The 202323-nt window shown below is 61.1% G+C and carries 205 protein-coding genes and 1 pseudogene (1 of these 206 only partly in view); 103 read left to right on the top strand and 103 right to left on the bottom strand.

The window, feature by feature from the left end:
* The 3 genes from ACZ5C7_RS21035 to ACZ5C7_RS21045 form a co-directional block, all read right to left on the bottom strand.
* On the bottom strand, window positions 1–921 hold the 5' end (the start) of the coding sequence (locus ACZ5C7_RS21035) for a BGTF surface domain-containing protein (RefSeq protein WP_464378207.1). It extends 1728 nt beyond the left edge of the window; the window shows 921 of its 2649 coding nt (coding positions 1–921); the start codon lies at window positions 919–921; its stop codon lies beyond the left edge, outside the window.
* Window positions 922–1441: 520 nt separating this feature from the next.
* On the bottom strand, window positions 1442–1909 hold the full coding sequence (locus tag ACZ5C7_RS21040) for a hypothetical protein (RefSeq protein WP_464378208.1): 468 nt from the start codon (window positions 1907–1909) through the stop codon (window positions 1442–1444).
* A 175-nt stretch (window positions 1910–2084) separates the two neighbouring features.
* Window positions 2085–4604, bottom strand: a complete 2520-nt coding sequence (locus tag ACZ5C7_RS21045; RefSeq protein ID WP_464378209.1) for a BGTF surface domain-containing protein — start codon at window positions 4602–4604, stop codon at window positions 2085–2087.
* Between the two features lie 725 nt (window positions 4605–5329).
* Between ACZ5C7_RS21045 and ACZ5C7_RS21050 the strand changes: the two genes are divergently transcribed.
* Together ACZ5C7_RS21050 and ACZ5C7_RS21055 are read left to right on the top strand one after the other, a co-directional pair.
* Complete coding sequence (locus ACZ5C7_RS21050) at window positions 5330–5545, top strand: HalOD1 output domain-containing protein (RefSeq protein WP_464378210.1); 216 nt, start codon at window positions 5330–5332, stop codon at window positions 5543–5545.
* Complete coding sequence (locus ACZ5C7_RS21055) at window positions 5542–5676, top strand: hypothetical protein (protein WP_464378211.1); 135 nt, start codon at window positions 5542–5544, stop codon at window positions 5674–5676. Before ACZ5C7_RS21050 ends, ACZ5C7_RS21055 begins: the two co-directional genes overlap by 4 nt.
* A 38-nt stretch (window positions 5677–5714) precedes the next feature.
* Here the strand turns inward: ACZ5C7_RS21055 and ACZ5C7_RS21060 are convergent, their stop codons facing one another.
* The 4 genes from ACZ5C7_RS21060 to ACZ5C7_RS21075 form a co-directional block, all read right to left on the bottom strand.
* A complete protein-coding gene (locus tag ACZ5C7_RS21060; protein WP_464378212.1) occupies window positions 5715–6203 on the bottom strand; it encodes a PIN domain-containing protein in 489 nt (162 codons plus the stop codon).
* The gene (locus ACZ5C7_RS21065) at window positions 6203–6496 is read right to left on the bottom strand and encodes a UPF0175 family protein (RefSeq protein WP_464378213.1); all 294 of its coding nucleotides are present in this window, start codon (window positions 6494–6496) and stop codon (window positions 6203–6205) included. The genes ACZ5C7_RS21060 and ACZ5C7_RS21065 overlap by 1 nt, the downstream gene beginning before the upstream one ends.
* 145 nt (window positions 6497–6641) lie before the next feature.
* Window positions 6642–6959, bottom strand: coding sequence for a DUF7342 family protein (locus tag ACZ5C7_RS21070; protein ID WP_464378214.1), 318 nt, complete (start codon window positions 6957–6959; stop codon window positions 6642–6644).
* Window positions 6960–6962: 3 nt separating this feature from the next.
* The gene (locus tag ACZ5C7_RS21075; protein ID WP_464378215.1) at window positions 6963–7382 is read right to left on the bottom strand and encodes a hypothetical protein; all 420 of its coding nucleotides are present in this window, start codon (window positions 7380–7382) and stop codon (window positions 6963–6965) included.
* A gap of 218 nt (window positions 7383–7600) precedes the next feature.
* Between ACZ5C7_RS21075 and ACZ5C7_RS21080 the strand changes: the two genes are divergently transcribed.
* Window positions 7601–7924, top strand: a complete 324-nt coding sequence (locus tag ACZ5C7_RS21080; RefSeq protein WP_464378216.1) for a hypothetical protein — start codon at window positions 7601–7603, stop codon at window positions 7922–7924.
* A 219-nt stretch (window positions 7925–8143) separates the two neighbouring features.
* On the opposite strand, the gene ACZ5C7_RS21085 is transcribed toward ACZ5C7_RS21080, so the two are convergent.
* Window positions 8144–8746, bottom strand: coding sequence for a TetR/AcrR family transcriptional regulator (locus ACZ5C7_RS21085; RefSeq protein WP_464378217.1), 603 nt, complete (start codon window positions 8744–8746; stop codon window positions 8144–8146).
* A gap of 305 nt (window positions 8747–9051) precedes the next feature.
* Here ACZ5C7_RS21085 and ACZ5C7_RS21090 point away from each other — a divergent pair, with 305 nt between their 5' ends.
* The 3 genes from ACZ5C7_RS21090 to ACZ5C7_RS21100 all read left to right on the top strand — a co-directional run bounded on the left by ACZ5C7_RS21090 (window position 9052) and on the right by ACZ5C7_RS21100 (window position 14755).
* Window positions 9052–10668 (top strand): COG1361 S-layer family protein, encoded by a 1617-nt coding sequence (locus tag ACZ5C7_RS21090; RefSeq protein ID WP_464378218.1) that lies wholly within the window; start codon window positions 9052–9054, stop codon window positions 10666–10668.
* 4 nt (window positions 10669–10672) lie between these two features.
* A complete protein-coding gene (locus tag ACZ5C7_RS21095) occupies window positions 10673–13339 on the top strand; it encodes an efflux RND transporter permease subunit (RefSeq protein WP_464378219.1) in 2667 nt (888 codons plus the stop codon).
* A gap of 294 nt (window positions 13340–13633) precedes the next feature.
* Window positions 13634–14755 (top strand): hypothetical protein, encoded by a 1122-nt coding sequence (locus ACZ5C7_RS21100; RefSeq protein ID WP_464378220.1) that lies wholly within the window; start codon window positions 13634–13636, stop codon window positions 14753–14755.
* A 16-nt stretch (window positions 14756–14771) separates the two neighbouring features.
* On the opposite strand, the gene ACZ5C7_RS21105 is transcribed toward ACZ5C7_RS21100, so the two are convergent.
* Entirely contained in the window at window positions 14772–15410 is a 639-nt protein-coding gene (locus ACZ5C7_RS21105; protein WP_464378221.1) for a TMEM175 family protein, read from the bottom strand.
* Between the two features lie 173 nt (window positions 15411–15583).
* Here ACZ5C7_RS21105 and ACZ5C7_RS21110 point away from each other — a divergent pair, with 173 nt between their 5' ends.
* From ACZ5C7_RS21110 to ACZ5C7_RS21120, 3 genes are all read left to right on the top strand, one after another.
* The gene (locus ACZ5C7_RS21110; protein WP_464378222.1) at window positions 15584–16063 is read left to right on the top strand and encodes a hypothetical protein; all 480 of its coding nucleotides are present in this window, start codon (window positions 15584–15586) and stop codon (window positions 16061–16063) included.
* A gap of 117 nt (window positions 16064–16180) precedes the next feature.
* Complete coding sequence (locus ACZ5C7_RS21115; RefSeq protein ID WP_464378223.1) at window positions 16181–17791, top strand: spermidine synthase; 1611 nt, start codon at window positions 16181–16183, stop codon at window positions 17789–17791.
* Window positions 17792–17968: 177 nt separating this feature from the next.
* Window positions 17969–18415 carry a response regulator gene (locus ACZ5C7_RS21120; protein ID WP_464378224.1) on the top strand — a complete coding sequence of 149 codons (447 nt, stop codon included), beginning with the start codon at window positions 17969–17971 and terminating at the stop codon, window positions 18413–18415.
* Window positions 18416–18611: 196 nt separating this feature from the next.
* Here the strand turns inward: ACZ5C7_RS21120 and ACZ5C7_RS21125 are convergent, their stop codons facing one another.
* Both ACZ5C7_RS21125 and ACZ5C7_RS21130 read right to left on the bottom strand, forming a co-directional pair.
* The gene (locus ACZ5C7_RS21125) at window positions 18612–18830 is read right to left on the bottom strand and encodes a hypothetical protein (protein ID WP_464378225.1); all 219 of its coding nucleotides are present in this window, start codon (window positions 18828–18830) and stop codon (window positions 18612–18614) included.
* A gap of 104 nt (window positions 18831–18934) precedes the next feature.
* Window positions 18935–19765, bottom strand: a complete 831-nt coding sequence (locus ACZ5C7_RS21130; RefSeq protein ID WP_464378226.1) for a TrmB family transcriptional regulator — start codon at window positions 19763–19765, stop codon at window positions 18935–18937.
* 385 nt (window positions 19766–20150) lie between these two features.
* On the opposite strand from ACZ5C7_RS21130, the gene ACZ5C7_RS21135 reads away from it, so the two are divergent.
* Window positions 20151–20945 carry a TrmB family transcriptional regulator gene (locus ACZ5C7_RS21135; RefSeq protein WP_464378227.1) on the top strand — a complete coding sequence of 265 codons (795 nt, stop codon included), beginning with the start codon at window positions 20151–20153 and terminating at the stop codon, window positions 20943–20945.
* Window positions 20946–21143: 198 nt separating this feature from the next.
* On the opposite strand, the gene ACZ5C7_RS21140 is transcribed toward ACZ5C7_RS21135, so the two are convergent.
* Window positions 21144–21506, bottom strand: coding sequence for a DUF7344 domain-containing protein (locus ACZ5C7_RS21140; RefSeq protein WP_464378228.1), 363 nt, complete (start codon window positions 21504–21506; stop codon window positions 21144–21146).
* A gap of 162 nt (window positions 21507–21668) precedes the next feature.
* Here ACZ5C7_RS21140 and ACZ5C7_RS21145 point away from each other — a divergent pair, with 162 nt between their 5' ends.
* The 3 genes from ACZ5C7_RS21145 to ACZ5C7_RS21155 all read left to right on the top strand — a co-directional run bounded on the left by ACZ5C7_RS21145 (window position 21669) and on the right by ACZ5C7_RS21155 (window position 24983).
* Window positions 21669–22658 (top strand): NAD-dependent epimerase/dehydratase family protein, encoded by a 990-nt coding sequence (locus ACZ5C7_RS21145; RefSeq protein WP_464378229.1) that lies wholly within the window; start codon window positions 21669–21671, stop codon window positions 22656–22658.
* A 344-nt stretch (window positions 22659–23002) separates the two neighbouring features.
* Window positions 23003–23809: an FkbM family methyltransferase gene (locus tag ACZ5C7_RS21150; protein WP_464378230.1), complete on the top strand. Its 807-nt coding sequence runs from the start codon at window positions 23003–23005 to the stop codon at window positions 23807–23809.
* Window positions 23810–23921: 112 nt separating this feature from the next.
* Window positions 23922–24983 (top strand): NAD(P)-dependent glycerol-1-phosphate dehydrogenase, encoded by a 1062-nt coding sequence (locus tag ACZ5C7_RS21155; RefSeq protein WP_464378231.1) that lies wholly within the window; start codon window positions 23922–23924, stop codon window positions 24981–24983.
* A gap of 195 nt (window positions 24984–25178) precedes the next feature.
* Here the strand turns inward: ACZ5C7_RS21155 and ACZ5C7_RS21160 are convergent, their stop codons facing one another.
* Together ACZ5C7_RS21160 and ACZ5C7_RS21165 are read right to left on the bottom strand one after the other, a co-directional pair.
* Window positions 25179–26195: a lysylphosphatidylglycerol synthase transmembrane domain-containing protein gene (locus ACZ5C7_RS21160; RefSeq protein ID WP_464378232.1), complete on the bottom strand. Its 1017-nt coding sequence runs from the start codon at window positions 26193–26195 to the stop codon at window positions 25179–25181.
* 66 nt (window positions 26196–26261) lie between these two features.
* Window positions 26262–28154, bottom strand: a complete 1893-nt coding sequence (locus ACZ5C7_RS21165) for a S9 family peptidase (protein WP_464378233.1) — start codon at window positions 28152–28154, stop codon at window positions 26262–26264.
* A 329-nt stretch (window positions 28155–28483) separates the two neighbouring features.
* Here ACZ5C7_RS21165 and ACZ5C7_RS21170 point away from each other — a divergent pair, with 329 nt between their 5' ends.
* Entirely contained in the window at window positions 28484–29230 is a 747-nt protein-coding gene (locus ACZ5C7_RS21170; protein WP_464378234.1) for a hypothetical protein, read from the top strand.
* Between the two features lie 74 nt (window positions 29231–29304).
* The gene (locus ACZ5C7_RS21175) at window positions 29305–30366 is read left to right on the top strand and encodes a glycosyltransferase family 4 protein (protein ID WP_464378235.1); all 1062 of its coding nucleotides are present in this window, start codon (window positions 29305–29307) and stop codon (window positions 30364–30366) included.
* A gap of 58 nt (window positions 30367–30424) precedes the next feature.
* On the opposite strand, the gene ACZ5C7_RS21180 is transcribed toward ACZ5C7_RS21175, so the two are convergent.
* Window positions 30425–30595, bottom strand: coding sequence for a hypothetical protein (locus ACZ5C7_RS21180; protein WP_464378236.1), 171 nt, complete (start codon window positions 30593–30595; stop codon window positions 30425–30427).
* Between the two features lie 213 nt (window positions 30596–30808).
* Entirely contained in the window at window positions 30809–31963 is a 1155-nt protein-coding gene (gene trpB, locus ACZ5C7_RS21185; protein WP_464378237.1) for a tryptophan synthase subunit beta, read from the bottom strand.
* Between the two features lie 272 nt (window positions 31964–32235).
* On the opposite strand from trpB, the gene ACZ5C7_RS21190 reads away from it, so the two are divergent.
* Window positions 32236–33654: a hypothetical protein gene (locus ACZ5C7_RS21190; protein WP_464378238.1), complete on the top strand. Its 1419-nt coding sequence runs from the start codon at window positions 32236–32238 to the stop codon at window positions 33652–33654.
* 50 nt (window positions 33655–33704) lie between these two features.
* On the opposite strand, the gene ACZ5C7_RS21195 is transcribed toward ACZ5C7_RS21190, so the two are convergent.
* The 4 genes from ACZ5C7_RS21195 to folP form a co-directional block, all read right to left on the bottom strand.
* On the bottom strand, window positions 33705–34802 hold the full coding sequence (locus ACZ5C7_RS21195; RefSeq protein ID WP_464378239.1) for a glucosidase family protein: 1098 nt from the start codon (window positions 34800–34802) through the stop codon (window positions 33705–33707).
* Between the two features lie 36 nt (window positions 34803–34838).
* A complete protein-coding gene (locus ACZ5C7_RS21200) occupies window positions 34839–35612 on the bottom strand; it encodes a hypothetical protein (protein ID WP_464378240.1) in 774 nt (257 codons plus the stop codon).
* 91 nt (window positions 35613–35703) lie between these two features.
* Window positions 35704–35910 carry a hypothetical protein gene (locus tag ACZ5C7_RS21205; protein WP_464378241.1) on the bottom strand — a complete coding sequence of 69 codons (207 nt, stop codon included), beginning with the start codon at window positions 35908–35910 and terminating at the stop codon, window positions 35704–35706.
* 66 nt (window positions 35911–35976) lie between these two features.
* Window positions 35977–38472 (bottom strand): dihydropteroate synthase, encoded by a 2496-nt coding sequence (gene folP, locus ACZ5C7_RS21210; RefSeq protein ID WP_464378242.1) that lies wholly within the window; start codon window positions 38470–38472, stop codon window positions 35977–35979.
* A 182-nt stretch (window positions 38473–38654) separates the two neighbouring features.
* Between folP and ACZ5C7_RS21215 the strand changes: the two genes are divergently transcribed.
* Entirely contained in the window at window positions 38655–38915 is a 261-nt protein-coding gene (locus tag ACZ5C7_RS21215) for a hypothetical protein (RefSeq protein WP_464378243.1), read from the top strand.
* A gap of 57 nt (window positions 38916–38972) precedes the next feature.
* On the opposite strand, the gene ACZ5C7_RS21220 is transcribed toward ACZ5C7_RS21215, so the two are convergent.
* The 5 genes from ACZ5C7_RS21220 to ACZ5C7_RS21240 form a co-directional block, all read right to left on the bottom strand.
* Window positions 38973–40550: an acetolactate synthase large subunit gene (locus ACZ5C7_RS21220; RefSeq protein ID WP_464378244.1), complete on the bottom strand. Its 1578-nt coding sequence runs from the start codon at window positions 40548–40550 to the stop codon at window positions 38973–38975.
* 90 nt (window positions 40551–40640) lie between these two features.
* The gene (carB, locus tag ACZ5C7_RS21225) at window positions 40641–43865 is read right to left on the bottom strand and encodes a carbamoyl-phosphate synthase large subunit (RefSeq protein WP_464378245.1); all 3225 of its coding nucleotides are present in this window, start codon (window positions 43863–43865) and stop codon (window positions 40641–40643) included.
* Window positions 43866–44486: 621 nt separating this feature from the next.
* The gene (locus tag ACZ5C7_RS21230) at window positions 44487–45020 is read right to left on the bottom strand and encodes a DUF5815 family protein (protein ID WP_464378246.1); all 534 of its coding nucleotides are present in this window, start codon (window positions 45018–45020) and stop codon (window positions 44487–44489) included.
* A gap of 393 nt (window positions 45021–45413) precedes the next feature.
* On the bottom strand, window positions 45414–47513 hold the full coding sequence (locus ACZ5C7_RS21235; protein ID WP_464378247.1) for a PQQ-dependent sugar dehydrogenase: 2100 nt from the start codon (window positions 47511–47513) through the stop codon (window positions 45414–45416).
* Window positions 47514–47711: 198 nt separating this feature from the next.
* A complete protein-coding gene (locus tag ACZ5C7_RS21240; RefSeq protein WP_464378248.1) occupies window positions 47712–48122 on the bottom strand; it encodes a DUF7124 domain-containing protein in 411 nt (136 codons plus the stop codon).
* Window positions 48123–48275: 153 nt separating this feature from the next.
* Between ACZ5C7_RS21240 and ACZ5C7_RS21245 the strand changes: the two genes are divergently transcribed.
* Complete coding sequence (locus ACZ5C7_RS21245) at window positions 48276–48740, top strand: SHOCT domain-containing protein (RefSeq protein WP_464378249.1); 465 nt, start codon at window positions 48276–48278, stop codon at window positions 48738–48740.
* A 69-nt stretch (window positions 48741–48809) separates the two neighbouring features.
* Here the strand turns inward: ACZ5C7_RS21245 and ACZ5C7_RS21250 are convergent, their stop codons facing one another.
* Both ACZ5C7_RS21250 and ACZ5C7_RS21255 read right to left on the bottom strand, forming a co-directional pair.
* The gene (locus ACZ5C7_RS21250) at window positions 48810–50126 is read right to left on the bottom strand and encodes an MFS transporter (protein WP_464378250.1); all 1317 of its coding nucleotides are present in this window, start codon (window positions 50124–50126) and stop codon (window positions 48810–48812) included.
* A 73-nt stretch (window positions 50127–50199) separates the two neighbouring features.
* On the bottom strand, window positions 50200–51072 hold the full coding sequence (locus tag ACZ5C7_RS21255; RefSeq protein WP_464378251.1) for a superoxide dismutase: 873 nt from the start codon (window positions 51070–51072) through the stop codon (window positions 50200–50202).
* Window positions 51073–51279: 207 nt separating this feature from the next.
* Here ACZ5C7_RS21255 and ACZ5C7_RS21260 point away from each other — a divergent pair, with 207 nt between their 5' ends.
* Window positions 51280–52455, top strand: a complete 1176-nt coding sequence (locus ACZ5C7_RS21260) for an outer membrane protein assembly factor BamB family protein (protein WP_464378252.1) — start codon at window positions 51280–51282, stop codon at window positions 52453–52455.
* Window positions 52456–52524: 69 nt separating this feature from the next.
* Here the strand turns inward: ACZ5C7_RS21260 and ACZ5C7_RS21265 are convergent, their stop codons facing one another.
* Both ACZ5C7_RS21265 and ACZ5C7_RS21270 read right to left on the bottom strand, forming a co-directional pair.
* A complete protein-coding gene (locus ACZ5C7_RS21265) occupies window positions 52525–52752 on the bottom strand; it encodes a hypothetical protein (protein WP_464378253.1) in 228 nt (75 codons plus the stop codon).
* Between the two features lie 173 nt (window positions 52753–52925).
* Entirely contained in the window at window positions 52926–54164 is a 1239-nt protein-coding gene (locus ACZ5C7_RS21270; RefSeq protein ID WP_464378254.1) for an NAD(P)/FAD-dependent oxidoreductase, read from the bottom strand.
* Between the two features lie 120 nt (window positions 54165–54284).
* Between ACZ5C7_RS21270 and ACZ5C7_RS21275 the strand changes: the two genes are divergently transcribed.
* From ACZ5C7_RS21275 to ACZ5C7_RS21295, 5 genes are all read left to right on the top strand, one after another.
* Complete coding sequence (locus tag ACZ5C7_RS21275) at window positions 54285–54974, top strand: DUF6149 family protein (RefSeq protein WP_464378255.1); 690 nt, start codon at window positions 54285–54287, stop codon at window positions 54972–54974.
* A gap of 85 nt (window positions 54975–55059) precedes the next feature.
* Window positions 55060–56340, top strand: a complete 1281-nt coding sequence (locus ACZ5C7_RS21280) for a polysaccharide deacetylase family protein (protein WP_464378256.1) — start codon at window positions 55060–55062, stop codon at window positions 56338–56340.
* A 214-nt stretch (window positions 56341–56554) separates the two neighbouring features.
* Window positions 56555–57841 (top strand): MFS transporter, encoded by a 1287-nt coding sequence (locus tag ACZ5C7_RS21285; RefSeq protein ID WP_464378257.1) that lies wholly within the window; start codon window positions 56555–56557, stop codon window positions 57839–57841.
* A 111-nt stretch (window positions 57842–57952) separates the two neighbouring features.
* On the top strand, window positions 57953–58834 hold the full coding sequence (locus ACZ5C7_RS21290; RefSeq protein WP_464378258.1) for a homoserine kinase: 882 nt from the start codon (window positions 57953–57955) through the stop codon (window positions 58832–58834).
* Window positions 58835–58846: 12 nt separating this feature from the next.
* Window positions 58847–59191, top strand: coding sequence for a hypothetical protein (locus ACZ5C7_RS21295; protein WP_464378259.1), 345 nt, complete (start codon window positions 58847–58849; stop codon window positions 59189–59191).
* 44 nt (window positions 59192–59235) lie between these two features.
* Here the strand turns inward: ACZ5C7_RS21295 and pdxS are convergent, their stop codons facing one another.
* Window positions 59236–60144 carry a pyridoxal 5'-phosphate synthase lyase subunit PdxS gene (pdxS, locus tag ACZ5C7_RS21300; RefSeq protein ID WP_464378260.1) on the bottom strand — a complete coding sequence of 303 codons (909 nt, stop codon included), beginning with the start codon at window positions 60142–60144 and terminating at the stop codon, window positions 59236–59238.
* Between the two features lie 161 nt (window positions 60145–60305).
* Between pdxS and ACZ5C7_RS21305 the strand changes: the two genes are divergently transcribed.
* Entirely contained in the window at window positions 60306–61010 is a 705-nt protein-coding gene (locus tag ACZ5C7_RS21305; protein WP_464378261.1) for a DUF1405 domain-containing protein, read from the top strand.
* A 12-nt stretch (window positions 61011–61022) separates the two neighbouring features.
* On the opposite strand, the gene ACZ5C7_RS21310 is transcribed toward ACZ5C7_RS21305, so the two are convergent.
* The 4 genes from ACZ5C7_RS21310 to ACZ5C7_RS21325 form a co-directional block, all read right to left on the bottom strand.
* On the bottom strand, window positions 61023–61397 hold the full coding sequence (locus ACZ5C7_RS21310) for a DUF7344 domain-containing protein (protein ID WP_464378262.1): 375 nt from the start codon (window positions 61395–61397) through the stop codon (window positions 61023–61025).
* A gap of 210 nt (window positions 61398–61607) precedes the next feature.
* The gene (locus ACZ5C7_RS21315) at window positions 61608–61823 is read right to left on the bottom strand and encodes a hypothetical protein (protein WP_464378263.1); all 216 of its coding nucleotides are present in this window, start codon (window positions 61821–61823) and stop codon (window positions 61608–61610) included.
* A 156-nt stretch (window positions 61824–61979) separates the two neighbouring features.
* A complete protein-coding gene (locus ACZ5C7_RS21320) occupies window positions 61980–62966 on the bottom strand; it encodes an immunoglobulin-like domain-containing protein (protein WP_464378264.1) in 987 nt (328 codons plus the stop codon).
* Window positions 62967–63042: 76 nt separating this feature from the next.
* Window positions 63043–65844 carry a valine--tRNA ligase gene (locus ACZ5C7_RS21325; protein ID WP_464378265.1) on the bottom strand — a complete coding sequence of 934 codons (2802 nt, stop codon included), beginning with the start codon at window positions 65842–65844 and terminating at the stop codon, window positions 63043–63045.
* 352 nt (window positions 65845–66196) lie between these two features.
* Between ACZ5C7_RS21325 and ACZ5C7_RS21330 the strand changes: the two genes are divergently transcribed.
* Complete coding sequence (locus ACZ5C7_RS21330; RefSeq protein WP_464378266.1) at window positions 66197–66550, top strand: DUF7344 domain-containing protein; 354 nt, start codon at window positions 66197–66199, stop codon at window positions 66548–66550.
* A gap of 165 nt (window positions 66551–66715) precedes the next feature.
* On the opposite strand, the gene ACZ5C7_RS21335 is transcribed toward ACZ5C7_RS21330, so the two are convergent.
* Window positions 66716–67693: an HFX_2341 family transcriptional regulator gene (locus ACZ5C7_RS21335; RefSeq protein ID WP_464378267.1), complete on the bottom strand. Its 978-nt coding sequence runs from the start codon at window positions 67691–67693 to the stop codon at window positions 66716–66718.
* A gap of 52 nt (window positions 67694–67745) precedes the next feature.
* Window positions 67746–68075 (bottom strand): DUF3140 domain-containing protein, encoded by a 330-nt coding sequence (locus ACZ5C7_RS21340; RefSeq protein ID WP_464378268.1) that lies wholly within the window; start codon window positions 68073–68075, stop codon window positions 67746–67748.
* A 201-nt stretch (window positions 68076–68276) separates the two neighbouring features.
* On the opposite strand from ACZ5C7_RS21340, the gene ACZ5C7_RS21345 reads away from it, so the two are divergent.
* Genes ACZ5C7_RS21345 through ACZ5C7_RS21355 form a run of 3 tightly spaced genes read left to right on the top strand, consistent with a single transcriptional unit; the run spans window position 68277 to window position 70928 of the window.
* A complete protein-coding gene (locus tag ACZ5C7_RS21345; protein ID WP_464378269.1) occupies window positions 68277–68510 on the top strand; it encodes a hypothetical protein in 234 nt (77 codons plus the stop codon).
* Entirely contained in the window at window positions 68507–69961 is a 1455-nt protein-coding gene (locus ACZ5C7_RS21350) for a cytochrome ubiquinol oxidase subunit I (RefSeq protein ID WP_464378270.1), read from the top strand. The genes ACZ5C7_RS21345 and ACZ5C7_RS21350 overlap by 4 nt, the downstream gene beginning before the upstream one ends.
* Window positions 69954–70928 carry a cytochrome d ubiquinol oxidase subunit II gene (locus ACZ5C7_RS21355; RefSeq protein ID WP_464378271.1) on the top strand — a complete coding sequence of 325 codons (975 nt, stop codon included), beginning with the start codon at window positions 69954–69956 and terminating at the stop codon, window positions 70926–70928. Before ACZ5C7_RS21350 ends, ACZ5C7_RS21355 begins: the two co-directional genes overlap by 8 nt.
* A 38-nt stretch (window positions 70929–70966) precedes the next feature.
* On the opposite strand, the gene ACZ5C7_RS21360 is transcribed toward ACZ5C7_RS21355, so the two are convergent.
* Together ACZ5C7_RS21360 and ACZ5C7_RS21365 are read right to left on the bottom strand one after the other, a co-directional pair.
* Entirely contained in the window at window positions 70967–72550 is a 1584-nt protein-coding gene (locus ACZ5C7_RS21360; protein WP_464378272.1) for a sodium:solute symporter family protein, read from the bottom strand.
* Entirely contained in the window at window positions 72547–72816 is a 270-nt protein-coding gene (locus tag ACZ5C7_RS21365) for a DUF3311 domain-containing protein (protein WP_464378273.1), read from the bottom strand. The genes ACZ5C7_RS21360 and ACZ5C7_RS21365 overlap by 4 nt, the downstream gene beginning before the upstream one ends.
* Window positions 72817–72994: 178 nt before the next feature.
* On the opposite strand from ACZ5C7_RS21365, the gene ACZ5C7_RS21370 reads away from it, so the two are divergent.
* Together ACZ5C7_RS21370 and dnaG are read left to right on the top strand one after the other, a co-directional pair.
* Complete coding sequence (locus tag ACZ5C7_RS21370; protein WP_464378274.1) at window positions 72995–73936, top strand: ArsR/SmtB family transcription factor; 942 nt, start codon at window positions 72995–72997, stop codon at window positions 73934–73936.
* Window positions 73937–74112: 176 nt separating this feature from the next.
* Window positions 74113–75612, top strand: a complete 1500-nt coding sequence (dnaG, locus tag ACZ5C7_RS21375; RefSeq protein WP_464378275.1) for a DNA primase DnaG — start codon at window positions 74113–74115, stop codon at window positions 75610–75612.
* Window positions 75613–75645: 33 nt separating this feature from the next.
* Here dnaG and ACZ5C7_RS21380 read toward each other — a convergent pair whose 3' ends face one another.
* Both ACZ5C7_RS21380 and ACZ5C7_RS21385 read right to left on the bottom strand, forming a co-directional pair.
* Window positions 75646–76971, bottom strand: a complete 1326-nt coding sequence (locus tag ACZ5C7_RS21380) for a DUF92 domain-containing protein (RefSeq protein WP_464378276.1) — start codon at window positions 76969–76971, stop codon at window positions 75646–75648.
* 165 nt (window positions 76972–77136) lie between these two features.
* Entirely contained in the window at window positions 77137–77457 is a 321-nt protein-coding gene (locus ACZ5C7_RS21385) for a hypothetical protein (RefSeq protein ID WP_464378277.1), read from the bottom strand.
* A 214-nt stretch (window positions 77458–77671) separates the two neighbouring features.
* On the opposite strand from ACZ5C7_RS21385, the gene ACZ5C7_RS21390 reads away from it, so the two are divergent.
* Window positions 77672–78277, top strand: a complete 606-nt coding sequence (locus tag ACZ5C7_RS21390) for an undecaprenyl diphosphate synthase family protein (protein ID WP_464378489.1) — start codon at window positions 77672–77674, stop codon at window positions 78275–78277.
* A 177-nt stretch (window positions 78278–78454) separates the two neighbouring features.
* Here ACZ5C7_RS21390 and ACZ5C7_RS21395 read toward each other — a convergent pair whose 3' ends face one another.
* On the bottom strand, window positions 78455–78685 hold the full coding sequence (locus tag ACZ5C7_RS21395) for a hypothetical protein (protein ID WP_464378278.1): 231 nt from the start codon (window positions 78683–78685) through the stop codon (window positions 78455–78457).
* Window positions 78686–78790: 105 nt separating this feature from the next.
* The gene (gene uppS, locus ACZ5C7_RS21400; RefSeq protein WP_464378279.1) at window positions 78791–79732 is read right to left on the bottom strand and encodes a polyprenyl diphosphate synthase; all 942 of its coding nucleotides are present in this window, start codon (window positions 79730–79732) and stop codon (window positions 78791–78793) included.
* A gap of 175 nt (window positions 79733–79907) precedes the next feature.
* On the opposite strand from uppS, the gene ACZ5C7_RS21405 reads away from it, so the two are divergent.
* The 7 genes from ACZ5C7_RS21405 to ACZ5C7_RS21435 all read left to right on the top strand — a co-directional run bounded on the left by ACZ5C7_RS21405 (window position 79908) and on the right by ACZ5C7_RS21435 (window position 85248).
* Window positions 79908–80312, top strand: a complete 405-nt coding sequence (locus ACZ5C7_RS21405) for a DUF5778 family protein (protein ID WP_464378280.1) — start codon at window positions 79908–79910, stop codon at window positions 80310–80312.
* A 66-nt stretch (window positions 80313–80378) separates the two neighbouring features.
* The gene (gene ahbB, locus ACZ5C7_RS21410; protein ID WP_464378281.1) at window positions 80379–81491 is read left to right on the top strand and encodes a siroheme decarboxylase subunit beta; all 1113 of its coding nucleotides are present in this window, start codon (window positions 80379–80381) and stop codon (window positions 81489–81491) included.
* A 35-nt stretch (window positions 81492–81526) separates the two neighbouring features.
* Complete coding sequence (locus ACZ5C7_RS21415; RefSeq protein WP_464378282.1) at window positions 81527–82252, top strand: precorrin-2 dehydrogenase/sirohydrochlorin ferrochelatase family protein; 726 nt, start codon at window positions 81527–81529, stop codon at window positions 82250–82252.
* Window positions 82252–83583: a glutamyl-tRNA reductase gene (gene hemA, locus ACZ5C7_RS21420; protein WP_464378283.1), complete on the top strand. Its 1332-nt coding sequence runs from the start codon at window positions 82252–82254 to the stop codon at window positions 83581–83583. Before ACZ5C7_RS21415 ends, hemA begins: the two co-directional genes overlap by 1 nt.
* Before the next feature lie 207 nt (window positions 83584–83790).
* Entirely contained in the window at window positions 83791–84072 is a 282-nt protein-coding gene (locus ACZ5C7_RS21425) for a 4a-hydroxytetrahydrobiopterin dehydratase (protein ID WP_464378284.1), read from the top strand.
* Between the two features lie 46 nt (window positions 84073–84118).
* Window positions 84119–84505, top strand: coding sequence for an LWR-salt protein (lwrS, locus tag ACZ5C7_RS21430; protein WP_464378285.1), 387 nt, complete (start codon window positions 84119–84121; stop codon window positions 84503–84505).
* A gap of 113 nt (window positions 84506–84618) precedes the next feature.
* Complete coding sequence (locus ACZ5C7_RS21435) at window positions 84619–85248, top strand: HAD family hydrolase (protein WP_464378286.1); 630 nt, start codon at window positions 84619–84621, stop codon at window positions 85246–85248.
* A 51-nt stretch (window positions 85249–85299) separates the two neighbouring features.
* Here ACZ5C7_RS21435 and ACZ5C7_RS21440 read toward each other — a convergent pair whose 3' ends face one another.
* From ACZ5C7_RS21440 to ACZ5C7_RS21460, 5 genes are all read right to left on the bottom strand, one after another.
* A complete protein-coding gene (locus ACZ5C7_RS21440; RefSeq protein ID WP_464378287.1) occupies window positions 85300–85956 on the bottom strand; it encodes a helix-turn-helix domain-containing protein in 657 nt (218 codons plus the stop codon).
* Between the two features lie 163 nt (window positions 85957–86119).
* Window positions 86120–88057 carry a molybdopterin biosynthesis protein gene (locus ACZ5C7_RS21445; RefSeq protein WP_464378288.1) on the bottom strand — a complete coding sequence of 646 codons (1938 nt, stop codon included), beginning with the start codon at window positions 88055–88057 and terminating at the stop codon, window positions 86120–86122.
* A 68-nt stretch (window positions 88058–88125) separates the two neighbouring features.
* Window positions 88126–88560 carry a toxin-antitoxin system TumE family protein gene (locus ACZ5C7_RS21450; protein ID WP_464378289.1) on the bottom strand — a complete coding sequence of 145 codons (435 nt, stop codon included), beginning with the start codon at window positions 88558–88560 and terminating at the stop codon, window positions 88126–88128.
* Window positions 88557–89093, bottom strand: a complete 537-nt coding sequence (locus ACZ5C7_RS21455; protein ID WP_464378290.1) for a DUF7342 family protein — start codon at window positions 89091–89093, stop codon at window positions 88557–88559. Before ACZ5C7_RS21455 ends, ACZ5C7_RS21450 begins: the two co-directional genes overlap by 4 nt.
* 63 nt (window positions 89094–89156) lie before the next feature.
* Window positions 89157–90041 (bottom strand): alpha/beta fold hydrolase, encoded by an 885-nt coding sequence (locus ACZ5C7_RS21460; protein ID WP_464378291.1) that lies wholly within the window; start codon window positions 90039–90041, stop codon window positions 89157–89159.
* A gap of 64 nt (window positions 90042–90105) precedes the next feature.
* Between ACZ5C7_RS21460 and ACZ5C7_RS21465 the strand changes: the two genes are divergently transcribed.
* Window positions 90106–91254, top strand: coding sequence for a serine hydrolase domain-containing protein (locus tag ACZ5C7_RS21465; protein WP_464378292.1), 1149 nt, complete (start codon window positions 90106–90108; stop codon window positions 91252–91254).
* A gap of 98 nt (window positions 91255–91352) precedes the next feature.
* Here ACZ5C7_RS21465 and ACZ5C7_RS21470 read toward each other — a convergent pair whose 3' ends face one another.
* From ACZ5C7_RS21470 to ACZ5C7_RS21490, 5 genes are all read right to left on the bottom strand, one after another.
* Window positions 91353–92918 (bottom strand): HTTM domain-containing protein, encoded by a 1566-nt coding sequence (locus ACZ5C7_RS21470; protein ID WP_464378293.1) that lies wholly within the window; start codon window positions 92916–92918, stop codon window positions 91353–91355.
* Window positions 92919–93218: 300 nt separating this feature from the next.
* Window positions 93219–94493, bottom strand: a complete 1275-nt coding sequence (locus tag ACZ5C7_RS21475) for a molybdopterin molybdotransferase MoeA (RefSeq protein ID WP_464378294.1) — start codon at window positions 94491–94493, stop codon at window positions 93219–93221.
* 85 nt (window positions 94494–94578) lie between these two features.
* Window positions 94579–95382, bottom strand: a complete 804-nt coding sequence (locus ACZ5C7_RS21480; protein ID WP_464378295.1) for an SDR family oxidoreductase — start codon at window positions 95380–95382, stop codon at window positions 94579–94581.
* 90 nt (window positions 95383–95472) lie between these two features.
* Window positions 95473–95931, bottom strand: a complete 459-nt coding sequence (locus ACZ5C7_RS21485) for a Tfx family DNA-binding protein (RefSeq protein ID WP_464378296.1) — start codon at window positions 95929–95931, stop codon at window positions 95473–95475.
* A gap of 195 nt (window positions 95932–96126) precedes the next feature.
* Window positions 96127–96612 (bottom strand): TRAM domain-containing protein, encoded by a 486-nt coding sequence (locus ACZ5C7_RS21490; protein WP_464378297.1) that lies wholly within the window; start codon window positions 96610–96612, stop codon window positions 96127–96129.
* A 245-nt stretch (window positions 96613–96857) separates the two neighbouring features.
* Here ACZ5C7_RS21490 and ACZ5C7_RS21495 point away from each other — a divergent pair, with 245 nt between their 5' ends.
* The 3 genes from ACZ5C7_RS21495 to ACZ5C7_RS21505 all read left to right on the top strand — a co-directional run bounded on the left by ACZ5C7_RS21495 (window position 96858) and on the right by ACZ5C7_RS21505 (window position 99798).
* The gene (locus ACZ5C7_RS21495) at window positions 96858–97649 is read left to right on the top strand and encodes an electron transfer flavoprotein subunit beta/FixA family protein (protein WP_464378298.1); all 792 of its coding nucleotides are present in this window, start codon (window positions 96858–96860) and stop codon (window positions 97647–97649) included.
* Window positions 97646–98602, top strand: a complete 957-nt coding sequence (locus tag ACZ5C7_RS21500; protein ID WP_464378299.1) for an electron transfer flavoprotein subunit alpha/FixB family protein — start codon at window positions 97646–97648, stop codon at window positions 98600–98602. The genes ACZ5C7_RS21495 and ACZ5C7_RS21500 overlap by 4 nt, the downstream gene beginning before the upstream one ends.
* A 353-nt stretch (window positions 98603–98955) precedes the next feature.
* Window positions 98956–99798, top strand: a complete 843-nt coding sequence (locus ACZ5C7_RS21505) for a polyprenyl synthetase family protein (protein WP_464378300.1) — start codon at window positions 98956–98958, stop codon at window positions 99796–99798.
* Window positions 99799–99825: 27 nt separating this feature from the next.
* Here ACZ5C7_RS21505 and ACZ5C7_RS21510 read toward each other — a convergent pair whose 3' ends face one another.
* Both ACZ5C7_RS21510 and ACZ5C7_RS21515 read right to left on the bottom strand, forming a co-directional pair.
* Complete coding sequence (locus ACZ5C7_RS21510; protein ID WP_464378301.1) at window positions 99826–100305, bottom strand: cupin domain-containing protein; 480 nt, start codon at window positions 100303–100305, stop codon at window positions 99826–99828.
* 68 nt (window positions 100306–100373) lie between these two features.
* Entirely contained in the window at window positions 100374–101474 is a 1101-nt protein-coding gene (locus ACZ5C7_RS21515) for a DUF373 family protein (protein ID WP_464378302.1), read from the bottom strand.
* A gap of 200 nt (window positions 101475–101674) precedes the next feature.
* Here ACZ5C7_RS21515 and ACZ5C7_RS21520 point away from each other — a divergent pair, with 200 nt between their 5' ends.
* Both ACZ5C7_RS21520 and ACZ5C7_RS21525 read left to right on the top strand, forming a co-directional pair.
* The gene (locus ACZ5C7_RS21520; protein WP_464378303.1) at window positions 101675–102235 is read left to right on the top strand and encodes a cysteine hydrolase family protein; all 561 of its coding nucleotides are present in this window, start codon (window positions 101675–101677) and stop codon (window positions 102233–102235) included.
* A gap of 123 nt (window positions 102236–102358) precedes the next feature.
* Window positions 102359–103354 (top strand): DUF8061 domain-containing protein, encoded by a 996-nt coding sequence (locus ACZ5C7_RS21525; RefSeq protein WP_464378304.1) that lies wholly within the window; start codon window positions 102359–102361, stop codon window positions 103352–103354.
* Between the two features lie 197 nt (window positions 103355–103551).
* On the opposite strand, the gene ACZ5C7_RS21530 is transcribed toward ACZ5C7_RS21525, so the two are convergent.
* Window positions 103552–104802: a helix-turn-helix transcriptional regulator gene (locus tag ACZ5C7_RS21530; protein WP_464378305.1), complete on the bottom strand. Its 1251-nt coding sequence runs from the start codon at window positions 104800–104802 to the stop codon at window positions 103552–103554.
* Between the two features lie 157 nt (window positions 104803–104959).
* On the opposite strand from ACZ5C7_RS21530, the gene ACZ5C7_RS21535 reads away from it, so the two are divergent.
* The gene (locus ACZ5C7_RS21535) at window positions 104960–106174 is read left to right on the top strand and encodes a DUF7096 domain-containing protein (protein ID WP_464378306.1); all 1215 of its coding nucleotides are present in this window, start codon (window positions 104960–104962) and stop codon (window positions 106172–106174) included.
* Window positions 106175–106216: 42 nt separating this feature from the next.
* The gene (locus ACZ5C7_RS21540) at window positions 106217–106738 is read left to right on the top strand and encodes a type IV pilin domain-containing protein (protein ID WP_464378307.1); all 522 of its coding nucleotides are present in this window, start codon (window positions 106217–106219) and stop codon (window positions 106736–106738) included.
* 104 nt (window positions 106739–106842) lie between these two features.
* Here the strand turns inward: ACZ5C7_RS21540 and ACZ5C7_RS21545 are convergent, their stop codons facing one another.
* Entirely contained in the window at window positions 106843–107469 is a 627-nt protein-coding gene (locus ACZ5C7_RS21545; RefSeq protein ID WP_464378308.1) for a methyltransferase domain-containing protein, read from the bottom strand.
* A gap of 199 nt (window positions 107470–107668) precedes the next feature.
* Here ACZ5C7_RS21545 and ahaH point away from each other — a divergent pair, with 199 nt between their 5' ends.
* The 8 genes from ahaH to ACZ5C7_RS21585 all read left to right on the top strand — a co-directional run bounded on the left by ahaH (window position 107669) and on the right by ACZ5C7_RS21585 (window position 115949).
* Window positions 107669–108001, top strand: a complete 333-nt coding sequence (gene ahaH, locus ACZ5C7_RS21550) for an ATP synthase archaeal subunit H (RefSeq protein WP_464378309.1) — start codon at window positions 107669–107671, stop codon at window positions 107999–108001.
* On the top strand, window positions 107988–110294 hold the full coding sequence (locus ACZ5C7_RS21555; protein WP_464378310.1) for a V-type ATP synthase subunit I: 2307 nt from the start codon (window positions 107988–107990) through the stop codon (window positions 110292–110294). The genes ahaH and ACZ5C7_RS21555 overlap by 14 nt, the downstream gene beginning before the upstream one ends.
* A 208-nt stretch (window positions 110295–110502) precedes the next feature.
* Window positions 110503–110769: a hypothetical protein gene (locus ACZ5C7_RS21560; RefSeq protein ID WP_459888908.1), complete on the top strand. Its 267-nt coding sequence runs from the start codon at window positions 110503–110505 to the stop codon at window positions 110767–110769.
* Window positions 110770–110788: 19 nt separating this feature from the next.
* Window positions 110789–111370: a V-type ATP synthase subunit E gene (locus ACZ5C7_RS21565; RefSeq protein WP_464378311.1), complete on the top strand. Its 582-nt coding sequence runs from the start codon at window positions 110789–110791 to the stop codon at window positions 111368–111370.
* On the top strand, window positions 111367–112419 hold the full coding sequence (locus ACZ5C7_RS21570; protein WP_464378312.1) for a V-type ATP synthase subunit C: 1053 nt from the start codon (window positions 111367–111369) through the stop codon (window positions 112417–112419). Before ACZ5C7_RS21565 ends, ACZ5C7_RS21570 begins: the two co-directional genes overlap by 4 nt.
* The gene (locus tag ACZ5C7_RS21575; protein ID WP_464378313.1) at window positions 112416–112757 is read left to right on the top strand and encodes a V-type ATP synthase subunit F; all 342 of its coding nucleotides are present in this window, start codon (window positions 112416–112418) and stop codon (window positions 112755–112757) included. Before ACZ5C7_RS21570 ends, ACZ5C7_RS21575 begins: the two co-directional genes overlap by 4 nt.
* Before the next feature lies 1 nt (window position 112758).
* On the top strand, window positions 112759–114522 hold the full coding sequence (locus tag ACZ5C7_RS21580; RefSeq protein WP_464378314.1) for an ATP synthase subunit A: 1764 nt from the start codon (window positions 112759–112761) through the stop codon (window positions 114520–114522).
* A 2-nt stretch (window positions 114523–114524) separates the two neighbouring features.
* Window positions 114525–115949: an ATP synthase subunit B gene (locus ACZ5C7_RS21585; protein ID WP_464378315.1), complete on the top strand. Its 1425-nt coding sequence runs from the start codon at window positions 114525–114527 to the stop codon at window positions 115947–115949.
* Between the two features lie 111 nt (window positions 115950–116060).
* On the opposite strand, the gene ACZ5C7_RS21590 is transcribed toward ACZ5C7_RS21585, so the two are convergent.
* Entirely contained in the window at window positions 116061–117032 is a 972-nt protein-coding gene (locus ACZ5C7_RS21590; protein ID WP_464378316.1) for a hypothetical protein, read from the bottom strand.
* Window positions 117033–117185: 153 nt separating this feature from the next.
* On the opposite strand from ACZ5C7_RS21590, the gene ACZ5C7_RS21595 reads away from it, so the two are divergent.
* The 4 genes from ACZ5C7_RS21595 to ACZ5C7_RS21610 all read left to right on the top strand — a co-directional run bounded on the left by ACZ5C7_RS21595 (window position 117186) and on the right by ACZ5C7_RS21610 (window position 121021).
* Window positions 117186–118805 (top strand): long-chain-fatty-acid--CoA ligase, encoded by a 1620-nt coding sequence (locus ACZ5C7_RS21595; protein WP_464378317.1) that lies wholly within the window; start codon window positions 117186–117188, stop codon window positions 118803–118805.
* Between the two features lie 184 nt (window positions 118806–118989).
* Window positions 118990–119733 (top strand): GIDE domain-containing protein, encoded by a 744-nt coding sequence (locus ACZ5C7_RS21600; protein ID WP_464378318.1) that lies wholly within the window; start codon window positions 118990–118992, stop codon window positions 119731–119733.
* Window positions 119734–119829: 96 nt separating this feature from the next.
* Window positions 119830–120552 (top strand): V-type ATP synthase subunit D, encoded by a 723-nt coding sequence (locus ACZ5C7_RS21605; protein ID WP_464378319.1) that lies wholly within the window; start codon window positions 119830–119832, stop codon window positions 120550–120552.
* 61 nt (window positions 120553–120613) lie between these two features.
* Entirely contained in the window at window positions 120614–121021 is a 408-nt protein-coding gene (locus ACZ5C7_RS21610) for a DUF6276 family protein (RefSeq protein WP_464378320.1), read from the top strand.
* Window positions 121022–121068: 47 nt separating this feature from the next.
* On the opposite strand, the gene ACZ5C7_RS21615 is transcribed toward ACZ5C7_RS21610, so the two are convergent.
* The 5 genes from ACZ5C7_RS21615 to pepF form a co-directional block, all read right to left on the bottom strand.
* The gene (locus tag ACZ5C7_RS21615) at window positions 121069–121473 is read right to left on the bottom strand and encodes a DUF5811 family protein (protein WP_464378321.1); all 405 of its coding nucleotides are present in this window, start codon (window positions 121471–121473) and stop codon (window positions 121069–121071) included.
* A gap of 77 nt (window positions 121474–121550) precedes the next feature.
* Entirely contained in the window at window positions 121551–122030 is a 480-nt protein-coding gene (locus tag ACZ5C7_RS21620; protein ID WP_464378322.1) for a pyruvoyl-dependent arginine decarboxylase, read from the bottom strand.
* Window positions 122031–122414: 384 nt separating this feature from the next.
* Window positions 122415–123647 carry a proteasome-activating nucleotidase Pan2 gene (gene pan2, locus ACZ5C7_RS21625; protein WP_464378323.1) on the bottom strand — a complete coding sequence of 411 codons (1233 nt, stop codon included), beginning with the start codon at window positions 123645–123647 and terminating at the stop codon, window positions 122415–122417.
* Between the two features lie 334 nt (window positions 123648–123981).
* A complete protein-coding gene (locus tag ACZ5C7_RS21630) occupies window positions 123982–124368 on the bottom strand; it encodes a hypothetical protein (RefSeq protein WP_464378324.1) in 387 nt (128 codons plus the stop codon).
* 56 nt (window positions 124369–124424) lie between these two features.
* A complete protein-coding gene (gene pepF / locus ACZ5C7_RS21635; protein ID WP_464378325.1) occupies window positions 124425–126236 on the bottom strand; it encodes an oligoendopeptidase F in 1812 nt (603 codons plus the stop codon).
* Between the two features lie 175 nt (window positions 126237–126411).
* On the opposite strand from pepF, the gene ACZ5C7_RS21640 reads away from it, so the two are divergent.
* Complete coding sequence (locus ACZ5C7_RS21640; protein ID WP_464378326.1) at window positions 126412–127809, top strand: M28 family peptidase; 1398 nt, start codon at window positions 126412–126414, stop codon at window positions 127807–127809.
* A 48-nt stretch (window positions 127810–127857) separates the two neighbouring features.
* Here the strand turns inward: ACZ5C7_RS21640 and ACZ5C7_RS21645 are convergent, their stop codons facing one another.
* Both ACZ5C7_RS21645 and truA read right to left on the bottom strand, forming a co-directional pair.
* Window positions 127858–128100 (bottom strand): hypothetical protein, encoded by a 243-nt coding sequence (locus tag ACZ5C7_RS21645; RefSeq protein ID WP_464378327.1) that lies wholly within the window; start codon window positions 128098–128100, stop codon window positions 127858–127860.
* 104 nt (window positions 128101–128204) lie between these two features.
* Entirely contained in the window at window positions 128205–129068 is an 864-nt protein-coding gene (gene truA / locus ACZ5C7_RS21650) for a tRNA pseudouridine(38-40) synthase TruA (RefSeq protein WP_464378328.1), read from the bottom strand.
* Window positions 129069–129292: 224 nt separating this feature from the next.
* Between truA and ACZ5C7_RS21655 the strand changes: the two genes are divergently transcribed.
* The 5 genes from ACZ5C7_RS21655 to ACZ5C7_RS21675 all read left to right on the top strand — a co-directional run bounded on the left by ACZ5C7_RS21655 (window position 129293) and on the right by ACZ5C7_RS21675 (window position 134741).
* Window positions 129293–130882 (top strand): sulfatase, encoded by a 1590-nt coding sequence (locus tag ACZ5C7_RS21655; RefSeq protein ID WP_464378329.1) that lies wholly within the window; start codon window positions 129293–129295, stop codon window positions 130880–130882.
* 119 nt (window positions 130883–131001) lie between these two features.
* Window positions 131002–131775, top strand: coding sequence for an enoyl-CoA hydratase/isomerase family protein (locus tag ACZ5C7_RS21660; protein ID WP_464378330.1), 774 nt, complete (start codon window positions 131002–131004; stop codon window positions 131773–131775).
* A gap of 122 nt (window positions 131776–131897) precedes the next feature.
* Window positions 131898–132935, top strand: a complete 1038-nt coding sequence (locus tag ACZ5C7_RS21665; protein ID WP_464378331.1) for a hypothetical protein — start codon at window positions 131898–131900, stop codon at window positions 132933–132935.
* A gap of 1 nt (window position 132936) precedes the next feature.
* Window positions 132937–134001, top strand: a complete 1065-nt coding sequence (locus ACZ5C7_RS21670) for an ABC transporter permease (RefSeq protein ID WP_464378332.1) — start codon at window positions 132937–132939, stop codon at window positions 133999–134001.
* 32 nt (window positions 134002–134033) lie between these two features.
* On the top strand, window positions 134034–134741 hold the full coding sequence (locus ACZ5C7_RS21675) for an ABC transporter ATP-binding protein (protein ID WP_464378333.1): 708 nt from the start codon (window positions 134034–134036) through the stop codon (window positions 134739–134741).
* A 49-nt stretch (window positions 134742–134790) separates the two neighbouring features.
* Here ACZ5C7_RS21675 and ACZ5C7_RS21680 read toward each other — a convergent pair whose 3' ends face one another.
* Window positions 134791–135213: a hypothetical protein gene (locus tag ACZ5C7_RS21680; protein ID WP_464378334.1), complete on the bottom strand. Its 423-nt coding sequence runs from the start codon at window positions 135211–135213 to the stop codon at window positions 134791–134793.
* A gap of 138 nt (window positions 135214–135351) precedes the next feature.
* Here ACZ5C7_RS21680 and ACZ5C7_RS21685 point away from each other — a divergent pair, with 138 nt between their 5' ends.
* A complete protein-coding gene (locus ACZ5C7_RS21685) occupies window positions 135352–135516 on the top strand; it encodes a hypothetical protein (protein ID WP_464378335.1) in 165 nt (54 codons plus the stop codon).
* Window positions 135517–135607: 91 nt separating this feature from the next.
* Here ACZ5C7_RS21685 and ACZ5C7_RS21690 read toward each other — a convergent pair whose 3' ends face one another.
* From ACZ5C7_RS21690 to ACZ5C7_RS21705, 4 genes are all read right to left on the bottom strand, one after another.
* The gene (locus ACZ5C7_RS21690) at window positions 135608–137119 is read right to left on the bottom strand and encodes an MATE family efflux transporter (protein ID WP_464378490.1); all 1512 of its coding nucleotides are present in this window, start codon (window positions 137117–137119) and stop codon (window positions 135608–135610) included.
* A gap of 370 nt (window positions 137120–137489) precedes the next feature.
* Window positions 137490–138389 (bottom strand): phosphogluconate dehydrogenase (NAD(+)-dependent, decarboxylating), encoded by a 900-nt coding sequence (gene gnd, locus ACZ5C7_RS21695; protein WP_464378336.1) that lies wholly within the window; start codon window positions 138387–138389, stop codon window positions 137490–137492.
* Window positions 138390–138512: 123 nt separating this feature from the next.
* A complete protein-coding gene (locus ACZ5C7_RS21700; RefSeq protein WP_464378337.1) occupies window positions 138513–138944 on the bottom strand; it encodes a hypothetical protein in 432 nt (143 codons plus the stop codon).
* A gap of 120 nt (window positions 138945–139064) precedes the next feature.
* Window positions 139065–139529 (bottom strand): copper resistance protein CopD, encoded by a 465-nt coding sequence (locus ACZ5C7_RS21705; protein WP_464378338.1) that lies wholly within the window; start codon window positions 139527–139529, stop codon window positions 139065–139067.
* Between the two features lie 127 nt (window positions 139530–139656).
* Between ACZ5C7_RS21705 and ACZ5C7_RS21710 the strand changes: the two genes are divergently transcribed.
* Together ACZ5C7_RS21710 and ACZ5C7_RS21715 are read left to right on the top strand one after the other, a co-directional pair.
* On the top strand, window positions 139657–140097 hold the full coding sequence (locus ACZ5C7_RS21710; RefSeq protein WP_464378339.1) for a universal stress protein: 441 nt from the start codon (window positions 139657–139659) through the stop codon (window positions 140095–140097).
* A 156-nt stretch (window positions 140098–140253) separates the two neighbouring features.
* A complete protein-coding gene (locus ACZ5C7_RS21715; RefSeq protein WP_464378491.1) occupies window positions 140254–141492 on the top strand; it encodes an MFS transporter in 1239 nt (412 codons plus the stop codon).
* Window positions 141493–141541: 49 nt separating this feature from the next.
* Here ACZ5C7_RS21715 and ACZ5C7_RS21720 read toward each other — a convergent pair whose 3' ends face one another.
* Window positions 141542–143440 (bottom strand): SLC13 family permease, encoded by a 1899-nt coding sequence (locus ACZ5C7_RS21720; RefSeq protein ID WP_464378340.1) that lies wholly within the window; start codon window positions 143438–143440, stop codon window positions 141542–141544.
* A 258-nt stretch (window positions 143441–143698) separates the two neighbouring features.
* Between ACZ5C7_RS21720 and ACZ5C7_RS21725 the strand changes: the two genes are divergently transcribed.
* Window positions 143699–144469 (top strand): proteasome assembly chaperone family protein, encoded by a 771-nt coding sequence (locus tag ACZ5C7_RS21725; RefSeq protein ID WP_464378341.1) that lies wholly within the window; start codon window positions 143699–143701, stop codon window positions 144467–144469.
* A gap of 105 nt (window positions 144470–144574) precedes the next feature.
* On the opposite strand, the gene ACZ5C7_RS21730 is transcribed toward ACZ5C7_RS21725, so the two are convergent.
* On the bottom strand, window positions 144575–145735 hold the full coding sequence (locus ACZ5C7_RS21730; RefSeq protein WP_464378342.1) for an AI-2E family transporter: 1161 nt from the start codon (window positions 145733–145735) through the stop codon (window positions 144575–144577).
* A 238-nt stretch (window positions 145736–145973) separates the two neighbouring features.
* Here ACZ5C7_RS21730 and ACZ5C7_RS21735 point away from each other — a divergent pair, with 238 nt between their 5' ends.
* The gene (locus ACZ5C7_RS21735; protein WP_464378343.1) at window positions 145974–146201 is read left to right on the top strand and encodes a PLDc N-terminal domain-containing protein; all 228 of its coding nucleotides are present in this window, start codon (window positions 145974–145976) and stop codon (window positions 146199–146201) included.
* 30 nt (window positions 146202–146231) lie between these two features.
* On the opposite strand, the gene ACZ5C7_RS21740 is transcribed toward ACZ5C7_RS21735, so the two are convergent.
* The gene (locus ACZ5C7_RS21740) at window positions 146232–146957 is read right to left on the bottom strand and encodes a glycosyltransferase (protein ID WP_464378344.1); all 726 of its coding nucleotides are present in this window, start codon (window positions 146955–146957) and stop codon (window positions 146232–146234) included.
* A 326-nt stretch (window positions 146958–147283) separates the two neighbouring features.
* Between ACZ5C7_RS21740 and ACZ5C7_RS21745 the strand changes: the two genes are divergently transcribed.
* The gene (locus tag ACZ5C7_RS21745) at window positions 147284–147490 is read left to right on the top strand and encodes a hypothetical protein (RefSeq protein WP_464378345.1); all 207 of its coding nucleotides are present in this window, start codon (window positions 147284–147286) and stop codon (window positions 147488–147490) included.
* A gap of 244 nt (window positions 147491–147734) precedes the next feature.
* On the opposite strand, the gene ACZ5C7_RS21750 is transcribed toward ACZ5C7_RS21745, so the two are convergent.
* A complete protein-coding gene (locus ACZ5C7_RS21750) occupies window positions 147735–148190 on the bottom strand; it encodes an ArsR/SmtB family transcription factor (protein ID WP_464378346.1) in 456 nt (151 codons plus the stop codon).
* A gap of 236 nt (window positions 148191–148426) precedes the next feature.
* On the opposite strand from ACZ5C7_RS21750, the gene ACZ5C7_RS21755 reads away from it, so the two are divergent.
* The 10 genes from ACZ5C7_RS21755 (at window position 148427) to ACZ5C7_RS21800 (ending at window position 157317) form a co-directional block, all read left to right on the top strand.
* Window positions 148427–149104, top strand: coding sequence for a hypothetical protein (locus tag ACZ5C7_RS21755; protein ID WP_464378347.1), 678 nt, complete (start codon window positions 148427–148429; stop codon window positions 149102–149104).
* A 98-nt stretch (window positions 149105–149202) separates the two neighbouring features.
* A complete protein-coding gene (locus ACZ5C7_RS21760; RefSeq protein WP_464378348.1) occupies window positions 149203–150132 on the top strand; it encodes an ABC transporter ATP-binding protein in 930 nt (309 codons plus the stop codon).
* Window positions 150129–150926 carry an ABC transporter permease subunit gene (locus ACZ5C7_RS21765; protein ID WP_464378349.1) on the top strand — a complete coding sequence of 266 codons (798 nt, stop codon included), beginning with the start codon at window positions 150129–150131 and terminating at the stop codon, window positions 150924–150926. The genes ACZ5C7_RS21760 and ACZ5C7_RS21765 overlap by 4 nt, the downstream gene beginning before the upstream one ends.
* Window positions 150927–151255: 329 nt before the next feature.
* Window positions 151256–152311: an NAD(P)/FAD-dependent oxidoreductase gene (locus ACZ5C7_RS21770; RefSeq protein WP_464378350.1), complete on the top strand. Its 1056-nt coding sequence runs from the start codon at window positions 151256–151258 to the stop codon at window positions 152309–152311.
* Window positions 152312–152542: 231 nt separating this feature from the next.
* Window positions 152543–153001 (top strand): DUF2085 domain-containing protein, encoded by a 459-nt coding sequence (locus tag ACZ5C7_RS21775; RefSeq protein WP_464378351.1) that lies wholly within the window; start codon window positions 152543–152545, stop codon window positions 152999–153001.
* A 145-nt stretch (window positions 153002–153146) separates the two neighbouring features.
* On the top strand, window positions 153147–153485 hold the full coding sequence (locus tag ACZ5C7_RS21780) for a TM2 domain-containing protein (RefSeq protein WP_464378352.1): 339 nt from the start codon (window positions 153147–153149) through the stop codon (window positions 153483–153485).
* Between the two features lie 336 nt (window positions 153486–153821).
* Window positions 153822–154244 (top strand): hypothetical protein, encoded by a 423-nt coding sequence (locus tag ACZ5C7_RS21785; protein WP_464378353.1) that lies wholly within the window; start codon window positions 153822–153824, stop codon window positions 154242–154244.
* 199 nt (window positions 154245–154443) lie between these two features.
* The gene (locus ACZ5C7_RS21790; protein WP_464378354.1) at window positions 154444–155850 is read left to right on the top strand and encodes an FAD-dependent oxidoreductase; all 1407 of its coding nucleotides are present in this window, start codon (window positions 154444–154446) and stop codon (window positions 155848–155850) included.
* Window positions 155851–156097: 247 nt separating this feature from the next.
* Window positions 156098–156613 (top strand): DUF8009 family protein, encoded by a 516-nt coding sequence (locus ACZ5C7_RS21795; protein WP_464378355.1) that lies wholly within the window; start codon window positions 156098–156100, stop codon window positions 156611–156613.
* A gap of 245 nt (window positions 156614–156858) precedes the next feature.
* On the top strand, window positions 156859–157317 hold the full coding sequence (locus ACZ5C7_RS21800; RefSeq protein WP_464378356.1) for a hypothetical protein: 459 nt from the start codon (window positions 156859–156861) through the stop codon (window positions 157315–157317).
* A 100-nt stretch (window positions 157318–157417) separates the two neighbouring features.
* Here ACZ5C7_RS21800 and ACZ5C7_RS21805 read toward each other — a convergent pair whose 3' ends face one another.
* Entirely contained in the window at window positions 157418–157789 is a 372-nt protein-coding gene (locus ACZ5C7_RS21805; protein ID WP_464378357.1) for an ArsR/SmtB family transcription factor, read from the bottom strand.
* 297 nt (window positions 157790–158086) lie between these two features.
* On the opposite strand from ACZ5C7_RS21805, the gene ACZ5C7_RS21810 reads away from it, so the two are divergent.
* Window positions 158087–158584, top strand: a complete 498-nt coding sequence (locus ACZ5C7_RS21810; RefSeq protein ID WP_464378358.1) for a DUF8097 family protein — start codon at window positions 158087–158089, stop codon at window positions 158582–158584.
* A gap of 11 nt (window positions 158585–158595) precedes the next feature.
* Here ACZ5C7_RS21810 and ACZ5C7_RS21815 read toward each other — a convergent pair whose 3' ends face one another.
* The 3 genes and pseudogenes from ACZ5C7_RS21815 to ACZ5C7_RS21825 all read right to left on the bottom strand — a co-directional run.
* Entirely contained in the window at window positions 158596–159957 is a 1362-nt protein-coding gene (locus ACZ5C7_RS21815; RefSeq protein ID WP_464378359.1) for a hypothetical protein, read from the bottom strand.
* Window positions 159950–162625 (bottom strand): AAA family ATPase, encoded by a 2676-nt coding sequence (locus ACZ5C7_RS21820; RefSeq protein ID WP_464378360.1) that lies wholly within the window; start codon window positions 162623–162625, stop codon window positions 159950–159952. The genes ACZ5C7_RS21815 and ACZ5C7_RS21820 overlap by 8 nt, the downstream gene beginning before the upstream one ends.
* Window positions 162626–162739: 114 nt before the next feature.
* Window positions 162740–163057: pseudogene (locus tag ACZ5C7_RS21825) on the bottom strand (HVO_A0114 family putative DNA-binding protein); the annotation flags it as partial.
* A 131-nt stretch (window positions 163058–163188) separates the two neighbouring features.
* On the opposite strand from ACZ5C7_RS21825, the gene ACZ5C7_RS21830 reads away from it, so the two are divergent.
* Both ACZ5C7_RS21830 and ACZ5C7_RS21835 read left to right on the top strand, forming a co-directional pair.
* On the top strand, window positions 163189–163836 hold the full coding sequence (locus ACZ5C7_RS21830; RefSeq protein WP_464378361.1) for a trimeric intracellular cation channel family protein: 648 nt from the start codon (window positions 163189–163191) through the stop codon (window positions 163834–163836).
* 154 nt (window positions 163837–163990) lie between these two features.
* On the top strand, window positions 163991–165991 hold the full coding sequence (locus ACZ5C7_RS21835; protein ID WP_464378362.1) for an ATP-binding protein: 2001 nt from the start codon (window positions 163991–163993) through the stop codon (window positions 165989–165991).
* Window positions 165992–166021: 30 nt separating this feature from the next.
* On the opposite strand, the gene ACZ5C7_RS21840 is transcribed toward ACZ5C7_RS21835, so the two are convergent.
* Window positions 166022–166243 carry a hypothetical protein gene (locus ACZ5C7_RS21840; RefSeq protein WP_464378363.1) on the bottom strand — a complete coding sequence of 74 codons (222 nt, stop codon included), beginning with the start codon at window positions 166241–166243 and terminating at the stop codon, window positions 166022–166024.
* Between the two features lie 287 nt (window positions 166244–166530).
* Here ACZ5C7_RS21840 and ACZ5C7_RS21845 point away from each other — a divergent pair, with 287 nt between their 5' ends.
* On the top strand, window positions 166531–167805 hold the full coding sequence (locus ACZ5C7_RS21845) for an IS4 family transposase (RefSeq protein WP_464374780.1): 1275 nt from the start codon (window positions 166531–166533) through the stop codon (window positions 167803–167805).
* Here the strand turns inward: ACZ5C7_RS21845 and ACZ5C7_RS21850 are convergent.
* From ACZ5C7_RS21850 to ACZ5C7_RS21860, 3 genes are all read right to left on the bottom strand, one after another.
* A complete protein-coding gene (locus ACZ5C7_RS21850; RefSeq protein ID WP_464378492.1) occupies window positions 167780–168034 on the bottom strand; it encodes a transcriptional regulator in 255 nt (84 codons plus the stop codon). The genes ACZ5C7_RS21845 and ACZ5C7_RS21850 overlap by 26 nt on opposite strands.
* 41 nt (window positions 168035–168075) lie before the next feature.
* A complete protein-coding gene (locus tag ACZ5C7_RS21855; protein ID WP_464378364.1) occupies window positions 168076–168336 on the bottom strand; it encodes a hypothetical protein in 261 nt (86 codons plus the stop codon).
* A 174-nt stretch (window positions 168337–168510) separates the two neighbouring features.
* Window positions 168511–168771 carry a transcriptional regulator gene (locus tag ACZ5C7_RS21860; protein ID WP_464378365.1) on the bottom strand — a complete coding sequence of 87 codons (261 nt, stop codon included), beginning with the start codon at window positions 168769–168771 and terminating at the stop codon, window positions 168511–168513.
* 223 nt (window positions 168772–168994) lie between these two features.
* On the opposite strand from ACZ5C7_RS21860, the gene ACZ5C7_RS21865 reads away from it, so the two are divergent.
* The 6 genes from ACZ5C7_RS21865 to ACZ5C7_RS21890 all read left to right on the top strand — a co-directional run bounded on the left by ACZ5C7_RS21865 (window position 168995) and on the right by ACZ5C7_RS21890 (window position 173007).
* Window positions 168995–169621 (top strand): hypothetical protein, encoded by a 627-nt coding sequence (locus tag ACZ5C7_RS21865; protein ID WP_464378366.1) that lies wholly within the window; start codon window positions 168995–168997, stop codon window positions 169619–169621.
* Window positions 169584–170642, top strand: a complete 1059-nt coding sequence (locus ACZ5C7_RS21870) for a DUF8008 family protein (protein WP_464378493.1) — start codon at window positions 169584–169586, stop codon at window positions 170640–170642. The genes ACZ5C7_RS21865 and ACZ5C7_RS21870 overlap by 38 nt, the downstream gene beginning before the upstream one ends.
* Before the next feature lie 250 nt (window positions 170643–170892).
* A complete protein-coding gene (locus ACZ5C7_RS21875) occupies window positions 170893–171105 on the top strand; it encodes an antitoxin VapB family protein (protein WP_464378367.1) in 213 nt (70 codons plus the stop codon).
* 178 nt (window positions 171106–171283) lie between these two features.
* The gene (locus ACZ5C7_RS21880) at window positions 171284–171655 is read left to right on the top strand and encodes a hypothetical protein (RefSeq protein WP_464378368.1); all 372 of its coding nucleotides are present in this window, start codon (window positions 171284–171286) and stop codon (window positions 171653–171655) included.
* Window positions 171656–172003: 348 nt separating this feature from the next.
* Complete coding sequence (locus ACZ5C7_RS21885) at window positions 172004–172555, top strand: DUF7342 family protein (RefSeq protein WP_464378369.1); 552 nt, start codon at window positions 172004–172006, stop codon at window positions 172553–172555.
* A 239-nt stretch (window positions 172556–172794) separates the two neighbouring features.
* Window positions 172795–173007 (top strand): hypothetical protein, encoded by a 213-nt coding sequence (locus tag ACZ5C7_RS21890; protein WP_464378370.1) that lies wholly within the window; start codon window positions 172795–172797, stop codon window positions 173005–173007.
* A gap of 57 nt (window positions 173008–173064) precedes the next feature.
* On the opposite strand, the gene ACZ5C7_RS21895 is transcribed toward ACZ5C7_RS21890, so the two are convergent.
* The 3 genes from ACZ5C7_RS21895 to ACZ5C7_RS21905 form a co-directional block, all read right to left on the bottom strand.
* Window positions 173065–174147, bottom strand: a complete 1083-nt coding sequence (locus ACZ5C7_RS21895; protein ID WP_464378371.1) for a deoxyhypusine synthase — start codon at window positions 174145–174147, stop codon at window positions 173065–173067.
* Window positions 174148–174172: 25 nt separating this feature from the next.
* The gene (locus ACZ5C7_RS21900; RefSeq protein WP_464378372.1) at window positions 174173–174724 is read right to left on the bottom strand and encodes a GNAT family N-acetyltransferase; all 552 of its coding nucleotides are present in this window, start codon (window positions 174722–174724) and stop codon (window positions 174173–174175) included.
* A 100-nt stretch (window positions 174725–174824) separates the two neighbouring features.
* Complete coding sequence (locus ACZ5C7_RS21905; protein WP_464378373.1) at window positions 174825–175592, bottom strand: Nif3-like dinuclear metal center hexameric protein; 768 nt, start codon at window positions 175590–175592, stop codon at window positions 174825–174827.
* A gap of 142 nt (window positions 175593–175734) precedes the next feature.
* On the opposite strand from ACZ5C7_RS21905, the gene ACZ5C7_RS21910 reads away from it, so the two are divergent.
* Window positions 175735–176655: an acetamidase/formamidase family protein gene (locus tag ACZ5C7_RS21910; RefSeq protein WP_464378374.1), complete on the top strand. Its 921-nt coding sequence runs from the start codon at window positions 175735–175737 to the stop codon at window positions 176653–176655.
* Window positions 176656–176828: 173 nt separating this feature from the next.
* Here the strand turns inward: ACZ5C7_RS21910 and speB are convergent, their stop codons facing one another.
* The gene (gene speB / locus ACZ5C7_RS21915; protein WP_464378375.1) at window positions 176829–177737 is read right to left on the bottom strand and encodes an agmatinase; all 909 of its coding nucleotides are present in this window, start codon (window positions 177735–177737) and stop codon (window positions 176829–176831) included.
* Complete coding sequence (locus ACZ5C7_RS21920; protein ID WP_464378376.1) at window positions 177737–178111, bottom strand: translation initiation factor IF-5A; 375 nt, start codon at window positions 178109–178111, stop codon at window positions 177737–177739. Before ACZ5C7_RS21920 ends, speB begins: the two co-directional genes overlap by 1 nt.
* A gap of 138 nt (window positions 178112–178249) precedes the next feature.
* Here ACZ5C7_RS21920 and ACZ5C7_RS21925 point away from each other — a divergent pair, with 138 nt between their 5' ends.
* Window positions 178250–178831, top strand: coding sequence for a hypothetical protein (locus ACZ5C7_RS21925; protein WP_464378377.1), 582 nt, complete (start codon window positions 178250–178252; stop codon window positions 178829–178831).
* A 68-nt stretch (window positions 178832–178899) separates the two neighbouring features.
* On the opposite strand, the gene ACZ5C7_RS21930 is transcribed toward ACZ5C7_RS21925, so the two are convergent.
* From ACZ5C7_RS21930 to ubaA, 5 genes are all read right to left on the bottom strand, one after another.
* On the bottom strand, window positions 178900–179964 hold the full coding sequence (locus ACZ5C7_RS21930) for an enolase-like domain-containing protein (RefSeq protein WP_464378378.1): 1065 nt from the start codon (window positions 179962–179964) through the stop codon (window positions 178900–178902).
* Between the two features lie 246 nt (window positions 179965–180210).
* A complete protein-coding gene (locus tag ACZ5C7_RS21935; protein WP_464378494.1) occupies window positions 180211–181815 on the bottom strand; it encodes an ABC1 kinase family protein in 1605 nt (534 codons plus the stop codon).
* Between the two features lie 76 nt (window positions 181816–181891).
* Window positions 181892–182257, bottom strand: coding sequence for an Hsp20/alpha crystallin family protein (locus ACZ5C7_RS21940; protein ID WP_464378379.1), 366 nt, complete (start codon window positions 182255–182257; stop codon window positions 181892–181894).
* Window positions 182258–182317: 60 nt separating this feature from the next.
* The gene (locus tag ACZ5C7_RS21945; RefSeq protein WP_464378380.1) at window positions 182318–182905 is read right to left on the bottom strand and encodes a hypothetical protein; all 588 of its coding nucleotides are present in this window, start codon (window positions 182903–182905) and stop codon (window positions 182318–182320) included.
* Window positions 182906–183053: 148 nt separating this feature from the next.
* Complete coding sequence (gene ubaA, locus ACZ5C7_RS21950; RefSeq protein ID WP_464378381.1) at window positions 183054–183908, bottom strand: SAMP-activating enzyme E1; 855 nt, start codon at window positions 183906–183908, stop codon at window positions 183054–183056.
* Window positions 183909–184094: 186 nt separating this feature from the next.
* Between ubaA and ACZ5C7_RS21955 the strand changes: the two genes are divergently transcribed.
* The 4 genes from ACZ5C7_RS21955 (at window position 184095) to ACZ5C7_RS21970 (ending at window position 187729) form a co-directional block, all read left to right on the top strand.
* Complete coding sequence (locus ACZ5C7_RS21955) at window positions 184095–184280, top strand: HVO_0416 family zinc finger protein (RefSeq protein ID WP_464378382.1); 186 nt, start codon at window positions 184095–184097, stop codon at window positions 184278–184280.
* 204 nt (window positions 184281–184484) lie between these two features.
* Complete coding sequence (locus tag ACZ5C7_RS21960; RefSeq protein WP_464378383.1) at window positions 184485–184643, top strand: DUF7563 family protein; 159 nt, start codon at window positions 184485–184487, stop codon at window positions 184641–184643.
* Between the two features lie 84 nt (window positions 184644–184727).
* On the top strand, window positions 184728–186635 hold the full coding sequence (locus tag ACZ5C7_RS21965; RefSeq protein WP_464378384.1) for a UvrD-helicase domain-containing protein: 1908 nt from the start codon (window positions 184728–184730) through the stop codon (window positions 186633–186635).
* On the top strand, window positions 186632–187729 hold the full coding sequence (locus ACZ5C7_RS21970) for a M24 family metallopeptidase (protein WP_464378385.1): 1098 nt from the start codon (window positions 186632–186634) through the stop codon (window positions 187727–187729). The genes ACZ5C7_RS21965 and ACZ5C7_RS21970 overlap by 4 nt, the downstream gene beginning before the upstream one ends.
* 45 nt (window positions 187730–187774) lie before the next feature.
* On the opposite strand, the gene ACZ5C7_RS21975 is transcribed toward ACZ5C7_RS21970, so the two are convergent.
* The 3 genes from ACZ5C7_RS21975 to ACZ5C7_RS21985 all read right to left on the bottom strand — a co-directional run bounded on the left by ACZ5C7_RS21975 (window position 187775) and on the right by ACZ5C7_RS21985 (window position 189742).
* Complete coding sequence (locus ACZ5C7_RS21975; RefSeq protein ID WP_464378386.1) at window positions 187775–187975, bottom strand: hypothetical protein; 201 nt, start codon at window positions 187973–187975, stop codon at window positions 187775–187777.
* Between the two features lie 116 nt (window positions 187976–188091).
* Window positions 188092–189222 (bottom strand): N-methyl-L-tryptophan oxidase, encoded by a 1131-nt coding sequence (gene solA, locus ACZ5C7_RS21980; protein WP_464378387.1) that lies wholly within the window; start codon window positions 189220–189222, stop codon window positions 188092–188094.
* A 52-nt stretch (window positions 189223–189274) separates the two neighbouring features.
* Entirely contained in the window at window positions 189275–189742 is a 468-nt protein-coding gene (locus ACZ5C7_RS21985) for a hypothetical protein (protein WP_464378388.1), read from the bottom strand.
* Between the two features lie 108 nt (window positions 189743–189850).
* On the opposite strand from ACZ5C7_RS21985, the gene ACZ5C7_RS21990 reads away from it, so the two are divergent.
* From ACZ5C7_RS21990 to ACZ5C7_RS22000, 3 genes are all read left to right on the top strand, one after another.
* A complete protein-coding gene (locus ACZ5C7_RS21990) occupies window positions 189851–190282 on the top strand; it encodes a hypothetical protein (RefSeq protein ID WP_464378389.1) in 432 nt (143 codons plus the stop codon).
* A 103-nt stretch (window positions 190283–190385) separates the two neighbouring features.
* Entirely contained in the window at window positions 190386–191741 is a 1356-nt protein-coding gene (locus ACZ5C7_RS21995; RefSeq protein WP_464378390.1) for a restriction endonuclease, read from the top strand.
* Window positions 191742–191815: 74 nt separating this feature from the next.
* Window positions 191816–192568, top strand: coding sequence for a pirin family protein (locus tag ACZ5C7_RS22000; RefSeq protein WP_464378391.1), 753 nt, complete (start codon window positions 191816–191818; stop codon window positions 192566–192568).
* A 2-nt stretch (window positions 192569–192570) separates the two neighbouring features.
* Here the strand turns inward: ACZ5C7_RS22000 and ACZ5C7_RS22005 are convergent, their stop codons facing one another.
* The 6 genes from ACZ5C7_RS22005 to ACZ5C7_RS22030 all read right to left on the bottom strand — a co-directional run bounded on the left by ACZ5C7_RS22005 (window position 192571) and on the right by ACZ5C7_RS22030 (window position 197186).
* Window positions 192571–193125 (bottom strand): flavodoxin domain-containing protein, encoded by a 555-nt coding sequence (locus ACZ5C7_RS22005; RefSeq protein ID WP_464378392.1) that lies wholly within the window; start codon window positions 193123–193125, stop codon window positions 192571–192573.
* 109 nt (window positions 193126–193234) lie between these two features.
* Window positions 193235–194509 carry an MBL fold metallo-hydrolase gene (locus ACZ5C7_RS22010; protein WP_464378393.1) on the bottom strand — a complete coding sequence of 425 codons (1275 nt, stop codon included), beginning with the start codon at window positions 194507–194509 and terminating at the stop codon, window positions 193235–193237.
* Between the two features lie 9 nt (window positions 194510–194518).
* Window positions 194519–194857, bottom strand: a complete 339-nt coding sequence (locus ACZ5C7_RS22015; RefSeq protein ID WP_464378394.1) for a hypothetical protein — start codon at window positions 194855–194857, stop codon at window positions 194519–194521.
* Window positions 194850–195848 carry a hypothetical protein gene (locus ACZ5C7_RS22020; RefSeq protein WP_464378395.1) on the bottom strand — a complete coding sequence of 333 codons (999 nt, stop codon included), beginning with the start codon at window positions 195846–195848 and terminating at the stop codon, window positions 194850–194852. The genes ACZ5C7_RS22015 and ACZ5C7_RS22020 overlap by 8 nt, the downstream gene beginning before the upstream one ends.
* Before the next feature lie 217 nt (window positions 195849–196065).
* The gene (locus ACZ5C7_RS22025) at window positions 196066–196845 is read right to left on the bottom strand and encodes a TetR/AcrR family transcriptional regulator (RefSeq protein WP_464378396.1); all 780 of its coding nucleotides are present in this window, start codon (window positions 196843–196845) and stop codon (window positions 196066–196068) included.
* Between the two features lie 62 nt (window positions 196846–196907).
* Window positions 196908–197186, bottom strand: coding sequence for a hypothetical protein (locus ACZ5C7_RS22030; protein WP_464378397.1), 279 nt, complete (start codon window positions 197184–197186; stop codon window positions 196908–196910).
* Between the two features lie 563 nt (window positions 197187–197749).
* On the opposite strand from ACZ5C7_RS22030, the gene ACZ5C7_RS22035 reads away from it, so the two are divergent.
* A complete protein-coding gene (locus tag ACZ5C7_RS22035) occupies window positions 197750–198139 on the top strand; it encodes a 30S ribosomal protein S6e (RefSeq protein ID WP_464378398.1) in 390 nt (129 codons plus the stop codon).
* 19 nt (window positions 198140–198158) lie between these two features.
* Window positions 198159–198596 (top strand): DUF7112 family protein, encoded by a 438-nt coding sequence (locus ACZ5C7_RS22040; protein WP_464378399.1) that lies wholly within the window; start codon window positions 198159–198161, stop codon window positions 198594–198596.
* Between the two features lie 66 nt (window positions 198597–198662).
* Here ACZ5C7_RS22040 and ACZ5C7_RS22045 read toward each other — a convergent pair whose 3' ends face one another.
* Both ACZ5C7_RS22045 and ACZ5C7_RS22050 read right to left on the bottom strand, forming a co-directional pair.
* On the bottom strand, window positions 198663–199160 hold the full coding sequence (locus tag ACZ5C7_RS22045) for a helix-turn-helix transcriptional regulator (RefSeq protein WP_464378400.1): 498 nt from the start codon (window positions 199158–199160) through the stop codon (window positions 198663–198665).
* A 261-nt stretch (window positions 199161–199421) separates the two neighbouring features.
* A complete protein-coding gene (locus ACZ5C7_RS22050) occupies window positions 199422–199976 on the bottom strand; it encodes a chemotaxis protein CheD (RefSeq protein ID WP_464378401.1) in 555 nt (184 codons plus the stop codon).
* A gap of 413 nt (window positions 199977–200389) precedes the next feature.
* On the opposite strand from ACZ5C7_RS22050, the gene ACZ5C7_RS22055 reads away from it, so the two are divergent.
* On the top strand, window positions 200390–200854 hold the full coding sequence (locus tag ACZ5C7_RS22055) for a chemotaxis protein CheW (RefSeq protein WP_464378402.1): 465 nt from the start codon (window positions 200390–200392) through the stop codon (window positions 200852–200854).
* 165 nt (window positions 200855–201019) lie between these two features.
* Here the strand turns inward: ACZ5C7_RS22055 and cheB are convergent, their stop codons facing one another.
* Window positions 201020–202177, bottom strand: coding sequence for a chemotaxis-specific protein-glutamate methyltransferase CheB (gene cheB / locus ACZ5C7_RS22060; RefSeq protein ID WP_464378403.1), 1158 nt, complete (start codon window positions 202175–202177; stop codon window positions 201020–201022).
* Window positions 202178–202323 lie beyond the last annotated feature (146 nt).

Consider the following 202323-nt stretch of genomic DNA (forward strand, 5'->3'; position numbering starts at 1 on the left):
CGATTGGTGACCTTCGCCGTCGTAGTCACCGAACGAGACGATTGCCTCGTCAGTTTCTTCGACGCCGATGGTCACGTTTGCGATGTCACCCTGCTCTGGATCATCGTTATCGACGATGTACCGATCTTCGTCGTCATCGGTTACTTCGATCGTCGCGTTGGTTTCAGCGAGCGAGTCGGTGACGTTGAAGGTGAACTCGTACTCGCCGGTGTCGAGTTCGCCAGTAAGGTCCATGGTGATCGTTTCGTCGTCATCAAGGTCCTGGAGGACGACTCCGTCACCGAGCTGTTCTGGGCTGTAATCGTCACCGCCAGCCTCATCGTTGCTCACGAGGAGGTCGTGGAGATCGCCTCCATCGATATCATCGGACGAGACGTTCACGTCCTGCTGATGGTTGTTAGCAGTAGCATCCTGTGAGTCTGCATCACGTTCAGACTCAAACTCAATATCTACCTGACCTTCTTCAGAGACGCTGTTACTGTCGAATTCCACATCAGGATCTTCTGAGACAGCCTGGAAGGTCTCGCCGTGGAAGTCAGCGTCGTTGTTAGCGTGCGAATGGATCTGATAATACTCTCCATCCTCAAGATCATCTGTCTCGAGGATTACGTCTCCATTAGTATCAGAATCGTTTGTTTCGATAGTATCGTCAGGAGAGTCTTCCGAATCGAAGGGTCCCTCTGCGATCGAGACGAGACCATCGAATTCGTTAGTTGAGCTTGTCTCCAGAGTTATTTGTTGACCGATCCATACTTCGTCAATATCGTTGCTGTCAAAGGTCGGTCCGTCATCAACAGTCTCTTCGTTGACTGCTGCTGCTGCACCCGCAAACGCTGCGGACATTGCAACAACGGAGAGGACCATCATCGCGGCGAGGAACAGTGCGCGTCCCTTCTCGCGATATGAATTTTCGTTTGTCATTTATATTGTATTATTGTTTCGTACTGCATTGTTTCGCGTGCAATTCACGGTTAGGCGACCGTTACCGGCTTCCTACCAACGGAGCCGTCGTCGAACTACTCAGCCTACCGGATAGGGGTGTTTGGGTGGTTTCGATGGTTTGTAATAAGTCTTCTTGTACGATAGGTCCATATTTGGGAATGTTGTAAGAGTCGATTAAACCGTTCTTCGTATGGAGCTTCGAGCTATTTAGAGTGGTCTCAGGAATATAGCCTCGTGAATAGAGACGTTCTACCTGTCGAGAACACCACAATCACTAACCAATGAGAAACTCGAAACTGGCCAAAGAATAGCGTAAATCAGCCCGAAATAGAGGGTGTCGGAGGACAACAGACCTCATTCGATCTTTTGCACTGCCATTTCGCCTTCGAGACTCACCGGTCGACACTCGAGGGACTCTTCTACTCGGAAATACTCGAGTAAATACCGCACCTCACCGGCTATCGCGTCGCAATTCTCGAGATCCGACTCCATAATAGACTCATCGTGCGCGTGAAAGACCGTCCATCCGAACCGCGTACTGTTCCGATATCGAATATCGACGGTTCGGATTCCGTTCGTACTGTTCTCGATCGATAATCCAACAGGTTCCATCGGACCGTTTCTCGAGTACAACGGTTTCGTGTTTTGTTAACTCCCGCTCACCCATCGCGTGGAGAATCCAGTCATAGATATGTTGGGAAACGCTCGTCTGGATCACGTTGCGTTTCGAGAAGTCGATTTCCTCGAGTCGGTCACTGTGCTTCTCGGCGAAGACTTCAGCGGCTTCGCGTTCATCTCCCTCGAGATAGAAAACAGTCGTAAAACTCCCTTCACTGTGGTCGTTTTCCACGGTGGAAGTCTGTTGAACCTTAATCTTCCGAGCCAGCCCTCGTTCCGCGTAGGAAAGATCGTTGATGTTAAAATCTGTCTGGGGACTCTCAGACAGTTGTTCAAATGCTCTGGTCACTACGTGAGGCTAACTATGAGCAGATATTGAACGTTCGCATTTCGGAGACTGTCTCATCTACCTCGTAATTAGAGTTGTTCCCTTGACTGCAACTGATAGAAGATGAATTGTTTCATCTGCAAAAGTGGAGTGTTTGTCGCGATAACCGGAGTGATCCGGGGGTTAGCTGCTCGAGTTAGTCCTGACGGCGCAGTGCGAGCATTGCGGCACTGAGTAGTGCGACGAGGGCGACGGCGACGCCGAATCCGGGCGTTCCGTCATCGTCGTCATCGTCATCATCGTCGTCATCTTCAGGTGCGTCGGCGTCATCATCGTCATCGTCAGGTGCGCCTTCTTCACTGACGGAGATCGTTCCGTCGTACTCTTCGTCGAACTCGTCGTCTTCGACGGTGACGGTGAAGTCGTAGTCGCCGACGCTGAGGTTTTCGACTGCGAAGGTGTGCGAGGCGGAGTCGCCACCGTCGATCTCGAGGGACTCTTCGTGAGTCTCGCCATCAATCTCGAGGACCACGTCGACGGTCGTCTCGTTCTCGCCGTGGTTGTCTACGGTCGTATCGACCTCGGCGGTGTCACCTTCTTCGATGTCGTCGTAGTCAACGCTGAGGCCGAGACCTTCTTCGGGTTTGTCCTCATCGTCGTCGTCATCGTCTTCTGCTTCGACGAGTCGGACATCCTCGAGAGTGTCATCGTCATCACCGAATGGAGTTTCGGCTTCGAGGTCGAAGAGTGAACCAACTTCCTCATCACTCAGATCGAACGTCGCAGTGAAGACGTTGCCATCAGCACTGACCGTGACATTTGCATCAGCAGTCTCGACGAACGAGCCTTCATCCGTTGGAGAGTCGGCTACTGTTCGGATCTCCGAGCCCGGCGCTATGTTGGTCGTTCCAGTAGCGGTTGCTTCTTCACTTGCCTCGAGTTCGTCTATCTCGTCCCACTCGAGTTCGGGTTCTTCGAAGGTGAGTTCGCCACTATCCGAGTAGTTCTCATCGAAGAGGTCGTTGTACTCCTCGCTGATGTTGAAGTATACATCGTAGGTCTCATCGATTTCGAAGTTCTCGATTCCACCATCGAGGTAGAGGATTTCGATAATCAGGTCGCCTTCGTAATCATCCTCGAGAGTGTAGACCTCGACCGGGAGATCGTGGTCGATTCCCTCATCATCGTACTGATAACTGGAATTCCAGTTCGTTGGCGTTCCAACGGCACCAGAGTCCTGTTCAACAATTTCGATGGAAATGCCGACATTGTCATAGAGGTTTTCACCACTAACACTACTTCCTAATGCCTCAACCGAGCCGTTCGCTCCGAAGTCTTCGATGTGCATGAAGAGTGAGTCTCCCTCATCGAAGTCCTCGTCAACTGCGATGATTTCCGTGTTAGTGACCGTTGTGTCTTCGTATCCATCGAGATCACTTACACTATCATCCTCGGGAGCAGTCTGGGTTACCGCATCACCAGGTGATGTACGGTCACTGATGATCATGATGTCGCGGTCATACTGATCATATTCCGAGGCATCCACAACGTCTTCAACACTGCTCAGTGGGTGATTGTAGTCACCATCGTCGAACGAGCCAATTCCCAGGTCCCACCTGTGGCCTGGAAGTGGATCTCCGTTGAGATCAGTTTCAACGAATCGAATCTCCGCTCCGCCTTGTTCTTCAGCGATGTCTGCCTGAGACTCGTTGTAGAGAGTCCATGCATCGGATTGCTCGGCAGCGTACGTGTTGTATTGAAGAACGATTTCGTCCTCTTCGATGTTCTCGAGGGCGATGATTGCTGCGTGGCCGTCATCATCGTAGTCGCCTAGCGTGACAACAGCGTGATCGGTCTCATCAACACCGATCGTTACGTTCGCAACATCACCCTGCTCAGGGTTGTCGATAGAGACGAAGTATCGGTCTTCATCGTCATCAGTTACTTCGATTGTGGCGGTTGCTTCTGCCAAGGAGTCAGTAACGTTGAAGTGGAATTCGTACTCGCCTGTATCGACATCTACACCATTGAAGTTAGCGACGATTGTCTCATCCGCTCCAAGGTCTTCGATAACGACACCATCACCACTTTCGACCAACGTATTTCCGTTTGGTTCGAGAATGTTTTCGAGGTCATCAGCGTTGATATCCTCAACCGAGACGTTCACATCCTGACTGTGACCACCATCGGTATAGGTGACGCTCTGTGAGTCCGTATCACGTTCGGATTCAAAGCTGATGTCTACTGTACCGTCTTGGTTCACTGAATCTCGATCGAATTCAACATCGATATCTTCAGACAGTGCTTGGAAGGTTTCTTCGTGGAACTCGGTATTATCGCTACCGTGTTCATAGATGTGGTAGTACTGACCATCTTCGAGATCATCTGTTTCGAAGGTTACCACACCACCTTCTGCATTATCAGTATCAATAGTTGAATCAGGAGACTCACCATCTGGTGGGCCTTCAGCGATGGACACGAGTCCGTCAAACTGATCAGCTGGATCATTATTGCTACTGTCCAGTGTTATCTCTTGTCCGATCCAGACGACATCGATACCATCAGTATCGCTGTCAAAAGTCGGTCCATCGTCGTAATGATTGTGTGCCGCTGCTGCGCCCGCAAACGCTGCGGACATAGCAACAACGGACAGGACCATCATTGCGGCAAGGAACAGTGCACGTCCCTTCTCGCGGTAGGTTGCGTCGTTTGTCATGTTATGATTGGTAGTTTCGGTTTCGTGTAGTTTGCGAGCGATGCAACTGGAGTGCAATCAGCTAGCAACAGAGGATTACTCCCCGTCGAATCTGCTTGCACCGGGTAGGGGTAGATGAGAGGAGTAGGCTTTCAGTAATAAGCTTTCTGGAATTTCCCGGATTTGGAACGATCGTTACGGCCGATATATGCCGTTAGAGGCGGTTTCCAATGGATACTGCTCAACTCGTTAGAACTCGAGTAATACCCTTTTATGAGTATATTACTCGCCGAAATAGTGCACGCACGCGAAACAATAGTTTCTCGAGACCACAACTCTCTCGAGATCACAGTCACTCCCCACCCATAAACACCCAGAATCAGACTGCACACATTATTCCCGACCGGAAACAGTAGTTATATGACACTACGGGACGTAACACCAAATGGAAGCCACACACTCCGCGCATGGGGGCGTTCGTATTTGAAATGCCCCGGGTGCTAGAGCCACCCGAGACGTGGCTTCCAATCGCACATTGGATCGGTTGCCATGATACGATTGCTTCTCCGCGGGCTTAAACATCCCGTCCGACAGACGAATCGAAGTCGACCACAGGCGGTCCTCGAATCAGCACACCCAATCCCTCGAGCAACGGTGCCCAACTCTCGAGCTACAGAACTCGACCCTCGAGCGGGAACGACTGATTCTCGAACGACGACCACTCCTCGAGGGAGCGTGATCGCCGGATGACCGAACTCCAGCCGAGCCTCGCCGTCGAGATGGTCCACACGCTCGAGGACCACGGCCTCCCGAGAGACGCCTACCAGCTCGCGAGCGAGTTCGACCCCGAAGCCCTCGAGCGGCTGCTCGAGTCGACAGACCAATCGATCGAAGTCCGACTCGAGGTCCAGGGAATCCCGCTGATCGTGACGAACGAGGAGATTCGGGTGCTCGAAGAATGACCGACGACGAGCCGGATCCGGTTCCGTGCCCACACTGCGGGGTTCCGGTTACCGCGGTCGTCCAGATCGTTCCGACCCACCACAACGCGTACCCGTGTGGGTGTGGGGTCGAAGAAGACCTGCTCGAGTAGCCGGACCTTCCACACGCGTTTCTCGATTACTGAGTGTATTACTCTCCCAATTCCCGAAGTTTTTGTTGTACTTGAGAGTATACTTTCGGATGAAGATTCATTCCTGAATCTACGAGGTCGTACAAGACCTCGGTTGCTTCTGTGGAAGTCAATACTCCCTTTTTCGAACATGTAAGCAACAACGTTGTCACCCACCAACACTCGACATCGTGACTCCGGGCAACCTCTATAAGACCTTTGTCGTTAGCGAGAAGAACCTCCTCTCCATCATCCGCCAGCAAAATCACTGACGCATCGGCTACCGCAACACCCTCCAACGATGCCACTTCCTCAGCTTCGGGAGGCGTTTCACAAATCGAAACGCCATCGAGAAATGACGTAAGCGATGCAGTTCCTCGCTTTCCCTCCGTGAGAACTTCGTCTTTCACTCTCTCAGTTGTCCGTATCTCATCCCAGGTGGCCGAGATTAGGTCAAGGCGGCCAATCCACGAAAGCGGGATTAGCGCAGACGAATCAACAACGACCATCAAATTCGCCCGAGGTCACGTTCGAGTTCGTCGGTTGTGTATCCGGTATCGATGCCCTCCTCGGCGGCGAGTGAAAGCATCTCGACATACGTCACATCGGCAATTTCAGCAGCACGGCGAAGGGTGACTTTGTGTTCTCGAAGCAGGTCGAGTGCCTTCTCCTTTCGCCAGTCTGTGAGGCCTTCCCGAATGAGGCGGCGAAGAACCTCTGACCTATCTGCGGTCATCTCCTGTTCAATTTCGGATAACAACTCTTCGTCGTCTTCGGGTATTCGAGTTGTAACGGTTTTCATCGTTACGATAGGCTACGTTACGTTACGTGATAGATGTAACGGGGTTTTTCGCGTGAAAAAGTAGATAAAGAAATCACAGTACCAACTAGTGACAAGTGGACGACCGGAGCACCGGTATCGGTCCATTCCCAATCATCCACTATCATCAAACCTCCGCGACACGATGTGCCTCGTCCACCTGCAACGCCGCTTTCGCGAGTGCGAGGTTTTTGCGCGTCGACCGCCACTGATCTACATCCCCCCAGCCGTCATCTCCCGGCTCGAGTGTCGTTGTGAGATCTTCGACGCTGTCGACGTCGTGCTTCTGACGGAAGTTTCGGACATCGTTGCTCATATCGCGGATACCCTCGATCAACTCTGCGTGGGTGTGTGTCGTTCGAAGTTCCTCAATCCGGTCGGTAATAACCCGTCCCTCGTCGCGTTTGTACTCCGTCGTACGCCCGTTCTGAGTGGTAATCGGCAAGGATCAATCGCTTTGTCTGGCTTCTTGACCGACTCTATTCATAGCTCCGTCAAGGTGGATAAGAGCCTCACTGACGGGACTTTCCGGGTTGAACCGAAACCGCTTTGGAGCTGTTCCTTGCACAGGCTCGATAATATCGAGCCCTGCAAGCAGATCGATATGGCGACTAACAGACTGGCGGCTCACATTTGCCATATTTGCGAGTTCGGTTTGATTGAACTCCCGATACTGCGGCAGATCAAGGATGGCGTCGATCATCAGGCCCACACTCTCATTTTGGGTGAGTGCTAACCATCCAGATGGGTATTTTTCGCGGAACGGTGCGTTGTCGTTATCGGCACCCGGCTGGGGCACGCTTTCACTGTTACTCATATTGTCTTCAGCCACGGTATAGCGGATAGAGAGGGTATCTATCCTGTTCACTACTCTATTCTGGGTAGTATGGTGGTCTGTATACACATCTTATCGTCGATCTATGTTAAAGCTATGGTACAGTTATGTCGCATCCATTGGAATCCCGTGTAACACTGGATAAGAATAACATATATAAGTTTGTGTTGCTGATAGATACATACAGAGTATAAAACATGTCTTCTAACCGACCTTCGGATTCGGAAATCAAATGCGACTTACTATTTAAAATGACCCGCGGGCATGGATGGGGGAGCCCTTTTTCGAAGCAGGACCTCGTCAGCAAAGCGTTGGAATCGACCGAGCAAGGACGAGGGAAGGACTTGGTCGAGGAACTCCTGAACGAACAGTATATAGGCTACCAACGGGGAAAGGGCTACAGCATCAAGAACAATCCAGATGACCAAGCTCGAGCGGCGTTCCGCCTTCGAGACACGTGCCGACGGTCAGAGTTACGGATTGAAACATCTCTCTCCCGGTTCGAACAAGCAGGTGGCTTCGACGCCTACGACCGAGCAGACGTTCTTGATGACGAGGAGGGCGATACCTGGTAGGGAGTTACGACTGGTACGGTTCGTCAACTGCCACCAACAGGTTTCGTTCGTATATCACGCGACCAGAGTGCTCACAAGCGAGTTTGAGTCGAACACAGCTTCGCTTTCGACAGCGAGTTTCGAATACTGGGGTTTGCCCTCGTTCCTGACGACATCGTCCTCCATCGGAACTGAGTGGGGTGATGGATGGGCGATTGCGAGCCAGTTGCCGAGTGTCACTTATTCCGCGTAAACGCACTTCTCGAGGTACGACTGCACTTCGTCTCGAACGTCGCCGATCCAGTCGTCGCTCTCGCTCGTCGAGCGTCGCACGAGCGCGCCGTTGATCACGGTGATGACCATCCCTGCGACGCCGACGGGATTGCACGCGCGAAAGACCCCTTGTTCTTCGCCCTCTTCGATAACGTCGGCCAGAAACTCCTCGAAGACCTCGTCGCTTCTGGTAAAGTGCTCTCGGTAGGCGTCGTCGTGGATGGCTCGAGCCCGCAGTTCGAACAGCGTCGCGAGTGACATGCGCTTTTGTTCGTCGATGTCCTCGTCGAGCGGCCTGGCGATAATCGCCTCGAGCCACTCGCGCGGCTCGTCGATCTCTCCTTCGAAGGTTTCGGTTCGGTGCTCCTCGAGCAGCCGCTCTAAGGTCTCGAGAACGACGTCGTCCTTGCCGTCGTAGTGGTGGTAGATCAGCGACTGGCTCTTGTCGAACTCGTCGCCGATCTTGTCGATCGTCAGATCCGCGTAGCCGTGTTCCATCAGCGTATCGAACGTCGCGGCGAGGATTTCCTCGCGCGTCCCCGATGGGTTCTCGAGAAGATCACGAGTCATCGATACCCACTTCTCGATGCTCGAGTCTGAAACACTCGGTGACTCGGACTGGTGATGAACCCGGCCAGTCGTGGCTGTCTCGAGGATTGGCAGTTGGCGTTCGTTCCCTGTAACTCATAGCATCGCAAACGAGACGCGGCACCAAAAAGGGAGTTGATTGAACGTTCAATCACAAAGCCTATAAAATCACCATGCCGTTTTAGAGTAATGACAGATAGTCTTCCCTCCAACACTGTTGGCTCTACAATACACCAGCCAGCACGATTGGAATATTCCTCCACTAACCATCACGAGGGGTGGCCTCGATGAACGTGAAACAACCGTCGAGGGTCGTTATCGCGTTCGTCGTTCTCGTCGCCATCGGAACGGCGTTCGCACCGATCGGAGTCGTCGCACAGGAGATGGGTGGTAGCGGCTACGTCCCGCCGGACCGAGGCGAACCGGATCTCTCGGTCCACCTCGCCGACAACGAGGTCGCACCCGGAACAGTCGAAGAACTCGAGTTCGACATTCGAAACGACGGTGAAGTCACGACCGGCTCCGGCGAGGGTGTCACGGACGCCCAGAGCGTGACCGTCGAAATCGACGACGATGGACCGTTCGACGCCCAGACGGACGATATCGGGATCGGACCGGTACAGGACGGGAGCGTTTCCGAAGCAGTTTTCCCCGTTAGCGTTCCGCAAGATATCGAACCCGGAGAGTACGACGTTTCCGTCGAAGTGAGCTACACGTACCACAGTACGATCGGAACGGACGGGAGCGTCGACCGGGAGCGAAACAGCGAAACGCACGATATCACCGTCGAAGTGCCGGACGAACCGCGGTTCGACGTGACGAGCGTCACGACCAACGTCGAACCCGGCTCGAGCGGTGATGCGACGATCGAAATCGAAAACACCGGCACCGAAGCCGCGAACGAGACTCGGGCGACCATTGCAGGCGGTGGCGGCGTCGTCATCGACGGCGAAGTAGCCGAAGACGTTCTCGGCGATCTCGACCCCGGAGAGTCCACGACGACGACCGTGAACGCCCAGATCGACGAATCCGTCAGCGGCGGCGAGAAACCGCTCGATCTCGAGTTTACCTACCGGGACTCGAGCGGCGTCCAGCAGGAAGCACAACCCCAGACCGCCAGCCTCGCACCCGCCGGCGAACAGCAGTTCTCCATCCAGAACCTCGAGGACGACCTCGCGGTCGGCTACGACGGCGACGTAACCGGGCAGGTCCACAACGACGGGCCCCGATCCGTCGACGACGCGGTGTTGGTCGTCGAGCCGATGAGCGAAACGCTGTTCGTCGAGGACACCCGCTATGCCCTCCCTGAGATCGAACCCGGCGAAACGGCCGACTTCCGTTACCCGACCGACGTCAGCGGGCAGGCCGACGGCGGCGACCGCCAGCTCCGGTTTACCGTCGAGTACACCGGCGGCGACAACTCGCCGCTCGAGGACGGGCCACACTCCGAGCGCGTCGTCGTCGACGACTACCAGGACGAGTTTGCCATCGACGGCGACAACATCTCGGTTCCCCAGGACGGGACCGAGGAGTTCACCCTCGAGATTACCAACGAGCGCTCGGGAACGCTCTCGAACATCGACGCGATGTTGTACACGAAAGGCGAGCTCGAGACGGACAACGACGAGGCGTTCGTCCCCGAACTCGCCCCCGGCGAAACGGCCGAGATAACGTTCGACATCTCCGCAAGCGACCGGGCGACCACGGAAACTCATCCCGTCGAACTGGACTTCCAGTACGATACCGAACGCGGCGACACGACGCTCTCGGACACCTACCAGCACCCGGTCGAAGTCGTGGCCGCGGAAGACGACGGCGGCGGCATTACGGGCACGCTCGTCGGCATCCTGGGTGCGCTCACCGTCGCGGGCGTCGGAATCACGCTCTGGTGGCGACGAGGATAACTGAATGACCGACTCCGATCGCCCCGACGACCGCCTCAGCGACGACGGTCTCGCCGAGGGCGGGTCCGGCGACAGCACCTTCGCCAGCGACGGCGCTCGAGGCGGTTCGGGACGCACCGGCCGAATCGGGGGCCTGTTCGGTTCGCTCTCGAGTCACGTCGGCTCGCTGGGCGGCTCGAGCGGGAGCCCGGACGACGGCCGCGGAAGCGACCCGTTCACCCGGCGGGTGAATCCGCTGATTTCGAAGCGCCCGTGGACGATCGTCATCGTCTTTCTCCTGCTGACGGGCGTGTTCATGGCCGGAGCCGGTATGGGCGACGGCGGCCAGGAAGCCGGTGCCGATCAGTTCGCCGACGACACCGAGGAGGCCCAGGCCTACGAGGACATCCAGGATGACTTCGGCGAGACGGGCCACGAGGAGGGGGGCACGACCGCCCAGTTGTTCGTCGAAGACGATCGCAACGTCCTCTCTCAACCGAACCTCTTGCGGATGCTCGAGTTCCAAGACGAGATCGAGACCCGCGACGGCCTCCGCGTCGAGTCCTCGACGAGCCCCGCATCCCTGGTCGCACAGCAACTCGATCCCGAAGCGGAAACGTCGGAGGAACAGTATCGGGCGGTCAACAGCGCCTCACAGCGCCAGATCGACGAGGCGATCGCCGACGCCGACGAGGTGGCTGGACTCCCCGTAAGCACCGACTTTACGCGCGAATCGGCACAGGCGAACGTCGCGCAGGTGGCGATCACCTACGACACCGCGCCGATGGCCGATACGGACAATTACGCGGATCTGCAGTACGAAACCGAGGAGATCGCCAACGAGGTAGACGGCTTCGAAAGCGGCGAGAACATCGTCATCTTCGGCGACGCGATCATCGAGGAGGAAACGCTTCAGCTGCTGGGCGATACCGCTATCGTCGTCTTCCCGGCCGCGATCATCCTCATCATGTTCTTCCTGCTGGTGGCCTATCGGGACCCGATCGATCTCGGACTGGGTCTCGTCGCGCTCGTGATGACGATGATCTGGACGTTCGGCTTCATGGGATTCGCGAACATCCCCTTCTCGGACTCCCTGATCGTCGTCTTTCCCTTACTGTTAGCGGTCGGGATCGACTTCGGCATACACATAATCAATCGCTATCGTGAAGAGCGGGCCAAGGGCGTCTCGATCGGCGAGTCGATGACCGTCACGTCGGCACAGCTGACGACCGCGTTCCTCATCGTGACGATCACGACCGTCTTCAGCTTCGCGGCGAACCTCGTCAGTTCGATGGACGGAATGCAAGACTTCGGAATCGTCGCCGCCTTCGGGATGATCTTCACGTTCCTCATCTTCGGCGTCTTCCTCCCGGCGGGGAAGGTCGGCTTCGACCGGCTCCGCGACGGAACGCGCTTCCCCGAGTTCGGAACCACCCCGTTGGGGCGCGAAGACTCCTACATGGGGAAGGTCCTGCCCGTCGGCGTCCACATCTCGAAAGTAGCACCGGTCCTCTTCCTCGTGGCGATTCTCGTCGTCGGCGGCGGTGCCGCGGCCTACGGGACCGGCGTCGACACCGAGTTCGACGAAGAAGCGTTCTTCCCCGAGCAAGATCGCGTCGATCAGTACCAGCACTTACCCGGCCCGCTCTCGCCCGGCGAGTACACCTTCATGACCGTCCTCGATTACATGGAAGAGGACTTCGAGCAGGGAATGCAGGGGTCGGTCACGATCTACGTCGAGGACGGGGACTTACGATCCGATACCGCCCTGAGAGACATCAATAGGGCGCTCGAGAACCCGCCAGACGAGTTCCAGAGCGAGGGAGGACAGGCCGATGCAGATAGCGTTCTCTCGGTCATCGAGTCCCACGCCGCGGAGGATCCCGAGTTCGACGCGGTCGTCACCCGATACGATTCGACGGGCGACGAGATCCCCGACCGAGACGTCGACGTCGTCTACGACGAACTGTTCGACTCCGAGGCAAGCGGTGAGGCCAGCCAGCGGCTGACGACCGATCGCGGCGCGGCACAGATCGACATCATGATCGACGTCGACGCCGAGCAGGACGAGGCCGTCGTCGCCGCCCAGGAGACCGCCGAGGAGATACCCATGGACGCGACGGCGACCGGCCAACTCGTCATCTTCGAGTCCGTAATCGACGAGACCACCGACGCGTCGATCAACAGCCTGATGATCGCGTTCCTGCTGACGGCCGTCTTCCTCGTCCTGACCTACTGGTTGCTCGAGGGTCGAGCGGTCTACGGCGTGATCAATCTGATTCCGGTGTTGTTGACCGTCGCCCTGCTGGCCGGATCGATGCGGTACTTCGACATCCCGTTGAGTCCGATCAACGCGCCGATCCTCTCGGTCTCGATCGGGCTGGGGGTCGACTACACGGTCCACTTCATGCACCGGTTCGTCGACGAGTTCGAGGACGGCAACGACATCCACGAGGCGCTGATGGTGACCGTCCGCGGAACGGGCGGTGCCCTGACCGGGAGTATGCTCACGACCGTCTGCGGGCTCGGCGTGTTGTACGTCGCGTTGATCCCGCTCATCATGGAGTTCGGCTTGCTCCTTGCGCTGGGCGTGTTCTACGCCTGCTTTACGTCGATCCTCGTGCTTCCCTCGGTAATCGTCGTCTGGGATCAATTCGAGAACGGGGGTATCGACCTGCCGACGTGGCAGTGATCGAGAGACGGCGGTCGATCGACACGCTGACATCTCGAAACTGCCGCTCGAGCGAGATCCCGAACGTTCGGACTCGAGACACACTCCACAGCCCGTACGGTCGGACTCGAGACACACTCCACAGCCCGTATGGTCGGACTCGAGACACACTCCACAGCCCGTATGGTCGGACTCGAGACACACTCCACAGCCCGTATGGTCGGACTCGAGATGATCGGGTGCTGGCAGCAGCCGGAATCTGCGCCCCGCAAAAAGGAAGTAATTTGCTATTGGAACGACTAGTTCAGATATCTCATGTATAACCGTCGTGCGTTGCTGAAACAGACCGGTGCTTTGGCGACCGCAGCGACGGCCGGGCTCGCGGGCTGTCTGGAGGTTCTCGCGTCCGTCGACGAAGAGCAACCCCCAGCGTACATCGATCGACTCGGCACCGACGACGACGGCTGGGTCGATTTCGGCTACGTCGACTGGGACGGACTGACGGCGGTCGCACGCGACGAAGACGCTGCCGAGGAGTACGAGGCACAATTGAATCTCGGCGAAGTGATGCACGGCTATCCGCTCGAGGGGATCACGGCGCTCGCCGAACGGCTGACGGTCGAACTCGCCGGACCGGGGCTCGAGGGCTTGCTCCGGCCGTATCCGTCGTTCGGGGAGTTCGACGACGAGCGCGACGAAACCGAACCCGAGGAGGAGTACGACTCGACGGTCGAAGACGTCCTGGCGGTCAACGGAGCGCTCGTCCTGTCGGGGTCGATCGACATCGAGGAAATCACGGCCGTGTTGACGGAGCCGCCCGAGGAAGACACGCTTCGTCGCGAGTACGAACGAACCGACGTCCTGGAGGGCTACGACATCTACGCGCCGGCAGACGGGGAGTTCGGGCTGGGTGATCCGACGCTTGCGGTCAGCGAGGACGCGATCGTTTCCGCGCAGGGAGAAGACGGCATCGAGCCGATTACGGCGGTTATCGAGACGGCGACCGGCGAAAGCGCCCGCGCGTCCGAGACGGTCGAGGAGTTCGAGTGGCTGCTAGACCATGCCGGGGACGGCCACATCGTCTTCGGCGGCTACGGCGAACCGACGGACATTACGGTCGGAAAATCGATCGAACGACACGACCGTTGGGGGAACACGAATGCGGTCGCGAAACCCTTCTCGCAGTTCGAACTCGTCAACGGCGCTGTGAGTTCGATTACGTTCGAGGAGCAGGCGACCATGAACGCCGTGTTCGCCGCCTACTACGAGTACGATACCATCGACGATAGCTTCGAAGCGACGCTCAGGGGACGCCTCGCCTCGAGTGCGACGGAGCGGTCGGTCGCGGTGAACACCGATGTACACCGCGTTCTCGCGACGGCGACGTGGAGCGGGGAATCCGAACACGACGACGGAAACGAATCGGTCGAGGACTAACTCGAGAAAACAGACATCACTCCGTTTCTGCGACCAACTGCGGGTCCTGATATCGTCTGGTCCACAGCACCTGCAGCGGGAAAATCAGTATCGGAACGAAAAACGCCGCGGAGAGGTTCACCGCGGCCACGCCGATCGAGACGAGAAAGACCGCCGGCGCGATGAGGCCACGGAGCGTGATCAAGAATCCCGTTCGATCGTCGATGGCATCGCTGGTGAACCCGCGCCGATCGGCGTACCACCACAGGATCGTCAGGACGATTCCGACGAGCGAGATGTTGATCGCGTACAGCGTCCAGGTGAGGTGCGTGCCGTAGACGCCGAGCAGTTCCGTCGGGTACGGAAGAAAGGAGACGGCGAGCAAAAAGGCGAGATTGAGGTAGAGCAACAGCCTATCGTGGCGGACGATCTGTCGAAACAGGTTGTGGTGGACGATCCAGTAGATGCCGACGACGCCGAAAGAGAGCAAGTAGCTGAACAACAGCGCCTGCTGGTCGGCCAGCGCTCCTGGAAGGTCGGCCGCGGCGCGATCCGCCTGCACGTCCGGAACCTCGAACTGGAGGACCAACAGCGTGAGAACGATCGCGAACACGCCGTCGCTCAGCGCCTCCATCCGATCGGTCGTCTCTCCCTCGAGCATGCGCACCTGCACCATACCGTTCCCGTCGACGGCGATACGCAACAAGCCAGTGGGTTAAGCAGTGGGTTAAGGCGACAGATATCGGGTTGAGACGACCAGCAGTGGATTGAAATATTCGGCTCGAATGAGGAGAATCGATCGAGCGATCTCCCCCGTTGGTTCATACTCGTGGTCGTCGTACAGTCCCTATGACTCGCCGCGTCTCTCGAGCGAACATTCTCGACGCCGTCCTGCGGGAACTTCGACGCATCGTCCTTTCGGTCCGCGGCCGATTCTTCTCGCGGCCGAAACCGCTCGAGCCGTCCGTACTCGTTCCGCTCAGCCGAGCGGAAGCCGAACGGACCCTCGGCGAACGTCACTTCGAACCGAACTGGGACATGTCCTTTTCGTACTTCGGTGAGGTACTCAACCTCCGTCGGGTGGAGTACGTCACCGATCATCCGACCGGCTACACGTGGTGGCAGGTCCACATCCGCGGCTATCATCACCCGGAAGGCCTCGAGTTGACCGCACACTTCGAGACCGACCCGAGCGAGACGCCGGACGCCCACGTAGATCGGGTCGGGATCGACATCGACCGCGGACTCGAGGAGTTACAGGCGGTGCTCGAAGAGCAGGGTATCGAGTACCGGGAGCTGTCGAAGGCGGACGTCGCCGCGCTCGCCTGACTCGAGGAGGCCGTGAATCGACCCGTACGGGCTCGGCGGGCCGTCAGCCGACGACCGATCGACTCGGGGATGCCCCATCCAACAAGTACACAACGGCGGACCGATTGAGATTCGACAATGGACGTTCGGACGCTCGCGTCGTACCGGTTAACTAAGCCCGAACTCGCGGTGTTCGTGGCGGGTATCGCGAGCATGGGTCTCGAGATTCTGGCGGGACGTATCGTCGCACCCCAGTTCGGCAGTAGCATCTACACCTGGGGGAGTATCATCACTATTTGTCTGGCGGCGTTGAGTCTCGGCTACTGGCAGGGCGGCAAACGGGCCAAAACCGCGACCAACCGCGAGATGTCGTGGATCCTCTTCGGAACGGCAATCTACATCGCCATCGTGATCTACGCGAGCGACCTGCTCTTGCTCTACACGTCGACGATGCCACTCAGCGCGCGGTACGCGTCGATTCCGGCCGTCATCGCCCTGTTCGGGCCGCCGACGTACCTGCTCGGATTTATCAGCCCCTACGCAGCGGAACTGTGCAACAAGGAAGGCGTCGGCGAAGCGTCCGGCCACGTCTACGCCGTCGGCACCATCGGGAGCATTCTCGGCAGTACCCTCACGACGTTCGTTCTGATCCCCGAACTAAGCGTCGAGCGGATCGGCCTGCTGTTCGGGTTCCTCCTTGTCGCGACCGCGCTGGCGCTCACGCTTCCAAACTTCTCGCGAAACTCCGCCGGTGCGGCGGTTATCGTTTCCCTCCTGCTCGTCGGCGCGGCGGTCGGAAGCGCGAGCGCCTTCGATCCGAGAGGCGACGTGGTCTACCAGACCCACACCGGCGAACAGGAACTCGAGGTGATCGACGACGGCGACACGCGAACCATGTACCTCGACGGATCCAGACACAGCGCGCTCGACACGGAGAACCCCGATCAGCACGTCTTCGAGTACACGAAATACTTCAACATTCCGCTGTTGATGAACGACGGGCCCGAAGAGATGGACGACGTCCTGTTTATCGGCGGCGGCGGGTACACCGGCCCACAGGAGTTCGAGTCGGAGTACGACGTGAACGTCGACGTGGTCGAACTCGACGGGGACGTGACCGACGCCGCAGAGGAGTACTTCGGCCTCGAACACGGCGAGAACCTGACCACCTACGAGGACGACGGCCGCCAGTACCTCGCCGATATGGACGACTCCGAGGACGGCTACGATCTGATCGTCCTCGACGCCTACAAGAAGGATCAGGTCCCCTTCCAGCTAACGACGGTCGAGTTCATGGAACTCATCTCGGATCGACTCGCCGAGGACGGCATCCTCACCGCGAACGTCGTTTCCTCGCCGACCGGCTCGGCGGCCGAGTTCTACCACGCCCAGTACAAGACGATCGACCAGGTCTTCCCGGACGTCTACAGTTTCCGAACGTCCGATCGGAACTCCGTCCAGAACGTTCAGGTCGTCGCGACCAAAGAGGAGACCGACTTCAGCCAAGCCGACCTCGAGCAACGAAACGACCACCGCGATCTGGCCGTGGACCTCGAGGGGGCGCTGGATAACTACATGGACGACCCGGACGTCGACGGTGCGCCGCTGTTGGAGGACGATTACGCACCCGTCGACAGGCTCCTAGATCCGATGATGGGCCAGCGGTACGTCATCGAGGAGACTGACGATCCGACCGAACTGGAATCCACAGCCTCGAGTTCGGCGATGGCCCCGATAGTACACCAATAGCCCACCGGGGAAGAGGTCACACTCGAGTCGCGTCCAAACCCGTTCGAATCCAAAAGTGCTAAACAGTTCTGAGAAGGGGTCAGAAAGCGCATAATCGGGTAATCGGCCGCCCGGACTTTGAGCAGTGCCAAAGCATGTAGTGGGTACTCTTACGTTCCCGACACGCTAACAGCGGGTGTGAAGAATTTGAAGCCATCTCAGTCACCGACGATCCTGCTCGTCGAGGACAACCCGGGAGACGTCCGACTGACACGGGAAGCGTTCAACAGTTCGGCGTTCGATGCGACGATAGACAGCGTTGCGAACGGCGACGAAACGCTTGCGTATCTAGCGGAGTGCGGCGATTCTCGACCCTATCCACAGCTCCTCTTGCTCGACCTGAACCTGCCGAGAACGGACGGGTTCGACGTTCTCGAAGAGCTCCAGGAAAGCGACGAACACCCGAAGTTTCCGATTCTCGTACTCACGAGTTCCGAAGCTGACGAGGACATCCTCAAGAGTTACAAACTGTCTGCGAACGCCTACCTCACGAAACCGAAGAGCCCCGACGAATTCGTGGAAATGGTCGAAACGATCGAATCGTTTTGGTTCGATGAAGTTCAGCTTCCGCCGTCGCTTTCCTAACGTTCCCAACGAGTGACAGTCTCCTCGCCGTGAACGGGCGAGGTCGTCCGAGAGAGCGAAGTTCTCTCGCGATAACGAAAGGTCGAAGGTCGTTCGAACGACTTTCCTACCGCAAGCTGGGATAGCCGCCGTTTTCTCACTCGAAAGTACTCGCCGTTCGCTCACGCAGAACTATCCGGTATTCTATCGTTCGGAGCTAGTGGCTTCGCTCGTCGTTCCATCCGGGTCGAGAGACCCGCCCGGCGCCTCGAGCGGCCTCGAGAAGCGCCCGCGCCGACGGTGCCTCGAGGCAGGGCGAGCAGCACAACGTCGCCGCGGCCTCCTGAGACTGGTGTGGACCCCGCGGAATCGGATAGCCGCAGTGAGCGCACTGCCGTCCGATACCGTCGTGCTCGTGTCGAGAGCGGAATGACATAGGGGGTGCTCGACGGGCGGCGAAAAAGAATCCCGTACGATTCCGGGAACGAGTCGAGAACGTCGTTCGAACGGGACCGAAGCCGAACGGGAGACGCGACGGCTTCACGGTTCGTCAGTCCCGGGATCATCGACGGGTGAGAGACCGGTCGCCATCAAGCGTCGCGCGATCGCCACGAGACCGTTATCGAAGCCGCGACCGAAGACGGCTTGCTCGTGTTCTCGAGCGTTCTCGGCCGATCCGTGGAAGGTGCTCACCAGAATCGAACTCCGGTCAACCAGGAGTAAGCGACTGATTTCCGTATCGTCGCTGATCCAGGGCGAGTCGCTGAGCCATTCGAGACCCGAGACGAAGACCTCGGATTCGGGGAGCTCGTCCTGTACCCGGTCGCGGACCGTCTCCGCGGTCGTTCCGATAATAACCGACACATCGCGCTGGTGAGCCGCCTGAAGCTGGGAAACGAGCTGGTCGGTGAAAATGGCCTCGTCTCCGAGTACGAAGATCAACTCGTCTTCGGCGTCGTCGATCAGTTGTTGGGTCCGACTCGTGATTCCCGTCGAGTCCGAGAGCGCCCACACTTCGTGTGTGACGTCCGTCTCGGCGTCCGTCGACACCGAGTCGATCGCCTCGAGAGAGTCCCGAAGCGAGTCCGTCCGCGACTCGTACTTCTGTTGGAGCGTGTCGGCCGCCTCGCCGACTGAAACGGCGCGGAACTGCTGCGGGTTCGAGTGTTGGATCTCGACTAATCCGGCCGATTCCAGCACTCGAACCGCATCGTAGACGCGCGTTCGAGGAACGTCCGAGATTTCGCTGATTTCCTTTGCCGTCCCCTGCTGGAGACGCGTTAATGCGACGAACGATTTCGCCTCGTACTCCTGAAGCCCGAGCTGTTGGAGCAGTTCAACTGACTCTTCTTGATTCGATAGCTTGTCCATGGGTCCCAACCCTGCTACCAGTGATCCAGTAGCTGACTACGGTTTGATCCTCCACGTGAAAACACCTTCCGCTTGGTATACTCTCCCAGATCGCAGCCGAATCGATGACGGACCGTGTCGAACCAACCTGAAAGGGCCTCTTCCGACGAATTTCGGGAGTTACGCACACTTACATTTGCGAGTCGAGACGGGTGACCGCACATCTGCTGTGCTGACCGAAAAGCGATGATCCGCATCTTGTTCACTCAAATAATCACAACAGGAATATAGGGAAGGACTGTGAAGTGGGGAGTGGTACACAACTTCAGACTGGGTCCCAACCACGCTGGACTGTGTACCGAACTCCCCCGTTCGGGGGAAATTCTACCGCACATACTGTTCAATCATGTCCCCCGATACGTCGGATGGGCCGCGCTCGCTCGCCCTGAAACAACTCGAAGCGTTCGGGCTGAGCACCTACGCAGCCCGGACGTTCGTCGCCCTCGTCAGCCTCGGGGACGGAACGGCCCAGAACGTGAGCGACGTTTCTGAGGTGCCCAGAACGCGAGTGTACGACGCAGCCGACGAGTTGCACGATCGCGGCCTCATCGACATCCAACATTCGAGTCCCAAACGATTCGTCGCGATTTCGCCGGAAACCGCCGGAAACCGGTTTCGCCAGCAGTACACTCACCGGGCGAACGTGCTGACGGACGCACTCGACGGTCTCGAGCCGAAAAGCCGGACGACGGAACAACGCGGCGTCTGGACGGTTACGAACCGCGAACCGATCACCGACAGAGTGGTAACGTTCCTCGAGGAAGCAACCGACGAAGTCGTCTATATGACCGTCGAGGAACTCCTCACCGCGGACCTAATCGACGCCCTGCAAGCTGCGACCGAGCGCGGAATCACCATTCGATTGGCGGGTATGTCACCGGTCGCGACGGAGAAGCTTCGACAACACGTTCCCGAGGCCAACCCATTCGATTCGTTATGGGATTGGTCGGATATGCCCGCCGGACGACTGTTGATGGTCGATCAGGAGAAGACGCTGGCGAGCGTCCTCGTGGCCGAGGAGGGCGAAAATGCGACGGAACCTCGCGACGAAACGGCGATCTGGGGGACGGGAGAAACGAACAGTTTGGTGGTGGTGCTAAAGGCGATGTTTACCTGGCAACTCGACGGCAACCGGGGCTGAAACTGCGGATCCATCCTATCACTCGAATCGTCACATAATTGCTTTCCACGTCAGTTCCGTCTCTACCACTACGGTGGCATCCCACGCGGACGAAGCGTCATCGGTACTTGCAATGATATGGTTTCAATGACATCCGATGACAAACGTCCTGAAACGGAATCCGACGGCCTGACCGAGACGAGTGGAATGGGACCACCACTATTCGAAGCGTGTCGAAACGTACTGGAGAAGAGCCTCGAGGCGCTCGTGAGGGTGATATCGAACGAGCCCATCGTGCCGATCGTATTCGATGATGCCCGCATCATCGAATCTCGGGAGGTGATCGTGGTGAAGTTCGGTTTTGGCGCCCGCGTTATCCGCCGATTGGCGTGACGATAAAGTATTCGTCGCGTCCCTGGGCGACGGCTCGGTCCGTTTCGTCGCGAGAGCGTCAGCGAGTTCGTCGATCGAGACCGCGACACCACCGGTGTCACGGAGGTGGTGGAGAATCGTTCGCCGTCGTGGGTCGGCGATCAACCGAAGTATTGTCTCCGTCGAAATCGTCTGTGTGTCGGTGTTCATAGGTAGTCCCACCATGTTCTGACGGGACATCCGACCGCAGGAACATGGATGACTGGTTTTTCTTCCCTCCCTCGGAAACCAATGGCGTTGACCCGGATCCTCACACCATGGTTTCGGAGCTGGTTCACTACCGTTTTCCCGCCGACCGTCCTTGGAGACGATATGGAACGCGCATTCGTCATCGGCGGCACTCGATTTATCGGTCGCCATCTCGTCGAGGAACTGCTCGAGCACGGATACGACGTGACGCTCTTCAACCGGGGAAACCACGAGAACCCGTTCGCGGACGAGGATCGAGTCGACCACCTCGAGGGCGACCGGACGAACGATTCGGCGCTCGAGGTGGCCGCCGAGAACGTCGATCCCGACGCCGTCTTCGACTGCGTCGCCTATCATCCGAAGGACGTGCGGGCCGCGACGAGATTCTTCGACGACGTCGAGGCGTACGTCTACGTATCCAGCGGTGCGGCCTACGAAAGCGAGGAAATACCGAAACGAGAAGACGTGACGGCTCTCGAACCGTGTACGAGTGAGCAAGGAACCGACGACTCGAGGGACAGCTACGGGAACCGGAAAGCAGAGGGCGACCGGGCAGTGTTTGCGGCCGCCGACCGCGGCGTTAACGCCATGGCAGTCCGCCCTTCCATCGTCTACGGCCCTCATGACTATACCGAGCGACTCGATTTCTGGATCGATCGCGTGAATCAGTACGACCGACTCCTCGTTCCCGGCGACGGAACGAACGTCTGGCACCGATCTTACGTCGAGGACGTCGCCAGCGCGCTTCGGATCGTCGCCGAACGGGGCGAACCGGGCGAAGCGTACAACGTCGGGGATCAGCGACTCGTTACGCTCGAGGAATCGATCGAACTGATCGCATCCGCACTCGGGACCACAGTCGATGTCATCACCGCGGGTCCGCGCGAGCTCGCGGCAGGAGAGCTCGAGCCCGGCGACTACCTCTTCTATCGAGACTACCCCCACATCCTTTCGACGGCGAAACTCGCCGCTCTGGGCTGGGAGTCGACTCCGCTCAAGGAGGCGGTCGACCGAGCGGTCGCCGACCACCTCGAGAGCGACCGCGACGGAGCGGAGCACGATCCGGGACGAGCGTCCGAGGAACGAGTGCTTGGCGTCCTGGAGACGATGTGACGAACGAGGGACTCGAGGAGCGCGATTTGTGGCTTTAACAGATACATAAGCGTCGGACAGTCCGATCCGTATCGTCGTGACAGCACCGCAAACGGGGAGAACACGCTCGAAATTACTGACAAAGCATTGGTAATGGCGCGAAGCGAGGTTATGCAATAATTCTGTTAAGTGAAGACATCAGCCGCATCTCACGGGAATGAGAAAGTGTGTGAAAACAATTAAATGGTCGAGAGAAGCCGCCTTTATCGCCATCAGAGCCAATTAACGGCAGTTTCATCAGTACACAGTACCCTCAACTGGCAGATACAACAAAGCTTATTATCTCATTTCGAAGTGTCCCTTACATGGCAACTCCGCTCCATCGGGCGGTCGACATTTATCGCGACGACGGCATAACGACGCTTTCGGCGAAAACGGTCCGAAGCCTGCGAAGACGCGCGACGCTTGCATACTGGCGACTTCGAGGATCGCGAACGTTCGAATTCGGCGACACGGCGGCGACGTTCGACACTCGAGGCCGCGCCGCACGATCGCTCCAGATATTCGATAGCGGGGAACGGAAAATGGTCCAGGACCTGCTCTCGGAACTCGAGTCGGACGACACCCTCTGGGATATCGGCGCACACATCGGCTTTCACTCGAGTCTGGCTGGTCAGCGGATCGACCGCGTCGAGGCGTTCGAACCCACGCCGGGCACTGCGGGGAAAGCACGGGACCACCTCGATCGAAACGGCGTCGACGCAACCGTTCACGAGTACGCGTTGTGGGACGCCAACGAAGAGCTTACGTTGGATCACAAGAGCGCCGCAACCGGCGGAACGGGCTCGGTGACGGTTCCAGCCTACCGAGGCGACAGTCTCGTCGACGACGGCTTTCCGCAGCCGAACGTCGTGAAGATCGACGTCGAAGGAGCCGAACCGCGCGTCGTCGACGGAATGGCCGAAACGCTCCGTGACGAGCGGTGTCGAACGGTCTACTGCGAAGTCCATCGACCGGCCGTCGGCGATACCGAAGCCGATACCCGCCCGTCGGTCGAGGACCACGGCTCGTCGGTTTCTGAGTTCCTGGAGTCGATCCGAGATCTCGGTTTTCAGGTTGAGACGATCGAAGATCGGGGACTCGACATCCACATCAAGGCGACACAAACCTGAGCGCGGGAGAGAGGACAGGTGGGAGCGGTATCCGGCTCGAGAAGCGATCGAACGGGTGAACGATACGTCACGACGAGAACACCTTTATATCACGGCTACCCTCCACAGAGATATGTTCGATAAGTCGACGTGGATCCGCTTGCCACGCAACGTCGTCGTCGGCAAGGGCGTTCGCTCGCAGTTCCTCGAGGTCGTCGAGGACCTTCACCTCCAGGGACGGCCGCTGTTCGTCACGAGCCCGACGCCTCGAGCGGTCGCGGCCGATCCGATCGCGGCCGACTTCGAGGCCGCCGGGATCGATCCGGCGATCGTGACCATCGAGCGGGCGACGTTCGACGCCGTCGAAGAAGTGATCGAGACCGCCGAGACCGAGGACGTGTCCTACCTCGTCGGCATCGGCGGCGGGAAGGCCATCGACATCGCGAAGATGGCCAGTCACCACCTGAACATGGGCTTTTGTTCGGTTCCGACGGCGGCGAGCCACGACGGCATCGTCAGCAATCGCGGCTCGGTCCCGGACGGCGACACGCGCCACAGCGTCGCCGCGGAGCCGCCGCTGGCGGTCGTCGCGGACACCGAAATCCTCGCGAACGCACCGTGGGAGCTCACGACCGCCGGCTGTGCGGACATCATCTCGAACTACACCGCCGTGATGGACTGGCGGCTCGCCCACCGCCTCAAAGACGTCGAGTACTCCGGGTTCGCCGCCGCGCTCGCGGAGATGACCGCAGAAATCCTCGTTGACAACGCCGATCACGTCCGTCCCGGCCTCGAGGAGTCCTCTTGGATCGTCACCAAGGCGCTGGTCTCCTCGGGCGTCGCGATGTCCATCGCGGGCTCCTCGAGACCCGCAAGCGGTGCCGAGCACCTCTTTTCACACCAGCTCGATCGGCTGGCACCCGAGGCAGCGCTGCACGGCCACCAGGTCGGCGTCGGCTCGATCATGACCGCCTACCTCCACGACGGCGAGGACGGGATCTGGCGGGATATCGAAGCCGCGCTCGACAGCATCGACGCGCCGACGACCGCGGCCGAACTCGGCATCGACGACGAGACCGTCATCGAATCCCTGACGACGTGTCACGCGATCCGCGACCGGTACACGATCTTAGGCGACGGGATGAACGAGGAGGCCGCTCGAGAGGTTGCGAGGAAGACCGGCGTTATCTCCTGATCAACGGCAATCAGATCGACGAATCGATGTCTCCGACGCGGAGGCCTTTGCCGCCGAGCGAGAAGCCCTTGAGGCGTCGATCGAGTTCACCGGATTTCCGATCGCGCTGCTCGTCAGTTTGGGACTCCTGGTGCGCTCGATCGTCTGAATAGGGCGGCCTTGCGCGGGATCGTTGGAAACGAAAGTCGGTCGAGTTTAAACTCGTACCCTGTGTGTCCCGCTAACGGAGAGATAGACGGCCCCGAGCCCGCCGACCACGAGGTGCGTCCAGTAGGTCGTCAGTCGGTAGAGGATGGCCGCGGCGGTCGCCACATCTCCCGAAACGCCCGCCGTCGCAACGAGGAGACTCGCGAGCACGACTTCGATGCCGCCCGTTCCGCCGGGAACGGGGAGGATTCCGCCGAAGGATGCGAGCGGCGCACAGACGAACACCAGCGCCAGGGAGACGTCGACGCCGAGGGCGAGCAAGGCGAAGTAAAGCGGTAAGGCGTTGACGGTCCAGCCCACGATCGCGATCGAAAACGCCGCGAGGAGCGTACGGCGGGAGGCCTGAATTCGCTCAAGCGCCGTGAAAAACCCATCGACGCGATCCGTGAGGACGCCCTTCTCTGCCGGCACTCGAGGGAGCTTCGTGACGACGGTTTCAGACCGGGAAGCGCCGTCGTAAATCATCGTTTTCGCCCACCCGCGGTTGACGGCGACGACGAGTGCGCCCGCAACGATCACGCCGCCGCTGCTGAGGATGAGAACGTTCGTAAAGATCTCCTCCGTCGAGCCGCCGGTCGCCGCGAACACCGCGAATCCGAGGACGACGACGAGGAGACTCGCGACGAAGTTAAACACCTCTGCGGTAGCCACCACCGCGAGGTTGTCCTCGAACTTCGACTCGGAGTTCGCCGCGAGCAGGTACGCGGTAATCGGCGTCCCCGTCGAGCGGCCCCAGGGAAGCGCACTCCGGGCGAAATAGCCCGACAGAAAGGCCGTGACGAACGAAATTCCCTTGGCTCCGTCTCCGATCGGGACGAGCAATCGCTTGACGACCAGCCCCCGGAGTGCGAGCATTCCGACCCCGGCGACTACCGCGGCGGTGAGCGCAGCAGGGCTGGCCTGCTGGACGTTCTCGAGGACGTCCTCCCACCCGACGCCGTAAACGAGAAACGCTACGAGCGCTATCGCGACGAAGAGCCCGCCGGCCGCGCGTCGCCAACGCATACGCCTCGTTCGGGGACACGGACGGTTAACTATCGTGCATCGGCGATGTTGTCCGATTGTTGAGTATTATACATGTTCGTCGAGGAAGTCGGCGATTTCCGCGTAGGCTTCGATTCGGTTGTCGAGTTTCGAGAAGCCGTGGCCCTCGTCGCCGAATATCAGCTTTCGGACGGGAACGCCCTGCTCTCGAGCCAGTTCGACGATCTGCTCGGCTTCGCCGACCGGAACGCGAGGGTCGTTCTCGCCGTGGAGAACGAACAGGGGAGCCTCGAGCGCCTCGACGTTATTGATCGGTGATATTTCCTCGAGGAACTCGCGGTCGTCGGCGAGCGAGCCGTACTCCGCCTCCCTGAGTTTGCGCCGCCAGTCGCCGGTGTTCTCGAGGAAGGTGACGAAATTGGCGATACCGACGACGTCGATACCCGCCGCCCAGAGGTCCGGGTACTCGGTGAGGGAGGCCAGCACCATGAAGCCGCCGTAGGAGCCGCCCTTGCACGCGATTCGATCGGGGTCGATCGCGGGGTGGTCCCGAAGCCACTCGACGCAAGCGCGGATGTCCGCGACCGAGTCCATGCGCTTTTCGACGTCGTCGAGGCTCGCGTACTCGCCGCCGTAGCCCGACGAGCCCCGGACGTTCGGTTCGAAGTAGGCGTACCCCCGATTCAGGAAGTACTGCTTGACGCCCGAGAACGACGGTCGACGCTGGCTCTCGGGGCCGCCGTGAATGTCGACGATGACCGGCGTCTCACCCTCCTCGGTCGATTCGGGGAGGGTGAGATAGCCCGGCACCTCGAGGCCGTCGGGGGGAGTTTCCCCGTCAACGCCGAAACTCTCGACGTGCTCGAGGTTCGACTCGCGAAACGTCTCGCGGGGAATACCCGCCGTCGGTGCCGCGGTCCACCGCTCGGTTTCGCCGGTTTCGACCTCGACGACGAAGACGTTCGTGTTGATCGTATCGCCCGAGGTCGAGAGCGCGAATCGCTCGGCGTCGGGACCGAAGCTCACCCCGCCAGCGATTCCGCCCGGCAGGTCGGGTTCGGGGAACGTCTCGAAGGAAGTCGGCTCCGCGGCGTCGAACTCGCCGACGGTGAGGTCGGTGTACCCCTCGACGTTCCGCGAGTAGACGAACCGACCCGTCTCGTCGTCGACCGCGATTCCGTCGACGTTCCACTCGCCACCTTCGACAACCGTCTCGAGCGTATTCGTCTCGAGGTCCAGATACGCCAACTCGAGCGTATCGGAATCCCTGTCAGTAACCAGGTAGAGTCCCGGACTCTCATCGGCTCCGTCGGGAATCGGAGCCCAGCTCGCGCTCTGGTATCGAACGTCGCCCTCGTGGGGCGTGAGGCGCTCGAGTTCGACCGATTCGGGGTCGATTGACTCGAGGTCGCCGGTGTCGTCTGTGGCCGCCTCGAGGTCGAGCACGTACAGATCCTGATCGAAGTTCGAGTAGGCCTTCGAAACGAGAAGTTTCGAATCGTCCGGACTCCACCCCGAGAGGGTGAGCCAGCCGTCGCCCTCGGTGACGAGCGTTGCTCCGTCGCCAGTCTCGTCTCGGTTCTGAACGTACACGTCGAAGACCGATTCGTCCCGACGATTCGACGTGAACGCGAAGCGGTCGCCGTCGCGGCTCCAGCCACCCCAGCGGTGTTTAGACTCGGGCTTCCGAGTCAGGTTCTCGATGACGCCGGTCTCGGCGTCGAGTCGAAATAGTTGGGCGCGCTCGTCGCCGCCCTCGTCCATCCCGAAGATCAGTTCGGGACGCTCGGGCGACCAGGATGCGAAGCTCACCTGTTCGTCCGTAAACGTCCGTTGTTCGGGCCAGGAGATCGGATCCTCGAGCGTCCAGACCTGCGAGACGCCGGTGGTATTCATCAGAATGGAGAGGCGCTCGCCGTCGGGACCGAACGAAGCACCGTAGGCGCTGCGGATGTTGAGATAGCGTTCGATATCGTACATCGGGTGCGTAGAACATATTGAGACAACCCAGTAACCGTTTCCCCTCGATTCGTCCGTGACCGACCCGCGATGGAAATTCGTTCCGCCTGTAGGTCCGGCCTAGGCACCGTTCCGGTGGATGCAACGGTTCTCTTATCGGTTAGTCGCCGCTCCGTCCCGCGGGTATCGACGCCGCTCGAGATTGGTCGAACGGATAGGCACCGAGGAGTTGTGGCGGGATTCCCTCCTCACGTTCGCTCACACGGTCCGCAGGGATTGAAAGCGGGCGACCAGGACGGCGGTGTTCGGTATGCATAACAAAACGGCAGAATCCGGAACGAAACAGGACGATGGCAGACGAGGTCGATTCCACCGACGAAGAACAGGCCGCGCCAGTCACGACAGTCCTCGTCACGGTTCTGGTCGTCCTCGTCGCGTTCGGGTTGACCATCGCAGTGGTCGGCCCGGAATTTTTGGATGGCGAAACGTCCAGCGGTGACGGCGTCCCCGAGTCGATCGGCGTCCTCGACGGCATCTCCGACGGCACGTCGGATACCGACTCCGACGATATTCTCGGGAATGAGACCGAAAGCGACGAGAATTCGTCGGATGAAGACGATAACGGATCGGCCGACGATGCGGAGAACGAATCGGCGGATGAATCAATCAATGAATCAGTAGACGCTATAGGAAATGAATCCGATAGCGACGGGAACGTGTCGGTGGACGGCGAGGACGGGTCCGACGGCGAGAGCAACGACGGGAACGAATCTGACGACGAAGCGAACGAGAGTAGCGACGATACTGAGGAGTCGGACGGCGACGAGTCCGACGAGAGTAGCGAGGACGAAACCGAATCGGAGGAATCCGACGACGAGGACGAGAGCGAAGAAGACGCAGATAGTGACGAAAGTAGCGAGGACGACGAAGCGGACGAGTCAGACAGTGACGAAGCGGACGAGTCAGACAGTGACGAAACGGATGAGTCAGATAGCGACGAAGATGATTCGGATGATGACGACGGTGGCGGACCGTTGGATGGACTCGGCGATTACATCAGCGACACGGTAGAAGATGCGATGCCCGGCGACGACTAAGTCTCGGATTCGACTTGCTCGGCGCTTCGATAACTTAGGTGATTTTTTAATCCGGGGCTACGTCCCGACGGCATATGCGCATCGCGTTCGTCTCGTTCGAAACGGTCGATCACCGCGACACCGAGACGAACCAGCGGTTTCAGGCGACTCTCGAGTTGCTTCGAGACGGCGGCCACGACGTCCACGTCTTCTGCGCCCAGTTCTGGTCCGGCGAGGAGTCCGTCCTCGAGCGCGACAGCGTTACATACCACGGCGTTTCGACCGGTCTCGACGCGAGCACGTCGTTTCTGCTTCGACTGCCCTTCGTCCTCGCCTCGTTCGGACCCGACATCATCCACGCGAGCGCGGAGCCGCCGGGCCAGGTCATCGCGGCCAAGTGGGGCTCGAGACTCGCTCGCGTCCCGCTCGTCGCCGAGTGGTACGGCGACGGCGGCGTCGACGACGACAGGACGACCCGATGGGCGACGAGTCAGCCCGATCGGATCGTCCCTCCCTCGGAACTCGTGGGAACCTGGGTTCGCGAGATCGGCGCGGACAGAGAGCAAGTGACGCCGATTCCGAACCGGATCGATATCGAGCGGATACAGACGGTTGCGCCCGGAGAGCGCGTGGAAGTGGTGTACGCCCGTCGACTCGACGAGGGAGCGAACCTCGAGAGCCTGTTGCTCGCCCTGGCCGAGATGCGACGCCGAAGCTGGAACGCGGTCATCATCGGCGACGGCCCCGAGCGCGAGTACTACGAGGGACTGGCGAGTGATCTTCGGATCGAGGACCGACTTACGTTCGCCGGCGAACTCCCGCGCGAGGACCGGATCGCCGTCTACCGGGGCGCACACGTCTTCGCTCAGACCGCCGAACACTGCGTCTTCCCGACGGAGATGCTCTGGGCGCTCGCCGCGGGTTGTGTCGGCATCGTCGAGTACCACGCGGACTCGAGCGCCCACGAACTCGTCGAGGGGTGGGATCGAGGCTTTCGAACGACCAGCGAAGAGGAGTTGACGAACGCTATCGTCGGTGCCGGCGACCTCGAGTACCGCGACTACGACGACCGGTTCGACGCCTACGACGAACGGCCGATTCGAGAGCGATACCTCGATAGCTACCGAACGCTCCGAGAGGACGCTGGCAGACTGTGAACGGCTAAGCCGAACCCGATTCGTACATGAAGGCTCGGGACCGACTCTGACCGTACGCTCAGACCGACTGTGCGAGCGACCAGCCGAGTGCGCCGGCGACGAGTAAAAACAGCAAGACACCGACGAAAACGATGGCCTCCGTGAGAAGGGGCCACAGCAGGACGGCCAGGACGGCGACGACTAGGACGATGACGACGTTGAGGCGATGAACGATCGCGTCTTCTGACATTACTCCCAAAGGGATTTTCGTCCAATAAATAGCTTTGGTAATAACTGATCAACTCGTACGGACTGCTGTAACGATTTACCGGTGGTGAGTCGAACCGTGTGAGACGAGTCTCGGTGGAGGAGCGAAGCGAGTCAACCGTTGCAACCGCAGGACGGGTCGCGGTTGCACCAGAAATGACTTACAGCAGTCCGTATCAAAGGAGAACTGCGACGGCTACAGGTCGAATTTCTCGGCTGCGGTCTCCATATCCTTGTCGCCCCGTCCCGAGAGATTGACCAGAATTCGCTCGTGATCGGTTTCTTCAGCCAACTGAATCGCTCGAGCGAGTCCGTGGCTGGACTCGAGTGCGGGGATAATCCCCTCCGTTTCGCTGAGTTCCCGGAACGCGGCCAGCGCCGCGTCGTCGGTGACGCCGGTGTATTCACACCGGCCGACAGCCCGAAACATGGCGTGTTCGGGGCCGACACCGGGGTAATCGAGCCCCGCCGAGACGGAGTGGACGTCGACGTCCTCGTCGATGACGCGCGTTTTCATCCCGTGGATAACGTCGTCTTTGCCGCTCGCGAGCGGTGCCGCGTGGCGACTCGAATCGGAGCCTTCGCCGCCGCCCTCGGCGCCGTAGAACGCGACGCCATCATCGTCTCGGAAGGCGTGAAACAGTCCGATCGCGTTCGAACCGCCGCCGACGCAGGCGACCGCGGCGTCAGGCAGTTCGCCGGTCCGCTCTTTGAATTGCTCTCGAGCTTCCGTCCCGATGACGCTCTGGAAGTCCCGGACCATCCGCGGGAACGGGTCCGGTCCGACGACGCTCCCGACCAGGTAGTGTGTATCCTCGACGTTTTCGGCGAAGTCTTCGAGCGCGGCGTCGACGGCGTCGGCCAATCCCTCCCCGCCGCGGGTCACCTCGTTGACCTCGGCACCCATCAGGCGCATCCGGAAGACGTTCATCTCCTGGCGCTGGATATCCTTTTTTCCCATGTATATCTCCGTCTCGAGGCCGAGCAGGGCGCCGACCATCGCCGTCGCGGTGCCGTGCTGGCCCGCACCGGTCTCGGCGATCAGTCGATCCCGACCGGCCCGTTTCGCGAGCAGCGCTTGGCCGAGCGCGTTGTTGATCTTGTGAGCGCCGCCGTGGAGCAGGTCCTCGCGCTTGAGGTAGATCTCGGCCCCGTAACGCTCGCTCAGGTTGCTGGCGTAATACAGCGGCGTCGGACGGCCGGCGAACTCCTCGAGGAGCCCGCGAAGGTCGGCCTGAAACTCGTCGCTGGTTCCGATTTCGTCGTATGCGTTCGCCAGTTGCTCGAGCGGCTCTCGGAGCGGTTCCGGCACGTGTCGACCGCCGTACCCCTCGAAGTTTCCGTGAGACATAGTCTGGGTGCAGTTACGGCCTCATCGTAATGTATGTTTGTGATAGTCGGCGCGAAGAGGCGACACCCACGTTCCGATCGGCGAACCTGCGCAAGTGCGCCGGCGTATTATCCCCGAGCGCGCGGTAGACACCGTACTCGATCGATGATCGATATCCTTCCGAAAGACGATGGTTCTCACAGCGCATTCGAAGGCGGAGCGCCTCGTCCGGGACGAGCACCGGAAAGCCGTCAAAGGATCCAGCGCCGAAAGACGACGACGAGGCGGCGACAATGAGGGTTTCGCGGCTCCTCGCGGGCGAGCGGTCCACGCCGCCCGCGCTTCCGAACTTCGACTCGACGACGGTCTGTCTGCGCGCCGCGGCTCGATACCTTCGCGGGGAGGAGTTTCCCGCCCTCGGGATGATCAACCCGAAACTGGTTCCGATCGCCGCGCGACTCAACCGACTGCCCAAACGCGTTCGAACTGGAATCTACACGCAGGGTGGTGCGAACGAAGGGATCTCGCCGGATTCACTCGGCGATGTCGACGTCGAGCGGTTCCGCCGCTGGGTCGTCGAACAGTATCCGACTCGAGGCTATCCGGCGGTTATCGTCGGCTCGAGCAACGGCGCTGCGGTCCATCTGGCCGCCCTGTTGGGGATTCCGTGGCTTCCCCAGACGTTCCTGGTTCCGATCCGACGCTCCGTGGGGCCCGACGAGATCCGGGAGGATATCGAGTGGGGTCGCGAACACGCGCCGGCGTTTCTCGAGGCCAATCCGAACGTCTCGCTCCACCAGATGCACGACCCGAATCAGGACCGGCTGATGGTCCGAAAGCTGGCGTACTTTCGAACGAAGATCCGCACGCTCGGACCGGCTTACGAAGCGTTCCTCGAGACGGTCCTCGAACCGGGCGGGACGATCATTTCGCTCGAGTGTGAGTACGAGTGGCCGGCGATTGACCTAGGCGAACGGCACAGCTTTCAGGTCGGCGGCCTCGGCGGACTCGAGCCCCGAGAGTACTACGAGGGGTCCGATTCGGTCGCGTCGTTCCTCGCGAAACAGAACGCGGGGATACGGGAGTGGGACACGCCGGTGCCCGACGGCGAAGTTCCCGAGTCCGAGTGGGGATTCGATCCGGCGCTTCGCGGGGACGTCGAACGAGTCGCGGAGGAACGAGGGTACGACGTTCGTCGGCTCGCCTTCGACGACCCGCGGGACCTGAGCCCGTTCGTCGCAGACCTGTACCGACGGCGGTACGAGGCCCGGGGCCGCTCCGTGGATCGACTGCTCAACCAGTCGTTCGCCCTGCTCGAACCCTGGTGGACGATCCGCACCGGCTCGGTCCCCTACTGGTCCGCGTTCAACACGGAATCGGACGCCGCCCACCTTGAGTCGTACCTCGAGGAGACCGAGCCGTACGACGAGATCCGAACGACGCTGTTCTCACACGGCATGGAATCCGCGGGACTCGCGTCGATCGACCGCTGGCGCGAGGTCCTCGGACGGGCTCGAGACGAGGCAGGGTTCGTCGGCGTCGACACCGACGAGTTCCCCTACGATATCGAGACGCAGGTTCGGTATCACGCCGATCTTCCCGATGAAATCGGCTCGAGACACCCCCACTTCCCGCCGCTTCCCTTCGATGAATTCGAATCGATTATCAACGACGCCGAGAAGGAGTACGCGCTCGAGTGGGAGGCAGTGTGAGTGCTCGAAAGCGGCATCGAGCGAACTTCCCGATGATATTCAAGGGGCGTTCAGTCGCTCCCGCGAACGTACTCCGTCCAGAGCGCAGCGGCGACGGTGAAATCCTCCGCGCTGGCGTAGCCCCGTTTGAGGTACGGCCCGCCCTCGAGGGTGAGCACCTCGAGAAAGTTCCCGTAGAGACTCAATCGGCGTTCGATTCGGTCGACTTCCGCTCGAGCGCGGTCGTCGAACCCGTAGCGCTCCAGGCCGACGGCGTACATGAAACTGTTCCAGGGCCAGACGTGATAGTGATAATCGCGGTGGAGCGCGAAGAACGGATGCACTTCGGTGCGAGCGAACGGCCGCGCTCGCATTCGGAGTCCGGCCGTTGTCTCGAGTTTACCGAGTGATTTCGCAACTGTCCGTGCGCGTTCGTCCTCGAGCAGTCCGAAGTACAGCGGGATCACGTTCGCGTCGCAGGCGAGCGTCGCGGAGCGACGGTGTTCGGCGAAGTGACTCCCGGTCCAGAAGGTCGAGACGAGACCGTCGCGGATCTCCGAGGACCGGCCCGTAAACGCCGTCTCGATATCGCGTCGCTCGAGGCGCTCGGTCGCGGCCAGCAACATCGCCGTGTTGTACGCCTCGCGAGGCCTTCTCGCCGAATCCCACCACGAGCTTCCCGAGCCGCTGACGATCGACCGCTCCTCGTCGAAGAACTTCTCGCGGTGGCGCTCAGCGAGGCGCTCGAGTTCGTCGACGCGGGCTCGAAGCCGGTCACACTCCGCGAGGAGGATGACCAGCGCCGGGAACGTGTCGACGCCTTCGGACGGCGTCGCGGCGCAGTACTCGTCGTGGAAATCGGTGTAAAACACGTCCCCGCGACGGTCGGCGGACAACTGATCGACGAGCCAGTCGCCGGATTCGCGAACGGCCTCGTCGAATCCCGCTAGCGACAGCCCCCGAGCCGCGAAACAGAGATCTCGAGGCCAGACGCCGCGAAAGTGGCCGCCGGATTCGAACCCGCGCTCGGCTCGTTCGGCCAGGATCTCCCTGGCGGCCCGCTTGAGCGAGCCCCGATGGCGAAACCCCGAACGGCGTTTCTCCGCGTAGTGGCGAAGTCGGCGGCGGAGCTCCCGCTCGTAGTAGCGAACCGTCGGGACGAGGGTCATTCCGCCGAACTCGTGACGTTCCAGGGAGAACGCAACTTACTCCTCGAGTTCGTCGCCATCCTCGCGCTCGTCCGGGGTGTCGGCCCGCATGTGGGACGCGTCCTCCTCGACGGTCCCCTCGGGCTCTGTTCCTTCCGTCTGGGACGGCTCGGCCTGTTCCGGATCCGGACCGGTCGCCTCGCCGGGTTCGTCCGCGAGCGCCGAATCCGAGACGTCGACCTCGACCTCCTCGCCGTCCGTGTTCCGTCTCGGGTCGTCGTCCTCGGCGTCGACCCCCGGCCTGTCTCGAGGCCCGGCGTCGGTTTCCTCGGTAAACTCGATCTCCGACTCGGAGTCGTCGTCTCGAGGAGCCCCGAACTCGGCGTCGGCGCTACCGTCGCCGTCCTCGTCGGTCTGGGAGACGCGTCCGAGATCGTGGCGTTCGGTCGCGGCGTGTGCCTCGTCGGAATTCGCTTTCCCATCCGTTTCGTCCGCTGCTGGTTCCCCTTCTTCGTCGTCAGTTTGGGTTCCTCGAAGATCGAGCACCCGTTCTACTGCCGTCCCGTCTCGGTTCCGTCGCTGGTACTGGCCGATTTTGAGGAGTCCACCGCCCAGAGCGAGCTGTCCGATCGCACGGAACCTGCCTCGAGCGATCGATCGAACGCCCGCCAGGACGAACGCGCCGCCGCCCGCGAGCGCCAGCGAGCCGTCCCCTACACCCGTCCGGAGGAGTGATTTGGCCGTCTCGAGTCCCGGTTGCTCGTGGTCGTCGGCACCGTTCGTCTCGAGCCCCAGTTCGTCCGCGGCGTCGGAAAGAGGGTCCTCGGTCATTGTATTCAGTCGCGGGCGAGGCCCGCATTCGATAGAGATACGAACTCGAGACGGTTGAAACGTGGGCCGGCAGCTGACTACAGGGCCGAGATCAGCTATCGGGGGAGATGGCTTCGACAGCAACCAGTACCCTGTAAAGGAGGTAGATCACGACAAGGTTCAATCCGGCGACGATCAATAGGAGGGAGGCTATCAATCCGACCTGGATCAGGACGAAGAAAATCAGCGTAAACCCGACGATGAACGCGATCGATTCGAGTGGGGAATCGAGCGGAGTACCGGCAGTGGACGAGGCCATACTCCGGTGCAGAGAGCGGATGGACATGAGCGTTTCCTAACTAGTCCGTGCGAAGCCGAGTCCGACCTACCACTCGAGTTCGTCGTCGGCCACCAAATCCGGATTTCCGACGGCGAGTGCCGTCTTTACGGCGGCGACGTTTTCGGGCACGTCGTGGACGCGGACGATATCGGCGCCGCGGTCGGCCGCGAGGGCGGTGGCCGCGACGGTCGGGACGAGTCGGTCGTCCGACTCGTCGGTGACGGGATCGAACATCGATTTGTGAGAATGACCGATGAGAATCGGCGAGCCGAGCGCCCGAAGCTCGGCCGTTCGGCGCAGTAGTTCGAACCCTTCGCGAGGTGACTTTCCGAATCCGAGCCCCGGATCGACGATGATCTGCTCGCGGTCGAGCCCGGCTTTCTCGGCGAGCAACACCCGTTCGGTCAACTCGTCGATCACGTCCTCGACGACGTCGTCGTACTCGACGTCTCGATCCGGAACGACGGGTGCGTCGATGCTGTGCATCACGATCAGCGGCGCGTCGTACTCGGCGGCGACGAAGCGCATTTCCGGATCCTCGAGGCCTGAAACGTCGTTCAGGATGTCCGCACCGGCCTCGAGCGCGGCCTCGCCGACGGCCGCCTTGCGCGTATCGACGGAGATGAGCACGTCGTCGGCCAGCGTCCCCTCCCTAAGCTGTTCGACGACGGGGACGACGCGGTCGATCTCCTCCTCGAGCGAGACGGGATCGGCCCCGGGCCGAGTGGATTCGCCGCCGATATCGATTACGTCCACGCCCGCCTCGATCATGGCTTCGGCGCGAGCCACGGCGTCCTCGAAGTCGCCGTACTCGCCGCCGTCGTGGAAGCTGTCGGGCGTCACATTCAGGATACCCATCACCGCCGTTCGGTCCTGCCACGGATACCGGTGGTCGGGAGCCGAAACGCCGATGTCGAGCGTCTCGCGCAATTCTCGAGCGACTTCAGCCAACCCGTAGGGCTGGGCCTCGAGTTTGTCGGTCAGCCGTTTGAACTGCGAGAGCGTCCCCATCAGGACGGCGTCGGTTCGTTCGTCCTCGCGCTGGAGTCCCGAAAGGGCGCACTCGCCGCCGAGACTCAGCAGTTCCTGTTTCAGATAGGAGGCCTGTCTGTACTGCAGGTTCGTCTTGACGACGCGGTGGACGGCCTTCCCGCGCATTCGGTAGACGCCTTTCTCCGTGACCTCCGCGCTCTCGAGGGTCTCGCGGGCGTCCTCGAGCGAACGGATCCGCTTTGGCACGTCCGCAGAGGTCCACCGAGATCGGGCCTCGGCGATGGCGAACAGCGAGCCGGTCACGACCACCGCGTCGTCCTCGCCCGCCGCCTCGAGGGCGCTCGAGAGTGCATCTTGGACGGCTGATTCGGTGTGCACGTCGTCAGCCTTGACACCAGCGTCGTCGAACACCTCGGCGAGGACGGCTCGGTCCTCGGCCCGATCAAGCGTCGGCTCGCAGGCGATGACCGAATCGGGCGTCGGCAGCGCCGTCGCCATCTCCCGGTGATCCTTATCGTGCATCGCTCCGAAGACGAGGTGGAGATCGTCGTACTCGTACGTCGAGAGCGTTTCGGTGACTCGCTCGCACGCGGCGGGATTGTGCGCTCCGTCGAGGACGACCAGCGGCTCGGTATCGAGCACCTCGAACCGGCCCGGCCAGTGGGCGTTTCGCAGCCCGCGGGCGAGTTCGTCGTCGGTGACGTCGGTCACCTGTCGGGCGAGCGTCGCCGCGATCCCGGCGTTCTCGGCCTGGTGTTCGCCCGGAAGCGGAATCCGCGTCTCGAGGTCCCAGCCCTCCCCGACGATTTCGATTTCGGCTTCGATGTGGTTCACCCGGCCGCCGTATGTGACGCGAACGTCCGGAGCGCCCTGACCGATCGCCTCCGACTCGCCGTCTTTGCCAACCGTCACGACGTCGCCGGCAACGTCACGAACGTCCTCGAGCGTCTCGTCGGTAACGCCGGTCACGAGCGGTGCGTTCGCGGGCGCGACGTGGGCCTTGTCTCGAGCGATTTCCGCTCTCGTCTCGCCGATGATCCCGGTGTGTTCGAGACTGACGCTCGTTACCGCGCTCGCGATCGGATCGACGACGCTCGTCGCGTCGAACTTCCCGCCGATACCGACCTCGAGAATCGCGACATCGACGTTCTCGCGGCCGAAATACCACAGTGCGAGTCCGGTCATCGTCTCGAAAAACGTCGGCGACTCGCCGTCCGCGCCGCGTTCGGTAACGTATCCTCGACTCGATTCGACGAACGTGGTGACCGCCGAGCGCGGAATCTTGCGGCCGTCGACGCGAACGCGCTCTCGCAGATCCTCGAGGTGTGGCGAGGTGTAGATTCCGACCGAGAGGCCGGCTTCGCGAAGGGTTTGCTCGAGCATCCGCGCCGTCGACCCCTTGCCGTTCGAGCCCGCGACCTGGACGAAATCCACGTCTTCGTGCGGGTTCTCGAGGTGGGCGAGGAGGTCGGCCGTCGACTCCGTCCCCGGTTTCGGACGGAATCGCCGCAGACTAAAGAGGAAATCCGCCGCCTCGTGATACTCCATATCTGATGCAGAGAGTCCGTCCGCTTTAGGGTTGCGCAACGGCGCTGACCCGGTCGTCTCCCCCCGGAACAGGCCCGCGCATATTCGATCGACTGATGGTCAGGATACTGCGACGTTCGGACTTTCTTACCGTTCTATAAGAGAGAAAACTTATGATGTGGTGTTCGAATTTGATGCAATGTATGACACAGCTACTGACGATAGGAGGACGCGGAACGCCGTCTAACTTCGAAATTACCGTTGACGGAACCATCAAACCGGTTTCCGAGGACCCATTCGAAGACGCAATCATCGCTTCGGGGACCACCGTCGAAGGAGCCGTCGACTCGGATCACCTCGAGTTCCAGTTTTCCGGCGAAGTCACGGACATCACCGTCACCGGCGGCCAAACGGACGTCGAAATCGACGGGGAAGCGGTCGACCCGGCCGAGTACGTCGCGTAATCGCGTCGAAGGGAAACAGGGACTGTCGGTTTTCTGCGGACGACTCGGCAGCCGAATCTACAGTCGGATCTCGATCAGAGCGAGTTCGTCGGACGGGACTGCGGTCGCCAACGCCCGTTCGACCTCGTTCCGGGTCTCGGGTCGAAACGACTCAACCCCGAACGAGTCGGCGAAGGTTACGAAATCTGGGTTCGTCAACTCAGTCCCGAACTGCTCCCCGCGGTGGCCGCGCTGTTGTTCGGAGATCAGTCCGTAGTCCTCGTCGTTGAACACGACGACCGTGAATCCGCAGTCGAGCCGCGTCGCAGTCTCGAGCTCCGCGGCGTTCATCAAGAACCCGCCGTCTCCGGTGCCCGCGACGACGTTCGCGTCGGTCGCGAGGTCGGCAGCGAGCGCTCCCGGAACGGCAATTCCCATACTCGCCAGTCCGTTCGAAATGATGCAGGTGTTGGGCTCGTACGTCGGGAACGCCTGCGCGATTTTCATCTTGTGCGTGCCGACGTCGGAGACGAGCACGTCCTCGTCGGCCATCGCCTCGCGCAACAACGGAAGCGTGTTTTCGACGGTGAGCGGATCGGCCTCGTTCGGCTTCGTCGTCGCCCCCTCGAGAATCCGATCGTGGAGATCTGTACACCACAACGAACACGCGTCGGCCGAGATTCGATCGTCGATCGCCGCGATCGACGCGCCGATATCGGCCACGATCTCCACGTCGGGAATGTAGTGTCGATACACCTCTGCGGGCTCGAGATCGACGTGAACGATCGATTTCTCGAGAGCAGGATTCCAGCCCTCCGGATCGTGCTCGGCGATGTCGTAGCCGACCGCGACGACGCAATCTGCTCGGTCAATCGCTTGCGCGGCTTCGCCCTTGGGCCCCGAATCGAGCGTCATCAACGACGCATCATTGCGGTCGGAGATCGCTCCCTTCCCCATGTACGTCGCGACGACCGGTATCTTGAGGTGCTCGACGAGCGATCGAACGGTGTCGGAAGCGCGAGTCCGGACCGCGCCGTTACCGGCCAGAATAATCGGGCGTTCGGCCGATTCGATCAGCGTCGCGGCGCGGTCGACCGATTCGCCGTCGGGGTCCGGCCGACGAACCTGCTCGCGGATCGGGATCGGCGTAGAGTCGATCTCCTCGCGAGCCACGTTCTCGGGGAACTCGAGGTGGGTCGCGCCGGGCTTTTCGTACTCCGCGAGCTTGAACGCTTTGCGCACCGACTCGGGAACGATTTCGGGGTCTGCGATCTGTGCGTTCCACTTGACGACCGGTTCGAACACGTCGATCACGTCGAGCGCCTGGTGGCTTTCCTTGTGCAATCGCTCTCGATCGCCCTGCCCGGTGATCGCGACGACCGGGCTCTTATCGAGTTGAGCGTCGGCGACGCCGGTGATGAGATTCGTCGCGCCGGGACCGAGCGTCGACAGACAGACGCCCGCCTCGCCGGTTAACCGACCGTACACGTTGGCCATGAACGCCGCTCCCTGTTCGTGGCGCGTCGGAACGAACGTGATCTCGGAGTCCCGAAGCGAGAACAGCAGATCCTCGATTTCCTCGCCCGGTACCCCGAAGACGCGGTCAACCCCCTCGGCCTCGAGACAGTCGACGAGCAGATCGGATGCGCTCGGCATGGGCGTCGCTCCGCGCTCTCGATAGAATAGTGTGTACCCTGCAGAAGATCCGACGCGACGGTTCGTGAAATTAGCGGCGGGTTGGGAAAATTACTCGCCGGCTCCCCAGCGAGCCGTTCGCTTCGGACGATCGGAGATCGTTTCGACCTCGAGATCACCCTCGGCCGCCTCGAGTCCCTCGACGTACGCCTTCGCGCTGGCTTCCGTCGAAAGGTACGGGATCTCCTCCTCGACGGCCATCTCGAGCGAATCGCGGTCGCGGCTGACGACGAAGTCGACCTTTCCTTCGCGGATCGCCTGCGGGACACCGCCGGACTCCGTCCGGCTCTCCGACGAGCGTGGCTCGTCGCCGTCCTCGAACGTCGCGACCTCGAAGTGGTCCTCGAAGCCGTCGATGTCGAAGTCGACGACGGCCGTTCCGGAGCTGACGGCGTTCGAAGACGCCTGCTGGGCCTTCCAGTAGGCCGTTCCGAACTCGCTGGCCGTTCCCATCACTTCGCCGGTCGACTTCATTTCCGGGCCGAGACGCGGGTCCGAGCCCGGCAGCCGGTCGAACGGGAGGACGACTTCTTTGACGGAAGTGTGTTCGGGGATCTGCTCGTCGACGCCGAGACTCTCCAAGGTCTCGCCGGCCATCACTTGCGCGGCGAGTTTCGCGATCGGAACACCCGTCGCCTTCGAGACGAACGGAACGGTGCGCGAGGAGCGCGGATTGGCCTCGAGAACGTACACCTCTCCGTCTTTGACGGCCAGCTGAACGTTCATCAGCCCCCTCGTCTTGAGTGCCGACGCGATGTCTTCGGTCACTTCGCGAACGCGCTCGAGCGTCTCCTCCTCGAGCGAGCGCGGCGGGATCATACAGGCGGAGTCGCCCGAGTGAACCCCCGCGCTCTCGACGTGTTCCATGATACCGCCGATGAGCACCGAGCGGCCGTCGGCGACGGCGTCGACGTCGAGTTCGACGGCGTCCTCGAGGAACTCGTCGACGAGGATCGGTTTGTCCGGCGCGACGCGAACCGCTTCCTCGATATACTGCTCGAGTTCGGCGTCGTCGTGGACGACCTGCATCGCGCGACCGCCGAGCACGTAGCTCGGACGGACGAGTACGGGGTAGCCGATGTCGTGGGCCAGCTCGAGGGCTTCTTCCTTTGAGGTCGCCGTCCCGCCGTCGGGCTGGGCGACGCCCATCTCGTCCATGAGTGCGTTGAAGCGGTCGCGGTCCTCGGCGAGGTCCATCGCTTCGACGCTGGTGCCCATTACGTCACAGTCCAGACCGCGACGTTCGATCTCGTCGTGGAGCGGTTCGCCGATGTTGACCGAGGTCTGGCCGCCGAACTGGATCATGACGCCGTCGGCGTCGGCCGCCTCTGCGACATCCGCGACCTCTTCGGCCGTAATCGGCTCGAAGAACAGCCCGTCGGAGGTGTCGTAGTCCGTCGAGACGGTCTCTGGGTTGTTGTTGACGACGTGTGCGTCGATGCCTAACTCTCTCAACGCGCGAACCGCGTGGACTGAACAGTAGTCGAACTCGACGCCCTGTCCGATACGGATCGGGCCGCCGCCGACGACGATGATGCTCTCGACGTCGCGGTCGACCTCGAGCTCGCCCGCGGCGGCGTCGCCGACGAGCGGCCCCTTGTCGAACTCCGATTTGCGCGCGGAGTAGTAGTACGGCGTCTCCGCCTCGAACTCGCCGGCGCAGGTGTCGACCTGCTTGTACGTGCGCCCGGGGACGTCCGTTTCGACCGTATCGACCGTCGATCCCGTCGTCGCGGCGATCGAGGTGTTCGTATGACCCGCGATCGCGGCCTCGGTGAAGTCGCCGTTCTGGGCGGCGCGCATCGACTCGGCGATGCGGTGGTATCGTTCCGCGTACCACTCGAAGATACCCGTCAGTTCGACGACCTCTTCGGTGGTGTAGCCGCGCTCGTAGGCCTCGAACATCGCGTACGGACGGTCCGGCGACGGGCGCTCGAGGTAGCGTTCCTCGAGCTCCTCGTCGCTCACATCGTCCCAGTCGACGTCGGGGTCGTACTCGGTCGAGCGCAGCGATTTCAGCAGACTCTCCTCGAAGGTTCGTCCGATAGCCATCGCCTCGCCAGTCGATTTCATCGCCGTCGTCAGCTCGAAGTCCACGTCGTCGAACTTGTCCTTGGGCCATCGTGGGACCTTCGTGACGACGTAGTCGATCGCGGGCTCGAACGCCGCGGTCGTCTCGCCCGTGATTTCGTTGTCGATCTCGTGGAGGCGCTTGCCCAGCGCGACCTTCGCGGTCACGCGAGCGATCGGGTAGCCGGTCGCTTTCGAAGCGAGCGCCGAGGAACGGGAGACGCGGGGGTTGACCTCGACGACGCGGTACTCGCCGCCCGGCGTGCCGTCGTCGTGCCAGGCGAACTGGATGTTACAGCCGCCCTGAATGCCCAGTTCGCGAATCACGTCGAGCGCCGCGGTGCGCATCTCTTGGTGACCCTTGTCGGGAACGATCTGGGAGGGCGTCACGACCGTCGACTCTCCCGTGTGGATCCCCATCGGGTCGATGTTCTCCATGTTGCAGATGATGATACAGGAGTCGTCGGCGTCGCGCATGACTTCGTACTCGTACTCGACCCAGCCCGCAATGGACTCGGTGATCAGGACCTCGCTGTTTCTCGAGAGTCGAAGTCCCTTGCGGACGCGGGCCAACAGTTCGTCGAATTCGTGGACGACGCCCGATCCCGAGCCACCCAGCGTGTAGGTGGTGCGTGCGATAACGGGGAGGCCACCGACCTCGTCGACCGCGGCCTGCACGCGGTCCTCGAGGTCCGCCTCGGTCAGCTCCGAGACGGCTTCGTCCTCGTCGAGCGAAATCGTCGTCGAGGCCGGAACCGGCTGGCCGATCTTCTCCATGCGCTGGCGGAACAGATCTCGGTCCTCGGTCGCGTAGATCGTCTCCAGCGGCGTCCCCATGATCTCGACGTTGTGTTCCTCGAGAACGCCCTCCTCGGCGAGTTCAGCGGTCACGTTCAGTCCCGTCTGGCCGCCCAGCCCGGCGATGACGCCGTCGGGATTTTCTTTGGCGATGATCTCGGAGATCGCCTCGGTCGTGATCGGCTCGATGTAGACTTCGTCGGCCATTTCCGGGTCCGTCATGATCGTCGCCGGGTTCGAGTTCACGAGGACGACTTCCGCGCCTTCCTCCTGCAGGGCTCGGCAGGCCTGCGCGCCGGAGTAGTCGAACTCCGCCGCCTGCCCGATCTGAATCGGGCCGCTGCCGATCAGCAGGATTGTGCGCCCGTCGCCCGCGATGTCACCCGCGCTCTGGTGGTCCGTACTCATTGGTCTTGTTCGTCCGGAGTTCGTACATCGTAATAAGCCCCACGAAACAGTACGATTCTCGAAATCGAATTTCGAATTTCGAATTGGAGTGAAGTATTTTCGGATCGAAACGACCGGCCGACCACTCGGCGGTGGCGCGCGCTGGTGCGGCGCTCGAGCGTCGCACCCAATTCGTGCGAGGGTGGCGGTGAATGCGAGGGCTGAACAGAGTGAAGCCCTCAAACGGTGAGCGGGGAGCGAGACACGGCGAAGCCGGGTCTCGACAGCGAACGGTGATTGAAAAGAACCGTGAGTGGAACGACCCGCGAACGAAGTGAACCGCCACGGCTGGGGTGGGCGAGGGGCGAACGAAGTGAGCCGCGAGCGTGGAGGCTGCGGTGGGTGGGATCGAAAGGGGCCGGTCCGCTCGCGCGTTCTGCGTGCCGTTAGCACTGCAGGTGAGCACCGCGAGCCGAAGCGCGCACGCACACAGAACGCTCAGAGCGGGGCGGGGGCTTTCAGAGACCCTATACCTAGTGAGTTAGGCAAACGAGAAAAGCCCATTCGGCTGACACCCACGACCGACGAGGTAATTAACACAGGAGGGGAGTAGCATTGAGGTATCCGCGCAAGCTGAACTACCTACATCGCCCGATCGTGTTCGGTCTCGAACTCTCGCTCCCGGCGATACTCCTCGACGAAGGCCTCGACGTCGAACTCGAGCATCTGCCGTTCGAACTGCGAAATCGCCTGGTCGTCCCCGGCGTGGCTCATCGCGTGGTCCATGAGTTCGATCACGAGTTCGACGACGATTTCGTGGAGTCGCCTCGAGTCGAATTCGGTCACCCAGACCAGCGTGTAGCCGACGCTGCCATCGTCGGCCGCGTCGTAGGACGCGACCTCCTCGGGGAACTCCTCTAGAGTGACCCCCAGCAGGTGCGGCGTGCCGAAGCTCTCGAACTCGTCTTCGACCTCGATGGTCTCCTCGAGCACCGCGACGAACGATTCGGGGAAAAATCTCGAGGGCGGATGCACGTCGGTGACGACGGCGTGAGTCTCGCCGCACGAGCAGTCGTACTCGCGCATCCCCAGATCGATGTCTCGCGGGTCGATCTCGGTCCCGCAGGGAAGTTCAAAGGTGCCGATATCGTCACCCGGAACGCGAGGTGTTGCCATTGTGCCACGTTCGGCCGGTGAAGGCATAAGCGCGACGCCTCGCGGCGGAGCTGGACGACGTCTCGAGACGAAACGAAGAGCACGAGCGTTGCGCCAACGAGGGAGGCCTTTCGAGGACCCACGTTCTCGGGTCCCCGTATCAAAGGGGTTTTGTAGTGCGAGAAAAGAGGTGCAGGTAGACGGCACGGTCTGGCAGTTACCTTTCGACCCGCGTGGTTTCCACGTGTGGTCACGCTGACTGACCTACCCCGTCTTTCTACAAACCACGAGCGACTGCGCCCGCACTCGTGTAGACACCGAATCGAGAGCGACAGCGCCGCGCACGTTCGAGAAAACAAGAAACGACGAATAAAGCAAAAACGACGAATCGAATGAACCGAGCGGGAGGCCTGCTCAATCGTCGTTTGCAGACTCGTTGTCCTCGTCGTCAGTCGCTTCGTCGTCCGCTTCATCCTCGTCCGTCTGTTCCTCGTCTTCTTCGTCCACGTCGCCCGGATGTTCGTCTTCGTCTTCGATATCCTCGTCGTCGTCGTCCGGCTCTTCTTCGACCTCCTCGGGAGCCTCGAGTTCGACGCCTTCGCCCTCCGGAACGATCTCGAGGACGACGCCGGTGTCGCCCTCGGGGACGCCGATCTGGTTCGCGAGGATGTACACTTCGCCGTCGGCTCCGCGACCGAACTGACGGACGAAGTGGTGGAGTTCGCCGTCCTCGCCGCCGTCGAAGACGACCTCCTCCATCTCCCAGAGGTCGTCTCGCGGCCGACCGCCGTACTCGTCGCGCTCGACGGATTCGGGGTCGGTGTCGATGTCCTCCGGCGTCGCGGCGAACACGCGACCCTGGGGCTGTTGGCGACCCTGGTCGACCGTCCAGTCGCCGAAGATGTACTGTCCCTCGAGTTCCTCGACCGTGTCGTCCTCGTAGGTGTGGCCGCCGATGATGACGATGCCGACGCCCTGACCCTCGTAGACCTGCGGATATTCGATCACGGGGTCGGAAAGTACTTCGCCGTCGCGGACGTCATCGGGCGTCTCCATCGGACACTCCTCCGGCGGCGTCGCCGGCGTATCCGTGCTGAAACAGTGCGATCCCTCCCTGACGTTCCAGCCGTAGTTGTTCCCCGCTTCGATCTCGTAGGCCGCTTCGTAGAGGACCTGTCCAGCGTCGGCGACGATACACCGATCGTCCTCGCTGAACGTGATACCGAAGGGATTGCGAAGTCCCCACGCGTAGTACTCCTCTAAGCCCTCGCCCTCGAGGTCCTCTCCTTCCGCGAAGGGGTTGTCTTCGGGGATACCGTACTCGCCGAACTCCTGGTCTTCCTCCTCGTCGACGTCGATTCGGAGGACGCCGCCGAGCAGGTTTTCCTCGGTGTCCTGTCCGTTGCCGCCCTCGTTCTCGTCGTACCAGTCCTCGACGTGGCCGTAGTCGGAGTCGTTTCCGCCACCGCCGTCGCCCATTGGGTAGTAGAGGTAACCGTCTGGACCGAAGGCCATCGGGCCGCTATCGTGGTTGAACTGCGGGTGCTGAATCTCGAGGATCGATCGTTCCGAATCCGGATCCGCGGTTTCGCCGTCCTCGTCGACCTCGAACTCCGAGAGCACCTGCACGTGAGACCAGCCGTCGGGCGTCTCGTCGTCCGGCGGCGCGCTATAGTTGAGGAACACGCGGGAATCGTCCTCCGGGTGGAACTCGAGGCCGAGCAGGCCGCGCTCGTCGTAGTCGCCTTCCGGGTCCGCGTAGCCGCCTGCGAACTCCTCCCCGACATCGACCATTCGATCGCCGATGTCGAGGAACGGGTCGTCCTCGATTCCGTCGTCGCCGATGCGGTAGACTTCCCCCATCTGGTCGCTGACGTACTGGTAGTCGGTTCCCTCGGGGTCGTGGAAGTCGGTCGGCGCGACGAGTCCCTCCGCGACGGGCTCGACGCCGACGGTCGGCCCTTCGGGGAAGTACGGCTCGGCTTCCTCGTCGGGATCTTCTTCTTCCTCCCCGTCCGTGGTGATGTCCCCGCGCATCGTCTGGGGGTGGGGCTCGCAGTAGTACTCGGCCATCTCGTCTTCGGCTTCGAACTCCACCGTTTGCGTCTCGCCTTCCCCCTGTACGATCTCCGTCTCGACTAACTGCTCGCCGTCGTCGTCGATGATGACGAAGTTGTGACCGATCCCGTCGATGTTCTCCCACGTGAGCTCGTAGGTTTCGCCCTCTTCGAGCTCGAGGGTCGGATTCGTCTCGTCTGCAATCTCTTCGGGCGAGACGCCGACCCAGCCGTCGCTCACCCCGTCGAGTTCGATTTCGGACTCCTCGAGTTGGGCCGCGCCGACGCCGCCGAGCCCGGCAACAGCCGTGGTTGCCGCCGCCGTCTGTAAGAACCGCCGCCGCGATGGACGGACGGGAGACCGCCCCTTCCCGGTCGAATCCGATCGCCCGTCACCGTCCGACCGCCCGTCGCCCGGTTCCGATGCGTCTCTCCTCCGATCGTTGTTGTGCGTCATCGTCTAAATCTTGCCGAGGCGCTCAAAGGGTCCCACCGACCGTTACACCGACAGTCCGATGCTGTAGGCTGGAACCGTCGATAATCACAACATTATCCGCTGAAACAACCACGGTAGTAAAGGATCGAGGAGTAAGTAGCGGCAATCAGTTCCGAGAACGGCGCGTCGGCTCGAGTCGCGACCGGTCCGAATACTCGCTTACGGCCAATCGTCTCGAGACGAGTCCGTCTCGATCTCCTCGGGTGTCGTTTCGGTGGCCATCGTCCAGTCGGCGGCCTCGGCGGCGTCTTCGATGTCGAGGTACTCCCAGTCGAGTTTTTCCGCGCGGGCTTCGTCGTCGTCGCTCGCTCCGATGAAGACGTAACGGTCCGTGTCGAACTGCCCTTTGACGCCGCTGAGACTTTCGTCGACGCCGCGCGGTCCCGAGAAGAAGTCCTGACGAACGCGGTTCTTTCGCGTGAAGTTCGTCACGACGTAGGTCGGTTTCTCGGAGACGACACCGATGTAGGTGGTCCAGCTTCTGGCGTCCTCGAAGACCTCTTCGGGGGAGGCGACCTCCTTGAGCGCCTCGAGTTCGAACGCCAGGGTCATGTCGCTATCGCCGTTCATAGACGGACGAAGGCGTGGCCGAGGCAAAACGGCTTCGATACCGAAACCGACGCGGCCGAGAGTAAACCCAACGTGACCGATACCGAAACCGCCCCGGCGGTCCCGCGGGTCGACCGGCAACGCTTTTCAACTCGAAAGTCGTACGCGACTGTCATGAGCGAAGCCGGTCCGCTCGAGCGCCTTCGACGGAACGTTACCGGGGTGTTCGCGATTCTGATGGCCGGGGTCGCCGCCGTCGGGTTCGCGACCGGAACGACCTGGCTCATCGTCGCGGGCGTGTTCGGCGTCTTCTTCGGATCGGCGCTCGTCGCGCTCCTGTTCGGTGACCGAGCGGCCGTCGAGGAGTGGTGGGGCGAGGAAAAAGCAGAACAGATCGACGCCGGCGAGAAAGAGACGAATCCGCTTGAGGAACTCAAGGGTCGGTACGCCCGCGGGGAACTTTCCGAAGCGGAGTTCGAGCACAAGACCCAGCGGCTGCTCGAGGTGGACGAACTGGCTCGAACGGGCGATAGCGAGCGCGCGGCCGGTTCGAAAGAGCGGTCTGCCAGCAACGAGAACGCCGCCGATTCCGACTTCGATCGGAGCGACACCGAACCAGACGAACGAGAGTTGGTGTGAGCGGGGAGCCGAATCGGTCGAGGCAAGTATCAGGGTAGAACCGCTCGAGACGGAGATTGCCACACAGCGCTACTTGTAGGCCTCGAACTCCTCGCCGAAGACCAGGAAGTAGACGACGCCGACCATCCCGATAATCGAGGCGATGGTGAACGACACTTCCGGCGTGACGAACTCCCAGAGAAATCCCCCGAGCGCGCCGCTTGGAATCACGATCGCGCCGCGAACGAGGTAATAGGAACCCGTAACCCGCCCACCCGAACCACGTTCGGCCGGACCGACGATCAGGGCCTTGTGGGCCGGCAAGCCGGCGAATCGAAGGCCCGAAAAGGCGAAGAGGACGATCAGGATCCAGGCGTTCTCCGGCGCGAAGATCAGCATGATCGGGAAGATGGCGTAGACGAAAAAGCCGAGCCCGACGACCGCCTTGAGGCCGGTGTACTCCGCGATTTTAGCGGCCGGGGCCATCGTCAGCAGTGCAACGAGCATCTCGACGCTCAAGAGCACGCCGAAGAACGCGGCCGGCGAGAGACTGATCGTTCCGACAACGGGGAGCGACAGCGTCAGTCCGATCCCCATCTCGAGGGTGATGACCAGGATGAAAAACGCGTACACCATCCCGTTCGCGAATCGAACCAGGGCATCACCGATCAACAGCGGGCCCAGCGGGTCGGGAAGCGAACGCAGGTCGTCGACGACCTGTCCGACTCCCTGAAACTCCTTGCCGACCGTATCCGCGTCGGCGTCGTACAGAAGGTGCTGTGCGAGCGTGCCGAGGAGTGCGAAGACGATACCGATCACGAGCACCCACAGAAAGCCCGGCATGAGGGAGTCTACCACCAGAACGGCGACGATCAGCGGGGCGATCAGGAACGCCGTCCGACGGAACGTCTCCGTGCTGGCGAACCCGCGAGCCAACCGACTGGGCTCGGTCGCCTGCTTGACGATCGCGTAGTGGCCGCCGATTCCGAACGACTTCCAACACTGGGCCAACAGCAGACCGACGAAAACCCAGACCCACGGCTCGAGGACGATCGCACCGAGATCGATAGCGGGAATGTACGCCGAAGCCAGCCAGATCACGAACCCCAACGTCGAAAGAAAGCCGAAGACGGTCAGGGCGTATCGGGAACCGACGCGGTCCGAGACGATCCCGCCGTAGTAGGGGTAGACCGCACCGATGACGTTTCCGAGGGTGGCGAACAGGCCCACGACGAACCCGCCAGCACCCAGGTAAACCAGATAGTCCGGGATAAACCGGTTCGTCATCTGGAAGCCCAGGCTAAAGGCGAACATCGCGACCGAGAGCACCAACACGTCCCGCCGGAGGGAGAAAAATTGCCGAAACGCGTCGTAGGGCCCGGAGACTTCGGCTTGCTGTTGTGCCATGAACGGCTATGGTCGGATAACTCACTAAATCGTTGTCGTTCCGGCACCCTCGAGTCGGAGCCGAATCGGCTGGCTACCGGGAGTTACCGGGGACGAGTTCGGCGGCGGCTCCGTCCGGCAGGCCGGGCTGTTCGCCGGCTCGGCCGGGTTTCTCCTCGGTCTGGCCGTCGGGGTGGTCAGTCTCTTCGCCGGTCTGATCCCGCTCTTCGTGGACTCGAGCCGACTCTTCGCGAGCCGCCTCGTAGCGCTCTGTGACGTCGTCCCAATCGACGACGTTCCACCACTCCTCGACGTACTCGGCGCGCTCGTTCGGATACTGCAGGTAATAGGCGTGCTCCCAGACGTCGAGCGTCAGCAGGGGCGTCGAATCCTGATGGGCGAGGAGGTGTTGACTTTCGATTTGGCCGATAACCAGGTCGTCCGAAAGCGGTTCGTAAAACAGCATCGCCCAACCGACCGATTCGACCTCTGCTGCGGTCCGTGAAAACTCGTTCTGGAACGTCTCGAACGATCCGAACGACGACTCGATCGCCTCCGCGAGGTCCCCCGTCGGTTCGCCGCCGCCGTCCGGTGCCATGTTCTCCCAGAAGATCGCGTGGTTGACGTGCCCCGAGAGATTGAACGCCAGATCGCGTTTGACCGCTTTGATGCCCTCGAAGTCGCCGCCGTCTCGCATCTCCTCGAGTTCGGCGAGCGCTTCGTTCGCGCCATCGACGTAGGCCTGGTGGTGGCCCGTGTGATGGAGTTCCATGATCTGTTGGTCGATGTGCGGTTCGAGCGCGTCGTAGCCGTAGGGAAGCGGCGGTAGTTCGTAGGTCATTGGGCTGGGTTCGTCGTCAGTGTCTGTTGCTGCTGTCGGTACGGTCGAAGTCACGAGCGCTGCGGCTCCCGCGGAAAAGCCCACCGATTGAAGAAACCTCCGCCGGTCGACCGAAAGCGGTGACATATCATCGTTCTCCGACATGCACAGTTCCGTACGGGACTCGCAGGTGTCAACGTGTCACGCTCATTTGAAAGCAGTCCAAGGGGTAGGGATCCCCCGAGACAGCGTCCCCTGAGACACCATTCGAACCCGGCTGACGGGGGCGAACGGCTGAAGGCAGTCGGCTAAGCAACCAAACGCTTACTTGGCATGTCTGTCAATTCTCACGAAATGCCCTCCTTCACGCGTCGTCACGCACTCACAGTGCTTGGCGCAGCCAGCGCTTGCCTCGCTGGCTGTTTTTCACGAACTACCCCGTCCGGTGACCTCGGAGAGGTCGATGGGGAGTGGCCGATCGTCGGTCGAGAGTCGGGTCAAACCCGTTCGGTCGCCGACGGTCCCGTCGAACCGGAGACGGTCTGGACGACCGAACTCGAGGACGTCCGAGCGACCGGAACCCCGTCGATAGCTGACGAACGGATCTACGTGCCGGTCGACGCGGTATCCGATCGAGCCCGACACCGGTACCGACTGCACGCCCTCGAGGCCGGACCCGGCGAAGAACGCTGGCAGGTCCCGCTTCGCTCGAACCCGAACTCGCCTCCCGCCATCCGCGGGTCCCGTATCGTCGTCAGCGCACGGCGCGACCTCGAGCAGGGGCGTCTCGTCGCGTTCCACGAACGATACGGCGACGAGGAATGGCTCTACGATATCGACGCTCGAGTGACCGCGCCGCCGACGATCGACGGCACTGCGGTCTACGTTCCCGACTGGGACGGGACCGTACACTCCCTTTCGGCCCACGACGGCTCGCTCAGGTGGGCTCGCGAAATCGGCTCGACGGAATCGAACCAGGAGTTCACAAAACGAATCGCCGTCCACGACGGGACGCTGTATCTCGGTTCGATGGCGGGAGAGACCGGCGTGTTCGCCGTCGACGCAGAAACCGGCGAGGAACGGTGGCATCGATCGACCGCCCGCGTCTCCGCTGGACCGGTCGTCGACGACGAACTGGTGATCGTGCAGGGCGGCAGTCTCGTTCACGCCTACGAGATCGACGGAAGCGAACGCTGGACGTTCAACGTTCCGGGCCACAGGTGGGAATCACCGCTTGCACTGGACGACCAGCACGTCTACGTTCCCACGCGGGAGAGACTCTACGCGATCGCTCGAGACGGCGAAAAAGCCTGGTCCGCCGAACTAGCAGACGACGGTGCCGGTCCCCCCACGATCAGCGGCGAGGACATACTCCTCGCCGGGGACGGCGAACTGCGGGCACTCGCTCGAGCGGACGGGACGACGCGGTGGAGTACCGAGACGGATGGCAGTGGCGAGGTCATCACGCTGCCGGAAACGATCGTGATGAGCGGATCCGGCGGACGAGTAACCGCACTCGGAGCGGAGTAATCGTTGTTCGGGCGGTCGACTGGTCGGCACACTTCCAGCACGCGGTCTGGCTGTATGGAAAACAGCTTCTCAGGAGAGATCGATCCGATAGCACGCAGTGAACACGATCACGTCGCCGTCTTCGAAACCGTGTGCGTCGATTGACGCGCTCGCGTTCGCACCGGACTCGAGCGTTTCGAGAAACCACGTCAACGTCGATTCCTCGAGTTGATCGACGTGGCGGACGGTCGCGTCCGGAGGAACTGAGTCGACGCACCGAAGCGTCGGTGATCGATCGACGGTTTCACTGGTTGCCATGTCTATTGATACCAAATAACATGATCGACCATAAACGTTTGCCTCGAGGAGCCATCAACCGGTCCGAAATGGGTCTCGAACCCAAGACGATCCTCGAAAATCAACTGCTTACGCGAGTCGCCAACGGATTGTCAGCCAGTACGAAGGAAAGACGCGAACGAACCGCGAACGAATTACTGCTCCTGAGCCGGGGCGAGCTTATCGATGTCGACGGACTGCTCGAGGAGGAGTTCCGCCTGGTCCGCGACGTCGCGCTGTTGGCGCATGAGCTTCTTGAACGTACTCTGCGGGGAGAGGTCCCCGATCAGGACGCCGCCGACGATCTTGCCGTCTTTGAACGCGACGCGTCGCCACTCGGTGTCGCTGTAGCGACGTTCCGCGTGTTCGTCGCCGAGGGTCGGATGGCCGAACGACAGGAACGGGAAGTCAAAGTGCGTGATCGAATACGAGGAAACCCACTGGAACGCTTCGGACCGGTCGTCTGCGGCCATGTTGGTCGCGGCGACGCGGCCCTGTTCTTTGGCCGAGCCCCACGAGCCGTTCTGCGCTTGCTCGCCGAGTAGAACGTCGTAAAACCGAGTGATGTCACCGGCGGCGTAAACGTCCTCGAGGTTCGTCTCCATGTACTCGTCGACGACGATTCCGTTGTCCATCTCGAGGTCCGTTCCGTAGAGGAACTCGGTGTTGAACGTGAGTCCGATGGCGACGCCTGCAAAGTCACACTCGTAACGCTCGCCGTTCGGATCGACCGCCGCAGCGACCTGCCCGTCGTCGTCCGTTTCGAAGCGGTCGACGCCGCTGTCGAACACCGGTTCGACGCCGACGTCGCGCATCCCGTTGTGCATGATTTCGGCACCGTCAGCAGAGAGCGCATAGCGCCACCAGCGGTCGCCGCGCATCAGGTACTTGCCCTCGACGCCCTGTGCACCACAGACCGCCGCGAAGTCGATTCCGAGCAGGCCGGCACCGACGACGACGGCGTCGTCGGCCGCTTCGGCGCTTTCGCGGATCGCACGCGCATCCTGAAACGTCCAAAAGTGATGGATTCCCTCGGCGTCGCTGTTGGGAACCGGAAGCTGTGTCGGGGTCCCGCCCGTCGCGATCAGGAGTTTGTCGTAGGGGATGTCCTCGTCCTCGTGAATCCGAACGATCTTCTCGGCGGAATCGATCGTCGTCACGTGGGTGTTCAACGAGAGTTCGATGTCTCGTTCGGCGTACCAGTCCTCGTCGTGGATCGAAATCGGAGCCTCTGGAAGTTTCCCTTTCGCGTGTTCTTTGATGAGAATGCGATTGTACAGCGGCTCCCCCTCATCGGTGATGATAGTGATGTTCGCATCCGGGTCCTCTTCCCGGAGGGTCTCAGCGGCCGAACTGCCCGAGATCCCGTCACCGATGATTACGTACTCGGTCATATTCGGACCGTTCGTAACGAGGGTTAAAGTGGATTGCTATCTCGGCGACGTTTCCGTGTTCGATTATGCAGTTTTTCGCTATCCAAACGCCTCTTTATCCTCGGGTTCACACGTATCAGTATGAAGATCCGCCAGAACGCCCGTCACTTTGCCTCGAGAAAAGCCCTCGAGACGCCCGTCGTTCGCTCGGTCGCCAAGTCCGGGCTCGTGCGCATGCACACGAAGATATTCACCAAAAAGGCCGATCCCGCCCACGCCGAGGAACGAAAGCCGCGACTGGACGCCTTCTTCGACGCGACGATGGACTCCTACCTGGCCGCACTTCAGGAAGGGTACTCGGAGGCCGAAGCGAGGGAAATCACTCACGTTCAATCGAACTTCGACTTCTACAACCACGGCTGGACGGAGATGATGGAGTTCCCCGGCGACGAACTCGAGGACCACTACGAACGATACGCCGACTTCTTCGAAACGTGGGGGATTACCATCGACGATCCGCTCGGCGAGTTCGCGCCGGCTGGGGGCCTTCCAGAGGCGCCCTCGACGCCGGAGCGCCTCGAGAACCCCGACCACCCCCACGCGGAGGGCGGCTTTGCGGACGACGTTTACGTCGAACTCGAGGACGGGGAACTGATCGTTGGCGGGCAAGACGAACCCGACGACGACGAAATCGACGTCTCCAGCGCAGTCGGCGTCGACGCCGATTCGAGCGCAGGGACCGACAACGCAGCGTCCAACACGAACGCCGCAACCGCCGATTCCACCGGAGACGAAATCGCCGCCGAAGACGAACCGGTAGATCGTTCCTGAACAGACGTTTCGTTTCCGAAACCGACCGCGTCAGGCGGTTGTCTCCGCTTACTTCAGAAACGCTGACGCTAATGGAGCCATAACAATGACCTCCGTTGATATTTCGACGGCTATGGACAGGCGTGCATATCTGACGATGGCGGCGACTGCAGCGACGACGATGTGTCTCGCGGGTTGTTCCGGGTCCGAACCCAGCCGGTCGAACGGCTCGAGCGGTCCCTCCGAAGACCAATCGTACGAGGACGACGGCGAGGTGGTCCCCGCTTCGGGCGTCGTCGAACCCGGCTCGGAGGACGACTTCGAAGATCTCTCGAATTGGAGCGAGGGCGCGGGTTCGCTTTCCGCTGATACGGACGGTTCGCTCATCGGCTCCCAGAGCGCTCGTCTCGAGGTCGGGTCCTCGACCTCGACCGGACGAATCTCGAAGACGTTCGACGAACCGATCGACGTCTCGAACGTCGTTCCGGGCGTCGCGGTCACCGCCGAATCGATCGTCTCTCCCTGGATCAGGCTCCTGGACGAAGACGGGAATCGGATCGACTACCGCCGGACGGTAACCGGCGACCTCCCGTTCATGCGCTACAATTTCGGCATCAACGAACTCGACGACAAGTTCGACGAAACCGCGGTGACGGAGGTACAACTCCAGCTCTGGACCGCGGAAGATACCGCTCGGACCGTCTGGTTCGACGATTTTCATTTCGTGCCGCGCCCCGAAACTGGAAAGGTAATGATCCAGTTCGACGATACCCACGTCACCGACCACACCGAAGCCCTGCCGCTTCTCGAGGAGTACGGCTACGAGGCGGTCACGTTCGTCAATCCCGACTACGTCGGCCGCGACGGGACCGACTATCCGCGACTCAGCGAATCGCAACTCGCGGACCTTCACGACGCGGGCTGGTGTCTGAGCAATCATACAGTTACGCACGCGAACCTCTCCGATCTGGACCGCGACGAACAGGAAGCCGAAATCCGCGACGGAAAGGAGTGGCTCGAAGAGCGAGGCTACGACGAGGGTGCCAGATACTTCGCGTATCCCTTCGGCGATTTCGACGCGACCACGGTCGAACTCGTCGACGAGTACCACGAAATCGGGTTCGCCGGTGGGCGGCCGGTGCAGGGATACACCTCGAACACCGCGCTGGCCTCCCGCATCAGCGAACCGGACAGGGAACGCGCAGAACTCGAGTTCGAACGAACCGCACGGATGCCGGGGATTACGAGCGTTTTCTATCACGAACTCGAGGACCAGTTACTCACGGACTTCGAGGACATGCTCGACGTTCTCTCCGAGTACGAATCCGCCGGCGAGATCGACGTGATATTGCCCCAGGATATAGAGCGGGAATTCCTGTTCCTGTAATCGAGATGCCGTGCGACGAGTGGACGCGACGACATGTCGAGACGCCGTGCAACAAGTGGACGCGACGACGTGTGATGGACAGGTGAGGCAGATCCGTAACTGGTCGGATATATGACGGATGGGTGAGGCGAACCTGCGATAACGGCTGTGTGATCGCGTTTCCAAGGGGCTAAGTGCACCCGGCGACGCGGTTTTGGTACTCACTACTGTCGCTATGGCTCTCAATGCGAACGATAAATCGATCGCGAACTTCACGATGGCCGGCCACGCGCTGGTCCACTGGTTCGAGACATCGATCCCGATCTTTCTCGTGGTCTGGCTCGCCGAATTCGACGTCAGCGTCGCGCTCGTCGGCATCATCGTCGCGCTCGGCTACGCGCCGTTCGGTATCGGCGCGCTTCCGGGCGGAATTCTTGCGGACAAATACGGAACGAAGCGACTCATTCTGCTCTGTCTGCTCGGAATGAGCCTCTCCTTTGTCGTGCTCGCGGGCGCGGCGTTCGTCGACTCGATTTACGCGATCGCCGTCGGGTTGATTTTCTGGGGAGTCGCCGCGAGCATCTACCATCCCGCTGGGTTAGCGCTCATCAGCACCGGCGTCGAGGATCGCGGGACCGTCTTCGCGTGGCACGGCATCGCCGGCAACGTCGGCATCGCGCTCGGCCCGTTCGTCGCCGCCACGCTCTTGATCTTCCTCGACTGGCACGTCGTCGCCGCGATACTCGCCGTTCCCGGCTTCTTCGCGACCGTCTACGGCCTGCAGGCGAACTTCGACCCGGTCGCCGCCGTCGAGGACGACGTCGACGCCGGCCCGAACGAAGCGCTCTCGCTCCCGGAACTGGTCTCGAGTAGCCGCGCGCTCTTCGCGAGCGCGTTCGCGATCGTCTTCGTGATCGTCACCTTCGAGGGACTGTACTACCGCGGGATGCTCACCTACCTCCCCGAAATCCTCCACGGGCTCCCGGCGATCGAAGGGATCGAAATCGCGCCGGCGCTCGAGCAGTACGACATCGATCCGGAGTTCTACATCTACGTCGGACTCCTCGTCGTCGGGATGGCCGGCCAGTACGTCGCCGGAAAACTCATCAATCGCTTCTCGCCGGCTCGAGGAATGGCGGGTATCTTCGCGATCCTGACCGTGCTCGCGTTCGCGTTCATCCCGGTAACGAACATGGGACTGGGTGCGATCGTCGTTCTCTGTGGCGTCTTCGGGTTTTTCCTGTTCGCGATTCAGCCGTTCTACCAGAACGCCGTCGCCGTCTACACGGACGCCGATAGCCGCGGACTCTCCTACGGCTACACCTACCTCGGCGAGTTCGGGCTCGGATCGGCGAGCATCGCACTCGGCGGGTTCTTCCTCGGAATTTCTCACGCGAGCTTCTTCGCCATGATCGCGACGTTCTCGCTCGTCGGCGCAGGACTCTCCGCCGGACTGCTGTTCGGGCTCGATCGACTCTACACCGGTGAATCAGCGGTTTCCGGACAGGGAACGGACGACTGAGCGCGACAGCAAAACCGGGGCTCAAACCCGCCCTCGAGTCCGGCTTCGAACTCGGGTTTCGCTTCGGCTTCGTTCGCTACCTTTTTGGCTGCACTCTGGGAATGAATCGACATGCTCACCGTGCGGGCACCTGCGACGAGCGCGAATCTCGGGAGTGGCTTCGATGTCTTCGGCGTCGCTCTCGAGACGCCCGCCGACATCGTCCGCGTCGAACGGGCCCAGGAAACGACGATTACAGTGACGGGTGCGGGAAGCGAATTTATTCCCGAAGATCCGGAGGGGAACACCGTCGGTGCAGTCGCAAAGGCACTCGACGCGCCGGCACACATCAAGATCGACAAAGGGGTTCGGCCGGCGTCGGGTCTGGGCTCCTCGGCCTCGAGCGCCGCTGCGGCCGCCGTCGCGTTGAACGCGCTCTACGACAGAGGGTACTCGCGCGAGGAACTCGTCCCGATCGCCGCCGAAGGCGAAGCGCTGGTCTCGGGCGAAGCCCACTCCGACAACGTCGCCCCCTCGCTGCTGGGCGGCTTCACCATCGTGACCGACGACGGCGTCACGCAGGTCGACACCTCGGTCCCGCTGGTCGCCTGCCTCCCCGAAACCGCCGTCTCGACGCGAGACGCGCGTGGCGTGGTTCCCGACGACGCCGCACTCGAGAACGTCGTCTCGACTGTCGGCAACGCCGCGACGCTCGCCGTCGGAATGACCCGAAACGACCCCGAACTCGTCGGCCGCGGGATGGACGACGGGATCGTCACACCCGAACGCGCCGCACTTATCGACGGCTACGACGACGTCCTCGAGGCCGCCCTCGAGGCGGGTGCGACGGGCGTCACCGTCAGCGGTGCCGGTCCCGGTATTCTCGCCGTCTGTAACCGAACCAGCCGACGCAACGTCGCCGGGGCGATGATCGACGCCTTCGACGACCACGGAATCGAAAGCCGGGCCTACCAGACGCGGGTCGGTTCGGGCGCGACGCTGTATCGCGATTGACCGTTCGGGTAAATGACCTCCCGGACGCAGACCCAAATCGACGCGCTTCTCGCCGGCGTTTCGCTCGCGGCGTTCGGTCTCGCGTTCGTCCTCGTGGAGGCGTCGGTTTCGATCCGGTTTTTCGCCCTCGGAAGCGCCGCTACCGTCGCGTTCGAACTGGCGGCGACTCGAGATCCCGAAGCGGTCCGACGCTACTGGGAACGCCCGTGGGTCCGTTCCGCGTCGCTCGCGGGGGCAGTCGGAGTTGCCGCGGTTGGAGCGGTAGTCGCCCCCTCGATGGTTCTCTCCGCTGGGATCGGGTCACTGTCGACGTATCTCCTCTTTCTCGCAGTCGTCAGTAGGAGACAGAATTCCTGAAAACAAATATTTCGGGCCCAATTCGGCCGGGTCGAACGTCCTGCTTAGACGCCTCGACCCTGCATCTGCTCGTCGTCGGAGAGGTCGACGTTCGCGTCGCCTTTCATGCTCTTGCCGAGGTTCTTCGAGATTTCCGCGAGCGTTTCGGGGTCGTCCCAGTTGTTCGTCGCCTCGACGATCGCTTCTGCCATCTCCGGCGGGTTCTCCGCGCCGAAAATACCGCTGCCGACGAAGATGCCGTCGCACTCGTGGTGCATCATGAGCGCGGCGTCGGCGGGCGTCGCGATGCCGCCCGCGGCGAAGTTCACGACCGGCAAGCGGCCCATCTCCGCGGTCTCGTGGACGAGTTCGGCGGGCGCTTCGATCTCTCGAGCGAAGGCTTCGCGTTCCTCGTGGGTCATCCCCTCGATCTTCCGGATCTCTCCTTTGATCGTCCGCTGGTGGTAAACGGCCTGGTTCACGTCGCCGGTTCCGGCCTCGCCTTTCGTGCGGATCATCGCCGCTCCCTCGCCGATCCGTCGGAGAGCTTCGCCGAGGTTTCGGGCACCGCAGACGAACGGGGCCGTAAAGTCGCGCTTGTCGATGTGGTAGTCGTTGTCGGCGGGGGTGAGCACCTCGCTCTCGTCGATCATGTCGACGCCGACGGTCTCGAGAATCTGGGCTTCTTTCGTGTGGCCGATGCGGGATTTGCCCATGACGGGAATCGAGACTTCGTTCACGATTTCCTCGACATCGGCCGGGTCCGCCATCCGGGCGACGCCGCCGCGTTTTCGGATATCCGCGGGGACGGCCTCGAGCGACATGACGGCCACCGCACCGGCTTCCTCGGCGATCCGAGCCTGTTCGGGGTTGACGACGTCCATGATGACGCCGCCCTTTTGCATCCGGGCGAATCCTCGCTTGACGAGATCCGTTCCGCGTCGCAGTTCCTCGAGATCGGTCTTCTCGGTCATAGTATGGCGTTTGAACGCACCGCACTTACGCGTGTCCTTTGTCAGCCTTCGCCGGGTCACAGCGCTGTGAGAGAACCGGCGACGCGACCGATGATTATTCGGAGGACAGTCACCGAAAGCGACCGCTACCGTTTTGGGGGTTCCACCCATCGCCTCGGACGATGACCGCGACGAACGGGTTGCCCGACCGAGCGCCGTTGCCAAGATACTTCGCTCCCGTTCCACGGGTGCTCGAGGATCTCGGATTGCGATTTGCGTGGGTCGTCGTCGCGATCAATCTGCTTGGAACCGTCTTCGGCTTCTGGTACTACAGCGGCCAGTTCGCCGACACCGCGGCGGTCATGTGGCCGTGGGTTCCCGACAGCCCGCTCGCGACGCTGTTTATCGCACTGGCGATCGCGTGCTGGAAACTCGGTCACGAAATTCCGTGGCTCACCGCGCTGGCCTTTTTCGGGAACATCATCCTCGGGCTCTGGACACCCTTTACCCTGATCGTCTTCGCCGACGCCTACGCCGGGCTCCACTGGGCGATGTACCAGTTCCTCTTCTGGAGTCACCTCGCGATGGTCGTCCAGGCGTTCGTCCTCCACCGGATCACCGACTTCCCGGTCTACGCAGTCGCTATCGCGCTCGTCTGGTACGGCAGTAACCTCATCGTCGACTACTTCGTTCCGATCACCGGCGAGCCCCACCACACGACGATTCCCGTCGCCCGCGAGACCGAGATGTTCCTCGAGGCCGACGCTCTCGGCGTCATCGCCGCGGGAGAGGTGACGTTCACGCTCGTCGCGCTCTTTTTCGCGCTCGCGACCCGGGTCAAACTGTGTGAGGGCGGGTGGCTCGGGGAGAGGGAGCCAACACCTTGACCGGTAGCGCTATCAACTGTGATAGTTCGCCTGAGAGAGCTCGTCGATCGCGGCGAGCTCGAGATACGGATCGAGTGTCGCCGCGGCCGATAGCCGCTCGACTCGTTCGGTGGCCGGGTCGTATTTGACGACGTTCGCGTCGACCAGTTTCGGCAAGTGATTGTGGTGAAGGCCCGTACTGATACGCTCGAGGCTGTCCGAGCGCTGGGTTCCCTCGCGGAGCGCGATCGCTTCTGCGAGTTCTTCGATCGACACTGCCCCGACCCGTCGAGAGAGATAATAGAGCGCATACCGTCTCCGCTGGTCGAGTAACAGGTCGAAAATCGTGTTCGGCGGGATGGATACATCGCCACTTCGGTGCTCGACGTCCGTGGTATCTGTCTTCATAGTGTCCTATACTCGGCCTACACGGCGGCTGGCGAGTGGTCGTCTCGAACCGACTTCAGCTGAGCACGATATGAGATTGGCGGACAATTTTATAACCTTTCCCCTACTGCCCAATTCGGTTGAAAGTATGTCGAAGTCACCCATCAAAGTTGAATTTCTTACTCTATATCGAAGTTTCACAAAACAGTGAGTGTGCGTCCGGGGTTCGGCTCAGCGGTGTCCAGTCGCTTCATCATCGTCTCGAGCGCTCGAGCGCTGCTCGATCAGGACGGTCCAATCGGGAACGGTGGACGGCTCGGAAACGAACGCCCAGTCTCCTTCGATAGGGACACCGTTGGCGAAGGCCTCGAGAATAAGCGCCTCGAGATCGCGCTCGAACTGGGTGATCGCCGCCGCGGTGTCTTCGTCGTGATAATTTGTTACCATAGCGTCAATGGTGTACAACGTGGCGTACACTTCAGTGATCTAGTCATCTGAGGGGTATAAACTCGCCGTCACGACCGACTGACAGACGGGGCGGTTGACGAATTCTCATACCAACGATGTAGCGGCAACCGTAGGCGACAACGGCGACCGCCCGATTCACTTATCGAGTTCCTCGGTACGAACCCGATAATACGTTCCCTGATACTCGTAGACGCCGTTGCTGTCGTGACCGAAGATCGGCGTCGTTCCATCGTACTCCTCGAGACGGACGACCGAACTCTCGTATTCAGATGCGAGCGCGAGCGCGTCGCGGAGACGAGGCTGTCGAAGCACTTGTTCGGTGATCACCGGGACCGATTCCTGATCACCGACCCCGTTAGAGTCGCCGATCACCTCGAGTTCGTACGCACGCAGTCTAGCGTATTCGTCGTCCGGACCGCCGCGGTCCGAGCGGGCAACGAGCGTATCGCCGTCCCATTCAGTGTCGCCGATGGCACCCGTGGTCGTCAATTCGAGCGGTTCGCCCTCGAGTTCGAACGTCGCCGCGAACGCGAGCGCGTCGTTGTGGCTGTCGGCTTCGAACCACCCGCGTCCGCGAAACGCGTAGGATCCGGATCCGAGCCCCTCGAGATCGATCTCGGCCGTTCCGCCGGTCGGCTCGACGCTGTCCCCGCCTTCGATTCCGTCGTTGTCGATCCTGACAGTCCAGGTGTGCGTCTCGCCGGGGTCGAGAGACATCAGCGGCTGGTTGACCGCCCGCGGGGCGACGCGGTGCCACTCGCCGTCGACGTACTTGTCGACCCGCCAGTTATAGAAGTTCGTCTGCAATCGGTCGTCCCCCTCGTTGACCAGCGTAAACTCGATTTCCCCGCCGTCCTCGACGGCTCGAGACGAGGGCTCGAGGTACGCGTCTTCCTGCGGATCAATATCGTCGTAACAAACGACCCGATCGACGCTATCGCCATAGTCCGGACATGACGGTAGCAGGTCGTCCGGTGAGTCGGACGGCTCGAGCGGATCGCCGCCATTTCCGGGCGACTCTCCGGGGTCGGACGAGCCCGTCAGCTCGCCGGTATCCAGACAGCCAGCGAGCGCGCTCGCTCCGACGACGCCGAGCAGGTGTCGGCGATCTAGTTCGGACATACCAGTGGGAACGATAGGTCAGGTAAAAACAGTATTCCAAGGTGAAACGAGTATCGCACCTTCGATGCGAGCGGCGTTACTCCTCGTGATCGACGATGATGACCGCCGACTCGGTCTCCACCATCTCGCCGTCGCCCGAGTAGGTTCGCTCAAGGGAGACCTCGAACAGTTCGTCCTCGAGTTCTTCGCCGGCAACACGGAGGACACCTGCGTCATCATCAATCTCGTACTCCCCGCTCTCGATACCCGAATCGATGTCGCCGACCGTCGAACCATATTTGGGCCCGAGCGTCGAGTAATCAAGATCGATCGAGGCGACCTCGGTCGTGATCTCGGGCTGGCTCTCGAGCACCTCGAGATCGGCGACGTGCATCACGTTCTGGACCGCGTTTTCGAAGCCCGAAACCGAGCCGTAGACGGCGACGAAGTCGAGTTCCTCGTTGAGCGGTAACTGGCGCTCGCTCTTGTACCGCCGGAGCGCGGAGATGACCTCCATGGCCGTCTCTCCGGCCTCGAGGTCGGCGTCGTAGCCCCGCGGTTCGGGCCAGTCGCGCGTGTGGATGCTCTCGAGGGCGTCGGAAGCCGATGCATCAGCGTCGTCGTCGTTCGTGGCGCTTGCTTCGTCCGCGTAGACGGCTTGCCAAATTTCCTCCGTGACGTGGGGCAAGATCGGCGCCCACAACTCCAGGAACGTTCGATGAGCCGTCCGCAGTGCGTACTGGGTCGAGCGATTGTCTTCCCGCGTCTTCGCGATCTCGAGGTAGTCGTCACAGAACGTGTTCCAGAAGAACGTTCGCAGGCGGTCGCGGGCCTTCGCGAACTCGTACTCCTCGAGGTAGCCCGTTAGCTCCGCGACGGCGTCGTCGAGTTCCGCGAGCATCCAGCGGTCGATCGCCTCGAGTTCGGCGGGTTCGTCGGGGTTCGCCGGTGCGAGATTGTCGACGAGCTTCGAGGCGTTCCAAAGCTTCCGGAGGAGCTTCTCGCCCGCTCGGAGATCTTTTTCCTGGTACGGGAAGTCGTCGCCGACGGCGGCGTTGGCCGCCCAAAAGCGGATCGCATCGACGGGATACTCCGCGAGCACGTCGTTGGGATCGACGACGTTGCCGCGAGACTTGGACATCTTCTCGCGGTTCTCGTCCAACACGTGGCCGTTGATCAGCGTCGCGTCGAACGGAACCTCGCCCGTGTGCTCGTAGCACTTGACGATGGTGTGGAACAGCCAGAACGAGATGATATCGTGGCCCTGCGGACGCAGATCGAACGGATACAGCTCGGGGTTGTCCATCTCGAAGGATTCGCTTCCCTCGTCCCAGTCCCAGCCCGCGTTGATCAGCGGGGTCAGCGAGGAGGTCGCCCACGTGTCGAAGACGTCCTCCTCGGGCTCGAACTCGTCGTTGCCACACTCCGGACAGCTGTCGACGGGCGGCTCGTCCGAGAGTGGATCCACCGGAAGGTCGTCTTTCTCCGCGACGATCTCGTGGTCGCACTCCGTGCAGTACCAGACCGGGAACGGGATCCCCGAGTCGCGCTGGCGGGAGATCAGCCAATCCCACTCGAGGCCCTCGATCCAGTGGCGGTACCGGGTGAACATCTTTTCGGGATACCAGTCCATCTCCTGGCCGGCTTCGAGGTACTCCTCCTTGTGATCGAGAATCTCGACGTACCACTGTTTTGAGACGCGGTACTCGACGGGCGTGTCACAGCGTTCGTGAACGCCGACGTCGTGGACGATTTCCCGTCGGTCGCGGAGATGCCCCGCGTCGCCGATGTCTTCGACGATTGCTTCTCGAGCCTCCTCGGTGGACAGCCCCTCGTAGTCGCCCGCCAGTTCGGTCATCGTCGCGGTTTCGTCGATGGCGACTCGGAGCGGGAGGTCGTGTGCCTGGTACCACTCGATGTCGTTCTGGTCGCCGAACGTACAGCACATGACGACGCCGCTGCCTTTCTCCATGTCGACGCGCTCGTCGGCGATGATCGGCACTTCGTGGCCAAAGAGCGGAACGCGGGCAGTCTCGCCGACGAGGTCCTGGTTCTCCTCGTCGTCGGGGTGGACGAACACCGAGACGCAGGCCGGGAGGAGCTCGGGTCGGGTCGTCGAGATGACGAACTCCTCGCGGGGCGCCTCGCTATCTCTCGGTTCCTCCGTCTGCTCGCGGGTCGAAGACCCGCTCGCGTTGTCCGAGGCGCTTCGCGCCTCGCTACCAACGAGTTCGAACGCGATATCGTTGAAGTGAGCGTTTCGCTCGTCGTCCTCGGTTTCGACCTGCGAAATCGCCGTTTCGCATTCGGGACACCAAATCGCGGGCGCTTTCTTGCGATACTCCCGATCCTTCTCGTAGAGGTCGATGAAGGAAAGTTGGGAGATCCGCTGGACGCGCGGTTCGATCGTCTTGTAGGTGTGATTCCAGTCGATCGAACAGCCAAGCGACTGCATCTGCTCCGTGAACTCGGCCTCGTACTTCTGACAAACCTCGCGGCAGAGTTCCTGAAACTCGCGGCGTTCGTAGTCCTGGTGTCGGATGTCCAGATCCGACTCGGTCAGTCGCTCGCTCGCGATTCCGTTGTCGTCGTATCCGAACGGAAAGAGGACTTCCCCGTCGTACATCCGTCGGAAGCGAGCGGCGAAGTCCTGGAGCGTGTGCCCGTAAAGGTGGCCCATGTGCAGGCTTCCCGAGACCGTCGGCGGTGGCGTGTCGATTGCGTAGACGGTGTTCGGATCCCGTTTAGGATCGCCGTCGTAGGCATAGATATCCTCGTCGACCCACTGATTCTGCCAGCGCGATTCGGCAATTTCGGGGTCGTAGCCGCCCTCGAGGTCGGGATCGTCGAACGACCGCTCCGTGTCGGCCGCGCGGTCGTCCGTTGTCTCCGGACTCATGCTCTCACCGCCCGCAGCGGGCGTCGTCGGTACTGTCGGCGGCGCTGTCGTCGAAATCGCAGTTGGTGTTCGAACATCGGTAATACCGGTCGTTACTCGTCTGAATCCAGTCGTGCACAATACATCCGTCGAAACGGGGTAGAGGGTGGGGCCTAGGACGGCCCTACGAAAACCGATTCGGGTGGACCGTAGAAGCTGGCGACCGCTTTCGTTCCGGCACCGAACATACAGTATAGTCCTCGAGCAGGCGTGTTATGTGTTTCGTCCCTCGTCCGAAACAGTTGTTCTCGGTTCCACGTATTGATACTATTAGGGGCAACTATTGTATAGGAGATAGCCATAAGTAATTTGTATGGCTTCCACCGACCTCCAACCGATCAGTCAAGAAACGGCGTTCAAACTGCTCTCGAAATCACGACGCCGGTGCTTACTGACGGTCCTCTTCGAAGAGGAACGGGAATCCGTCGAAACCCTCGGACGCAAAGTCGCTGCGATGGAACGGGAGAAACACCAACGCGACGTCACGGAGCGCACCTACACTCGAGTCGTCACCTCGTTAGTTCACTGTCACATTCCGCGGCTCGTCGATCACGGGCTCGTCGAGTACGATCAAGAGACGAATACGGTCGCCCTCGAGAACACCGCTCGGGAACGATTCCCGTTTCGAGCGGATCAAGATCAGTTCTTCGCGGCCGCGGGTGGCTGAGACTCGCTTCGGCTAATCGGTGGGTAGCAGTCCTAAAAACACAGTTTCACTACTTCGTTGTCCCGGGAGCTCGTGGTACATTCGGGCGATTACTGGAAGAATATTCAACGGTGGTGAAAGTTCTGCTCGATGGCACTTCGCACCTTCACTCTACCTTCCGATACGCTAGGATTGGTCGGCTGTGGACGCGGAATCGTCGTCCCCCGAAAGCACTTCGTCGGAGTGTGACCGAACCCACAGCTCTCCGATACGTGAGAGTCTCGTCCGGTAGGATTTCCCGTGCTCTTCGCGCTCGATGTAGCCCTTTCCGCCGGGCCCGAGCCTGTCGACGTTGTAGATGACCTTCGATCGGAAGCTGTCGGTGTACTCCTCGTTGAGCTCTCGAGCCAGCGCTTCGGCGAGTTCCGAGACGGAGTCGAACTCACCCTCCTCGCCGAGTTTGTACAGGATGAACTCCTCGAAGGGTTTGACGTTCGAGAACGACGCGACCGGGAGTTCGACGATGTGCGAGCCGTCGATCTCCTTCGCCCCGATCGTCGTACCGCGCTCGTCGAACTCTGAGAGCAGGTCTCGAGCGCTCTCGAGTCGGTCCGCGATTCGGTCCGTCTCGACGCTCGTTTCCGCCGAGGAACCGGCAGAGCCGCGGTTGTCGCTATCAGCCGCCTCGAGCAGTTCCTCGAGCAGCGTCGACTGTCGCCGAAGCTCCTCGGCGAGTTCGGTCTCGAGGTACTTTTCGGGGGCCGTGTAATAGGTGTGAATCTGTTCGCGCTCTTCCTGGCGTTCGACCATCAGCGAGTGGGCGGCGTTTGCGAAGGCGAAGCTCACGGTTCGGGGCATCGCCGCGATGTTCACCCAGACCTCGTTGTCCCGATCCAGTTCGTTCGTGATCAGGTCGTAGGCCTGCTCGAAGGCCTCGTCGTAGTCGTAGACGTTTTCGAGCACGAACCGATTCGTGCTCGCACCGAGCAAGTTTTCGAAATCGGCCTCGAGCTTTCCCGAGAGGTGTCTCGAGTACTCGACGTTTGCCTCGCTGCCGACCGCCCCCTCGAGTAAGATGACGCGATCGACGTCGATCTGATCGCGAACCAGCGGCGCGATCAGCCGGTCGTAGTCGAAGCCGACCGGAACGATGTGGGTTTGCATACGATATACTTCGTCGGGGTCTTTATGAATCCCAGCAACTGGAGCGATGCGATCACCGCAAAGGGTCGTACGCCCAATTACGGAGGGAGACGACCCACTTTGACGGACAATCACCCGCGCCTTCTTCTGGGTTTTCGGGCCGCTGTGATTCCGAATTCATGCGGGAGATGAACGAGATCGCACGCTCTGCATCCTCGAGGTCGGTTTCGGTCCAGTCGTTTTTGTCCGTCTCGAGCAACCGAAGGTTCCGTTCGATCACCTCCTCCGGATCCTCGCTCGCCCGACGACTACAGTCGTCTTCCGCCCACGACTCGAGTTCCGCGGCGGACATGTTCACGGTTGCACTCCACTCCTCGTACACCGTATCGACGTCTGATGCCATACCGAAGAACGCACGGTCGGTGGTTCGATAATCTCGCTGCAATCGTGTGCAACGGGGATCCCGGAACGAACCGCTCACAGGAGACACTGCAAACGTATCAACAACCCCGAGTTGAGCCGCTACCCAACAAACCGTTCCGTCGATTTCCAGTGGTCGGGAATCGACTTGTCACTCATTCAAATCGCGGACATAATTCGACGCATGGGAGATCCGTGGTTCGAATCACCCGCCCGACCGGGTACTGTGACCGTCACCTTCAGGACCGATGTCGCGGCCAATCTCGGCCGCCAAACAGCCCTCCCTACCGCAGGTGAGTCCGATTCCGCGTCCGCCATCGGTCTCGACGATGACCCTGTCGCGTGGGGCGTGTTCGGCCTCGATACCACTCACGTCGGTGGATCCGACCCCAAGACCTCGACGCGGTGGTGGCGATGATCGAACTGGTCCTCGGAGCGGTCGATTCCGCGCCCGCGCTGATCGACCCCACCCTCTCGAGTCGGCTCCAGTTCGCCATCGCGATCACGATTCACATCCTATTCGCCTCGTTGTCGATCGGACTCGCGCCGTATCTCGTCTACTTTACCGTTCAGGAGGTCCGAACCGGCGAGGATCGGTATGGGAGACTCCGCGAGTTCTGGACGAAAATATTCGCCGTCGGCTTCGTGATGGGGACGGTCACGGGGATTCCGATGGGGTTTATGTTCGGCACGAACTTCTCGCAGTTCTCGACGGTCGCGGGCGAACTCATCGGCGGCCCGCTTTCGTTCGAGGCGAAGATGGCCTTTTTCCTCGAGGCGATCTTCCTCGGGGTTTTGCTCTTCGGCCGGGATCGGGTTTCGGGCTGGTTTTACGCGCTCTCGTCGTTTTTCGTCGCGCTCGGCGCGTGGCTCTCGGCGTTCTGGATTCTCGTTGTCAACTCGTGGATGCAGACGCCTCGAGGCTACGAGACCGTCACCAGCGACGGAACCGAGATCGTCCAGATGACCGATCCGCTCGCCGCCTTCTTCAATCCGCGATTCCCGTGGATGTTCGTTCACATGCAAAACGCGGCGATCATTTCGGTCACGCTGGTTATCGCGGGCGTCGCCGCGTACTTCGTCTGGCAAAACCGGAACTCGGAGGTCTGGAACACGGCACTCCGAGCCGCAGTAGTCGTGTTACTGCTCACGTCCATCTTTCAGGTCGTCCACGGAGACATGTACGGCCAACACGTCGCCGAAACCCAGCCCCAGAAGTTCGCCGCGATGGAAGCCCACTACGACACCGAACGCGGCGCTGATCTGCACATCATCGCGGTTCCGACGAGTCTGGACGCGCTGACGGATCCTCGAGCCGATAACCTGTATACGGTGAGCATCCCGTATCTCACGTCGTTCCTCGCGAGCGGGGGCGATCCGTCCGCGGAGGTGACCGGCCTGAACGACTTCGAGTACGACTCGCCGCCGGTCGCGATCGTGTTCTGGTCGTTCCGGATCATGGTCGGGCTCGGATTCTGGTTCGTCTTCCTGGGCGTCTGGGGCGCGTACAACCGGTGGCGAGGCAGTTTGCGCCACAGCCCCAAGTATCTCCTCGCGATGATGCTGTCGGCACCGCTGGGATTCGTCGCACTCGTCACCGGTTGGTACGTCACGGAGGTCGGCCGCCAGCCGTGGATCATCCAGGGAGTCCTCCAGACGAGCGACGGCGTTTCGCCGGCGTTGAGCGGGAACGAAGCGTTGCTAACGCTAGTCGGCGTCAGCGTCGGCTACCTCTTTTTGCTCGGACTCTTCCTCTACATCGGCAAGCGAATCGTCGCCGCCGAACGCGAGAAACTCGAGGAGCGATCCGACCCCGCCGACGAGGAAGCCGAGCGACCCGATCCGGCGGAGGTGATCACCGATGACTGAGCCGGCAATCGGGGCCGCGTACGTCGTCGAATGGCTTCCCGAGGCGTGGTTCTGGTTGCTCTTCGGCGTTCTCGCCGTCTACGTGGTGCTCGACGGATTCGACTTCGGGGTCGGGATCCTCTACGCCACTCGAGAGACCGAAAGCGATCGCGAGGCGCTCCACGCCGCTTTCGGCCCTATCTGGAAGGCCAACGAGGTCTGGTTCGTGCTGTTCGTCACGATCCTCTTCGCGGCGTACCCGAGCGTCTACGCGAACGTACTCTCCCGCCACTACCTGCTCGTCTTCCTCTTGCTTCTCGGATTGATCCTGCGAGGCGTGGGCGTCAAACTCCGGAAAGAACGCGACGACGTGCAGTGGAAGCGCTACTGCGATTACGCGTTCGTTTCGGGAAGCGTCCTGTCGCCGATCGTCCTCGGCGCGTTCGTCCTGCAGTGGGTGTTCGTCGACGTCCCGCTGAGCGTCGCGTTCGTCGGCGGCGTCGTCCTTCTCGTCCTCTGTCTCGTCCTCGGCGGGTCGTTCCTCGCGATCAAGACGGACGGCGAGCTCCGGACTGAAATGGTGACGTACACGACGAGAGCGACGCCGGTCTATGTCGCACTCTTCGCCGGCACCGGAGCCGTCCTGTACGCCGTCGGGAGCGCAACCCTCGAGGTCGTCGTCCTCGCGGCGGTCGCCACCGTCCTCTGCTCGCTCGGCGTCGTCGCGGGATCGCGTTTCGAAAACGATTACGTTGCGTTCGGCTCGGCGTCGGGACTGGCGGTCGTCTTCGTCAGCTTCCTCGCGATCGAACTGTACCCGATGATCGACCCGACGACGGGGCTGTCGATCCGCGACGCGATCGTCTCTCCGCACACGCTCCACGTCACGACGATCATGGCGGCGATCTTCCTCCCCGCGGTCGCACTCGGGTTCGTCATGCTGTACTCGGTCTTCGAAGGCGTCGCGGAGCCCGGAGAAGGCTACTGAGCCGACTGGCTCGAGAGGTTCTGGCTCGAGTTCGGGCCTTAATCCCCAGTCAGACCCTCGAAATACCGCGCTCTGCGCTCCTCGACGACCGAGGAGGTGGCCCACGAGACGACGACGGTCAGTACGAGCCCGAGGAGCATGCCGACGACGCCGGGTGTCCACCCGAGATACGTTCCCGGGAATAAAACAGTCACGAGCGTCGTCAGACCGGAACCGATCGCGGCCAGGTACTCACCGACGTAGGGGACGACCTGGCTCGCGCTGGTGATAACTTCGATCGCGCCGAGTATCGTTCCGACGAACAGACTCGAGAGGTAAAACAGCTGACTCCCGAGAACACCCGCAGTGAGGCCCGCTCGAGTCGTCCCGCGCCAGTAGAGGGCGACGATGACCGGCAGGGCGAGCTGAGCGAACCCGCCGAAGGCCGCGTCGCCGAGTTCGAACAGCGTCGCGGGGTTGTAAAGACTCGCGAGGAAGGTTGCGACGGCAAAACAGACGACGCCCACGCGGGCGATCAGATCTTCGCGCCGCTCGGAGAGGTCGGCCTCGACGAACGGTCGATAGAGGTCTCGAGTGAAGTACGACGAGCCGGAGAGCAACATCGAATCGGAGGAGGACATCATCGCAGCCATCGCGCCCGCGATGACCAAGGCGGCGAACCAGACCGCGGTGTACTCGCTCAAAATGACGGGAAGAATGTTCCCGCTCTCGCCCATCTCGAGGCCCAGCCCCTGCGCCCAGACGCCGAGCAAGAACGAGGGAACGAACAGCAGAACGCAGAGGATCGGCCAGAGCGCGAACGATCGTTTGATGACCCGCTTGGATCCCGCGACGAAAAAACGCTGGTTGACCTGCGGGAACATCGCGACGCCGAAGCCGATCGTGATCGCCGTCGAGAGCATCCACTGTGGCGTGTAGTCGGCGCTTCCGAGCGCGAGGAACTCCGACGTCTCCGGTGAGTTCTGGAGCGTTCCCGTCGCGGTCTCGAGACCGCCGACGGCGACGAGCACCCAGATCAGCGCGATCCAGGTCGTCACGAGCATGAACGCGCCCTGTAACGTATCCGTCCAGGCGATTCCGCGAAAACCTGCGACGACAACGTAGAGGATCATAAACAGCGTGATGAGCCCGGCACCCACCGCGTAGGAGACCGCACCTTCGGTCAGCGCCTCGAGGGCCGTGCCCGCGCCGACCTGCTGGAGCATGACGTACGGAAAGAGCCAAATCAGACTAATACCGGCGACGAGCCCGCGGAGCCGCCTCGAGGCGAACCGATCGCCGAGCATCTCCCCGAGGGTGACGTAGTCGTAGCGCTGGCCGAGAAGCCACTGTTTGTAGCCGATGACGTACCAGAGGATGGCGAAGATGATGCCGTCCATCAATCCCATGACGAGGATCCACTCCGGACCCCACCTGTAGGCCATGTTGGGTCCGGCGAAGAAGGTAAACGCCGAGAGTAGCGTTGCAAAGGTCGTAAACAGGAGGACGACCGTTCCGACCGTCCGACTCGCCAGGTAGAAATCCTCCGCCGTCCGCTCGGTTACCCGGTAGGCGAGAAGCCCGATCACCAGCGCGAGGAGCAGATAGCCGACGATGATCCCCAGTTGAATCGAAAGCGTCACGTCGAATCACTCCGCCCCTCGGAACCCGAGTCAATATCGTTGCCGGCCGGAGCGCCATCAACGTCGGTTTCGATCCCGATTCCCCACGCACGCTTCGTGAAGACCCAGAAGACGAGTGCGGTGAGAAACATCCAGCCAACGTGCCACCAGAGCCACAGCGGCAGGCCGGCGACGATCGTTTCGTTCCCCCAGAGAAACCACGGAATCGCGAACACGGCGAGAACGAGTCCCACGATACCCCACCCGACGAGTTCGGCGCGACCCATTTGTGCTCTCTCGAAGAGCGAGGTTGGTAATTGTTTCTATTCGATCGTAGATATCGAAGAGATATTTTTGTGCAATATTATACCCCGGTTACGTCGCGCGGTTTCCCAAGGTGAAATCAGGTTTTCAGGTAGGAAAAGGGGTATAACTGTCGGCGAGAGAACCTAATCTGAACCCACTATGGCCAGGCTGTTCCCCCTTCGATCCGACACTCCCTCGAGCGAGGGACAGCCGCGAGTCGTCGACCTCGAGGACGAGGACGCCGACGCCGTCTTCGGCGCGCTCTCGTCTTCGACGGCGCGCGAGATTTACTCGACGCTGGCCGACGAACCGGGAACCCCGAGCGATATCGCAGAGGCGGTCGACTCCTCGATTCAGAACGTTCGCTATCACCTCGAGAAACTCGAGGATGCGGGGCTCGTCGAAGTCGTCGACACCTGGTACTCCTCGCGCGGAAACGAGATGAGCGTCTACGCGACCGCCGACGGCCCCCTGATCGTCACGAGCGACGAGTCGACGGCGTCGAAGCTACGAACCGCCCTCTCGAGGTTTCTCGGCGGGATTGGTGCACTCGCCGCCGGCAGTTTGCTCGTCCAGTACGGCCTCCAGCAGTACGTTTCTTCGGGATTCCAACAGGACGATGCGGCGCCCGCCGCCGGAGACGCCGGCGACGGCGCTGGAGACGATGCCGAATCCGATGACGAGGGTGGTGCCGAAGACGGCGATGGGGACGACGCGGAGGCGGGTGACGGAGACGACGGAACGACCGACGCCGGGGACGATACCGAAGGTGAAACCGAGGACGCGGAATCCGACGATGTCAGCATTCAGCAAGAAGAACAAGACGACCCTGACGGAACTGGCGACCGGGCCGATGACGACGACGCGTCGACGGCGGACGAAGAGGGGGACGCGCCAGCCTCGGACGATGACGAGCGATACGGCGGCGAGGACATCGACAGTTCCGACGACGGCGGTATACTGGCGGACGTGTTCGGTGAAAACCCAGCCGAAACGACGGAAGCGGTACTCTCGAGCGTTCCGCCGGGGCTGCTCTTTTTCCTCGGCGGCGTCTCCGTGCTGACGGTCGTAACAGCGTACTGGTACTGGTCGACTTACTGAAAGACACAACATGAACCAAATTTCACCGGAACGGAAGGTTTGTGGGAGAATAACACGGATAGGCGACCAGACGTAGGCTGTGGCTCGAGGTCAACAACTATTTGCCATTGTCGGACATAATTTCAGGTAACGAGTCTCCGAGTCTCCGAACAGGTCTCTCGCGGGGCGGATCTCCAATGGAAGACACGTCGAAATATCTCATCCACGCAGACGTCACGGCCGAAGGGGTCGTCGAGCGTAGCGACGTCGTCGGTGCGATCTTCGGGCAAACCGAAGGGCTCCTCGGCGACGAGCTCGATCTTCGCGACCTCAGACAATCACAGAAAGTCGGTCGCATAGACGTCGAAATCGCGAGCACGAACGGCCAGTCACACGGCACGCTAACCATCGCGACAAGTCTCGACAAAGTCGAAACTGCGACGCTCGCGGCCTCACTCGAGACGATCACCCGAATCGGTCCGTGTCGATCCTCCCTCGAGATCACCGGGATCGAAGACGTCCGGGCGGCAAAGCGAAACGAAGTCGTCGACCGGGCGAAAGAACTGCTGCAAACGGGCTTCGACGACTCCGTGATGACCTCCGACGAAATTCTAACGGAGGTCCGCCAGCACATCCGCGTCGAAGATATCACGGAGTACGAGGGATTACCGGCCGGCCCGCGAGTCACGGACAGTGACGCGATTATCGTCGTCGAGGGCCGTTCGGATGTCCTCACGCTTCTCAAGTACGGCGTGAAAAACGCGATTGCGGTGGAAGGAACGAACATTCCGGAACCGGTCGCGGAACTCACTCACCACCGGACCGTCACGGCCTTCCTCGACGGCGACCGCGGCGGCGACCTTATTCTCGAGGAACTCACGCAAGTCGGCGAAGTCGACTACGTTACCTTCGCACCGGCCGATAAATCGGTCGAGGATCTCGACCATCATCAACTGTTCGCGGCGCTGCGGAACAAGGTCCCCTACGAAACCATCTCGGAACTGAACGAACCACAGGAGGCCGTCGCCGCGACTGACGGCAGCGCAAAGCCGTCGCCGCCGATGACGAGCACGACCGAAACGGCGCCACTCGAGGACACCGCCGGGCGAGCGAAAAACTCGAGTCGAGCGGCCGGCGCTTCGAGCGGTGTCGAATCCGAAAGCGGAATCGAGACTAGCACGACGGCACCCGACGGCGCTGGCTCGGCGAGAAGTGACGGAGCGGCTACGAAAGATCTCGGGGCGGAGGGAACCGAGACGGCAGGGAAAGACGCGTCGGGATCGGGTACGACGGCAGCCGGATCGACGGGACCCACTCAGAGCGGTTCGGTCGATACGGCCGGTGATCCGGAACCGTCCGGTGACTCGGAAACGTCCACCGACCCGAAAACCGTCTACGAACACGCAAACGAGGGGATCCGTGAGCGGACCGACAGCGTTCGATTCCTCGACGAAGACGGGGCCGTTCTCGAGAACACCGCCGCGAGCGAAGCGTACGAAGCGCTGGAAAGCCTCGAGGGCGAACCCGCAACGATCGTTCTCGACGCGATTCTGGGACAACGGCTCCTCGATCTCGCGACCGACGCGGGCGTCGATCGAATCGTCGCCCGCTCGTTCGGCCAGTTCACCAAGCGACCGACCGCAGTCCGGATCCACGCCATCGACGAAATCGCCGAGGAGCCGCCGGAACGGTCGTAGGAGACCACGGTTGAACGGTTCCAACTCTCGGTTTTAGCTGAGGGCCGCCAACGAAAGCACGAGTAACGCACAGAGGATCGCCCCGGAGAGCGTCGCCAGAAAGTTCACGCCCTGGTTGCCGAGCGAGGACCCCTCGAGCGTCGCGCCGAGGATACTGTCGACGATCATGCCGGCGAATCCCGCCGTCGCGATGATCGCCGCGCCGAGCAGGCCGACTTCGGCGAAAAAGCCGTAGGAGAGAACTGCGACGATGGTCGCACCGACGAATCCCGCAACGGTCCCCTGCCAGGTGATTCCGCCGTCGGTTCCGGGATCGACCGGCTCGAGCGTCGTGATCAACAGCGGTTTATCGAACACGCTTCCGATCTCACTCGAGAGGGTATCGCTCATCGCGGCCGCGACCGAGCCCGCGAAGGCGAAGAGAAACAGTTCGGGTTCGCGGGGGATCATACCGGCCGAACTCGCCGCGTAGGCGAGAACCGCTACTAATCCCACGGCGGCGTTGCCGAGCACGTTCCCGCTTCCTCGCGCACCGTCGTTCTCTTCGGCGACGCCGCGGGTTTCCTTTTCGTCGTATCGGAACTTCGTCGAAAGCCCGCCGATCGCAAAGAAGGAGATGAGGACGACGAACCAGCCGTACCCGCCGAGAACGATCGTCAGCAGGCCGAGCAAGACGCCGGTCAGCATTCCCGCGATCGACGCCGTCTCGAGCGCGTAGGAAACGTACCCGAGCGCGATCGTCACCGCGAGTGCGGCGAGGATTTCGACCGGGCCGATGGCCGTCTCGAGTTCGGCGAGCAACCAGAGGAGCAATCCGACCGAGAGCATGATTACCGGGTCGTCGTACAACAAAAGCACGTCTCGCAAGAGGGCGGCGAGCAGGACACCGCTCGCGGCCAGAAAGAGGACCGCAGGCAGTGCGGACTCGAGCGAATCGCCGAGGATGGTGAGCGTCGCAATCTGACCGATAACGCCGGCGACGGCACCGCCAACGCAGAACGCGGCGACGGATCGGACGCCGTGCTCGAATCGCTGTCGGGCGAGGCGCTCCGCGAGGTTCCCGTAGCCGACGAGGAAGATCGTTCCCACTAGCACGAAAACGGGCATCGAGAACGCCGTGGTAAACAAGCCGAGAATGCCCGCGCCGAAGACGAAGGCGATCACGCCGTAGAGACGACCGTCTTCGTAATCGTCGGGGTATGCGAGGAGATCGAACAGGCGGCCATCGGTGACGATGAGCGCGCCCAGAATCAACACCGCAGCGAGCAGGAGCGCGGGTTCCGGCCCGAAGAGCGGAAGGACGAGCGAAAGCGTCGAAAGCACTGCGAATGCGCCAGCTCGCCAGACGGGTGCTGTCACGGTACCCGACCCTTTCTGTGGGGTTTACTTTAAGCTTCCCGAACCAGCGTATGCAGTGAAATAAACTAGTAGAGCGGTTGCTTCTCGAGTTTTCGCTCGGGACGGACATCGTGACCCGTAGAACGAACGCCGGTCGATCGATTTGCTGGCAAACCGACGTCCGGGCTACTCAACCGAAAGGTAGCGGCGAACGAGAGGCGGGAATTGCCCCTCTGCGACGGTGTAGAGCCCGAAACCGAGTAGTGCGACGACGGTAACCGCGCCGGCAAGGATGAGGGATCCGGCGAGGAGGCTCTGGGTAAACGCCGAGACGATAGCCGAACCGAACAGGGCGCCGAGCGGAAGTGAGACGAGCAAAATTCCCAGAACGAGGACGGCCCGAAACACCGTTTCGACCAGCGTCTCGCTTTCGCGATCGTAATACGATAGGATGGCGGTATACCCACCGATTGCCAACACTGTGACGAGGACGTACGAGAGGACCATACAGAAACAGTCTGCTATACTAACATAGTGGTTTCGGGCGGCTCGAGTAGCGTTGTGGTATCTCCGTGCGAAATCCGACCCCACGGCCCAGAGTCGACAACCTATAGACTCACCATCGACGACCTCCCCTTCACCGTCGACGGCAGTCCGGAGTGTGAATCTGTCTGTGAACGATCCCGAAACGGGTATGGGTCTCGCAGAAAAACCAACGGCCGTGGGACTGTACGAACGGTACCTAACGCACAGGATCGGCCGCTACAAGGCCGACGGCCCCGATCACGTCGCGCTCGTCATCACGGAACGCGACCTCCTCGAGGAGGGGGCCTACGAGACGCTCACCGACTTCTTCGGGTGGGCGTTCGAGTACGCGAGCCGCGTGACGGTGTACGTCAGCGTCCTCGACGCGGCGGCAGTACCGACACTGCGCAGCGACCTCGAGACGGTCGAGACGCCCCGAGAAAGTGCAGTCCGCGGGCCGGACGATGAGAGACCGGCAGATGCGCCGATTCAGATCGGAATCGGACTCGGTGGCAAACACGAGTTTACCAGCGCTATTCGAACCCTCGCGACCAGCGTCGACGACGGCGAACTCGAGCCCGAGGAGATCGACGACGAGGCCGTCGAAGAACATCTGATATTTCCGTCCGAACCCGATCTCGTCATCAAGACCGGCGCCGAACGGCTCTCGGATTTCATGATCTGGCAGTCGGTCTATTCGGAGCTGTACTTTACCGACGTCAACTGGCGCGACTTCCGCAAGCGAGACTTCCTCCGTGCGGTTCGAGAGTTCCGCAATCGGTCGCGACGGTTCGGAGAGTAATCCGGACTACCGTAAGTCAGAACCGGCGCACCCGCAGGCGGGTCGCAGGTGCGGCGGTAAACAATTACAGCAGACCGTATAACCGTTATAGCAGACCGTATAACCCTTCAGATTTGGGGTTCGAAAAACGTGAAATCGGTGCTCGAGCCCGGGAGTTCGAAAAGCTGCGCCAAGCGATCAGTTCTTCGAGGGCGACTCGGAATCGAGTTCAACGTACGAACGAAACGTCAATAAGACGCCGATAGTCACCGACATAAACGAGCCGCCGATGAGCACGAAATCAACCGTTTCGTACTGCTCGGCGGCGTCACTCGGGTGCTGTAATACGCCGGTTACGAGGAGATATCCCAGTCCGGCGACGCCGAGGAGAATCGCCGCGAGTCCGATCGCGAAGAGTCGGCGGTCCATTCTGTCCGATCGTTTCGTGTGTTGGTGATTCAACGTTTCGACTCGAGCCCGAACAGTGGAACCCGGACACTCCGAATCGCCGCGAGTTCGAAGCCGACCCCTGATCTAGTCCGCCGCCTGCCGGCCCGTCTCGAGCCCCTCGAGATCCTCATCATCGCCCTCCTCGGGCTGTTCGCCGGTGGGGAGCGAGTCGCGGAACCGATCGACGACCGCTTTCGCCTCCGAGAGTTCGGGTTCGCTGACCGCGCCGAGAAGCGCGAGCGCACGGCGAGCGCGGGTGCGACGCCAGGAAGCCTCGCGGTGTTCGTAAGTGCGGATTCCCCGGAGGAAGTCGGGTTTCGAAAACTCCGGCCAATAGGGCGTACAGAAGAAAACCGCGGCCTCGTTACCGTTGGCGTGCCAGGGCAGGAAGTTCGAGGTTCGCTCGTCGCCGCCGGTTCTGATGATCAGATCGACGTCCCTGACGGACCGGTCGTAGAGTCGCGATTCGATCGTCTCGACGTCGATCTCTTCGGAATCAAGTTCGCCGTCGTCGACGTCTCGAGCGACGCTTCTGGCGGCACAGAGCAGTTCCGAACGGCCGCCGTAGGCGAGTGCGATGTTGAGGACGAACGAGTCGTAGCCGCGAGTCCGGTTCTCCGCGTAGTCGACCGATTCCCGAACCCGGTCCGGAAGCCGGTCTACGTCGCCGATAATGCGGATACAAACCTCGTTTTCGTGAACGCGGTCGGCGTCGGCGAACTCGTGAAGTTTCTTACAGAGGAGATCGAACAGTTCCTCGTTTTCCTCGTCGGGACGGTTGAAGTTCTCAGTCGAAAACGTATAGAGGGTAAGTTCCTCGACCCCAATATCCTGGCACCACTCGAGGACCTGTTCGGTCGTTTCCGCGCCGGCGCGGTGCCCGTCGGGTGCGTCGCCGCCTTGGCGTCGCGCGTAGCGTCTGTTACCGTCTTGAATAACGGCGACGTGGGTCGGAGCACCGGAGATTTCTCGAGAGAGAAGCTGCTCGTAAGCCCAGTCGACACGTCGGCGAAGCCACCGCTTCATCGTCTATTGTGACGAGACGAATCACTATGTGTCTTGTGTGGTAGTTGGAACCAATGATATGTGTAGAAACTATTATATGGGGTGGTCGAACGCTCGGAGAGAAAATCGGACGATCACGAGAGTACTGGACGTCGAACCGTGACGGCTATGAGTCCCCGGGGGCTCGTCTCCGTCAATGGCAGACGCGATCGACGACGACCTCTACCAGCGGACGAAGGCACTGCTCGAGCCCGGCGATATCGAACTCAACGCAACCGTCGTTCACACCGAGTACGACGGGCAAGAAGACGTAAAGATGATGCAGGCGACGATCGACGTCGGCGACATCATCGCCGAGCACGCGGGCCACGACCCGACCGACTGCTACGTCTACTCGGGGAACGACGACACCGACTTCTCCTCGAACCAGCATCAGGGACTGACCCTCGAGGACGAGGAGTTCGTCTGGGAGTGCCAACAGCTCCTGCGGAACGGAAGCTTCGATATTGTCATCTACTACGAGGCGACCGCGGATCACGAGGCGATCCTCGAGGACGTTCGCGACCTCGGGTTCGACGTGACCGGCGTCGAAGGCGACTAGCTTCGTTGCCAACGGATCGACTGCAGTCCCGATTCGCTTATGTGACGCGACTCCTGACGAACCAACATGAACGCGGCTTCGGGCGTCGATCTGACGGAGTACGAACGCGCTATCGTGAACGCGTTTCAGGGCGGGTTTCCGGTCACGGAACGACCGTTCGAGCCGGCCGCGAACGCGATGAGTGAACGAGGCGTCGATATCACCGCCGACGAACTGCTCGAGACGATTCGAGACCTAGACGAGCGCGGCGTGCTCTCGCGGTTCGGACCGCTGGTCAACGCCCAGGAGATCGGCGGCGCGGCGACGCTCGTTGCGATGCACGCTCCGGAAGATCGGTTCGAAGAGGTCGTCGAGGCCGTCAACGATCACCGCGAGGTCGCCCACAACTACCGACGCGAGCATCCGCACCTCAACGTGTGGTTTGTCGTTAGTGTTGCCGACGAGGACCGTGTGGAGGAGGTGCTCTCCGAAATCGAAGCCGAAACCGGGCAGGAGACCTACAACCTCCCGAAACAACAGGAGTTCCGCGTCGAAGCGAAGTTCTACGTCGACGGACCGTTCGGCACGAGTGCAGACGACTCGAGCGAGACAGCCGCGAATACCGCATCCGCGGGTGTCAACTGCTCCGAACTCGGTCCCGACGTGACGCCAACCGATCGGGAAACGCTTTCGCCAGATGAACGGGATCTGCTCCTCGAGGTACAAGACGGCCTCCCACTCACGGAAACGCCGTACGCCGATGTGGCCGAAACAATTGGCCAGGAGACGTGCTGGGTGCTCGAGACGGTCAAACGGTTCGACCTCGAGGGGAAGATACGCCGAATCGGCGTGGTTCCGAACCACTACAAACTGGGTTACACGGAAAACGGGATGACCGTCTGGGACGTACCGGACGACCTCGTTTCGACCGTCGGTCCCGAAGTGGCGAGCCTGTCGTTCGTCACCCACTGTTACGAACGGCCACGCCACGACGACGTCTGGCCGTACAACTTCTTCGCGATGACCCACGGTCGAAGCGAAGCGGAGAGCCAACGCCGAATCGAACAGGTCAGGGAGACGATGAGCGAACACTGGGCGGTCGAGGAGGACGACTGGGATTCCCTGTTTTCGACGGAGATCCTCAAAAAGACCGGCATTCGGCTGGCCGAACGCGCAGACGCGAACACGACGACCCAGTAGGCAACGCGCGAAAACAGTTACCAACCCACATATCGATGATTCCACTGTTACACGACTTTACGAACGCTCCCGTACTCGTTTTCGGCGGCGGACCCGTCGGGGCGCGCAAATCCCGTCGGTTCGCCAGAGAAGCCGACGTTACCGTCGTGAGTCCCGAATTCGTCGACGAATCGTTTAGAGGCTCGCACGAAGAGGCCGACGGAGGGATCGACGACGAAATTAGGTGCCAGAGCGACGACGACACGACAGGGAGTGTCGAACTGGTCCGCGCCGCACCGGAGCCCGACGAGATCGAGGAGTGGCTCAAGCGGGTCGACCCCGCCTTAGTCGTCGCCGCGACCGACGACGAGACCGTCAACGAAGCCGTCGTCGAGATGGCCCGCGACCGGGGGATTCTGGTCAACCGAGCGGACCGCTCCGGCGAGCGCGAACCCGGAAGCGTGGTCGTCCCCGCGACGGTTCGAGACGATCAGGTCGTCGTCTCGATTTCGACGGGTGGAACCGCACCCGTCCTGAGCAAGTATCTCCGGCAAGAGCTGGAGGGGACGCTCAAGGGTGCAAGCGAGATGGCGACCGTCCTCGGCGAGTTGCGAGCAGAACTCAAAGCTCGGGAGGTTCCGGCCGACCGACGACGAACCATCGTCTCGAACGTCGTCAATTCTTCGTCCACTTGGACAGCTTTACGTACTGGCACTTCGAACTATGGGCAAGTGATTGAGGACGTGCTGGACGAGGAATGCGCAACAGGAGGTGAGCCGTGATGATGCCGGCAGGTGTCGTCACCGGCGCACGAGTAACCCACGAAAGCGGGACCGTCGACGATCTTGCAACGGCAAGTCCCGAGAGCCAACGCTCCAGTGTCGCCGATTTTCTCTCGATACCGGAGGTCGAAGAGGCGATCGTTCTCTCGACCTGTAACCGCGTCGAGGCCTACGTCGTCACGGGAGACAGCGCAGTCGGCCAGGCGACACTCGAGGAATTCTTCAGCGAAACCGACGAGGACGCGCTCGTCAGGACGGACCACGAGGAAAGTCTCAAACATCTGCTTCGAGTCTCGACCGGCCTCGAGTCGGTCGTCCTCGGCGAGGACCAGATCATCGGACAGGTTCGGACGGCCTACGAGGACGCCCGAACCGCCGGCGGCATCGGTCCCCTCCTCGAGATGGCCGTGACGAAGGCGATTCACGTCGGCGAACGCGCGCGAACGGAGACGAAGATCAACGAAGGCGTCGTCTCGCTGGGCTCGGCGGCGGCCAGACTCGCGACCAGAGAGCGCTCGCTCGACGGAACGACCGCGCTCGTGGTCGGAGCCGGTGAGATGGGACAACTCGCCGCCCGGAGCCTCGCAGAAACCGGCATTGCGGAACTCGTCGTCGCGAACCGGACCGTTTCCCACGCGGAGCACCTGCTCGAAGAAATCGACATCGACGGGCGCGCCGTCCCCCTCGGTTCGCTCGAGACCGTCACCGAACGAGCGACCGTCGTCGTTACCGCGACCAGCAGCGACGATCCGATCCTCGGGAGAGAACAGCTCGGCGATCGAGACCAGATCGTCGTCGACCTCGGACAGCCACGCGACGTCCGTCCCGAGGCGAGCGCACACGAGTCGGTGACGGTCTTCGATCTCGACGACCTCGAGACCGTGACCGAGCGAACCCGCGACCAGCGCGCCGAGGCCGCCTCGGCGGTCGAGGCGATGATCGAGCGAGAGTTCGACCACCTCCGGAGTCAGTACAAGCGAGCTCGCGCCGACGACGTGATCGGGACGATGTACGAGTCCGCAGAGCGGATCAAGGCCCGAGAACTCGAGACGGCCGTCTCGAGACTCGAGGACGAGGACGGAGAGGGGCTAAGCGACGAGCAGCGTGAGATCATCGAATCGATGGCCGATTCGCTGGTGAGCCAACTACTTGCGCCCCCGACCAAGAGCCTTCGAGCGGCCGCCGAAGAGGACGACTGGCGCACGATCAACACCGCATTAGGGCTGTTCGACCCCGACTTTGGATCGGGCGAACGAGAACACGACGGGACGCCACAATCCCTGTTCGGGAACGCCCCTCCGGAAGCGGTCGGGGCAGCGGACGACGACTGATACGGATTACTGTACCGATTTACCGGTGGTGAGTCGAACCGTGTGAGACGAGTCTCGGTGGAGGAGCGAAGCGAGTCAACCGTTGCAACCGCGTTCAGTCCTGCGGTTGTGCCGGAAATGACTTACAGTAAACCGTATGAACGGTTTTTTCCTTCCGCTCGTCGGGTTGGCACAACCATTATTTAACTGCGTTCCGTCTCATCACCTATGGCCGACCTCCTATCCGACGATGAGATCAGCGAACAACTCCCCGAGGAGTGGGATCGCGAGGACGACGAAATCGTCCGCGTCTACGAGTTCGACGACTACCTCGACGGCGTCAGCGCCGCCCAGATGGTCGGCGAAATCGCCGAATCGCAGTTCCACCACCCCGAGATCATCATCAGGTACGAGGAACTCGAGGTGCGGTTGACGAGCCACGAGGAGGGCGGAATCACGGACGCGGATATCGAGATGGCCGAACTGATCGAATCCGAACAGTCGGCGTGAGTTAGTCGAGGAGACGACCACTGCAATCCGGACCGAGAATCAACGGATGAACGCCAACTACATCTTCCGCGTTCGACTCCGCCTCGAACCCGACCGGTCCGACGTCTCACTCGAACCGTCGACGGTCGAGGCGATGCTATCGCTCGAAGCTCCGGAGCCAGGAACCGACGGCTGGCGCTTTTTTCGAGACGCGCTCTGGCGCGGCGAACTCTCGGATCAGAAATACGGACGCCAACTCGCCGAGGAGTGGCTCGAGCGACCGGTCGAAGTCGAGAGCGTAGCCTTCCGCGAACTGCAGACCGACGAGGCCTATTTCGAGGCGCTGAAAGAGGAAATCGCAGCGGACCTCGAGGCGTTCAAGGCCGAGAACGTCTCGGAAGTCCTTTCGAAGTACCTCGGCTCGAGTATCCGAGTCGAGGAGATCGATTCGTGACCGCTCGAGACGCGGGTACACCAGTTCACCGCTATCGAACTGCACGTGAGTTTTCCGACCAGTCCGTGCGTGCGACAAACTCTTACTCGAGAGTCTCGTAGGACACCGTCCAGATGGTCTCCGAATACGATTTCTGGCTGCTCGATCTCGACGGGACGCTGGTCGACGTGGAGTGGTCCTACACCCGCGACGTCTTCGATCGCGTCGGCGATAGCATCGGCCGCGAGTTTACCGACAAAGAGGCGGACATCATCTGGAGCGGGCTGACCGGCTCTCGCGATCGACAGCTGATGGAGTGGGGGATCGAACCGACGGCGTTCTGGCAGGCGTTCCACGCCGAGGAAGATCCGCTCGTCCGGGCCGAGCAGACCTACCTCCACGAGGACGCCGAGTTCGTCGCCGAACTCGAGGAACCGGTAGGCCTGGTCACGCACTGTCAGGAGTTTCTCGCCGAACCGGTCCTCGAACACGTGGGGATCGCGGACTGGTTCGACACGACCCTCAGTTGCACCGAACAAACGGGGTGGAAACCGGACCCGACGCCGGTCGAACAAGTTATGAACGAGCTCGGGGTCGCGAAAAACGGCCACCAGGGAGTCCTCGCGGGCGACGGCGCGAACGACGTGGGCGCGGCCTGGAACGCCGGGCTCGACGCGATTCACGTCGAACGCGTCGGCCACGACCGGCGCGGACAGTGCGTGCTAGGTGACTATCGAGTCCAGTCGTTCGACGAACTGTTTTGATACTCGATCGGTGTTCCTACCCTGATTCTGCTCGGACTCTCCCCCGATCGGTCACTGATTCGAGGTTGGCGGCTCGCCCGCGGGCTGAAGTTCTTCGTTGACCAGCGTCTCGTAGGCCCGTCGCAATCGTTCGGAGAGCGCCTGATGGGAGATATCCAACGTTTCGGCGAGTTCTTCCATCGAAATCTGGCGGGGAATCTCGAAGTACCCCTCCTCGAGTGCAGCCTCGAGCGCCTCCTGTTGTTCCGGCGTGAGTCGGGTGTCCCGCGTCGTTTCCGAGGTGACATCGGTTACCCGTCGCAAGTCGGCGGTAACGTCCTCCTCGAGGAGCCGATCTCTGATCGCCCAGAGGTCGTCCCGATCCTGTACGCGAACTCTGGCTTGCCACCAGCCGTCGACCCCCCAGACTGCCAGTAGCGAGCAACTCGCCTCGAGAAATTCGTCGGATAATATGGGTTCCGTTCCGGCGAAGGTGACGTCGTAGAGGAGTCGGTCTCCCGCCGTGACGAGGTGCTCGAACCGTTCGACAGCCGGATCGGCGTCGAACGCCCCTTCGATATTTGCGGGATCGGTTCCGATAACCCACAAACAAGGACGGTTCTGCGAGACGGATGACTCGAGCTCGAAGCGAACGTCTGGGACTCGTTCGAACGTGTTTGCGAGCATCGTCTCCGTCGCTGGGAAACGGAACTCGGCAATCGTCGACATCACTACTGGTACAGCAGAGAGCGGTAAAACTCCTATTCCGAACGCACTGACAGTCTTCTGGAACGGTTTTCGGCGATACTGTGAACGACACCGAACACGAACTGTTCAGACTGGGGATGTAGTTCGACCAGCGTCGAATCCGTCCCTGAGCAGTTCGGCCGTTTTACTCCTCGAGTCGGTCGACGAGCGCGCGAATGCCGGGCTTTTCGAGTCGATCCGGATTACCCAGCACGCGAACGGGTTGTTCTCCCAGGGAAACGAACTCGAGGTCGAGATGTTCGGCCGTCTCGCGAAGGCCGACGGCAGCGTCTGCCGAACCGCCGATTACGCGCCGAGCCGGGCTCTCGTGGGCTCGAAGCCCGAGGTCGAAGCCGTCGATCGACTCGACGAGTTCGCCCCGCGACGCGTCGCGTTCGTCGGCGAGGCCGTCGATCGCACGCTCGAGACTCGTCCGAAGTCCCGAGTCGGACGTCCGATTGACGAACGCGATCTCTCGATCGACGAGGTCCGACAGTTCCTCGATCTCCCGCGGATTGCCCGGGTCGACGATCAATCCCCACTCGCGGGTCCAGCGGCCGAGTTCGGACGCGTCGACGTCTCGCTCGAGCGGTCCGGCGGCGACGGCGAAATCCGGGACGCCGTTTCGAAGGCGTCTGAGCCCCGGTCGAGTGCCGACCGAGAGATATCGGGGGTGCTCGAGGTCGTCGAGCAGGCGATTGAGCGTCGGGTCGTCCTCGCCGACGCCTAACAGGGTCGGCGGCCGAACGTCCGGCGAAAAGAGCTGGACGGTAACAGGTTCGCCGGCCTCGAGGTAGTCCGTGTCCGCTGGGACCTCGACGACGCCGTCGGCCTCGGAGAGACTCGTCGTCGCGCCGCTTCCCTTGTCGACGGGGTAGACGAGGCGCTCGCCGTCTCCGTCGGTCGTGACGCCGACGGGCATCAGTCGGAGTCGCCCCTGCTCGGAGCGCTCTTCGGTCGCCATCGACCCGGAAACGATCGCGCTGGCCGGCTCCGGAACGCCCGCGGCATCGCGAATCGCCGGCGCGACGAACGTCCGGAAGACCATCATCGCGGAGACGGGATAGCCGGGGAGTCCGACGTAGGCCGATTCACCGGCGGACGGGTTCGACCCACCTTCCAAGTCGCCAGAGCGCGGTCCGGCGTCCTCGAGTCGGCCCACCAGCATCGGTTTGCCGGGCTTGACGCCGACGCCGTGGAGGAGTAGTTCACCCTGTTCTTCGATCACGCGGTAGATGACGTCGACGGCGCTCGCGCTCGTCGACCCGGAGGAGAGAACGAGGTCGCATTCGGCAGCCGCCTCGCGAAGCACGCGCTCCATCTCCGCTTGGTCGTCGCCCGCGTGGGGGTAGAGAACGGGCTCTCCACCGGCGTCTTCGACACCTGCGGCGACGGTGTAGCTGTTCACGTCGTAGATCTCGCCACGAGCGCTTTCGACGCTTTCGCCCGGCCTGACGAGTTCGTCGCCGGTCGAGACGATGCCGACTCGAGGCTTCGCCCGGACCGGGACTTCCTCGCGCCCGAGCGCGGAAAGGAGGCCGATATCCCGCGGCGTCAGTCGTGTTCCGGGCCCGAGCGCCCGTTCGCCCGCGGCCACGTCCGCACCCGCGAACATCACGTTGTCGCCGGGCGCGACGCTCGTTCGGACGAGCACTTCGGAAGCGGTAGCCGCGGCATCGCCGTCGTCGCCGCCACCCCCCGAACTCGCCTCGTCCGTCCGCTCGACGGGAACCATCGCGTCGGCACCGTCGGGCATCACCGCGCCGGTCGAGATTTCGACGACTTCCCCCTCGCCGACGGTCACGTCGGGTTCCTCGCCCGCGTGTACCGCCCCGACGAGTTCGAGTCGGGCCGGGTCGGCTTCGTCCGCGCCGAACGTGTCCCGCGCACGGAGCGCGTAGCCGTCCATGTTCGACCGATCGAAGCCTGGAACGTCGAGTTCGGCGTCGATCCGTGCGAGGAGCACGCGGCCGCGAGCCTCCTCGAGCGGTACCCGTTCGACGCCGCCCTCGAGCGATAGCGAGTCGATGGCCTCGCGCGCCGCTGCTGGCGACGCGAGGTCGCGAAATTCCTTGCGGTCCATAGCGGGTGTTTGGTCGCGGGGGCTAAAAACGTCGGTCGATTACGGAAGTCAAATGGGAGGAACGAAAATCAGGACGAATCGGCCCAGAGGGTATCGATTCGCTCCGAAACGTACGCCAGCACGATCGAGAGAACGTCGCGGTAGTCGGTCGGAAGTTCGGCCTCAACCGCACGACCCGCATCCGGCGGCGGATGAAAGTGTGTTCGACCAACAGGCTTCGGGTGTCGATCCCAGCGACAGTCCCACCGAGTTCCGTCCGTCGGCTCCTCGAGATAGTGCACCGAGAAATCACCGCCGACGTACCATCGTATCTCGAGTCGCGCGCTTTGAATACGGTCGGGGAAGAGCGACCGATCATACCGAGCAACCAGATTCCGGATTCTGTCCGAAGACGGTTCGAATTCGACGCGCTGGAACCGGTCGTCCCGAGATAATCGACGGCGAACGATTCGAAGGGCGTCGATGTCGATCGGTCCCGTGTCGGTTTCGTCATCGCCGCTCATCCGTGACTCATGGTGCCATCGACGGCCTCTCGATCCTTGCGAGCCCGTTCGACGACGCGGATATCTCGACGTATCGACTTCCACTCGCCGATATCTTCCCACACCCTCTCGAGGTCGTCGTACCCTCCTTCCTCGAGTGCGTCGATCTGGTCGGGCCCATCGACGTCATACCGTTCGCGATACGTCCGTTCTTCCTCGACGAGGGTGCCGAGGAGCTGCTCGAGTTCGGCGCCGCTGTGTTCTCGCCGAAGCTCGTTGGCTCGGGACCACTCGAAATACGCGTCGTTCCGTCGATAGCGCTTGGGACGCCCCTCAAGCGGTTCGACGATCCCTCGTTCCTCGAACCACTCGAGGTGTTCCCGCGCGGCACCCTCCGAACACCGAGCGCGCTCGGCGACGGCTTCCGCGGTCGCCGGATCGGAGAGCTGAATCACCGTTTCGTACACACGGTCGCGGGTCGAACGATCCCGATCCCACCGTTCTCGTTCTTCTTCGACGGCGTTCGCATCGTTCGGATATCCAACATCTGGCATGAGGGTTGTATTCGCATTCGACTGCCTGACGTATATATTTGCTCCATAGGAGAATAGTATACCCTACTCAGAAAGATGCTCGAGGAGCAACTCCGTAACCGCCGCCGGCTTCTCGTGGGGGACCCAGTGGCCGATTTCGGGGAACCGCTCGAGACGGCCGTCGTCGCAGTAGGCGATGCTCTCGGGAGCCATCTCGGGCTCGAGCGCGAAGTCCTGCTCACCCCACGCGATAAGCGTCGGAGCGGAGACGATTTCGCGGGGCGGCGAGGCGGCGTGGCGGACCGCGGCGCGGTACCAGTTGATCGTCGCCGTCAGCGCGCCCGGTTGGCTCCACGCGGCGCGGTAGCGCTCGAGGTCGTCGTCGGTGAACGTTCCCGGCGACGCGTTCGCTCGCAACGCTCGCACGAAGTATTCGAAGTCGTTCCGGCTGGAAGACCACTCGGGAATCCGCGGGAGCTGGAAGTAAAAGACGTACCAACTCTTGCGTAGCTGGGAGGGGTTGCGCAGGAGGTGATGCCGGAGAACGGACGGATGGGGGACGTTGACGATCCCGAGGCGATCCACGGTTGACGGATAGCGAAGCGCGAGCTCCCAGGCGACCGCCGCTCCCCAGTCGTGGCCGACGACGTGGGCCGAGTCGCGGCCCTCGCTCTGAACGAGCTCGACGACGTCGCGGGCGAGTTCGCTCTTTCTGTACGCCCGGACCCCGTCGGGTTTCTCGCTCAGATTGTAGCCGCGCTGGTCCGGAACGAGCACGCGATACCCCGCCTCGACCAGCGGCTCGATCTGCTCGCGCCAGCCGTAGAAGAACTCGGGAAACCCGTGAAGCAAGACGACCAGCGGATCGGCTTCGTCGCCTGCCGCGACGACGTGTAGTCGAACGCCGTTTACGTCGCGATACGTCGATTCGGCGGTCGGAGCGGACAGAAGTGAGGCGTCTGTGTGCATAGACGAGTCGGTACCGGACATCTTGGATAGGAATAGTTATGAAATTGCCAGTTGAGTCGATGATATGTCACGATTGAGCGAGGGGGATCGACAGCGGATCGGGGAACTCTTCGACAGACAGCTCGAGGTCGGCCTCCACCACGGTGCACAGTGTGCGGTGTACGTCGACGGCCGACTCGAGATCGACCTCGCCGGCGGAGTGATGGGACTCGACGGGAACGCGCCGGACGATGTCGAACCGACGACGCCGGAAACGCGCCACGTCCTGTTCTCGTGTACGAAACCGTACGCCGCGACGGCGTTGCACGCCCTCGTCGACGACGGGGAGCTCGCACACGACGACCCCGTCGTCGACCACTGGCCGTCGTTCGCCGAGGAGGGGTCGGCGAAGGCGACGATAACCGTCCGGCAAATCCTCAGCCACACGGCGGGGCTTCCCTACGGCGAAATCGATCGGCGTCCCGATCTCTGGGGCGACTGGGACGCCGTCATCGAGGTCCTCGAGGGGATGGAACCGGTCTTCGCTCCCGGCACACAACCGGCCTACCACTCGTTAACCTTCGGTTGGCTCGTCGGCGAACTCGTCAGGCGAGTCTCTGGTCGGCCGATCGAGGCCGTCGCTGCCGATCGGGTCTTCGAGCCGCTCGAGATGGACGATACCGGAATCGGACTCCGAGACGACGAGGACGATTCGGTCGCGACGCTCACTGGTTTTGCCCCGTTCGATAGCTGTCGCGAACTCGAGGAAGGACTGGGCGATCACGCCGAAGTCGCGGAGTCGTTCAACGACGAGGCGATCCATCGATCCGTGATCCCCGCCGCGAACGGGATCGGCACGGCTCGGGACATGGCTCGTTTCTACGCTTGTCTCGCGAACGGCGGCGAACTCGACGGAACACGCGTCCTCGAGCCAGACATCGTCGAGGCGATGACGACGCTCTGGGCCGCGACGGACGAGGACGGCACGCTTCACCGGCCATCGCGGTACGGCCTCGGCGTCTGGAAGGGCGGAACCAGCGCGGATCCGTTCGGATCACTCACTCCCTCGCGGGTGTTCGGCCACGCCGGGCTGGGCAGTAGCGTCGGCTGGGCCGACCCCGAGCGAAACGTCGCCTTCTCGTACGTGACAAACGGCGTCCGGGAGGAAACCTACGAACACATCACTCGAGTGAGCACGCTCGCGGACGCGGTTCGATTAGCGCTCGAGCAGTGACGGATTGGTTAGCGCTCGGTCGGTGACGGTTCGGTTGGCGCTCGATCGATGACAGTTCGGACCAACGGATTTCCGAGCCGACCGGTCGTGGAACCCGGCTAACACTCCCGATCGATGACGGTGAGTTGCCCCGTATCCTCGTACTCGCTGTCGATCGGACTGGGCTGGTAGAACCGGTACACCGTCACCGCTTCGACCGACTCGTCGTGATTCGCATTGGCCTCTTCGCACGCCCACTCGGCGTAACTTCGGGAGATCACGCCGTTCGAATCACCCTGCCCCGAGTCGCGAACCGACTCCATGAACTTTCGATCGCGGAAGGTGTCGTACTCCTGAGAGGCGTCCGGCGGGCGATCGGCGGTGACGTTTCCACCCCCGAACGCGTCGACCTGGGAACCGGACTCGAGCTCCGCTTCGACGCTGTACCAGCTGTAGGCCTCGGACGGATTCGGCGAGTACAATCCCCAGTGTTGTTCGTTGAGGTAACTCGAGTCGAGTTCGTCCGGCACGTCGTGTCCCGTCACGTAGGTCGTCCCGTACAACAGTATCGAAGCGAGAATAATGACTCCGAGGACGGTCACTAACGCGCCGCTGTAGGCCCGGACGAACGACGTTTTCGATTCGTAGCCCCGCCGATCGAGCGCGTCGAGAAGGCGGCGTTCGACGGGTGGACTGCCGAGCGGGCCGAGCTGTGGCGCAGTCGGTCGTCTGTCGGTCACTGCGGCGGGCGCCAGACGGGAGAGCGTCTCCCAGAACGGCGCCGTGAGGAACGGAAGCATGGATGCCGAGAGAACGAACGGGAACAGGCCGACCGACATCGTCGTCACCATCCCTGCGAACGCGCCCATATAGACGAGCGCGAAAAACGCTCGCAACCGCCCGTCGGTCAGCAGGAGGAAGACGACAGAACCGGCGAGCAACCCGACCCAGATCCAGTTCAGTCCCTCGAGGAGCGCGGGATAGGAGACGAGATGATTGCCGAGAAAGACCGTCATCACGTCGTTCGAAAGCGCGATTTGGACCGCTTCCCCCTCGTACCAGGTATCGCCTTCGAACTTGAGCACCGCGTTCTGGGAGAGCACCATCAGCGGTTGAACGAGAATCGCGGCGGTCCCGAAGCTACGGACACTCATCCGAGCCGAACCGCGACGGAGCGCGTCGATCGACCACCGCTCCCCCAGCGGGGTCACGAGCGCGACCAGCAACATGACCCGAAGTAGTCGATCCGCGCCGTTGAGGATCGTCGGATTCCGAGCGTGAAGTGATAGCAATAGGAGCAAGGAAACGACGCCCACCAGTCTCGTTCGATAGCCGAGCACGAACGCGACCGCGAACGCCCCTGCAACGATGAACAACAGTTGTTGCACCCACAGCTCCCCCGACATCGCGTGAAGCGAGAAACCGATAACCTGACCATACGTTCCTTCGTAGGCCGCGATCGGATACGCGCCGTCGTCGGTGTAAAACCGCCCTATGTTTCCGGCACGGTAGAGCAGATCGCCGAGAATAATGAGCCCGAGCGAAATCCGAAGGGCGGCGAGCGCGCGCGTATCGACCGTGAACCGAGAGCGAATCCGCCGTCGGATCGGCTCGAGTCGAGTGAGAAATCGGCGGTACCGTTCGGAATCCGGCCCGACCTGACCCAACTTCGACGCGACGCCCATGTTAGGCGCTCCCGCTGGACTCGAGCGAGCGGTTCCACACCAACCGCGTGCAGACCACTCCGACCGATTGTTCGATCACGATCATATTCTGGAAAGATGATCGTTTCTGTGTACGTCTCTGGAATAAGCTTTGTGTGTAGCAGGGTACACAAACGATCCTCGAGAAGCGTCGCTAAGGAGGGGTTCTGACGGTATTCCCCAATCGACCGTATCAGAGAGGACTGCAGACAGTTATCGCGCGCAGGCAGACAGCGGCCTTCCAAACGTCGTGTCGTTCGAGCACAGGGCGGCTCGCTTGGGTCACTCCCAGCGCTGTACCGGGACGGTTTCGCCCGCCGGAATCCCCTCGCGATCGTCGTCGACGACGACCCATCCGTCCGCGAGCGAGACGCTCGAGAGCACGCCCGAACCGCTGGCTCTCGTCGGCACTGCGTCGAATCCGGGGGCGGTATCCTCGGAATCCGTATCCGCCGCGTCGTCCGCGTCGCGTTCCTCGAGCGTGACCCGCGCGAAGGTCCGCGTCGCGGGTTCGCTGGGTATCTTGCGATCGAGTCGAGCCATCGTCGTCGGGTGGGGCTCGGGTTCGGTGCCCTCGAGCCATCGGATGACCGGGCGAAGGAACTGAACTGCGTTGACGATGCAGGCGACGGGGTACCCCGGCAGGGCGAGAACGGGGGTCTCCTCGACGACGCCGAGACAGACCGGGTGACCGGGTTTGAGCCCGACGCCGTGGACGACGACCTCGCCGATGTCGTCGATTACCTCAGGGATCAGGTCGCGTTCGCCGACCGACGAGCCGCCGGTCGTGACGACCACGTCTTTGGTCAGGTCTCGCTCGATGGCGGCCCGGAGCGCGTCGTGGTCGTCGGTCACGATGTTCCGGTAGGTCGCTCGTCCGCCCCAGCCTTCGACCAGCCTCGAGACGGTGAGGCCGTTGGTTTCGATGACCTCGCCGGGATCCGGGTCGTGCTGGACGAGTTCCTCGCCTGTCGGGACCACGCCGACTCGAGGTTCCTTGGCCACTTCGACGCGCGCGAGTCCGACGGATTTGAGCAGGCCCAGATCCGACGGCCTGAGTCGGTGTCCCGGTTCGTAAAGCACCTGCCCCGATTCGACGTCTTCGCCCACCGGCGCGACGTTTTCCCCTTCGGCGACCGCGTCGGCGACCTCGAGTTCGTCCGTGGCGTCGAACTCCTCGACGTGTTCGATCATCACGACGGCGTCGCTCCCGTCGGGGAGCGAACTTCCCGTGTGAACTCGGACGGCGGTTTCGGGGGCGACCGACTCGTCGTCGGCGACCCGGAGAACGGCGGGAGACCGGTCGCTGGCTCCGAACGTGTCCGCCGCACGGACCGCGTACCCGTCCATCGCCGCGCGCTGGTAATGCGGGACGTTTCGCGACGCCGTCACCGACTGGGCGATCACGCGTCCGCTGGCCTGTTCGATGGGGAGCGCTTCGGTATCGGGTTCGCGCTCGTCGAACTCGAGTGCGTCTTTCAAAACGGCGCGCGCCTCGTCGACGGGCGTGCGTACCTTGAACCCCGCTTCGGTTCGATCGTGGTCGGCACCTTTCATACTCGAAAACGTGCGGGCGGAGGGGAAAAACGTGCGGGACCGTCCCGTCGCGTTTCGTGGGGCTACCGAGGCCTCGAAAAAGCGCTTAGCTCCGGAGCAAGCCGCCGTCGATCGGGATCTCGGCCCCGTTGACGTAACTCGCGCGTGGACTCGAGAGATACGCGACGGTCTCGCCGAGCTCTTCGGGCTGGCCGATCCGGTTCACCGGAATCCCGTCGGAGAGGTCGGCGAGTCCCGCCTCGTAATTTTCGTACGTTCCGCCCTCGATGCCGGATTCGATCAGTTCCTCGATCCGGGGCGTCTCGATGGTTCCCGGAAGCACGGCGTTGGCCCGGATTTCGGGCGCGAACTCCCGAGAAACCGTTTTGATGAGTCCGATCACGCCGCGGCGAACCGAGTTCGAGAGCAGGAGGCCGTCCGCGACCTCCTGGACCGTCCGGGACGTGATCGAGGTGATCGTGCCGTGTTCGGACTCGAGGAGGTGGGGATGGGCCTCCTCGATCGTCCAGACGACGCTCATCACGAGTAGGTCGTAAGCCTGGTACCAGTCTTTCTGCTCGGTCTCGAGGAACGTCGCACTCGGCGGGCCGCCGGAAGAGGTTACCAGGTGGTCGAGCCCGCCGAACGCGTCGACGGTCTCCTCGACGAGATTCGCAATGTCCTCGGGCGACGTGAGATCTGCCTGCACCGCGAGCACGTCTCCGGTCGGCCCGTCCGCCGACTCGCAGGCGTCCTCGATCGACTCTTTGGCGCTCTCGAGTTTCTCCTCGGTGCGGCTACAGATAGCGACGTTCGCGCCTTCTTCCGCCAGCGCCGTTGCGCTCGCGAGTCCGAGACCGCTCGAGGATGCCGTTACCAGTGCTGCGTTACCGTCTACGTCCAGATCCATGCGGGGGCAAACGAGGTGGGAGGACAAAGGCTTCAGGGAAGCCGATCGAGCGCAATCGAAGGGGCGCAGCCCAAAAGGGTAGCGAACAGATTATTCCCGGTGTCGGACCCGAACGAGGCCGTTCGAGGTCACGCCGACGATGAGCGGCGTCGAAATCTTTCGCCCTTTGACCGCCGGCCCGGCCGCGTCGCTGACGACCTTCATCAGGTCGGGAGCGGTGTGATCGACCTTGACACCGTTTTCGTCACACGCATCATAGACCAGCTGTGGCACGTCGTACAGATCCGTTCCGGACGGGACTCGTACCCGTACCGGCGCTCGAAGCGCCTCCGCGAAGGCAACCGTTTCTCGAGCCTTCTCGAGGTTCTCTCGAGCGCTCGACTCGATCGACGAGACGTTCGCCCGCGAGGTACCCAGCGCGTCGGCGATGTCGGCCTGAGAAACGTCTCGCTCCCGAAGGGCGAGAATCTGGGCCTGTCTCTGGGTCAGAACGCTCGTCTCGGACTCGAACCCGATATCCTCGAGCAGCTCCTCGATATCGTCTATCACGACGATCGTCCCCCGATCAGGTCCGTGAGCGTGTTCATGTCCCAACATCGATGCGGTAGGATCAAAGCGTCTACGGTTGAACCAAGTCTCTAAATCTGAGTCGGTAGATACGCGACTGGAAAAGAGAACGATCGATATCCGAGAACTGTCCTTTGGAAGCGACTGTCCACGACGAACGACTTCACTGCGAAAGCGTTACGAGCCCCAGAAGTTGTCGCGACTCCCGAGTCGCTCTCGCTCCGTCTGCCCACTGCGGTTGTCGTCGGTCGTCTCGTCGTTCGCGTCATCGGCGCGTTCACCGTCGTCTCCGTTCGACTCATCGTTGTCCGACTCGTCGTCGTCCGTCTCCATCGGAAGCCGTTCGATCTCCTCGGCCCGAGCGTGGCTGCTGTGGACGCGCTGGATTTCGACTCGAGAACGAGCCTCGGGGAGTACGCCGTCGACCATCACGATGAAGCCGTCCTCGGTTCGTCCGACACCGGCACCGCTTTCGTGCATGTCGACGATGTCGACGACTACCTCTTCCCCGCGTTTGATCGGTTGACTTTTCAGATCGTCGATCGGCTGGTTGTAGTGTTGACACCACTCCTTTCCACCACGATCACCGTGGTGTTGACACCCCATGCCCGAAATCCGCTCCGAGAAGTTCGGACAGTCGTCGGCAAGTGGACAGTCTGCCATATGATTCCCTATCAGCGGCGGCGTTAAACCGCTTGCGTCTTGGAAACGACGTTTACTCTCGACGTCGAACTCCTGTGTTTCCCGTCGAATTACTCGAAATCGAGCCGCCGAAACGTAGAACGGTTTCGATTAACGCGGTCGATCGGCGACTCTCGCCGTCCCCGCGAAAAGATATCGAGACAACTGTTTGTGTATGAAACAGGGTTTCGAAAACGTTTACGGGGATGGCAACGCACGAAACAATGATGAAGATTCTCGTTACGGTCAAAGAAGTCGCGACCGTCGAAGACGAGTTCGACATCGACGGTACGTCGATCGCCGACCAGTACCTCGGTGCCGATCTCAACGAATGGGACGACTACGCCATCGAAGAGGCCGTCCAGCTTCAGGAGGACGGCGTCGCCGACGAAGTCGTCGCGGTCACGATCGGCCCCGAAGACTGCGAACAGACCATCCGACAGGCTCTCGCGAAGGGTGCCGACCGCGCCGTCCGCGTCTGGGACGAGTCACTCGAGGGCGTCGACCTGCTCGATGTCGGCGCAAAGACGGATATCCTCCGAGCCGTCGTCGAGGAAGAAGATCCGGATCTCGTCCTCTCCGGCGTCCAATCCGGCGACGATAGCTTCGGTGCCACGGGCGTCTCCCTGGCCGCCGACCTCGGCTTCCAGTGGGGGGCCGTCGTCAACGATCTCAAGCACGACTTCGAGGACGGCACCGCCTCGGTTCGACGCGAACTCGAGGGCGGCGTCGAGGAGTTGACGGATATCGAACTGCCAGCGGTCCTGACGATCCAGACCGGGATCAACGAGCCCCGATACGCGAGCCTCCGGGGCATCCGACAGGCCCAGCGCAAGGAACTCGACGTGCAGAGCCTCGCCGACCTCGGCATCGACGAGGGCGTCGTCGAGGGCGATCTGACACTGACCGAGATGTACGAGCCGGAGACCGAGAGCGACGTCACTGTCTTCGAGGGCGGTGCCGACGACACCGCCGGACAGCTCGCTGATCTCCTTCGCGAGAAGGGGGTGGCACCATGACGGATATCCTCGCCATCGCCGACCACCGACGCGGCGAACTCCGGGACGTCAGCTACGAGATCATCACCGCGGGCCGAGAGCTCGCCGACCAGACCGGCGGCGAACTCCACCTCGCCATCATCAGCGGCACCGTCGACGACTTCGCCGAGAAGGCAAACCGCGAGGGTGTCGACGTCATCCACACCGTCTCCCACGGCGAGGAGTTCAACCACGACGTCTACACGCAGGTTATCACGCAGCTCTACGACGAGTGCGGACCGCAGTTCGTTCTCGCACCCAACAGCGTCAACGGCCTCGACTACGCGCCATCCGTCGCGAACGAACTCGATCTCCCGATCGTCACCGACACCGTCGGGCTCGAGACCGACGGCGAGACGCTGGTCGCAAACCGCGAAATGTACGGCGGCAAGGTCGAAACGACCGTCGAGGTCGACTCGGGCTCGGCCCTCGTCACCATCCGAAGCGCCGAGTGGCCCACCGCAGAGGGTACCGGCGACGCTTCGATCGAAGCCTTCGACGCCGATATCGACGAGGACGCGGTCGGCTCGAGCGTCAACGGCTTCGAGGAAGTCGGCGGCGGCGACGTCGACATCAGCGAGGCCGACGTGCTGGTCTCGATCGGCCGCGGGATCGAGGAAGAAGAGAACCTCGACATCATCCGCGATCTCGCGGACGCACTCGACGCGACGCTGTCCTCGTCGCGACCGATCGTCGACAACGGCTGGCTCCCGAAGAATCGTCAGGTCGGCCAGTCCGGCAAGGTCGTCACGCCCGACGTCTACATCGCGATCGGTATCTCCGGGGCTGTCCAGCACGTCGCCGGGATGAAAGGCTCGGACACGATCGTCGCGATCAACACCGACGAGAACGCGCCGATCATGGACATCGCGGACTACGCGATCTACGACGACCTCTTCGACGTCGTGCCGGCGTTGACCGAAGAGTTTGAGTAGTTGCGTGGTTCTCGCAAAGCGAGAACCACGATATAGCGAGCGGGGAGGGACGACCCGCGAGCAGCGTGATTCGAGCGAAGCGAGAATCACGGTATAGCGAACGGGCGAACGCCCGTGAGCTGCGTGGGTTGAACGAAACGAGAATCACGGGCTAGCGAACGGGCGAACGCCCGTGAGCTGCGTGGGTTGAACGAAACGAGAATCACGGGCTAGCGAACGAGCGAAAATCCGCGAGAAACGAGCGCTATTTTCACCGTCCGGTCGCTTGCGAACTCGTACGAACAGTCTCGAGAAACCGAACACCTTCATCCGTAACCGTCACGTACTTTTTTCCCCCGTCCGAAGCGCTGGCAATGGAACTTCTCGAGCGCCGCCGGGCGCTAATTGAGGAGCGTCTCGTCGAGGTCGTCGACGGTGTCGACCCGGAGACGCTCAGTTCGGAAGTTCGCCACGTGACGCTCTCGGGGGGGAAGCGAGTGCGGCCGATGGTGACGATACTGGCGTGTGAAACGGTCGGCGGCGACCGGACGGACGCCGTCGATTTCGGCGTCGGGATCGAACTCGTCCACAGCGCGTCGCTCGTGATCGACGATATCATCGATCGCTCTGAGCTCCGCCGAGGAACGACCAGCGCCTGGGCGGAGTTCGGGCACGGGCCTGCAATCATCACCAGCGACGGGCTGCTCGGCGAGGCGTTCGCACTCTTTTCGGCGGATCCGAAAGCCACGCAGGTCGTCGCCGAGTCGATGGTCGAACTCGGCGTCGGCGAGGCGACCGAACTCTCCTCGCAGCCCTCGAACGAAGCTGAGTACATGACCCTGGCACGGCGAAAAACCGGCGCACTGTTTCGTGCCGCTGCCGAACTCGGCGCGATCGCGGCGGACTCCGATCCGTTCACGGTCGAAGCGCTCGGGGAGTACGCCGAACGCGTCGGCGTCGCCTTCCAGATCAGAGACGACGTGTTAGACGCCACGGCCGACGCGTCAGCGCTCGGCAAACCGACGGGCCACGACGCCGCCCTCGAGCGCCCCTCCGTCGTACAGGTGACCGACCTGACACCCGAGGAAGCGAACAAGCGAGCACGCACGGAAGCTGATCGAGCGATCGACGCGCTGGGAACCGTCGACGCCGTCGATACGGAGGCTCGAGACTACCTGCTCGAGTTAGCGGAGTTCGTCGTCGAGCGGGAGCGATAGTCGCTGTCTCTTCCGCGAGCGTTAGGGTCACTCTTCTTGCCAGTAGTCGACATCCCCGTCCATCGGATAGTACCCATGAACGGACCGTTCCTCGCGTCCGCCCGGCGGTGCGCCGACGAACACGCCGAGTTTTTCCGAGTCGGGATAGACGGAGACGTCGGGTTCGTTCATCGTCGAGAACAGAAGGTACCGGAGGGTATCATCCGAATCGTTGATCACCTTGTGTCCGCCCGTTTCGTCGGCCGGAAACGAGACGTAATCGCCGTCCTCGAGGTCGTACGTTTCATCGGCGAGCCGAAGCGTTCCGGTTCCCGCGAGTACGTACATCGCTTCTTCGTTCGCGGTGTGGTAGTGATACGGCCACGACTCGTTCCCGGACGGAATTTCGTAGAGGCTACATCCGAGTTGGTCGCCGTCTACGGCCTCGCCCAACTGTTTTCGTTGGGCGTTCATCGCCCCCTGATTCAGTTCCGTCCACTCGAGATCGTCTCGATTAACCGGAGCCATAGCCCACGTACAGAAGGGGGGAGAAAATAGTTTTTTGTGATTCGCGTTCGCGCCGGCACCTCGGGTTCCTACGCGCTGTCGGCCCGCCGCGATCCCTCCGAGAACCGAGATTCCGCGACCGCAAAGGCGAGCGTACTCACGATTCCGAGCAACGTTCCAGCCGTGAGCGCGGTCGCGAGCGTGGTAATCCCGAACTCGTCGAGGAAGAACCCGCTCACCGCGTAGAGGACGACTGCGATGGCGATCACGTAAAACGGCGCGTTGAGGTATCGCCACTCGAGGCGACCGGCGATGTACTCGTCGGTGATCTGACCGAGACTGGTCGTCACGCCCGCGGCCGCAAACCACTGGACCGAGCCGTAGACCAGCGCGGCGAGCATCATGGGGATTCCGAGCTCGCCCGACATCGAGGCCCGAGTGTCCTCGAGCATGTTGACGCCGCTGACGCCGCCGAGGACGAACAGCGCGGCCGCGACGACGTAGGCGAGCAGGGTCGTCCGACCCGCGTACAGCGACCTGCGCCCGTACTCGACGGTCGCGTCGAGGTACTCGCCCAGACCGATCCCCCTCGAGATGAGATAGAGCCCGAGCAACGTCGAGGTGACGCCGAGGACGAGCCCCGGCAACTCGAGGAGCGCGCCGATCAGTGCGAGCGGGTAGATGAGCAGGAGGATCCCGATCGGAATCAGGACGGTCCCGCGCGTCTCGGGGTCGTTCAGTACCTGCTTGATCGTGTAATACATCGACTCGAGGTTTTGGGCCTGCCGGACGACGACTCGCCGAACGCCGTCGATCGGGACCCTCGAGCGGATGATCGGGATAACGGATTCGTCCTGTGCGCCGTCGGTGATGACAAGCGTCGTGACATCTTCGGCGGTCGAAAGGCTCGCGAGGACGGTATCGACCTCGTCGCCGACCTCCCGGTTCGCGTCGACGTCGCCGCCGTCGTTGCCCGTTACGACCGCGACCTCGACGCTTTCGTCGCGTTCGGCAAGGTCGTCGTAAACGTGGATACCCTGAAAAATCACGTTCACGTCCGAATCCTCGGGGTCCGCGGTCGCCAGCGCGACGGCCGCTTCCTCGACCGGTTCGCGGCCGATAACTGGCGTGGAAAAGCCGGTCTTGCGGCCGAGATCGTCGTCGAGATCGACACACAGGACCAACAGCATCGCCTCAAGGTACGGGAGCGTGGTATTTCCATCTTCGGGGTGTGGTCGGTTGACAGGTCGGAGTCAACCAAGCAGTGGCCGACGGGAACCGGCTTGCCGATCGGTTTCCAGAACGTATCGATGGGCGAAGAGCGGTGTCGCCGGATAACGGACCGAACGGCGGTCGAAGCGTTCAATTCGCTGACCCACAAAGGGTAGATATGAACCTGTTTGCGAGCGACCAGCCGGTCGCGCTCGTTCTCATCGACGTCCAACGGGGGTTCGACGATCCCGTCTACGGCGAGCGGAACAACCCCGATGCCGAGGCGAGGATCGGCGAGTTGCGCTCGAGGTGGCGCGAAGTCGGACAGCCGATCGTTCACGTCAAACACTGCTCGACCGAACCCGAGTCGCCGCTTCGACCGGACGAATCCGGCAACGCGTTCAAACCCGTGGGTGAACCCCGCGAAGGAGAACCGGTCGTCGAAAAGCGGGTCAACGGCGCGTTCATCGGGACGGATCTCGAGTCGTGGCTTCGAGAGCGCGGTATCGAGACGATCGTCTGCTGTGGGTTTACGACCGACCACTGCGTGTCGACGACGACTCGGATGGCCGAGAACCGCGGCTTCGATCCGATCGTCGTCGCGGACGCCACCGCGACGTTCGACCGCGAGGGGGCCGATGGAACGGTCTTCGACGCCGAGACGACACACAAACACGCGCTGGCGCACCTTCGAGGCGAGTTCGCGACGATCCTCGAAACCGAAGCGCTCGTCGACTGAAAAGGGATCAGGGAGACGGAGCGGACCGAAATTCGACCGAAAGCGGCTATCTGCGTGGGAAGATACCACACCCACCGCGCGTTTCGCACGGCTTTTGACCCTCGAGACGCTATGAAAAGTTGAATGATTTCGAAGGGCTGTGAGCAGTGTGCGAAAGGCGGCAAGATGGTGCTGTTCGTCTACGGTTATTGCGACCAGCGCGACTGCTTTTACTGCCCGCTCGGCGAGAACCGCAAGAACGTCACGGACGTTTACGCGAACGAACGGCTCGTCGAGGACGACGAGGACGTCCTCACCGAGGCCCACCGGATGGACGCACTCGGAACGTCGATCACCGGCGGGGAACCACAGGAGGCCTTAGAGCGCACCTGTCACTACCTCGAGTTGCTCAAAGACGAATTCGGCGAGGACCATCACACCCACCTCTACACCGGTATTACGGGCGGGCGAGAGAACATGCGACGACTCTCCGAGGCGGGTCTCGACGAGATACGGTTCCACCCGCCGCTCGAGCAGTGGGGCGACCTCCACGGCACCGAGTGGGAGGATATTCTCCATATCGCGCGTGAAGAGGGACTGACACCCGCCTTCGAGATACCGGGGATCCGACCCGAACCGGAGTTCCTCGAGTTCCTCGACGAAGGCGCGGCGGAGTTCTGTAACATCAACGAGTTCGAGATGAGCGACGGGAACTTCCGCCGGATGCAAGAAGAGGGATACGATCTCAAGGAAGACCACATGAGCGCGGTCGACAACGACCGCGAGAAGATCCTCGACGTGATGGGCGACCACGAGCGGACCTACTTCTGTACCTCCGTGTTCAAAGACGCCGCCCAGCACCGCCGTCGCCTCAAGCGATCCGCCCGAAACGTCCGCCGGGAGTTCGACGACGTGACCGACGACGGAACCCTCGTCTACGGAAAAACGTACGCCGAGCCGGACCGGTTCGCGGATCTCGGCGTCCCCGAGGAGTTCTACAGCGTCAAGACGAACCACGTCGAGATCGCCTGGTGGCTCTTAGAGGAGATGATCGAAGAAGGCGATCTCGAGGACGGAGAAATCGTCGAGCAGTATCCGACCTACGACGGGCAAGTAGTCGAACGGACGCCGCTCGCTTGATATCCTCCCCACCCTGAAGACGAAGTCTTGCGCCTGCTCATCCCATACCGTACCGTCTGTACCGCGAGCGACCGGTGAGTGGAGGGCTTTTATCGACGGTTGTGTTAGACACCGCTTACGGGAGAGTGCAGGGTTCTATTACGAAATCAGGTACTCGTAATCGGTCGCCACATTCCGTCAGAATCGACAGCCCCCCATCAGTCGATCTCGGTCGGGTCGACCTCGGGATGCGTGATCAGGTTCTCGCGACCGATTCGGAGTTTCTCGATCTCCTCGTCGTCGTCCATCTTCGAGAGCAGTTGGGAAACCTTGGCGTTCGACCACCCGGTTTCTTTGACGATCGTCGCCTGTTTCATTCGACCGCCGTTATCGCTGAGCATTCTGTGGACGCGTTCTTCGTCACTCAACAGCGAGGGATCCACATCCTCGACTTCATCGAACTCGAGTTCGGCGTCTCGACGGCCGTCAGAAGCCGAGATATCGCCGGCTGGCGGTACCGACCCCGTCGCCGAAAGAGAGTTGGTCTCCGCACCTGCGTCACTATCCGGACCGTCTCCTGTTCCCGGCAGTGAAACCCCAGGAACGCGTTTGGAAACCCGCTCGAGATCCGCACGCCGCTGGGCAAGGAGATAACCGCCGACACCGAATGCGAGCGCGAACAGTATCAGCCCGCTCCCGATCCATCCGATGTTGAAGCCACCACCGCTTGATTCACCCGACGACAGGAAGACGAGGTCGGGTTCGTGGTCTAACTCCATGGGACCGGTCCAGACGTAAACCCCGTCATCCCCGCCCGGCGTCGCTCCCTCGTAATTTGGCGGGACCTGAACGACGAGCTGTTGGTTGCTGTTAAGGAAGGGGAGAAGATTACCGTTGTCGTTGTGGAACACGTCGTCGACGTAAATACGATCACCGTCGACGTGGCCGAAATTCGTCCACGTAAACGAATAGGAGATGACCCCGATTCTCGCGTCTTCGACGTCGAGGTCGTCGTTGGACTCGATCGTGTCATGTTCGTCTTCGGTCGGTGCTTCGGTACGGGGCTCGTTCCACTGGTCGTCCTCAATCGACATCTCTCGATCGACCGCCTGCTCGGCGTTTGCTCTGGCCTGATCGAACGCCGTTATGGGGTAGTCGTCGTTGGAGACCCGATCGGTAGCAAACTCCATAAACTGTTCGGCCTCGTCGTCGTCTTCCAGAACGAAGCGACTTTCGACGGTCCACTCGGCAGCTCCGGACTCCGTTATATTGATGGTAAAGACCTGTTTCGGATCCGAGGATCCGAAACTACTGTCCGAATGTTGAACGTTCGGCGCGGGAGGAGAGGAAACGGCGGATCGATCGTCCATCGTCGGAGTGGACGTGAAAGGGGAGGCAGCCACCGCTCCGAGCGTCGACGTAACGAGGAGGACTGTGAGGGCAAGCGTGAAGGCGGTCGATAACCGCATACGTACAACCGGTGGTTTCCCAGGGGAAAAAACACTTTCCATCGGAAAATTACTCATTACTTCGCCGGCTGCGTTCGCACGCTACTGGTAGTTCGCGATTACTATCGATCGTCACTTGTCGACTCATTTTTGTACCAGAGGGTTATAGAGTAACGCAATGACGAACGCGATGCCTGTCCTCCTCGCGTTGCTTCTCGTTTTCTCCCTCCCAGCGATGGCCGTCAGTGCGGCGAGCCCGTCGGCGACCGGTACCAACGTTGATGAGAGATACGAGGCCACAACCGTCCAATCAGTCGAACCGACGGCGGTCGACGGCACGACGAACCGTCTCGAACTGACCGGAGAGACTCGAACGGACACGATCGACTATAGCACGCCGCTCGGGACCGAACTCGCGACCGCTGACGACGAACTGCGGAGCGAATACGATCGGTACACCATCCTCGACCACGAGTTCGACGAGGCATCAAGTGACGAACAGATTTCGATGATCAGGGAAGCGAGAGGATACGTCCAGAACCGAACCGACGAACTCGAGGACCGATCACACGCGGCTGCCACCGCCCACGCGAACGGTGAGATATCCAGCGAACAGTTCATCCAAACGCTGGTCAGGAACCACAATGAGGCGGACTCGCTTGCTGACACGGTCGATGAAATAGAGGACAAAGAAGACCAGATCCTCGGCTACAGCATCGACCTCGACCCGGACGAAGAACGACTCGAGATGCAGCAGGGTTCGGTTCGGTCGTTGGCCGACGCAACCAACCAGGGCAGTGCAGAGCAGACGATCGAGATCGAAACGTCCGAAAACGGCTATCAACTCGAAACGATCGTCGACGACACGTACGTCGTCGAAACCACTCGCTCCGACAATCGAGACAGAGGTGGGTGGGACGAGTTCGACGAGACGCGGGATGCGTTCGATCACACCGAAGAGTTGTACCCGTGGGCGTCAGACGACGGCTCGACGAGTTTCAGTGATTACAACCAGGATCCCGCTAATTTCTACCACGCTGAGATATCCCACAGTCAGGGCGTTCTCTCCACGTTCCTCGATAGTAACTCCGGCGAAATTTATCACGAGGTACAGGAGTTGAGCCTCGACTCGTTACCGGTTTCGGAGACGACAACGGAGACGGATTCCGACCTGTTGCTCACCCACAACGAGACACCGTCGAACGGTCCAATCGAGGTGATCGTCAACGACTCAGAGTCGGACGAGTTCGTCGAATCGGCGACTGTCTCCATCGACGGAATCGAAGTCGGTGAGACCGACGACGAGGGATCAATCTGGCTCCTGCCGCCGGGCGAAGAGTACACCGTCAAGGCCGAGGCCGATTCCGCGTCCGTAGAGCTGACGATACCGTAGTCGGACGAGAGTTTATCCCGTATTACGGCGCTATCGTCCCGTGTGGATTCGCACGATGATGCGTCCGGGAGGCACAGTTCGAACGCGCTGGTGACGAACGGCGAGACTCGAGCGGTGAGCCCACTCGTCGGGATACTGGCGTTGCTCGTCGTGACCGTCTTCCTCGCAGCAGTCGTCGCAGCCGGCACGAGCTCCATCGGAGCGGCCGGAACTCCACCAACGGCCGGGTTCGAACTCTCCGTCGACGGCGAACGGTCGACGATCGAACTCGAACACGTAGGCGGTGATTCGGTCGATGTCGACGAACTCTCGATAACCGTCGAAATAAACGGCGACGAACTCGAGTCACAGCCACCTGTCCCCTTCGTCGGCGCGGACGGGTTCGACGAGACGCCAACCGGGCCGTTCAACGCCAGAAGCGATTCAACTTGGCGCGGCGGTGAAGTTGCGAGCGTACAACTGGCGTCGACGAACGAACCGCGAGTAGAGACGGATGATACGGTTGCCGTCACGCTCGTTGTCGACGGCCATCGGATCGCATCGCTCGAGGAGATAGCGACCTGATCGGATCGACAGCGACGAGACGAACTCGATCACGCAGTGGCTCGTCGAGATACCGATTCGAGACGGACGAGAGACGGACTCGACCGATCAGCGAAAACGGAGGATCAGTTCTCGGGGGCGCGGCCGATGGTCGTGATTGCAACGTCGGGTTCGTAGGACGGACCCATGAACTTGTGTTTGACATCCTCGAACCCGGCCGTTTTGAACATGTGATCGGCTTCATACTCGTCGTAAAAGAGCATCATCGTGTCGGCGAGTTTCTGTGCGACGAGTCGGTCGGGATAGTTCGGCCCGACGACGAGAACCTGGCCGCCCGGTTTCAGGACGCGGCGAAACTCACGAAGCGCGAGGATCGGATTCGGCCAGTACTCGATCGATCCCGAGGACCAGACGACGTCGAACGTGTCCGTTCCGAAGGGGAGTCGCTCGGCATCTCCACGGTGGAACTGAACCGACGGGTTCCGTTTGCCGAACTTGCCGTACGCCTTCTCGAGTTGGTGCTCGCTCTGATCGAGCGCGTACACGTGGTCGACTTCCTCGAGCAATCCTTCCGTTCCGAACCCGGTTCCGCAGCCGACATCAAGCACCGTCATGTCCTCCTCGAACTCGAGTAAGTCGAGCGCCTCGGTTCGCATTTGTTCGTTCCAGATGAACGGGTTGATCCGGTCGTACACTGTCGACAGGTACTTATAAAAGAACCGAGCCCTGGCTTTGTTCTCGAGGATTCCCATTGCTCGTTGCGTTTCAGTTCGAACACAATATGTTTGCTGTTCTCGTTTTTAGACGGGTAGTTCGACCCTCATTTTGGGTGATTCCGGCTCTCATGGGTTGAGTTACCAACACACGATTCGGGGTTCAGACAGTCGAAATAGTGGATCACTTTCGCAACTACCATATACGCGCTTGAGCAAACGTTCGCTTGCTTAGATTATGCCGAGGCCAGAGGTTCTCGAACGACTTCAGTCGGCCGAACACGAGGCCGACGACATCGTCGCAAAGGCAGAAAACGACCGCGACGAGCGAATAGCCGAGGCCCGGGAACGCGCCGAGGAGATTCGCACAGACGCTGAACAGGAAGCGCGTGAACTCAAAGAGCGTCGGCTCGAGCAAGCGCGCGAAGAAATAGACGACGAGTGCGAACGCGTCCTCGAGGAGGGGAAATCGGACCGCGAAGCGCTCGTCGACCGAGCCGAAGAGCGGGTCGATGACGTGGCCGATCACGTCGTTTCCCTGTTCCAGGAGGACGTCCATGCTCAGACCTGAGCAGATGAGCAAGATCTCGGTGACCGGTTCGAAGGGCGTCATGCCCGCGGTCATCGAGGCGATCCACGAGCTCAACTTGGTCCATCTCTCGGACTACGACGGCACCTGGGAGGGGTTCGAAAACGGCAACCCCATGGAAGGAGCCGACGGCGTCTCCGAGAAGTTGGTGACGGTTCGAGCGCTCGAGAGTACGCTCGATCTGTCGGCCGACGACGTCGCCCCAGGAACGCTCGTTGACGACTGGGAAGACCGGCTTGAGCGCGTCCGGACGCGTGTGAACGAACTCGACGACGAACGCAACGAGGTCCGCGAGCAGCTCCGACAGGTCGAGGAACGACTCGACCGCGTCGGTCCGTTCGCCGAACTCGGAATCGACCTCGATCTGCTCTCGGGCTACGAAAACGTCGACGTGCTCGTCGGCGAAGGAGCGCCCGAAGAGGTCGACGCGGTGCTCGAGGACGCCGAAGAGATCGGCGCCTACGAGACGTTTACGGGCGGCGACATCGTCGCGATCGTCGCCGCACCCGCCGAGGGAGACGATCCGAACGGTATCATCGACGACGCGCTCGTCGGGATCGAGTTCAACCGCTACGACGTTCCGGACACCGAAAAGAGTCCGCAGGCGTACGTCGAGGAACTCGAGGCCCGCAAACGGGAACTCGAGGGCGAACTCGACGAGATCGACGCCGAACTCGGCGAGATCAAGGTCGACGAAGGCGGGTTCCTGCTGCGGATCGAAGAGGAGCTCCGCATCGAAGCCCAGCGGGCCGATGCGCCGCTGCAGTTCGCGACGACGCGACGCGCGTTCATCGCCGAGGGATGGATTCCCTCCGGGGAGTACGACGAACTCGTCGCGTCGTTGAACGACGCGGTCGGCGACAGCGTGGAGATCGAAGAGCTCGAGCGCGCCGAGTACGATCGACACGGCGCGCCGACGCATTCGGCACCGGTTCCAGCCGAAGAAAAGGGCGTCGTCGGCGACGAGGACGACGCCGACGAGACGGCCGCCGAAGAAGATGGCGAGAAGCCAAAGGCGGCAACGGACGGCGGCACGACGAACCACGGCGACGCCGTAACGATGGACGAGGATCCACCGGTGGTCCTCGACAATCTCACGCCCGCCAAGCCGTTCGAAATGATGGTGCAGATGGTCAGCCAGCCCAAGTACAGGGAGCTCGATCCGACGCTACTCGTCTTCCTGACGTTCCCGGCTGCGTTCGGATTCATGATCGGGGATATCGGCTACGGTATCCTCTACATCGCAATGGGTTGGGCGTGTTGGAAGTTCTTCGACTCCGATGCGATGAGCGCGATCGGTTCGATCGCCGTCTGGGCTGGTGGATTTACCGTCTTCTTCGGCTATCTGTTCGACGACATCTTCGGCGTCCACATGGCCGATCTCGGCTTGTACCTCCCCCTTGCTGGCTCGCTCTCGAAAGGTATTCAGACCGTCGAGTGGGTCCTCCTGTGGGCGGTCGTGAGCGTCATCTTCGGCCTCGTCCACCTGAACGTTGGGCTGATCGTCGGCTTCATTAACGAGCTGGATCACGGCCTGAAAGCTGCGATCTTCGAGAAGTTCTCGTGGATCCTCGCGCTCAACGGACTGTTCATCTGGATCTTCAGCCATCAGGACGCAGGAAGTCTCGGACTCGGCACGGACCTGACGGCGGCGGAGTACAAACCGCCGTTCCTCGTCGGCAGCGGCGAGGAAGCGGTCCTCCATAGCTCCGATTACTTCATGGATCTCGGCTTCGCCGGGTTCCCCGAACTCGTCGGTCTAATCGGATTGTTCGCCTTCCTCGTCGGCTTCGTCATGGTCGCCATGGGTGAAGGGATCGCCGGCGTCGCCGAAACACCGGCGTGGGCGTTCGGTCACGTCCTTTCGTACCTGCGAATCGTGGCCGTCCTGCTCGCGAAGGGTGTCATGGCGTTCGTCGTGAACCTCCTGGTGTTCGGCGCCTACGAGGCTCCCGACGGCTACATGTACTTCGACATTCCGGGCGTCGGAGCAGAAACTGTCGCAGGCACAGGCGATCTCTCCCAACAGTTCGTTGGACTCGTCCACCTCGGTGACGGGATCGCGCTCTCGGCTCTCGGAATCGTCCTCGGCATCGTGGTGTTCGTCGTCGGCCACATCGTCGTCCTCCTACTCGGCATCACCGCGGCGGGCATTCAGATGCTCCGCCTCGAGTACGTCGAGTTCTTCCAGAAGTTCTACGAGGGCGGCGGTGAGGAGTACGAGCCGTTCGGTGACGATCGAACACACACAGATCGGACACACACAGCGGATTAAGCGCGTCTGCGTCGAATCTCGTTTTTCTCATCGTTCGTTCGAAGTCACGGAACGCCTCGAATCGATACTCGTGTTACTCCAAACACAGCAGTCTGAGGGCTAATGAGAGGGCTTAGCTATGTCGAATTCTTTCGGGGGATTTATAGTGTCCGCGTGGCGAGAATAGCCTGTTCGAAGCCGTTGAACGACACCGAGAACTACCTTACACATGATTGAAATTGGAGCCGCACTTACCGAGGTCGTACTGCAGAACGGAACCGTCGAAGAATCGCCGTTCCTCACTGACTACGGCGCAGCAGCGATCGCTGTCGGACTGGCAGCGCTCGCATCCGGATACGCAGAGCGCGGTATCGGCGCTGCCGCTGTCGGTGCTGTCGCCGAGGACCGAGACATGCTGATCCCGGGGATCATCCTGACGGTGCTTCCGGAGACACTCGTTATCTTCGCGCTCCTCATCGTCATCCTCGCCCTGTAATCGCCCCCCTTTTCTCACAATGAGTTTGGACACAGTCGTTGAAGACATTCGAGAAGAAGCCCACGCGCGTGCGGAAGACATACGCGCAGAGGGTGACGCCCGCGCCGAGGAGATCGAATCGGCAGCCGAGGCAGACGCCGAGGAGATCACAGCCTCAGCAGAGCGCGAGGTCGAACGTGAGATCGAGCAGCTTCGCGAACAGCGACTCTCCAGTGCGAAACTGGAGGCGAAACAACAGCGCCTGGAGGCACGCCGCGACGTCCTCAACGACGTTCACGAAACCGTCGAAGACGAACTCGCAGCGCTCGAGGGAGACACCCGTGAAGAACTCACGCGAGAACTCCTCGACGCCGCAGCGGTCGAGTTCGACGACGGCGAAGACGTGAGCGTCTACGGCCGCTCCGACGATCAGGAGCTTCTCGAGTCGATTCTCGAGGAGTACGACGGCTACACGTTCGCCGGCGAGTACGATTGTCTCGGCGGCGTCGTCGTCGAGAGCGAGCAATCGCGAGTCCGCGTGAACAACACGTTCGACTCGCTGCTCGAGGACGTCTGGGAAGATAACCTCCGGGAGATCAGCGACCAACTATTCGAGCAATGAGCGCAGGTGCCTCAAATCCGGAATACGTGAACGCACGTGTTCGGTCACGCCGAGCCGCGCTGTTCGCAGACGAGGATTATCGGAAGTTGGTCCGGATGGGGCCGAGCGGGATCGCACGGTTCATGGAGGAGACGGAGTACGAACGCGAAATCAACCAGCTCGGCACGCGGTTTTCCGGCGTCGACCTGATCGAATACGCGTTGAACCGGAATCTCGCCAGACACTTCGAGGACTTGCTGGACTGGTCGAACGGTCGGGTTTACGACCGGATCGCTCGCTATCTCAGGAAGTTCGATGTCTGGAACCTCAAGACGATCATCCGGGGCATCTACACGGATACGCCCGCCGAGGAGATCGAGACCGACCTCATCCGCGCTGGCGAACTCGAGGAGTCGACAATCGATCGACTGCTCGAGGTCGACGAGATCGAAGACGCAATTGAGGTGCTCGGTCGTACGATGTACTACGAACCGCTTTCTGAAGCCTACGAGGTGTACGAGGAAACCGGCGTTCTCGTTCCGCTCGAGAACGCACTCGACAGGGAGTTCTACGAGCACTTACTCGACGACCTCGGACGACCGTCCGAAGGGCCGGACGCCCTCTACGTCGAGTTCCTACAGGCCGAGATCGACTTCCGAAACGCCCGGAACGCGCTTCGGCTCGCACGAAGCGGATCGGGTCTCGATCCGGCGGAGTACTACATCGAAGGCGGCGTCCTGTTCGACGAGTCCGAACTCTCCCGGCTCGTGACGGACTACGACGAACTCGTCGATCACATCGCAGAGAGCGGTCGATACGGCGATCGTCTTTCGACCGCGCTCGGGCGACTTCGTGACGCAGAGAGTCTCATCCAGTTCGAACACGCGCTCGACGCCGCACTACTCGAGTACTCCGATCGGCTCTCGAGTATTTATCCGGTCTCGGTGTCGGCGGTGTTGTCGTACATCCTCGCGAAAGAACGCGAAGTCGAGAACATTCGCGCAATTGCACGAGGTCGCGAAGTCGGACTGGACGAAACCGAGATCGAAGAGGAGCTGGTGATCCTATGAGCCAGGAAATCGCAGTCGTCGGCAGTGCTGAGTTCACCACCGGATTTCGACTGGCTGGAGTCCGCCGGTTCGAGAACGTGCCAGATGACGAGAAGGGAGAAGACTTAGACGACGCCGTCACCACAGTCTTGAACGACGACGGCGTTGGCATCGTCGTCATGCACGACGACGATCTCGAGCACCTCTCTCGGAACGTCCGACAAAACGTCGAAACGAGCGTCGAGCCGGTCGTCGTCACCATCGGAAGCGGGACCGGTGGCGGCGGTCTCCGCGATCAGATCAAGCGCGCGATCGGTATCGACCTGATGGAAGAGGACGAAGACGATAACGAGAACTAGTATGAGTCAGGCAGACAACACGGAAGCCGCCGAATCTGGCGGTGTCATCGAAAGCGTGAGCGGTCCAGTCGTGACCGCCGCGGACCTCGACGCCCGGATGAACGATGTCGTCTACGTCGGCGACGAAGGACTGATGGGCGAGGTTATCGAAATCGAAGGGAACCTGACCACGATTCAGGTGTACGAAGAAACCTCTGGCGTCGGTCCCGGCGAACCCGTCGAGAACACGGGCGAACCGCTCAGCGTCGACCTCGGACCGGGGATGCTGGACTCCATCTACGACGGCGTCCAGCGCCCGCTCGACGTCCTCGAGGACAAGATGGGAACGGCGTTTCTCGACCGCGGTGTCGACGCGCCAGGTATCGACCTCGAGAAGGAGTGGGAGTTCGAGGCCGAAGTCGCGGAAGGCGACTCGGTCGAACCAGGTGACGTCGTCGGCGTCGTGCCGGAGACGGTCACCATCGAACACAAAGTGATGGTCCCGCCGGACTACGAAGGTGGGGAAGTCACGAGCGTTGAGAGCGGCGAGTTCAACGTCGAAGAGACGATCGTCGAGCTCGACAGCGGCGAGGAGATCCAGATGCACCAGGAGTGGCCGGTCCGCGAGGCCCGTCCCGCCGGTGACAAGGAGACCCCAACCGAACCGCTCGTCACTGGACAGCGCGTTCAGGACGGGCTCTTCCCGCTCGCAAAAGGCGGGACGGCGGCGATTCCCGGGCCCTTCGGTTCCGGAAAGACCGTCACGCAGCAGCAACTCGCCAAGTGGTCCGACGCGGACATCGTCGTCTACATCGGCTGTGGCGAGCGCGGCAACGAGATGACCGAAGTCATCGAGGACTTCCCGGAACTGCCGGACCCACAGACCGGGAACCCGCTGATGGCTCGGACCTGCCTTATCGCCAACACGTCGAACATGCCCGTCGCAGCGCGTGAATCCTGTATTTATACAGGAATTACGATCGCAGAGTACTACCGCGACATGGGCTACGACGTCGCGCTGATGGCCGACTCCACCTCCCGGTGGGCAGAGGCCATGCGTGAGATCTCGAGTCGACTCGAGGAGATGCCCGGAGAAGAAGGGTATCCAGCGTACCTCGCCGCGTCGCTCTCGGAGTTCTACGAGCGCGCCGGCAAGTTCCAGCTGATCAACGGCGGCGAAGGTTCTATTTCGGTCGTCGGCGCGGTTTCGCCGCCCGGCGGGGACTTCTCCGAACCGGTTACCCAGAACACCCTGCGTATCGTCAAGACGTTCTGGGCGCTCGACGCCGACCTCGCGGAGCGTCGGCACTTCCCGTCGATCGACTGGAACGAGTCCTACTCGCTGTACAAGGACCAGCTCGATCCGTGGTGGGAGGACAACATCGCGGGCGACTGGTCGGACGTTCGCCAGTGGGCCGTCGACGTATTAGACGAGGAGGTCGAACTCCAAGAGATCGTCCAGCTCGTCGGCAAGGACGCGCTGCCGGAGGACCAGCAATTGACCCTCGAGGTCGCACGCTACCTGCGTGAAGCTTGGCTCCAGCAGAACGCGCTCCACGACGTCGACACCTACTGCGAACCCGAGAAGACGTACCAGATGCTCGGCGCAATCAAGACGTTCAACGACGAAGCCTTCGAGGCCCTCGAGGCGGGCGTTCCCGTCGAAGAGATCCAGGACGTCGACGCCGCTCCGCGGCTCAACCGGATGGGAACGGCCGAGGAGTACGAGGAGTTCATCGACGAGATCCAGGACGATCTCAAAGAACAATTGCGAGCACTGTACTAACAATGAAAGAGTACCAGACTATCACGGAAATCAGCGGTCCGCTGGTGTTCGCCGAGGTCGACGAGCCGGTCGGTTACGACGAGATCGTCGAGATCGAGACCGAGGACGGGCGAACGCTGCGCGGCCAGGTGCTGGAATCGAGCGAGGGTATCGTCTCGATCCAGGTGTTCGAAGGGACGGGCGGAATCGACCGCAACGCCTCCGTACGCTTCCTGGGCGAGACGATGAAGATGCCCGTCACCGAGGATCTCCTCGGCCGGGTGCTCGACGGTTCCGGGAACCCGATCGACGGCGGTCCGGAAATCGTCCCCGACGAACGACACGATATCGTCGGCGAAGCGATCAATCCATACTCACGCGAGTATCCCGAGGAGTTCATCCAGACCGGCGTCTCCGCCATCGACGGCATGAACACGCTGGTTCGCGGCCAGAAGCTGCCGATCTTCTCCGGATCGGGTCTGCCGCACAATGAACTCGCGCTCCAGATCGCCCGTCAGGCGACCGTGCCTGAAGAGGAAGAAGGAGAAGACGACGAAGGGACGGAGTTCGCAGTTATCTTCGGCGCGATGGGTATCACCGCCGAGGAAGCGAACGAGTTCATGCAGGACTTCGAGCGAACGGGCGCACTCGAGCGCTCGGTCGTCTTCATGAACCTCGCGGACGACCCCGCTGTCGAACGGCAGGTCACCCCGCGACTCGTGCTGACGACGGCGGAGTACCTCGCCTTCGAGAAGAACTACCACGTGCTGGTCATCCTGACGGACATGACCAACTACTGTGAGGCGCTCCGAGAAATTGGTGCCGCACGTGAGGAAGTTCCGGGTCGACGTGGCTACCCCGGATACATGTACACCGACCTTGCTCAGCTCTACGAGCGGGCGGGTCGAATCGAGGGCCGTGAAGGATCCGTTACCCAGATTCCGATCCTCACGATGCCCGGCGACGACGACACGCACCCGATTCCGGACCTGACCGGCTACATTACGGAAGGCCAGATCATGATGGATCGGGACCTGAACAGTCAGGGTATTGAACCGCCGGTCAACGTACTTCCGAGCCTCTCGCGGCTGATGGACGACGGTATCGGCGAGGGCCTCACTCGAGGGGACCACGGCGATGTCTCCGACCAGATGTACGCCGCGTACGCGGAGGGTGAGGACCTACGCGACCTCGTGAACATCGTCGGTCGCGAAGCGCTATCCGAACGGGACAACAAGTTCCTCGACTTCGCCGACCGCTTCGAGACGGAGTTCGTCCAGCAGGGTTACGACACCAACCGCTCGATCGAGGAAACCCTCGAGATCGGCTGGGATCTACTCTCGATGCTCCCGAAAGACGCCCTCAACCGTATCGACGAGGAACTCATCGAAGAGCACTACCGCGAAGAGGAAGGCGGCGAAGAAGCCGAAGCCGTTTCGGCCGACTAAGTTCGTTCGTTTCGATTTGTTTCCGTTCGTTTGTAGCGTTGTTCTCGAGTGATACGATAGCGATCAGCTTGGGAAATAGATCAGTAATCGCTTCGAGGTGCGAGAAGCCGATTAGTCTCGCTCAGTCGACGGCTCCGTGGCAGTCCACGCCTCGGTAATCGTCTCGAGAATCGTTTCAGCGTCGTCGAGGAGAATACGATCACACCGAATATCGAACCAGCGGCGGCGTTCGATCACGAGTGCGGTGTCGGTCAACCGAACATTGTCGACGACAGACCACGGAACGAACGTACGGCGCATCGTCCGCTTGCGGACTATTCCTGCGTCGTGTATCTGTAGTTCCGTTGCCGTTTCGAGCGTTCCGGAACCGGCCATTCCCCACTCCGCGTCGAGGACCCGGCGGCGAGGCGGACCGGATCGGATCGCCTCCCGAATCCCACCCCTCCTATTTACCCTGATCGAGACGCCGAAGAAGATGGCGAACAGTCCGATGAGTACGGACCACCACAGCGGGCGTCCTCGAAGGATCGATCCATCTCGAAGGGCGAACAGCCCGGCGACGGCGAGACAGAGTACGCCGAACCCGATCCAATACAGACCGCGGTTCGGGAGCAACCAGGGTACCGTCACGATCGGGTTCGTCGAAGTTACCGCTCGAGCGTACCGGGTCCGTGCCATTCTGGCGACGACCGCGGCGACGGAGCCGGTGACGACGGCGCTAGCCCCAGCCGCGAGCGCCACGATTCCGGAAACTGACGAGAAGACAACTCCTGCGACCGCGACGACGGCGAACAGTCCTGGAACGATAAACGGGAGCGCTAGCAATCGCGTTCTGCGACCGAGTCGCTCGGGAAAGCCGTTCGCTCGGCGAGCGAGCACGGCTCCGGCAATGAGTCCGAGCGTTCCGGCGGTGGAAATACTCCCGACGATGGCCGGAGCCGACGCGCCGACTGCAAGCCCGCCGGTGATCAGGAGCGCCAGCAGGACGACACCTGCGTAGACGCCCGCGATAGCGACGAATCCGACATCGGGTTCCTCGAGCGTCTCCGGAAGGTGCGTCTCGGACTGTGTTCGACGTGACACGGTCTGTGGTCGTCCGTACAAGTGACAGGTACAAAATCGTTCGCTCGAGCACGGGTCATCTCGAGATCTCGATGAGCCGTCCCGACGGAGTGAATCTCGAGAGGATACAGTGACCGAAACAAACGTATCGATCGATGATGATGGTTACTGCGTATGCACAAACCACTGCTCGTGACGGAGTTCCTTGACCGGGCGCGGACGCACTACGGAGACGAAGAAGCGGTGGTCGCCACGACGGGCGAGCGACTGACGTACGACGAACTCGGGTCGCGTGCCGACGGATTCGCCGCGGCCTTGCAGGAACGAGGTGTCGAGAAGGGTGACCGCGTCGCGGTGTTGGACCCGAACACGCACTATCACCTCGAGGCGGCCTACGGAATCATGCAGATCGGCGGGGTTCACACGCCGCTGAACTATCGGTTGACGCCCGACGACTTCGCCTACATTCTTTCGGACGCCGGAGTCGACGCGATCTACGCGGACTACGAGTACGCAGAGGCCATCGAAACCGTCCGCGAGGAGGTTCCCACGGAGACGTTCATCACGAACGACGCGGAGGAGGTGGATGGGGACGGAGCGTGGGAAGAGTTCGACGAGGTTATCGAGTCGGCCGGCACCGAGTACGACCGCCCGGAAATGGACGAAGACGAGATCATCACGATCAACTACACCTCCGGGACGACGGGCGATCCGAAGGGGGTCTGTCGAACTCACCGCTGTGAAACGATCCACGCGTATCTGGTCGTCGCTCATCAGGAAATCACCGACGACGACACTTACCTCTGGACGTTGCCGATGTTTCACGCCAACGGCTGGGGCCACATCTTCGCCGTAACCGGCGTCGGGGCGAGACACGTCTGTACGCGCGGCGTCGATGCCGGGGACATCTTCGAAGCGGTCCGAACCGAAGACGTCTCATACATGTGCGGCGCACCGACGGTCCTGAACATGCTGGTCGACTACTACGGGGACCACGAACCGGAGACGGCCGGCGACTCCCCGGTTCGACTCGCGACCGCCGGGAGCGCGCCGCCGGAGGCGACGATCCGAACCATAGAGGAGGAGTTCGGCTGGTACTTAAAACACGTCTACGGGGCGACCGAGACCGGGCCGCTGATCACTACCTCCGACGCCCGGCGACACTTCGAAGACGACAGCGACGATCGGTTCCGGATCAAGAAGCGACAGGGGCTAGCCTACTTGGGAACCGAGATTCGGGTCGTCGACGAGGACGGAACGGACGTGCCACAGAACGACGAGACGCTCGGCGAGGTCGTCGTCCGCGGGAACCAGATCATGGAGAAGTACTGGAACAAACCCGACGCAACCGAGGAGGCCTTCTCCGATCGCATCGAGGGCTACTACCACACGGGCGACCTCGCGACCATCGACGAGAACGGCATGATCTCGATTCAGGATCGCAAGAAGGACATCATCATCTCCGGCGGCGAGAACATCTCGAGCATCGAACTCGAGGACGCGCTGTTCGACCATTCCGAGGTCGCAGACGTCGCGGTCATCCCCGCGCCGAGCGACGAGTGGGGCGAGACGCCGAAGGCGTTCGTCGTCCCCGAAAGCGGTGATCTCGAGGAACCGGGAGTGACTACTGAGGACCTCCTCGAGTTCACGCGGGACAATCTGGCCGGTTACAAGGCAGTTCGGCGAACGGAGTTCGTCGAGGAACTGCCGACGACCGCGACCGGCAAGATCCAGAAGTACGAACTCCGCCAGGAGGAGTGGGAGGACGAAGACCGGATGGTCGGGCAGGGGTAAGCCGCAGAACGCGTTGGGATCCGCTCGAGGACGTCGCCCGAGCGGCTACGGCCAACCGATCGTCGATGATGCTGGTTCGCGCGGTCGCCGAGCGCCGGAGTTCCGGACTGGTCGGTCAAAAACCGAGTTACTTGCCCGGAAACGCCACGAAACCTAATAGTACCTGGACTGCGGGGTGACCGATATGGACATCGTAACGGTACTCATCGGGGCGGCCATCGCGGGGCTCGGTATCGCCGGTCTCGTCGTGGGCGGCAAGTCGCTCCGACAGTGGCGACGGCTCAGCGCGAACGACCCGGTCCCGATCAACCAGGCGATCACCGCATCCGGAACGGCCGAAGTCGAAGGCGACGTTCGCGGCCACGAGTCGACCCTCGAGTCGGTCCACTTCGGCGAGAACTGTGTCGCCTACGAGTACGAGACCGAAAAACGTCGTCACAGCTCGAACAACTCGGGCTCGAATTGGCGGACGATCGATTCCGGCCAAGCGTTCCGGCCGTTTATTTTGGAAGACGAGTCGGGAACGGCGTACGTCGATCCCGAGGGAGCATCGTTCTCCCTCGAGCAGGAGCGAACGCGAAAGACGAACGCGCAGGGACAACCCGTTCCGGACGACAGCACCTGGAACCTCAACGTGTCGGCTAACATTCCCGGGTTAGGAAGCGTCGGCATCGGAAACAAACGATACACCGAGAAACGACTCGACGTCGGGGGCCACTGCTACGCGGTCGGGACGGCCGAACGGCCGCCCGCCGGCGTCGACGCAGATGTCGCGATCGTCGGCACCGACGCGCCAACCTTCATGCTCTCGGACGCTACCGAGGAGGAAACGCGAATGCGACTCCTGCTGCGCGGATCGGGATACGCCCTCGCTGGACTCGCGGCGAGCGCGTTCGGGCTCGTGCTCGTCGGTGCGGAATTAGTATAACCGATCGATGTCGTTGCGGGCAGACACCCACGGAACAGCCTTCCTCGAGAGCAACTGTAAACAGTTATCCGACTGGGGGAGCAAACTCCGCACAACATGGCCAAGGACGTCAAGCCGACCCGCAAAAACTTGATGGCGATCGAGGATCGCATCGAGCTTTCCGAGCGCGGCCACGGCACTCTCGAGAAGAAACGAGACGGGCTCATCATGGAGTTCATGGACATTCTGGACAAGGCCCAGGACGTCCGCGGTGAGCTTTCCGAGGACTACGACGAGGCCCAAAAGAAGATCAACATGGCTCGAGCCATGGAAGGCGACGTCGCCGTCCGCGGGGCTGCCGCCGCCCTGCAAGAGCACCCGGAGATCACGACCGAGTCCAAGAACATCATGGGCGTCGTCGTCCCGCAGATCGAATCCTCACGCGTCTCGAAGGATCTCGGCCAGCGCGGCTACGGGATCATGGGCACCTCGGCGCGTATCGACGAAGCCGCGGAAGCCTACGAAGACCTGCTCGAGAGCATCATCCTCGCCGCCGAAGTCGAAACGGCGATGAAGAAGATGCTCCGAGAGATCGAGACCACCAAACGGCGCGTCAACGCCCTCGAATTCAAGCTGCTGCCCGACCTCTACGATAGCCAGGAGTACATCGAACAGAAACTCGAAGAACAGGAACGCGAGGAGACGTTCCGACTGAAGAAGATCAAGGAGAAGAAAGAACAGGAAGAAAAAGAAGAAGCCGAAGCGGCGGAAGCCGAGGAGGCCGAGGACCTCGAAGGCGGGCAAGCGCCGCCGGTCGGAAGCGCGGCGGGCGGCAACTGAGGAGGCGATTCGAGCGCCGTACGTTCGGCTCGGAGTCCCGCTCTGCGGATAACCGAAACCCATGCACTGTTCTACCTGCGGTTCGTCGACCGTTTCGTTCGCCGTTCCGGAATCCTATCGCGAGTTCGCACCCGAAGAGACTTCGATAGCCACGATCTGCTCGCAGTGTCTGACCGTCGAACCACTCGAGGAAGACGACGAAACGGATTCTCGAGAATCGAACGACCTCACGACCGTCAGCGACGCGTTCCCGAACCAGCCGAAGCCGGCCGCCGGGATCGCACTCGTGATCGGATTGTGTTCATCACTCGCGCGCAACCGTAATGCTCTCGAGACGCTGCTTTCCGACCTCGAGCGGTCGGGGACGGATCCGTTACTGACACTTGAACGAGTGGCTGCGGATCCGTCGGTCGAGCCGGCAATCGATCTCGAGCGTCGGCTCTATCAACTCGAGCAGCTCGTGTACTGAATCAGCCAGCAAAACGAGATGATTCGACGCGGTGATCCGTGTCTCCGCTATCTCGCCGTCGGCGAGACGTTATTGCTCAGTGCCTGTTTGACCTGTAGTGCGGCACTTGCGGCGAGGCCGCGAGCGACTTCGTCGCGCTCGTTGGCGTCGATAACGTCTTCGGCGGCGTCCTCGAGATCAGCCTCGAGATCCGGCGTGAAGCCTGCGCTAACGGCGTGACCGACGGGTGGTCGAACGGCGACGGTCACCTGGGGACCGCCGGTACCGTGCGAGATATCGGAATCGACGATGTACTCGTTCGGAAGGAACTCCCGCGTTCGGGCGGCGATCCGCGAAACGTCGCGGTGAAGCGTTCGTTTTTGTGTGTTCGTCAGATCGGGGATATCCGCCGCTGCACGCTTTCCAGCCCCAGTGACACCCGGCAAGCCCGCGTACGGCGTATTTCCGTTCATGAGAAGTCCTACCAGTCCTATAGGGACGGGTAGTCAAAAGGATTCGGCTTCCGACAACTCAGGACGTCACTTTGCACTCAAAGAATCGGCTCGCTCTCTCCGTAGGCCGCCAACACGACTGCGGTCGTGTACGTTCCCGACTCCGCCCGTACGCTCTCGACGTGAACTCGAGGATCGGTAAACTCCCAGTCTCGAAGCTTCTGGCCGGCCTCGATTCCCTCCCGGACGCGAGTCTCGACGTCCTCGCTGTCTGTTTCGCCCGCGGCTTCGTAGAACAGTCCCGGTCCGTCGTCGACGGACTGAGCCCACCCCAATCCCGCGCTCGCTCGAGCTGGGCCGGCGGTCGTCGCTCGAGCCTCGACGACGGTGAGCCGGTCGCCGACGGGGCCGAGATCGGGTGCAGTGCCGACGGCTTCGACGGCGGTATCGGCAGGAATAACGGAGGAGACGGCAACGAGATTATAGTTTTCGACGCCGGCTTCGGCGAGTGCGGCGTCGTAGGATGCCATCGCCGTGGGAGCCGACGCGGTTCCCCAGACGATTCGGATCGTGCTCATTATCCGAGTTCAGGGATCGATGGCGTAAGGGGTTGCGGTTCGATTCGAGTCACTTCGACTGATCGACAGGAAAAGTGCAGTGACCACGAGCGGCCCCCGAAGAATTGAGGGGCCGCGAGGCGGGGGAGGGCAGGCAGCTCCGCTGATTCCTCCGCGACGTTCGCTTCGCGAACGAGCGGGCCGACGACTGACTCGGAGAGCGCGGCGCGCAGCTCCGCGGGTAGACGAGCGGCGAAGCCGCCAGCGAAACAGACCGTCGTTCGAGACGGCGAAGCCGTCCCGTGACTGAGCGAGTCACAGATTCGCGGGGGCCGCGAGATCTCTGATCTCGCTTGATCCCGAAAGACGCGAGCGTCTTTCGAGCGACAGCGCAAAACGGCGTGCTTATTGGAAAATATACCCAGGCGACGAGACCACGTCGCTCGAGTCGTCGTCTTCGATCTTTTCGATGGCGGCGGTGAAGTCCTCGTGGGTAACCTCCGTGCGATCGTCGCGAACGGCGAACATGCCGGCTTCGGTCGCGAGGCTCTCGATTTCGGCACCCGAATAGCCGTCGGTTTCGTCGGCTAGATCGCCGAAGTCGATGTCCTCGGAGACGGTCATGTCCCGCGTGTGGATCTCGAGGATCTGTTCGCGGCCCTCCTGATTCGGTTCGGGGACTTCGATGAGGCGGTCGAACCGACCGGGCCGAAGAATCGCGCGGTCGAGCATATCGAAACGGTTCGTAGCGGCGATGATGCGGATCTCACCGCGGGCTTCGAAGCCGTCCATCTCGCTCAACAGTTGCATCATGGTCCGCTGAACCTCGGCGTCGCCCGAGGTCTTTGACTCGGTTCGAGTCGTTGCGATCGCGTCGATTTCGTCGATGAAGATGATTGCCGGCTCGCGCTCGCGAGCCATCTCGAAGAGGTCCCGAACGAGTCGAGAGCCTTCGCCGATGAACTTGCGGACGAGTTCCGAACCGGCCATCTTGATGAAGGTCGCATTGGTTTCGGTGGCGACAGCCTTCGCGAGCATCGTCTTGCCCGTTCCGGGCGGGCCGTGAAGCAAGACACCGCTCGGTGGATCGATGCCGACGTCCTCGAACAGTTCGGGGTCGTCGAGGGGCTGTTCGACGGCTTCGCGGACCTCCTGGACCTGCTCGTCGATACCGCCGATCTCGTCGTAATCGACGTCGGGCTTTTCGGCGATTTCCATGGCCTGGGCACGGGAGTCGGTTTCCGTGTTCAGGACCGTCTGGATGGAAAACGAGTCGTTGACGGCGACGCGGTCGCCGCTTTCGACTTTCTCTGCGATTCGCGGCGAAACGTCCGTGAGGACCTCCTGATTGTTTCCATGCTGTTTGACGACCACTTCGTCGTCGTCGAGAACGTCCTCGACCGTCGAAATGTACAACGAGGAGCTTTTGAGCGTCTCGTTTTCGCGTTCGACGGTGTTGACTTTCTCCTGTAACCGTTCGCGGCGCTCCTGTGCAGAATCGAGCTGCTCGGACAGCTGATCTCGAACGTCGGTGAGATCTTCGAAGTGTCCGCGGAGCGCCTCGATCCGTTCGTTATCGGAGAGATCGGGGTCGATCTCTCGATGTGGTCGCTCAGGAACAGATGGGCTTCGAGACATCGTGATGTACATCGATAAGATACCCACGATAAATGTGCCTTTGGGTCGCGGTTGGTTTTCGGGTGGCCGACAACGGGTGCTGTTGTCACTCGCCTGTCGAAACGATGGGGCTCGAGCGGTTTCGGGCGGAACTGGCGTCTCATACGGTTTACTGTAAGTCATTTCCGGCGTAACCGCGTCTAGTCCTGCGGTTGCAACGGTTGATTCGCTTCGCCCCTCCACCGAGACTCGTCTTACACGGTTCGACTCACCACCGGTAAATCGTTACAGTAATCCGTATCAAGGAGGCAACCGAGCCGACCAGAAGTGCGTTCGAGAGGGGGGAAGATCGGCGTCAACGAACGGCCGTGACAAGAGAGAAATCGCCGTCGTACCGGGATTTAAACGCGTAATAGAGCGCGTAGACGGCGGTGAACGTTCCGATAATCGCCGCGACGGTGGACGGGGCGAATATGTACGAGATCCACATGAAGACCGACCAGCCAGCAAACAATGCGAAGAAGAACACGTTCGATTGATGAAGGCCGTCCGCGAGCGAGACAACGATAATTAGCGCTGTGACGTACAATGCGGCCAACGAGAGGGCGATGTCGCCCGGTTCGCCGCCGATGGTTCCGTAGAGTACCGTGATCTGTACCGCCATGAGTGCGGCGAGCAGGATGGAGACAGGCGTCCACTCAAGCGAGGCTATCGAAGCGCGGAGCCGGTTCGAGGTGGGCATACCGAGCTGTAGTTCGTCAAATGACTAAAATGCAACTATTGGATCGTCGGTTCGTCCTACTCGAGCAGGGACGCCATCTCGTCGAGTCGGTCGCCGTACGTCGAGAGCGCGCGGTCGATCGGGTCGCTGGTGCTCATGTCGACGCCGGCGATTCGGAGGAGTTCGAGGGGGTACTCTCGAGAGCCCCGCTGGAGGAACTCGAGGTACTCTTCGGCCGCCTCGCAGTTCGGCTCGCTGCCGGGGCCGTCGGGGAGCACGTTGTCGACGATGGCGAGCGCGGCAGAGATACCCGTTGAGTACTGGTAGACGTAGAACGCGCGGTAGAAGTGCGGAATGCGCATCCACTCGCGGGCGATCCGGTCGTCGACGGCGGCGGGCTCGTAGTAGGATTCTTTGAGCCCGCGGTAGAGCTCGTCGAGTCGGTCCGCGGTGAGGGGCTCGCCGTTTTCCTCGAGTTGGTGTGTTTCGTGTTCGAATTCGGCGAACAGCGTCTGGCGGTAGAGCGTCGATCGGACCCGCTCTAAGAACTCGTTGAGGACGGCTTTTCGGAACGCGGGGTCGTCGACGGTCTCGAGGAGGTGGTTCGTCAAGAGTGCTTCGTTGACCGTGCTGGCGACCTCCGCCACGAAGATTTCGTAGCCCGAGTAGACGTAGGGCTGTTCTTCCTTCGTGAGTTCGGAGTGCATCGAGTGGCCGAGTTCGTGGGCCAGCGTGTACATCGAGGAGATGTCGTCCTGATAGTTCATCAGGATGAACGGCTGCGTGTCGTAGGTCCCTCCGGAGTATGCGCCCGCCTGTTTGCCCTCGTTTTCGTAAACGTCGACCCAGCGCGACTCGAGTCCCTCGGCGACGCGGGACTGGTAGTCCTCACCAAGTGGTGCGACCGCCTCGACGACGTGGTCAGTTGCATCGTCGTAGTCGAGGTCCGGACCTTCGCCGCCCGTCAGCGGCATGTAGAGGTCCCACATCTGGAGGTCGTCGACTCCCAGCGCGTCCCGTTTGAGTTCGGCGTGGTGGTGAAGCTTATCGAGGTTGTCGTTGACGCTGTCGACCAGCGTGTCGTAGACGTCGACGGGGACGTTCGGCCCGTCGAGTGCGGCCTCCCGTGCGGTGTCGTAGTTGCGAGCCCGTGCCGTTTTGACGTCCGCTTTGACGCTGTTCTTGTAGGACGCCGCGACGGTGTTTCGGACCGACTCCCACTCGTCGAAGTAGCCTTCGTAGACGCGGGTACGGAACTCGCGGTCGGGTCGCTTGAGCAGGTTCGTGAAGTTGCTCTGAGTGATCTCGACGACGTCCCCGTCCGGATCTTCGACGGTCGGAAACGTCATATCCGCGTTCGAGAGCATATTGTACACCTCGCCGGTTGCACTCGTGACCTCGCTCAGGTCCGCGAGGAGAGCCTCGACCTCGGCCGAGCGCGTGTGGGGTTTCATCCGTAACACGTCGTCCACATAGTGATCGTAGGTCTCGAGCGCCGGCTCGTCCTCGACCATCGCCTCGAACTCCTCCCGGGTAAGCGTCTGGAGCTCGGGCTCGATGAACGACGCTGCAGATTGGGCCTCGGCGGCCAGCGACTGCGAGCGAGCGGTCAGCGCCTGGTACTCCTGATCGGTCGTGTCCTCGTCGCGGCGCATTCTGGCGTAGGCCGCGACGGTCGACACTTCGCGCATGATGTCGTTTCGAAGCTCGAGAACGGCGTAGAGTGTCTCCGCGTCGTCGGTCGTTTGGCCCTCGTAGTCGGCCAGTTCGTCGACACGCTCGCTCACCGTCGCGTACGCCTCCTCCCAGTCCTCGTCGGTCGCGTAGATGCTCTCGAGATCCCAGGTATATTCCTGGTCGATTTCGGAGCGATCGGGCACAGAACTCATACACCGTGTTTCGGAACGAAGCTGTGAAAAGCTACCGAAGCCGACCAGCGCGAGAGACGAACGTTCAGTCCGATCGTTCGTTTCGCCGGACCGAGGCAGGGTACCCGTTCTCGTAACCGACAATCACGCCGTACTCCACCAGTAACGTATTGCCGTTCGTCGTTCAATTCGAGGTATGAGCGGGAACGCCAAGCTCGAGCGTGTCCTCGGGCGGGCCTGGTACGATGATCAGCCGTGGGAGCTACTCACCGACTTGACCGAACTTCCGCACCGAATGGCCGGCTCGCCTGACGAACGGCGAGCGGCTGAGTTCGTGGCCGAATCGTTTCGGGACGCCGGCCTCGAGAACGTTCACCTCGAGTCCTTTTCGGTTCCCTACTGGGAGCGTGGAACGACGACGTTCACCGTCACGGAACCCGTCGAGCGGACGTTCGACGCGATTGCGCTTCCCTACTCGCCGTCGGGAGATCTCGAGGGGCCGCTGGTCGACGTCGGCCACGGAACCCCCGAAGAGATCGATGCGGCTGGCGATGCGGTGCAGGGAGCCATCGTGGTCGCGCGTACGACGACGCCGCCGGGCCAGCGGTTCGTCCATCGGATGGAGAAGTTTGGCCACGCGGTCGACGCCGGAGCGGCGGCGTTCGTCTTCGCAAACCACGTCTCCGGCCAGTTGCCACCCACCGGCGCGCTTTCCTTCGACGGCGAAGTCGCGATCCCCGGGATCGGCGTGAGCAGCGAAACTGGCGACTGGCTCCACGAGTACGCCGATCAGAGCGGAACAGCACGTGTAAAGGTGGCGGCGTCGACGACCGAGGGCTCGAGTCAGAACGTTCACGGCGTGGTGAAACCGGAGGGAGAGCGGTCGGACAATGAGGGTATCGACGCGGACGAAATGGCGGATTCGACCGCCGAAATCCTCCTGCTCGCTCACTACGACGCACACGACATCGCCGAAGGGGCGCTGGACAACGGCTGTGGAATCGCGACCACCCTCGGCGCGTCGTCGATCCTCTCGGAACTTGCCGCCGACCTCGAGTGTCGTCTCCGAGTCGTCGCGGTCGGCTGCGAGGAGGTCGGACTGCTGGGAGCCGAATCCCTCGCGGCGAACACGGACCGCGAGTCGATCCGAGCGGTCGTCAACGTCGACGGAGCCGGACGATACCGAAACCTGCGAGCGTTCAGCCACGGATCGGACTCGATCGAGGAACTCGCCGAACGTGTCGCCGACGAGTTCGGCCAACCGATCGGGCACGTTCCCGAGCCGCATCCCTTCAGCGATCACTGGCCGTTTCTCCGAGACGGAGTACCAGCGTTGCAACTCCACAGCGAGCCGCCCTCGGGGAGCGAACGCGGGCGCGGTTGGGGCCACACCGAAGCCGACACCCGCGATAAAGTCGACTCGAGGAACCTCCGCGAGCACGCGATACTGACCGCGTTGCTGGTTCGAGAACTCGCATCCGCTCGAGCTGACATCCCTCGGGTGAGCAAGGAAGTCCTCCTGAGCGCGCTCGAAGAACAACAGTACGAGCCGGGAATGCGCGCGGCGGACATCTGGCCCGACGGCTGGGATTGACGAACGATCCGTTAGAAAGGGAGACACCGTGAGCGGACGAGATCTCCGTTATCCGCGCATTTCGGCATCGACCGCAGCCCGGATCGTCCGGGCGATACCGAGCGTAACGAGGTACCCACCCGCAACGATGAGCGCGACCAGCAAGAAGAGCCCGAACAAGGTCGCACCCGCCTCGGGGTGAGTAAGAAGCGGCGCGGCGACGCGATAGCCGAGATAGCCGACAAGCACACCGGCGGAGAGGAGAAGCGACGCTCGCCAGTACGCGCCGTACTCCTCGGGCGACAGTTCCATGCCCCGTCGTCGTCGCCCGAATCTAATAAACCCACTCGCCAATCCGCTCTCCGAGCAGTACCCCCTCAAGATCGGACGGAGTCAAAACTGATCCCGATCCGCGCTCACATCCCGTCGCGGAGCTGTTTCGAGACCCGCGCCGCGGTTCGTTGTTCGATTCGGCGTCGCTCGAATAGCTTCCGTGCGGTCGTCGCCGCCTCCTCGTCCACTCGGAACTCGAGGTCCGGGTAGTCGACGGCCGTCAACACGAGCGGTTCCGTCGGTGCGGGGGCGATCCCCTCGTGACCCGGTAACCGCTCGCCATCGAGCGCTCGGTCGACCTTCTCGAGCGGCGTTTTCCCCGCACCGACCGCTCGGGCGAGCGAGACGAGTCTGCGGACGAGTTCGCGCGAGAAGCCGCCCGCCGAAACCGTGACAACGAGAAACTCCCCGTCGCGGGTCGCAGAGAGCGTCGGCGAGCGTTCGGTGTTCCGATCGTCGGGCGTCAGGTTGTGGAAATCGTGTGGGCCGGAGAGAGCCTCGAGTGCGTCGCGGAATCGATCGTCCTCGACGAGCGTCGTCCTTTCGGCGGTTCGGTCGGATAGTCGAGAGTCGCCCGCTACCGACCCCTGTAGAGGCGGCGCGTAGAGGTGGTAGGTGTACGTTCGGCTGGTCGCGTGATGCGTCGCGTGAAATCCCGAAGGAGCCTCGGCGACGGCCCAGGCTCGGACATCGGCGGGGAGTTCGCTGTTTATCACTCGAGGGGCGAGCCAGTCCGGGGCCTCGAAGGCGACCGTTTGGGCGAGAGCCGATACGCCGGCGTCCGTGCGACCGGCAGCGGCGTATCCGTCGGGTTTGTCGGCGTCGGGAGCGAGTACCTCGAGCCCGCGGAGTGCGTCGAAAATCGTATCCTCGACGGTGTTCACGTCGGGTTGGCGCTGAAACCCGAAGTAGCCGGTGCCGTCGTAGGCGATCCGAAAGGCGCGCATCACTGTTCGGGTGGATCGAGGACCTGCCGTCTGTTAGCTCCGTCGGGTGCTCGCCCTCTCCTCGGGCGATCAGAATGAGAGCCGAGTCCAACGCAATCAAAGGCGCCAACGCCCGGAAACGCGGAAAGCGGCTCCGCTAAGCGATCCACAATCCGGGTTCGATATGAGCGGCCTGCACACTCCGGGTCGGTGACCTTCCCCCAGGGAGGTGCACAGAGCATACAATGGAGTCACCAGTTGACAGTGATTCGGAGCCACATGAACGTTCGCGAAACGTCGTCTTTGTCGTTCTCGATACCGCTCGAGCGACGAGCGTAAGCGATCGAACGATGCCAGCCCTTTCGAAGCTCGCGACGGAGGGATCCGCGTTCGAAAACGCGTTCGCGACCGCTCCGTGGACGCTCCCCTCTCACGCCTCGATATTTACCGGAACCTACCCGTCTGAGCATGGAACGCACGGAAATCACCCGTTTTTGAACGAATCGCTGCGAACTCTTCCCGAGGCGTTTTCCGACGCCGGCTACGAGACCGTCGGCGTCTCGAACAACACCTGGATCACCGAGGAGTTCGGCTTCGACCGCGGATTCGAAACTCTGCGACGCGGCTGGCAGTACATCCAATCCGACGACGACATGGGAGCGGTCGTTCGCGGTGAGGATCTTCGGGAGAAACTCGACGCGACTCGAGACAATCTCTTCAACGGCAATCCGCTGGTCAACGCCACGAACATCCTCTACAGCGAGCTGATTCAACCGGCCGGAGACGACGGGGCCGACCGAACCACGTCGTGGGTCGAGAACTGGCTCGAGGGACGAACGGACGACCGGCCGTTCTTTCTGTTCTGTAACTACATCGAGCCCCACGTCGAGTACGATCCGCCGAAGGAACTCGCCGAAAAGCACCTTCCCGAGGGCGCGAGTTACGAGCAAGCGGCGGCGATTCGACAGGACCCTCGAGCCTACGACTGCGGCGACTACGGGATCGACGATCAGGAGTTCGCCATGCTTCGCGGCCTGTATCGGGCCGAGCTCGCCTACGTCGACGAACAGATCGCGCGACTGCGCCGTGCGCTCGAGCGGACGGGTGAGTGGGAGGACACGCTCCTAGTCGTCTGCGGAGATCACGGCGAACACGTCGGCGAGCACGACTTTTTCGGCCATCAGTACAACCTCTACGACACCGTACTTCACGTCCCGCTGGTCGTCCACGGCGGCGAGTTTACCGGCGGCGGGACGCGTCGCGATCTCGTCCAGTTGCTCGATCTCCCCGAAACCCTGCTCGAGGCGACGAGTATCGAGGACCGAGCGTTCCGCGAGCAAAGCCGGGGACAGTCGATGCATCCGGCCTCGGCAACCGAACCACGGGATAGCGTTTTCGCAGAATACGTCGCGCCACAGCCCTCGATCGCCCGGCTGGAAGCGCGGTTCGGCGACGTTCCGGATCGTGTCCGCGCGTTCGACCGGCGGCTACAAACGATACGGACCCAAGACGCGAAGTACGTCCGCGGCGACGACGGGTTCGAGCGATTCCACGACCTCGAGATGGATCCGCACGAACAGCGGAATCTGCTCGAGGAATGGGGCGCAGAGAGCACCGAAGGGAGTCGACGGCAAGGCGAACGCCAACAACGCGACCAAACCCCATCCAAAAGCCGTCGACGCGAACCGTGGCGACGCGACCGACTCGAGGAGTTGCGCCGCCGTCTCGACGACCAGTTGGGGGACATCGATTCGATCGGATCCGAGACGGCTGGCGAGAGCGTTTCGATGCGTGCCGGGACCAAAGAGCGATTGGCCGACCTGGGCTACCTCTGAGTCGGCCGAGCCACGCGAGGCCACAAACCACGCCGATCCAGCCGAGTCCCAGAGAAACTGCACGCCGATTGAAAGCCGTTCGCGGGGTTTTATAGGATTATCGAGAGTGACTGTGTACTATGACAACCATTCGAACAGAGATCGCCGAGGACGAACCGTACGCGACCGTCGTGATCTCGAATCCGGACCGGAAAAACGCGGTGAGCGAGTCGGACACCGAGGAACTCGCCGCGGCGTTCCGGGAACTCGACGCGAACGACGACGTTCGCTGTCTCGTTCTGACCGGGGAGGGTGAGGCCTTCTGTGCAGGTGCGGACCTCAGTACGGTCGGCTCCACACCGACCGCAGAATCCATCGACCGCGGCTTCCACGCCGCGGTCCAGGAAATTTTGACCTGTTCGAAACCGGTTATCGCAAAAGTCGACGGGCCGGCAATCGGCGCTGGGGCCTCGCTCGCGACGGCCTGTGATTTCGTCTACGCCGCCGAATCCGCCAGGATCGGCTTTTCGTTCTCGAGCATCGGACTCACCGCGGACACGGGTGCGACGTTTATCCTCCCGCGACTGGTCGGCGTTCGTACCGCGGCGGAGTTGCTGATGAGCGGGGACATCCTTTCTGCCTCCGAAGCCGACGACACGGGGCTCCTGACTGCGGTCGTCGACGACGACGAAATCGACGGCCGAGTCCGTGAACGCGCCACAGAGCTCGCGAACGGGCCGACCCGCGTCCACTCCTCGCTTCGACGGCTCCTCCTTCGATCGAACGCGAACACCCTCGAGGAACAGCTCGAACTCGAGGCGCGCGAACAGGAACGGATGTTCCACACCCAGGACATGATGGAAGGCGTCGCGGCCTTTACGGAAGACCGGGATCCGGAGTTTCAAGGACAGTAATTTCGAAAGTGAACGGCTGCAGATCGGCGTTCTGTGACGATGGGCGATCCGATGGATCGTAACCGGTCGGTTGGTGAAACACCCACCATAGTTAAGAGATCTCATCAGTGAGATGAACCAACATGATCGAACGGTCCCCGTCGAGCCCTTTCAGGCGATCCCTCTCGAGGCGACAGCTACTGGTCGGGAGCGTCGCCGTCGCCGTCGGAACTGCAGGGTGCACCGACGACATCTTCGGCGATGGAGGCGAGGATACCGAATCGGTACCCCTCGAGAGGATCGTCCCGTCGGAGGGAGAACTGCTCGCCGAACTCGACGTGAGCGCGCTCGAAGCGGACGAACACGACCGATTGCTCGAGGAACTCGACGAGATCGAATCCGGAACGATCGACGTCGGCGGAACGCTGGCGGGACTCGAAGCGGAGGCGGGTATCAACCCGCGGGAAGCCGATAGGGTCGTGCTATTCGGCGACGAATCCGACGATGAATCCGAAAACGACCCGTCGCCCGCCGGATCCACGTCAGCCACCGTGTTGTTGGAAGGAGACTGGAACACCGACGGTGTAATCGACACCATCGAAACCCGACAGGACGCCGAGTACGAGGCAACCGACTTCGATGGGAACCTGTACGAACCGGTCGACGGATCGGAGTCTGCGGAAATCCTTGCCTTCGGCGTCGCCGGCGAGGGCCAGTTCGCCCTCGGCAACGAAGCCGATGTTCGCGACTCCCTCGAGGTTCGGTACGGTGATGCCGATCCAGTCTCGGGACGTCTTCTCGAGGCCCACGACGAACAGGACGCCCAGTTTACGGTGGTGACGCGAGCGGACGGGACACTCGATCCCGGCGAACTGGATACGTTCGACATTCCGATCCCAGTCAGCTTCGACATCCTCGAAGAAGTCGCCGTCGTCAGCAGGGCGTACAACGTCGTCGACGGTGGCATGCGTCTCGAGGCCGGCCTCTACACCGATTCCGAAAGCGACGCCGAGGAGCTCGAGGAGGTCCTCAGGGGCGCCATCGCGGCCCTCCGATCGACCAGCGATGATGAGCTTGGCGACGCGCTCGAGGAGGTCGACCTCGACCGAGCAGAGACTGTCGTCAGGATACGGTACGAGGGCGACGAAGACGCCGTCATCGACCTGATCGAAGAGGTGTAGCGTGGACCTGCTGGCCCTCTTGTACAAGGAATCGATCGCGGTTCGACGAAACCTCGGTCTCGTCGTCGTGTTGCTAGTCCTGCTCCCGGGAGCACTCGCCGGTGGCACGGTCGTCTTCGAACAGACGATTCCACAAGACGTGCCGGTCGGCCTCGTCGGGGAGGAAGGGGCCACGAGCGACGACGTAGATATTACTCGAGCCGGCATCACCGCGTTTTCGACCCCCGAGACCTACGACAGTTCCGAGGAGGCGACCGAAGCGCTCCAGCGGGAGGAGGTTTACATCGTGGTCCATGTCCCCGGTGATCTCATGGAACCGGGTGCGGAGGCGAACTATACCATCTCCTCCGACCGCGCATTCGTGCCGTTCGAAGAACCGGTCAACGAGAGCGCCGGCGTTATCGAATCCGAGTTCGACAGCTCGCTCCCGGCGGACGTAGCCGTCGAAAACGACGGAATCGGCGAGGAACGAAGCCTCTCGGAGTTTCTCGTCCCGACCGGCCTCTTCGCGTTCGTCGCGCTCTACGGACTGGTCTATCTCCCCTATCAGCTTCACTCGGAACGGCTGGTTCTCGATCGGTTGCAGACCGAATCACGACTCGAGACCGTAGTCGCTAGTAAACTGCTGTTCTACGGCTTGTTGCTGGTCGTTCCGGTCGGGGTTATCACCGCGGTAACGTCGTGGCTCGGCTACTCCATCGCGGCGTTTTCGCCGATGGCGCTCGGCGTCGTCGCGCTCACGTTCGTTCTGCTGGCGTCGACCGGGCTCGCCGTCCTCTTCTTGCTGAAGCTCCGGAAGACAGCGCTGTTCGTCAACCTCGGACTGACGCTCGGGGTTTTCGCGCTTTCGAGTCTGGTCTATCCCGTCGGATTCTTTTCCTCGACGCAGACGACCATCTCGCGAGCGCTCCCGACGCACTACTCGGCGATCACGTTGCGAAGCGCACTGTTGCGTGATACACCGCCCTCGCTGTACGTGGACTACCTGTTGTGGCTTGCGGGCAGTGCGGGCGTCTCGTTGCTCGTACTCCTGCTAACGATCGCGCTGTATCGACGGAGGCGATAACGATGGCGGAACCCGATTCAAGCCAGCAATCCATGCCACCGACACCCCTCGAGCTCACCGACGTGACGAAACGCTACGGCGAAACCACCGCACTCGATCTCGAGGGAGCCACGCTCGCGTTCCGTCCCGGCGAGTTCCACGGTCTGGTCGGTCCGAACGGCTCCGGCAAGACGACGCTGTTTCGGTTGCTCACCGGACTTGCACGGCCGACGAGCGGGTATATCGAGCGAGGCGACGCCACGGTCGGCTACAGCTTTCAGGAGCCCCGATTCTACCCCTCCCTGACCGCTCGAGAGAACCTCGAGGTGTTTCATGGATTCGTCGACGATCCGCCGCCGGATTCGTGGATCGAAACGCTCCTCGAGGAGCTTCGACTCGAGCCAGCCGCTCACCGCCGGGCCGACGAACTCTCCGGCGGTTTCCGGAAGAAGCTCGACCTCTCGCTGGCGCTGGTCAAACGCCCGCAGTTCCTCCTGCTCGACGAGCCCCTAGCCGACGTCGACGACTACTCGAGACGGCGTATCAGGGCGTTTCTCGAGTCCTATCAGTCCGGAGCCGAGGGCAACGAGGACAGTGGCGACGAGGCGTCGTACGATCGAACGGTCGTCATCTCCACGCACAACGTCGACGCGTTCGAATCGGCGCTGAATCGCGTGACCGTTCTCGTCGACGGAACACTGCGCGCCGACGGCGAGCCCGAAGCCGACGTCCTCGAGCAGTATCGAGACGCACTCGAGTGAGTCGGGTCAGTAGAGTGAGCCAGCTTACTCTACTGAGTCGAGTAACCCGTTAGTCGAGTAGGTCGGATAGACGGTCCGAAGGTTGCTCCTCGAGCCATCGATAACACGTGAGATCGTCGTCCTCGACGGTTGCGACGATCCTGTCGCGTTCCTCGAGACACGGGTACTCCGAGGAGGGAACGACGATCTGGCCGACGGTTTGAGTGCCGTCCTCGAGCAAGATGACGACGTGTTCGCCGTCGACGACGCGGTCGACGGTGGAAACGTACGATTCGGGCGGGTTCGCCGCCTCCTCGGTCACGGAGGGAATGTCGTCGCAATCGGCTTCGGTTGTCCGTGACTCCGAAGCGTCAGAATCCGATGAAGCGTCGTTGGTTGCACCGGCGCTCGAGGCGAGTACGGCACCGGCGATGGTGCTCGAGCCGACGGTTTGCAGGACGGTTCGGCGGTCGACGGTCGGTCGTTCTGCCATGGGCTCGTTGGCCGCGGTTTGGTATATAAATGGTCGGACCGGTACTCGAGCGCCAGTGGAGTCAACGCGAGGTGGGCGGAGAACGGGCGTCGAGCGCTGGCTAAGCGTTTATGCGATCGAAGGACGTAGGACGCGCCGATGTCCCGCGCAACGTATCGATGTCCCTGCGGTGCGCTTCTCGAGTACAAACAGGATATCGAATCGGACCGCGCCACGACGAGTCGGACGTGGAGATGCAAGGACTGTGCGACGCCCGTGCCGGGGATGATCGGCGAAAAACTCAGTCACCAACACCCGTCTTGAGAGAGGTCTCATACGGTTTACTGTAAGTCATTTCCGGCGCAACCGCGTCCAGTCCTGCGGTTGTGCCGGTAAATCGTTACAGTAATCCGTATCAGTCTTCTGCGGACTCGGCCCCGGTTGCCGGATCCGGATCGTCGATGTAGCGGTTTCGCCAGGTGCCGCGAGCGAACCAGCCGGCGCCGACGATTGCGCCGAGGACGTTCCCGACGGCCATCCCGATCCAGATTCCGGTCGCACCCATGTCAAGTACGAAGACCAGAACGAAGACGCTCGAGACGCGGCCCACCCAGAGGGTCAGAATGGAGATGACCATCGCGGTCTTCGTATTTCCGGCACCCCGGAACGCACCCAGAACGACCTGTGAAACGCCGATGAAGGCGAATTCGACCGAACGTATCTGCACGTACTCGACGCCGAGTGCGATGGTTTCGGGCGCGTCTTCGACGTCTCCGAGGAAGGCGCTAACGATCGGTTCGGTAAACGACACCGCGATCACGGCGACGAGGATCATCACCCCCGCACCGGTCGTGGCGGCGAGTCGAACCGCACGTGCGGCGCGGTCGGCCCTGTCGGCACCAAGGTTCTGGCCGACCACGGTGTCGATGGCTCGACCGAGTCCCATCGCCGGGAGGAAGACCAACGAAATGAGCCTATTTCCGAGTCCGTAGGCGGCGACGACCGGCGGCGAAAACGTGACGACCATCGCCGTCAGAGAGATCATCGCCAGCGCGCTTGTCGACTGCTCGACCATGCTCGGAACGCCGAGGCGAACGATATCCTCGATGAACTCGAAGTCGGGTCGAAGGTGCTCGAGCGAGACGGCGGGGCCACGCGTCGTCGCGAACAGTATCCAGAGCCCAACGACGGTCGCCGCCCCGCGAGCGCCGATGGTCGCCAACGCGGCACCTTCGATCCCCCATCCACTGAAGCCTGTCATTGCGTAGAAGGAGGCCTCGGTCCCGGCAAAATCGAGCGCGCCGATGACGGGCGTGGCCTCGAGCCAGCCAGTCAGCGGGTTGTCATCGAACCCGAAGATGAACAGCGGGTCGAGGACGACGTTGACGATAACCGAGATAACCATTACGAGCATCGGCGTCCGCGTGTCCCCGTAGCCTCGCATAAGCGCCGAGAAGACGAAAAAGCCGAACATCAGCGGCATGCCGAGGAAGATGATCTCCATGTAGTCCGCCGCGAGCGGGACGACCGAGGCCGCGGTGTCGGGGTCGCTCGGCAGTATTTCGAGTGCCGGTCGCGTGTAGAAGTAGCCGGCGATCCCGATTGCAACCGAGAGGATCGCGACGAACGAAACCGTCTGGCCCGCGACCAGCCCCGCCGACCGGTCGCCTTTCGCGCCGATGTACTGGGCGACGAGAATCGCCCCCGCGGTCGTGAATCCGCCGGCGACCGCGATCAGGAGGAAGATCAGCGGGAACGCGAGGCTGATAGCCCCGACCGCTTCCGCGGAGAGTCGACCCAGATAGAGCGTATCGACAACGTTGTAGGTGACCTGCAACAGCTGGATGACGACGATCGGCCAGGCCAGGTGAAACAACGGCCCGATGAGCGACCCCTCCGTGATCGAACTGGACGGGCTGAACGACACGCTCGAGTCGTCATCTTCCGATTCCGCTCTCGAGTCCGCTTCGTCCCCATCCGGATTCGAGTCCGCATCGTTCGCGTCTGCGTTCGAGTCCGCTCCGTCCCCATCCGGATTCGAGTCCCCGTCGTTCGCCTCCGCGTTCGAGTCGAGACCGCCGTTCGAGTCATCGAGAGAATCGTCTGTCGAGTCCGACGGGGGATCGTTCGACGGCGCGGAATCACCGTCGGAAGGTTCGTCGGGCGGAGATGAGCCGTCGTCTCGCCGAGACGGACTATCGTCTGGCTCACGGGGATCCTCGGACACTGTCCCGACAAAGGAGTGGCGAGGTGATCAATTTGTTGAAGCGTCCTCGACGAGCAGAAAAAGATCGCAGTTACTCGCGTCGCGGGACCTCGTGGCGACCGAAGCCGTACCGAAGTCGGCTCGCGAGCCGTCGCGAGAATCGGCCGTCGTCGGCCCGCGACCCGAACCGTTCGGAGAGCGCCGTATAGATCAACGGGACGGGCACTTCCTGCTCGAGCCCCTCCTGTACCGTCCACGTTCCCGTCGAGCCGCCCTCGATTCGATCCGCGACGTCGCCCAGCTCCGTTCCCTCCTCGCGGAAGGCTTCCTCGCAGAGTTCGAGGAGCCACGAGCGGATCACCGCACCGTTGTTCCAGACCCGAGAGACCTCCTCAAGGTCGAGGTCGTACCGGCCCTCGTGGAGGAGTTCGAACCCTTCGCCGTAGGCTTGCATCAGCGCGTACTCGACGCCGTTGTGGACCATCTTCACGTAGTGGCCCGACCCGGCGGGTCCCATGTGACCGTGGCCCTCGGGACCGGTTGCGACCGCGTCGAAGATCGGCTCGAGTTCCGCGTAGGCCTCGGCTGGACCGCCGATCATCAGCGAAAAGCCGAGTTCCGCACCTGCGGGTCCGCCGGAGGTCCCACAGTCGAGGTACGCGGCGGGACAGGATTCGGCGCGCCGAACCGAGTCCTGGAACTTCGAGTTGCCGCCGTCGACGATGATATCGTCGTCGTCAAGGTGCGGTTCGAGCTCCTCGAGGGTCGCGTCGACAGCCGCGCCGGCGGGGACCATCAACCAGATTCGTTTCGTCTCTCCGAGTTGCTCGAGAAAGTTCGCGATCGATTCGGCGGGGTCGGCACCCGCCTCGGCGGCCGCCGCGACCGCTTCCTCGTCGAGGTCGAAGGCGACGACCTCGTGGCCGGCCTCGAGTACGCGATCGACGACGATCTGTCCCATCCGTCCGAGTCCGATTACGCCCAGTTGCATACTCGTGGCTGAGTGGGCGGGTGAGGTAGTGGTTGTGATTCGTCGACGGCGGTCGCTCAAAACTCGTCACCGTTGGCGAAACGTGATGTTTACACTCGTTTTCACCAGGAAAAGAGGGAGGCGTTACTGGATCGGGTCCTCGAGGCGGGCCCAGCCGATCGCATCGAGGACGACGACGTGGCCCTTGTAGCAGACGTAGACGCCGTTATAGCCGCCGCGTCGTCCCTCGTGGTAGGGTAGCGAGCCGCGAATCGCGTCGACGATCGACCAGGCGCCGTCGCGTTCTAAGGTGACGTGTTCCCACTCCTCGCGAGCGTCGTTTCGAATCGCCCGACGGATCGCTTTTCTCGCGCCCGGAATTTCGTGGAGCGGTCGACTCGAGGCGTCGATAACGGTCGCATCGGCGGGGACATCCTCGACGACGCGGGCACCGAGGTCGGCCTTCGAGCGCGCGCTGGTATTTCTCGATCGACCCGACCGAAATACGTAGCCTGCGACCGCAGCTGAGCCGACGACGAGTGCGGACAGTGCCACGTCTTTCCCCCTGATCATCATGAACCTACGTTATAGCAATCGAATAAGTATCTTTCGTCCAAATATCTCCGTTTGATACGTCTTCGGTCCGGAAAGCAGACATGCGTCAGACAATAGTTAGTCCTCCGACTGATTTCGTCGTTAGACGAGACCGACGAGACCGCCCGATAGCGCGCCGGCAACGACGAGAAGTCCGACGGCGACGACCGCCGCCGCGCGGAACAGCGGGAGCGCGTCTCGAGCGGGTTCGCGTAGCTTTTTGCCGTTGAGTCCCGCTTCGAATCGCTTGGTAGCGACTTCGACGAGCGCGGTCAGTACGAGCCAAAGCGCGACCATCAGCAGAACCAACTGGCCGTTGAAGGTCGAAAAGAGGCTCTCGGAAGTGTAGGAGGTTCCGGCGAGGTGGCCACCCGAGAGCAAGAGGACGAGCGAACTGAACCGCGAAACAGTCGTCAGTTTGGCGGAGATCGTTTCAAGCGGCGCTGTCGTGTTGAACGCGCCATCTCGAGCCAGCGGAACGACGACGAACGCGACGAAGAAGACGCTTCCGGCCCAGAGGGCGGCGAAGATGAGATGGGCCGTCGTCGCGACGAGATGATCGACCATACGAAAACGGTTAGACAGCGACCCTATCAGCGTTCCGACTCACGTCCGGCCATCGTGATTGGCTCACCGCCCTCGCGGACGCGATCGATGTGTGGATTTGATAGGCGTCGGTACCGGAGGAAGCGGTATGTATCACGTACTCGTTCCGGTCGATATCGACAAGCCTCGAGCGACTGCACAGATCGAAGCGATCCGCGACCTGCCGAACGCACGCGAAGACGTCAAAGTGGATGTCCTCTACGTCTTTGAAGAGGTTGACATGCCCGTCGACGGTGCCGGACCGGCGTACATCGACGAACTCAACAGGAACCTCGAGACACTCCGAAAAGTTCCCCAGACGGTCGAGATGGTCGCCGAGGAACTCGAGGAGTCCGACATCGATACGTCCGTCCACTCCGTGACCGGCGAACCGGCTTCGGCGATCCTCGAGATCGCCGAGGAGTTCGACGTGGACGCACTCGTACTCGGGGCCCGCCAGCGATCACCCATCGGCAAAGTCCTCTTCGGAAGCGTCGCACAGGCGGTCATCCTCGAGAGCGAGCGCCCGATCACCATCGCCTCGGGATAGGTACGACCGGCCGAAAGACCGTACGGAACGGACAAGTCACCCCAACGCAGTCCTCCGGTTTTCCGGATTCAAAGCATATACGGGCGTCGGTGTACTCCGCCAAGTCGTTGGATTAGCGTGAACGACCGCCCTGACTCTCCCTCCGATCCTAACTCCGTGCCGGGTTCGGGCGAAAATCACGACCCTGACACCGAATCTCCTCCTGACTCTCGAGGTGACTCGAGTCCCCGCGGCTGGAAAACGTACACCGGGCTCATCCTAGGTTGGCAAGTCGCGGCGAGCATCTGCTTCTACGCGATCTACGCCGTGACGCCGTTCGTCCGAGAGACGTTCGACGTTTCGGCGACCCACATCGGGTTCATGCTGACGGCGCTGATGTTGGGCTATACGATCTGTCTGTTCCCGGTCGGTTCGCTTATCGATAGCTACGGCGAAAACCGCATCCTGCTGGGCGGGCTCGTTGGTCTCGGGACGACCGTTTCACTCGTTACGCTGGCTCCGTCGTATTCGCTCGTTCTCCTCACAGTGTTCGTTCTGGGTGCGTTCTACGCGACGGCGATCCCCGGGACGAACAAGGCCGTGTTCAACGCGATTCCCGCCGATCGACTCAATTTTTCGATGGGGATCAAACAGGTCGGCGTCACCGCCGGGAGCGGCATTAGCTCGCTTCTCATCCCGTGGTTCGGCGCGACGCGGTACGGCTGGGAAGTCGGATTTTTGCTGGCCGGCGCAATCGCGCTGGTCGTCGCCGTCACCTTCTGGGTCGTCTACGATGCCGGTCGCGCTGGCACCGATGACGACGGAGCCGGGATCTGGGCACACTTTCGATCGCTCGAGTTCACCCTGCTCACGCTCGCTGGCTTTTTCCTGGGTGCCGGGCTGTTCACGACGACGGGATACACGATCCTCTACGTCGACGAGGTCGTCGGCGCCGGCGTCGTCTTCGCCGGGGTTACGCTCGCGATGGCACAGGTGACCGGGAGTGTCGGACGAATCGCGTTCGGCTGGATCGCCGATCGGCTCTCGGGACCGCTCACCAGATCGACGCTGGGGATCCTCGCCGTCCAGGCCGGGGCCTCCGTCATGCTTTTCGTGGCGGTGACGGTCGTCGAAACGCCGCTCGTCTCGATCGTACTCTTCTCACTGCTCGGGCTTTTCATCCTCGGGTTTACGGGCGTCTACTACTCCTGTATCGGCTCGATCGTGCCGGCCGACGAGATCGCGAGCGCGACGGCGGGCGGACAACTCGCGCTCAACTCCGGCGCATTGATCGCCCCGCCCGCGTTCGGCTTTCTCGTCGACAGCGTCGGATACGACATCGCGTGGACGATGCTGGCTGGCAGTGCGTTCGTCGCACTGGTGTTACTGTTACTCCTGTTGAAACGGAGCCCGTGAACGGAACGCGTGAGAATCAACTCCGGGAATCGATCGACCCGCCCGAGAGTTAGTCGCTCGCCATCTCCGCGAACTCCGTCGGGAGCGTTCCGAGGTCGATTCCCCAGGCCAGCGGCAACCAGAGCAACGCGGCGATCGTGATCAGGATGATCCCGATGATATTGAGTCCGAAGCCGACGCGGGCCATCTGCGGGAGCGTGATGTACCCGCTGCCGAAGACGATCGCGTTCGGTGGCGTCGCGACCGGCAGCATGAACGCGAACGAGGCCGCGGTCGCGCCGGCGATCATCAGTCCGTAGGGGTGGACGCCGATGCCGATCGCGACGGCGGCCAGAATCGGCATCAACATCGCCGTCATTCCCGTGTTCGAGGTGACTTCCGTGAGGAAGACCGCCATCGTGACGACCGTGAGGATGATGATGACCATCGAGACCCCCTCGAGCAACTCGAGTTGTTCGCCGAGCCACATCGCGAGTCCCGACTGGTCGAAGCCGGCTGCGATCGCAAGTCCGCCGCCGAACAGCAGAATGACGCCCCACGGAATCTTCACGGCGCTGGACCAGTCGAGCAGGAAGGTGTGGTCGCCGCTCTCGGTTTTCGTTGGGAGAGTGAACAGAACCATCGCCCCGCCAATGGCGACGATCGTGTCGACATCGTCGGGTATCGGGATCGAAAAGATCGGATCGAGCACGAGCGCGAGGCCGGAGAGAACGAGGGCGGCCCCCTCGAGTGCGATCGAGTCCGGGTCGGACGGAATCGGGACGGCATCGAACTCGCCGATCAGGCTGCCGGCGATCCACGCAATTGCCATCCCGACGAAGACGACGAGCACCAGCTTCTCCTGGATTTTCATCGAGCCGAGTCGCTCGAGTTCGGTGTTGATCGTCTCCGAACCGATCGGCAACTCGTCGAATTCGGGCGAGAGGGCGACTCGAGTGACCCAGAGGTAGACCGTCGCCAGCCCGATCGCGGCGATCGGAACGCCGTAGAGCATCCACTGGGCGAACGAAATCTGCTGGTCGAACAGTTCGCCCGCCTGTCCGGCGAACAGGATGTTCGGCGGCGTGCCGATGAGCGTGGCGACACCCCCGACGGACGCGCCGTAGGCGATACAGAGCATCAGCGCGATACCGAACGTGAAGTTGCCTTCGCTGGTGTCGATATCGAGGCCCGTGTCGTCGATCAGATCGCTCGTCTGGTAGATGACCGCCAGGGCGATGGGAACCATCATCATCACGGTCGCGCTGTTCGAGACCCACATCGAGAGAAACGCCGTCGCGAGCATGAACCCGAGGATGAGCCTCGAGGGTGTCGTGCCGACGGCTTTGATCGTCCGAAGCGCGATCCGTTTGTGCAGTCCCCACCGTTGCATCGCCATCGCGAGGAAGAATCCGCCCATGAACAGGAAGATCAACGGATCCGCGTAGGACGGCGTTGTGTCTTCCGCGGCGACTGCACCGGTCAGGGGAAACAAAACGATCGGCAGTAACGATGTCGCAGGAATCGGGATCGCCTCCGACATCCACCAAGCGGCGATCCAGGCCGTGACCGCGCCGACCGCCTGCCCTTCGAACCCGGCGGGTTCGCCGGGTGTCGGACCGAGCAGGATGAGCGCGAACAGCAGCGGACCGAGAACGAAGCCGATCTTCTGTCGGAGTTTGTAGTTTCCACCGGCGTCGAACGGTGAGCTGTCGTCACCCGAACTCGAATCGGGGTCGCCTTCCCCCGCGGGCGCAGACTCCACGGTATCGACGGATCCGTCGGATTCGGTGGTTTCACTCGGGCTACTGCTGGCCGTCTTGTCAGTCGTATTGGCCGCGGTTTCGCCACCGCCATCGGTGAACGCCTTCCGGGCAACGCGTTTTTCCTCCTCGCTCACGGAATCCATATCCTCGAGAATGCGAGGGCCGTCGAGCGTGAGGTACGCTTTGGTCTGTGCATTGAGCATCCACAGATACGACCAGAATTGTTGTAGCTGCGCTCGTACCATCTACCACGTTTTTCGAATCTCACCACATCAATGACTTGATTTCTCTCGGATCAAGATTGATTGTGAGACGGTTTGAAATAAAATAGCTGTGTGACGGTACCAATTAACACACAGTTCGGATGATCATCGATCTCTTTGCCCGCTTCCTCTTGAAGAATGAGACGCTCTTTACGAAGTCCCTGACACAACTATAATCGTACGCAGTGTACGTCCGACATGACACGAACTCCATCGTTCGAGGTACGAACGAAAGACGACGCCGACGCCGGACCCGTACTCCTCGGCGGTGTCGCCGACGTCGGTGCCGCAGGACTCACGGGAATCGATTACCTCGTCGATCACCTCGAGACAACCCAGATCGGGTGGGTCAGTACGCACAACCTTCCCGTCGTCGCCCCGGTTTCGGACGGAGAACCGCGCCATCCGATCCGACTGTATTCCGTCGACCACACGGAGCTAGCGATCCTACTCAGCGAGCAATTCGTGCCCGTCCCGGTCGCGGCCCCGTTCGTCGACGCGGTTCTCGAGTGGACGAGCGCGAACGGTATCGACGAGATAACGCTGGTACAGGGGGCACCGTTTCCACACAGCGAAGCGGAGCACCTAGTCTTTCACGTCGGCACCGAAGCGTACCGGCGGAAACACTTCGCGGAGGGGACCGCGAGCGATATCGAGGCGCTTCCGGGCGGCGTTCTCGACGGGGTCCACGCCCAGATCCTCGTTCGAAGCCTCGAGGAAAATCAGCCGGCGGTCGGCGTGCTCACCACACCTTCGCATCCACCGGGGCCCGACATCGACGCCGCACTCAGACTGCTGGACGGGGTCACGCAACTGTACGATATTGACGTCGACGAACAGGAACTCCAGGCGCGCTCCGAAGAGATGCACCACTACTACGAAGAACTCGCCGCCCGGTTGAACACCCTCCAGCAGAACGAGCAGTCAGTCAAGAACCGCGACTTCCCCGAAAATCGAATGTACATGTAGCGAGCGGCGGGGACGTTCTCGAGAGAAACTCGAACGGCCCGAACTCGACGAGCGCAAATCGGGTTTGCCGATCGATTCGCGTTCGCTCGCACTCGTTATTCGCCTTTAGGGCTCGTTCGTGACTTGCGAGGGTTCTTTCTCGGGCCGGTCGGATGGCCTCGAGGTGCGCTCTCCGTCCGTGTACTCGGGGAGACGCGACTGGCGCCCAGGTCGGTTGCCCGAGAGCACGTACGGCAGGAGGACGTGTGCGGCGTTGATCACGAGGATAAGGAGGATCGGAAGCAAGAAGAGCCCGTAGAAGCCGAACACGGCCGGTCCGACGATGTACGAAACCAGCAACATTCCGGTGTGGGTCTGGTCGCCGCTGATGTGGGCCCTGATGAAGAAATCGGGAATAAAATCGACGAGAACGGCGCTGACGACGAGCAACACGCCGACGGGGACCAACAGCGACAGATCACCACTCAGCCACGCGTTCACCGCGAGTATAACCGTCACGGGGAGGTAGACGAGTTTAATACCGACGACCGGGATGAGGCTCCCGATTCCAGCCAACGCGCCGATCAGCGCCGGAAACGGTACCTGCACGGTGACGGGTGCGAACAGGTTGTACGCGTAAAACGTCGCAATGCCGACGATGGCCGTGACGAACACGTTGACGATGTTTCCGAAGAGCGTCATCGACAGCTCCGGATCCACGGCGCGGACGTACTGCCCCATCACGCCGGACTCGTCGAACGTCTCGAGGAGCCACGAGATGAACCGCGGGCCATCGACCAGCATGTAGTACGTCAGGACGACGAGGATCAGTAGCTGGACGAACGCGCTACTGAGCAGGCTGATCGTCCCGAGGAGACTCACCCCGAGGACGCCGAGCGACGCCTGCGAGACCGCCCCGGTGAGGATCTCCTGCAATTCCTCGAAATCGGCGATATCGGCCTCCTCGAGGGCCTGGTCGATCATCTCCCCCTGCACGTCGTAGGCAGCGAGAAACGCCTGCGTTTCGAGCGCGATGATCGCGATCGTGTACGCGACCAGGATAATGAACGGAACGCCGAAGAGCACCAGCGCGAGCCCCGCTCTGAGACGGCGGGGAAGTCCGAACCGCTCGAGAAACCTGTGGATGGGCCGAACCGCGTAGTACAGAAAGACTGCAAAGACGATCACTGCGATAAACCGTACGGCGACGTACGCGACGAGCGCGAAGAGGGCGAGGACTACCAATCCGACTGCGAACCGTCGTGCGAACGGTCGATCGTACTCCATCTACCCACTGATAGACAGGTGAACTATTTCACTCTCCCGCCCGCTCCTCGAGATGGGCGATCGGCCGGGTTTCCGGTTCGGCGAGCGGACGAATAGCGGCCGTCCGAATCCCGTTATATTAGACTACGTGGACTGCAACCGTCGTTTCCGAATGAAACGGAGAATCGCTAACACCGTTCGTAACCGAACTCGTCAAAGAACCATAAAGTATTTTCCCGACGAATAAGCCGTTACTGATATGCTCTCCAACATGATCCTGCAAAGTGGTGGTGGTGGCGGTATCGTCCTCCTGATGGGGTTCCTGTTCTTTCTCCTCTTCCTCGCACTCGTCGTCTGGACTTATTCGGACGCGGAGAAAAACAGCAGCCATCCGGCTTTTTTATGGGCGATCGTCGTCTTTCTCGCCCCGATTTTAGGGCTTGTTTTGTACCTCATACTCGGTCGGGACCAGACCGGCGGGTACTGACCGGTTACCGCGTTTTCGTCGGCGAGTGCGTCACCTCGAGCGCCGGCTCTCCCTCCGGGAGCGAACGCGCTCGAGGTCCAGCCGGCCGTAGTGCCAGAGCGTTCCCGTGAGCCCCGACTCGGCGATTCTTCGCCCCGAACTCTCGACGAGCACCTGCGAGCAGTAGCCCGTGGGATAGGAGCGGGCGAGTCGCCGGCTGAACGCCGTATCCTCGTTGGCCACGTTCGGAAACCCGCCGATATCGCGGAAGGCCCGTCGGTGAACGAAGCAGTTGAACCCCGGGAGAATCGGATACTCGAGTCGCGGAAAGACGTGGTTGATCGTCGCCTCCATCAGCTTCGCCCGATAGGGACCCGTGATCCGGCAGGCGGAGCTCGCGCCAGCCAGACCGTTCGCCTCGACGAGCCCGAGCATCGCCGTGAGGTAGCTCGCCCGCAGTTCGGTGTCGGCGTCGACGAAGGCCAGCCACTCGCCGTCGGCGCGTTCAGCGCCCAGCGTCCGCGCAGCACCGATTCCCGCCCCGTCGTCCGAGACGACCGTCGCCTCGTACTCGCGTGCGATATCGACCGTCCCGTCGGTCGAGCCGCCGTCGACGACGATCACCTCGTACTCGTAGGCGGTGTCCAGCGAGGCGATACTCGAGAGCGTGCCACGAAGGTAGTCGGCCTCGTTTCGCGCCGGGACGACGAAACTGGCGACCGGCGGATCGGGCTCATTCCTGGCGCTTACATCGACGGTCGACTCGCTGGCGGTCATCGAGTCGATACTTTCCGGGCACGTCTTGTAACTATTGTCTATGCAGATCTCGTCTCACAGAGGCATACCGATGATATCGACGAAACTGAGCTGAACGCGATTCGAGATCGAGACGATCACGCGGGTTGTTTTCACACCGCTTCGTGGCCAGAATTGATCTATCATGAACTTTTATGGTGGTCGGCTCTGTAGGGTTGGGTACAGATGTCGGTCGTACACGTAGCACGGTGACGAACTCCTCTTCCAGACGATTCTCGATCCGACGCATCGATTCTTGGACGGCCTCGCCGATCCACGTCACAAACCCGTTCCACCACCCGACCGACATGAGCACACAAAACTTGCAATCGACGACGACACGAATCCCGAACCGAACGCCAACCACACCCAGCCGCCAGCGGACTCGAGACGGCCGGCCCACCGAGCGCGTTCAACAAACGTTCTCCGCGACGAATACGAACCGACTCGAGAACCTGATCGACGACTGTAACTCCGCGTTCGTCTCCGGGAACTCGGAGCCGTCGTCCGAATGAATTTTAGTTGACGACTTGTTGTCGTGGATTCGAACAACCGAGGAGTCCGCCGCCTCGCGATCCGAACTGACTTTTCGACGGAGGCTGTATGCTCGAGTGGCCGATGACGATCTCTCCGCTCCGAGCCGGTCTCGGCAACCGGTTGTGACGAGCCCTATGAGTGCTGAGGCCTTCGATTTACTGATACCGCTACTCGGTTTCGAGAGTGTCACTCGGGACACCCTCCAATTACCATATAAGGAACTCATTCGTCGTCCGAAACGAGTCGTACTAGCGCTTGACCGATTGCAAGCGGAGCAGCGACGGGACCGAGCGCGTGAGCGAATCGTTTGAACGACTCGAGCATTCCCGGTTTATCGTCCGAAGGCCCCAGATACAGGAGTAGCGGCGTTTCTGGTGGGCCGTACACATCGATCTCCATTCCTTTTTCAGAATAACACGTGTCGAGGACCGTTATCAAGTCAGCCTCCCGTAAGTTATCGAGGTGGTAGGAGACCTGCTGCAGCGACAGATCGAGTTCGTCGGCAACGTCCTGTGCTGCCATCGGCTCTTTGTTGAGTACGGTGAAAATTTCTTGACTCGTGTCCGAAGAGAGGGTCTTGAACACCTCCGAGGTGTGTTCGTCGTCGATACACAGTAGGTGTGGCTCGTCGCTTCGTTTGATGCTAGCGTCTGACGAAGTCGGGAGGAGCGTACTCATCTTGCCAGTACCGTTCGGGTCCACTCGTGAAATAGGTTAATTTCGATAAAAACTGATTTTGACCGTTGTACCGTACTCTCCCGATAGTGGAGCCGATTAGACGACCCGATGATACCGAAGGGTGCGCTTGTCCGAGATGCGTTCCTATCGACGGGAGCATCAGACGTCGCTCGATCGTGGGGGATTTTCTATGGACGACGAAACTGCTTCAGCGGAATCCTTCCGTGTTCGGAGTCATGACCGTCGTCGTGATTCTGAGTTGGATCCTGTGGCCCGTGTTCGAATCGACGCCACAGACCTGGCCCGTTGGAACCAGCGTGGCCTTTTTTATGCTGATTAGTGCAACCGTGTTGCGGGCCTACGTCGTGACGATTACGACCGCAGCGCTCCAAGATTCGGAACAGTCTATCCGAAAACTCTTCGTCACGAGTCAACGGCGCATACCAGCAGTCCTCACGGTGCTCGTTGCAACGCTCGTCGCCGCCGGAGTTACAATCGGTGTTGCCTCGATTCTGAGTTGGGGAGTAATCGTGACGGTTCCGCTCGTAGGTGAAAGTATCTACGACGGCGCGTCTGCAACGCTCATTTTCGGGTCCCTCTCGGCGCTCGTCGTGTTCAAGTTCTGGCTCGCGCCCGAGATCTGTATCGCGGGGAATTACGGACCACTGACCGCACTCAAACTGAGCTGGTCCGTGACGAGCCTGTACTGGCTTCGCGTGTTCGTTGTCGTTGCCGGATTCGCCGTAACCGTCTACCTTCCGGAGGTCGGTGAGCACGTAATCGCATCACTCGGTGGTGAACGGCTTCTCTGGCCACCAGTCACGGGTTTCGTTCAACTGTTTTTCTACAGCGTTGGGTACGCTTTCTGGTTCGTCGTAGGAACGCGGATATATATCCGGTCAGTTCGCGTTTAGTAACTCCCCTTCGAGACGAGAGCTGGCATTCAGACGGTCAAAATCGATTTTGACCGTAGATAGCGACTTTTTCGTATCGGCCAGTAGGTTCCACCGAAATGACCGACAACGAAACATTACTCAGAACGGAAAACCTCACCAAAGAGTTCGGTGACGTCGTCGCCGTACAGGATCTCAATCTCACCGTGAAGAAAGGGGAAATCTACGGCTTTCTCGGGCCAAACGGCGCTGGCAAGACCACGACAATTCATATGGTACTGTCGCTCGTTCGGCCGACCGCCGGTCGGATCCAGCTGTTTGGCGAAGAGCTCGATTCAGCAGTGGCGACCCTACGAGAGCGCATCGGCGTCCTGTCCGGTCACGGTGGTCTATACGGCAATCTCACGGCGCGTGAACACGTCGAATTCGTGGCTCGTATCAAGGCGACCGAAGTCGACCCCGACCACCTTTGTGAACGTGTTGGGTTAGCGTCGACGACCGACCGGCAGGTGAGAGGATTTTCTACCGGAATGAAACAACGACTCAAACTTGCGATGGCTCTCGTCGGCGAGCCGGATCTGCTCGTTCTGGACGAGCCGACGCGGGGACTAGATCCAAACGGCGCTCGAGAGGTGCGACAACTAATCGAAACCGAAAATCAACGCGGAACGACCGTATTCTTTTCGAGCCACATTCTCAGCCAAATAGAACGGACGTGCGACAAAGTCGGGATACTCAATAACGGGACGCTCGTCGCAGAGGATACGATTTCGGAACTACGGGCACAGATATCCGAGACGAACAGCATCCGAGTCACGTTCAAGGATGCTGTAAACGGTATGTGCGACCGTATCGAAAACGGGGATGCCGTTGCAGCCGCCGATATCGACGGGGACACCATCGAACTCGCTCTCAAAGAGAGCGGAGCCACCAACGAGGTGCTCGGCGAGCTCTGTAAAGCGGAATCGCCCATCCAATCGGTTACCACGGAAGGAGCGACATTGGAGGATCTGTTTGCCGCCTATACGGAAGCGGAGGCAGAGACATGACGTGGCGACCCATTGCTCGAAAAGACGTTGCGGACTCGATTCGGTCTCAGACGTTCCTGGTGCTTGTGACCGGGTTCTTGTTCCTGACATTCGCACTGAGCTCGATGCAGTATATTTTCGGCGACCCGACGTTCGAGGAAGGTGTCGGTGCGGCGTTCGGCACGATGAGTATCCTCGTTCCGATTGTTGCGGTGTTGATCAGCTATTCAGCAATCGTCAGCGAGCGCCAGTCCGGCAGTTTGCACGTTCTTCTCAGTCTCCCGGTAAATCGGAGGGAGTTGCTGTTCGGTAAGATTGTCGGCCGGACGCTCACACTATTTATCCCCGTCTCGATCGGTTATTTACTTGTGATCCCCTTTCTGTATCTGTTGTACGGAAGTTTCGCACCGTCCGAGTATGTGCGATTTTTGACTACGAATCTCGGGAACGGCGTTCTCTATACGGTTATCGGCGTGTGCGTCTCTGCAGCACTCACGACCCCTCGTCGCGTTCTCGCAACGCTTGTCGGTCTCTTTCTAACCGTCTATTTCGCGCTCTACGTACTCGGTGACATCATCTACTGGGCAATCCATGGTGAAGTACCCGAAACACCGCCGACGTGGGTGGAGTTCGTCGAAACGCTCCCGCCACACGAAGCACTGAACAACGTCGTGAACCTGTTATGGGCGAGAGAACTGTCGACGGGAGATCCGCTACTCCTCCAAGAGTGGGTCAGCGCAATCGTATTTCTCCTGTGGCTGACCGTTCCCATTGCTATCGGATACGTCCGGTTCAAAAATACCGACATCATTTAGATTCGCCGTTAGCAGGATCCTCCGAGCCACCGTGCCGTAGATGAATTCGGGAGACAGCCTGTCAACCCAATCACCAAGCCACCGTCTTCTGTTGGTTTCGACTTTCGACCGCCCGCGTCCAGTGTATGACTGTGAATGTCATAGGGGAGAACGTGTGGAAAGAAGCGCCAACAGAACGGGGAACCTAATATATCCAGACAGATGTGTCGTCGGCTAATTCGAACTATCGGAGGGAAAAACGGTGATGAGGGGTACTCACTTTCCTACGCTGAGGTCGTTCGAGCGGACAGCGCAACCGCGAGCCCTAGACAGTTACTCCGTCAGTTCGTATGTCGTGTATGGAAATCGGGATCATCGGCGCGGGTGCGGCGAGTGCGGCCGCGGCGTACGCCATCCAGCAGGACGCACCGAACGCGCAGTGTACGGTACTCGAGAAGTCGGGTGGCGTCTGCGGGCGGGCGGCGACGCGACGCGCGGACGGTCGGTACTACGATTACGGGGCGAACTACCTAAAAGACGACGACGAGCGGGTGCTCTCACTCGTGACCGAGCACCTCGAGACCGACGGGCTCGTCTCCGTTTCGGGGCCGATACACGTCTTCGACAAGGACGGCACGGTCAGCGAAGGGCGGGCGGAGACCGAACGGAAGTTGACCTATCGGACGGGCATTACACAGCTCGCGAAGCGACTGTTCGGAGCGGCGGACGCGACGGTACACCGGAACACGCGAATCACGGCGATACGCCGTGACGGCGAGCAGTGGTACCTAACCGACGCCGACGGCGACCGGTGGGGACCGTACGATCGGCTCCTTTGCAATCCGCCAGCACCGCAAACTGCGAACCTCCTCCACGACGCCGACTGGGAAAGCGAGCGTCGCGACGCGCTCCTCGAGGCCGCTCGAGCGGTCGAGTACCGAACCATCCTGACCGCCGTCCTCGGCTACGAGTTCGAACTCGAGGCCCCCTACTACGCGCTCGTCAATACCGACAAACGCCACGAGATCGGCTGGATCGCGCGAGAGGAGTGCAAACCCGGCCACGTTCCCGACGGCGAGTCGGTCCTGATCGTTCAGGCGAACGATTCGTGGTCGGTCGAACGGGACGACGACGATCCGAGCGAGATCGTCGCGGAACTGGCTCGACTGACCGCCGACGTCGTCGACGACGACCGCCTCGAGAAGCCCGCGTGGACGGATTACCACGGGTGGCGCTACGCGCAACCGGAAGGCGGCGTCGACCGGAGCGCGGTCGAATCGGCCGAACGCGAGGGATTGTACTGTCTCGGCGACTGGGTCGCCGGTGAAGGGCGGCTCCACGCAGCGCTCCGTAACGGACTCGAAACCGGCGAACGGGTCGCTCGCTCAGTGTCGAACGGGGACTGAACGACACCACGAGCCGTCTCGAACATGCCGATAGCCGTCTCGCGACGCTCCGCGTGTATCAACGGAACGATCGTCTACAACCTCGTCACGCTCGAGCAACCGAACAGACCGACGGTGAAAATCAACTCCACGGCCTAGCCGTCGGCCCACTCCAGATTTGTTTCGTCCGATCCGGAGACGAGTGCGGACCGAACGCGCAATCTTTAGTTGCCGTAGTCGCTGGGGTGAGACATGGGAATCGATCGGACGGAGTTACGAAAGGGGCTCTCGAGGACCTGGCCCTACCTCCTTTCGCACCACCTGCCGTCCGAGTGGTATCGGTGTTACTCGCCGGTGATCTTCGGGAGGCAAATCCACGTGTGCGCGCGATGCCTGGGTATTTATCCCGGAATACTCGTCGCTCTCGTCGTCTCGCTATTCGCGACCGGTCTCGCACACTCGCCGACTGTCGCCATCGCCATCATTCTCGTTTTCCCGCTTCCCGCACTCCTCGACTGGACGGCAACGACGTTTACCGACCGACGAGGATACAACGCGGTTCGAACGGGGACGGGTTTGCTGCTCGGATACGGATACGGCGTCGGTCTGACGCACCTCTTTCTCGCGGCCGATCTCCGCGTCGTACTCGTGGGAATCGCCTACGGAGCGATTGCTGGCGCACTCGTGTACATATCACAGAACGTGACATAATCATAGGTACTAATATAAGGCCGCTGTGACAAGCATCGGTCAGTTATCGCATGATAGACGACATCGACAGTGGGGAACGATTCGACAACGACGCAGAGACCGCCGCCGGAGAGGCGATCAAACACCAGCACTCGAGGAAAGAAACATGAGCGGGTCCGAGAACGGAAAATTCTGTCAGGAGTGTGGGGAGCGGATAAACAAAAAGGCGGAAATTTGCCCGGAGTGCGGCGTGAGACAACCCGGCGCCGAGAGCGACGCGAATTCGGATAAGCTCGTGGCCGGAATCCTGGCAATCCTGCTCGGGGGATTGGGCGCACACAAGTTCTACCAGGGGAACATCAAGTACGGCGTCCTTTACCTGTGTTTCTTCTGGACCGGAATTCCGGCCCTGTTCGGAATCATCGAGGGGATCATCATGCTGATCGCGGACGATTCGGAGTACGAACGAAAATACGCGGACGGGAGCATCTTCGGAAAGATCTGATAAGGTCGTTCGTGATTCTCTCCCGGCGAGAGACTCCGTCGTTGGTTTCGGCCCGCGAAACCCGTTCGCCGCGACGGCTGGCTGAAAATAGTTACGAACAACTCTATAACACAACAGCGGCCACTGCGCGGACGACTAGCAACGGTACACGGACCACCGGCCGACTTCCTGACGGTTCGGGCCCTCGAGTCAAAACTGGCTCAGCGGCGCCTTCGTCTCGAGAGGAAGCTACAGATTGTTCCACTGGAGGCCGTTATTCGACTCGCACCCGGGTACGATCAGCATCTCGAGGCGTTTTATCGCTCGGTGGTGTATACGAAGAGACGATAGTGAACTATGCCGGACCGAACAGCGATTCGAAACATGGCGTGTACAGTCGCGTTGCTCGTCCTTGGGTACGTACTCCCGTTCGTCGGGGAGCACCTCTCCGGTTCTCGAGGGACCGTCGAAACGCTCCTGTTCCTCCTCGAGCACGCGTACTTCCGGTATTATCTGAACACCACAGCCCTCACCGCCTTCGTCATGGGGAGCATCTGGTATTACATCGAAGTTCGCCACTCGAGCCGTCATTTCGTTCTCGTCGGAGCGGGATACGGACTGTTCGCAGGCGTCGTCTTCGCCGTCTTTTACGTTCTGCTGGGAGTCGGTGTCTATTCGTTCGCTCCGCAGGAGTCGTACGTGCTCATTCTGGTCGGCATTGGGACCGTCGTCGGGGTAATCGCCGGAACCCTTCGGGAAGCTCGGATCTGCTACCGGTGACGAACGATTATCGCCTCACTCGCGCAAAGCAACTGACCGAACGTTGACTTATTTATTCCCAAACGGAGACTAATAATCGATTTTCTGAATCGAACATACTCTCTGTCGATAGCTGGTTCGTCGATCGACGAAATCCCGGTTGAAAGAATATGAGTTATCCGTGTGGAGTGCGGCCACGAAACTAGCTACTCCCAAAACCATGTCTGGCAAATACGACCTCGTTATCGTGGGCGGCGGTATCAGTGGTGCATCACTGCTGTACACGACAGCGAAGTTCACCGACATCGATTCCATCGCACTGATCGAGAAAGAGCCCGAGATCGCCGCGATCAACTCACACGTCACGAACAACTCCCAGACGCTCCACTTCGGAGATATCGAGACGAACTACACGCTCGAAAAGGCAGAAGACGTCAAGGAGGGCGCGGAACTGCTCGCGGGCTACCTCGAGGAGCACGACCCGGACCGCGAGATGCACTCGAAGCGCTCGAAGATGGTGCTGGCCGTCGGCGAGGACGAGGTCGAGCAACTCGAGTCCCGCTACGACGAGGAAGGGTTCGGCGAGCTCTTCCCGAAACTGCGCGCGATCGACCGCGAGGAGATCGCCGAGATCGAGCCGAATGTCGTCGAGGGCCGCGATCCGTCGACGGAGATGCTCGCGCTCCAGACGCCGGACGGCTACGTCGTCGACTACGGCGAGACGACCAAATCCTTCGTCGAAGCGGCCGAAGAAGAAGCGAACGTGGATGTCTACACCGGGACGAAGGTCACGGATATCACCCCGACGCTCGACGGGTATACGATCGAGACGGACAACGGTCGATTCGACTGTGAGGCTTCCGTCGTTGCAGCGGGATCACACAGTCTCCAGATCGCAAAGGAACTCGGCTACGGCGAGGACAAGGTGTTGCTCCCCATCGCAGGGAGCTTCTTCCTCGCAGACGACTTCCTGAACGGGAAGGTCTACACCCTGCAGATGAAGAAGTTGCCCTTCGCCGCGGTCCACGGCGACGCGGACGTCCACGACGATAGCATCACCCGATTCGGACCGACCGCGAAACTCGTGCCGACGCTCGAGCGCGGTCGCGTCTCGACCGTGAAGGACTTTCTCGACGTGTTCGGGCTGAACGCGGCGGCGTTTCTCAGCTACGCCAACATCCTCTCGGACCGCGTCTTGCTTCCGTACGTGCTTCGAAACCTCGTCTACGATCTGCCCGAAGTCGGACCGCGACAGTTCCTTCCGCACGTCCAGAAGGTCGTCCCGAGCGCCGATCTCGAGGATATCGAACGCGCGAAGGGGTACGGCGGCGTTCGGCCCCAGATCGTCGACACGAAGAACAAGTCCCTGGACATGGGCGAGGCGAAAATCGTCGGCGACGACATCGTCTTCAACATCACCCCCTCGCCGGGCGCGTCGACGTGCCTGAAAAACGCCGTCCAAGACACCGAACGGGTGCTCGAGTTCCTCGACGGCGAGTACGAGTTCGACGAGGCCGCGCTCCGCGAGGAAACGATCGAGAACTTCCCGCGTCTCGACGAACCCGAAACGGACGCAGCACCCGAAGCGCGCGCCGATGCGGTTGCGACCGCCGACGACGACGACTGATCGGTTCGATCGACGGGGTTTACCGCAGCCGCTCGGACGTCGGAGCTGATCGACCGACGGTGATCCACTCACGATCGCTCGAGTGGCGACGTGGCAAGCCAAAATCGGAACCGTACTCACCGCTGACTAGCTCATCGACAATTTCTGTTCTCAGGTTCCCTCTATCGTCCAAGCACCGTACCACTCGGATACCGGTCCCGCTCACCTCACACCAGCGTTAAATGAGCGCACCATCAGTAGACGAAACATGCGAGAGAATCAGACTACCGACCGGGCGCTGAGAACCCACCCGGCGGCGGATATTGAGACGGTCGTCGCCGATCCCGAGGAGATCATCGAAGCGTTCACACGAAACCACGAGGAGGAGGAGCTTCGAACGCACGTCCTTCGACTCACGCCGCCGTTCGAGGGAGAAGTGCAGGCGGAGCCGTACGTACAGGAGGGACCAAAGCGGTATCCGCCGGACAGGGAGCCGGAACCGATCCACCTCGATCCGGCGACGTTCGTCCGAAACGAAGCCGGCGTTCACCCGAACGAAACTCACCTCACGGTTCCGACGCGCGAAGCGGTCCGCGAGCGAGCGACGACAGCTCACGGCGACGAACTCGACGAGGGCGTTCTCGAGGAGGAGCACGAAGCGGCGCTCGAGGAGTGGGAGAGTCAGGTGCGAGACTCGCTGATCACCAGCGTCCGGATCTACTTCGATCACAGGGATGCCGACGAAATCTGGACGAACGCCCGGTACGCCGCGTCGGACGAGTGATACGGCTCCGGACAATTTGTTGTCGAGGCCACGAAGCGGGATTCGAATTCAGTGGCTTTCGACCGCTCGAGGGTATCGAACGGGGCGTTACCGAGAGAGACGGGTGGAGAGATGACCGAGGTTCGAGAGGGTGAGACAACAGGAAGCTTGACATCCTCCCCCGCTGAAACGCGAGGCTTTCTCCTCGATTCTCCGTAAGTATGGCGATCCAACACGTTCATAACCGATCAAGCTGACACTAACGCATGAAAGACAGACCGGATCTCTTTATGCTGGTCGAGGCGTTCGTCTTCGGACTACTCGTCACGATCGGGATCCTCTACGCAGCGCTTGGCAGCCATCTCCCGGAGTCGTTTCCGGCAATTGCCGGAATCGGGGTCGTTGCCTGGTCTGTTGTTCTCATCGGCGGAACGATACTACTCGCCGAGTGGCGAAATATCGCGACCGGAGCGTTGCTCGGCGGCGAACTACTGGGACTGTTTGCCGGGCTTTGGGTGTTCGCGATGCAGGTCGGTTGGAGTTTCGTCACGTTTGCGATCGTTCCCGTCGGGGTCGTGTCGGCTGTGACCGGCGCGTGGGTCGCCTACGAGCGAGAACAACAGTACGGGGCCCCTCGAGAACCGCCGATCGGGACTTGGCGACACGTGTTCGCGGTGCTGGCCTTGCTCCCGCTGGTCTTTCTCGGGCTGTTGGTGTTCGCCTAGCCGTTCGTTGGGACGTAGTCCTCGAGTTGTTGGTGTTTGCCTGGCCGTTCGTTGGGACGTGCCACGGATGTCGAACCGAGCGGTTTCGCAGTCTCAGTCGTCACCTCCCGTTGTCTTTCGACCGATCGGCAGGTGGCCCTCGGGCGGTTTCGACCGCCCCCTCGAATCCGTCCGCACACACCGAAAGCGTCAGCGTGTCCAGTGCGTTGGCGTACACCTTACGGTGGTTCCCGTCGGCGACGGGGCGAATTTCGGCGGTGACGAGCCCGGCGTCCTCGAGCCGGTTCAATCGTCGATAGGCGGTCACTCGAGAGATGTCACAACGGTCGACGACCTCGGCGACAGAGCGGTTCGTCTCGTCGAGCGACTGGAGAATCTCCCGGGCGTGGTCGTCGGCCAACAACTCGATTGCCTCCGTCAGTTCGATACCCTGATCCGCCGCGGGTTCGCCGCGGAGCGATGGTCGGTGCATGTGCTCTCGAGTGCCGCGGGTGAGTTGATAAAGCCCTCCGGGATTTTGGCGGACGCCAAACCTCGGTCGGGGAACCAGAACGCACCTCTCGATACGCGACTGAGTTCGGGTATGGATCCAGTCAGACGGAGATTGGGTATATGGATTCAGTCAAACTGACAGCCGTTTCGAGCGGGCAATCAACCGCACCGAAACGCGAGGTACCGCCGCATCCGAGACCCTCGCCGTCCGAACTGTCAGACCCTTCGGAGCGGATCGTCGAAACGTATTAGACGATTCACACGTCACCATCACCCGATGCTCTCCCGTCGAACTCGCGCACTCCTCGAGTTACTCGTGAGCCTGTTCGCTCTCGCGATATCGATTATTCCCCTGATGGAACGCCGTCGGAATGACGACCGGATCGGAGACAGTCAGACTCCCGAGGCGACCGACACGGCGGTTCAAGCGTCGGACTCGAGCGCGCCGGCTCGAGATTCCGACCGCCAGCGGCCAGCAAACGCATTTGTGGCGGGAGTCGCAGAGGGAGCCCCCGACGACCCCGTCTCGCTCCCGTGGTTTCTGTGCGGGTTCGCTTCCGCAGTCGGCTATCGACATCTCTCCGATCACGACGTGTGGTCGATTCGGCGGTCTCGAGTCCGACGGATCGGATTCGGAATGCTCGAGATGCTTTCCGGCCTCCTTCTGGCGCGCTACGACGAACGCGCATCCCACAGCTTCGGTATCGGAAGCTGTGCGGGAGCGGTCGTCTACCGCTTGAAGTACGGACTTCTCAACGAACCGCCTGGGGAGTGAAATCCTGAAGATTACTGATCGGATAAAACCTTGCGCAGGATCCCTTCGAGTTCAGCTTCCAACTCCGATGCTTGCAGGATCGTAACGGGGTTTTCGGTCTGTTCCTTGAAAGAGGCTGTGGGGTCTTCGATATCTTGAACGACTAATAAACCGTTCCACCCTGATCCGAAGTAGTCGCTCGTTGTCTCCTCACGGCCGAAAACGAATTCTTCGTTGACTCGGAGGAATGCGAGATACTCCAGCGTTTCTTTGATTCCCCGACGGATTGTATCGACGTTGGTGCTGTTTTTGACTTCCACGATCAGGTATTCGTGTTGGTCGTCTTCCGGTGAGATGATCTCGAGGACGATAACATCAGGGCGACCCGTCTGATTTCGAAAGTCACGATCGAAATAGTCACTCGCAATTTCCTGTGCCGTGAGTTGTACTTCATCGGTTCGTGAGAGGTTTTTCTGTTCCTCGTCGGGAACCGCCACGAACGACAGCTTTCGATCGGATCCAGAATTGTCGTGATAGAGAACAATCTCCTTGTCGTCCTCGAAACGCGCTACTTCCTGTCGGCCAGTTGCGATCGTTTTGAACTCCGGTTGTGTCTCGCGCAATCGCTCGAGCGTGGAGACGAATCGGAACAGAACGAACAATTCGAAGAGCGTGTTCTGGTCGTCTGGCGCGATCGCCGTTTCCTCGAGGAGTTCACGAATTTCGTCGGCTTCGCCCCGAACCAGCCGTTCACGCGATCGAAGAAGCGATGCAGCCTGGCGATAGACACCGTGGCGCGAATCCGCCGCCGTCGTCAGCATCCGCTCGGTCGGTTCGTAAGTATCGGGTTCGCGAATCCGGCGAACGTGGACGTTTCGCTCGACGATGTGCTGTAACTCGTCGATTAAGTTTTCGTTCCCCGTCCACGTTTCACGGACCCATTCGTACTCTCCCCGAAGGTATTCTTCGGCTTTGCGAATGGTCGTGTGAACGACGGAGATCAACCGCTTGAGAACGATATTTTCCGGTATATCGTAATCCTCCGATCGGTTCTCGCAGACGAATATCGACGAATCTCGAGGGTGTTCTGTGTGCCGCGTTTTGATCGTCTCTCCCCAGTTGATTCGTCCGTCGACGGTTCCACGACGCGTTCGTGTGGTCGTCCGCGTTTCGGTCCGTACACTCCGCAAATGGGTAGGAAGTTCTCGAACGAAGTCGACGACATCAGACTTGAGAATAAAGTGAAGATCGAGCAGCAGTTCGTATTCTTCGAACCGCTCGTCGAGTTGCTCCGGTTTGATCGATTGTGCTAACTCGCGCTCGGGAAACGATCCTTGCATCACGTGAGCAAACACGTCTTCAGTGAGCTGATCGAGGAGTTGCTCTCTATTCATTCTCGGCGATGGTCACCTGTAACATGTCTCGGGCCGCTTTCTCGAGTAACGAGTCGTCGATTTCTCCAACGGCTGCAATCTCTCCAACGATTCTTCGACGTTTTGGAACGCCCTCTAACTGGGGAAGAATGTAGCTAACGACCGCCTGGGTGAGGTGGTACTCAAGTTCTTCTTTGGGATGGTACGTTACGTACCGAAGGACGTCTTCGATGATCGCTGGGCCGATGGAGCGTTCATCGACCGCGTTGTTCGTCTCCCGCCATACGCGGCCGACCGCGATCGCAACATCGCGATCGAGATCGAGTCCCCACGCATCCGCGTAGTTGTGGACGATCCTCTCGAGATGTTCTTCCGCCGCACGAGCGTCGGGGAGTTCGGGTGCGGGAACGCGAATAAACGCAAACCGACGCATGAACGCGTAGCTCATCTCGTAGAGCGAGGTTTTGTCGTAGGTGTTCATCGTCGCGAAGATGCGCCACGAATTCGGAACGAGGTACTGATAGTCTGCAACCAGTCCCGAATGGTCGTTCGTCGTCGTAATCTCGACTTCGTGACCGTCTCTGGTGTACGGAAGCTGAACCGATTGACCCGAAAGCAACGTGAAAAGCTGGCCGAACGCTTTGTCAATATCGGCCCGGTTCAGTTCGTCGATTATCAGCAACTCGTTGGCTTGAGATTCCGTTCGTGTCCGCTTGAGGCGATTGAGAACGATCCCTGGCTTGAACGAAAGATTGTCCCCGTCGCTACCCGACTCGTTCGGCATATAGCCGCCTACTGTGTCAAACGTCGACCAATCAGCGGTCGCCGTGGTCGTCTCGAAGCCCGAATACAGGTGCGGGGCCGTCTCGGCGAGATGTGAACAGACCTGGCGAGCGATTTCCGTCTTTCCGGTCCCGGGTGGTCCAGTCAACAGAACGTGTTTGTCCGCCTCGAGCGCCGTCGAAATTTGCTCGACGATCTGCTCACCACCGTCGTCGGGGAAATAAAGACCCTCGAGAATATCGGACGGGAGCGGTCCTTGATACGGGTTGGAGACGTTGACTGACGACGCTTCTCGAAGGTCGTCAACCATAGCCTCGAGAAGGGCCATTGTCCGCTCGTAATCGATTGATTCGCTGGTGGACCGGAGTCTCGCGAACCGAGATTGAACCGGAAACTCTCGATCAGACACTTCGTCACAGATTTCGTTGGCGTCGGCAATTGGGAGACCGTTCGCGGTGAGTGCGTCGCACTCTCGGTCGATTTCGGTTGACGTCTTTTCGGTAATCGACCGAGAGGTGTCGACCTCCTCGAATCGCCCGTTGAAAAATAGGCGGTCGAAGGTCGCGACGAGCGGGTATGATTCTCCGTTTTCGTGTTCGTTACGCCACCACGGCTCTGACTTTTCGGACATCCGGCCGAGAATTCCGACACCGATGAGCCCCGCTGGTTGCTCGCTGAGCGAATTGTCGGAGGGTTGTGAACGTGAGTGAAAAAGTACGACGTCACTCTCCGAGAGTCCCTCCCACTCCCCCCGATCGGTGCTCTCGAAGCAAACGGAGTTGTTCTCGAGGGCGGTTATCCAGAAGTCCGGCGGTGCGGTGAATTTGTAGACCGCGGGCGTCGACGACTGGATGTGTTCGACCACTGAATGGTCGATTTCGGCTATCGTTCGTGACTCGTCAGTAGGCGTCTCCGTCTCGATGGTATAGGAGTCGTGGAGGATACTATTGAGCCGCGGCTGACTGAGCACACCGCCGGAAAGGTTGAGCCGCTTTTGAACAATTCGAACCCAACACAAGAAGAGCGTCTTGGCGGGCGAAAACGCGCCGAGCGATCCGATACCGAGTTCACGGGCCGTTCGCTCGAGTTCCGGTTCGAGGCGCTCGTAGATGTCCCGAAGTTGGTCGAACTGGGCGGCGGTGTCCGCCGAAACATCGTCGGACGGACGGAAACCATCGAGAGCAGTCGTCCAATCGGCGACGAGCGCTTCCCCGAACCGTTCGGTGAGCCACTCCGTTTCCGTCGACGAGTCGGTGAGTCGTCGCCGAACGTCGTCTCTCGCCGCCTCGAGGCCGTCGTAATCGTTGTTGCTATCCGTTCGAGAGAGTGGCTGTCCCGTAATCTGGTCGATAAACGCGCTGATAGAATCGTACTCGTCGAAAAAGCTCGAGCCGCCTCGTTCGAAATTGATTCGACTGTAGGTATCGTTCGGCCAGCCTTTGAACCCGATCGTCTCCCAGAATTGCCCGCGGTCGAGCGTCGTCTCGTAGATGGGGGCGAGGAACATCACGTGCTGATACGATTTATCCGATCCATCTCCCCAGCCCACTCGCTGGGTGAATTTCGAAGCGGTGTCGTCGTCGAGAACGGTCGCGTGAGCGATCCGTGCCAACAGCGTATACTCTCCGCCACGACGACCATCGCGATCAGCGAATAGGAGGAAATCGCCTTCATCCGCGGACTCGTCGGCCGTATTTCCCCAGACAGAGAGCGTCTCGCGGTCAAGCGGGATATCACAGAGGTCTTCCAATCGGTCTCGAGAAACGCCTTCGATGACGGTTCGATCAAAGTTCGTGCGGATCGGCCCGTCGCCAGTTTTCACGGGAACCTGATATACGGTCGGATCGTCCGTGCTTGAATCCGTGTCCTCCCCGATCACGTCGTCCCCATCTGCTCCCATCTTCATTGGTGAGAAGCAGACAGTATCAGCCTATAAAACCTGTCACAAACGGAGGTTGGTCATGTCCACGGGCCAAGAGAAACTCGAGAGAGGCACTGAATACACAGACCGACGAACTATTCAGGGCGCAGCAGCGTCGACACCGCCATTCGAATCCGCGAACGGGATGTCGATCTCGATGCCGTCGTACGCGAGCGTCGGCGTCTTCGCCTGCCCGGATCCCCCGCCGTCGAACTCGAGGACTCCGAGATCCTCGAGTTCGGAGCGGTTCCGGTGGACCTGTTTGTAGTCTCGGTCGACGAGGGCAGCGGCTTCTCGGATACTCTCGGGTTCGTGTTCGGCGATCGTCTCGAGTAACTCGAGGATCCTCGGACTGAGGAGTCGGCTGAGTTCCGCGTACGAGCCGAAATTCAAGACCGGTTGTGCGTCCTCGAGTTCGTCGCGCTCCCGAATACGACCAGCAAATCAGTACAGGTTGCAGTTACCGCGCATGTCTCGTCCAATTGGCTCGAGCAGGAGAGGGTGCTGAGACGGAGCACTCAAGAGACTCTCACTCATAGGCGAGAGCAGTGAGTCAGGACGCCCTCGCAATACTGTTCGTCGATCCGTTCGCCGTTATGAACACGGTCGGTTTAGTTGCGTTCGCACTCGTCGGGTCGTCGAAGGCGATCCACGAGGAGTTCGACTTGTTCGGAATCGCCATCGTCGGGTTGGCAATGGCGTTTGCTGGTGGAGCAACACGCGATCTCCTCGTGACGCGAGTACCGTTAGCGCTCCAGTCACCGATCGAAATCAGTCTGGGGCTCCTCGGAGTTGGCTTAGCGATCGCGTTGAGCGTCGTTCTGTCGTCGCCGGAAAGACACCCGATCACGCTGGTCTCCGACGCTATCGGGCTCGCCGCCTTTACGACAACCGGTGCGATCGTCGCAACTGAAGCGGGCGTTTCGGCGTTTGGTATCGTTGCTATTGCGACGATCAACGCCGTCGGTGGCGGTGCGTTTGCAGATATCCTTCTCGACCGCTCTCCGTTCATCCTCTTCGAGGATTTCTACGCGAGTTGTGCAGTCCTCGGCGGAAGCGCGTACTGGCTCGTTGGGTCGGTAGGCGGTGCCGAAAGTACTGCTGCTGTGGTCTGTGCGATACTGACCGTGGTGACTCGGCTCGCTGCGGTTAGTTACAATTGGAGCCTTCCGACAGTACAGAACTTGGACTATTAAGAGATGTGCCTATCATCCGTTGGTCACTCAATACAGTCAGCGATCAGTACAGGTCGAGTAGATAACGGAGTAGCAATCGTCCTCACCGATAGCTGTCAAGAGCGGGGTTCTGAGTTCCAACAGTGCTTTATTCTCCTACTTCACAAACAGTACAATGGTATCTTGGCGACGCCGCGTGTCTACAATCGGAGGGAGACGTATTATCGCCGCTCTTGGGGCGATCTACGTCGTATTTGCCTCAGTATGGGTATTCATTGGGCTCGATATCGGTGAACCGGTCAGTAGTATCTTTATCATAATCCTGTCGGTCGCCGTGCCCGGCTTCCTTCTCCTTTATGGCGCATACTGGCTCCCGCGGAGCGATATCAACACCGAGTTCCACGCTGACATCGCTGGATGGTGTCTCGTCGGATTCGGGACAATGGCGGGTCTGCTCATCTTATTTCAGCTCCAACCCGAAGGTGGTATTTCTGAACCAGTGACCGGGATTCCAATTCTCACGGTACTGGGTAGTGTCGGCGGTCTCGGTGTCGGTGTCTACGATGGTCGAGCCAAGACGCAAACTCGGCAACTCAAGCGGCGAACCAGCCAGCAAGAGACGGTGGCAAAGCTCGGTCAATTTGCGCTCGAAACCGATGACCTCGACGCCCTCATGCATGAAGTGGCCCACAAGGTCGTGGATGCACTCGACAATGACTACTGCGAAGTGCTCGATCTCGACGTTGAGAACGAGGAACTGCTACTCCGCCAAGGCGTCGGTTGGAAAGACGGGATCGTAGGAGAGACGACAGTCTCGTCCGTCGAAGCGAACTCACAGGCAGCGTATACGCTAGCTAATAACCATCCGATCGTTGTCAAAGACTTCGAAACGGAGACACGGTTTAGCGGGACAGAATTGCTGACAAACCACGATGTCCACAGCGGCATCACCACTATCATTGGACCGTTCGCTGAGCCATGGGGAATTTTAGGGACACACGATACCGACCAGCAAGAGTTCACCGAGGATGACGTTAACTTCGTCCAAAGTGTCGCCAACATCCTCGCGGAGGCAATCGAGCGCACAGAAAAGGAACGCCAATTGAGGGAACAGAAGGCACAACTGGATGTAACGACCGATGCCGCGTCAATCGGGATCTGGACGTGGGATATCCAAGATGACGTTGTTACTGCGGACGAGTCTCTCCTGGAGATGTATGCGATGGACCCGGGGGATACCCCCATGGAAGACTTCTACGAACCGATCCACGACGACGACACGAAGCAGACGTGGGAGGAACTCGAACAAGCCGTTGAGGAGACGGGCGAACTCTGGACCGAGTACCGAATCAAGGATGCGACCGGTGACATCACTTGGGTCGAAGCTCAAGGAGAGGTCGAATACGATGATGGCGAACCAGTCCGGTTACACGGTGTAGTTGCCGATATCACCGAGCGAAAAGCACAAGAGCAACGATTAGAACAACTGGTTGCTGAGCTCGAAGAATCGAACGAACGACTCGAACAGTTCGCCTATGCTGCCTCACACGACCTGCGAGAGCCGTTGCGGATGATCTCGTCGTACCTCCAACTCATCGATAGCCGCTACGAACTTGATGAGGAGGGTGAAGAGTTCATCGAGTTCGCCGTGGACGGGGCCGAGCGGATGCAGTCGATGATCGACGGGCTTCTCCAGTACTCCCGCGTCGAAATACAGGGCGACCCATTAGAGCTGGTCGACTTGGAAGACATTCTTGAGGATGCACGCAAGAACCTACAGGTGACCATCGAGGAGAACGACACGACGATCGAAGCAGAGCCGCTTCCGCATGTTCAAGGCGACCCTGACCAGTTGCGGCAGGTATTCCAGAACCTGCTCGACAACGCCATCGAGTATAGCGACGACCAGTCGACGGTTCACGTAACCGCAGAGCAAAACGATACAGATTGGATCGTCTCCATTGAGGACGAGGGAATCGGGATCGACCGAGAAGAACAGGAGCAGATCTTCGAGGTGTTCCAGCGAGGCCACAGTCGTAGCGATGGTAACGGTACTGGAATCGGTCTTGCACTCTGCGAACGGATTATCGAGCGCCACAGCGGAGAGATTTGGGTCGAATCCGAACTGGACGAGGGATCGACGTTCTCGTTTACGCTTCCGGCTGCCGATACGTAAAGGTGAATCACATACCAGTGGTTCGGAGTTTTATTCCTCGCTAGGAGAGTCAACAGCTATAGTATAAAGTCCATATGCGATAAGAATTGCGAGTATGACACCCAAGATACCAGCCAGCCAGTTTCCGCTAGAAATAAACTCAAATAAACCCCCCATAGCTGCTCTTGAGGCAATTAGGAGGAATACACAAAGTACGAAGAGACGAACAGAAAAACTGGGGAGTTTTCCTGAGTTCGGGTTATCTGTATCCATGTTGTAATGTTTTATATATGCCACAATAGTTCTTTGCCTGTTACGTTGCACCTGTAGTTACAAAAATTCCACGAGAATACGTGTCCAAAATAGTTTCAACAGGACTGGATACCCTCATTCACCTTCCTCGAGCGAATCCGCATCGAGATTCCCCTCGAGATACCGCATACCATATCCGTCTTTAGCTAAGCGAGAAACCACGTGACAGCGGCGGCTTATCGAGGCATCTTTTCGAGAGGAATGAGGAGGCGACGAGTGTGCACAACGAAGCCTCCTCATCTCGGATTATGCGTCGGCTCACTACATTGTTTCCCTCCGAGTTCCTCGAAGAGCACGCCGAGGAACTCGGCGTGGTCGAACGTGACCGCAAGCTCCAGATTCCCGCCTTCGTCTGGGCATTCGTGTTCGGCTTCGCCGCAGGCGAAAGCCGAACACTCGCTGGCTTCAGACGCAGCTACAACTCGACAGGCGACGAGACGATCTCTCCCGGCGGCTTCTATCACCGGTTGACGCCGTCTCTCGCAGAGTACTTCCGCGACCTCGTCGAGCGTGGCCTCGACGAGGTCGCTGTCCCTGACACTGTTGACGCCGATATCGACCGATTCAGGGACGTGATGATCGCTGATGGAACCGTCCTGCGGTTGCACGAGTTCCTTGCCGATGAGTACGAAGCTCGCAAGGAGGAGCAGGCTGGAGCGAAGCTCCACCTGCTCCACAATGCCACTGAGCAGACGATAGAACGTCTCGACGTGACTGACGAGAAAACGCACGACAGCACGTTGTTTAACACAGGATCGTGGCTCGAAGATCGGCTCGTTCTGTTCGACCGAGCCTACTTCAAGTACCGCCGCTTCGCGTTGATCGATGAGAACGACGGCTACTTCGTGAGTCGGCTGAAAGAGAGCGCAAATCCGGTCGTAACGGAGGAATTACGGGAATGGCGCGGCCGCGCCATTCCCTTGGAAGGTGAGCAGATCCACGATGTTGTGGATGATCTGCACCGCGAGTACATCGACGTGGAAGTCGAAGCCGAGTTCGACCGAAGACCGTACGGAGGAACGCAGTCACGCGATACGAAGCGGTTTCGCGTCGTCGGCGTCCGCAAAGAGGACGCCGACGACTACCACCTGTACATCACGAATCTCCCGAGAGAAGAGTTCCTGCCGTCGGATCTAGGGACGGTCTATCGGTGTCGGTGGGAGGTGGAGTTGCTATTCCGTGAGTTGAAGACGCAGTACGAACTGGACGAGTTCGACACGACAAAGAAGCATATTGTCGAAATTCTGCTGTACGCAGCGTTGTTGTCACTGCTCGTGAGTCGTGAATTGCTCGATCTGGTCACCGAACAGGCGGACGATGAGATCGTGTTTCCGCCGGAACGCTGGGCGGCGACCTTCCGGTCGCACGCCCAGCTCATCCTCCACGAACTTGGCGAATATCTCGGCTATTCGCCGCCACCGCTGCTCGACCGACTGATCGACGACGCACAGAAGATCCACCAGCAACGCCCAGTGTTACAAGAGACGCTCGCTACCGCTACGCAACCGAGGTGTGAGTCTTAGCTAAAGACGAATACCGCATACCATCTTCATCGATTTCGTAATAACCGCGCTCAATCCTGACAACGAGTCCATACTCGACGAGAACAGAAAGGCGTCGATTCACCTGTTCTCGGCTTTTGTCAATATTCTTTCCGATAACAGCAGGGGACAGAATTAGACCCGACGAATGAAGGACCTCCAGGATCCGCTCGTCAGTCGGCAATTGCATCCAGTTTCCAGGTCGTCTCATAGATTTGAAGATGTGATCGTTCACCGCTGTCGATTCAGTTGTTACTCGTGATCAACGTCTAGCTCCCCGGATTCGAGGTCCTCATCCAAATATCGGCGTCCACGTTCAGTAAGCGAATAGTAGCCATCGCTTTCGCGATCGAGCAAGCCGTGCTCGGCGAGGAGTCGGCTACGTTGTCCAGCATAATTCGGATGGGAGTCGATGTTGCGTCCGATAACTGCTGGTGGAACTTCGCCTGCATCCCGCACGTATTCTAGGATAGCGTCGTCGGTTGGGACCATCCAGTCAGCACGTTCTCGCATAGTAGAGATACCGTTCTATGGTAGAGACCTTGTTCATACATACCGCGTAGCTATGTGATGGTATATAAACGCTCACTCGAGTTTGAGAAGATGCTTGCGCTCTTTTCTGAGAGGGTGAAAGCATGGGTTTGCCGAAGACTCACAGTGCGCTTTTCGGTAGAAATCAGGTAGGATTTATTCGTTTGCTTCGAGCGAATCGGCATCAAGATTCCCCTCGAGATACTGCATCCCATCCTCAGCAATTTCGTAATATCCTCGTTCGACTCTCACAACGAATCCATACTCGACGAGAACTGTAAGTCGACGATTGACGTGTACACGTGACTTGTCGATGTTCTTCGCGATCACTTGTGGCGAGAGAATCAGTCCTGACTCGAGGATCTCGAGGATCCGTTCATCAGTAGGTAATTGCATCCACTCGCCGGGTTGACGCATTGTCTATGAGTAGCAAAACAGATTCTTACGACTATCGGTCCATCTGAATTGAGATATTAATTCGGATCTCTTATGTTACGAATAGGCATCAAAGTTTATCAGGCATTATGCACTACCTGTTAGTAGACGGGAATTTACACTGGAGCGACCAGCGCTCCCGAGTAGAAAGCAGCTGGTGTCTGCGCACCAGCCGCGACAGCTCCCGTAAGACAGTACGGAAGCCATGTACGACGACGATTCACGGGGTCTTGAAAGCCCCGACCGACCGCACGCATCGACGACGAACGCCGGGACTCGAGCCCTTCGCACCGACGGCGGCTCCACCCAGCCGAGCGCCTTCGACCGCCTCGAGTTGATCGACAGACAAGCCGAAATCCTCCTCGAGCAACTTGAGGCCGACTACCCGGACTCAGCAACTACCGAAGCCACGCGCCACGTCCGCGAAATCCGGGCGGAAGCCGAGTGGGCGCACCGACTGCTCCGCGAGCCCGATTCCGAAGCGGGCGAGGAGTCCGCGGCGGGAGATTCCAAGACGAACGACGAGCCCGCGACGAACGGTGACGACTCGAGCGACAGCGCCGACGACGTGCCCATGCTCGTCGAACGCGGGGGCGGCGTGACGACCGTTCTCGGCCCCGATCCGGGCGCCTACGATCGATGGAGACGTGAAAACGAAAACCCGGAACGAGCAGACGACTCGAGACGAGCAGACGTCACTGATTCGAGCGAGCCGGATTCCGACCGGGAGACCACGTCCGAGGACGAACCCAGTGCCGACAGCCACGGCGAACCTGCCGACGCCACCCTCGAAGATGAAGACCTCCACGAACGAGGCGACCGAGATGACTAGCGCTCCCTCCAACCAACTCGAGACGCAGGATCTCGCTCGAGCGCTCGAGACGCTCCAAACCCGAGTCGGCGAACTCACCGACCGCGTCGCCGACCTCGAATCCGATAACGAACGACTCGAATCCGAGAGCGCACAGCTCGAGTCCCAGAACCAACGGCTCGAGGCCGAAAACGAATCCCTCAGCGAACGGGTTCAGGAACTCGAACACAAGACCACACAACTCGAGGACGATACGACCACGCTCGAGGACGAAACGGACCACCTCGAGCGAGCGACCACCCGTCTCGAGAACCGAACCACCGCCGCGATCAACCGCTCCGGAGCGAACAAAGACCGCATCGCCGAACTCCAGGCGCGGGAACTCGAGAAAGGAGCCCATCTGCTCGAGACGACCGTTTCCCCGCGGGAACTCGAGATCGCCGGCGACCACCTCGAGAAGATCCGCAAAGACGACGACCGGACCTACTACCGACTGCCAGACTCCGAGGATCCCCTCGAGCGCGGCGGGAACGTGTCGCTGGCCCACGCCGACCTGCTCCCGATTCAGCAACTCGCCCGCATGGACGAGCCGATGCGTCGCTCGACGACGAGTACGCTCCCCTCGAGGCTCGCGGCCGAACTCTGGAAGGCTCGAGTCGACCCTGCCGTCGGCGATAATCCCTGGCGAACTGGCTGCAAGGGCGTCCGTGAGTACGTCACGGCCTCCGATCTGAAACACTGGATCCGCAGGCAGGAAGCGGGCGTCTCCGATTCCTACGCGAAGAAACTCGTCTCGAGAACCATCGACGCCCTGCTCGAGCTCTCGAAGAACCGCCTCGCGGTGCGGAAGAAACGCCAGCGAAAGAACGGCCTCGAGTACACCGAACGTCGGGTCCTGCTCACGGTCGACGCCGAGATCCCGGGCGAGCGAAGCGGCGGGATGGGGGATGGAGCTAGCGGTGGTACTCGAGGCGCGACGGAGGATACACCCGACTCGAGCGCCGACGCCCCGGAGACAGCTGCCGTCACCGGCACGGAGTGACCACGGGGAACCGAGTACGCCTCGAGACCGAGCGACACGTGGTTCGTCTCGAGGAAATCCTCGAGGAACGCTGCAAAAGGGCCACGACTGCGACCAAGAGAGGACCGTTCGAACGGACGGCTACAGGGATGTCTACCCTCACTCGGTCGCCGTCGGTCGTGCTCGAGGGCCACCCTTCCGGGACGGTCTGTAGACGCCGATTGTCTATAGAGAAAGAACAAACCGGATGGAGAGTATACAGCATTGTGTCATGGGCGATAAAGTCATTCGGGTGTCCGAAGAGACCTGGCGGAAGCTACGGTCTCGCAAGCGAGGCGACGAGAACTTCGAGGCCGTTATCGAACGCGAGCTACAGCACGACGATCCGCTCGCCGGCTTTGGGGCGTGGAGTGACACGATGATCGACGAGTCGGTTCGTGAAGTCAAACAAGAAAGGGACAGCGAATTCGAACCGCAGTCATGAAAGCGTTCGACAGCAGTTTTTGTGCTCACTTTCCGCTCGGCCGATATGCTGCAAACGTATCGACTCGTGCATCAGGTTGGAAGCATCGGCTTTCGATCGCTTCTCGATCGCTACACTGACACCCCCTCTTGCATTGGCCGGTCACACGCTTTAGTCACTGTGAGCGATGGTAACGTCCATGCTCGTCCATCTCCAACAGTACAAACACGAGGAGGTCCAGTTCGACGACAACAGGACGACCGGAGAATCCCAGACGGCGGACTCCATCGAGCGGGATTCGGAGGAGTACTTCGGCGAAGACGTCGACGAGTTCGACGTCGCAACCTGGGAGACCATCGAGCACGAGGGCGATCCGATCCAACGCCGCGACGTTACGATTACGGCGGCGACCGCCGTCTCCGTTCCGGAGCAGCCGACCGACGAAGACGATCCCGACCTTCCGGGACGAACGCTTCAGATCCGTACAGGAGGGGACATAGAACACCTCGAGCAGGCCGTGATCGTCGAGGTGCAGGATGCAAATCCCGAAGAGTCAGAGTCCGGCGGATAGTGCCGGAGACGAACGAAGAGAGCTCGAAAAGATGAAGAGTCGGCGCTCTTCCGCTAATTGGAGTGTACTGTTGATGTCCTAACGTGCGGTAGCGTATCGTACTACAAAGTATCGTACTTCGGATAATGATACTCGAGAGTATCAAACTTCAAAGTATCATCTTGGCTGTGCGGATATTGTTCGTGAGAGAGACAGCAAAACCCACGATTTCTCGCAATACAACTCTCGAGTCGAGACAGAACGAGCCCGGGATAATTCAGTTTTCACTCCTCGAGTCGCTTTCGGCCAGCGCTAAATAAATCGTACGCATGCGAATATATTAGTACTCTCGAGGAGAACAGACGAACAATGACCGAGAAAGAACCGAAGTGGGCTGATGACGTGGACGCGTCGGAACGGGTTCGACACGTCGCGCTAACGCGAACGGCACCACGAAACGCCGGCTGGATCGCCACCGAGGCAAACGTCTCTCGAGATACGGCCGTAAAATACCTCACTCGAATGGTCGACCGCGGTGACCTCGAGGTCGTCGAGACGAACAACGGCGACGGCTACAGGCCGGATGGTGTTACGCAGTTCCTCCGCGAAGTCCGTCAGCTCGCCGAAGAACACACGCTCGACGAACTGACTCGAGAGCTCGACGCGATCGGTGACGAAATTGATTCGTGGAAAGCCAACTACGATGTCGAATCAATTTCGGAGCTCCGCCAGAGCGTCGGTCGCGAAGACTTATCCGGCGACGAGCGACGTGAACGACTCGAGGCCGTCGAAGAGTGGGAATACAACGTGGAGAGTCGAGAGGCTATTCAACTCGCGATCAGCCTCAAGGGCTCCCTGACGACGTTAGACGTGGATTCGGTCACAGACGGATCGTCCACACGACTTCCGCAGGAAGGATAATTCCGCGAATGGTGTTGTTACTCGCGGGTGGTCGCGGATTCACCCGGCGCGAAGGTCTCCGTCGGTGCAAAGAGCGACTCGAGAACGTACCAGGATTTACAAAAATTCGATATCGGCCTTCACGGCTTCGACCGCGAACCGTCGTCGCCGATGTCCACGTGGAGATGTTCCTTGGAGAATCTTTTCCGCGTCAGGAAGGTAAAGTTGAGATTCTCTGGCGTCCTCAAGAAGGAACCGACGTGCAACGTGTTCATTGGGCCGACGATGCAGTGAACCTGGGCTGGCACAAAGACGACGATCATCAGGACCTCGGAACGGCGCATTTCCAACTCGAGACAGACGGTGAAACGGTTCACGAACCAGCGGACATAACGGTCGAAGCTCCCGTGAGCTTTCTCGAAACGTGTCTCGAGCGTCTCCCAGAACAACTCGAGCGGACGTGCGAACAGTAACCCTCTCAACAAAATTACTTGGCAATACGTTTTTGTAAGCGACCGTAACTGGAGCGCTTAGTTCTCGAGTCGCTCTCGGGCGGCCGCGATAACCAGCGGTAGGGAGATCGTCGCGTCACCATAGACAGATACGTTTTGCGCGTCTTTCTCGAGTTTGCCCCACGAGCGGGCTTCCTCGAGGGTCGCACCCGAGAGTCCGCCGGTCTGTTTTGGGTCCATGGTTAGCTGGACGCCGTAGTCGTACGCGCCCGGCGTCACCAGCATCGTCTGGAGGGTGAAGTTCTTCGGGACGCCGCCGCCGACGACGAACGCGCCGGCTTCCTCGGCGTCGTAGGCGATGTCGGTCAACGCGGTCATGTCGGCGAGCGCGTCGAGCGAGAAGTCGCTCGTCTGGGAGTACATCCACGCCTGCAACCCCAACACGGAGTCTTGAACTGCGGGGCAGTAGATCGGCACGTCGTTCTCGAAAGCCGCCGCGGCGATTCCGGGGCCCTCCGCGATATCCTCCTGCTCGTTCACCTCCGAATTCGCTCGGCCGAGCGCTTCGGTGAGCCGTTCGATGGGGACGACGCCCTCGTCCTCGAGCGTCGGGAACACCTCCTCGCGCAGGTGGGACTCGAACGTCGCGAAGAACTCCTGGGGAAGGTAGACGTTGTAGATCCGGTCGACGCCCTCGTCGCGCAGCGTTTCGTCGTGCTCGCGCTCGGTTTTCCCCTCGGCCGTGACGCAGCCGTGGTGGTGTTTCCCGCCGATGGCCTCGATGCTGTCGTGGGTCAGGTTCGCTCCCGTGGTCACGAGTGCGTCGATGTAGCCGTCTCGGATCAGGTCGGCGACGATCCGGCGCATTCCCGTCGGGACCATCGCACCTGCGAGGCCGAAGAAGACGGTTACGTCGTCGTCGAACATCGCCTCGGTTATCGAGACGGCCTCGTGAAGGTCCGCCGCACCGACGCCCGCGTTGCCGTACTCGTCGGCCAACTCGCCGACGGTCATCCCGGCTCGAGCCTCGGCGTGGCCGATCGGGTCGTGGGAGAACGTTTCTCGGCCGTCGTCCGAACCGTGGGCGTGTTGGTCCGAATCCGCGTTGTCGTTCCCGCTTTCGGCCTCGTGCTCGTGATCGCTCTCGTGCTCGTCGGTCATACTCGCGGATGGGGTTCGAGGGTGTTCAACGCCGCGGTTCGTTCCTCGAGGACGAGTGCGATTCGTCCGACAGCGATTTCCGGTACAGAATCATCGTGAACTCGTCTCCACAAAACGCCACCCGCCTACGCTGTACCTCTTCGAACGAATTGCTTTCGTAGAACCGCTGTGCACCGGTTTGGATAGGCGTCGTATCGAGAACGATATCGGAATAGCCGGCTTCGATCGCTCGTCGTTCGAGTTCGTCGTACACTCGTTGGCCGTACCCTCGACGTTGGCGGGTCGGATCGACGCGCATCCGTTTGAGTTCCGCTGTGGAGTCGGGAAGATTCTCGAGGAATTCCGTTATGTACCCCTCGGCGGACCGGAATGCACCCATCGCGACGATTCGATCGTCGACGTTCCCGACGAGAAACTCGCCCCCGTTATCGAGATATACGCTCTCGATATCCTCGAGATCAGGATCCGCTGCGCCGTCAACGAATGATCCGACATCTCGCATGGCTTCCTCGTGGAGCTCAAGAATTCGGTCGGTATCGGCGGGCCGGTATCGTCTGAGAGACAATGGCGCAGCCATACTCGAGATGTAGATACGGAAGCACAATACAGTTTTGTTGACATCACTGGTTGTGGGTATTCGCCAAGAGGTGGATCAGCGACCCAATAGCAGGAGACAACTACAGCCCGGTCGGAACGTCCAGGTACGTCGTCTCAAGGCCCCACCCTTCGACCAACTCCTGTAACGACCGGACGCCGAACGTTTCGGTGGCGTAGTGGCCAGCCAGCACGACGTGAACGCCGGCTTCCTGGGCTTCGTGGTAGACCTTCTGTTTCCCTTCGCCCGTGACGAGCGCGTCGACGTCCGCGTCGACAGCCTCATCGAGCCAGTCGGTGCCGCTCCCGGTCACGATCCCGATCTCCGAAATTTCCTCGGGGCCGAACTCGAGGCCGCGAACCTCTCGCCCACCCGTATCCAGTTCGGACTCGAGGCGCTCACACAGCGAGTCGAACGTGTAGGACTCGGGTGCGGTTCCGCGCTGGCCGATGTACTCCGGCCCGAGCTCGCCGAACGGGGACCGGTTCTCGAGTTCGAGCACGTCGGCGACCCCCGCCGCGTTGCCGTGTTCCTGGTGGCCGTCCAGCGGGAGGTGGGAAACGTACAGCGCGAGGTCGTTCTCGATCAGCGCCGCGATGCGGTCGTACGTCCGGCCCGTCACGCGATCGAAGCCGCCCCAGGAGATCCCGTGGTGGGTGACCAACGCGTCGGCTCCCGCGTCGATCGCCCGCTCGAACGTCTCTGCAACGCCGTCGACGGCGAAGGCGACGTGCTCGAGTTCTCCCTTGTCGGGACCGACCTGCAGTCCGTTTGCACTTGCATCCAGATCTGCGTAAGCGTCCTGTCGAAGCTCCTCGTCGAGTCGAGATGCGAATTCGGCGAGTTCCATACCGACCGATTCGAACTCCCGGGGCTTGTATCTGTACCACTCGCGGGAGACTGCGCCACAGCGGCTCAGCTCTCGAACGCCGAAACCGGTCCGATATTCCGATAGTCGGCTATTTACGTTCTCTCGCGTCGAATCGTGACGTATGGAACGACGTACTATTTCTGCGACTGACGGTGTCATCTACGATTTCACGCCCGATCTCGAGGCGAGCCACAGCGTCACTGACGGCTCGTCGCTCACGATCGAGACGCTCGACGGCCTCGAGGGGGCGGTCCAGTCCGAAGACGACGTGGTCGAGTCGATCCCCGAGGAGGTCAACGCCGCGACGGGGCCGATCGAAGTCGAAGCGGCTTCGCCGGGAGACGTCCTCGCCGTCGAAATCGAGGAGATCCGAATCGCCGAGGACGCGGGCCGCGTGATCACGATCGAGGGGTTCGGCCTGCTCGCTGACGACGAGGACATCGAGGCCCCGCGATCGAAGATGACGCCCCTTGAGGAGTCTGAATCGGCGATCACCTTCGATGGACTCGAGATCCCCGTTGATCCCGTCATCGGGACGATCGGCGTCGCCCCCGCCGAGGAAGCCTACGACACGCTCGTTCCCCACGATCACGGCGGAAACCTGGATACGACGGACGTGACGGCTGGGAACACGATCTACTTCCCCGTGTTCCAAGCGGGCGCGATGCTCGCGATGGGCGACTGCAAGATCGCGATGGCCGACGGGGAGATGTGTGGCACCGGCGCGGAGGTCGCCACCGAAATCGACGTCTCGCTCGAGGTGATCGAGGACCCGTCGTTCGACCTCGAGCGACCGCTGATCGAAACGCCCGACGCCTGGAAACCCGTCGCCAGCGCGGAGTCGATGCTCGAGGCGTGCAAGCTCGCGAACAAGGACGCCGTGGAATTGCTCGCGGCCGAACACGAGTTCGACGCGACTGAGGCCTACATGCTCTCGAGTCTCGTCGGCGGCCTCGAGATCAGTCAGGTCGTCGATCCGCTCGTGACGGTTCGGAACGCGATTCCGAAGGACTACCTCTCGGATCCGTTCGACCACGAGTAACGGAGCGAGGCACCGAACCGACTCGAAACGACAGTACGGTCCCGGAAAGCCCCCGGCCCTTTCGATCTCACCCACCATACCTCGTTGCTGAGGGTGTTCTACTCAATTCTGTTCAGAGAGACGAGTGACTGAACGCAGTTGTGGTTCTGCGCTCAAAAGTGTGGTACTGTGTACTATCGACCGTCAGCGGCTGAAAAGACGAACTCACGGAGGAGCTTTCCGCCCAGGGCTGCGGCCTGTCCGTCGTCGCGGTCGTTGATCTCGACCACGTCGAACCCGCTGGCCGACGGAGCGACGGCTCGAACCACCGATCGGAGCTCCCGCGGCTCGAGGCCGAACGGCTCCATCGTCCCCGTCCCCGGCGCGTAGGCGGGGTCGGCACCGTCGATGTCGACGCTCAAGTAGACGTCGCGTCCGTCGAGCATCGACTCGAGATCGGGGGTCAGCCCAAGCGCTTCGGTCGTCGACGACGCGTCGACACCGACATCAGCCGAACCGGTTCGCTCGAGCGCTTCGGGTCGAATAATGGTCACGTCCTCGGCCTCTGCCCGCTCCCATTCCTCCTCACTTCCGGTTCTAGCTCCGATAATAATCGCTTCCTCGACCGAGTCGACGCGCTCGAGGATTCGTCGGGTAACGCAGGCATGAGAAAGCTCGTTCCCGTCGTACTCCTCGCGCAGATCGAGGTGGGCGTCGAGACAGACGAACACCTCGGGCTCGACGGCGCGAACTCCTGCCAGCGAGACGGTGTGTTCCCCGCCGAGCAACAGTGGGACGGCGTCGTCCCAGACCACGTCCGTGAGCGTTCCCTCGAGGAACTCGAGGTATTCTGGTACCTCATCCCAAGCGCGAACGTCGCCGTCGTCGAAGACGCGCAGTTCGGAGAAGTGCTGGTCGGTCCGCCGGTCGTAATCGTCGTAACTTTCTGAAAACGTTCGAATGCGTCGGGGACCGAAGCGGGTCCCCGGTTGAAAGGTCGTCGAGGCGTCCAGGGGCGCACCGACGACCACGAAGTCCGCGGTAGGCTCGGGCTCTCGCCCTCGCGTATCGGCTCGTCGGTAGTCGGCCGCCCCGGGGAACATTAGATGATCTTTCGCTCGTCTTCCATCTCGAGGTATTCGATGTTCTCGTCGGGCGAAACGTCCTGATCCTCGGGGACGCGCATCGTGATCGTTTCGTACGTCTCTAAGTCCATCACCTGCATATCGTTGCCGTCAACGGAGACGACCTGACCCTGCTTTCGTTCGATGATCGGGACCCAGATCTTCGCGTCGACGGGCTGGGAGAGCGATCGCTTCTTCCCGTCGAAGACGCCCTCGGCCTCGATACGGGCCTTCGCGCTGCCGTGTTTCCCCGGCTTTGCCGTACTGTAGGAGTTGATGTTACAGGCTACATCGTCGATAACGACGTAGCTACCTTCCTGGAGATCGCGAACCTCTTGCTGCTTTTTCGCCATACGCCGGGATAATCAACCGAACGGCATAAACCGTTTGGATCGGCGGAGCACCCTGACAGCGGTTCTGACGGCGAGTAATTTCTGTCGCGGAGACTGTTCGACGAAACGATTTTGCGAACGCCGATCGACCCCGTAGCCATGGACGTGATCGGACCGATGGTCGCAATCGCCACCGCAACAGTCCTGCTCACACTGCTCTGGCGATTACGCGACGGCTCGGACAACGTCGATCAAGGAAGCGGAGGCGAAACTAACCCGCTCACACACCGACTCGAGGAACGTCTCGAGACCGAGTTCTCCCAACCCCGTTCTCACCTCGAGACCCCGCCGACGATCCGAGAGCTCTCCGCGGTCGATACCGCGAACGACGGCAAGCCGATCTACGTCCCGACCGTGCGGATCGACCTCGGAACGACTGACGCGCCGGGACTGGACCTGCTCTTCGAGTTCGTCGCGAGCGTCCTCGAGTCGATTCATCCGGTTCTCGAGGACGAAACCGTTCACGTCCGCCAGTACGACGTGCAGTTCACCTTCGGTCCCGACGGCCTGCTTGTCTCCGGGGAGTGCCGCCAAGTATCGGTTCCGCCGTCGATGGCGACGCGGTTGGTTTCGGAAGACCGGTATCGGGCGCTCGAACTCCGGCGAGATGTCAAGCGCGGCGTCGAAAGCGACGACGAGCGAGAGGGTGCTGTGACCCCGAAGCTGTGGGATGAATGCTGAGGCCTCGAGACTGTGTGCGGAGTGCTAACGCCCACGATGCCATCTACGAGTGCCGACGGCGCGCGAACTCACCAGCCGAATCCGTCCGACTCGGTCGGAATATCGAGCGGGCTCGCCGGCAGATCGTCCGCGATTTCGGGGACGTTGTACGCCCGCGGTGCGACGTCGTTGGGCGTCTCGGGGTAGAACAGCGAGGCCAGCGTCTGGAGTTGGGTTCGGCCGACGCCGAGTTCGAACTGCCCGCCGCCGTACATCCGAATCCCGCGCTCTTCGCAGAACGCGATCGTCTCGAGTACGGACTCGAGCGATCCGAACCGGGAGGGTTTGATGTTGAGCCAGTCGGGCTCCCACGGGAGTGCCTCGACATCCTCGAGGCCGTGAATCGGCGCGTCCCAGGAGACGCGAGAGCGCGCGTCCGGATCGTCGAAGATTCCCTCAGTCTCCTCGGTCAGCGCGGGGTCCTCGATCACCGCATCGGGGAACGCCTCGAGCACGCGCCGATACAGCGCCGGGTCCGCGGGTACGTCGACGTCGGTTCCCTCGTACTGTCCCTTCAAATCCAAAATTCGGACGGGTGCCGTCTCTGCGACGGCTTCGGCGACCGCATCGTCCCACTCCGGCGTCGGGTCGAGTTTGAACTCGACGCCGGGAACGCGCTCTCGCAGTTTCTCGAGTCGATCCGTCGACGGCGGATCGCCGAGCCTGGTGCTCGTGACGAACCGAACCGGATCGAACGAGCGCTCGAGTGCGCTCGCCAGATCCGTCTCCGCCTGTCGGAGCGCGAGATCGAGCGCGGCGCTCTCGAGGCCCCACTGTCGGTAGTTTCGAAACACCTCGCGGTCGGGAGCCCCCGCGGGGAAGAGATCAACGTCGGCGAGTCGCGCCGAAAACGAATCGATCGTGTACGCTCCGGAGAGGTCGGGTAGTTCCGCGTCGGCCAGCGCGCGGTGTTCCTCGGTTTCGTAGGTGACGTCTTCGCCCTCGCCCGTACGGACCTGCCCGTCCTCGCCGGGGCCCGATAGCGAGAACAACGTCGTCACGCGGGTGAAGTCACTCGTGGTATCGGCCTCGAGTTGACTCGTCGAAACTGATTCGATGGTGACCGGAAGGTTGGCGATTCGTTCGTAGTCCATAGGCCCTACGTTGGGTCCCAGCGAGTTATCGGTTTACCCCGATCGCCTCTCGAGCGAGTCGGGACGGAGTCCCAACCGACTGTCGAACCACCGGTCGTAATCTCGCGCTACAGGGGCAAATTCTCGCGCCACGGAGTCAGAGGGGCGTTCGTAATTCTCTCCCGGCGTAGATACTCCATCGCCGGTTTCGTCCCCCGAACCTCGTTTTCTGCTCAGGTTGGCTGAAAATAGTTACGAACGACCCTATCAGTCGTCGCGCTGGCGCTGGCGAAACCGCTGCTGTGCGAACTGCGGTTCCGCCCTGAGCCCACGTCGTTTCCGGAACGAGCGATACAGTTGGACGGACACGACCACCGCAAAGACTGCAGCGACGACCGACGCCTCCGGCGCATCCAGCGCGTAGAGGACGCCCATCGAAAAGAGCGACATCGTGAGCAACATCCCGTAGATGAGGCGTTTTGCCAGCGCGGCGAAGACATCCTTTTCGTCCTCGACGCCGATCCGAACGAAAAGGTCGTCCCGCTCGAGACGGTCCAGCGTCCGCTCGACTTTCGGTGCCATTCGCGTCAGGGACTCGCCCGAACGCTTGATCTGTCGGCCGGATTCCTCGAGGTACTTGCGAATCGACTCCTCGCGGTAGCCTTCCTCAGTGAGATAGTCCGTCGCCGTCGAGATGAAGTCGAACTCGGGGTCGAGGGTGATGCAGACGCCCTCGACGACCGTTGCAACCCGGAGAACAAGCGCGAGGTTCTTCGGCAGTCGGAACGGAAACTCGTAGATCGAGTCCTCGATCTGGCCGACGATTTGCTGGACGCGATACTGTTCGACGGCCTCCCCTCGGGCGTTCTGAATGGCCAGTTCCATCACATCGGCCATCACCGCGCGGTCGGCATCCGGACTCAGGGTTCCGATTTCGATCAGCGCGTCCAGAATCGCGTCGATATCCTGATTCGCGACCGCGATATAGAACTCGACGATCTTCTCCTGGACGAACTCGTCGACCTGGCCCGACATCCCGAAGTCGTAGAAGACGACCCGGCCGTCGTCGGTCACCGCCAGATTCCCCGGATGTGGGTCGGCGTGGAACACGCCGTCGTCGATGATCATCTTGAGGTAGGCCCGCTGAAGGGTCTCCGCGACCTCGCTTCGATCGATCCCCTTCCGATCGAGTTCCTCGACATCGTTGATCTTCGTTCCCTCGACGTGTTCCATCGTGAGCACGCGCGATCCGGAGTGGCTCTCGAGCACCGCGGGTATTCGGATCTCCTCGTCGTCCGCGAAGTTCGACTTGATCTCGGTCAACATCCGCGCCTCGCGTTCGTAGTCCATCTCCTCGCGAATCGTCTTCGAGAACTCCTCGGCTAAGTTCTCGAGGGAAAAGGATCGGGACTCGTCGACGAAGTACAACAAGAACGGCATCGACCACCGGATCACCCGAAGGTCCGCCTCGACGAGTTCCTCGATTCCGGGGCGACGAATCTTCACCGCGACGTCCGTCTCGTCAGCCTTGGCGCGGTAGACCTGCCCCAGACTCGCACCGCTGATTGGGTCGGTGTCGAACTCCTCGTATCGCTCGCCGAGCGGCCCGAGTTCCTCCTCGAGGACGACCTTCGCCTCGTCCCAGTCGGCCGGCGGGACCTCGTCCTGTAACGCCGAGAGGACGTCGATGTACTCCGGCGGGAGAACGTCGGGCCGGGTCGACAGCAGCTGTCCGAGTTTGATGAACGTCGGGCCGAGCGTCAGCAGCGACTCGAGGAGGACCTCCGCTCGGTGTCGGTGGGTTTCGGGATCGACTCGTCTCGAGCGACCGAACAGGAAAAACCGCCGCCGGTCTCGAGCGTAGGCGACCAACAGCGGGAGGAACTGCCACGCGACGGCGAAGAATCGTTTGTACGCGCGGAGGGTCGACAGATCACCCCACCTCGCGTTAGACGTCCTCCCCGGCGACAACGTCGATCGTCGTTTCGTCCGCTGCCTCACGCTTTGGCAGGCTCAACTCGAGGACGCCGCGTTCGACGGTCGCGCCCGCACCGGTGTCGGTCGCATCGTCCGGCAGCGGAAGCGTGATATCGAGAAACAGTGATCGGTTCTCTTCGACGTATCGGTACTCGTCGTCCATCGACTTCTCGCGGCTCGCGTCGATTTCGATCTGGCCGCCGTCGACGGTCACCTGGAGAGTCTCGGCCGAGACGCCCGGCACGTCGAGAACGAGCAAATACGCCTCGTCACTCTCGAGCAAATCGAAAAAAACGTCGTCGGAGAGGTCTCCCAGCGCCTCGCGGAGCGTAGACATGCCTACACGTTGGCACGCGGATACGAAAAAGCCCGCGGTCGCGGATACTGTCGGCGAGAGTTAGTCGCTCGCCTGTGCGCCGTGTTGTGACTCGACCGTCTGCTGCGATTCCGACGTCTCCGGTGCTGCGTTTCGACTGGCCCAGGCGCCGCCTGCGGCGGCGACGCTCACGCCGAGTCCGCTCACGATCGAACTGACGATGAGACCGCCGAACTCGATCGAGAGGTCGGTCGCGACCGAGTAGAAAATCACGAACAGCAGTATACTCACGATGGTCCCGGCGAACGCGGAAATCGCGCCGGCTAGATACGCCGTCTGGTCGTCCGTCTGGAGATTCCAGCCGAGATAGACGCCGATAAAGACGGCGACTATCGCAGCAACGATCGGAAGGTCAACGCCGGGGAACGTGAGTGCGCTTGTCGTGTTCGAGTCTATAATCGGTTGATCGACGACGTCTCGAAGAATAACGGTGAGTCCCGCTCCGACGCCAGCGAACGCAAAGAGGATCGTGACGAACTTCGTCCACTGTTTGACTATCGGTTGCTGTGCGAGGTCAACGATCGACTCGTCGCCGCCATCGTCGTTGGTTGGTTCCCCATCGTTTCCCGTACTGTCTACTTGGTCGTCTCTATTATTGGATTGTGCCATGTCTATCCAGTCGACAGTCAGGGGTTTTGAACGTTCTGGATTTATTGATATCTTATTATATCTGGTGATTCGTTATTCCGATCAAAAATAGCGGCGAGAAAAGCGGATAGAAACCGGTATTAGATGGTTGTGTGAGACTGATCCGATGTTACTCCGCGTGCGTTACCTGACAGGTCCCCTCGTAACTGACTTCCTCGATGGAGTCGATCGCGCCCGTTTCGCCACAGACCGGACACTCGGGGTTCTGACGTATTTCGACCGTGTCGAAGGTCATATCCATCGCATCGTACATCAGCAGGCGTCCCTCGAGGAGGTCGCCCGTCCCGAGGAGGTACTTGACGACCTCGGTCGCCTGAATGCAGCCAACGGTGCCGGGGAGCACGCCCAGAACGCCGGTCGTCGCACAGTCCGGAACGGTGCCCGGTTCGGGCGCTTCGGGGAAGAGACACCGATAACACGGACGCCCACCGTCGGAACCGTCATCGGTCGCAGAATCGTCGTTCGTGAACGTCGTAATCTGACCCTCGAACCGGTAGATCGCGCCGTGTGACAGGGCCGTCCCGGTGAGGGCGCAGTAATCGTTTAACAAGTATCGCGTGGCGAAGTTATCGCTCGCGTCCAGAACGATATCGTACCCCTCGGCGATATCGTCGATGGTTTCGGTCGTGAGCCGCGTTTCGTAGGTTTCCACGTCGACGTCCGGATTCAATGCGGCTACGTACGACGCCGCGCTCTCGACTTTGGGACGGCCCACGTCAGCGTCGGCGTGGACGATCTGGCGTTGCAAGTTCGAGCGTTCGACCACGTCGTCGTCGACGATTCCCAAGTGGCCAACGCCCGCGGCGGCGAGGTACTGGATCGCCGGCGAGCCCAACCCGCCGGCACCCACGACGAGTACGGATCCCTCGAGGAGCCGCTTTTGGCCCTCTGGGCCGACTTCGTCCATGATCACGTGTCTCGAGTATCGGTCGAGTTGGGTCGCGTCGAGGCGAAGATCGCTCATGGTCGACTATTGGGGAACCCCGAAGAAAAGTACGTGGGTCCGGAGAAACCGAGTGACGCTGATAGCGACGGCCGGCGTCGACGAACTGCCGGCAGTCGGGAGGCGATGACCGGGAAAAAGAGACGCCTTGTGGCAGCGTTTTACGCAACCCATTGATTTAATAGCCTGGTGTGCCATACCATGACTATGGCAACCTCACCCAATGGTGCCGACGACGAGCTGTTCGATCAATTCCTTGCGGACCGCGGCCACGATGTCAACGAAGTAGGGTGGGAAAACGCGTATAACAAGAAACAATGTCCGGAATGCGGCGGAATCCACGATACAGCGGCGACGAACTGTAGCGTCTGCGGGTGGGCTCCCCAGCTCTGAGAGTCGGCGGTACCGAGAGCGTTTGGCCACTTTTTGAAGCGCAGTGACATCGGCTCGAGCGAGAAACCGAACTCGGTCCCCCATCAACGAATCCCATCGACTCAGTGCCAACCGTCAGTACCTTTTGATTTTGCACGGGTCCGTTGTTTTATCTACCAGCGACAGTAACGATTATATATAATACGTTTCTAACATGAATTGGAGATGCCCACCTGCCAGAACTGTAGTTCGTTCGTCACAGAGCGGTACGCTCGAGTATTCACCCCTCAGGGAATCGACGAGCCGCGAGTCTGTCCACAGTGTCCTGACAAAATCCGCGATGGGGCCGAGATCAGGAATACACGCTCGCCACGGAATCCCTGACGTACCCGAAATCGAACGCCTCGAACGGATTTTCTCGCCGACAATCCACGTGACTTATGGGTATTGCGCTCTTGAACAGGTACAATGAGTACCACGGAGACGAAGGTGACCCGGCTGTTCGGCGGTCCGGGGAGCGGGAAGACGACAGCCCTCCTCGATCACGTCGAGGAAATCCTCGAGCAAGACGGCGTGACGTTTCGGGACATCCTCGTCGTCTCGTACACGCGTGCAGCAGCACAGGAAGTCCGCGAACGACTCGCCGAGCGACTCGACGAAAGCCCGCGGGCGTTACAGGGCAACGTCTGTACGATGCACGCCAAGGCCTACGATCTGCTGGATCTCTCTCGCGGCGACGTTATCGGCGAATCCGATAAGGAGGAGTTCTGCGACGACTTCGGTGTCGAGTTCGAAGACGAGTACAGCGGTGCCGGTCGACGAACCGCTCGGTCGACGACCATCGGGAACAAGGTCATCGCGACCAGTCAGTGGCTCCAGCGGACTCGTCGCGACGTTTCCGACTGGTACGATGTCCCCTTCCAGTGGGATGTCGAAGAGGTTCGACTCCCGCCGGACATCGACCCGAACGCCCAGGAAGGCAACAAGTACACGCCGACGTGGCCCTCCGACGACGACCGGATCGACGTGCCCGAAGTCATCCGCGCCTGGCGAAACTACAAGGGATCCGAAGAGAAGATCGGCTTCGCCGACATGCTAGAGCGGGTCAGACAGCGCTCGCTCGTGCCGAACGTCGACTATCTTGTCATCGACGAGTTCCAGGATATTACGACCCTGCAGTACGACGTCTACCAAGAATGGAAACCCCACGTCGATCAGGTCCTGATCGCGGGAGACGACGATCAGGTCGTCTACTCCTGGCAGGGAGCGGATCCCGCACTCCTGCTCGACGAGGATGTCGACGACGATGTGATCCTCCCCAACTCCTATCGACTACCCTCGAACGTTCTCAATGCGGTCAACCAGGAGATAAGACACATCGATCAACGGCAAGACAAGGATCTCAAACCGCGCAAAGAAGGCGGGGCGGTCGAAGCCCACCGGAACGCGTCGATGCTCGACGTCGTCAGGCTCGTCCGCCAGACGCTCGTCGAGGGAGAGGGAACGATCATGGTGCTGTTCCGCGCGCGCTACCAGATGTTCCAGTTCATCGACGAGTTCATCACCGAAGGCGTCCCCTTCACCTCGCTGACCGACCAGCGGATGTGGACCGATCGGCTGACGCAGTACGTCCGCGCGGTCGAAGCCATGGACAAGGGCGAGGACGTCACCGGTCTGCAGGCCCGTAGACTCGCCGACATGCTGCAGGATTCTGCGTTCGGAACCAACGAGCGCGACGAACTGTTCGACACGATCGACGACCGACAGGAAGAAGCCGGCATCGACGACCTCGAGGAGCTCATGATCCCTGCGGACGTGATCACCGACCACACGCCGTTCATGCCCGGCCCGGAATCCGCCTCGGACATGCTTCGGAAGGTGACGAACTTCCAGAAAAAGAGCGTCAAGTCGTACTTCGGAATCGGAACCTACCAGAAGATGGATACCGACCGCGTCCGCGTCGGCACGATCCACTCCGCGAAGGGGCGCGAAGCCGACCACGTCGTCGTCGGCACGGACCTCACCGAGAAGGTCGTCGAGCAGATGGTCGCGACCATCGAGGACCGATCGGCGGGAGAGATCAAGACCGAATCCGAAGGGATTACGGATATTCCCGGCTGCGAGGAGTTCACCAAGACGACCTCCCCGGTTCCCGTCCTCACCGACAACGAGCGACGCGTCTTCTACGTCGGAATGTCCCGCGCTCGAGAGCGTCTGGTCCTGCTCGAGAACCTCGTCGACGGCGCACCCACCCTCCCCGTCGACGTCCTGCTCAACAACCGCCTGACCGACACGAGCCTGGAAGAACTCGTCGAACAGGCTCAGGACCCTGACGTGGACGGAGCCGAACCCGAAGTCGAAGCGGAAGCGCCGTGATCGAGCGGGAATCCCTCACCGCGTTACTCGAGGCCGAACTATCCTCGCGGGACGCCGGCGCGTTCGTCCACGTTGGTTCCGCTCGAGTGCCGGCTATTCGATACTGTCTCGCCGAATTCGATCCGGAGAACCGTCCTCGGGGCCTCGATGTCGTCGAGACGATTCACGCTATCGGCTTCGACGGCTCGACCTGGCACCACTCTCAGGGTCGAAAAATCGGCAATGGGCGATCCGGACCCCATCCGGCCGACGACCTCGCGACCAGACTCGCCGACGAGAGTGTCTCCGGAACGGTACTGACGCCGGCGACGATTCCCCACGACGCCGCTCTCTACTTCGAGCAGGCCGGATTTGAGCTCGCCTCGAGCGACGTGCTGAGTCGCGCCCGTCGGTCGAAATCCGACGACGAACGCGTGCGGATCGAGCGGGCGCAAAAGGCGGCCGCGAGCGGAACGAGACGGGCTGCGTCGGTTCTGGCCGAGACGGAGGTCGCCGACGACAGGACGCTCGTCTTCGCCGGAGAGCACCTCACGAGCGCGCGACTCCGAACTGCGGTCGACGAAGCCATCGTCGCGACCGGAGCGATTCCCGGCGAGTTCACGAGCAGTCGGTCCGCATCGAACGGCGATCCGCTCCGGGCTGGCGAACCGATCGTCGTCGAACTATCCCCTCGAGGACTCGAGGGATACCACGGCGGACTGACTCGAACGTTCGTCGTCGACGGAGACGGCGGCGGACACCGTCGCGCCCACGTCGCGCTGACGCGAGCGTTTCGGTCGGTCCGTTCGAAACTGACCGACGCGACCCACTCGGTGACGGCCGTCGAAGCCGACCTCGAGGCCGAGATCCGCGCGTTCGGCTTCGGTGATGCCGACGGCATCGAAACTCGAGTTACGGGCGTCGGCCTCGAGCCTCGGGAAGCGCCCGCGGCCGCCGACGCAGACGTCGGGCCGGAAACGGTGGTTCGGATCGAGGCGGCCGTTCGCGTCGACGCCGACCGCTCGGTTCGACTCGCCGACCTCCTCGTTCCCGGCGAACCCGCTCGGTGGCTCGAGGCACCGTCTCGGTCGCTCGATCCCGCGGCGTACGGCTGATTTCGTTCGTATTTCACTCGATGTGACCCGGACGAACGATTCTCCCTACGATTTCTGAGCGAAGGTCCGTCGTTTCGAGAGATAGTACGCCAGCACGACGAATCCAATCGCGGGCATGAGCACGCCCACGTCGTATCGTTCCATCGGCTCGAGGTCGAACTGCCTCGAGTCGAGGTAAACGAACGCCGCGGCCGGGTACTGGATAGCGAGCGACCCGAGGAAGACGTAGAGGGCGAGGTCCGACATACGGACGCGTTTGTCCACGAAACACTGAATCTTCCGGAAGATAACAGGTCGATTTCAGACTCGAAACGGCCCCGCCTTCGGAATCGGACTCGAACGCCGCGTTCGAATCACCGCGCTCAGAACCGATCCAGCGAGAACAAATCGATGTCGTGGTCGGTTTCGCCCTCGAGCGCGAGGTCGGCGAGCACTTCGCCGATTACGGGAGCGAACTTGAAGCCGTGGCCGGAGAAGCCGGCACCGACGGTGACCTGAGGATGGTCCGACAGCGTGTCGAGAACGAAATCGTCGTCTGGGGTATTCGTGAACAGGCACGTCTCCAGCCGCATCGTCGGCCCCGCTCCCTCCGGGAAGTACTCCTCGGCGAACTCCCGAAGGACGAGTTCGTCCGCCTGGGTCGGCTCTCGTTCGAAGGCGTCGGGATTGACGTCGTTCTCTCGGTGGTTGTATCGGCCGAATTTGAATCCAGGTACGTCGTGGACGGGAAAGCCGTAGTACCGTCCCTCCGGCACCTCGAGGTTCCAGACTGGGTGTCGCTCCGGCTCGAAGTACGCCGGCGTTTCGGGCTGGAGCCACGCGAGTACCTGCCGTTCGGGGACGGCGACACCCTCGAGTTCGTCGATGAACGTCGAGGCCCACGCGCCGGCCGTGACGACGAGTTCGTCCGCTTCGTAGGTGGTGTGGTCCGTTGCGACCGTTACGCCGCCGTCATCGGTTGGCCGCCAGTCGACGACGCGCTCTCGAGCCCGGATCGTCGCCCCCTCGCTGTGGCCCCTATTGACGTGTGCGACGGTACACTGTTCGGGGACGAGAAAGCCGCCGTCGGGCTGATAGATGGCTTCGTACTCCTCGGGAAGCTGATAGCCAGGATAGCGCTCGGTGAGCTCCGCACTCGAGAGCGACTCGTACTCGAGGCCGTGGTCCTCGCAAGATCGTCTCGAACCCTCGACCAGATCGCTTCCGGAGAGACCGGCGTCGATCGAACCCGTCTGGTACAATAACTGTCGATCGTGATCGTCTTCGAGGTCACGCCAGAGATCGTACGCTCGCCGGAGTAGCGGAACGTAGGCCGGATTCTCGTAGTACGCCAGCCGAATAATGCGCGTGATGCCGTGCGAAGATCCGTATCCGTGTGGAACGTCGTAGCGCTCGAGTCCGAGCACGTCCGCCCCCCGTTCGGCGAGGTGAGACACTGTCGCAGCCCCCATTCCACCCACGCCGAGGACGATAACGTCGTACCGATCGGTCATGCACCGACCTATCACGGGGCGAACGAAAACGTTTCGTACTTACGGGCGTCGGTTACTCGTCTCCGTCGCCGATATCGGCTCGCTCCTCGCCGGCTGTCTCTTCCTCGCCGGCCGCCCGTTCACGAACGCGGCGTTTCTGTCGGCGTTCGCTCACGTGATCGAGGCCGTCGGCTAATTCGTCTCGAACGTCGCCCTCGAAACGGTCGACTTCCTTGAGGAACTCCGCCGAAAACTCTTCGACGAGTTCGAACGTCCACTGGTCGCTTACGGCCCCTGCCGGGAGATGCTGATTCTGAAGTTCGTCGGCCCACGACTCGTGGCCGGCCGTCCGAAGGTTGTCTTCGGCGTCGGCCATTCGATCCATCGCGTGGCCGAGTTCGTGGTGAAAGGAGAGCAACGTGCCGTAGGCCCGGTGGACGTACTCGATTCCCAACTGCAGGTCGTGAAGCGCATCCAGTTCGGCGTCGCTCAACTCGAGGTCGTCGCCGTCCGGGCTCGGAGTAGGGTCTGAATCGGTCATCCAGAAGTTCCGACGACGTGGCGCAGGAAAACGGTTTCAGGCGCGAGAGCAGGCCGTCTCGATTCGACCCGGGAGAATACTGATGACGAGTGACGTGAATGTCCGTACATGAGCGAACGGAACGGCGTCTCGACGTATTTTCCGGATCGGTATTTTCCTGATCGGCCGCCGACGTGGGCGGAGGTCGGTCTCGCGGCCCTCATCATCGTCGGGTTCGCACCTCGAGTGCTCTTCGGCTCGCCGTCGTGGCCCGCCGTGAGTATCGGGTTCGTCGCGTTCGCCGCGGCCATTGGCCCGGGGGCGAATACCACCTTCGGCAGCCGAATCGGGCGATGGTTTCGCCGGATCGGGCTCGCCGGCCGGGCTACCATCATCGGTGGGTTTGCGACCGTCGTCGTCGCGACGTCTCGAGTCGAGTGGATACCGAACGACCTGCTCGCCGATGTCGGGGTCGGCGGGGTACTCGCGTGTGTGTTCTTTCTGCTCGCGTATATCGCCCGAGCCGGGGAGATATCCGGCTGGCGGGCCGATGGACGGTGAGCGCGCGAGTGCCGATCGGCGAACACGACGGAGGCCGGCGAAGGCACGACACGAGGCCGAAAGACTATCGGCAGTCGACTAGAGAGAATCCTCCGAGAAGCTGATGGCGATACTCGACGATCTCTCGGGCTATGAGTTCGAGGACCTGATGGAGGACGTGTTCAGACACCTTGGATACGAGAACGTTCGCGTCTCCGCACGTAGTGCGGACGAAGGCCGAGATATCCTGATGGAGGAGGTCGTCGACGGACGACGCCGGGCGGTCGTCGTCGAGTGCAAACACACCGACACGGTAAGCCGGCCCGTCGTCCAAAAGCTGCACTCGGCGGTCGCGACCTACGACTACGACGGCCCCAAACGCGGCATGGTGGCGACGACCGGGCGATTTACCGGCCCCGCTCGAGAGTACGCCGAAAACTTGGGGGCGAACCGCGACGGTGGCGTCGCGCTCCTCGATGGAAGCGACCTCCGCGAGATCGGCGACGAGATCGGAATGAACCTCTACAACGGCCGAATCGAAATCCTCTGTGAGGAAACCCTCCGCCCGACTCACCCCACCGCCGGCCGAGATGCACCCGTCTTCGAGGCCACACAGGAGGTCGAGAACCTCGATCCGACGAGGATCCCCTCACCCCGGACGGCCGTCGACCTCGAGCCGATGGTCACCGTCAGCACACGAACGAGCGCAACGTTTGAAACCGGCGTCGGTGTGATACACTCGCTCGAGGAGACGAACGATCTGGTCTTGTACGCGAATCGCGGACATCCACGAGTCGCAGGGGGAGCCGTTCGCGAACTCGTCGCGAACCGATCCGCACCTCGGATCGACCTCGAGGAAACGCCTCTCGAGAATCGATTCGATGCCGTCTCTCGCGAGCGATACGGCCAGACGGAGACGGAGTACAAGGAGTGGGCCGTCGACCAGATCCAGCAACGACAGACGACGACGGTACACTACACCGGCGACAACAACGTCGACTATCAGAAGACGTGCACGCCGAATCGATCCGACGTCAGCGTTCTCGATATCGATTCGGTCTACCTTCCGCACGTCCGATCCCGTCTCTCGCTCGGCGAATATGCCTACGCCTACGAATACTACGCCGCCGGCCCCTCTCGAGCGACGACCGCGAACGACCTCCACCAGTGCGTTCACTGCGGGGCGGTCGACGGAACGCACACCTACTGTGACAACTGCGGGAGCATCAACTGCGAGGATCACATCGAAACGGAACGACTCGAGAACCAGCCGGTCTGTACCGGCTGTGCCGTCACTGAACGCTTCGCGCTGCAGACAAAGTACTTCTACGACGAAGGAAACCTCGAGCGGTTCCGCGAGGAGTACGACGAAATGCCGATCCACGAGAAGGCCACGGAGAACGTCCCGCTCGCCGTCGGAGCCGTCCTCGCCTCGCTGTTTCTCGCGTTCGTGCTATTGAGCGGCGTCGGAATCGTGTAGTCACTCGCTCGCGTTCGTCCGGAGTCGTTCCGTGTGCGACAAGGACATATGCGCTCTCGCCCTCATTCTGACACATGAATACCGGTTCCGAAACGGGACTCTACAAGGCCCCGCGGACGGACGTCTCGCAGGATCAGGGTTCGTTCAGGACTCACTTCAATTTCCCCGGACGAAATCGTCCGGACCACAACGACCACGGCTACGGCCCGCTCGCGACCGTCGTCGAGTCGTTCATGGATCCGGACACGCTGATCTCGATGCACCCCCACCGGAACGAAGAGATTATTTCTTGGGTTCCGGCCAGCGTGATGCGCCACGACGACCGAGAGGGGAACGAACTGGTCACCGATTCCGACCACCTCCTCGTGATGAACTCGGGGAGCGGCTTCTGGCACGAGGAGCGGACGCTCGCGGACGACCCACCGTTGCGGATGTTACAAATCTTCGTCCGACCGCACAGTCTCGGACTCGAGCCGGGGATTCAACACGGCGCGGTCCCGGATCCCGTTCCGAACGAGTGGCGACACCTCTTCGGCCCCGACGGATCCGACGCGCCGTTTTTCGTCCGCAACGACGTCGAGTGCTACGACGGTCGACTCGAGGAGGGTGCCACGGTCGAGTTCCCGTCGACGGCTGGCTGGGATACCTACTTCTACGTCTTCGAGGGGGCGCTCGAAGTCGACGGCGTCCGCTTCGAGGAAGCCGAGAGCGGACTCCTCGTCGACGAAGAAGTGATGTCCGCGAGCGCTCGAGAAAAGTCGGTGATAGTCGCCTTTCTCATCAACCCCGACGCGCCGATCACGCGCCAGGGGACTATCGGTCGGTGAGGCTACTGCCGTTTCGAAACGAGGTTCTCGACGTCCGTCGCGAAGGCGTCGACGCCTTCCCAATCCGTGTACTCGTAGTCGTGATCGGTATCGGTATCTAATCCTTCTCTCGAGGCGATGCGCTTCATCACGAATCGCGTGAGAAAGCCGTACTCGCTGTACTTGAGCGCGCCGGCGACGGGGTACGTCAGGTCCGGATCCCAGCGAGTATCCTCGAGAAACTCCCGAAGATACTGTTCGGCCTCGGACCGTGCGCCCGGATCGGATCGTGCCGAGGCGAGGCTGACGGAGAAGAACGCCGAGGGAACCCGGTTCAGATCGTCGGCGTACTCGCGAACGAACTCGGCGACGTATCCCTGATGGCTGCCTTTGTGGATCGACGCGCCGACGACGACGCCGTCGTAGGCGACCGCTCCCGAGGTCAACGCACTCGGCGGATACTTCGCCGTCGACAGGACGACGTCGTGGCCCGCCTCGCTAAGTTCGTCACCGATGTGGTCGGCTATCGTTGCGGTCTGTCCCTCGTTCGAGCCGTAACAGACGAGTACTCGAGCCACTAGCGATCACCCTCGCCGGCTCTCGATCGCGGATTCGGGTTCGACATAGCCACTCGACGACGGCGAGACCTATCAAACGCACCCCTCTCTCGAGAATATCGTCCGCCACTCAGTCCGCACTAGTCCACGTATCGCCGACCTCGGGTGCGCTCGCGTCGAACCCGTCTTCGGACAGCTCCGACGCGAACCCCTCACAGCGGTCGCCGTGGACGACGAGCACCTCGGTATCCCGATAAGACTCGAGGAACTCGAGGACGCCGTTTCGATCGGCGTGAGCCGAAAAGTCGTACGCCTCGACCTGCGCGCTGACCGGCATCATCCGCCCGTCGAGTTCCGCGCTGCCCGTCTCGAGGAGGTCGCGGCCAGGCGTCCCCTCGACCTGATAGCCCGTCATGGCGATCTTGTTCACCGGGTGGCTCCGGACCTCGGGAACGTACGTCATCGCGGGGCCGCCGTGGAGCATTCCGCTCGTGGTGACGATTACGGTGTTCTTCTCGGCGATTCGCTTTCGTTGGCCGTCCCTTCCGGTGACGAATCGAGCGTTCCCTTTCGCGCGGCGGAGCAGATCCGGATCGCGGAGGAACTCCCGATTTCGGTCCCGCAAAAACAGCTCCGTCACGCGTTTGCCCATCCCGTCGACGTAACACTCGAGGTCGTGTTGCTCGCAGAGACAGAGCAGTTCCTGCGTGCGCCCGATCGCGAATGCGGGGACGACGACGGTGCCGCCCTCCCAGATTGTTCCCTCGACGCTCTCGACGAACGATTCTTCGATCGTCTCGCGCGGCGGACGCGCGGTGTCCGAGTAGGTGCTCTCACAGACGACGATATCGGCGTCGGGTCGAGCGGTCGTCCTCCCCACCAGTTGCTGGGCTTCCGTCTGGAAATCCCCCGTGTAGAGAAGTCTGGTGTCACCGTCGTCGATCAGCACGTGTGCGCTGCCGACGATATGTCCAGCATCGAAGAACGTGACCTCGTAGCCGGCGACCTCGAACGTCTCGCGGTAGCCGTGGGTTTCCGACACCTGGCTCACCCGTGCGACTTCGGCTTCGGTAAACGGACAGTCGTAGGTTCCACCCCGCTGGGTCGGACCGTTCGAGGAGACGCCGTGGAGTTTCAGCGTATCTCGAGCGAGCACCATCGCGAGGTCCCGAGTGGGCGGCGTCCAGTGGATTTCCGGACGGGCGTCGCCAGAAAGCAGCGAGGGGAGCGAACCGACGTGATCGAGGTGACCGTGGCTGACGACGATCGCCTCGGGATCGACATCGCCGACCGGAAACGACGGCGGGTTGCCCGAATCCATCCCGAAATCCAGCAATAGCGTCTCGTCGATCAAGAGCGCGCTCCGACCGACTTCGCCGGCCCCGCCCCGAAACTCGAGTTCCATCTGGCGATCCTAGCCGTTCGAATGGTTTTCGTCCATCGATTCGCTCGGACCGGCGACTTCGGTCAGCCTGATAAGATAGACATCGAGCAGACAGACGAGCAAAACCGCGAGCGGAACGGCGACATCTGTGTAGGTCACCGACTCGATCTGGAGGGCCGTCACGACGAACGGTTCGCCCGGCTCGAAAGCGCCCGACAGCGTCCGTGCGCTCAAAAACGCGAGCGCGAGCACGTAGAGACCGAACCAGGCGACCCCGCGGCGCCACTCGCCGAGATACCAGTGACCGAGACCCGCGACGAGTGCGGTAAACAGGTACGCTGGCCAGGACGGCCGCCCGAGTTCACTCATTGAAGACGAGTACGTCTTCGAACGGGATCCGTGTTGCCCTCTCGAGTCGCTCTCGAGGGGTCGGTCCAGTTCGATCGGCCCCACCTGACCGATCTCCACGGTCTACTTCGTCGGCCGTTCGAGGAGCCACGTCGACCGCCTCGATCGTTTCGAGCGCGGTACGTGCGTACTCGAGTTCGCGCTCGAGTAGTCGGGAGCGCTCCGTCGTTTCCGTAGACGCTTCGCCTGCATCACCGATATCCGGATTCGAGGGAGCGGCTGACATCGCTTCAGCGGATCGCTCCGAAAGAACGCGAATCGCGATCGAACGAGGGTCTTCGGTCGACGAATCGGGCGACTCGAGCGACGCGACCGTAAGCGCACGCGAAAGCGAATAGCCGTACGCTCGGATGGATTCACGAACGGCTTCGGTCGCGCCAACTGCCGTCGCACCGAGTTCGGCGGCGATACCCGCGAGTATCGCATCCGGCGTGGAGACGACTGGTGTGTTCGCCCATAGTTCGGACTCCGTCGGAGTTGCTCGCTCGAGGTCCGCACGCTCGGGGCCGCTACTGGGGTCGAGATACGCCCGCGCCAGCGTGTTCGAGCCGTTCGTGAGGACGCGAAACAGCTGGAGTTGGCCGGCATCGTCGGTGGAGAGATTGCCGATCGAAGCGTGTGCGAACGCGTGTAAATAATCCCCTGCAAGGATCGCCGCGTCTCGGTCGGCCGAACTCGTATAGCGGTCGTGCTCCAGCAGCTCGCTCCGAAGTTGAACGTACCCCTGCAACGCTGCTATCGAGACTGTAATCGCCTCGAGCGTCTGCTCACCGGGGCGTTCGTTCGAGACGGCTCGGCCGGTCGTTCGACAGAGGGAGACCGGGAACGAGTAATCGACCGGCTCGAGCGCATCGAACGCGACCGAACGGACGTCCGGCGAGAGCGCGGGCAGTGTTCGATCGAATCGATCGGCAACCGTGTCTGAAACGGGTGTGGAGGTGTGTTTAGTCATATTCGATCAGCAGCTACTGTCGGCGAGTGGTGGCGACGACTGGTTCGAGGCGGCATCCGAAACGTATTCACCGCGACGATGGGCACGGAAAGACGCTGGTCCGTCCGCTCGCAACCCGACGAACGCTGTCGCGCCAAGCGAGGGGGATCCACGATCGGCGAGGAAAGCGACTCGACCGACTGTCCGACGGAGCCGTCGATCGAGGACTCCGGATCGCTCAGTTGGTCTGTTCATCGCTGTCTTCATCGGTGAATCGATCCGAACCTGTCGGTTCGGTACAGTGTTCGTCGTCCCTTGCCTCAGTTACCTGTTCGTTGTCCAACTCGTTTGTAGCTTCTGCTCCGATCTCGAACGTCTCGAGCTGTTCGTCCGGTCCGAGCGGATCCTCGGTGTGTGATTCCGTGGGGAACTCGACGTCATCGGCGAGAATATCGTCGATAATCCTGTCGACGGCCGCCGATCTGACTCGCTCGAGATAGGCGTCGCCCTCGATCGTAATCTGACGAGTGCGAGCGCCGTCGAAGGAAGCGACCAGCAGGGCGGCGACCGCTTCGTAGTCGTGATCGACGAACTCGCCGGATTCGATCCCGTCGACGAGAATGTTCTCGAGCGTGTTCCGAATCCGATCGTCGCTTTTCTGGAGCTGTTCGCGGTACGTTTCGTTGTACGGCGCTTGCGCTCGCAACTCGAGCATCGCCGTATGAAACGACGTCCGGTCGTCGTCGGGCCCGTACAGAAAGAGGTCGATGAACGTCGCCAGTCGGTCGACTGCCGGGCGAGCCGAGGATGCCTCGACGCGTTCGTCGTGGCGCTCGAGCAGGTAATCGATGAAATCCGCGATGAGATCCTCCTTGGAGTCGTAATGATAGAACAGGAGGGACTTGCTCTTGTCAGTCCGGTCTGCGATATCCTGTGCGGTCAGGTCGGTATACCCGTGGGTACACAACGCGTCGTATGTTGCGGCCATAATCGCGTCGCGAACGTCCGGATCAGTCACTAACTGACTAATTAGTCAGATACGCTCAAAGAGGTTTCGCTTCCATCGGACGTACGGCCGTCTTATCGGTGGTATCGACGGATCGCGAACCGCTCGTAGTCGCCGAACGCGATCTCGAGCGAGCCGATCCACCAGTTCCAGCGCTCGACCGGGGTGCCATCGGGGGCATCCGCCAACTCCGCGACCACGAGTTCGTTCGTCAGTTCGAGATCCACCGTCGCCTCGTAGCGCCCCGAATCGTCGAGGTCGACGGCCTGACGGGCGACGACTCGAGACTCGGCCGTCGTTCCGCCGAAGTTCTCACGAAGCCGTTTCTCGAGGGAACCGGGGTCGATGGGCACGGGCAAAGAGATGGCGTCGCGGTACTTGAGTCCTCGAGTGCTTGGCGTCCCGGGCGTTCGACCTGTACCGACGCTCGAGGCGGTATCACTGACACGCGAAGCCGATCTCGGGGTCGTGCCGCGCCGAGAACACAGTTTCTCGATCTAATCCCCTGCGAGGATCGCCGCGTCTCGACACGGCGAGAAAGAAGACTTCCGCGTATCGGCGTGTTGGTGATCGTGATGTCCACGGCGCTCGATTCGTCGTCCGAGCTACAGCCGGCACCGAGCGTCGCGATCCCGAGCGCTGTCGTCGCGAGTACCGTCGTCTGTGCACGACCGACGCGGTGGCGAAATATGTGATGAAAGGACCCATTTTGGAGAGGTGAAGTGCCACAGACAGGGCTGGGATCGACCACGGAATCGATGCGAGACGTCTGTAATCGCACTCAAACCGGAATGTGGCCGTTCGAGCCGATATCGTCGGTGACCGGCGGGAGAGAACACCAACGGATCGATCCTCGAACCGAGCTCGCCGGTTCGGATTCGACGTATTTTTGACTGCAGGCCGTTTTTCATCGACCATGGCAAGTTTCACTGTCGTTGTTGGCGACCCGGACTCCGGGCTCGCACACCAACTCGAGGCGGACGGACAGGACGCAAATCGATTCCTCGGCAAGTCGATCGGCGACGAAGTCGACGGCTCCGCGGTCGGACTCGAGGGCTACACGCTCGAGATCACCGGCGGCTCGGACGACGCGGGTCGACCGCTCAACGAGACCGTCGCGGGAGCGGACCTGCAGGAAGTCCTGATGAAAGAAAAGCAGACGGGCTACAATCCGGAGCGAGACGGCGAACGCCGTCGTATCACGGTCCGTGGCCGCGAAGTTTCGGACGCCGTCGCACAGATCAACGCCTCGGTCACCGAATCCGGCGACACCGCCGTCGAGGAACTGCTCGCCGAGGACGAGTAACGACAGCACATTCAGTTTTATGGCAGATCGACTTTCGAGTGATCACCCGTCGATTCGGACCGTCAGAGCGACGCTTTCGGAGACCACGACGGGTGTCAGACTGGAGATACCGGGCGAGGAGAGCGGCGACTTTTCGGTCGACGAACTGGTTCGGATCACGCTCGAGGGAACCGAGCGGTTCGCACGCATCGAGCGGGCGCTCACCGGCGATGAGCTCACTATCGAAGGCATCTACGAGACGACGGAGGGTGCTCGCGATCCGCGCGAGGGAACCGACGTTTTCCCCGACTGGTGTGACGACAACACGATTCGAGACGGCGGGTCGGTCCTCATCGACATCATCGAACCGGAGTTCGCCTACGGCCTCCGAAGCCCCGGAGAAACAAACTATTACGACGCTTCGGAGCCGCCAAAGAGTAGTCTATCCGATATCGCAAACGATCTCGAAGAGCCATAGCGGTTCGTTCGACTGTCGAACCGTCGCGACACGGTCGACGCAGATGGCCTCACGGAACGGTCGCGTTCAGAGTCGATAGAGAAACGCGTACAGCAGCAGTCCGAACGCCAAATGCTGGACCATCGTTTCCTCGATGCTCGAGTGAACGTGGTCGGTATCCGTGATGGCGTACTCCTTCGTCCGAATTTTCGAATGCATCGAGAGGATTTCTTCGTCTTCGAGGTCGTGGAGTCGCGGATAGACGGTTCCGGGACTCAGTTCCGTCTCGAACAACGAATCAAGATCCGAGAGAAGTTCCTTCCCGTGTGTTTCACCGTGTAACGAGATGAGCATGAGCAGGATGTCGTCGAGATTCTCCTTGATCAGCGCATCCTCGAAGTGAACGTCATCAGTCTGAAGCACATCGTCGACTTGCGCCATCAGTTCCTCGAACTCGTGCTCGATATCGACCGGTTCTTCGGGTTCGTTCAGTGGTGTTTCGTACGATTCCGACGTTTTGCTTGTAGCAATCACTTTCGACAATTTTGCGAAAAGGGACATGCTATTAGGGGGTTCCTCACGCATTCTCGATCACCATTTTGGGGGGTCCGTGGTTCGATCAATCCACCACCGACCACACATCGTCGATGGGAGCCAGGATTGGAATACAACCACGACTACTGAGTCCGAGGAACGGCCACAGTATAAACGACAGGGAACTAACCAGCGAGTGATTCGATAATTCAAATATATCTGAATGTCATAATAACGCGAATATCGTTCGTGAAGAGATCGTGAATGACGGTTTTTCGGCCTGATACGACAATATTGGAGACGGTCGCACGATCAGATGACCAACTCGGATCCGTCCGATCGTTGAATCGAAACCGAACCGGTTCTCGTCTCGACAGTTATTGATCGACCGATCGATCCACCGGTATCCGTCGCCCTGATCGGGATTCCTCGAGCCTCGAGAGCGGCCCGTGCGGCGACGAGATTCTGTTTGCCGATCGACTGACCGCGTTTCTCGAAGTCCATCATTTTCGCACCCCCCGCCAGCTTGGCTTCCATCGCCGAAACCGATCCGCCGACCTCCGCCATCGATTCGATCATGGCTTCGATGCCCGAATCGCCGAACTTCGCCGGATTCGGATCCGGATTGGTAATCTTTTCGATGGAGGGAAGCATGAAGTGCAACAGCCCGGTGACGGCCGCCGACTCGTCGTGAACGACGACGCCGATACACGAACCGAACCCGCTCGAGCGTACCGACTGGTACTCGCTTTGGACCGTCAGCGCGTACTCAGCGATACCGACTTTGAACGCGGATTCGGCGACGCTTTCGTTCGGGCCGGGAACCACGGCTGGGGTTTCGACGCGCGCAGCCTGATGGATCGTCACCGGCTCACCCACCCGTAACGGGTCCGTTCTCGGAGTCGATTTCTTCGATTGAAACGATCGACGGCTAGGTGATTGGTCGTTCGAACGCGAATCGGACTCGCTCACGTTAGTTTGACTCACGAATCCGTCACGAGATTCCGATGCGCCTATCCCTTCAATATAATTATCGGTCATCTGAATAGTGTTTCCGAACGTGCTGGCGAGTACCGAGTAGTACAGTATTCTTGTTTGCACACGGCAAAAGGACTCTGGCCATTACTCTGACATAACGGAGCCGGGGCCAATCAGAGTCTCGAGAACGGCGGCGAGACACAGGGCGGGGCCGCGAGAATTAAGTAGGTGTCTCGGAAACAGGTCAGGACGAGAACGGTTTCAACAGTGGTTGTAGTTGAAATCGGGGGCGAATTTAACGTATGGCAGCACAAGAATACGAGCAAGACGGCGGCGAAGAGGGGTTCGAGGAGTCGAGCGACCAGGAAACGGTCGAGGTTCTGGAGTTCGAACTCGATACTGACGGGTTTTGCGTCGAAATCGGGTACATCGCGGAAATCGTCAACTGCGGGGAACTAACTAACCTGCCGAGTACGCCACCGCACATTGAGGGCGTCCTCAACCTTCGAGACGAGGCCGTGAAGGTGATAAATCTAAAACAGTTACTCGAAGCAGGAGACGCCTACAACGATGAAAAGCTGATCGTCTTCAAGCGAAAGGACGGTGCAGACAGCCGCCTCGGATGGCTCGTCGACGGCGTCAGAGGAGTTCATTCGTTCGCCCCGAGCGACGTAGAAGCGGGGGGAGACGCACCCGGCGTCGAAGGCGTGGTTCGACAGGAAGAGGATTTCGTTATCTGGCTCGATCCGGCACAGATGCGTATCTGAGACCGATGAGTGAGTCGAAACGGCTCGAGCGGTATTCTATTTTCCGTCGTTTCGTCGTCGTTTTCGATTCGGAGAAGTGAGTATTTGACCTGACGACGTCATAGATCGTAGTCCGGTCTCGACGGGCCGTTTTAGACGAAATGGGATCGAAAGGCCGTTTTGTCCTCAACTATCCTCGGTACAGAGGTCCACGATTACGCCTGGTATGTCCTCGATTGCGAGGACCTGCTCGATCGATCCGGTTTCGATCGCCGCTTTCGGCATCCCGAAAATCCGAGACGTCTCCTCGTCCTGTGCGATCGTTCGACCGCCGGCATCCGCGACCGACTGGATTCCAACCGCCCCGTCTTTGCCCATTCCGGTCAAAATCACGCCGACCACGTGATCGTCGATGACGTCCGCCGCCGTTCGCATCGTCGCGTCGACGGCCGGCCTGACGTTGTTGATTTTCGGCGCTTTCGAGAGATCGATATCGATCCGTCCGCGTCGATACCCCGTCACCTCGAGGTGATAGCCCCCCTTCGCGAGGACGGCCTCGCCTGCCGTGATCGTCTCGTCGGCACCGGCCTCGCGAAACTCGAAATCCGTCGCCGCGTCGAGGCGATCCGCGAACGATCCGGTCAGGGCATCCGTCATGTGCTGGACGACGATGACGCGAAGATCGAGACCGGTCGGGAGATTCGCAAGTAGCGTTTCCACCGTCTCGGGGCCGCCCGTCGAGGAGCCGATGAGTAACGTCGTCGTTCGAGTGGAATCGACGGCGGTCGTCGATGACGAACTCGCTCGCGTCGAGGATCCGATCGACGAACGATCCGAGCCGGCGGACGTCGAGGAGCCGGTGCTCGTCCCGGTTCCGACGTTCGACCCTCGAGTCGTCGAACCCACTGTCGACCCGGCAGAAGCCGATGTCGACGAACTCACGCGGGAACTGGACTGCGATGCGCCGGCGATGCGCTCGACGATTTCGTCGGCTCGATCCCAGAGGGAGACCGAACGTTCCTTTCCGCCGGGCTTTCGGATGATGTCGACGACGCCCCGTTCCATCAACTCGAGCGCTTCGTCCGCGTCTTCGTGGACGTGGGCGCTCAGGACGACGATCGGAACCGGGTGGCGTTCCATGATTTTATCGACCGCCCAGTGGCCCCCCTGCCCCGGCATCGAGATATCCATCGTGATGACTTCGACGTCGGTCGATTCGACGAGTTCGACGGCGGATTCACCGTCACTCGCCTCTCCGACAACGTCATGTCCGCGTTCTTCGAGAATCTCGGTGAGAATATTCCGCATGAATGCCGAGTCATCCACGATCCCAACAGTAACCATGTGGCTAACGTTCTAAGGGCGGGTACTAATACTCTTTCAGTGTTTCCATCAGCGCCGAAAAATCAACCAGGGGCACCTGAGCCTGCTCGTCGGCGCGGTAGCCGTGGATGATCCCCTCCAGGTACGATTCGTCGATCGTCACGAGA

This window comes from Halostagnicola alkaliphila (assembly GCF_055379965.1).

Excerpts from the sequence above, each read along its gene's own strand:
- ACZ5C7_RS21045 (WP_464378209.1), bottom strand. The coding sequence starts at position 4,604 with ATGACAAACGACGCAACCTACCGCGAGAAGGGACGTGCACTGTTCCTT.
- ACZ5C7_RS21050 (WP_464378210.1), top strand. The coding sequence starts at position 5,330 with ATGACCGAACTCCAGCCGAGCCTCGCCGTCGAGATGGTCCACACGCTC.
- ACZ5C7_RS21055 (WP_464378211.1), top strand. The coding sequence starts at position 5,542 with ATGACCGACGACGAGCCGGATCCGGTTCCGTGCCCACACTGCGGGGTT.
- ACZ5C7_RS21060 (WP_464378212.1), bottom strand. The coding sequence starts at position 6,203 with ATGGTCGTTGTTGATTCGTCTGCGCTAATCCCGCTTTCGTGGATTGGC.
- ACZ5C7_RS21065 (WP_464378213.1), bottom strand. The coding sequence starts at position 6,496 with ATGAAAACCGTTACAACTCGAATACCCGAAGACGACGAAGAGTTGTTA.
- ACZ5C7_RS21080 (WP_464378216.1), top strand. The coding sequence starts at position 7,601 with ATGACCCGCGGGCATGGATGGGGGAGCCCTTTTTCGAAGCAGGACCTC.
- ACZ5C7_RS21085 (WP_464378217.1), bottom strand. The coding sequence starts at position 8,746 with ATGACTCGTGATCTTCTCGAGAACCCATCGGGGACGCGCGAGGAAATC.
- ACZ5C7_RS21090 (WP_464378218.1), top strand. The coding sequence starts at position 9,052 with ATGAACGTGAAACAACCGTCGAGGGTCGTTATCGCGTTCGTCGTTCTC.
- ACZ5C7_RS21095 (WP_464378219.1), top strand. The coding sequence starts at position 10,673 with ATGACCGACTCCGATCGCCCCGACGACCGCCTCAGCGACGACGGTCTC.
- ACZ5C7_RS21100 (WP_464378220.1), top strand. The coding sequence starts at position 13,634 with ATGTATAACCGTCGTGCGTTGCTGAAACAGACCGGTGCTTTGGCGACC.
- ACZ5C7_RS21105 (WP_464378221.1), bottom strand. The coding sequence starts at position 15,410 with ATGGTGCAGGTGCGCATGCTCGAGGGAGAGACGACCGATCGGATGGAG.
- ACZ5C7_RS21110 (WP_464378222.1), top strand. The coding sequence starts at position 15,584 with ATGACTCGCCGCGTCTCTCGAGCGAACATTCTCGACGCCGTCCTGCGG.
- ACZ5C7_RS21115 (WP_464378223.1), top strand. The coding sequence starts at position 16,181 with ATGGACGTTCGGACGCTCGCGTCGTACCGGTTAACTAAGCCCGAACTC.
- ACZ5C7_RS21125 (WP_464378225.1), bottom strand. The coding sequence starts at position 18,830 with ATGTCATTCCGCTCTCGACACGAGCACGACGGTATCGGACGGCAGTGC.
- ACZ5C7_RS21130 (WP_464378226.1), bottom strand. The coding sequence starts at position 19,765 with ATGGACAAGCTATCGAATCAAGAAGAGTCAGTTGAACTGCTCCAACAG.
- ACZ5C7_RS21135 (WP_464378227.1), top strand. The coding sequence starts at position 20,151 with ATGTCCCCCGATACGTCGGATGGGCCGCGCTCGCTCGCCCTGAAACAA.
- ACZ5C7_RS21140 (WP_464378228.1), bottom strand. The coding sequence starts at position 21,506 with ATGAACACCGACACACAGACGATTTCGACGGAGACAATACTTCGGTTG.
- ACZ5C7_RS21145 (WP_464378229.1), top strand. The coding sequence starts at position 21,669 with ATGGAACGCGCATTCGTCATCGGCGGCACTCGATTTATCGGTCGCCAT.
- ACZ5C7_RS21150 (WP_464378230.1), top strand. The coding sequence starts at position 23,003 with ATGGCAACTCCGCTCCATCGGGCGGTCGACATTTATCGCGACGACGGC.
- ACZ5C7_RS21155 (WP_464378231.1), top strand. The coding sequence starts at position 23,922 with ATGTTCGATAAGTCGACGTGGATCCGCTTGCCACGCAACGTCGTCGTC.
- ACZ5C7_RS21160 (WP_464378232.1), bottom strand. The coding sequence starts at position 26,195 with ATGCGTTGGCGACGCGCGGCCGGCGGGCTCTTCGTCGCGATAGCGCTC.
- ACZ5C7_RS21165 (WP_464378233.1), bottom strand. The coding sequence starts at position 28,154 with ATGTACGATATCGAACGCTATCTCAACATCCGCAGCGCCTACGGTGCT.
- ACZ5C7_RS21170 (WP_464378234.1), top strand. The coding sequence starts at position 28,484 with ATGGCAGACGAGGTCGATTCCACCGACGAAGAACAGGCCGCGCCAGTC.
- ACZ5C7_RS21175 (WP_464378235.1), top strand. The coding sequence starts at position 29,305 with ATGCGCATCGCGTTCGTCTCGTTCGAAACGGTCGATCACCGCGACACC.
- ACZ5C7_RS21180 (WP_464378236.1), bottom strand. The coding sequence starts at position 30,595 with ATGTCAGAAGACGCGATCGTTCATCGCCTCAACGTCGTCATCGTCCTA.
- trpB (WP_464378237.1), bottom strand. The coding sequence starts at position 31,963 with ATGTCTCACGGAAACTTCGAGGGGTACGGCGGTCGACACGTGCCGGAA.
- ACZ5C7_RS21190 (WP_464378238.1), top strand. The coding sequence starts at position 32,236 with ATGAGGGTTTCGCGGCTCCTCGCGGGCGAGCGGTCCACGCCGCCCGCG.
- ACZ5C7_RS21195 (WP_464378239.1), bottom strand. The coding sequence starts at position 34,802 with ATGACCCTCGTCCCGACGGTTCGCTACTACGAGCGGGAGCTCCGCCGC.
- ACZ5C7_RS21200 (WP_464378240.1), bottom strand. The coding sequence starts at position 35,612 with ATGACCGAGGACCCTCTTTCCGACGCCGCGGACGAACTGGGGCTCGAG.
- ACZ5C7_RS21205 (WP_464378241.1), bottom strand. The coding sequence starts at position 35,910 with ATGGCCTCGTCCACTGCCGGTACTCCGCTCGATTCCCCACTCGAATCG.
- folP (WP_464378242.1), bottom strand. The coding sequence starts at position 38,472 with ATGGAGTATCACGAGGCGGCGGATTTCCTCTTTAGTCTGCGGCGATTC.
- ACZ5C7_RS21215 (WP_464378243.1), top strand. The coding sequence starts at position 38,655 with ATGACACAGCTACTGACGATAGGAGGACGCGGAACGCCGTCTAACTTC.
- ACZ5C7_RS21220 (WP_464378244.1), bottom strand. The coding sequence starts at position 40,550 with ATGCCGAGCGCATCCGATCTGCTCGTCGACTGTCTCGAGGCCGAGGGG.
- carB (WP_464378245.1), bottom strand. The coding sequence starts at position 43,865 with ATGAGTACGGACCACCAGAGCGCGGGTGACATCGCGGGCGACGGGCGC.
- ACZ5C7_RS21230 (WP_464378246.1), bottom strand. The coding sequence starts at position 45,020 with ATGGCAACACCTCGCGTTCCGGGTGACGATATCGGCACCTTTGAACTT.
- ACZ5C7_RS21235 (WP_464378247.1), bottom strand. The coding sequence starts at position 47,513 with ATGACGCACAACAACGATCGGAGGAGAGACGCATCGGAACCGGGCGAC.
- ACZ5C7_RS21240 (WP_464378248.1), bottom strand. The coding sequence starts at position 48,122 with ATGAACGGCGATAGCGACATGACCCTGGCGTTCGAACTCGAGGCGCTC.
- ACZ5C7_RS21245 (WP_464378249.1), top strand. The coding sequence starts at position 48,276 with ATGAGCGAAGCCGGTCCGCTCGAGCGCCTTCGACGGAACGTTACCGGG.
- ACZ5C7_RS21250 (WP_464378250.1), bottom strand. The coding sequence starts at position 50,126 with ATGGCACAACAGCAAGCCGAAGTCTCCGGGCCCTACGACGCGTTTCGG.
- ACZ5C7_RS21255 (WP_464378251.1), bottom strand. The coding sequence starts at position 51,072 with ATGTCACCGCTTTCGGTCGACCGGCGGAGGTTTCTTCAATCGGTGGGC.
- ACZ5C7_RS21260 (WP_464378252.1), top strand. The coding sequence starts at position 51,280 with ATGCCCTCCTTCACGCGTCGTCACGCACTCACAGTGCTTGGCGCAGCC.
- ACZ5C7_RS21265 (WP_464378253.1), bottom strand. The coding sequence starts at position 52,752 with ATGGCAACCAGTGAAACCGTCGATCGATCACCGACGCTTCGGTGCGTC.
- ACZ5C7_RS21270 (WP_464378254.1), bottom strand. The coding sequence starts at position 54,164 with ATGACCGAGTACGTAATCATCGGTGACGGGATCTCGGGCAGTTCGGCC.
- ACZ5C7_RS21275 (WP_464378255.1), top strand. The coding sequence starts at position 54,285 with ATGAAGATCCGCCAGAACGCCCGTCACTTTGCCTCGAGAAAAGCCCTC.
- ACZ5C7_RS21280 (WP_464378256.1), top strand. The coding sequence starts at position 55,060 with ATGACCTCCGTTGATATTTCGACGGCTATGGACAGGCGTGCATATCTG.
- ACZ5C7_RS21285 (WP_464378257.1), top strand. The coding sequence starts at position 56,555 with ATGGCTCTCAATGCGAACGATAAATCGATCGCGAACTTCACGATGGCC.
- ACZ5C7_RS21290 (WP_464378258.1), top strand. The coding sequence starts at position 57,953 with ATGCTCACCGTGCGGGCACCTGCGACGAGCGCGAATCTCGGGAGTGGC.
- ACZ5C7_RS21295 (WP_464378259.1), top strand. The coding sequence starts at position 58,847 with ATGACCTCCCGGACGCAGACCCAAATCGACGCGCTTCTCGCCGGCGTT.
- pdxS (WP_464378260.1), bottom strand. The coding sequence starts at position 60,144 with ATGACCGAGAAGACCGATCTCGAGGAACTGCGACGCGGAACGGATCTC.
- ACZ5C7_RS21305 (WP_464378261.1), top strand. The coding sequence starts at position 60,306 with ATGACCGCGACGAACGGGTTGCCCGACCGAGCGCCGTTGCCAAGATAC.
- ACZ5C7_RS21310 (WP_464378262.1), bottom strand. The coding sequence starts at position 61,397 with ATGAAGACAGATACCACGGACGTCGAGCACCGAAGTGGCGATGTATCC.
- ACZ5C7_RS21315 (WP_464378263.1), bottom strand. The coding sequence starts at position 61,823 with ATGGTAACAAATTATCACGACGAAGACACCGCGGCGGCGATCACCCAG.
- ACZ5C7_RS21320 (WP_464378264.1), bottom strand. The coding sequence starts at position 62,966 with ATGTCCGAACTAGATCGCCGACACCTGCTCGGCGTCGTCGGAGCGAGC.
- ACZ5C7_RS21325 (WP_464378265.1), bottom strand. The coding sequence starts at position 65,844 with ATGAGTCCGGAGACAACGGACGACCGCGCGGCCGACACGGAGCGGTCG.
- ACZ5C7_RS21330 (WP_464378266.1), top strand. The coding sequence starts at position 66,197 with ATGGCTTCCACCGACCTCCAACCGATCAGTCAAGAAACGGCGTTCAAA.
- ACZ5C7_RS21335 (WP_464378267.1), bottom strand. The coding sequence starts at position 67,693 with ATGCAAACCCACATCGTTCCGGTCGGCTTCGACTACGACCGGCTGATC.
- ACZ5C7_RS21340 (WP_464378268.1), bottom strand. The coding sequence starts at position 68,075 with ATGGCATCAGACGTCGATACGGTGTACGAGGAGTGGAGTGCAACCGTG.
- ACZ5C7_RS21345 (WP_464378269.1), top strand. The coding sequence starts at position 68,277 with ATGGGAGATCCGTGGTTCGAATCACCCGCCCGACCGGGTACTGTGACC.
- ACZ5C7_RS21350 (WP_464378270.1), top strand. The coding sequence starts at position 68,507 with ATGATCGAACTGGTCCTCGGAGCGGTCGATTCCGCGCCCGCGCTGATC.
- ACZ5C7_RS21355 (WP_464378271.1), top strand. The coding sequence starts at position 69,954 with ATGACTGAGCCGGCAATCGGGGCCGCGTACGTCGTCGAATGGCTTCCC.
- ACZ5C7_RS21365 (WP_464378273.1), bottom strand. The coding sequence starts at position 72,816 with ATGGGTCGCGCCGAACTCGTCGGGTGGGGTATCGTGGGACTCGTTCTC.
- ACZ5C7_RS21370 (WP_464378274.1), top strand. The coding sequence starts at position 72,995 with ATGGCCAGGCTGTTCCCCCTTCGATCCGACACTCCCTCGAGCGAGGGA.
- dnaG (WP_464378275.1), top strand. The coding sequence starts at position 74,113 with ATGGAAGACACGTCGAAATATCTCATCCACGCAGACGTCACGGCCGAA.
- ACZ5C7_RS21385 (WP_464378277.1), bottom strand. The coding sequence starts at position 77,457 with ATGGTCCTCTCGTACGTCCTCGTCACAGTGTTGGCAATCGGTGGGTAT.
- ACZ5C7_RS21395 (WP_464378278.1), bottom strand. The coding sequence starts at position 78,685 with ATGGACCGCCGACTCTTCGCGATCGGACTCGCGGCGATTCTCCTCGGC.
- uppS (WP_464378279.1), bottom strand. The coding sequence starts at position 79,732 with ATGAAGCGGTGGCTTCGCCGACGTGTCGACTGGGCTTACGAGCAGCTT.
- ACZ5C7_RS21405 (WP_464378280.1), top strand. The coding sequence starts at position 79,908 with ATGGCAGACGCGATCGACGACGACCTCTACCAGCGGACGAAGGCACTG.
- ahbB (WP_464378281.1), top strand. The coding sequence starts at position 80,379 with ATGAACGCGGCTTCGGGCGTCGATCTGACGGAGTACGAACGCGCTATC.
- ACZ5C7_RS21415 (WP_464378282.1), top strand. The coding sequence starts at position 81,527 with ATGATTCCACTGTTACACGACTTTACGAACGCTCCCGTACTCGTTTTC.
- hemA (WP_464378283.1), top strand. The coding sequence starts at position 82,252 with ATGATGCCGGCAGGTGTCGTCACCGGCGCACGAGTAACCCACGAAAGC.
- ACZ5C7_RS21425 (WP_464378284.1), top strand. The coding sequence starts at position 83,791 with ATGGCCGACCTCCTATCCGACGATGAGATCAGCGAACAACTCCCCGAG.
- lwrS (WP_464378285.1), top strand. The coding sequence starts at position 84,119 with ATGAACGCCAACTACATCTTCCGCGTTCGACTCCGCCTCGAACCCGAC.
- ACZ5C7_RS21435 (WP_464378286.1), top strand. The coding sequence starts at position 84,619 with ATGGTCTCCGAATACGATTTCTGGCTGCTCGATCTCGACGGGACGCTG.
- ACZ5C7_RS21440 (WP_464378287.1), bottom strand. The coding sequence starts at position 85,956 with ATGTCGACGATTGCCGAGTTCCGTTTCCCAGCGACGGAGACGATGCTC.
- ACZ5C7_RS21445 (WP_464378288.1), bottom strand. The coding sequence starts at position 88,057 with ATGGACCGCAAGGAATTTCGCGACCTCGCGTCGCCAGCAGCGGCGCGC.
- ACZ5C7_RS21450 (WP_464378289.1), bottom strand. The coding sequence starts at position 88,560 with ATGAGCGGCGATGACGAAACCGACACGGGACCGATCGACATCGACGCC.
- ACZ5C7_RS21455 (WP_464378290.1), bottom strand. The coding sequence starts at position 89,093 with ATGCCAGATGTTGGATATCCGAACGATGCGAACGCCGTCGAAGAAGAA.
- ACZ5C7_RS21460 (WP_464378291.1), bottom strand. The coding sequence starts at position 90,041 with ATGCACACAGACGCCTCACTTCTGTCCGCTCCGACCGCCGAATCGACG.
- ACZ5C7_RS21465 (WP_464378292.1), top strand. The coding sequence starts at position 90,106 with ATGTCACGATTGAGCGAGGGGGATCGACAGCGGATCGGGGAACTCTTC.
- ACZ5C7_RS21470 (WP_464378293.1), bottom strand. The coding sequence starts at position 92,918 with ATGGGCGTCGCGTCGAAGTTGGGTCAGGTCGGGCCGGATTCCGAACGG.
- ACZ5C7_RS21475 (WP_464378294.1), bottom strand. The coding sequence starts at position 94,493 with ATGAAAGGTGCCGACCACGATCGAACCGAAGCGGGGTTCAAGGTACGC.
- ACZ5C7_RS21480 (WP_464378295.1), bottom strand. The coding sequence starts at position 95,382 with ATGGATCTGGACGTAGACGGTAACGCAGCACTGGTAACGGCATCCTCG.
- ACZ5C7_RS21490 (WP_464378297.1), bottom strand. The coding sequence starts at position 96,612 with ATGGCAGACTGTCCACTTGCCGACGACTGTCCGAACTTCTCGGAGCGG.
- ACZ5C7_RS21495 (WP_464378298.1), top strand. The coding sequence starts at position 96,858 with ATGAAGATTCTCGTTACGGTCAAAGAAGTCGCGACCGTCGAAGACGAG.
- ACZ5C7_RS21500 (WP_464378299.1), top strand. The coding sequence starts at position 97,646 with ATGACGGATATCCTCGCCATCGCCGACCACCGACGCGGCGAACTCCGG.
- ACZ5C7_RS21505 (WP_464378300.1), top strand. The coding sequence starts at position 98,956 with ATGGAACTTCTCGAGCGCCGCCGGGCGCTAATTGAGGAGCGTCTCGTC.
- ACZ5C7_RS21510 (WP_464378301.1), bottom strand. The coding sequence starts at position 100,305 with ATGGCTCCGGTTAATCGAGACGATCTCGAGTGGACGGAACTGAATCAG.
- ACZ5C7_RS21515 (WP_464378302.1), bottom strand. The coding sequence starts at position 101,474 with ATGCTGTTGGTCCTGTGTGTCGATCTCGACGACGATCTCGGCCGCAAG.
- ACZ5C7_RS21520 (WP_464378303.1), top strand. The coding sequence starts at position 101,675 with ATGAACCTGTTTGCGAGCGACCAGCCGGTCGCGCTCGTTCTCATCGAC.
- ACZ5C7_RS21525 (WP_464378304.1), top strand. The coding sequence starts at position 102,359 with ATGATTTCGAAGGGCTGTGAGCAGTGTGCGAAAGGCGGCAAGATGGTG.
- ACZ5C7_RS21530 (WP_464378305.1), bottom strand. The coding sequence starts at position 104,802 with ATGCGGTTATCGACCGCCTTCACGCTTGCCCTCACAGTCCTCCTCGTT.
- ACZ5C7_RS21535 (WP_464378306.1), top strand. The coding sequence starts at position 104,960 with ATGACGAACGCGATGCCTGTCCTCCTCGCGTTGCTTCTCGTTTTCTCC.
- ACZ5C7_RS21545 (WP_464378308.1), bottom strand. The coding sequence starts at position 107,469 with ATGGGAATCCTCGAGAACAAAGCCAGGGCTCGGTTCTTTTATAAGTAC.
- ahaH (WP_464378309.1), top strand. The coding sequence starts at position 107,669 with ATGCCGAGGCCAGAGGTTCTCGAACGACTTCAGTCGGCCGAACACGAG.
- ACZ5C7_RS21555 (WP_464378310.1), top strand. The coding sequence starts at position 107,988 with ATGCTCAGACCTGAGCAGATGAGCAAGATCTCGGTGACCGGTTCGAAG.
- ACZ5C7_RS21560 (WP_459888908.1), top strand. The coding sequence starts at position 110,503 with ATGATTGAAATTGGAGCCGCACTTACCGAGGTCGTACTGCAGAACGGA.
- ACZ5C7_RS21565 (WP_464378311.1), top strand. The coding sequence starts at position 110,789 with ATGAGTTTGGACACAGTCGTTGAAGACATTCGAGAAGAAGCCCACGCG.
- ACZ5C7_RS21570 (WP_464378312.1), top strand. The coding sequence starts at position 111,367 with ATGAGCGCAGGTGCCTCAAATCCGGAATACGTGAACGCACGTGTTCGG.
- ACZ5C7_RS21575 (WP_464378313.1), top strand. The coding sequence starts at position 112,416 with ATGAGCCAGGAAATCGCAGTCGTCGGCAGTGCTGAGTTCACCACCGGA.
- ACZ5C7_RS21580 (WP_464378314.1), top strand. The coding sequence starts at position 112,759 with ATGAGTCAGGCAGACAACACGGAAGCCGCCGAATCTGGCGGTGTCATC.
- ACZ5C7_RS21585 (WP_464378315.1), top strand. The coding sequence starts at position 114,525 with ATGAAAGAGTACCAGACTATCACGGAAATCAGCGGTCCGCTGGTGTTC.
- ACZ5C7_RS21595 (WP_464378317.1), top strand. The coding sequence starts at position 117,186 with ATGCACAAACCACTGCTCGTGACGGAGTTCCTTGACCGGGCGCGGACG.
- ACZ5C7_RS21600 (WP_464378318.1), top strand. The coding sequence starts at position 118,990 with ATGGACATCGTAACGGTACTCATCGGGGCGGCCATCGCGGGGCTCGGT.
- ACZ5C7_RS21605 (WP_464378319.1), top strand. The coding sequence starts at position 119,830 with ATGGCCAAGGACGTCAAGCCGACCCGCAAAAACTTGATGGCGATCGAG.
- ACZ5C7_RS21610 (WP_464378320.1), top strand. The coding sequence starts at position 120,614 with ATGCACTGTTCTACCTGCGGTTCGTCGACCGTTTCGTTCGCCGTTCCG.
- ACZ5C7_RS21615 (WP_464378321.1), bottom strand. The coding sequence starts at position 121,473 with ATGAACGGAAATACGCCGTACGCGGGCTTGCCGGGTGTCACTGGGGCT.
- ACZ5C7_RS21620 (WP_464378322.1), bottom strand. The coding sequence starts at position 122,030 with ATGAGCACGATCCGAATCGTCTGGGGAACCGCGTCGGCTCCCACGGCG.
- pan2 (WP_464378323.1), bottom strand. The coding sequence starts at position 123,647 with ATGTCTCGAAGCCCATCTGTTCCTGAGCGACCACATCGAGAGATCGAC.
- ACZ5C7_RS21630 (WP_464378324.1), bottom strand. The coding sequence starts at position 124,368 with ATGCCCACCTCGAACCGGCTCCGCGCTTCGATAGCCTCGCTTGAGTGG.
- pepF (WP_464378325.1), bottom strand. The coding sequence starts at position 126,236 with ATGAGTTCTGTGCCCGATCGCTCCGAAATCGACCAGGAATATACCTGG.
- ACZ5C7_RS21640 (WP_464378326.1), top strand. The coding sequence starts at position 126,412 with ATGAGCGGGAACGCCAAGCTCGAGCGTGTCCTCGGGCGGGCCTGGTAC.
- ACZ5C7_RS21645 (WP_464378327.1), bottom strand. The coding sequence starts at position 128,100 with ATGGAACTGTCGCCCGAGGAGTACGGCGCGTACTGGCGAGCGTCGCTT.
- truA (WP_464378328.1), bottom strand. The coding sequence starts at position 129,068 with ATGCGCGCCTTTCGGATCGCCTACGACGGCACCGGCTACTTCGGGTTT.
- ACZ5C7_RS21655 (WP_464378329.1), top strand. The coding sequence starts at position 129,293 with ATGGAGTCACCAGTTGACAGTGATTCGGAGCCACATGAACGTTCGCGA.
- ACZ5C7_RS21660 (WP_464378330.1), top strand. The coding sequence starts at position 131,002 with ATGACAACCATTCGAACAGAGATCGCCGAGGACGAACCGTACGCGACC.
- ACZ5C7_RS21665 (WP_464378331.1), top strand. The coding sequence starts at position 131,898 with ATGATCGAACGGTCCCCGTCGAGCCCTTTCAGGCGATCCCTCTCGAGG.
- ACZ5C7_RS21675 (WP_464378333.1), top strand. The coding sequence starts at position 134,034 with ATGCCACCGACACCCCTCGAGCTCACCGACGTGACGAAACGCTACGGC.
- ACZ5C7_RS21680 (WP_464378334.1), bottom strand. The coding sequence starts at position 135,213 with ATGGCAGAACGACCGACCGTCGACCGCCGAACCGTCCTGCAAACCGTC.
- ACZ5C7_RS21685 (WP_464378335.1), top strand. The coding sequence starts at position 135,352 with ATGTCCCGCGCAACGTATCGATGTCCCTGCGGTGCGCTTCTCGAGTAC.
- gnd (WP_464378336.1), bottom strand. The coding sequence starts at position 138,389 with ATGCAACTGGGCGTAATCGGACTCGGACGGATGGGACAGATCGTCGTC.
- ACZ5C7_RS21700 (WP_464378337.1), bottom strand. The coding sequence starts at position 138,944 with ATGATGATCAGGGGGAAAGACGTGGCACTGTCCGCACTCGTCGTCGGC.
- ACZ5C7_RS21705 (WP_464378338.1), bottom strand. The coding sequence starts at position 139,529 with ATGGTCGATCATCTCGTCGCGACGACGGCCCATCTCATCTTCGCCGCC.
- ACZ5C7_RS21710 (WP_464378339.1), top strand. The coding sequence starts at position 139,657 with ATGTATCACGTACTCGTTCCGGTCGATATCGACAAGCCTCGAGCGACT.
- ACZ5C7_RS21720 (WP_464378340.1), bottom strand. The coding sequence starts at position 143,440 with ATGCTCAATGCACAGACCAAAGCGTACCTCACGCTCGACGGCCCTCGC.
- ACZ5C7_RS21725 (WP_464378341.1), top strand. The coding sequence starts at position 143,699 with ATGACACGAACTCCATCGTTCGAGGTACGAACGAAAGACGACGCCGAC.
- ACZ5C7_RS21730 (WP_464378342.1), bottom strand. The coding sequence starts at position 145,735 with ATGGAGTACGATCGACCGTTCGCACGACGGTTCGCAGTCGGATTGGTA.
- ACZ5C7_RS21735 (WP_464378343.1), top strand. The coding sequence starts at position 145,974 with ATGCTCTCCAACATGATCCTGCAAAGTGGTGGTGGTGGCGGTATCGTC.
- ACZ5C7_RS21740 (WP_464378344.1), bottom strand. The coding sequence starts at position 146,957 with ATGACCGCCAGCGAGTCGACCGTCGATGTAAGCGCCAGGAATGAGCCC.
- ACZ5C7_RS21745 (WP_464378345.1), top strand. The coding sequence starts at position 147,284 with ATGAGCACACAAAACTTGCAATCGACGACGACACGAATCCCGAACCGA.
- ACZ5C7_RS21750 (WP_464378346.1), bottom strand. The coding sequence starts at position 148,190 with ATGAGTACGCTCCTCCCGACTTCGTCAGACGCTAGCATCAAACGAAGC.
- ACZ5C7_RS21755 (WP_464378347.1), top strand. The coding sequence starts at position 148,427 with ATGACCGTCGTCGTGATTCTGAGTTGGATCCTGTGGCCCGTGTTCGAA.
- ACZ5C7_RS21760 (WP_464378348.1), top strand. The coding sequence starts at position 149,203 with ATGACCGACAACGAAACATTACTCAGAACGGAAAACCTCACCAAAGAG.
- ACZ5C7_RS21765 (WP_464378349.1), top strand. The coding sequence starts at position 150,129 with ATGACGTGGCGACCCATTGCTCGAAAAGACGTTGCGGACTCGATTCGG.
- ACZ5C7_RS21770 (WP_464378350.1), top strand. The coding sequence starts at position 151,256 with ATGTCGTGTATGGAAATCGGGATCATCGGCGCGGGTGCGGCGAGTGCG.
- ACZ5C7_RS21775 (WP_464378351.1), top strand. The coding sequence starts at position 152,543 with ATGGGAATCGATCGGACGGAGTTACGAAAGGGGCTCTCGAGGACCTGG.
- ACZ5C7_RS21780 (WP_464378352.1), top strand. The coding sequence starts at position 153,147 with ATGAGCGGGTCCGAGAACGGAAAATTCTGTCAGGAGTGTGGGGAGCGG.
- ACZ5C7_RS21785 (WP_464378353.1), top strand. The coding sequence starts at position 153,822 with ATGCCGGACCGAACAGCGATTCGAAACATGGCGTGTACAGTCGCGTTG.
- ACZ5C7_RS21790 (WP_464378354.1), top strand. The coding sequence starts at position 154,444 with ATGTCTGGCAAATACGACCTCGTTATCGTGGGCGGCGGTATCAGTGGT.
- ACZ5C7_RS21795 (WP_464378355.1), top strand. The coding sequence starts at position 156,098 with ATGCGAGAGAATCAGACTACCGACCGGGCGCTGAGAACCCACCCGGCG.
- ACZ5C7_RS21800 (WP_464378356.1), top strand. The coding sequence starts at position 156,859 with ATGAAAGACAGACCGGATCTCTTTATGCTGGTCGAGGCGTTCGTCTTC.
- ACZ5C7_RS21805 (WP_464378357.1), bottom strand. The coding sequence starts at position 157,789 with ATGCACCGACCATCGCTCCGCGGCGAACCCGCGGCGGATCAGGGTATC.
- ACZ5C7_RS21810 (WP_464378358.1), top strand. The coding sequence starts at position 158,087 with ATGCTCTCCCGTCGAACTCGCGCACTCCTCGAGTTACTCGTGAGCCTG.
- ACZ5C7_RS21815 (WP_464378359.1), bottom strand. The coding sequence starts at position 159,957 with ATGAATAGAGAGCAACTCCTCGATCAGCTCACTGAAGACGTGTTTGCT.
- ACZ5C7_RS21820 (WP_464378360.1), bottom strand. The coding sequence starts at position 162,625 with ATGAAGATGGGAGCAGATGGGGACGACGTGATCGGGGAGGACACGGAT.
- ACZ5C7_RS21835 (WP_464378362.1), top strand. The coding sequence starts at position 163,991 with ATGGTATCTTGGCGACGCCGCGTGTCTACAATCGGAGGGAGACGTATT.
- ACZ5C7_RS21840 (WP_464378363.1), bottom strand. The coding sequence starts at position 166,243 with ATGGATACAGATAACCCGAACTCAGGAAAACTCCCCAGTTTTTCTGTT.
- ACZ5C7_RS21845 (WP_464374780.1), top strand. The coding sequence starts at position 166,531 with ATGCGTCGGCTCACTACATTGTTTCCCTCCGAGTTCCTCGAAGAGCAC.
- ACZ5C7_RS21850 (WP_464378492.1), bottom strand. The coding sequence starts at position 168,034 with ATGAGACGACCTGGAAACTGGATGCAATTGCCGACTGACGAGCGGATC.
- ACZ5C7_RS21855 (WP_464378364.1), bottom strand. The coding sequence starts at position 168,336 with ATGCGAGAACGTGCTGACTGGATGGTCCCAACCGACGACGCTATCCTA.
- ACZ5C7_RS21860 (WP_464378365.1), bottom strand. The coding sequence starts at position 168,771 with ATGCGTCAACCCGGCGAGTGGATGCAATTACCTACTGATGAACGGATC.
- ACZ5C7_RS21865 (WP_464378366.1), top strand. The coding sequence starts at position 168,995 with ATGTACGACGACGATTCACGGGGTCTTGAAAGCCCCGACCGACCGCAC.
- ACZ5C7_RS21870 (WP_464378493.1), top strand. The coding sequence starts at position 169,584 with ATGAAGACCTCCACGAACGAGGCGACCGAGATGACTAGCGCTCCCTCC.
- ACZ5C7_RS21875 (WP_464378367.1), top strand. The coding sequence starts at position 170,893 with ATGGGCGATAAAGTCATTCGGGTGTCCGAAGAGACCTGGCGGAAGCTA.
- ACZ5C7_RS21880 (WP_464378368.1), top strand. The coding sequence starts at position 171,284 with ATGCTCGTCCATCTCCAACAGTACAAACACGAGGAGGTCCAGTTCGAC.
- ACZ5C7_RS21885 (WP_464378369.1), top strand. The coding sequence starts at position 172,004 with ATGACCGAGAAAGAACCGAAGTGGGCTGATGACGTGGACGCGTCGGAA.
- ACZ5C7_RS21895 (WP_464378371.1), bottom strand. The coding sequence starts at position 174,147 with ATGACCGACGAGCACGAGAGCGATCACGAGCACGAGGCCGAAAGCGGG.
- ACZ5C7_RS21900 (WP_464378372.1), bottom strand. The coding sequence starts at position 174,724 with ATGGCTGCGCCATTGTCTCTCAGACGATACCGGCCCGCCGATACCGAC.
- ACZ5C7_RS21905 (WP_464378373.1), bottom strand. The coding sequence starts at position 175,592 with ATGGAACTCGCCGAATTCGCATCTCGACTCGACGAGGAGCTTCGACAG.
- ACZ5C7_RS21910 (WP_464378374.1), top strand. The coding sequence starts at position 175,735 with ATGGAACGACGTACTATTTCTGCGACTGACGGTGTCATCTACGATTTC.
- speB (WP_464378375.1), bottom strand. The coding sequence starts at position 177,737 with ATGTTCCCCGGGGCGGCCGACTACCGACGAGCCGATACGCGAGGGCGA.
- ACZ5C7_RS21920 (WP_464378376.1), bottom strand. The coding sequence starts at position 178,111 with ATGGCGAAAAAGCAGCAAGAGGTTCGCGATCTCCAGGAAGGTAGCTAC.
- ACZ5C7_RS21925 (WP_464378377.1), top strand. The coding sequence starts at position 178,250 with ATGGACGTGATCGGACCGATGGTCGCAATCGCCACCGCAACAGTCCTG.
- ACZ5C7_RS21930 (WP_464378378.1), bottom strand. The coding sequence starts at position 179,964 with ATGGACTACGAACGAATCGCCAACCTTCCGGTCACCATCGAATCAGTT.
- ACZ5C7_RS21940 (WP_464378379.1), bottom strand. The coding sequence starts at position 182,257 with ATGTCTACGCTCCGCGAGGCGCTGGGAGACCTCTCCGACGACGTTTTT.
- ACZ5C7_RS21945 (WP_464378380.1), bottom strand. The coding sequence starts at position 182,905 with ATGGCACAATCCAATAATAGAGACGACCAAGTAGACAGTACGGGAAAC.
- ubaA (WP_464378381.1), bottom strand. The coding sequence starts at position 183,908 with ATGAGCGATCTTCGCCTCGACGCGACCCAACTCGACCGATACTCGAGA.
- ACZ5C7_RS21955 (WP_464378382.1), top strand. The coding sequence starts at position 184,095 with ATGGCAACCTCACCCAATGGTGCCGACGACGAGCTGTTCGATCAATTC.
- ACZ5C7_RS21960 (WP_464378383.1), top strand. The coding sequence starts at position 184,485 with ATGCCCACCTGCCAGAACTGTAGTTCGTTCGTCACAGAGCGGTACGCT.
- ACZ5C7_RS21965 (WP_464378384.1), top strand. The coding sequence starts at position 184,728 with ATGAGTACCACGGAGACGAAGGTGACCCGGCTGTTCGGCGGTCCGGGG.
- ACZ5C7_RS21975 (WP_464378386.1), bottom strand. The coding sequence starts at position 187,975 with ATGTCGGACCTCGCCCTCTACGTCTTCCTCGGGTCGCTCGCTATCCAG.
- solA (WP_464378387.1), bottom strand. The coding sequence starts at position 189,222 with ATGACCGATCGGTACGACGTTATCGTCCTCGGCGTGGGTGGAATGGGG.
- ACZ5C7_RS21985 (WP_464378388.1), bottom strand. The coding sequence starts at position 189,742 with ATGACCGATTCAGACCCTACTCCGAGCCCGGACGGCGACGACCTCGAG.
- ACZ5C7_RS21990 (WP_464378389.1), top strand. The coding sequence starts at position 189,851 with ATGAGCGAACGGAACGGCGTCTCGACGTATTTTCCGGATCGGTATTTT.
- ACZ5C7_RS21995 (WP_464378390.1), top strand. The coding sequence starts at position 190,386 with ATGGCGATACTCGACGATCTCTCGGGCTATGAGTTCGAGGACCTGATG.
- ACZ5C7_RS22000 (WP_464378391.1), top strand. The coding sequence starts at position 191,816 with ATGAATACCGGTTCCGAAACGGGACTCTACAAGGCCCCGCGGACGGAC.
- ACZ5C7_RS22010 (WP_464378393.1), bottom strand. The coding sequence starts at position 194,509 with ATGGAACTCGAGTTTCGGGGCGGGGCCGGCGAAGTCGGTCGGAGCGCG.
- ACZ5C7_RS22015 (WP_464378394.1), bottom strand. The coding sequence starts at position 194,857 with ATGAGTGAACTCGGGCGGCCGTCCTGGCCAGCGTACCTGTTTACCGCA.
- ACZ5C7_RS22020 (WP_464378395.1), bottom strand. The coding sequence starts at position 195,848 with ATGACTAAACACACCTCCACACCCGTTTCAGACACGGTTGCCGATCGA.
- ACZ5C7_RS22035 (WP_464378398.1), top strand. The coding sequence starts at position 197,750 with ATGGCAAGTTTCACTGTCGTTGTTGGCGACCCGGACTCCGGGCTCGCA.
- ACZ5C7_RS22040 (WP_464378399.1), top strand. The coding sequence starts at position 198,159 with ATGGCAGATCGACTTTCGAGTGATCACCCGTCGATTCGGACCGTCAGA.
- ACZ5C7_RS22045 (WP_464378400.1), bottom strand. The coding sequence starts at position 199,160 with ATGCGTGAGGAACCCCCTAATAGCATGTCCCTTTTCGCAAAATTGTCG.
- ACZ5C7_RS22055 (WP_464378402.1), top strand. The coding sequence starts at position 200,390 with ATGGCAGCACAAGAATACGAGCAAGACGGCGGCGAAGAGGGGTTCGAG.
- cheB (WP_464378403.1), bottom strand. The coding sequence starts at position 202,177 with ATGGTTACTGTTGGGATCGTGGATGACTCGGCATTCATGCGGAATATT.